Consider the following 230,686-nt stretch of genomic DNA (forward strand, 5'->3'; position numbering starts at 1 on the left):
GACGACGTTAAGGTTGGATTTGTAGGAAGAAATGGAGCCGGTAAGTCGACGCTGCTGCGGATACTGCTGGGCGAAGAGGAGCTAGATAAGGGTGAAGTAGTTCGCAGTTCGCAGTTGCGAGTTGGTTATCTGAGACAACACGATCCGTTTGAACCCGGCGAATCCGCACTCGACTTCTTGATGCGTGACAGCGGGCAACCAGACTGGAAATGCGGCGAAGTTGCCGGTGAGTTTGAGCTCAAAGGTGTCTACTTAAACGGTCCGATCAAGGAGCTTTCCGGAGGCTGGCAAACGCGAGTAAAACTTGCCTCGCTGCTCTTGCATGAACCCAATCTGCTGGTGTTGGACGAGCCTACCAACTTCCTTGACCTGCGTACGCAGATTTTGTTGGAACATTTCCTGCGTTCTTTTAACAAAGCGGCTTTAATTGTTTCGCACGATCGAGCTTTCTTAAAAGCGACCTGCGATACGACTTTGGATTTGAGTCGCGGCAAGCTGACAATGTTCCCGGGGCCCATCGACGACTTTCTGGTCTTTCAACAAGAGCGTCGTGAGCATGATGAGAAAGTGAATGCCACCGTTCAATCGAAACAGAAGCAGCTACAGAAGTTTATCGACAAGAATCGTGCACGAGCTAGCACTGCGAAACAAGCTCGCTCCAAAGGCCGACAACTCGAGCGACTGCAAACGCTGGAGATACCTGATGACTTGCCCACCGCATCCATCCGCGCTCCTCAGGTCGTGCGGAGACAAGGTCCTGCGGTGCGATGCGTCGATCTAGCGATCGGCTATCCAGACCGTACGGTGGCAAAGGGCATTACTTTGGATATTGAACATGGTGCCAGAGCAGCCATTGTGGGCGATAATGGTCAAGGCAAGACGACTTTCCTGAGAACACTAGTTGGTTCTCTTGATCCCATTGAGGGTAGTTTGCGTTGGGGCCACCATTGCGAGATCGGCGTGTATGCTCAACACGTGTATGGCAGCCTAGATCCCAAGCAAACGGTCTTGGAATATCTTGAATACAAAGCTGTTCCAGGGACCACCAACCAAGGCATCTTGGCCGTCGCGGGTTCATTGTTGTTTCGCGATGAACATGTCCATAAGAAGATTTCGGTGCTCTCCGGTGGCGAGCGGGCGAGACTGTGTATGGCTGGCCTAATGTTGGGGCCTTACAACATTCTGGTGTTGGATGAGCCTGGCAACCATTTGGATGTAGAAACGGTTGAATCACTTGCCGAAGCGCTTCTTGCCTACCAGGGCACACTCATTTTCACTAGTCATGATCGCCACTTTATGAAACGTGTGGCGACTTCCATCATCGAAGTGCGTGATGGGACGGCTCGAACTTATGGCGGTGACTACGAAGCTTATCTGTACTACGTCAACAAAGAGATCGAAGATGGCGAGCGAACTCGCAATCCTGGACGAGCGAAAGTCCCTCCACTCGATACTGGCAAAGCGACCTCAGGCAATAAAGCTGGCGGAAAGAACCAAGCCAGCAATGCGACTGGACTTGATGAACGTGCGATCCAAAAAGAGCTCAAGTTACTTGAAAAGAAAATCGCTCAACTGGACGCCCAGCGACGAGAACTCAATGACAAATTGATGCAGTCAACCGACCAATATGAAGCAATGCAGTTGCACGAGGAAGTCACAAAGCTCACGGAGCAATTGGGCCAAGCCGAAGAACGTTGGTTGGAACTTAACTAGCTCGGCTATTGCCACCACTGCAGATAGAGCTGATAAATCCAAGGGTGTTGCCATGGATTGGCAGCCGGAAACCAAGCGGAAAAGAAACTGACGAAGCATGCGGCTTCGATCAACCGTCGAATCCAGAAGTGGTTCCACCAGCAATGGGTCGTCCCTTCCACATAAGCTTGGCTGGCCAACCACAGCCAAGCCGGTATGAGCCAAAATTGCCAGCGAAAACCGCTGCACACGCCACCATAGTTTCGATCCAACTGGTTTCGCGTAAGGTAAAAGGTAACACATACCGCGCTGACGATGCAGATGCCGATCGCCAGTCGTTTCGTTTCCGCAACCGAACTTCTTGCCGCAACAACAGCACCGATAATCGAAAGCAAAAACATTGGCGTCAACGAAAATATTCCATGATGACCGAATAAACAATTCCACGCATAAACCCATGGCGATTCTTCGCCTAAGTCAACGCCTCGTTTGTTGCCCGGCAGCCAATACGAACGCGGGTAGTCATACCAATCGTTCCAGCGGTGAACTTGCCAACGCCCTTGGTCAATCACGACAGCGAATCGGCGCTGCAGTGATGAGTCATTCGCATCGTTGGCAATCAATCGCAGTGTTTGGGACCGACGAGCGATCTCTAATCGGATTGGTGATTGCAGCCCCAGTTGCTCCTTTACCGTCGCTTGATCGAACCTCGAACTGAATTCGCCTAGCTGCACTCCGGATAAAGTGTGCAGATCTTGGTTGCTGGGTATAGCTATCTGTTCTGGGGTAATCGTTAACAAACGTTCGCCTAGGTTTTCACGATGATAGTAAGGCGGACGCCAGTCGCCGTGCGCATACCAGTTTACTCCTGCAATAGCCAACAGGATTGGCAACAAACCCAATGCATATACCAGCCAGTCACGGAACCAATAAGCGCGCGTGAATAGGACCCAGGGAATGAGCCCTGCCCACGCTAATGCAGGCAAGTCGCACATCACGCCACAACCAGCGACCAAACCTAAGAGAAATAGCGTCCCATCTAGCTTTCGGCGTTCCGTTGATTTGAGACGTACCTTGAGGACTTGAAGCAGCAGCACGATGGATAACACCATACACACGGCGGCATGCAAATGATTATTAAGGGTGACCGTGAAAGTAAACAAGAATGTTCCAAAAAGTCCCGTTGCCAATAACAACCATTTAGCCCATTGGCTCTTTACCTGATCGTCGACCGTTCGCCGCCACCACAAAGCGAAGACAAGCATCGGCAGAAGATTGATAATCACCAGCGACGTACGTCCGATTAGCAATGGATACTCACTAAGCCGCTTTTGAAAGCCAACCATGGCAGGCCAAGCGGCGGCAGCATAGACCACCGTCAATAGCGGTGGTTTGCTGGAGTAGTAACGCTGTACCCCTTTGTCGTCTGCATGACGCACCATGTCGATCGAATACCAGGTGCGTGTTTTGCCCTTGGAGTCTCGTTTGTCCAGGAATCGGTCGATTGCAAAGGACTGATCTTCCAGCAAAGCGGCCATTGCAGCCCAGCGACTGCGATCATTAGCACTTAGAAAGGGAGTCTCACCATGGTCCGCAGCCACACTGCAGATTCGAGCTAAATTGATCGCCAGGAACAGCAGGACCAAGATACTCGATCCGACCAAGTACGGTCTTTCTCGCGTCGGTGGCGATGGTTGCTCCGTGGATGTTGATGCGGCGGACATGTCGATGCGAAAGGGGGCAATCAGCGGCGGCAACCAAACGCTGCCGGTCATTAGTATACTTGCTTCGCAGGTGCGACCCAACCCGGAGCTGATGACAAGTCGTCCTTGCGAAAGTAGAGAACTCCAGAGAGCATATCCTGCTAGGCTGCGATCTTGTCGAGATGTTCTGTCTTCGATTCGCCCAGTTTGCGATACAGGTACTTTGCTTCGGATGGATCGTATTGCGATTCTAACTCAATCAGTTTGTTCTCAATACGTTCGCGGAATTGTTCGGACGATTCGCCCTCTTGGGCATACATCGGATCGCCAAAATAACCGTCGATTCGGGAGAAGGGTTTGGGGATTTGCAGCCGATCCCAAGCTTTGATCAGCGTCCACTTGCGGGATGTTACGGCCACCAAGGGAACGACGGCAGCTCCGGTCCGCATGCTTAAAGCAACCACGCCTTTGTGCACGCAACCGCGAGGACCAGCAGGGCCATCGACGGCGATACAAGCGGTTCGGCCGCCAGCAACATGATTAATCATGGCTTCCAAAGCTGCTAGGCCCCCTTTGGATGCTTTGCCTTTCCGCATGCCTGAGCCGCGGATAGGGACAATGCCGCGCAGTTTCATGGCAGGGATGACAAACTGGCCATCGTAATTCCTAGAGACCATCGCGGCGGCCCCGCGTTCCGAGTACATAATGCTAGGGACTTGGTGAGCATGTAGGATGGCGTACACATAAGTCCCGCCACTCTTCAAAATCTGCTTGCGTGGATCGTTGTGCACGCGCAAGCGACAGGTTGTTTTTAGAATATAAACGAACAGGGCAACTGCCCAAGAAATGACAAAGGTTTTGACTTTCCTTTTAATTTCGCGTTTCGATGCCACACTAAACTCCTGACAACGGCTCCCCACAAGAATGACCGCCGGAGTGTGCCATATATTTGGCTCCCAAGTAAAGATCAATGAGCTTAGTTCAAACGCCCTTCCGCTAGGAAAGCATTACTCTTTCGCTGTAATGGCAGCAATCGAATAAGGCTGTTGCTCCCTCCGTTGCATGGCCGTCAAAAGCTCGGCAATAAAGCCAATCGACAGGAGTTGAACGCCAAGGAGCATGCTCAGGATCGCGAAGAAGAAGATTGCACGTTCATGCAAGTGGATTGGTTCCCAAGCGTTGATGAATCGCGACAATCCCCAAAGGATTGCCAAAACGGTCAGGCTAACACTGCCCAGAGCCAACAAGGTTAGGCCGACTGACCCCAACAAATGTTGCGGGCGATTACGAAATCCTGTCAAAAAATATACCGTCAAAAGGTCAAGAAAGCCCTTCGCGAATCGCTCAAAGCCGTACTTGGAAACGCCGGTGGTGCGCGGTCGATGCTGAACAGGAATTTCGCACACCCGAAACCCTTTGGCGGATGCCAGGACTGGAATGAAGCGGTGCATTTCACCATAGATTTGTACTTCATCAAACACTTCGCTACGGTACGCCTTCAATCCACAATTATGGTCATGCAACTTTAGGCCAGTCAGTTTGGCAATTAACCAGTTGAATACCAGCGAAGGATAGACTTTGTGCCAAGGGTCGTGTCGCGTCTGCTTCCAGCCGCTGACGCAATCCCAGCCTGATTCAATTTGAGCGATCAGGCGAGGCACTTCTTGCGGATCGTCTTGTAGATCCGCGTCCATAGTGATGTAGATCTGGCCGCCAGCGTGTTCAAAACCAGCCGAGAGTGCGGCCGCTTTCCCAAAGTTGCGGCGGAAGCGAATTCCTGTCACGCGCGAAGAGTTGCTTGCCAGATTCTCAATGACGCCCCAAGATCCATCCGAGGACCCGTCGTCGATAAAGAGCACTTCGTAATCGATGCTGGTGGGCTGACAAGCTTGATCAATCTGAGCGAGCAGTTCCTTTAAAGAACCTTCTTCGTTGTAGACTGGGACAATGATGCTTAGGTTTGGCATGGGCATAGTGCCTGGGTTGGGGGATAGTGCACGACTTCCAGTGTAATTCGCGTTATGCCTGAAATGCTAGGGCGATCTGGAGACTGAAAGCCATTCCACCAGTACGCTGGCGGCGGCCACCAAGAGTTCTCCCGCAATGGTAACCAAGCGATGTACGATAGCGACCATGAGCGACGCAGCATAGCCTATCAGCGGTGCCAACAAAATGATCAGTACCATTTCACGCACGCCGGCTCCACCAGGCAATAAACTGACGAATCCAGCGACTACCGACAGCGAGCAGGCTGCCATGCAGACCACCCATAACCATCGACTGTCCGGGCGTCCTGGCCTGGATATTGTCTCGGTGGTGGTCGCATCCTCAACATCGCTTGCTCGAAACGCGTTGCCCAGTGTTTTGAGCCAAGCTGCATCGCTACTTGACGTAGGTGCGCCTTGAGCGGTTGCCATGGGCAGGCTCTGTACTACACAGAATAAACTTGTGCCCAGGAAGAGCCATGCCGTTGACGCCAAGCACCAGCCTTTCAGCATCAAGCGAAAGTTGTAATCGCGATCCAGCGAAGTCCGCAGTGGATCTTCGCGATCCAAACGCAATTTCATTAGCGGTCGAAATATCATTGGTAGGGTCGGCAGTACTGCTGCAATGGCGGACAGCACTCCCAGCAATCGTAACCATGAGGGTACATTCAAAGCCAAAACCAAAAGGGCTCCGATGGCTGCGCCAACGGCCATGGTTGTTAACGTTTCGACAAAGACGCTCACGGTCGTCAGCTTGACGGTTGCACCAAAAGGCTTCAGGGCCGCCGCTCGCAAGATAAGCACCATGGCTTTGCCAGGTACATACTTGCCAAGATTGCCGACGTAATAGGCCCGCGAAACGATTGGCCAGGGGACGCGTATGTTTAAAGAGTGCAGCACTTGGTACCAATACAGGCCAGGCGGGAAAACACCCAGGGCCACACAGGATACTGCTGCAGCGATCCATGGCCAAGACACGGTCCACATCGTCCGTTTCATGGCCAGCAGCGATTGGATTTGAGCGTTGAGTTCGGCCTTTTGCTCCGCATCACTCGCCGCGTTTTTCTCTATCGCTAGGATCTGCTCGTCCAAGCCCTGTTCGATGCGTTGCATATTGTCGTAGGCGGCGACGACTGCTCGCCACAACCCGAAAGCAACGATGATAAGACAGAAAATATTCAAGCAAAGGCGAATCGTTTTGAATCGGCCTTTGGCCTTCGCGACTTTGCTGTCGGCGAGGATTTCCTCCTTGAATTCCATGTGACGATGTTTCCGTAATAGGTTATAAAACAAGTCCAAAATGTTAGATCAATGCCTCAAAGTATAGCGAACGCATGAGCCGACTGATTTCACTGATCGTTCTTCTGGCGTGTATCGTCATCATCGGGATCCTTTTTTACAAGGTGATGATTGGGTTTCTGATCCCGCTGTTTTTGGCTGCCGTGCTGGTGGTGGTCTTCCGACCGATTCACCGTCATATCTTGAGGTTTTGCAATAACAAGAACCATATTGCTGCAGCCGTCACCACGACTTTGGTCGCGTGCCTAGTCTTGGTTCCTGCCGGTTTGGCTGGCACTTTTGCGGCCATTCAGGGAATTGGGCTGACCAGAAACATCAATGCCAGCAGCCTACGTGTAGCCACGACAAAGTTCCGTGACTACTTTGAGTTGCATGCGCCGGAAATTACTCGGATCCGCGCCATCGACACCTCGATCGACAATATTCAAGCCGAGATCAATAGCAAAGAAATTCGCGAGCTGGAAGATGAAAAAGGAAAGCTCGCCAACTACGAACGCAGTGTGATTGAAAACATCGAGGGTTTGAAACGCGACTACATTAGTCGCGTGAGAGCTCGCTCGGATGAATTATTCGAGGAATTCAGTCGCAAGAACCTAGATCCATTAGATCAAGAGAAAATGCGTCGCGGAATTGAAAAGGCGATCGACGCGAAGATCGCAGAGATTGAGAAGTACCTCAACCCACGCCCCACTAACGAAGCCAGCGCGATTGAAGCAACTGCTGCTCAAGACAGTGGGCCGGTGGAAGACTACATTCCGTTTGCTTTGCCACAGGATCTCCAGGGGGCCGAGCGGATCGGTGATCCGCAGATACTTGAAGGGCTGCAAATGCTGCTCATTGAACTTGATCGCGCCACGCCACGCAGCAATGATCCGGATGATCCCGGTACTGGCGTGGACTTAGTTGCGCTTCAAAGCCGCGCGGTCGAGCTTAATACCGAGTGGCAACGACAACGAACCGCTTTGTTGGGAGGAACGGTCTGGGGATTCTTGTGTGAAGTCGCGAATCCAACCAATGAACAAGTCCAACTCTTCTTCAATACGACATTCAAATCGATTCAGCCGACGCTGCTCGATCTGACTGGGCAAACCAGTGCTTTTCTGGTTCGACTGACGATTGGAACTGCGATCATGATGGTCGCTTTGTTCTTTTTCTTGTACGACGGGCCCGGTATGATCAAAGCGCTAATGAAGCTCAGTCCGCTGGACGATCGCTATGAGATGGAGTTGCTGACGGAGTTTGATCGCATTGTGCGTGCCATCGTCTTGGCCTTGATCTGCTCAGCGATTGTTCAGGGATTAACGGCCGGGATTGGTTACTATTTTGCCGGATTGCCTTGGTTAGTATTTCTCACTTTGATCACAACTCTCTGCGCTCTGATCCCCTTTGTTGGTCCGGCAATTGTATGGGTTCCGGTTTGTATTTATTTGGCTGTATATGTCGGTGATTATTGGTCTGCTGGTTTGCTGGGGCTGTGGGGGTTTTTGGTCGTAGGATCTGTGGACAATGTGGTTAAAACGGTGGTACTGCACGGGCAAAGCTCGCTGCATCCACTGTTCGCCCTGTTAAGCATTCTTGGGGGTGTCCAAGCGCTGGGGCCAATTGGAATCGTAGTTGGACCAATTGTCGTAACGCTATTGCAAACACTGTTGAAAATTCTCCAACGAGAACTCAATACGATCGATCAACCTAGCTTGGTCGCAACCGTTGCCGAAAGCACAACAATTGACGGACCGACAACGCCCCCCTCTGCAGAGAAGGGTGGCTTTCCATCAATGCTGGAACGCTTGCGAATGCGAGCAGCCGCTTATCGAGAAAAGGAAGAGGCCAAAAGCAGCCCCAACCACTCGGGAATAAACGACTCGGGAATAACCGAGAAAGAATGATATGCCGGAGTTGCCTGAAGTTGAAACCATGCGCCGCGGAATCCTCCCTACCGTTGGCAGCAAGCTGTTGCTGATCGAACAACCGATTAGCCGATATCGACCGATCGTGATTGAACCCGATTTGGAAACGATCAACTCGAGATTGAAGGGAAGGAGTGTAACTCAAGTAGAACGCTTAGGAAAACGAGTGGTCGTTGTTTTCGATGATGTCGAGTGCCTGGTACTGCAACCCAAAATGGCAGGCTTGATCGCTTTAGAGGATGTGCCTTCACCGGAGCACACTCGAGTAATTTTTCATCTGAGCGGCGGAACCGTTCCTCGCTTCATGTATTGGGACCGACGTGGACTGGGAACCGTTCACTTATGGACCAAACAGCAAATAGTCGAGAAGCTGGACCGCGATGTTTTAGGTCCCGACGCTTTACAAATAACAGTTGAAGAGATGTTTGAACGTTTCAAAGCTGTGCGCCGCGAAGTCAAACCGGCGTTGTTGGACCAGCGACTGGTCGCTGGAATTGGCAACCTGTATGCATCGGAAATCCTCCACGCTGCCAAGGTAAACCCAACCGAACGTTGCGATCAGTTAAGCAAACGAAAATGGCAACGGATCTTCCAGCACATGCGCGAAATCTTGGAACAGGCGATTCTTTATGAAGGCTCCACTTTGGGGGATGGGACTTATCGGAACGCACTAAACCAATCGGGTTCTTATCAGAATTCTCATTTAGTGTATGCCCGCGCTGGGTTGAACTGTAAAAGCTGTGCGAACACACTTATCCTTCGAATCGTACAGTCGCAACGAAGCACCTTTTACTGCCCCAAATGCCAGCGGAAACGTTAGGGATGGGACATGGGGCTAATTGACATTACAATACCTCATAAAGTTGCATTTTATTTCATTGTACGTTCTTATTGAACATCGCTTTAGGTAGCCTTGAATATGTATCATTCACTCCCACGTGTCATTCGATCTTTTTCTACCGTATCGCTGTCTTTGTTGGCCGTTATGGGCTTAACTGCAATCGGCTGCAACAACACGGATTCGACCGGTACCGGCAAAAAGGCCGAAACCCATGCCCATGATCACGATGACCACGACCATGGCGGGCACGGCCATGCGCACGCTCACCGGCACGGAGTTCACGGTGGCGAAATAGCAGTGATTGAACCAGGCGATTACGACTTGGAATGGACTCACGACCACGACAACGGAAATGTCACCATGTTTGTCGACGCAATGACAGATAAAGGGCTGAAAGTCGATAGCGTTGAGGTGCTGGTTGAAATGGAAGGTCAAGAGTCCAAGACCTACACGCTTGCGATGCAAGAAAACGGCGCGTACACAATTGCAGATGCCGAACTTGTGACAGCCATCGATGCTAGTGCAGAAGACAAAAGCGGGATTAAGGTCATCGCAGTTGTCACCGTTGATGGCAAAAAGAACGCTGCTCAGTTAATCAATTTCCACCACTGATCGACTTCATTCATCCTGTGCAGGATGTTCCTTCCCGCAGCCAGTTAAACACTTGGCCACACTGAATAGGCAATCTGAGCAGGTTAAACGGTCTGCCAAGATTGCCTACGCTTATGACGATAGCATTTCTGCGGAATCACGCACAGGAGTCCGCGGATTCTGTACAGAAGGCCACCTTCGCTAGCCGAAAATCTCACAGGGCTGATTTGATCAGCCTATCTCATCGAGTAAAAGTGGGACACTTCCTGCTGATCTCTAGCATGACTGAACCTAACGAGTTGTCTAATGGACGCTGGCAATGGTTAGCCCAACAAGCTCCGGATTGCTACCTGTAAGCGTGGCTTCGCTCAAGCCTGACGCGTTGGATGGCGTTTCCTTGTACTTGTTTGAAGAGGCGGACGATTCTTTTACCCTGTACCGCGATGGTAGTTTTCCTCTGACGCGTTCCGACCTTGACCGTTTAGCGCAACGCGGAGTTACAAAACTTTACATCGATCGAGATTCCAAGGCGAAGTATCAGGAGTATCTTCGTTCTATCGCTTTCGACCAGGATTCAAGCTACTCTCCGGCAAAGGTTTCGGCACTGTCGGAGGTGATTCGCGACGCGCTTTTTGTGTCATTAAGTTCACCAAATACGACCACCGTTGTAGAAGCCTCGCAGACGCTCGGAAAACTCTCCGCGAAATTGATTCAGTCGGAAGACTTTGTGGCGGGCGACTTGTTCTCTGTGCTTCACCATGACTACGAGACTTTTACTCACTCCGCCAACGTTGCCCTTTATGCTGGCGTGTTAGCTACTTCGCTGGGATTTCCATCGTCCGAGGTTGAGCAAATCGTGATGGGCGGCTTGTTGCATGACTTGGGTAAGCTCGAAATCGATGAGAAAATCTTGAACAAGCCCGACAAGCTAAACGACATGGAATTTCGTGTCATCAAAAGGCATCCCACGCGAGGCTTCATCCGGCTTTCCGATCGAAACGATTTGTCCTTTAGCCAATTGATGATGGTCTATCAGCATCACGAGCGTTTGGATGGCAGAGGATATCCTGTCGGTGTCAGTGAAATCGACATTCATCCGTGGGCGAAACTATGCTCCGTGGTCGACGTTTACGAAGCCTTGACCAGCAACCGGCCTTACCGCAAGCCGATGAAACCAAGTTTAGCGCTCAGTATTTTACAGCAAGATTCAAACAAAGCTTTTGATTCGGATTTCGTAGCATGTTGGACAGAGATTATTCAGAAAACCTCGAAGCAATAGCTAGCCAAATCGAGTGGAACATAAAACTCCCAGATTCCATGCGGGATTTTTTTGACGTCGTCGGCGAAGCGGCCCCCGCACCTGCGGACACACGCCGCCAAGTCCGGATTCGGGCCCGAAAGAAAGCGATCCTGTTTTTCGATAACTCGATCCCTTCAGTACCGCGCGCCAGCATGCCTCAACCTGTTTACACCACCGATTTTTCACGAGCTGGTTGTGGATTTGTAGCTAGCTTCCAAATCTACCCCTCAGAAAAGCTCCGAATGCTGTTGCCTACCTTCTGGTTGCAGTTGCAGGTCGTCCGCTGCCGCAGGCTGGGGCCCGATTGTTTTGAAATGGGGGCGATCCTGTTAGCTCGTCAAGAAGCCAGTAACGACGCATTCAACGCTGTAGTGTGATTCCAAAGTGAACTTACCCGCCTAAGCTGGCGTTTTCGTCGGTTTTAGCTCCAAGTGCCAGCATCTAATTAAGTCGATCCGGGGCTCAGGATTCGTCGATTTTGCACTACAGAAATATCCAATCTGTACGTAAACTGCTCACTTTCCTATCTAAACCGAAGCTTGCGTGGTGCTGTAGCGCTATCGCCGGGCCTTTCGATTTCACTCTTACCACATCTTCCTTATGCGCCGCGATGACATTCGCAACATCGTTATTATTGCCCACGTTGACCATGGCAAAACGACGATGGTGGACACCCTGCTCAAACACAGTGGGCAGTACCGAGAATCTGAACTCCAACAAGAATGCATTCTAGACAGCAATGATCTTGAACGAGAACGAGGTATCACCATTCTCTCAAAGAACATCGCCATCAAGTATCGCGATGTAAAGATCAACCTGATCGATACCCCAGGTCACGCCGACTTTGGTGGAGAAGTCGAACGCGTTGTGCGTATGGCGGACGGGGCGTTGGTACTCATGGACGCCGCAGAAGGTCCGATGCCGCAGACGCGTTTCGTACTTAGCAAAGCGCTGGAGTGTGGTGTGAAGCCGATTGTTGTGATCAACAAAATCGATCGCCCTGATGCTCGCTGCAATGAAGTGGTCGAAGAAGCCCTCATGTTGCTGGTCGAATTAGGCGGCGAACATTACATGGATCACTTTGACGTGATCTTTACTTCGGGCAAAGCAGGCTATGCAACCCATGATTGGAAGACTCCCGGCGAGAACATGTACCCGCTGTTGGACTGGATGGTCGATAAGATCCCAGGCCCAGACGTAGAGCCTGAAGAATCGCTGCAACTGTTGGTCACCAACCTAGACTGGTCGGAGTTCGTCGGCCGTATTGCAATCGGTCGCGTAAGTTCAGGCCGTATCAAACGTAATCAACAAATCGACATTATCAAAGAACACGGCGTAGAGCAGGCGCAAGTCAGCACGTTGCAAACATTTGATAAACTTGGGCGTGTTGACGCACAAGAAGCTGTCGCCGGTGATATTGTCGCTGTGATTGGACTCGAAAACGTTGAAATCGGCGACACTATCTGCGAACGCGGTAGCAACAAACCGCTCCCCCGTATTCGAGTCGATGAACCGACTCTGGAGATGGTCTTTTCTATCAACAGCTCGCCTTTGGCTGGACGTGATGGCAAGTATGTGACTACTCGACAGTTGCGCACGCGATTGGAAAAAGAGCTGGAACGAAACGTCGCTCTTCGAGTTCGCGCTGTTCCAGGATCGGATGCTTTCGCAGTCGCAGGTCGTGGCGTTTTGCACTTGTCGGTTCTCATCGAAACCATGCGTCGCGAAGGCTACGAACTGAGTGTTGGCAAACCCCAAGTGGTGCTTAAGGAAATCGAAGGACGAAAGTACGAGCCATACGAAATTCTCAACGTCGAAGTTCCTACGGATCGTGTTGGTCCGGTGATGGAGTTGGTCGGCAACCGCCGCGGTGTATTGGAAGAAATGTCGCCTCGTGGTGAGTACACTTTGTTGCGTTTCTCAATTCCTGCTCGTGGACTGATCGGTCTGCGTACGCGGTTGCTGAACTCAACGCAGGGCACCGCCATCATCCATCATCGTTTCGACGAGTACCGTCCTCAGGAAACCGATATCCCTGGCCGTGCCAATGGCGTCATGATATCGATGGTACCTGGTAAAGCAGTTCCTTATGCGCTGTTCCAACTCCAGGAACGAGCCGAATTGTTTGTTGGCCCCGGCGAAGAAGTATATGAAGGAATGATCGTCGCCGAGAATGCTCGCGAAAACGATTTAGTCGTGAATCCCACCAAGGAAAAGAAGCTGACCAACGTCCGCGCCGCGGGTAGCGACGAGAATATTATTCTCAAACCACCGCGACAATTGTTCCTGGAGGCTGCCTTGGAATACATCGAGGACGATGAGTTGGTGGAGATTACTCCGAAGGTCATCCGCCTACGGAAAATCTTCCTCCGTGAAAATGAACGCCGTCGACAACCGAAGTCCTCAACTGTGATGGCTTAGATTGCATTCGTTGAGCTGTTCGCTAATCACTGAGATCCCCCAAAGCCTTTGTTTTGCCCATCTTTCCCAAGATGGGCTTTTTTATGTTGTCAACGAATTGGTATTCCGCCAGCTCGCACTTACCTCCTATCCTGGACGAACTACGTAACCGAAAAAGTTTGCGCGACAAGAAAATCCTTCAAGTTCGCTAAGCTTGACCGTCGATGTAGCCGAAGACAACCCAAAGTCTCGCGCTGATTGGAAAACCATTCGGCCTCACAGACAAGGGATTTAAAGCTGAATTCAAGTCCGTAATCCATGGAAGGTAAACGGATGGTCGACAATCATCAAACTCGATCCCCTGATCGCCAACGTCAATCGAAACAAGTGTACGCGTTGCCCAACGGCCAACGAGTGCCCGTATTGTTTCGTATGAAGAATATCCAGCCAACCGCCGCAAACGCCAGCGCTCGACCATCCAGCAGCCTGCCTGTATCGACAACTTCTGCAACCGTTGCCCCATCCACGAGCCAAAGCGCGGCCGCTGATGCGGTCGTATCTGAATCTCCAGCACCGAGTATTGCGGTCGAAACGGTTGTCCAAGCTCAGGTTGGACCTAGCTGGTTGCGCCGCAATGCCTACCGAGGTACGGTCCTCGTTCTACTGCTGGTCACGATTGTACTGTTGAATAACAATCGCAGCCGCACATCTTCACCTGGTGTCTCTAAAGCGGACCCAGCGAACAAGATTGCGCTTGACGTAGAACTAGCTAGTAAGGTCGATGCGACTGCGTCGTTAAACTCCAATGCCGCAGTGACCGACGACGCCAACGCAGCAACCGAAACTCTGGCAGCCACTGAGGCTGTTCCAACAGCACCGACTGCAGTCGACGAATTGTTGTTTAGCCCCCCGCAGCAAACGCTGACAGCATCGCCGACGGTTGCTGCCGATAGCCTTGCCACAAAGCCTAAAGGCCAAGCCTCTGTGAAAGAAAGTACGTCGGATTCCAGCACGATGTTTGTCATCAGCAACGACTCTCAGTCATCCGCCGAAATACCTGCTGCGGTAGCTGTCGATTTGACGACTACACCAGCACCCGCAACTCTGCTGGCCCCTCAAACTCTTGCCGAACCTAGTTCATCGATCGCTGAAAGTTCATTGATGCCATTGGGCGTTGGTCCGGATTCGGCTCTCGTCCAATCCGAAACCGTATCGCTGTCACCTGCCAACGCGGGCGTTGCTTCGACGGCCTCGCTCGCAACCGAAACGAGTTCGGCTACGTCGGCGATCCCTGCCCAGACCATCAGCGTCGATCCCGCTAATCGATATGCTACGGCGCCGCAGAACAATACGTGGCAAACTGCTAGCGGCGGATTGCAAACTACCAGTGATCCCAACATGGATCCGGTCACACTCTTTTTGATGAAGCAAAACTTTGAGGTTCAATCTTCCGAACAGACCGTCAAGGCGATGCGTCAAACACAAGCTCAACCGGCCAGTACAAATCAATGGCAATCGATTCCTACTTCGCCAACTGCTGCCACCCAGCCATCAACACAGACCAGCACCAACTCGTATGGGCCCGGCAGCCCAGTCAGCAATCAACCGCTGGTACCGCAGACACCTTACCAACCTCTGTACTCAGACTTCAATGTCCCTAGCACCTCGCCGCTGTATTCAAGCTCCACAATACCCAACAGCACGAACAATTTAAGTGCGCCGCCCAGCCCGGCTCCTTATCAACCAATTTACGCCGCGCCCAGCAGCGTACCGGCCAATAGTTTCTGGGGCTCAGGCTCGCAGCTATACGATACGCCGGACCAATCCGTTTCTCATTAGCCAAAACACCGGGCGACCAATCGTTGAACCATTAGACTGAGGCATATGCATCTTTGTCGTTTCAGCTACCAGCGTCCCTGCAACACCATTTCCCTTACAAGTACATCCAACGTCAAAAGATATGAAAAAGTTAGCTCGAATCAACGTCGCAAACTTGATCCTGGAAGGGTGCTGCTATGAGTAATCTCGATGATGCATTTTTGAAGGCGTATGCTAAACGCCCAGCTCAACAACATTCCGTCCCGCCGGTGGCCGCCAAGCCTGCGGCGACTGAGCCGGTTGCTGTCACTCGTTCAGCTACAGCGGCCGTTCCGCCTGCCATGGCCAAACTCAGCACGCATAGCGAAGCCAACAATGCTACGTCCGTGGTCACTAAGCGTCCTCAAGCGAGATCTTCGACCGTTCGCAGCAAACCGACTGAGCAATCCCACGCCTCGACAACTATCAACGGTCCAGAGGATCGTTTCTTTCGAATTGATGATGTGGAATTCTCCGCAGAAGTAGAAGCGGCCATGTTGCCGCCTGCAGAAGTACACGCCAAGCAAATCAAACGTAAGCCGCTTTCGGAATACCTTGCCGAAATGCGCCAGCAAATCGCAGAAGTTGAAGAGCAAACGCGTCTCAGCCAGCAGACGCAAGACGATCACATCAGCCGTGAAATGGTAGATGACCTGGCCGACAGTATGCGTCATAAACCTACTGCGCCTGCTCAGTATCGCTATCCTGAACTAGCCACCGCGGTTCCATCGCAAGCCAAAGCTCCGGTACAGGCGCAGTCGACTGGTTTTATCGACAAGAAGGCTTTGCGCGGCATGGCGGCTATCTCCGCAGCGACTCCTTCAGTAAGCTCTGCAGACGCTGAAGCGCCTAGCGATACAAGCATCCATGCATCGCCAATGGCTGCGGTCACATCTCCAGCAACCGCCAAGTCGGCTTCGGCGGCGGTCGGTACCAAGCCAGCCGAGCTACCGTATCAACGCGAATCAATTTTTCGCAAAAGCGCTCTCAGCTCGGACCAACCCTCGATGCGAGAAAGCTGGAGGAAGGAAGGAAGTTGGCACCAACAAGATCGCAGCTATCGCTTCGACGACAGTGAGCCCACAGTTGCTGAAGCATTTCCAGTCGCCCCCGCTGTGCCCGTTGCCCCGGTCGCTCAAGAGCCTGCGACTCCAGCGAACGAATCTGCCAGCCAACTGCAATCGGAGCGACTGAGCGGTAGCCGACGACGCACGGATTTTGTTGAAGAATCCACCGTTGCACCAGCCGTACGACAACCTCATTGGGACGAGCAGTTGAATGCTGCGAGCGTAGCAGTGGTCGAATCGCTATCGAAGTACAACCCCAGCTCCGAAAGCAGTGCTCTGTACCGACAGGCGAAGCTTTCTATCTCTGCGAACAAAACACGCATTGAACAAAAGATCGCTCAAAGCGCGCAAGCCGTTGTCTTGCCGCTCAACCCGGAATGGGAAGTCGACAATCTCCAATGGCCTTTCACTGTGCTGGACCTATTGGAAGCGCAAGAGTCCGCATTTGACGAGATTGCTAACCATTTGCTGACTGCCAACCGCAAGGGTTTGAAGACCGTCGCGATCACTGCGGCCGAACGTGGCGTAGGTAAGTCAACTACCGCCCTGTGCTTGGCAGCCGTGATGGCCCACCGAGGATTGAATGTTGCTGTCGTCGATGGCGATACCGAACATCCATCACTGTACCATCAATTGAATCTAGAACTAGATAAAGGTTGGCAAGACTGCCTGCGATCAAGTGTGCCTCTAGAATCGATCGCGGTCAAATCCCTCGCAGAAAACGTCACGCTTTTTCCTTTGACTGAATCGCTCAGCAGCCAGGAATTAGAATCGTATCAGATTCGTATCAATCAGTTGCTGCGTCGCATTGCCCGCAGCTACGATTTAGTAATTGTTGATACCCACCGCATCAGCCACAAATCGTCGCAATTGATTGGGACTGGCGATGAGTCGGTATTGGATGCTGCACTGGTTGTCGTCGATTGTGAACTAAGTGTAAAAGACCGCGTCGATACCGCGTTGCAACTACTGCATGACCAAAACATTACCTCCGTTGGAGTTGTCGAAAACTTTAGCGATCTTGCTAGCGCAAAACAGCAAGCTGCATAAGGACTGACTACATGTACGAAGCATATTGGAAGTTAAAAGCTCGACCGTTCGATAACTCGTTCGACAAAGGCTTCTACTATCCGTCCGATCAACATCAAGCGGCCTTGCTCAAGATTCGGTACGCAATGGAACATCGTCGCAGCGCCGCTGTTCTTTCTGGGCTGAGCGGCGTTGGGAAATCAATGTTGCTTCAGCGTCTTGCAGACCAGTTACCCGAATTTGTCACACCGTGCATTCAACTCAATTACACTTGTCTGAACGCCAGCGAGATGCTGCGTTATATCGCAGCGAGTGTTGCTCCAGACCAAGGACAGCAACTCCATGCCAATGACGATTCTCGGGCGCTGTTGGTCATTGAAAGGTTTCTGGCCCAAAACTGCGAGCAAGGCAAACACGCGGTGGTTTTAATCGATGAAGCCCACGCGCTGAATGCTGTCGAGCATCTGGAATGTCTTCGCCAACTAATGAATCTTTCGGCGCCACAGTCGTCTGGTGAATCTGCTTGGACATTCGTGTTCTGCGGTATGCCTAGCTTGATTGCCAACGCCCATCGCAATGGGGCATTTTGGGATCGCGTCGCCGTGCAGTGTGTGCTGCCTCAGTTCAATTCGCATGACACTAGCGCTTACATCGCCCATCGACTTCGATCTGCCGGTTGCGAACAGCCCAACATTTTTCATGCGGAAGCGTTGGACTTGATTCATCACATTACGCAAGGGCTACCTCGCAAAATTAACTCACTGTGCGATCTTGCCATGATGGTAGGATATGCTCAAGAAGTTGGTACGATCGATGCTCACTTAGTCGAAAGCATCTACACGGAAATGAACCCTTCGGCGTTTATTGGTGAACTTTCGTCGCATTGATCCAATGGGACATGCCTTAGGAATGTTGCTTGCTTCATGAACGAGCCGATTGAGTTCTTTTACTTTGACCTTGGTAATGTGATTTACCATTTCGACTATTCCATTTCTGATACCAAAGCTGCTTCGCTGCTAAACGTTTCTCCGGACGTGATCCATCGGGTGATTTATAACTCGGGGTTGGAAGAGTTGTATGAGACCGGCGTGTTAAGCTCTCGTCGTTTTGTACAAGAGTGCGAACGCTGCTTGGGTATTGAGATCGATGAAGTTGCGTTTCTAGATGCAACCAGCGCGATGTTCACGTTCAATCGGGAGATCCTGCAGGTCTTGAATCTGCTGATTGCGCATTCGATTCCGTTCGGCTTGCTTTCCAATACATGCCTGTCCCACTGGAACTGGATCCAACAGCAATCAGACATGAACTTTCACCAGTTCTCCTCGATTGTGGTCAGTTATGAAGTCGGCTGCATGAAGCCGTCCCCCGCAATCTACGCGAAATCGGAAGCATTAGCAAAAACCCGTCCACAAAGAATTGCATTCATCGACGATCGCGAAGCGAACGTCCTAGCAGCAGCACAACGTGGCTGGCAAACACATCTTTACCGCGATGTGCCCAGCACCCTGCTTTGGCTGCAGCAGCGGTTAAGTATATCTGGCGCTTAACAGTACCTGGTGGTCAGTCGATGAACCGACGCTTGCTGCAAGAGAGCGTTTATCTCCGCGGCTAGAGTCCTAGCACATCAAACATGTTGTAGAGGCCCGGCGTGGGTTGTTGAGTCAAGAACAACGCTGCCGTTAAAGCGCCTGATGCATATGGGTCCCGGTTGCTTGCCGCACAACGCAACTCGATCAGTTCGCCCATCATCCCAAAACAGATCGTATGCTGCCCCGCGTCATCTCCGATTCGAATGGCATGATATCCGATCTCGTTGGCGGGGCGTTTCCCTACCAAGCCTTCGCGTCCATGCACGGGCTTAGTTAGCCCAAGTTCTGGAGCAATCAACTGTCCAAACTTTAATGCCGTCCCGCTTGGGCTATCTTCCTTCATGCGATGGTGACGCTCAAGGATTTCGACGTCGACTTGTTGGCCCAGTTTGGCCAGAGCGCGAGCGGCTTGCTGAGCGAGCTTCATTGTCAAATTGACTGCCGGTGAAAAATTCGCCGAGTAGCAAATTGGTATCTCCGCGGCTGCTGCTGCAATCGCTGCTTCGTCGTCGGCACTGAGGCCCGTCGAAGCTACCACAATCGGAATCCGCGTTTTTCGGCAATGTTCAACGGCCGCTAATGCAGCTTTGGCGTTCGAGAAATCGATGCACACCTGAACGTCGCTGGGCCATTGGCTGGCAACTTGAACCCCGTTACCTTTCAATCCGCACATCGCTGCAGCATCTTCTCCCAGATGCTTGCTCGATGGACTGACCAAAGCGGCTGCTAACGCGAACCTTGCATCTTGCTCGATGAGACTAATCAGCCGCCGGCCATTACGGCCCGAGGCACCATGAATCGCAACACGAAGTGGTAATGTCATAGAGTAGGGTAGGGGGCAATGAGATTGGATTAGCGAGAATCGACTAGCTGTAAAGCTGGATGGCGCGCACGATGGCATCCAGGTCATTTGGAACGGCTACAGCTCGGTTCGCATAGGAAGCTCGTGAAACGCCACGACTGCCCAGCACTTCATTAAATTTATCCTGGTCTGTCGTATGGTAAGCGACCGTCGCCGTTGGGTCCTTCAATTGGTGACCAGTTAAAATGCAAACTACGCGTTCGTCAGCTCCAATGACACCTTGGCTTCGCAGCAGTTTGGCTCCCGCGACACTGGCAGCGCTGGCAGGTTCACATCCGATACCGCCTGCGCCAACTTGAGCTTTCGCATCCAAGATTTCTTGATCAGCGACCTTGCGAACCACGCCATCGCAGACCGCGAGCGCTCGCAGACACTTTTTCAAATTAACGGGGCGATTGATCTCGATCGCACTAGCGATAGTATCCGCCTTGGCGTGACTTGCATCCAGTTCATCGTAGTAGTAACAAGCCTTTTCCATCGCTGGCCTTCCGTCGGCCCAGTGCAAATCTCGTTCGTTAAACAAGACATCCAACGTGTCTGCACCAGCGGCATTGATCACGGCCAACCTGGGGACTCGATCGATCAAGCCCAGATGCTTTAGCTCCATGAAGGCCTTGCCAAACGCACTGCTGTTTCCAAGGTTACCACCTGGCACCACAATCCAGTCCGGTACGTTCCATTGCAGGGCTTCCAGCACGCGGAACATGACCGTCTTTTGACCTTCCAAGCGAAATGGGTTGACGCTGTTGACCAAATAAATCCCCAACTGCTTACTGATTTCTTGGACGCGAGCCATCGCATCGTCGAAATCGCCCGCAATCTGCATTGTCAGCGCGCCGTACTCCAGAGCCTGAGATAGCTTGCCATACGAGATCTTGCCCGAACCGATAAAAATGACCGCCTTCATCAACTGAGTGACCGCACAATACATCGCCAGCGATGCACTGGTGTTGCCCGTTGACGCACAAGCCGCCCGCTTGGCTCCCACCATGTGCGCATGCGAGAAGGCTGCGCACATGCCGTTGTCTTTGAAGGACCCGGAAGGATTCATGCCTTCGTACTGCAGGTACAATCCGCCAGGCTTCATACCTACATATCGCCCTACAGAATCTGCTTGTTGCAGCAAAGTTTGGCCTTCGCCAACGGTTACAACTTTGTCTTGCGGTGCGTAGGGCAGCAATTCGTGGAATCTCCAAACGCCGCTAAAACGCAGCGGTTCGTACCGACGACTCCACATCTGCTGGAAGTCACTCAAGCGTTTCGGAAGTTCTAGGCGATCCCAATCGTAGACTACGTCCAGCAAATCGCCGCATTTGGGGCAGCGTGTCAACGTTTCGCCCACACTGTAGGTGGCCGAACAATCAAGGTTCAAACACTGCTGGAACGCGGCGTCCGGATGCTTGTCCACAGCAGGATTTCCTTGTTTGAATGCCAATTTCGTTTCCATTGAATGCCAATTCCGAGTTCAGTTCACGCCAAAAACCGCTGGCGATATCGATTTTTTCTAACTAAGGTGCCGTTTTCGCTACAAAATTCGATCAAGCGACTGTTGCAATCCGCGAAAACGCAGCACTAGTTTAACAACAATTCAGAAATTCGCTCCTCGATTTCCCAGGATTGTAGCCTTTCGCGGCTGGTTGGCGGAAGTAGGCTGCTGCCCCAAATCTACGCCGGTTGTAGGGATGGCAGTCTGACCGACAACGCTCATTTCCCGAAACTTTTCGGGAAACCCACCCTACCTGAGCCTTGCTATTTGGCGCAAGCAAGTACGAATCAACCTTGCAACAAAATTGCGAAAAACATTAAAGAAGAGGTGTGCCCCAAGACCGCACAATGCATTTCCACACTCTATCTTCACTTCGAGGAGTCCACTATGGCGAGCGCCGAATCCAAGCAAAAGATTCGGCAATTAGCAATTGTGCTCTCGAGCATCGATCGAGCGCCCGCTCAGCGGATCCTGAGCTCCTTGCCTCGGGAGACCGCTACATCGATTCGCCAACTGATGAACCAGCTTGGCATGGTCTCGACTGCTGAACGAGATTTAGCGTTTGAAACTCTGCGGCCGATTTTACAATCAATCGCGCCGGGACTTCAAGCTTCGTCCTCAAAGCCTCCGGCCCGCGTTGACAATTCCGATGTCAGTCCGGCCGAACAACTGCTGGCGCAAGGTTTTCGCCAACATGACTATGCGGATATCACTTACGAAAAGCTTACTCCTGAGAGCGGCTTGGGTACAACGCACAGCGAATACCGCAACGAATTAGAACGCAACAGCCACATCGGCTCTGGAATTGCTTGGTACGATGCTTCGAGCAAGGTTTGGGCAGAACTGTTGCAAGTCGAACGTCCGATCCTAATCGCTACCGTTCTAGCACACGCCCCTGAAGGCCTGGCAAGCGAGATTCTACAGGCACTGCCAAGCAAGGTTGCGTTAAGCACGTTGGCGGCCATGCCGAAAATAGGAACCACCGAACTGGAGATCTTGTCAGAAATCGCTGGCCAACTGAATTCTCGCTTGCTGCAAGCTCGAGATCGTTCCCCTGGCGGCGGATGGGGAATGAACAAAGCAAAAGGCATTTTCGAATCCTTGCCCAAGGGGATTCGATCGCAATGGATCAAGCAACTGGAGGGTATCGATAGCAGCGTGGCTACTGAGTTCTCTGAGTCCATGGTAGACGAGGAAACCGAGGCGGCGATCGCTTCGCTGCCCACCGAAGCCATGGCTGCCACCGCTGCCACAATCTCCCCTTTAGCCAATCCGTCGATTCGCATTGCGGAGCACACTCGGTTACCGGATGTCAGCGATGCAGTTGTCGCGTCGCCGCCTGCCGCTGTAACCGCAGCGGATGATGTGGTTGCCTATGACGCCGAAGATTTCGAAGCGCTCCTGCAACTTTCAAAGCAAGACCTTGCCCGCGTGGTGCAATGCTGCAATCCGGAAACAGTTCTACTAGCTCTGTCAGGAGCTAGCCGTAAGTGGGTTTCGCATTTTGAAAAGATGATGCGTCCACGTGACATTCCACGTTTAAGAGCTCGCTTAAAACTCTTCGACAAGCGTTCGGTTGATGAGATCGATCAAGCTCAATCCACTATTGTACAGTCCGCTGCAGACCTAGGCTTATTCGCCAGCGGTACTAGCGATCTCATGGTTGCATAACGACAAGTGAAAAAGGGTACTTCGTATGGCAAGCATCTTAAAACCCCGCAATCTTCCCCCAGGAGTTTCCCTGCAAAAGCTGGAAGGATTCAACTGGGAGGATGTGCTATCGAAAGCACGCCAACATCTGGAGCAAGTCCGTATTCAATCTCAAGAGTTGATTAACCAAGCCAGAGGTGAAGCGGAAGCCATCAAACAAAACGCGCGTGAAGAAGGCAAGCGGGCAGCAAAAGCGGATCTCGAATCGTTGGCGCAAAAGCAAGCTGCTACCATCGCAACCGAACGGATCGATGCAAGTTTTCAGTCGCTCGAGCAGTTGTCCGAGCAGTTAGAACAATCGACTCAGCAATGGCTTCGTCAATGGCAACACGAAACCATACCACTGGCCATCGTGATCGCAGAAAGATTAGTGCGAAGACAAATCGATATCGACCCTTCGATTTTGCTGCAGTGGATCTCCGATGGCATTTCGCTGGCGCGAGGCGAGCATTCGCTGCAAATCCGTATCCATCCGGAAGATCGCAAAGTGCTAGGTCCACGACTGGATACTTTCGTTTCCAAGATTGGCCAGAAACAACAGATCACCATTGTTGAAGATGAGTCGCTGCAGTCGCCTGGGATAGTCATTCGTTCTGACGATTTAGAAATCGATGCACAACTGGTCTCACAACTCGACCGACTCGTAGAAGAAATGCGATAGCCTTCATGTTGCAATTACCTACGATTCCCAAGGCCCATCAGTGGGCCCCGATCCTTGCTCGCAGCGTCAATGTCAAACTGACGGGCCGCGTCAGTTCGATTCGCGGCACGACCATTGTCGCGGCGGGCATGCCCGCGCCGGTTGGAGCGGTGGTGAGCATCCAGCGACTCTCAGGCACACCTGTCCAAGCGGAAGTCATTGGCTTTGACGGAAACTTGTGTATCCTCGCCCCATTAGATCCTATGGCGGGCGTGAGCCCAGGGGATCGCGTCAGTTTGATTCGTGCCACTCGTACCATTCCGATTTCCACGGAGATGCTCGGTAAGGTTTTGGACTCAGAGGGAAAGCCGCTGGATAGCAGTGAGACGCTGGTCACCAACTATCGCGTCGAATGTGATTGTTTGCCGGTATCGGCGTTGGACCGACCGCCGATTCGCCAGGTCTTTGCCACCGGCGTCCGGGCGATCGACTCGCTGCTGACCATTGGTTACGGCCAGCGATTGGGTATCTTTGCCGGGTCGGGTGTCGGAAAAAGCACGCTCCTGGGAATGCTGGCTCGTGGAGCGGTTGCCGACGTCGTCGTGATCGGGTTGATCGGCGAACGAGGTCGCGAAGTTCGCGAGTTTCTGGAGAAAGACCTCGGAGAAGAAGGTCGCAAGAAATGTGTCACCGTGGTTGCGACAAGCGATACACCCGCGCCAAAGCGCATCCTGGCCGCGAAAACAGCAACCGCCATCGCAGAAGCTTACCGCGATCAAGGGAAATCTGTACTACTGTTAATGGATAGCGTCACTCGATTTGCCATGGCGCAGCGCGAGATTGGCTTGGCCGCTGGCGAAGTGCCAACCACTCGCGGATACCCCCCCAGTGTCTTTGCAATGCTGCCTCAACTTGTCGAGCGAACTGGAAATGCGAAATCAGGCTCTATTACAGCGATCTATACCGTTCTGGTGGAAGGCGATGATGCTAACGAACCGATCAGCGATGCTTTGCGTGGATTGCTGGATGGTCACTTGCACTTATCTCGTTCGATTGCCGCTAATGGTCGCTACCCTGCAATCGATGTACTGCCGTCACTGTCGCGATTGCAAAGCGAGATTGCTTCGGAAAAACACCGCGCTTTGGCCAGTAAAATCCGTCAGTGGATGGCTGTCTATCAAGAGAACGCCGACCTTATCAACATCGGTGCTTACACTGCTGGCAGTAATCCCAAGATTGACGAAGCCATCGCTAAACGCGACGCAATTGAGGCGTTTCTTGGTCAGGCGCAAAACAGCATTGTCAGTTGGGATGAAATGTTAAAACAGCTTAACCAGTTAGTCGCTTCCAGTACTATCCAGAAGGCCGCAGCATGAACCGCAAGTTTCGCTTAGCCTCCGTGATGACTGTCCGATTACGCCAACGCGATGTCGCGGCAGGGCAAGTCGAAGAGATCAATCGTGCTATTGGCATGTACCAAGAGCAGATGAACGAAGTCGCCGGCGAATTGGAATCGCTGACCACTCAACGCAAACAACAATCGACAGGTGGATTAGAAGTTACCGAGTTGCTCGATATGCAACGCTATGAAATGCAGTTAGGGATACAAATTCAATCCATGCAAGAGCGAATGCAATTATTACAAGCAGAAAAAGCACGACGCGATTCCGCTTTGCTTGTTGCGATGAAAAATCTGAAAGCGATCGAGCACTTGGAACTGCACCACATCGAACAATTGAAAGTCCACGACGCAAAACTATTGCAATCGCGTTTGGATGAGTGGACAAGCACCAATTTGATTCGCCAACAGTCCTAGAGGAGCCCGCTGCGAACGTGTTGAATAGCATTGCGATGCGACACCAAGTACATGTGGGAGAACAATCATGATCAAAAAGTTAGCAAACTTGTTCCTTTGGTTCTGTGCTGCAACGGTGTTGGCTCAGGTCATCATCTTGCTGCTATCTTTCTTCCGTGGAAACATTCAACAGGACACCTTTGTCAAACTGGTGGCCACGCTAAACGGTATCGATATTGAAGGCGAACGATTACGAATGGCGATGTCCAAAGATAAAGATGCTCCCAAGCCGACCCGGGAAGAGATCGTGGCTGCCAAAGCTCAACAAAGCTTGGAGTTCGACCAGCGGGAAAGGGCATTGAATCGCTACCGCGAACAACTGGAGAGCATGCAAAACAAGCTCCAAGTTGACATCAAGGACTTTGATGCCCGGCGTCTGGCATTTGACGAAGCGATCGCGGCGAGGTCCAAGAATCTTAATGACCAAACTTTAGGAGAAGTTCAAAAAATCATCGAGCTACTAGCTCCGGAGCAAGCGAGTGCTCAACTGATAAAAATGTTAGAAGATGGATCACCGGAGGATGTTGTATCAATTATTAAAGCTTTACCGGACGATAAACGAACTAAGATACTGCGAGAGTTGGCGGATGCACAACCAGAACAGCTTAAAGATGTGCTGGCAAAGATTCGCGATGGTGTAGGGCTAGACCAAACAGCCTCTACGCAATCGCCTTAGCCGCCTACTAGTTCGCAAGTAGTATTGGCATTGCTTTGTCTAGCTCAATGGCGAGTTGGGCAGAAAGGATGTCCGAACACATCTACGATCCTTCGGGGGGAGGTTCTACGATGACGAACGCTTTCGTCCAAGCGACAAGCCGCAATGAATCATCGTCGGAGTATGCCGATAAGTGGCGCCGCTCCGCAAATGCCAATTTATTGGGCGTAGGGAATTCTTCGCAAGGCTTGCTGTTCGACAAACTCTTCACGGCAGATTTCTTCCAATCGGCCATGGTCGCCGCTCCTGCGATTCCGCCGTCGACGGCACGCAGCGCAAGTGAACCTTCCTCGACAACACCAACGCAGCCAACGAGCAATCCCGAAGCAACTTCACAATCACGCGAGCAAGAGGAAGACCGCGAAGAAGGTTCCGCCTCGACGAAGGAAACGGACGCAAGTTTAGTGGCTGCGGCCTGCTACTATCACGGCTTCCAGCCAAACTGTGCGCTGGAACAAAATTCCGTCGAAGAAAAAGTTGACACAAATGAGGCTGTACCAGGCTTGGCCGAGCAAGCCACGGTTGCTTCTGAAGTTGTCCAGCGTCCTGCCGAAACGGACGAATCGATCCCAGCCGAAGCAGCGGTCTCGGCCGAAGCAGCACAAGACGATGTGGTCAATCCACTGCAAGCAATAGGGATGGGCAATGAAGAGGATTCTAAAGTACCGGAAGCCGAGTCGATTCCAGCCACGTTAGTGAACTCAAAAGATGAGCTTCCCCAAGAAGACCGCCGTCGCCGACGCGAAAGCAAGCCTGTAGAGAATGCAGACCGCGAAACCTCGTTTGTCGATTCAAGCCTTCCGAGTTCGCTGAACGTTCCAGAACTTCCCAATGCTCAAAAGCAGATCGAACCCGTAGCGGAGGAGACTGGGCAGGCAGCCCAACAAGAATTCGCGTCTGCGTTGGAATCAACTCAGGTTTTCCGAGAGGCTGGACAAGCAGAAAGCGCTGTTCGCAATCGACGGGCAGAGCATCTTGAGTCGCGTCGAACGCAGGAGCCTTCTGCAGCGACCGAGCCAAGCCGTAACCCCGACAGCATCCAGTCCGTTACGTCGGGCGGCTTGGAGATAGCGGCCGCTGAGCAAGCGTCGATCAACGCAGTTCCCGCTGGAACACAATCCACGACGGTTGCAGGGGCTGACGTATTGGCAGCTTCGAGTGCCGCATTGGCCCCAGCCATCGATCTAGCGAGCCCGCCTCCATCAGAGTCGATCTCACCGGACAGCGTTGTGTCGACAACTAATCCGAGCACGACCTTCGACAATTCCAAAGTACAACCGGCGACTTCTGCCGTTGGATCGACGTCCGCTATTTCGTCTACATCGGCAGGCGCCGCAGGCGGTGGGGCAGGCAGTACGGTGCAGCAGGGGGGGCAAAAAAGCGGTCAGGCCTCTACGTTAGGTACGACTGGTACGCCGTTGGTTCCTGGTGAACAGTCGCTTACGGAGTACCAAGCATCGCGGCTACTGCAACGGGTGCTCAAAGGGCTCGAAAAATTTAGCGATGGCTCTACTTCGGTGAAATTGCGACTTCATCCACCGGAGCTTGGCGCACTTGAAATGAGCTTGCACATGAACCAGCAACGATTATCGGCAACGATCGTTGTGGATTCTGAAATGACGAGACAAGTTCTGCAGGAGAATCTGCCTCAATTGCATAGCAAGCTAGCGGAGCAAGGCATTACGATCGAGAAGTTTGAATTGCAAATGCAGTCGACTCCCGAGCCCAATCGCAGCGGCGGCTCTTTCTTCCAGCAGTCGGGATTCCATGGCGGGAATGCGAATGGGCAATCAGGGCAGGGAAGGCTGTTTGGAGAAGCGAGGTTCAATCGCATCACGCCACAGTCGGCTGTTGATACCAACGTGCCCTTGGACAGTGCATCACTTTCGTCACAAGGAAGCCCGACTTTGAACCTGCGAGCATGATGCATGGCAACCGGATAAGTTCGAGCCATAGATTCCTCTAGCATTGAAATCTTAGGATCGATAAAAATGCCAGTGGTAGAAGGCTGGTGAGTCATTCCAACTGGTTTAGCGGTTGTTTTTTGATTCCATGGTCCCGCGACGGCTCTATTGCAATAGTTGCAAATTTAATCGCTCTGAAGAACGCAAAGGATTGCATAACTCATGTCACAGATCAATGGAACCTCAAACAACGCGGCTTCAACTTTCACCCAACCTAAGGGCAATAGCATTGACACGCTCAGCCAAGATCAATTCTTAAGTTTGATCATCACCGAGTTACAAAACCAAGACCCGCTGCAACCCACCGATAACGCGGCGCTGCTAGAGCAAATTAGTCAACTGCGATCATTGGCAGCGAATGACTCGCTGATGAATACGCTTGGTAGTTTCTCGGTCACACAAGAGCTTACTACAGCTAGCAATCTGATAGGTAAAACCGTGGACGCGTTGGACATCCAGGGTACGGCTGTCAAAGGTGAGGTGTCGAGCGTATCGATCAAAGTTGACGAAAATGATCGTAACAATCGTCAGATCCGAGTGCACGTCGGCTCTCAAATAGTCGATATAAAGAACATTCGTGAAATTGTACCGACTGAGTAAAACAGTCCTCGAAGTTCTAGTCGAAAGCTATTGGGAGCAACGCAATGGGGTTGACTTCGTCATTGAGTACTGCGCTGACGGGCATGAACGCAGCGGAGACCCAGATTGATGTGCTGGGTAACAACCTCGCTAACTCGCAGACAGTTGGCTTTAAATCTTCTGAAGTCGTCTTTGCTACACAGTTCTTACAGACGCTTTCATTGGGAGCCGCGCCGACGGTGGGCAATGGCGGTACCAATCCGCGTCAAACAGGTTTGGGTGTGCAGGTTGCGGGCATCAATCAAAGCTTCCGCCAAGGCACCATCGAAATCAGTAGTAATCCGTCAGACCTGGCGATTCAGGGGGATGGTTTCTTTCAAGTGCAGGGCGGCCAAGGAGAAACGTTATATACCCGCAATGGGATATTCCGACTCAACGCAGCCAATGAATTGGTCACATCGACCGGCAATCGACTGCTCGGTTATGGCATTGATGACAAGTTCAATATTCAGACATCTCAGGTGGTGCCATTGACAGTGCCGCTGGGTACCGAGGCGGTTGCAAAGGCCACAACATCGGTCACCATGCAAGGTACCTTGTCGGCTCAAGGTGACATCGCGACCGTTTCTGAAATCATCCAAAGTGCGATTCTAGGTGACGGTTCGATTCCGCGACCAACTGGATCTGGCATCAACGTGACATCCGCCAATCGACCTTCGTCGGCCGCGGTGACAGTTGGACAATCTGAAGGTGGCAGTGGGACGCATCCCGAAGGTGCAACGTATAGCTACCGGCTTGTGTTTGTTGATTCCGCAGGAGAAGAAAGTCTAGCTAGCGATCCGATCAGCGTTACGGTTCCGGCCGGTAACGGATTGGCGGATAATCAAATTGTGCTTAACAATCTTCCAAACGGTGGGACTCAATTCTCTCAGATTCGAGTTTACCGTACCACCGATGGCGGCAACGAACATTTCTTGTTAGGCACAGCCGCTACGGGTGGATCGTTTATCGACGACAATTCCGTTCCGTTATCCTCAACGGCACTTGATACCAATCCGCTCAATGGAAACTACACGTACATGATCACCTACTTCAAGGCAGGTGAACCTGAGTCACGGCCTAGTCAATTGGTGGGTCCATTGAACGTTGTTAATGGTCGAATTCACTTAAGCAATTTTCCTACTCCACCCACACCACCCTCTGGCGGTGGGTTCCCGGCTTACGATGAAATTCGAATTTATCGAAATCTTGCGAATGATCCAAACTCGTTCTACTTGGTAGATACCGTTCCTCCAGGTGTCAGCTATACCGATAGCCGAACTGACGCTGAGATTAGCAATCTGGCGGTGACGGGTAATAAACGGGTCGATCTGGATGGACCGACGATCGACAGCAATACTCTGCTGGTAAACGTAACACGTCGTGATGGATTTGATTACCTCAGTCCTTTCCAAGAAGGGGAGTTGACTTTCAGGTCGCGCAAAGGTGGAAGAGTTACTCCCGAAGCGACCTTCACAGTTACGAGCACGACCACGGTTCAGGACTTGATGAGCTTCATTTCGGATACAACTGGTATCCAGACTGATAGCAACGATGCTGCGAACCCCATTCTTGCATCGCAGAATAACGTCCTGGGTGAAGGTGGTACGATCTTCCCGGGTGTGTATATCAGCAACGGTCGTTTGCGAGTTGTCGGCAACACTGGGACTGATAACGCGGTGGAAATTGACCTGACAAGTTTCAGACTTCGCGATTCTTCTGGCGCGGTAACGACACCAAACCTCGCTTTTGGTTCCGTGCAAACAGCAGTGGGACGCAGTGCCACCGCAGACTTCGTGGCGTACGACTCGTTGGGCTTGCCGCTCAACGTTCGACTTACCGCCGTCCTGGAGAGTCGCGACGATAACAGCACCACTTATCGCTGGTATGCAGACTCGGGGGATTCTCAGTCCAGGACGAATCAATCCATTACGGTCGGAACAGGCCTCGTGCGTTTTGACGGTAACGGTAACTTTATCTCTGCAACGAATTCGACGGTCGCTATTCAACGCGATGGTTTACCAAGCGAAAAGCCGTTAGAGTTTAAGATCGATTTCAGCAGCGTGAGCGGTTTGGCGTCCGAGTTTTCGACTCTTGCGGCGTCTCGTCAAGATGGATCTCCTCCGGGTGTTTTGACCAGTTACATTATTGGTGAAGACGGCTCCATTAGAGGTGTCTTCAGCAACGGTGTATCGCGAGACTTGGGACAAATCCGCTTGGCGCGTTTCACCAATAATAATGGTCTTGAACAGCGTGGACAGAACTTGTTCGCTCAGGGGATCAATACGGGATTGCCGATCCAAGGAAGACCCGGCGAAAATGGGATTGGCACGGTCTCGTCCGGTGCGTTGGAACTTTCCAACACCGACGTCGGTGGCGACTTGGTAAACCTTGTACTTGCAAGCACGCAGTACCGAAGTAATGCCCGAGTCATCACGGCCACGCAGCAACTGTTCGATGAATTGCTGAACTTAAGGCGATAACTCGAGGGCTTACTTAGTTGCGTTTTTAAGGTCGGCGCGCTAGAAAAGTGCGCCGTCCGATGGCTCATCCACATCGTCTTTGGGTGGCGGGATGATTTTCAGGTGCCGATACGCTTTTGCCGTCACGCATCGCCCTCGTGATGTACGCACGATAAACTCGCTGCGCAATAAGAACGGTTCGACTTCATCTTCCAGAGTATCGGACGAAACGCTCATCGTGTGCGAGATGGCGTCAAGGCCTGCGGGGCCGCCGCTGAAAACGCGGATGATGGTCTCCATGTAACGTCGGTCTTGACGGTCTAGCCCGATATCATCAACTCCCCGCATCTTCAAAGCACGCAGAGCCACATCTATCGTGATACTTCCATTCGCTTTGCTTTGCGCGTAATCCCGGACCCACAGCAAGCAGTTGTTTGCAACGCGGGGCGTCCCGCGAGAGCGCCTTGCGATCTCGAAGGCAGATTCTTGGTCTAAGGGAACATTGAGTTTCTTGGAATTGCGCATCAAGATTTCGACCAAATCTTCGACTTCGTAGTAGCTCAAATGTTCGCGAATCTGAAAGCGATCTCGCAGTGGACCGCTTAGCATCCCCGCTCGAGTGGTCGCCCCGACTAACGTGAAAGGCTTAATGGCTAGATTCAATGTCCGAGCGTTGACGCCTTCGCCCAGCACAATATCTACCTTGAAGTCTTCCATCGCAGTATACAGGTATTCTTCGACGGCTTTGGGGAGACGATGGATTTCATCTATAAATAAGACGGAACCATATTCGAGATTGGTCAGATACGGCAGCAGTTCTTTAGGAGCCTTCAGCGCCGGTCCGCTTGCGGTCTGCACGCTAACGCCCATTTCTTGAGGGAGACAAGTTGCAAAGGTGGTCTTTCCAAGTCCCGGCGGGCCATCCAGCAAGATATGTCCCAGCGGTTCATTGCGCTTCGTGGCGGCATCGATCGCAATTTGAAGTACCTCCATGACCTCGCGTTGGCCAACCATGTCGGACATGCGTTTAGGACGTAGGACACCATCGGATTCTGGTTGCTCTGGCACATCGTCGCCAACAATCTTCTCTCGCACCATTGGCGAACTTCGCTCCAAAAAATGTCCAACTAGGCCGCTGGCAGTGAGGGCCGCGCAAAAAACCGATCGTCCAACTCAACCCAGCCAAAAGTGGGCAAAACGGAAACCAACTAGCCGAGTATCATAACGCTGATTGGAAAAATCGCCAATGTTGACGCGCCGAACTGGATGCGGGTCGCTGGCCGCGCGCTCGTCAAAACCTCGAAAATTCAACTGGAAGGCCGAGCGAGGTGGACGAACTGGATCGCATTTATGATAGAGCCGGTACGGTGTGTACCATCAGCAAATTATGAGTGTCGCTGAGCACTCCGGTGCCGGTGACATAAACAACGATATCTCCCGGCGTCAGCATGCCTGTCTCACAACCCCATCGATTGACGTCATCCACGAGCGCTTGAGGACTATCTAGTTTCTCAACCTTGTGGGGCATGATTCCCCAGAACAAACACATCCGTCGCAGTGTGGAATCGATATCGCTGACGCCTAGAGTTGGAATATAGTTTCGCTGTTTGGCTTTGACCCACGCCGTGCCGCCAGAGTGCGATGCGACAACAACAAGTTTCGCGTTGATAGTCTCAGCGATATTAGCTGCATTGTGCGTGACTGCGGACGTGATGATGTGGACCTGTTCGGTTGTCTTCGCTTGGCCTGCGTTCGGCATTCCCTTTAGCAACTCTTCAGTACTATAAAGAATGCGATTCATCATCTCGACCGTTTCCACAGGGTATTCGCCAATCGCGGTCTCACCGCTGAGCATACAGGCGTCAGCACCGTCGAGAATAGCGTTAGCCACATCGCTAGCTTCTGCTCGTGTCGGTCGAGTGCTGGTGTGCATGCTTTCCAGCATCTGAGTTGCGACAATGACGGGCTTCATTTTATCGCGGCAAACTTGAATGATCCGTTTTTGGGCCACCGGAGTTTCCGCTACATCAATCTCGACACCCAAATCACCGCGAGCCACCATCACCGCATCGGCCGCTTCGACGATGGACTCCAGTTGTTGCATCGCTTCGCGTTTCTCGATCTTGGCAATGATCATGGCGTTGGATTCCATGGAGGCAACCAAGTTCTTTAAGGAGTAAACATCTTGGGCTGAGCGGACAAACGATAGCGAAATAAAATCGATGTCGTTCTTGGCTGCCCACAGAGCGTTCTGGACATCTTCTGGTCGCATCGCGGACACGCTGAGTGCGACGCCTGGCAGATTGATCCCTTGTCGCGATCGAATCTCGCCGCCCATCTCAACGCGACAGGTTATGCAATCTCGCGTCTTTTCGATTACCCGCAAAGCGATCCGGCCATCGGCCAACATCACTTGGTTATCTACATTCAATTCATCGATCAGCTTGGGGTAGTTGCACGTAAAAGACTTTGGGTCGTCGGTCACGTCACCGCGGATGAAATTGACCAGCGAGCCCGTCTCCATCAGCATAGGGTCTTGTACAAGCTGCCCTAGACGAATTTTCGGACCACTCAAATCTAAAAGCACGCCGACGGGGAATCCCGATTTGGCCTGCGCTTTGCGGATTTTCCCTAGCATGCGTTCGTAGTCTTCTTGTTTACCATGCGCAGTATTGATGCGAAACACATCGACGCCATGGTTAATCAGTTCGACCAGCATGTCTTCAGATTCACAGGCTGGACCGACGGTGGCTACAATTTTGGTTCGAGCTTCTGCGATTTTGGGACGCGTGGCAATTTGCATATCAGGTCTGTCGTTCGTTGGTTCCAAAAAGTCCATCGTAGCGTAGAATGCGAGTCCTACTGGTTGTATCTTACCAGGGCATGAGTGCAACGGGGCTGTGATGACGTTTGACGGACGATGGAAAAATCAATGGGTCGTAATCGGTGGAGGTTCTCGTGGGCTAGGGTTAGCGATTGCACGCAGGCTTGCTAGTTGCGGTGCGAAGCTGGCCATCATCGGTCGCGACATTGAAACTCTTTCCCGACTACACCAAGAATTAACAGAACTGGGATCACCTGATGTCGAAATTTTTGCATTCGATCTAGCGGAGATTTCGGCGACGTCGAACGATCAAAGGGATGTGTTCATCCAGTTTTGCAGCCAGCACGCGGTCGCAATGTGCATCGCAGCGGTTGGTAAGTCGGATCGCGGGTACGTTCAAACGATCCGTGCAGAAGACTTGCTTGATGCGATGCACGTCAACGTCCTCTCCAGTTTGCATTTAACACAATTGGTGCTTGAAAGTCTGCGCGGCACGCGAGGGCAGATGGTGTTGATCGCCTCGCTGGCTGGGATTGTGGCCGCACCAGGAATGGGAGTCTATTCCATCAGCAAGTCGGCTCAAGTTGCCTTTGCAAGACAATTGCGACGGGAGAACAGGGTCATCGGAGTTACTTTGGTTTGTACAGGGCCCATCGCGCGTCAGGATGCGGGCGTTCGCTATGGTGAAATGACTAGCCAGCGAGAATTGCCAGAACACTTGAATGCACCAGGTGGAGGCGTACAACTAAAGCTGCTCGATCCCGTCCAGTTGGCCAATCAGATATTGGATGCGGCAGCAAAGGGAAAGACCGAATTGATCGTACCATGGAAAATCCGCTGTTTGCTCGCCATCGCAGCCTTCTTCCCCGGACTAGCCGATCGGTTGGTGGTCAATTCGTTTGCGAAGGCAGCCGGTAGGAAGAATCAGCCATAAGTCCATCGCATTTAAGGAATGCCAGGGAAAACTTACAATGGAAGTTATCGACGAACAATTACTGCAACTGGTGGAGCACTCGGAATACCAGGTCCGATCGGCGGCTTTGGAAAGCCTGTCGGCAAGTTTCTGTGAATCGCCTGCATTGTTGCCAGCGGTATTTGCCGCATGGGATAGTTACGGCCCTGCTCAAGCGTTTCCGGACTTTCCAATGCTGTCCCATTTGCCCGCATCGCAAACGCATGCGGACGAAACGTTGTTACGGGCCAGCGCAATGTGCCGCGATCGCAAGATTATCGATCCTGTCTGTCGTTGTGCCGGGAAATTGATCGAGGCCTATTCCATCGCAACTCCTGATGCTTACGACGGACACATCCATCGCTTTGTGAATTTGCAGCGGGAATCGAAGATCTTTTTTCGCGTAGATATTGAGCTCATGCAGCGACGACTTCAAATGCATCAGCAGTCGACAGAGGACTTGCAAGCAAGCGTTCAGAACAATGTTGAATTATCGAAACTGGAAGTCGATCCCGACAAGCTAAGATTCGCGATTGATGAACTTAACGCCCGCGATTCGGCGCTGCATGTCTTTGAATTGGCTTTGCAAGCCATCCAATCAAACGACGCTCCGCAGAATACAGCCATCATCGATGCTTGCCTGCAGGTCATCACCCGTCGCCGCGTGGTTGGAATTGAGGAACAGCTAACCACCATGATTGACCATGCGGAAACGAAGATTGCGGATGCGGCCGCCATTGGGCTTGCGAGGTCGCGCAGCCAAGCAGCACTCGACGCGATTTCGAAAGGGTTTGCCGAGATGTCTTCGAGCGGTCAGCTTCGCGCGGCTATGGTTTTGCAGCGGATGCGGATTCCGGGCGTTTCCTCTCGCATTCGCTTGCTTCGAGATTTGGTCCGCGGCGATGCCGCCGTGACAGAGGCTTTAAAGATTGCGGAGCTATTGCAGTTTGACTTTGAAGCAGTGGAGGATTGGCTCGAAGCCCTCCTAACTATCGAAGATCGCAGCCTGCATCACATTCAACAACGATTGCATCTCGCGGTTCCTTTGTCCAACCAAGTGCCAGAGGAAGACCAAGCTCGCTTTCTAAAACTATTTCGCTCGCGATTAACGGCGTAGTTCCCAATGTTGCAGCTTACAATTCAACTTGAGAGCATACGTACTAGCCACCCATGCGGCAATTCAGCCAACGGGCCTGACAATTGAATATGATGCGCAGCCGCGACTTGCTTGGCGGCGAGAAAACCACTGCGGATTGCACCCTCCATGGTGGCTGGCCAATCTGTCGCAGTCCAGTCCCCGGCCAGCCAGACATTTGCGGACGCAAAACGGTCGACCAACCATCGACTCGAAACACTTTGCGGAGTGACACTGAATACGCTGCGTGGATCTGTCACGACGCGAGTTCGCAAGAGCCTGGCGTTTTGGATCTCTGGAAACACGGTCTTCAGATCGTTGCGGAGAACCGTTTCGATATCCGGTCGGTTCCGCAATTGAAAGTCCCGTGAGGCGCTGATCACAATTTGATAGTACTGCTGGTCTGGCGAAGCAGCTTCTTCTTGCGTTTTTGGAAAGACCCACTGGCATAACCGGTTGACCAAGATTGCATGCGGCGTAGGCATCCAAGCTTTATCCCACCAAGTATGGAGCCCTGTAATCGGTGAGGGTTCCAGTGCAATCGGCGGTTGAGCACGTCCCATTGAACCGTAGTCTAATACATCGGACAGTCGAAACCATGGAATGCAAGAAATGACATCTTGAAAATATTGGGTTGTTGCACAGCGATCCTTTGTAAATTGGATGCCGATTCTGCCTGGTAGAGCTGTTGCATTGGGGGCTTCATTAGGGCAAAAAATACGTTCCACCTTTGTACTGGTATGTAACTGGATTTTGGAATGCGACGCAAACCACGTGCGGACATCTTCATCGAACAGTTTGCTCAAAGGTTGCTTGGGGATCAATAATTGATAAGCATGGCGATGATTGGCAAATCCATCGAGTAAAACTTTTCGAGCTGGCTTCAACGCAACTCGATCTATCGTTTCGCCTAGAGCGGAAACCAGGATCGTGCTCCAGAAAGTTTGGATGACATTTTCCGATTGCCGAGGTCGCAACCAAGCTAACGCGAAGTCTTCGAGAGCCGGATCATCATCCCGCATACGCATCAGAGCGATCATGGCCCGACCGATTCCTAGACGTTCAAAAAGATTCAAGCCTGGCCAACGCATTAACAGCCCGCTCAAGTGCAACGGAGCAGGGCAGGGCCAAGCCTGCAGTGGCAAGTGCTTTCCGTCGGCATCATAGAAATGCAGCGTGCGCTCAAATGACCAGGCCTGCTCTTGATTCAGCAATCGAATCAAATGCGTAAGATTGGTGCAGCAGCGCATACCAGCGTGCTGGCAATAGTCGATCACTTCACCACTGTGTGGATCTTCAAAGGATCCGGCTCGACCACCCAGACGTTCCTTTGATTCGAATAGGCTTACGTAGAAGCCTGCATTGGCGAGTGCGATGGTCGCGGCGATCCCGGCAAGTCCTCCGCCGACAACCGCGATTCTTCGTGGGTTCTTTGTCTCGTCATTCATAGGTGCGTACTATCGAGAGCATGTCCTAAGAAAAACAGGTGTGATCGCATGCTGAAGATACAGGATCGTTTTGCGATGCAAGGGGATTCGAATGCGTTGTTGCCATACGATATCGAGCTGTCGATCGACTTCGACAAGCAGCGTGCGATACGATTTCCACATCAGCGAGAACATGCGACTGCCATCCAGCGGCAAATTATGTATCAGCGGTTGGGCGACTGCATAGTGCTGCAGAGCCTGTTGAATGTAGTCCTTCATTAAGCCGCGCCAATCGCCGTCGGGCTTTTGATTCAACCATTTGGCTGGAGAGCAACCGTATTGCGTCAGCGACTCGGCGGGCAGATAGATGCGTCCCCTCGCTGCGTCTTCGGCAACATCTCGCAGAATATTGGTCAATTGAAAAGCAAGCCCGCACTGGATAGCGGCTGGCTGGCACACCTCCAAATCCCCTCTCCAAATCTGGATACATGCAAGACCAACTGAGGAGGCGACCCAACGGCAATACTGATGCAGGCCATCGCGAGTTTGAATCATTGCTTGCGGATTCAAATCGAACTCAGCTCCGCGAACCAAGTCAGCGAGGTAGTTGAAATCCAAATGGAATTGCGTTTTGAGTTCCAGCAGCGCGGGTACCATCCGCAGGAAGCGACTCAAGACCGGCGAAGCTTGGATGGCCAACTCGGCAGGCTGAACGTTTTCTTCAGCGGATTCAACGGTGCCTAGCCACCAGAGCAAGTGCTCGCAGGCCGCAGTCGCGGTTGTGCGATCCAAAGCCGAATCGTCTGCAAGATCGTCGGTCAATCTGGCGAACGCATACAACGTGTGCATTGCTTGCTGAGCATCGGCTCTCAGGAATGCGAACGATTTGCGAAAGCTGCTTCCGCTCTGCCGCACAATGTCCCGACAATACTGTTGAGATTCCGCTAGTTGGTAATGGTTTAGCACTGTTGGGTTTTCAAGTGGTTATGCAAGTTGACTATCTCCGGCTGGTTGTAATTGCCGGAGAGGCTGAGGCGGATGATGTTGTACTTTAGTCTTGTCACGCTCGTGAGATCAAGTTTTGAAGTAGCGAGTGTATGGCATGCGATGAGTGACGCAGGCCCGCGTCAACAATATCAGCTTTCGGCTTTTACTCACCGTAGGACGCTGAGTCCAAACGTCGAACTTTTGAGCGGCAATCGCATCGCAGATAGCAAGCCCTCCGCCGGCAAACAAGTGTATATCGCGAGCGAGCCAGCGTGGGACGGAACGCCACAATTCCCAGCCTTGTACGAAATAGTTTCGGGCCTCAGTAACCCAGGCTTGTAGGGCCAATTGCAATTCTTTGGTGGGCTTGCCAGCCAGCACCATGGGTTCGGTTGCTCCAAATTTTCGGTACAGTTCGGCAGGCATGTAGATGCGGTTTAGCTGGGCATCCCGCTGCATATCTTGGCAGAAATTCACTAATTGCAAACCGGTGCAAATTGTATCGCTAAGCGATAATTCACGACTGGAAGTCACATTTGCCAGATTCAGCACCAGGCGTCCGACCGGGTTGGCACTGCCGTGGCAATAGGTCAATAAATCCTGAGTGCACTGATAACGAGTCTGAATCTGATCCCGCTCAAAGGCATCCAGCAAATCAAATAATGGCTTGGTTGCCAGCTTTCTTCGCTTTACGGTATCAGACAAAGCAGTCAGAATGGGGTTGGTGGAAGGCTGGCCAGCAAGGACTTGGTACAGTTCGTTACGCCATGATTTAAGGGCACGGAGAGCAATCTCAGGTGATGGCTGCTCGTCCGCCAAGTCGTCGGACCAGCGGCAGAATGCGTAAAGATTGAAAAAGTCTTGCCGCAATTCCTTGGGAATGAGTAAACTGGCCACCGAAAAATTTTCGTAATGCGTCGTGGCTAGCCGACGACAGTATTCGTTTGCACTCGCGATGTTTTTTGCAGTTCGTTGTTCCGTCGAATCCGTCACAGTCAATCCGCCTGTTTGTCAGTCAATCAGCCAGTTAGCTATCTTGTGGAAGCCGATTGGTCGCCTCAAGAGTTTCACTGGCTATAAAAAATATCATGGAAATCATAGTTGCATCACCCCGAGGATTTTGTGCTGGCGTCAATATGGCGGTCCAAAGCTTGGAGCTAACGCTGCAACGCTTCGGCGCTCCGGTGTACGTTTATCATGAAATCGTTCACAACCAGTATGTCGTCGAAACATTTAAGCAGCGAGGGGCAATATTCATTGAAGATTTGCATGAAGTTCCCGTCGGCGCGACGCTCATGTTCTCCGCGCATGGTGTTTCTCCCGAGATTCGTCGTTTAGCCGATTCCAGGAATCTGAACGCGATCGACGCTACTTGCCCACTGGTAACGAAGGTCCACCTTGAAGCGATCAAGTTCGCAAAACAGGGTTACACGATCATTTTGATTGGTCACGAAGGTCATGACGAGGTGATTGGTACCATGGGCGAGGCACCTGAAGCGATCTTGCTGGTGGAAGACACTGAAGATGTGGACCGGTTGGTTTTTCAGTCGACAACCAAACTTGCTTACCTTACACAAACCACGCTTAGTGTCGACGACGCGAATCGGATCATCAATCGCTTAAAGGAGCGATTCCCATGGATCGTTGGGCCGCCGAAAGAAGATATCTGCTACGCGACTCAAAATCGTCAGGAAGCGGTTCGAATACTCAGTCAAGCGGTCGACAAGGTTATCGTGTTGGGAAGCCAAAATAGCAGCAACAGCCAACGCCTGCGAGAACTGGCCGCTGAGATAGGAAAGCCAGCCTATTTGGTCGATGGCCCTCAGGACCTGCGCAACGAATGGTTTAGCGTGGGCGATAAGGTGTTGGTCACCGCCGGAGCCAGTGCGCCCGAAACAGTTGTCGAATCGACAATCGATTATCTGAGAATCAACTTCCAGGCCACCGTCAGCCAGCAATCGATACGTGAGGAAGTGGTCGTGTTCCCTTTACCAAAGAAACTGCGGCATCCGCCCAGCAGTCCTGCATTGGCTGGCTCTTGAGGTGATGCAAGGCTTTGGCGAAAACAACCCAACATCCGCGTCGTTGGCCAAAGGCTGGCTGGCGGCCTTGATGCTCGGGACCGCGGCGATCTGGGGGGGGCTGGTCACGTTACGCGAACCGTTGTGGATCGATGAACTGCATACGTACTGGACTTGCAGCGATGGTCTCGAAGCGGTGGCCCAACGCGCAAAATTTGGCAATCAATCGCCGACTTGGTTTTACTTGCCCTCCCTTTTCTTGCTGGTCACCGATTCGTCGACAAACCCTTTTATCAAGCAATGTCTACTGCGACTGCCAACGCTGGTCTGTTGGTTTAGCGCCTTCGCGTTGATCGGCCACCAAATGTATCGCGTGCGGTCTTCGTGGCTACTTTTGATGGGCTTAGGCGGGCTGTTGGTTTGTGACCAGATCAGTTGGTTCTATGCGGTGGAAGCGAGGCCCTACGCGGCTGTCGCATTATTAATGACGATTGCTGCAGTAACGCAGCTTTCTAACCTGCCCGGTCGCACAAGAATTCGGGAAGCCTGCTATGTCACGGCGGCTGCCGGAGCAGTGTATGTCCATTACACAGCCTGGATCATGGTGGTAGCCTTATGGCTAGCAGAATTTGTGATGCTACTGACAGTGTCGAACAAGACCGATGTTCGAGATCGCAGTCATCGCTTGCTGAGGCGAGTTGTGCTGGTTTTCCTCATTGTTTTGCCAGCGTTGTTTGAACTCTGGCAGATCGGGCAAAGCCGGGCATTATGGCAAGTGTTTGCGAGTCAAACCAGCTTCACGGCGATCCGCACTTTACTGCCAATCGATGCTTGGTTTTTGCCAGCGCTGTTAGTCGCGTTTGTCTTCCAACGCCGCAAAGGTTTGCCGGCGGATGTGGTGGATCGACAAAGATTGGCAGTGACACTCGCTCTGGCTTGTTTGATCGCAGTGCTCACCATCTGGGCTATGGCCGCTTTGCAATTAGCACCCTTAGTGCATACGCGTTATCTGATTGGCGGTTATCCGATCTTGTTGTTGGCGGTCGGACTGCTGCTGGCCGATGTCGTGGTAAGGTGGCGTGTCATAGGGGCCATTTGCGTGATGGCATCAAGCTGGATGATAACGCAAGGCGGGCCCTATTGGATTCGATACGGCCAGCCGGTGATCTGGCAGCGTCATGAAAACTGGCCAGAGGTAGCGACGATTGTTGCTGACGAGATTCGATCTCAGCGCAGCGATCAACTCGCTTTTGCACCGATGCTGGTTGAAACCTCAAGCCCAGAGTCTATCGAACAATACGGAGCCGAGCAATTGTTGTATGGGCTGCAAGCGGCCTGCAAGTTGTACTCGGCGAGCCCGTATTTGATTCCGTGGAAAGACACTTTGCTGGTCGCCAACCGAATTCAGGATCGGTCGTTGGAGTTGGCTGGGGGGGCCGCGGCGGCAGGGCATGAACAGCCTCCAGACAGCAGCCGGGCTCCTGACTACCGGAGGGGGCTGCTGCTTGTGGTTCGTGCGCCGGATGGACGTTTGGAGCCTTGGCTAGCGGCGTTGGAGAAAAGCTGGCGGCTGCCTGCGAAATCCTATAAAAAATTATATGGAAATGCGGCTCAGCGTCTGTCCGTCTATCGCTGGGAGCCAGTTTTTAGTGAACAAGAACCTTGATTCAGCGGTATCATGGAACGGTTTGGTGATGACTCCCAGTTCGCTCAAGGAATTCGTATGTTTCGAACTCTTGCCTGCTTTTGCCTGTCTGCAGTCAGTTGCACTTCGGCTGCGCTAGCATTGGACGGTGCGGGGGACCAGCAAGAGGCGATAGATCAGCGGGTCCGCGCTTCGCTTCAGCAGCACGTCGAGCAAATGATGGCTGGATTGTCGGTCGAAGCTCGAGCGGGCTATCTTGCCCTGGTCGACAACGTTTATCTGCCGCACGACTTTGACGAGACCGTGGTGCGACAACTGGAACAACTGTCTTTGGATGCGCCTTTTTTTCAGGTGCAGAAGGATGCTTCCAGGGCAAGCGATCAGTCTGGCTGGTCTGCCGAACGGGAGCAGGCGCTAAAAAACTTCGGTATTTCGCCGCGTCCGGATGCGCCGCACAAGCCGCTGCAATATGTCGTGACCAAGGAAGGGAAGTGGGTAATGAATTGCTTTGCTTGCCACGGCGGCAGCACTTATGGCGTATCATTCCCAGGAGCACCCAACACAACCTACGCGCTGGAGTCGTTGACCGAGCAAGTTCGACGCATCAAGCTGAAGAATAAGCTGCCGCTGGCTCATATGGACGTCGGTTCGATAGCGATGCCGCTTGGGACAACGATTGGCACCAGCAATGCGGTGATGTTCGGTGTTGCATTGATGAACTATCGCGACCGTGACTTGAATGTTTTCCCGCTGAAGGCGCCTCCGCCAATGATTCACCACGACATGGACGCGCCGGCTTGGTGGCATTTTCAGCGAAAGACACACATGTACGCTGACGGCTTTGCAGAGAAGGGGCATAAAGGCTTGATGCAGTTCATGCTTGTGCGTCAGAATGGCCCTGAGAAGTTTCACGCGTGGCAGGAAGACTTCAAGAATGTGTACGCTTTTCTTTCCCAGGTTCAGCCACCAAAGTATCCGCTTGAAATCAACCAAGCCCAAGCAGCGCGTGGCAAGGCGGTTTTCCTACAAAACTGTGCCACTTGTCATGGCACCTACGAGCAGGGGCAGCGGGACTACCCGGAAGTCAATATTGCTCTATCGGAAATTGCTACCGATCCAGTGCGCCATGTCGCCCTGACGCCACAAAATCGCAAGCACTATGGCGAGAGTTGGTTTGCCGATTATGGTCAACAAGCAACGCTTGCGGAACCAGAAGGCTACACTGCACCACCGCTGGATGGCGTGTGGGCAACAGCCCCTTACTTTCATAACGGCAGCGTGCCAAGCTTGCGGGGCGTATTGTTCCCAGAAGAGCGACCGACGGTTTGGCGACGAATCAGCGAATCATTCAATGTTGATGAGGTCGGCTTTGTTTACGAGGCCATGGAGGATCTTCCAAACGATTTTTCGCGAATGCCAAGCTACCAGAAACGATTCTTTTTCAATACCAAAGCTTTCGGGAAATCAAACTCTGGACACGATTATCCGTCGCATTTAAGTCGTGCTCAGCGGGAAGATTTACTTGAATATCTTAAGACGCTTTGAGTTATTCCGATGCAAAAGCCCTAGTTGTAATTGACGTAGCGGCATAAAATCTTTCTGCCATTCGGTGGCTCTCAAGGCGAATACAAGTCATGGAGCTGACTGATTGAATGGTTGCCAACTAGCGGCCCATCGTGGCGGAGAAATGCTGCTCGTTGTATGATCGCTCAAGAACTTATTGAATTTTTGCTACCCAGGAGTCGAATTGAAGTGACCACCCAAATTTTAGCAGCCCGTGCTGGAGAGATTACGCCAGAAATGAAGTTTGTCGCCGAGCGTGAGCAGTTGGCGCCTGAACTAGTCCGCGATGAGGTTGCCATAGGTCGCATGGTGATCCCCGCCAACAAAGTGCACTTGCAAGGTCGACTGGAGCCGATGGCCATCGGAATTGCTGCTAAGTGCAAGATCAACGCTAACATTGGCAATTCAGCCGTGACATCCAACGTCGACGATGAATTAGAGAAACTTCACACTGCGGTCCACTTTGGTTCGGACACGGTGATGGATTTGTCGACAGGCAAAGACATCGATGGCATTCGTGCCAAGATTATTGCTGCTTCACCGGTACCAATCGGAACCGTACCGATTTATCAGATGCTGGAAGAATTGGGCGGTAACATCGAAGACATGCGCGCTCAGCACTTCTTGGACATGGTCGAGCATCAAGCTAAGCAGGGTGTCGATTACATGACAATCCATTGCGGCGTCTTGCTGGAGCACTTGCACCTGACGGTCAATCGCGTCACCGGCATTGTATCTCGCGGCGGTTCGCTGATCGCCAAATGGATGATGACGCATCAAAAGCAGAATCCGCTTTACGAAGCATTCGACGATTTGTGCGACATCATGCGACAGTATGATGTTACTTGGAGTTTAGGCGATGGTCTGCGTCCAGGTTCAATCGCTGATGCCAGCGATAAAGCGCAGTTTGCAGAATTGGATGTCTTGGGCGATCTGTGCCGACGCGGTTGGAAGAATGGTACTCAGGTAATGGTTGAAGGTCCTGGGCATATTCCAATGGACCAAATCGAGATGAACATTAAGCGTCAGATTGAAGTTTGCGACGGAGCTCCATTCTATGTCTTGGGGCCATTGGTTACCGATATCGCTCCCGGCTATGACCACATCACCAGTGCGATCGGTGCTGCGATGGCGGGGATGGCGGGTGCCGCGATGCTGTGCTATGTCACTCCCAAAGAACATCTCGGATTGCCCAATCGCGAAGATGTCAAGCAAGGCGTCATCGCTTATAAGATTGCAGCTCACTCGGCGGACGTCGCTCGCCACCGCAAAGGGGCTCAAGATCGTGACGACGCACTTTCACGAGCACGTTTCTCCTTTGATTGGAACGAGCAGTTCCGACTATCGCTGGATCCTGAGACGGCCAAGGCGTATCATGACGAAACGCTGCCGCAGGACACTTTCAAATCAGCTCACTTCTGCAGCATGTGCGGACCGAAGTATTGCTCGATGCGAATCACGGAAGATATTCGCAAAATGGCGGCCAATAAAGAGTTGGTGAACCTGCAACCTTCGAGCTAATATGAATCCCAGCTTTGATGATTCGGTGGCTCTAGAACGACTAAAGCAACTAGCCAGTGGAGTGCGAGAGCAACTGGCCAATGTGGTCGTCGGTCAGAAGGACGCCATCGAATTAATCATGATTGGTCTGTTGGCCAACGGGCATTGCTTACTGATTGGCGTGCCTGGTTTAGCCAAGACGCTGATTGTCCGCACGTTTGCTAGTGTGTTGGATGTCGAGTTCGCTCGTATCCAATTCACGCCGGACCTGATGCCGTCGGATGTGACTGGCACCGATGTGCTGGTTCAAGATCAGGCGACTGGAGAGCGACGTTTTCATTTTATCAAGGGCCCGATTTTTACCAACGTTCTGCTGGCCGACGAAATCAATCGAGCGCCGCCCAAAACACAATCTGCTTTATTGGAAGCGATGCAAGAGCGGCAAGTTACGATTGGTTCGCAGCGGCATGGGCTGCCGGATCCCTTTTTTGTCCTAGCGACACAAAATCCGATCGAGCAAGAAGGTACCTATCCCTTGCCCGAAGCTCAACTGGATCGCTTCATGTTTGTCGTTAACTTGGACTATCCCGCGGAAGATGAAGAACTGCGGATGTTGTTGCAGACCACTGGTGACGACCGTCCTGAAGTCGCTTCGCAAATGCACGCCGACGACATCATTTCATTTAGGCATTTGATTCGGCGAATCGCCATTTCGGAGTCGTTAGCAGCGATCGCTCTGCGAATTGTACGATTGACGCGACCGTCCGCAGACAATCCGTTGCAAGACATACGGGAGTGTGTGGCTTATGGGGCAGGTCCTCGAGCAGGGCAGTTTTTGATTTTGGCTGCCAAATGTTCAGCCGCTTTGCGAGGTTCGCCTCTAGTTTTGGAGGAAGATATCTTCCGCGTGGTCGACCCAATCCTTCGGCATCGGTTGAAGACAAACTTTACTGCTCAGGCGAAAGGATTGCGTGAGCCTGCTATCATTGAACAAGTGGTACAGTTTGTTCGCAATGAATTGACAAGCAAGGCGCAGCGTGGCGGAACTGGCAAGTTACTTCGATCCTAAGCTCATTGCGCAGCTTGGTGGGCTCAAATTACGAGCCGCCTATGTGGCCGATGGCTTGGTTGCTGGCGGGCATTTCTCCAAACGCTATGGCAGTTCGATAGAGTTCGCTGATCACAAGTTGTATACCCCCGGCGATGAATCTAGGCATATCGACTGGAAGCTTCACGCACGAACCGATCGATACTTCGTGCGACGATTCGAGGACGAATCCAACCGACATTTTCATTTTCTGCTAGACGCAAGTGGTTCGATGCAGTTCACGGGCGCAACTAGTCCGTGGTCCAAGTGGGATTGCGCGGCCACGATCCTGATGGCCGTCAGCAATTTGTGCATTGTCAATGGCGACGCGGTCGGTTGGATGTTGTGTAGTGCGCAAGGTCCGCAATGGAGCGATGCGACCAGACTGCAAAGCGCATTGGTGAGACTCAACGACATGCTGGCAGGCATTCAACCACAAGGTGTTGTCTCGGCGGCTCAGTCCTTGCAATTGGCGGCCAATCGCCTTTCGAAACGCTCCTGCGTGGTTGTGTTGAGCGATTTAATGGAGTCGCCAAATGACTTTGAATCGGCGTTGTTACGCTTGTTGTACGATGGTCATCAGGTTGTTCTGCTGCAAATCGTCGATCAAGATGAGATTACATTCGCCATTAAAGCGGGGGGCAAGTTTGTCGACTTGGAAGACAATTCTTCTGTGCAAATTGATCCGATCTTGATACGCGAGCGTTACTTGCATTTGTGGGAGCAACATCAAAGGCAGTGGCGAGAGATGGTGGCGAAGCTCAACGACGTTCGCGGGCGGTGTGCCTTGCATACGATCAACACATCCAAAGCAATCGCCGCTGCTTTAATTGGCGCGTTAGATGGAGCCCAACCTGCGCGATGATTGAATTCGCTTCTCTGTCGATGCTAATTAGCCTAGCCGCGGCGGCAATTCCCTATCTACTGCTGCGCCAGCGACGAAAGTTTAGTCAGGTTGTGCAATGGCCGACGCTGCGTTTTTTGCGTGAAGCGTCGGCCAGTCAAGCTCGACGCCTAGACTGGCTGCAATGGTTGCTGCTAGCCTTGCGAACTCTTGCGTTAGTGCTGATTGCACTGGCTGTTGCCAATCCGTTTTTTAGCTCGTCAGCGGCCTCAAGCTCCCGCGACAATGCAACTGTCCTGCACTGTTTTCTGCTGGATTGTTCTCCCTCTATGGCTCGTTCGCTCAGTGAGTCAAACAGCGCAGCTACATTGCATGAATTGGCAAAAGAAGACATCGCTCGTAAGATTGACGCTGCAGGTCGCTACGATCTGGTGGCCCTGGTCGCAATGAATCATGGACCAACGATTGTTCACTTCGGCGACTTGATCAATCGCGAGCCAGCAAAGCAGGCCTTGTTCGGAATGAGTACGCAAGGCGCATCGGTGGTGACCGACGGCATCGAAGTTATCGCACAAGCTTGTCTCCAGGAAGCGCTCAGGCGAACGGAGTCGATCCACACTATGAAGCTGCACATCGTCAGCGACTTTTCAGTTCATGAATGGTCAACTGCGAGACTGGAGCAATTGGAGCCTAGTTTACGTAGCTTGGAATTGCCGTCCTTAGATCTCCAAGTGATCTACGATCCCATCAACGAATTGGCTGCTGATCCTGCGATCGCTTCTGGCTTAGCCACTTTCAGAAATCTCACCATCGATGATTTGGTCTTAGATGATTTTAAGGCAGGCCCTGGCCCGGTTGTTCTATCGGCTAGAATCGTCAACAGTGGCAAGACACAAACGCTGGCGACCAAGGTGCAATTATGGATCGATGACAGTCTGAGTCTCGAGCGAATGCTGCCAAGTTTAGACGCGGGGCAGTCTGCCGTAGTCGATTTTCCTGTTCGCTCGGATGCGACCAGCGATCAGCGCCTGGAAGTTCGCTTGCCCGGCGACCATTTGCTTTATGATAATGCTCGATATGCTGTCCTGCCACGTCGACTCTCTCAGCAAGCCGTCGTTCTTGCCAGCAGCCAATTGCAAGCGGTGGGCTTAAGTTCCGCTTATGCAGCATGGGGGGGGCAGGCAAGCGTAGTGAACTCCATCAGTGAAGTGCCTGACCGAACCAGTGATCGCGATTTGCATATCATAGACCCAGCTCAGATTGATGCGGCATTCCAAGAACTGATTAATCAAGAAACCGCCAGCGGAAACGCTGTGTTTATCTGGCTAGGGCCATCGTTTCAAGCGGATTCAGCTTGGGCGGTGGATTGGGGCGGAATTCCAGCACAAGATGCCTTCGTTACAGAATGGGCTGGCAACCAATTGGCGACCGTTGCGCAGCGCCAAGCGACTGCGGACAGTCAAACTGGAAATGCCGTGAGAGTCTTTGAACTCCCGATCATGAAGTATTGGAAGTTGAACCAACGCAAGCCAGAATGGCGCGAGGTGCTGACTTTGGGGAATGGAGATGCGTTTGCTGTTCAGTCGGATTTGGGCCAAGGTACATTGACTTGGATTGCAAGTCCACCTGTCTTAGGTGAAGGCGAATCGGCTGTCGAGGACTGGAACGCGATGATCCGATGGCCAACGTTTGTGCCTGTAGTCGAGCTTCTTCGTCAGTCGAGCCGTGATAGTAACTTACGATCTTACTTGGCAGGCCAGACCGTGAGATTGATGCTGCATCGTCCCGATGGGATTGAGCTAAAACTGCCTGATAGACAGATGGAGTCAATCGTGGTCGATCCATCTTCTGTTGGGACCAACGTGATAATTACCGACACCGCGCAGCTCGGAGTTTATACTGTGGTCGATCCGCAATCGGCTGCCAGAGAAAGCTTCGACTTTGTCGTAAATCTTGATCCAGAAGAAATACAATTCGCTGCAATCGAATTGCCAAACGCGGAGGGTCTGGGCCAAGATGCAAGTGCCACTACGGTCGAGCAGAATCGAACTCGCCAGTCTCTATTTCAATGGTTGTTGGGGGTCGCGATTACGCTATTGCTCACAGAAACCATCATCTCCGCAATAATCGTCGCGAAGCGATTGTAGCAGGGCTTTGATTTCGTCTTGGCGAAGATCGGCTGAGATCGAGGAATAGTATTCTCCGTGAAGGCCAAGCATTTCTCCTAATTAACGTGTATCCTCTGGGAAGGTTACTGCGGGAGGAGGAAAAGAGTTTTCAATTCGCGTTTCCTACCGTGGATAGTTTGCCTTGGCCAAATAGCCTGTAGCAGACCAGGCGTACGATCCGTTACACTAACCCCTTTCGTTCGCAGTGATTGGCAAAGTTATTACGCATGATTTCTTGGGAAACCCAATGGCCCTTTAGTTTTTGGCAGGCATGCGGCTTGGTGCTTGTCATTGTCGCTATTGTGGTCGTTGGATATTGGCTGCAGCATTTGCGTGTGGTGCAGTATGCCCCAAACAGGTCGGTGGCCCAGTGGCGGACTTTTTGGTTGACGACGTTGCGATTAACTGCAGTTGGCTTGATGCTTTGGATGCTAGCCGGCTTGGTGTTGAACCGCTTGGCTCCCACGCCTGCATCGGTTTGGATTGCCGTCGACCGGACCGCCTCCATGTTGCAGGAAGACGAACGCTCCGAAACTGGAAGCAAGCAGTCGCGGATTGATCGTGCTGTGGATGTCGCTACAAAAATGACTGACGCCATCAGGCAACAGCGTAGGTCGCAAACCATCGAATACTTTACCATTGGCGAGCAGTTGGGGACGGTGGATTTGCAGCAAGTCCAACAGTTATCGACCGCTACGGGCAAAGAGGAATTGGATTCTGCCAGTCGATTAGGAAACTCTTTAAATAGCCTCATGGAGAAAGCGAAGCTTGAGCAGCCGTTAGCATTGTATGTGATTACGGATGGTCAAGTGACCGAAGGGATTGGCTTGTCTTCGATACGCTCCAATAGCAATCAGGATCGCAGCGGAACGCCGGTCTTTTCGTTGGTTGCTGGAACTGCAGTCTCGCAACCGGACCTAGAACTGATCTTGATGAACCGTCCGAATCTGGTTTTTGTGGGTGACGAAGTTAAGATCGAAGCGCAACTACAAGCCAGTGGACTTGCCGGACAAGTCGTGGAAGTGGCATTGGTCTCGCAAGCGGATGGGCAACGGTTGGTCGAAAAACAACTTACGTTTGCTGGCGACCAGGAAACGTTGTTGATTGAATTGCCGTTTCCGGCCGAAGTGGCAGGAAGCCAGGAGCTTCTGATCCAGGCTTACGTTCAAGACCTAGACCGTGAGCAGGCCCAAGCATTCGATGCGGAGCAGTCTCTAAGTGTGATGGTGCGAGACCAACCGCTGCCCGTCCTGTTGATCGCGGATAGTTACAGTTATGAAGTGCGGTTCTTAAAGCATTACTTCGAAAGAACGCGGCAGGGAAATGCTTCGGGTGGAGCTGTGTTTGCTCCCACGTTCTGGATTGCATCGGCCGAACGTAGCTTGGTGCGAGCCGAAGCAAACATGGTAGAATTCTTACCAGCCCAACTCGATTGGTGGAAGCAGTTCGATACATGTGTGCTTGTTGACCCCCCGGCAGGTATTTTTGATTCCGTTCTGGCCGCGACTGTGCAGCAAGCGGTCCAGCAGGAGGGGGTGGGGTTGGTGTTTGTGGCCGGACCCAGTCAAACGTTGCAAACATTTAAGCAGCCTCTTTGGAGGAATCTCTTGCCCGTTCGGTCACTGGAAGTTGTTCCTAAGGCAAGCTCGCACGTGCAGTTTACCAAAGAGTCTGACATGTTTGGATTCAACTTTGCGGGCCGAACCAATTCGCGGTCGGAGATGCTGCCTCGCGTGTCGAACTTAGGCTTGCAATTTGAGCCCAAATTGCCAGCCGTTGTTTTGGCGCAAAACATGACAGCTCCATTTCTTGTAAGCCAATTCAATGGGGCAGGGCAGGTCGCCTTCCAAGCATCCGATGAGTCCTACCGCTGGCGAGTTTTTCGCGGAAATGAAACGCTGTTCAATCGATATTGGACCGAATTGTTGGGAGCGACCGCAAGAAGCGTGACGGAAGCGAACTCGTCGCCTCCTTTGATGATGCAGTCTTCCAAACAGCGTTGGGAGGTTGGAGAGATGATTGATATCCGTTTTGACACCAGTCGATCGGGTGTCGACTTTGCGTTTAATCGCGACGAACCTCCCAGTTTCGAAGTGATCTTGGAATCGATTTCAGGGGACACCGCAGAAAAAGTTACGGTGCGAGCAACGGCAGAGAGTGCCGTCTTTCGCGGTACTATCCAGCTTTCTAAAGCGGGCCGGTATCGTGTGCGTGCCGATGATTCCAGTTCAGCCCTGCCGCGATTAAATCTTCGTGGTAGTATTGAGGTGGTGCCTGAACGCTCAGAGACATCCAAGCTTGGACCGGATGTTGACAGCCTGTTACAATATTCGAATCGGTATGGCGGGACGGCGCTACCGTTGAATCAGTGGCGTCAGTTAATTGACAAGTTGCCACCGGAGAAGCTCTTGCATTTTGAGCCTCTGCCGCCAAAATCGGTCTGGAATTATCCGCTGTTGGTCGTCTTGGTCATCGCCACGTTGGGATCAGAATGGTATCTGCGAAATCGCTGGGGTTTGCTGTAACATGAGCATGAACAATAGCCCCCCAAATATTGTCGGGTTGCTCACCGACTTCGGTTGGACGCACTACGTTGCCCAAATGAAAGCGGTGATGCTGCATCTCTGCCCTTCATTGAACGTAATCGATATCAGCCACAGCATCCCTAAACAGGATGTCACTTATGCAGCGGTCGAATTGCTGCACTGTCTGGAAGCGTTCCCGAAGGACTCTTGGATTATTGCGGTGGTTGACCCGGGAGTGGGAACCGCGCGGCCCATGCTACTAGCCGAGATTAATGGTGTACGCGTGTTAGCACCCGACAACGGTTTGATCACTTTGATCGCACGCAAGCATCGTGTTACTCGGCTGATGGTTTTGAATAACCGCGAGTTCTGGCGGCAGTCACTTTCCAGCACCTTCGAGGGACGCGACATATTGGCGAGCGTCGTGGGGCAAGCCTGTCGACGCCCTGAGATCCTACCGCTGCTGGGGACAGAAATTGATTCGTATCGAAAATTAGAAGTCCCGGAACCGGAATTGGGCCAAGACCGCATCGTGGGGCACATTCTCTACCTTGATTCCTTCGGAAATGCGATCACCAACGTTTCTCGATCCCATCTGTTGGAAGTTTTCGGGAGTCTGGAAGTGCCCGAAAATGAAGATCTGATCACACGGGCTGATTATGCAGGGCCATTTCGATTCAAGATCGATGGTATCACCGCCACGCCGGCCTTAGTAAGAACCTATGCCGCTCGGCAGCCAGGCAGTTTCGTCGCGCTGATTGGGTCGAGCCAGTATCTAGAATTTGCGCTCACCAACGGCAACGCGGCACGGCAAGTGGGGCTGCAACGCAATCAAAGATTCGAAATCCTGCGACAAACTGTGAGAACCGTTACTTCCATTTTGGGTTGATTGGAAGTATTCCTGCTATGGTCCCATGACCCGCCGAATGTTGTTACACTGTTTGCGAGCGAGCCAATCGTTCGGTGTCACATCGTGTCGCATGTGCAATGGTAGGTTGGAACGTCTGCAGGCAGTCCTGCGTCAATTCAGGATCAATGTTGTCGTCGTGTGTCGGAAGTATTTTGTCGGTTGCATCCCGTGGAGTCATCAATGAAAACCGAAGGAACCGTTCAAGAGGTTTCTCCTTGCGGCGATCTCGTTACAAGCATTACCGCCGAGCAGCTTGCCGGACATGCACGAGACTCACAAGTTCGTATCGTCGTCGATGAAGAGCATGAAACATTTGGTATCTTCGACAGCTCTGATGGCCAACCAGCGATGACGCTGCTGGCAATTCAGCATGGCGAAGGAGTCATGAAGCTGCATTTGGTGGGTGACTCGGCCGCGGATATGCTAGGCATCCGGGCGGGAGCCAAGGTTGTTGTTCAATCTTAGTCGCTGTGAACCCCAACCATCTATCTTCGTCGCCTTCGCCGTCGCTGCGGGAACTGGATCGAACCGTTCTCTGGCACGCGTTCTCGCAAATGCGAGATTATGATGGCCTGATTATTGAAGCAGGACAAGGCAATTACCTGATCGACATTGAAGGCCGTCGCTACCTGGACGGTGTCAGTTCGATGTGGTGCATTGTGCATGGTCATAACCATCCTTACATCAATGCTGCCATCGTTGAACAGCTCAATAAGATTGCCCATGTCACATTGCTTGGCCAAGCCAGCTCCAATGTAGTGAGCTTGGCCAAGCGGTTGTGTGACCTAGCGCCGCCCGGGCTTTCTCACGCGTTTTTTGCTTCAGACGGTTCCTCGGCAATTGAAGCTGCGATGAAGATCGCCTTTCAATTTTGGCATCAGCAACCCCCAGCCAGCGGCACCTCGGCGTCGCAAGATGGTCAGCAGAGTCCAGCTCGTGATTTGTTTCTAGCCGTTAGCAACGCTTATCACGGCGATACCATCGGCGCATTGTCCGTTGGAGGAGTGCCCCGATTTCAATCCGTTTTCCAGCCCTTGTTGTTTCCCGTTTTGCATGGTCCATCGCCAGCTTGTCGTGATTCGGAACGCCATGATACGCAACTCTTGCAAGCCACGCTTGCCAGCTACGATCGATTGCTTGCAGAACATGCTGGCAGGATTGCGGCGATTATCGTCGAACCGTTGGTCCAGTTCGCGGCGGGCATGGTCTTTCACCCCAATGGCTTCTTAAAAGGCCTACGAGAACTGGCCGACCAACATCGTACGCTACTTATTGCGGACGAGATTGCAGTTGGCTTTGGAAAGACAGGTCAAATGTTTGCGTGCGACCACGAAGCGGTGACGCCCGACTTGTTATGTTTAGGCAAAGGTTTGTCGGGGGGCTATCTGCCGCTCTCGTGCGTGCTCACCACCGATACGATTTGGGATGCGTTCCTAGGGGCGCCGACGGAATCCAAAGCGTTCTATCACGGACATACTTTTGGTGGGAATCCGTTGGCTGCTGCGGCTGCTCATGCAACACTAGACCTATTTGAGCAGCAACGTACGCTGGAACAGGTGCGAGAGAAATCCGTTTATCTCGCTGGGTTGCTGACGGAATTGCAAGACCATCCCCATGTGCAAAACGTTCGTGTCCTAGGACTGATTGGAGCGTTTGAGCTTGTGCAAGAAAAAGCTGCTGGTCGCGCATTTCCAGATAGTATGCGAGCCGGTGCAAAGCTTTGTCGCGAACTGTTGCAGCATGGCGTATGGATGCGTCCACTGCGAGATACCATCGCCTTTGTGCCGCCGCTGAGCATCACTCGTGAAGAATTACGCACCATCGTCAACGCAGTAAAAGCCAGCTTACATTGCTTGGTAGACTCGTAAACGCGTCAGTCGTAATCGGACGTCTTCGACTTACGAGAGTGCGATGGCCTGGAGCAGGAAAGGACTACCATTTCCTATTTTTGAATTTGGAAGTCCAGCGACGTTTGGCCAAACTTCTTGCCTTTCATGTCCTCAATAGTGACACGCATTTCATAGTTGCCCGGCGCAATCTGCATCGGCATGAAGATCCGGTAGACGACAAAGTAATCGCGGCGATGATTGGCGCACACTTCTTTTTCCATCGGCAGCAATTGGTCTGCGATTCGATTCCCACGTGAGTCAACGATTTCATAGTTGCCTTGCAGTTGCGTTTCGAAGCCATTGCGCAGTTCGTCTGCGGTAACGTTCTCCAGTTCGCAATACAACAGCACGTCTTGATCTGGCTGAAACAGCTTGGATTGGAAAGGGGTCACTGAGCCGTAGCCTTGTACCTCGGTGCAGAACGCTGCGTTGCGGACTTCCAGATTGCTGATCTTCGAAAGGTGCTGGTTTGCCTTGCGTTGGTTCTCCATGACCAGAGCCCAGCGTCGCGAGGAGACCGGCATGCCGTTTGGGTTGATGGAGTCATACAGCGCCTGCAACTGGTAGCGATAGTACTCTTGTTCGGCTGGCTGCAAGCCTTCGATCGGCTTGAGAGCTTGTTCCAAATTGTTGTTGGCAAGATGAATCATACGCAGCGCTAGCTCGTAGTTGATCTTTGTTTTCACATCGAGTGATGGCTGGGCGGTCAACTTGCTTTCCAACGAACTAACGGCGCGGTTGAGTGCTTGGTCCCACTCAAGATTCGGTTCCGCGATTTTTGAAGCGCTAGCTAGTTGAACGGCTGCGCTCGGCTCAGTTGGCTGTCCGGCGACCTGTTGAACGGCGGCAGAGACCACGGCTGATTCTGAAGTATGGGAAGCGGGAATGGTGAAGGCAGCGGCGGCAACTTGCGACGCCGGCTCAGTGGCAACTGGTGCAGTGGTAACTGGTGCAGTGGCAACTGGTGCTGCCGCGGAAGCTACGGACGGCGTGGAGGCTCGATCGGAAAGCGAAATTCGAACGGGATCGCTACTGGCTGTCGTGGTGGCAACAATCGGCGTTGTCGCTGGTTCTGGCGATGGCTGGCTGTTGGTTCGATGGGCTTGGGTCGCGACCAATTGATTGCGGAGCACATCTTGGAGGTGGGGAGGCAGGACCGCGATCGCGGAATCCAAGTCGAGATCCTGATCTGCAGTTTCAACGGGCGAAGCCGCCGCGGTTGTGGCGGTTGTGGCGGGCTTGGTCTCTGCTGGTGGGTTTGCGGCGGGCGGCGTTATCGCAGGCTTGGCGGCGGCAACTTCTTGGTCTTTTGGAGAAGTGGAAGTGGTTTTGCTTTGCGAACTGGTGTTGGGAGCAGGTTTGGCATCTTGGGTTGCCTCTGCCGACGCAGGCTTGGTCCGATCTCGAGGCGACTGGAACTGCCGAGGCATGGCGTAACTGTTGCGCGCAGGAGCTTCCCAGTCGTCCTGTGGACCAGCATTACTATTTCTCAGTCCAAAGGGTTGGCAGCCAGCGCTGCTTAGCATGACAGCCGCCAGACCTGCAATCGCGAAAGCAGTTGCCCCGCGACATCGTTCTTGTAAGTGCGAATACGCCCACCTAAGTGCAATGAAAAACTTGCAAAACAACAAGTGTCCGATCGCAAATACTGAATTTCGAGGTGAGGGATTTTTGGGCATCCTGCCAGGTCTCCGTCCGTGCAATAGTTCTGCGCAGCCTACGCAACAAATCAATATAGTGGCGAAGATTAAAGATTTTCGTCCACTGGCTGCAATAGGAAGAGCAGCGAAAACAGATTCAATCAGCCGCTAAAACCAGATTCGCCAAGTCGCGTTAAACCTCAAATCCTACGTAAACCGCTTGCATTCCCCATCTTCACGGCTATCTTAAACTTTAGCAACTGTACGACCGAATCGTAACGATTCGGCAACTTGATTCTACTAATACACAATGGTCGTGCGAGGCACTGGAATGAAAAAGATTTTCGCATTGTTTGCGGGTTTGATGGCGTCAGCGTTGGCAGTTGAGCCAGTTGCTGCAGGCGGGTTCGGCAGCTATGGTTCTTCTTACGCAGCTTATTGCGGAAGTTCTGGCGGTTACTCGTCCTACGCTGGCTATGGAAGTAGCGGATATTCGGCCGGCTACGGCAGCAGTGGTTATGCTTCCGCTTATGGCAGCAGCGGCTCGGCAGCGGGCTATGGCAGCAGTGGCTATTCTGCCAGCTACGGCAGCAGCGGCTATTCTGCTGGTTACGGTAGCAGCGGTTATACGGCAGCAGCGGCTCGTCCAGCCCGACGTTTGTTTCGTCATCACCACGCTCGATCTGCTAGCTACGGCAGCAGCGGCACCACGGCAGGTTACGGCAGCAGCGGCTATTCCACCGGCTACGGCAGCAGCGGCTATTCGACTGGCTACGGCAGCAGCGGCTATTCGACAGGCTATGGCAGCAGCGGCTACTCGACTGGCTATGGTAGCAGTGGCTCCACGACTGGTTACGGCAGCAGCGGCTATTCCTCCAGCTACGGTAGCACTGGCTATTCGGCTAGTTCGGTTACCAGCAGTGGCTTCTACAATGGCTATGCCATTCAAGCTCCATCCTCTGCACCAACCGTGCAAGGGCCAATGGAAGCTCCTCCAGGCTACCGCTGGGTTCAGCGATCCTCTGGCTACACGCCTTCCACTTCCGTTGGCACCATGTCAGCAGGAAATTGGAATGGTTATGAGATCCAAGCACCATCGTCCTTGCCAACCGTCGATGGCCCAATGGCAGCGCCTCCGGGATATCGCTGGGTACGTCGACCTCGTGCTACCACGGCACCTGCGGGCAGCATTCTGAACAACTCCAGTTCCCTTGAGTACAGCGATCGAGAGCTGCAATTGGTCAGCTCAGTGAATGCTTACCAAAGCGACGAAATTCAGTTGACGGTTAAGGTATCCGAAACCGCCAAGATTTTTGTAAATGGAAACGCAACCACTAGCACCGGAGCCATCCGTCAGTTTGTTAGCCGTGGTTTGGATGCGGATCAAGACTATCGATTTGAGATTCGCGTAGAAGATGTTGTCGAAGGCAAAGAAGTTGTCGACACCAAGACGGTTGTGTTGAGCCCAGGCCAAGGCGAAGTCGTAAGCTTCGACCTGCGTGCACCAAGTTCGCCGATCGAAACCGTGTTGACACTGAACGTCCCAGCCGACGCTTCCGTGAGTCTTGCTGGCAACACCACCAAGACCACAGGCAACGCTCGAACCTACCGCACGAAAGAGCTGAAGATTGGTCAAGTTTGGGATGACTACACTGTTACGGTTACCAGCAATGGCATGACCAAAGAGAAAGTAGTCCGCTTGATCGCTGGTGATGATATCGAATTGACCTTCAATTTCGACGACACCGACAATCGCATCGCTCAGCGTTAATCTCGATATTTGTCGTGATCAACAATTTTGTATAGGCCAGCTTGTCTTTCGAAGGCAAGCTGGCCTTTTTTTGTCGCGGACGCTCTGTTTATCGGACGCGGCATTGGAAACGTACAATCCCGCCTTCGCCGGTTTTCAGCGGTTGCTTAATCGTCCACTGTAATACATCCGAACCCGCTTCATTTGGAACGGTATCAAAGGTTGCAGGCAACGAGCATTGTGCGCTATCCGGTACATACTCTAAACGTGGTGGCAACGAGTCATGAATGATTAGCTCAGACAACGTTTGCTCAGCGATGTTATCGAAGCGGATGGTGAAGTCGACGATGTCGCCCACGTTGGCGGACTGTTGTGACGCGACTTTACACAATCGGATTCTCGCGCCGCCGCGTTCGTAGGTGAAAAGTCCTTGGGCATGATCGTCTGACTGCACCACTTCGGTAGTTTTGTTGTCTACAATCACCATCAGTTCATCGACGGTAGACCACGCAATCGCGTTGGCTGCGTACTTGATCAATTCAATACGATCGGTGTTTGCCGCAACTCCTGTCCGAATGAGTTGCAAATCTTCGTACGGCTTGAAAGAATTGCTCCAGCCACGTGGACCTTGATTTTGCAACACAGGCACACCACGGTTGCGTTCACGAAACGCTTCGACCACTTTCACGTCGCTTTCGCGACTTGGCTTCAGTTTTTCGGCTAACTGCGTTGGAGGAACTGGTGCATGGACGTGGGCGGCAGGCTCATCTCGCAGAGCGGCTCTCGCGGCCAAGACCCCATCGCTTTCGCGGAAGCTTGTAATGCGACGCACGGAGGCAAAGCGGGGGGCGTAGATCGCAGTTCGGCAGCCTGTCTCGGCGAACTCACGACCATCTTCGGTGGTGAATTGGACGACGGTATCTTCAGGGCCTAAGCCGACGATAGAATAGTCATTTCGTATTCGCACCAAAGGTACTTGGTCGCCACCGTCATAGATGTACTCTTGTGGATCGAAGCCTGCATGCGGTCTGAACGGCGAGTAGGCTGACTCGGCTGAACAACCGCTACCGACGAAGTCACCATTAGCATAGACGGGTTGGTAGGCACCGTAGCTTGAATTGCAGCAACTGCATCCTTGGCCATGGCCACCCGTGATAGGCCCATTGGCAGCAACTGGCATTTGGCCAGGATAGGTATGCATGGCAACTCGCGCATATCCAGGGTCACCACCAGGATAGTTGCCGGCCGGTGTGTTTGCGAATTCTTGGTAGCTGGCGGCAGCGACATAGCCGGCCGCGTTCGCTGGCAGCATGCCTGATGCTTGTTGGGCCACGGGGTAGTTAGCCGAAGATGTTTCTGGCGTTTGACCGATCGCAGGCGGGGCAGGGCGGCTAGCATGTTGCGTGGCGCCAGCTCGCGAGAATCCGCTTGCAGACGCTTGGTGCCAAGGAGTGGTCTGACAACCTAGAGGAGTAACCAGTAGCGAACCGGTACCCAGCAAGAAGCAAGCTTTGCTCAGCAAGACTCGCAGCGTGATCGATTTAAAGTTGGCTGGTTTCATCCGAATCAGGACTTCTTGTGTCTAATGGGAATCGCCAATACGTCCAGACGCATTGGATTGGCGAATGAAGTGATCGCGGTGCATTGGTGCGACTGAGTTGCCGTTATTTGGAAAGTTGGCCGCCGATGGGACAGATCCCTGAGCGGGTGGCATCGCTTCGTAACGCTGGAATATGCCTTGATCGTATAACATCTCAGCATCAGGCACTGGCTTGAGCGGAGCTACTGGCGGGCAGCCAAACAGAAACCCAAAGTCTAGAAAGCCGTCCGCTGTCTCTGGAACGCGAGAGCCCAGTCGCAAGATAACTAGCGGTCGTCCGTAGATGTCCGCTGTCGTCAACATGTCCTCGCCGCCCGTCGCTTCGAATATGCGCTGTGGCCCCTCGTAGCTTACGGGTTCAGCATTGGTAGAGTCCTCGAGATAGACAACTCGGGAAACCAAATCGCCTCGCATCGCTGCCTCGAACTCGATCGCATCAAATTCAATCGGTATCGGAAAGCGATGAGCTTTTTCGGCAGGAGGATAGGTGCGATCGATCAGTTCGACGGTGGGATATAATTCGACACCGGGCTCAAACGGAATCCCTGTAATTTTGATTCGATAAGGCACTCCGACCAGCAATGCAACGCGAGCAGGTTGTTCCACCGGATCACCGAAGAAGCCATCTGTCGCAAACGAGAATTGAACTCCTTTGGGACCGCGAAATTCGACCGGCTGCATATAGCCTTGCAGATTAGGGTTTCGGTGAAGTTGTGTGGCACCGATTACGCCCGGCGGTTGATCGTCTCGCAGCAGCGGACTGGACTTGGGGAGTTGCGATCGAGGTGACTGAGCACTCACACGCTCCAAGCTGCATATGGCCAGCAAGCTTAAGCAGCAGATCGCCGCTCGGATCTTTAGCGATCGGCTCCAACGTGCGGTTAGAGAGTTTCGAAAGTATGGCCGCTGAATGCTCATTCTATTCACATTTACGAAAGGAATGTACTTGAAGCCAAGTCGACGACAGCGGCTTTAGGGTCAATCAATTTTGATGCTTGATGGAATCGAAAAAGCATCATGATCATCCGAGACAAGCGGAGCTCACTTGCTACCCCGCTTATCTTGAATCACACGCAATGGTGATCGCAGTTAGCGAATCACGTTGGGTGGACAGTATTCCCCATTCGCGTTGTACGAACCTTGTTGGCTGGCACCGTAGATGTCTGCCGGAACGCTGCGACTTGGATGTTCCATTGGTGGTCGTCCCGAAGGATAGCCAGCATGAATGCTCTGTTCACGATAGTGCATGCGGCTTGGTGGCTGCGGATACGATTGCCCTGGCTGCGAGCGAACGTGAATCTTCATGTCCTCGACAGGACCTGGAATATTCATGTGCGTATGGTTCTTCATGGTATGCGACTTCAAACCTGCCGGTGCACCAAACGGAATGTGAGGAGGTCCTGGCAGACCAATCGGAGTCCCACTATAGGTCATGCCGTATTGAGGTGCCGAGACACCAGCGACCATGTTAGGCGGAGCCATCATTGGGTCCATACCAGGGCCACCTGGCCCGCAGTAACCGCCGCCCATACTTGGGTCGTAATAACCTGCCATATATCCGCCGCCGATGATCGAATCGCCGGCCATTTCAACATCTTTGTTACCCAAGCGAATGATTGCAAGGATAGCGCCGCGGCGGTCCGCTTCGATAATTGGGTCCAAACCGGGCTCCAAGCGTGTGCTGACCAGTGTGTCGATTCCCGCTAACGCATCGCCCTGGAATTCAGGGTCTGGTAAGTAGATGACCTTGGTAACAAAGTTACTGGAGAGTGCTTGGTCAAAATCCTCTTCAGTAAACTGAATCGGCAGAGCGCTGTGAGCGAGGTATGCTGCCGAACGAGGTGTCGACGGAGCAATCTCTAGCGTTGGATACAGTTCCACTCCTTCGCGGCCACGAATGTTCGTGAGCTTCAAGCGGTAAATGCCACCTTGAGCAAAGGATTGACGACCTGGCACCACTACTGGTTCGCTGGTGAAAGTATTATCGCCGACGACGTCATACAGGATCTGCATTGCTTGCGGTTGATTAAACAACACCTGAACGACCGGAGCCGACATGCCAGCACGTGGTACTGGGATGGTTTCAGGCATCAAAACGCCTGGACCAGGACCTCCAACCATTGGGCCGGGCTCGGCCAAACGGATTGCAGGTGGAATATTGTGGCGGGCACCAAATTCGCCGCCAATGACTGAGCCATTCGACACGAGAACGAACCCGGATGCGGCCATCAGTCCTAAAAAGTAACGCATCTTCATAAAGCTTTTCCCCTTAAGCAGTTATCAGTCGCGGGCTCGCTAGCTGTCGGTATACCGGTCAGCGTGGATGCACACGCGTCACGGTCAAACTCAGGGCCCTTGGTCTCCGCTAGCAAGATTACTCTCGCTCGCGTCGCTTAAAGCCCTGCCGCCGCAGCATCTCGAATTGTTTGCTTTGTCTACGTATCTACCTGGACGTATTGTCGGCTTGCTTTCTACAATCGCTGCAAAACACAAATCCGACTTAGGTAGTCACCAATTCTTGTTTCGGCATGATACATCGCGAATCTTTGGTAAAACCCTCACAAGTTGCCCATGACTTACGACCTGAAAGCATTTTTTCCCCTCACCGCACCTTTCCGTAGGTTTGCTGGCATTTGCCGTAAGCCGGGTTTGCCATGGCAATTCCGCTTGTTGGCTCTGCTCTTGCTCGTCTGTTCCGGCACCTGGGCTATCTCGCAAAACATCGGCGAAGGGCAAGGCAACGCGCCGCAGGTCGATCCAAACTACCTCGTGCTGCAGGCGATTCAGAAAGCGGTGTGGGGACCGCGACTCTCCTGCCGAATTCATCAGCAAACCGATATGTTCGATCAACAGCAGATTGGAATCGGACACTACAGCCACTCCGGAGGCGGGGAAGGGCAGTTGGAGTTGGGCATGCGATATTCAACCGGACGCAGCCAACTGTACTTCGAGCAACTCAGCGACGGACGCTTCGTCTGGTCGTGGTCCAACGACGGCAACCCTCGTCGGCGTGTTTTCCTGGATCCAATCCGCAATGCACTTGGCCCGCTGGCAGACAAGCAGAATTCGGTAACATCCTGCCTTCATTTGGCGGTGGGAGGACAGGCGGGTTTGTTGCGTTCGTTGTATCAACGGTATCGCTGGTACCGTATCTTTGCTGGCGAAGTCGACGGCCAGCCGATTTGGGAAATGATCGGTACCCTGCGGCAGACGCCTCCCAGCCCTACCGCTCAGGCGCCAATTGATATGAAGATGTTTGCCGGAACTTCGAATGAATTGTTACCGACCGATGCTCGAATTAGACTAGTCCGCGGTGGTGATGCTGATTTGGTGCCATTGAGAGTGGAGTACTTTCGCCGCGAACTGGATGAGAACGGAGAATTGAAAGGGCACATCAAAGTTACCAAGATTGAGTACACCGATATTGAAATTGATGGACACTTTGACGATTCGAAATTTACGTTTCCTGACCACGCATCCAATCCGATCGATGAAACTGCAGAGTACCTGCCGGTCGCGCCTCTGGCTGGAACAGAGCTGCCTTTAATGCGTTAGATGACACAGTTACCATTGGAATCAAATCCCTCCCCCCCTCCGATTTTAACACCTCCCCAGCGAACGTTCTCTGCGATAGTTGCTTATGACGGGACACGCTATGGAGGGTGGCAGCGACAGATTAATTCAAACTCGGTCCAACAATGCCTTGAGGAGGCGCTCACGCTGGCGCTAAAGTCCGATATGCGTACTTTGGCTAGTGGCAGGACGGATGCTGGTGTCCATGCGCTTGGTCAAGTCGTTCGCTTTCGCACGACCGCTTGGCAACATGAAAGTTTCAAACTGGTTCCAGCCATCAATCGTCACTTGCCCAGGGACATCGCCGTTCAAGAAGTTCGTGAAACGGTGACCACGTTTAATCCGATGCGAGATTCGATTAGTAAAACGTACCGTTACACGATTCGAGTTGCGCGTTGCCCCGATCCATTTGACGAGCGAGTGGCTTGGTTTCTCCCTCGCCGAATCGATTTTGAACTGCTGCGTGAAGCAGTTTCCTATTTGGTTGGCACTCATGATTTCGTGGCGTTCGAAACCTTGGGCTCACCTCGGTCAACGACCGTGCGGACCATGTTTCGACTTGATCTTCAAAAAGTCCCTGCCCGATTTGGAGACTATATCTATCTGGATTTTGAAGCCGACGGTTTTCTCTACAACATGGTCCGGAATATCACTGGGACTCTAGTGTCCATCGCCTCACGAGATTTGCCAGCCGAAACAATTTTGGACATTATGCTCTCCAAAGATCGCAAACGTTGCGGACAAAATGCACCGGCCTGTGGTTTATGTTTGATGCATGTAAACTATCCTAGTGCGATCTATCTCGAATCATAAGACGAGCCCATGCAGCGTTGAGCGGACTTGGTTGCAACGGCTCGCAACACAACGAAGCCACCTTTGAAATCGGAAAGTAACCTCTACGTTCATGCGAGTTGTCCACATAATCACACGAATGATCGTTGGTGGCGCGCAAGAGAACACTTTGCTTAACTGCCTGGACCTTCAACAAGATTGGCATGATGACGTCGTTTTGGTCACCGGTCCAACCACTGGCCCCGAAGGACGATTACTGGAACAGAGCAGGGCAGGGGGACTGCCCATTCGAACCGTAGACTCTTTGCAGCGAGCGATCCAACCCGTCAAAGATTTTCAAGCGTTGAAGCAATTGAAGCAACTGCTGACGGAATTGAAACCCGATGTCGTCCATACGCACAGTGCCAAGGCTGGGATTCTTGGCCGACAAGCAGCATGGTCATTGCAAGTGCCTGCGATCATCCACTCGGTGCATGGAGCTCCTTTCTATGATTATCAACCCAAGTTAGCGAAGCTGTTTTATCGGGCCTGCGAACGTTGGGCTGCAAAACGCTGTCATCGTTTCATTTGCGTTGCTGATGCTATGACCGACTTGATGGTCAGTGCAGGGGTGGCGCCGCGTGATCGATTCACGACAATCTACAGCGGGATGGAAGTTCGGCCCTTTATCGAAGCGGACTTGCATCGCGGTCGCATGCGCAGTTTGCTGGGGATCGACGATAGCGACATCATCGTGGGCAAAATCGCGAGACTGTTTGAACTCAAGGGACATGAGTTTATTCTTGAAGCGGCCCCTTCGATTGTCCAACGCTGTCCACAGGTCCGATTTCTATTTGTCGGGGACGGACTACTGCGGAGCAGGTTCGAAGCGCAGATCGAGAGCATGGGACTCAAGCACCATTTCATCTTTGCTGGACTAGTCCCTCCCGACACCGTTCCGCATTACCTAGGCGCGATGGACATGTTGGTTCACACATCGCTGAGAGAAGGTTTGGCGAGAGCGTTACCCCAAGCATTGTTGGCTGGAAAGCCGGCTATCAGCTATGACATCGATGGGGCCCGCGAAGTCGTCCGCAATGACGAAACTGGCGTTTTGCTGCCCCCGCGGGCTATCCAGCCGCTGGCCGACGCAATCGTGCAACTGGCTCGGTCGGCCGAGGATCGTATCCGCCTGGGCAGGGCAGGGCGTGACTTGTGTGAACCGCGTTTTGACCACCACGAAATGACACGTCAGATTCGAGAGCTGTACAAGCAAACGCTAGCCGAAAACAGATCAGCAGCCCAGATGGGCAAGCATTAAACAGCATTCATCCAGAAAAACGCAGAAAAGACAAGGAAGTCAGTGGGGCAGGGCAGCGGTAACCTTTTGCCAAACCGTCGCTTCAATTAAGATATCCGCTGCCGTTTGCCTAGGCTGTTTTGCGCCGACAATCGGTATTTGTTCGTTAATCCTCTTCTTCTGCTACCGTAACATAGAAGGCCAGCTTGCATGTCGAAAGTTCGCGACTTCCTGGGACCTTATCGATTAGCCCGACTTATTCGATTGGGAAGTGTTTGCCAAGTCTGGGAGGCAATCGAAGAGTCAAAAAACGAACGCGTCGCGTTGAAAGTGCTGCGCCCCGAACAACGTGGAAACAAGGAAGAAATCGGCTACTTGAAGTGGGAGTACGAAGTTGGCGCGCAGCTCAAGCACAAGAATATCATCAATATCAAGGACTTTGTTACGGACTCGGACACCCCTTTTTTGGTGCTAGAACTGTTCAGTGAACTGAACGTGAAAATGGCCCTTCGCCGCGGGCCTGAGATGATCGCTCACTTGGTTGACAAGATTTTTCTGCAAACCGCCGAGGCGCTCTACTACTTCCATTCCAAAGGCTTTATCCATTGCGACGTCAAACCGGACAACGTGCTGCTAGATCGCAATGGCGAGATCCGCTTGATTGACTTCACGATCGCCAATAAGAAACGCACAGGGCTCGGCAAGCTCTTCAGCATGAAACCCAAACTCCGTGGGACGCGATCGTACATGTCACCGGAGCAAATTCGCCGCGAGCACTTGGACGAGCGGTCCGACATCTATTCGCTGGGCTGCATGTATTATGAGATCTTGACGGGCAAGCTGCCTTTTACTGCTACGTCACCAAACGAACTGCTCAGCAAGCACCTCTCGGCTTCCATCCCATCGGCCCTTGTTCATAACGACAATATTTCGGCCGACTTCAATGCCGTACTGCGTTCCATGATGGCCAAGGATCCTAAGGATCGCCCGTCATCCATGTGGGAAGTGGTGAAAGCGGTTAAGGGCGTCAAGATCTTTAATCGTCCGCCGCGTTTGCCCGAGAAATCAATCTTCGATGATCTACCCATGGGCGGACGTGTTGAGAATCGCGAGCAGGCTGAACCAAAAAGCGACAAGCCGGCCGGTTCTTCCGACGACAAGAAAGAACAAACCGATGCGCCCAAGGCTGACCAAAAGCCGAGCGACCCAACGAAGAAGACTCCTTCCAAAAAAGACTCAGACGAAAAGAAAGACAAGAACAAAGGTAGTTAACCGATGAGCACAAACAACGAAAGTGGATTCTCCGGACCAGACTTTGAACTCCCGATTCTCGAAATCGAAGCCGAGATTCGAGCGGTCGAGCAAAGTGGCGAGGTAAGCAGCGCTGTCGAAGGTCGTCTTAAGTACCTGCGTCGCCAATGGACGGAAACGACTCGTTCAATTTACAGTTCGCTCAATCCCTGGCAGATCGTCCAGATTGCACGCCACAAAGATCGCCCCTACACTCGCGATTACCTCAATCTCGCATTCGATGAATTTATTGAATTGCATGGTGATCGTTTCTTCGGTGATGATCGCGCGATGCTCTCGGGATTTGCAAAGCTTGATCAGCACAAGGTCATGGTGATCGGTCATCAGAAAGGCCGGACTTACAAAGAACGAGCCGCCTGTCATTTCGGATGTGCCCATCCTGAAGGCTATCGCAAAGCAATGGTGAAAATGCGATTGGCAGAAAAGTACGGTCTGCCTGTCATCTGCTTTATCGATACGCCAGGCGCTTATCCTGGCGTGGGTGCTGAAGAGCGCGGCCAAGCTCAGGTCATTGCCGAAAGCATGTTCTTGATGAGTCGCCTCAAGACGCCAATCATTTGCGTTGTAATCGGTGAAGGCGGTTCAGGCGGTGCGTTGGGTATCGGCGTCGGCGATCGAGTCGCCATGTTGCAGTTTTCTTACTACAGCGTAATTAGTCCTGAAGGTTGTGCCGGCATCCTCTGGAAGAGCCATCAGTTTGCATCGAAGGCGGCTGAGGCTTTGCGGTTTACCAGCAAGCACCTGGAGCACCTGGGCGTAGTCGACGATGTGATTGAGGAACCGTTGGGCGGGGCGCACCGTGATCATAAGCAGATGGCCTTCCGGTTGAAGACGTATCTTGTCAAAACGCTGAATCAACTGGTCGCGATTGATCGTGAGCAGCTTGTGCAAGAACGCTACGACAAGTTTCGCAAGATGGGCGTTTACTTGGAGCGATTGGAAGATGGCCAGCTTCAGGCGGTGGGTACGTCGATCAGCGATGAACTTGCGATTTAATCTTGCGGCTTGAGGATGCGAGTTCAGTGCGTCGTGCAGCACGGCAGCGGCGTCAGGAGCAGAGCAGGCAAGCCCAGAAAACCCTCAGAGCAACGTCCGATAATGTTTCTTATGTTCGGTTCGGGCTGCAGATTTCCATAGGGATTCGCAAGTTCGCGAAAGCGGGCTGGACTGCCCTGCGACTGCTTTTCCAGGCCGCTCGGCCAAATCTCGCCGTCGTCGGTCGAGGCTTGTTGGCATCATGTTCTAGCAATGGTTTGGTTGAGCAGAACTCTGCCGCCTCACGGATAGGGCAAGACATTGTTGTTGTACTGTGGAGGCTGCGAGTACAACGTTCCACCTCGAACGTTGGGCGTTAGGTTTTGTGGCGTGTTAGCAGGCGTCGAGCCGCCAAAGAATTCCGAAGTGTTCGGAAGGGGGGCGTTAGGCGCCGGATTCCACCCCCCCTGCCCGTTGGGCTGATTCGGCTGGGGTTGAGGCCAACTGTTCAGCAGGTCACGCGCAGCACCCACGGCGTTGTTGAGTGTTTCTGGCGTAAAGCTTGGCTGGGAAGTTGGCGTGCCAAAAGGAGCTTGAGATCCGCTAGCTCCGCCCTGCCCGCCCAGCCAATTGCCAGCGATCTCGCTCGCTTGATTAGCAAGCTCGCTGTTCCAAGGAGAACTGGGCTGCGAACCGGAGTTCCATGGCGTCTGTCCCACCTCCAAAGAGCGTGGGTCGCTGGCGATCGAAGCGCCTTCCAGTTTCTGTCGCACTCGATCCAAGTGCGGACGAATAACCGTTTCGATTTCGGTTGGCAACACAATGCCTTCTGCCGCCGTTAGGAAAGTGCTGATATAGCGACCGCTCCGCGATTCGACGATCGCTTGCTGCTGTTGCTGGCCTAGTAGGGTCATCGCAAACATGGTGATCAGCAAGCAGAACATGACGCCTTTGCCCAAGCCAAACAAGGCGCCCATTTGACGGTCGAAATCTCGCAATCGAATTCGGTCAATTGAACCGCTGACCAATCGGAAAACGACCCAAATTGCAAACGAAGTTCCAGCATACAGAATGAGCATGGCAATAAAGGTATTCATCGGCGGATTGACTTGAATCCTGGGCGCGAGTTGGTCGCGGAAGTTGTAAGCAACAAAGTAGCTGACAATGATTGACGCCAGCGATGCAACTTGCCATGCAAAACCTTTGATCATGCCAAATAGCGTTGCGGCAGCTACCACCACCAGCATGATAATATCGTACGCTTGCATTCCGCTGTCTCTTAACTGCTTTGCGAATGGAATTGAAAATGAAACTGGTTGGGATCGCTGTCTGCCAGTCGCTGCCGACTATATGCGGAATACGGATGGAAAGAGAAGAGCAATCTACCGTATATCAAGGGCTAGCAATCGGTCGCGGAGCAAGGCAGGGCGATGTAAGTGACGATTCGCCGAAATCCGCCTTGTCTTGGATTCTGGAGGATTGTTAGGATCGTCTATTATGGCAAACTTCCAAACTCACATTAGCGTCAGTACGGCAGCCGGCGTAGTGTATGCGCTCGCGGGATATCGCTGGGGCATACCATGGGAAACGTGTGTGATTTCTGGCGGCTTATGCAGCGTGTCCGGTATGCTTCCCGATCTTGATAGCGACTCGGGGATTCCACTGCGTGAGGCGGTCGGGTTCTCATCCGCTTTTGTGCCAATGTTGATGGTAGACCGATTGCAGCGAATCGGCTGCAGTCACGAGATGATGGTCTTGATTGCAGGAGCTGTCTATCTTCTGATACGTTTTGGTTTGGCTGAACTCTTCCGGCGCTATACGGTGCACCGGGGTATGTGGCATAGTGTTCCAGCAGCTCTGTCGTGCGGCATGTTTGCTTTTCTTGTGGTTTCCTGCGAAGACATGTCGATTCGACTCTTTAAGACGATGGCGGTCGTGTTGGGTTTTGCATCGCATTTGATCTTGGACGAGATATGGTCTGTCGACTTCAAGCGCGGCAACTACGTTTTCAAAAGCAGCTTTGGATCGGCCCTCAAGTTTTGGGGATCCAATACGCGAGCCAATCTCGTAAGTTATGGTCTAGTGATCGCCCTGGGAGTCTTGGTTTACCAAGACCAAGGCTTCATGGAAAAGTTTGGTCATCAGCGATCCGATGTTCCTCATACCGCATGGCAGGTCATTCAATCCTTTTGGGAGAAAGATCCGCCAGCCGAAACGATCAATCGTTAGCTCCCTGGAGGTTGCGGCTATCGAGCCAGAATGTCACGGGGCCGTCGTTGAGCAAAGTGATCTGCATGTCTGCTGCGAAGATCCCCTGCTCTGTCGGTACATTCGCGGCGGCGAATTTTTCGCAGGCTTCTAAATATAATTGCTTAGCCAAGCTTGGCTCAGCCGCTTGCGTAAAGCCGGGTCGACGACTACGACAATCGGCGAATAAGGTGAACTGGCTAACCACCAGCAACGAGCCGCTTACATCCAACACCGATCGATTCATTTTGCCTTGTTCATCAGCAAACGCTCGCAGTTTGAGGATGCGGTCAACCATGAAATCAACATCCGCGCTAGAGTCCCCCTGCCCTACCCCGAGAAACACCAGCCAGCCCAATTGGATTTGGCCCACGATCTGAGCGTCAACTTCGACACGGGCGTGTCGCACTCGTTGTAACAAAGCTCTCATAAACTGCTTTCAAAAATGGTAGGTCGTTTCAGTCCGCTGTTGAATCGGGTTACAATAGCATGATTATGCTTCAGGTCGTAGATCGGCTTTAAAGTCGCTTTGCTAGAAAGACTTCCGACAACATGCCTATCGATTATGTTTGTCCATTCTGCCATGCCAAGTTCCTGGTCGACGATATTTATCGTGGCCAAACAGGTCCATGCGCTGAATGCGGCAAGAAGATTAAGATTCCCGGTCGTTCGCAAGGCGACGCGTCAGAACTGGAAGCAAACCAGCGTTTTGAAGCCCTGCAAAAGCGGCAGGTACGCGCTTCGTGGATTCGCATCGGTGTTTCCGCATTCGCAGTGACAGTTGCGGTTTCAATTCTGTATTTAATGGCGATCGTGATCTTGCCACAAATTGGCAAGTTATCGACGCGTCGAGATGCAGCCAAGAGCTTAGGCAATCTCCAGAAGATCGCAAACGCGCTGAATCAATACGCAGCCGAGCATGGCTCGTATCCGCCGCCAGTTGTTTATGACGCGGCGGGACTGCCGCTTTACAGTTGGCGAGTGCTGATCCTGCCTCAGCTAGGCTACGATGCACTTTATCGAGAATTCGACTTGAGTCAGAGCTGGGATGGGTTCAAGAACATTAACCTGCTGATGCGGATGCCATCGGTCTACAAGTTGGATGGAACGCAGCAAGTCTTGTTCGCCAGTGAAACGGCCGTGAGTTTGGTTGTCGGTCCAGGCACGTTATTTCCAACCGCTGGGCCGCTAGGTCCGGATGATGTCAGCGATATGCCTGAGACAACCATCTTGGTGACCGAAGCGATTCGTACCAACAATACCTGGATGGCACCCGAAGATTGCACCCTGTCGGCGACCACACAAGTCGGCACTATGCCTGGCTCGGATATCGGTACATCACGGGATGGAATTGCACTTGCAGTCAGCGTCGATGGTGCACCGCTAGTGATTCCGTCCGATATCAACGCCACCAAACTGCGAGGCTTGATCACGCCGCGTGGCGGAGAATTCTTGGAGCCGCAGACGTATGCACCAGAGCGGATCGGCGACTACATCCAGCGTTAAATGAAGCTACGCCTAAAGCAACTTGACGTAGCCGTATGATCCAGCCAATTGACCGATCGATCGATTGGCGTTGGATTTCCATTCTGGTCACTTTCGCAATTACATACGACCACGAGTTTTCGCTTGTACGCGTATGGGTAATGAATTGATTCGCAAGAACCCTTGTGCATCGGTTTGATTGTAGTCTTCTTCGCCGCCTTCCATGGTTGCAATCGACTCCGAGTACAAAGAGTTGGGACTGCTACGCTCCACGACCGACATGTTGCCTTTGTACAGCCGCAGCGTAATTGAACCACTTACAAACTTGTGGCTTTCCTGAATGAATGCCAGCAAGGCATCCATTTTGGCACAGTACCAGTAACCGTAGTAAATCATCTCGGCCACTTCGGGGCTTAAACGATCTCGCAGGTGAATCAAGTCGCGATCCAGAGTCAGTTGTTCCATTTGCAACGCGGCGAAATAAAGCAGTGTCATGCCGGGAGCTTCATAGACACCCCTGCTCTTCATCCCCACAAATCGGTTCTCAACGATATCGATACGGCCAACCCCATTTCGACCCGCGATATCATTGAGGCTGGTGACAACCTCCAATGGGCTCATCGCAGTTCCGTTGACTTTGGTGGGAATCCCATTTTCAAATTCAACACTCACGTCTTCGGATTGTTCGGGAGCTTGCTGGGGCGAGACCGTCATGCCGAAATCGATATTCTCGACCCCACAGACATCTAATTGTTCGAGAACGCCGGACTCATAGCTAATGTGCAAAACATTCTCATCGGAGCTGTAGGGTTTCTTGGTCGTCGCTTTAACGGGGATATTGTTCGCTTCACAATAAGCGATCATCTCGGTACGGCCGGGAAATGCTGCTCGGAAAACAGGGTCACGCCAAGGTGCATAAACTCGAATGTTCGGATCCAGTGCCGCCGCAGCCAATTCGAAACGGCACTGATCATTGCCCTTGCCCGTCGCCCCATGGACGTAAACTTCCGCGCCCACCTTGCGCGCGACTTCCACGCAGACTTTGGAAATCAGAGGACGAGCGATCGAAGTTCCCAGCAGATAGATGCCTTCATATTTTGCTTGCCACATCAACGCTGGGAAAGCGAAGTCGCGGACCAGTTCCTCTCGTGCATCAATAAGTTCAGCGGATTTGGCTCCCAGACGACGCGCCTTTTCCATGATCGCTTGACGATCCTCGCAAGGCTGGCCAAGATCAACGTAAACGGCGTGAACTTCATAGCTTTGGTCAATCAACCATCGCATCAAAACACTGGTATCCAAGCCACCTGAATAAGCCAAAACACATGCCGTCATTTGCTCTACCTCAACAGCTCTACTCACGCCAAGAGTAGCCGAATGTAAACTACCGAATTAATAAACGCTGCCAAACCCTGACAACTCCCACTAAACTAGCCTGATTTGAAGAAACATCAATGACCACCCCTGCCCTGCCCCGGAATTCTATAGACCAAGCGATCGAAGCCTTTCAGAAAAATCAAATTGGCCCCGTCGAGCTGGCCGAATCGATTTTGGTCGCCGTGGGATTGGAAAGCAGCCTGCCGGTCAAGATCGATAGCGACCGGGCTCGCCGGTGCGGTTTTCCAGAGGTGATTTTTGCAGAGGGAAAATCTGTCGACAATTTAACTCTCGCGATCGAGAACCAACTGCGAGGCCTGAGTGCTTCATCGCAAGAGCAGTCAGCGGTGCAATCGGTGTTCGTAACTCGGGTGAATGTTGAACAGGCCCGCCATATCGCCGACAGGTTCGCCCATGTGGCTTGGAGTTCGCAATCCAGAACTTTGCGAGTCGGGCATGATGAACCGTCGGTGACCAGCCGCCATTCGGCCGACGCGCCACAGGCGACCAGAAAGGTGAACGTCATCTGTGCTGGCACGGCAGACATGCCCGTCGCTCTAGAAGCTCAAGAGACCCTCCATTGGATGGGCGTCCCGAATCGATTGATTGCCGATGTGGGAGTTGCTGGCTTGCATCGTTTGCTCAGTCAACTGCCCAACTTGCGCGATGCAGTGGCTTGTGTTGTGATCGCAGGGATGGAAGGAGCATTGCCTAGTGTGCTGGGCGGTTTGGTCAGCACACCTGTCATCGCGGTTCCCACGAGTGTGGGTTACGGAGCGAACTTCCAAGGACTCGCTGCACTCTTAAGCATGATTAATAGCTGTGCTGCCAACGTCTGCGTTGTCAACATTGACGCGGGCTTCAAAGGCGCCTACATCGCAGGCTTGATGAGCCACGAACCGTAATGCCGAACGCGAACCTCCATGAGAGTTTGGCCAGCAAGGTTTCCCCGCAGCCGTTGTCGCCTCTGGCTCTGTTGGTAATCCTAAGATTGACCAACTGCAAAGTCGACTTTATCGTAAACTTCACTGACGGTCAGTTCACTATCGATTGCATCCAAAATGATCTTGCCGTCAATCCCTTGGCAACTTTTCAAGTTCCAACTGCCGTGGGTGGATCGGGTAAAGCAATCGATCGAGTGCCGATCTTGGGCAATCAGGACGAAATGCATCAAGCTAGGAATGGTTCGGTAATGTTCGAACTTCTTTCCACGATCGTACGCTTCCGTGGAATCGGAAAGGACTTCCACTAGCACCACGGGATTCAGCAGCACATCGCCCGCATCAGACTCAAGCTGAGGCTCGCCGCAGACGACCGAAAGGTCCGGGTAGGTGTATAAGCCGGTTGCTTCGATTCGCAGCCTCAAATCGCTTGGATAGACTCGGCACGGCTTTTTTTTGAGCTGCTCACGAAGGCTAGAGCCTGCGTTAAGGACGATCAAGTTATGGTTGGCAGAAGCGCCGGCCATCGCGAACATCTCACCGCGAAAGTACTCCGACCGAAAATCGGCTTTTCGCTCACGTTGCAAGTATTCTTCAGGAGTTATGTAAGGCTTGGGTACAGTTGACATCAGGCGTCATCCAAATAATTTTAGTTCCGATCTGCGCTTTTGAATTATAGCCAAACATTGCAATTCTGGCTAACAATCTCCCCCGCTGTGATTTGGAGCAGAAACGCCCATCGAACTATAACCTCGATATCACCGCTAGCGAAAGTCAGTACAACGCCCAAGGTACCGTCAAGCCGAAGGCTTTGTCACAATTGCTGCCGTGGCCGATTCGGCCACAGTCTGCGTTTGCAGTTATTCCCTTAGTTCCGGAGTGCCGAGATTAATGATTTGTGCCAGCCCTTCGGGCTTATCGGTCTCAGTGAACCCCAAAGTCCGGTGGCCTGCGGCACACCGGCAGTAATTGCCCTGGCCCTTCAGGCCGCCACCTCAATATTCTGCCAAATATCCCGCCCATCTCGCACCGCCGCTCAACTGTCATTCTCTATAATGGCAGACATGCCCTCTCAAGCCACGCTACTTCCGGTTAATCCCACATCGCATCGAGCAACCTCGACTATCGATTAGGCTTTGGCGTGCGCTCAGGATGTCACTTATTTGAACGCCACTGTTTCATTCAATGATTCTTTTTCTTTCCAGGCAAAGTCATCTGACGCATCAGTCTCAAATAGCAAGTCATCACAACACGAGTCCGCAGCCGCCAACTTCACTTGCACATCCTCATCGCTCATCAGCGACAGTGATTGGCCTTCACAAGTTGCACTAGCGCAGCATCGCAACCAGCAGTACTCGATCTACGCTATGACCAATTCCAGCGGCAGCGTCATAGAGCGCTACGCCTATACCGCTTACGGTCAGCCAACAGTGCTGAATGCATCTGGTGCAGTCATAGCTACCAGCGCTTATGACAACAGGTTCACTTATACCGCTCGTGAATGGGATCATACCGTCGGCTTGCATTACTTCCGAGCAAGGTGGATGAGTGGGAATAGTGGAAGGTTTTGCACAAGAGACAAGCTCGCATATCACGACAGCTTTTTGCTTTACATTGCCAAATTCGGCCTTAATTCGGTTGACCCCTCTGGGAACTGTGTGGAGTGCTGCTGTTGCCCAAACAAGCTGCAATATCACTATGATTCGGCGATTCGCCCAGGATCAGTAATCAACACCTGTTCGCCTCCACCTGAGGGGAAGAAATTCAATGTAGCGGGCGATAGTAGTTATGGCGATCAGTTCTTCATTGAACTTGACTACTCATTCTTAGGAGAGTCGAACGGGGGCGCCTGCACTTTGAGTTGGATAGAAACCAGTTCAATAGCCATTGGCGGTGTATTGGACATGGAAGCAAAGAAGCCATACGAACAAAAGGGAAGAGTGGACTCCGTGATGTTCGATCGTTATGATAAATCAATGCAAGACACATCTTGTCCGAGCATAAGCAACTCCACCTTCATTCGTGACTGCCCGTTGACACCTTTACGGCAGCAGAGCGATGACCGAGTATTGTGCATCGAGATTACAGTTAAAGGAACATGTGAATCATGCAAAGATAAACCGCTAAAGTTGTTTATAAAACAAGTTTGCCAATTCAATGGAGGAAGTCCAAAGTGTACGTTGGAGGAATCGAAAGGAGACTGTAGACATGAGACTGGGTTTACGCCAAATTCAGAAGATATACCGCAAGCGGTGGAATAGTCTTTCAGCTCGATCCCAGCTGTGCTTGCTAGCGAACTCGCTTCGACGAACAAGCTTCCAAATGTTTGCGAGCGTCTGCGTTTGCAGTATGCTTCTTCAGGCAAGTAAGTGCAAAGCTGACAGTGAGATACAAATAGTCAATCGAATCTGTGATTCAGGTGAAATTGAAAAAGTGTCTTCATCTGTTGCTGGTCTCATGATCTATTCCTACGATGACATTGATGATATTGTTACCGGTTTGGCTGGCTCGCGAGATCTACGAAACATTTTGGAACTGTTGTGTCGTGAACTGTCCTCAAAATCGCCTTCGTCTCGCAGGCGCGCATGCTATGCAATACAACGTATAGTCAAATTATATAGTCAATCAGACCCCATCGTTCTTGCCTATATTTTAGGGCGATTAGTCGAGCGCGGTAATTCCGAAGCTGATTCCGAGGTGCAGATTGTTTTCAGGGAAGCGATCAATGTTGTTTCTCGAGTTATTTGGAAAGAAGACTATAGGAATCATTTACGGGAAATTGACACCAAGATTTCAAGCAGGTACAGGATTTCATGGTAAGATTTCTGCAATAGTTCACCAAGTAAGAGATAGTAACGAGTGAATAAAACGGCTGCGAACTGTGGATGGTCCTTCTCCCCAGCTTTGCAGTTCTTCAATGTTTTCTCTACAGAATTACCAGGTACTAATCTAATTCTGAGTAGCTGTTTACAGGGCTCAAGAACGAGCTAGAACGCAGCTCAATGGCCACAGTTTGTGTTGATGATTGTTCATTCAATGCGGATTTCCCAAGCTGATATGGATTTTTGAATTGCTCAGCCACTAAAGGCAAGTTGCTCGCGTAACTCAGTTCGAATTGCTGATAGTCTTTCATCATGCTAGACCTCTGGCAGCGGTAATTGGACATCCAACTGTCCATTGCATAACAGGTAGCTGCAAGCGGTAAGGACGCGAGCGTCATCCGACAGCAACTCAACATCGAAGGCCACGAAGGCATTGGCTTTTGATCGAAGCAACTGAGCATCTGCGAAACTCAGTTGCTTGAACCTTATGTTCTTGCGTGCCTTGGTACAGACCTCTCGCACGCGATCGTCCAGCGATGTCCATTCTTGTAGGCCGGAACGAACAAACAATTCAGTGCCGGAACTTCGAACGACTTTCTACCCAGACGGACTCTAATTGCCAATTTCATCAGAAACCTGTTTGTGCTGTTCCGGCAGATCGCGTTCTTGTTCCGGCCTACGCAGCTCTTGGAAGCCCATGCCCTCCGCTCCGCATTGTTGGCATTGCCGTGCGTGAGCAACTTGCCATCAATCCCACTGGCTTGTCCAGTGGATCGTTGGGTTTCTCGCTACACCAAAGAGTCCGCCATAACGGGAATCCCACCGGCTCGTCCGGTGGATCGTTCGGCTTCTTGCTTTGCAGTAACGACTTTAGCAAGAAACGGAACGATCTCCTGGGCAAGCCAGGAGCATTAGTGGTAGAGGGGTTGTTTGTTCGTAGGGATGTAGCGAGAAACGTAACAATCTCCCGGACAAGCCGGGAGCATTTGAAAGACAGAAGACCAAGGCACATCGTTCGGAGATCGCGGGCTCTGAGCGACCGTTGGGCTTGCCCCAACGCATCGCAACAGGATTGGTGTGCTAAGCCTCGTGCCAACCCCCACCCCTTTTCCGGTTGGCCGCACAGCGGCCAACCAAAAATGATCGGTAAGTGTGAGGCGTTTGCTCTTAGCGCACCAATCCTATTGCGAAGACTGGGCACAAGGCCCAGCTTCACTTTCCAAACGCCGCTGCTTCGCAGCTCTGACGGGTGCCTAATGCATTTGCATTCGCCCTCCTCCGAATAGCTCGGTCAGTTCGTGCGGCGCAGTGAAGACGACGTGATAGTACTTGGTGTCCAGCTCCCAGGACTGGATCGTATCGAGCCATTTCTTACGCTTAAGCCAACCGCAGTTGGGGCAATGACGGTTGGAGCATGGCGGATACAGAATGCGTATGTCTTTGCCAGCAGTGGTTGGCGGTGCGAAAAAAGTCGAATGAACGGGAACTCAGATGCTAGGAATACACCGCAAGAGTTGGGAGTTTCGCCAGAGTTGCCTTCAAAATAGTTGTTCATTCATCCTCTCGCGGTTCTCTTTTCTCTCGCGGTGAAAAAAAGGCGAATGATCTGGCAGTACTTGAAGGATATTTTGCATCGCGTACTAGCAGGCGAGACTCAATACGAAAAGCTTTTGCCGGACGTATGGAAGCAGGAGCATCCCGAAGCGATTCGCCAGTACCGGGCAGAGGAAAGCCGCTATAAATCGCACCGCAAGCAGATAACACGAGCCCGCAGGATCATCTCCGCCAAACTCAAACGCCAGCAAACCCAGGGCCAATCCAACTAACCCCAACAACTGGTTGTGGTGGACGCTTACTCTTGCCATTTAATCCAGCGGTAAGCTTGGAGCTTCCCAAAGCGGAAGTTCGCTTGCCCATGAATTACTTAACGGAGTCCGAGGTCGAACTGTTGATCAATCAGCCTGATGTGAAAGATGAGCTTGGCATCCGTGACCGAGCTTTGCTAGAGATCTTTTACTCCAGTGCGATTCGTCGCCAGGAGCTATTGTCGCTTGGGGTTTATGACATTGATCGCAGTCGTCGGTTGTTGATGATCCGCTTGGGCAAGGGACGTAAGGATCGCGTGGTACCGATTGGTGTGCGAGCCTTGCAGTGGCTTGAAAAGTATTTGGCCGATGTGCGTCCTTGGTTGCTGGCCGGTCATGGTCGCAAGCGATTGGGGCCAGCGGCATTGCCAACAGATCGAATCTTCTTGAGCAACACGGGCAAACCGCTGCTGCCCGGTCAAGCTTCGAAGATGGTGCGAGACTATTTGGATCAGGCGGGGATTCACAAGAGCGGCGCGTGCCATGTGATTCGTCACACGACGGCAACGTTGATGCTTGAGAACGGCGCTGACTTAAGAAGTTTACAGACGTTGCTGGGCCATGCGAATTTGAATACGACTCAGATCTACACGCACGTGACCATCGATCGCTTGCGTAAAGTGCACGACGCCACGCATCCGGCTAAACCAGATGTCGAAGGCACCTCAGCAACTCCACCCGCTGAGTAGCTCAGCGACTCCGTTCGCTGAGTAACCCGTAGCTCAGAGACTCCGTTCGCTGAGTAGCAGTAGCTCAGCGACTCCGTTCGCTGAGTAGTATGTAGCTCAGCGACTCCGCCTTCTTCGTTTAACCGTCAGCCGCTAGGCGTACGCGTTCTTCTTCACCCTCTCGCTTGCGGGGAGGGTCGGCCGCGAGTTCCGCGAGCGACCGGGGAGGGCGAGCCGCCTACGCGTCCACTTGCCAATTGACCTCGAGGCACCTGCCTCATCAAGCCAACGGCTTGTCACAATTGCTGCCGTGGCCGATCCGGTCACGGTTTGCATGCGCAGTTGATCCCTCAGGCCCGGAGGGCCAAGACAATTGATTTGCGCCAGCCCTTCGGGCTTATCGGTCTCAAGGAACCTCAAAGTCCGGTGGCCTGCGGCACACCGGCAATAATTGCTACGGCCCTTCAGGCTGCCACCTCAATATTCTGCCAATTATGCCGCCCATCTCGCACCACCGCTCAACTGTCATTCTCTATAATGGCAGACATGCAGTCTCAATCCTCATCACTTCCGGTTAAACACTTATCGCATCGAGAAATCTCGCTTAGCGATTGGGATACGTTGTGCGATCAGAATGCCCCTTATTTGAACGCCACTGTTTCATTCAATGGTTCTTTTTCTTTCCAGGCAAAGTCATCTGACGCGTCAGTCTCAAATAGCAAGTCATCACAACACGAGTCCGCAGCAGCCTGCTTTACTTGCACAGCCTCATCGCTGATCAGCGTCAGTGATTGGCCTTCAGAAGTTGCACTAGCGCAGCATCGCAACCAACAGTACTCGATCTACGCTATGACCAATTCCAGCGGCAGTGTTGTAGAGCGCTACGCTTACACCGCTTACGGCCAGCCAACAGTGCTCAACGCATCTGCCTCAGTCGTAGCTACCAGCGTTTATGACAACAGGTACACCTATACCGCCCGCGAATGGGATCATACCGTCGGCTTGCATTACTTCCGAACTAGGTGGATGAGCGGACATAGTGGAAGGTTTACGGGGAGAGATCCGATTGGGTATGCGGACGGCGTAAATAGCTACATGTATGTGGCAGCTCGCCCCTTATGCAGTACTGACCCATATGGTTTGTTTGTGTGCCCTTCCACAACAATTTGTACTCAAGTAGGTCTCACGTATGATCACGGTACTCCGTACAGGGGCGAGAAAATTCCTGGGCCAACTTGGTGGGGTCCGTGGGGAAACCCGAAAGTGGTGCCCGGGGTCATAGCTACTGCCACCCCCGCTTGCGAATGGAGTCGCTACGAGTATACCGACTATCAGCGCTACAAGGTTCGAACGGTATACATGGATATGCTTTGTAAGAAGTTTTCAACGTATATGGGTGGACCATGCTCATGCACAAATCCTATAGGCTGTTTATGCGAGCCATCGGGCACCTTAGTAGACTGGTGGGAAGAGCGGATACTTCAATGGACTGAGGTTGTAAAAGATGGTACAGAGATGGTTCCAGGAAAGATGCAAACAATACGTACGCAGGGCATCTGCACACCTGGGGGCTCATGCATATGCGCGCATCCAGACGGAATCGCTGGCAACCCACAAAAAAATCCACGTCCGACTCCGCCAAGCTTTCCTTCCTCAGGCAATCCACCTCGGCCGGGGGGCCCATATCCCACGAGTCGTTAAAGTACGTAGTTTGCCCTACGAGATTTTCTCCATAACAAATATAAGTATGTCATTTTATTTAAAAATAAGCCAGATTTGTAAGACGAAGATTTGTTGCCTCGTCGTATTTGTTTTTTCGTTTTCAAATATGCTTGGATGCTCTAATCGATCGGTCGAGCCGTCGCTGGTTTTCAAAAGCTTTAAAGGCGTTGGTGAAACCGCATCCCCAGAAGTATGGATTGTTTTTTACACACCAGCAAAGTCCGTCGTTGGTCCACAGCATGAACTTGCCCCCGATGAAAATCGATATTTGTTTATCGCAAAATTTCCGGAGGATGAGTTCGATAATGCTTCAAGAGCGGACCTTTCTGGACAAGCCTTTGATTTGATATGGCAGAATCGAAATGGTCAAAGAAAAGTAAGGACGTCGAACATTGCAACATTCGTTTATAATTCGATTTCGGGGCAATTCGTTGAAGTTGCAACAACACCAGAACTGTCTGAGTTACTGCCTGAGCTAGACTCTGGCGTCCCAACGTTTGAAAAAGTTCGCTTAGCGATGGAGTCCACCAAGTAAGAGATAGCAACGAGTGAGTGAAACGGCTGCGAGCTGTGAATGGATCTTCTCCCCAGCTTTGCGGTTTCTCAATGTTTTTCTCTACAGAATTACCAGCTACTAATCTAATTTTGAGTAGCTGTTTGCAGGGCTCAAGAACGAGCTAGAACGCAACTCAATGGCCACAGTTTGTGCTGATGATTGTTCATTAAATGCGGATTTCTCTGGCTGATACGGATCTTGGAATTGCTCAGCCACTAAAGGCAAGTTGCAGTAGTAATTCGAAACATGAATCTTGTTAGCGAAGCGGGCTATGATTTGAACGCCCCCTCTCGGATCGCAAGACTCGCCACTCTCCCGGAAGGGAGAGTTAAGCAACTCTTTCAACTTAAATCTCTGGCAACGGTAGATGGGTATCTGATTGATTGATGCAGCTCATGCGACTGCAAGCGGTAAGGACTCGAGCATCATCTGTCAGCAGTTCTACATCGAACGCTGAAAAGATGTTGGCTTCTGATCGAAGCAACCTCGCATCTTCGAAGCTCAGTTGCTTGAACCTCATGTTCTTGCGGGCCTTGGTGCAGACCTCGCGCACGCGATCATCCAACGATGTTCATACCATGGCGAAGTCTTGTATGCCGGAACGAACAAACAATTCAGTGCCGGAACTTCGAACGACTTTCTACCCAGACGGACTCTAATAGCCAATTTCATCAGAAACCTGTTTGTGCTGTTCCGGCAGATCGCGTTCTTGTTCCGGCCTACGCAACTCTTGGAAGCCCATGCCCTCCGCTCCGCATTGTTGGCATTGCCGTGCGTGAGCAACTTGCCATCAATCCCACTGGCTTGTCCAGTGGTTGGTTGGGTTTCTCGCTACAGCAAAGAGCCCGCCATAACGGGAATCCCACCGGCTCGTCCGGTGGCTCGTTCGGTTCCTCGCTAGTTAACCTCGCTCTCTAGCAAGAAACGGAGGGATCTCCTGGGCAAGCCAGGAGCATTAGCTTTTTAGCGATCCGAGGGGGCCGACCCGTGTAGCAAGAAGCGGAACTATCTCCCGGACAAGCCGGGAGCATTAACCTTCGCGCACCAATCCTATTGCGAACTCTGGGCACAAAGCTCGGCCTCGCGTCGATGCGTGCGTCGCACCGCGATCCCAATCCCACCCGGCTCCGTTGGGCTAGTCGCTGATCTTAAGCGTCGGCTGCAGCGTCGACTGCTAGGCGTACGCGGATAGTAGCAAGAAAGGTTTAGACACCGCAGGCACCAAAATAGTGGCATGCGTAGGGAACTCCGTCGCATCGAGGCTTCTTTGGGGCTTTCGCGATTGGGCTAGTACCCTAGAATCTCCGCTTTACATTGCTTTTTCGGTTCTAGGGCGGCAAGTCGCATGAGAGTTTTGATTGTTGGTCAGGGTGGGCGTGAACACGCGCTGGCGTGGAAGATTTCGCAGAGCCCTCGGATTCAAAGATTGTGGGTTGCCCCGGGGAACGCTGGGACGGCCATGGAATGCGAAAACGTGGATATCTCGGCAACCGATATCGCTGGCATCGTGGCCTTTGCGAAGAAGGAAAAAGTTGACTTAGTGGTCGTCGGCCCCGAAGCTCCTCTGTCGCTGGGGCTGGTCGATGCTCTCCAGTCCGAGAAAATCCGAGCTTTCGGGCCCAATCGCGCCGCCGCCCAACTGGAGTCGAGCAAAGTTTTCTGCAAACAACTGCTCCGTCAAGCCGACGTGCCGACCGCAGACTATCAATCATTCCGCGATGCCGACGACGCGATGCGGTACATCAAATCGCGTTACCCTAACGAATATGATAAGGCGCCGATCGTCGTCAAAGCAGACGGCTTGGCTAGCGGCAAAGGCGTTATCGTCTGCTCGCGCCGCAGCGATGCACTTGATGCAATCGACCGGATTTCCCGCAAGCAAGAGTTCGGTGCCGCGGGCTCGCAAATGGTCATCGAAGAACGTCTCGAAGGTCCGGAAGTCAGCGTGCTGGCCATCACCGATGGTAAGACCATTGTTGTCCTGCCACCGGCTCAAGATCACAAGCCTGCTTATGATAACGACAAAGGCCCCAACACCGGTGGCATGGGGGCGTACTGCCCTACCCCGATCATCGATGATGATACTTTGGCGATGATCGAAGAAGATGTTTTGGTACAAACCATCCACACGATGAAGCGCAATCGCAAACCGTTTCAAGGAGTTCTGTACGCTGGGCTGATGATGACCAAATCTGGCCCAAAGGTTCTCGAATTCAACGTGCGGTTTGGCGACCCCGAATGCCAGCCGCTGCTCATGCGCCTCAAGAGCGATCTGCTGGATTTGTTGGAAGCGACTGTCGACGGTTGCTTGGATTCCATCGAACCGCCGCAATGGGATCCGCGGCCTGCGATCTGCGTAGTGGTAGCTTCGGAAGGTTATCCCGGCGAGTATCAAACGGGGCGTGAGATCACTGGGATCGCTGCCGCAGATCAGTTGTCCGATGTCAAAGTCTTTCATGCGGGAACCAAATTGCAGGATGGCAAAGTGCTGACCGATGGCGGGCGTGTCCTTGGCGTAACAGCCATCGGCAACAGTATTTCCGAGGCCAAATTGCAAGCGTACACTGCGGTGCAAATGGTGCGCTGGCCAGGAGCTTGGTGTCGAAAAGATATCAGCGACAAAGCGCTGCGATAATCGTACCGCTGAGGTTCGTTGCTAAGTCGACGGAGTAATTTCGCTGGCGGATGATTCTTCCAGCAGGACTTCTCGCGTGCCTACTCGCTCGCGAGTGCGCTCCGACTGAACGTCATCAGACATCAAGATGCGTTGAAAGAATAGCATGAGCAACGTGCACAGGTAGCGCCGTCCCATCTCTTGCATTCGCAAGTTGGACGAACCCCAGGTGCGGCCTTCCCATCCGATCGGAATCTGCGCAATCTTATAACCGCTGATCAGGGCACTGAGCGAGATCTCCAATGTGATATTGAAATGGCAGGACCGATAGGGACCGCAGCGTTCGATAACATCGCGGCGGTAAGCTTTGAATGCGTTGGTCAAGTCATTGAATTTGGTCCAAAACATCCAGCGGATCGCTTGGTTAACAATGCGATTGACGATAAGTTTCAGTTGTGGATAGTTCTTTACGACAGAGCCTTCTACGAATCGTGACCCAAAGACACAATCGTAGCCTTCTTCTATTTTTCGATAGTACTTCAAGGCATCGGACGGGTGGTCTGATAAATCAGCCATGTAGATGATGACAACTTCGCCTCGCACGAACTCTAGTCCCGTGCGAATCGCGCGGCCAAAACCGCCTGGCGGAGTTCGGCGAACCAGTCGAATGGTGGGCCAGCGAGATACCAGCTCCAACACGCGTGCTTCAGTCTCATCTTTGCTATTATCGTTGACAACAATGACTTCGGTTGGAATCTGATGTTGGTCGACCAGGTAGGACATCAGTTGCGTTAGGCAGGGGCCGATATTCTGCTGCTCATTATGAGCGGGAATGACAATGGAGAGTAAAGGCGGCGGGCTCATCGAGGTTCATTGGTCCTGGGTCTTCTTCGTATAAACGTCCACGAAACTCTTTTGAAGTATGGTTGGATCGCCATACTTCGCAATGAGTTGACCGTGATAGTCGGCCGCCCAAGAATTGTCGCGGCCTTCCCATGATAACAACATGTAATCATATGCAAGATCGCTGGTGCTCCAATATTTTTCTTGCTCTTGTGCCAGCAGGGTTTGGCGGCCGCTCAAATAGACGTCGAAGACGAAGGAAAGGTCTGCGAGAAATACGCCTTCCTGAGGTAGGTCTTTTAGCACTTTGGCAATGAATCGGCTGCCATGATAGTCCTCCTCCAACCAATGCTGCAGGTATAGGTACGATGACCTCAGCCCCGCTCCCGGTACCATGCACAGGCCTAAGGCAACGACGATCGCTGTCTTGGCGACCTTGGGCCAAGGCTGCTGTAGTGACCGCACGAACCAATCGCAAACCGCTCCCAGAAGCACAAAACAAAAAACCGTGGAGTACATCCAGTAGCCTTTGGTGGGATGAATGCCGGCGATTGTCGCGGTCAAATACCAACTGCTCCATACCCACGACAGTATCAGGATCGCTCGCGAGCGTTCGGCTGTCTGCCATAACCAAAGGCTGCCCAGCAGCAACCCGATGACGCTCAAGACTACTTGAAATCCACCCGCAAACTCCATCAGCAGTATCGCATGATGTTGCAGGTAGGGAAAAGGCCACGCCAACCGCGATACCAGTCCAGGCCCAGCTCGATCGACGACATTGGAGAAGAACTGGCTGCGAAACTCTTCTGGGAAAGCGATAATCAGTGGCACCCAAGCGGCAGCAACAACTGCGGTGGAACTGCCCAGCAGAATGACTTGCAAGAAACGACGCTTGAGTTCACCCGATAGCAGTGCGAACGCAGCGCCGGATTGAATTACAAACACCAACGCGAAGGGATGGAACAAGATGCCTAAACCGTTCAACGCCCCCACGATGATCACTTGGCGATACGAAAGGTTCGCTCCGTAGGTAAAAAAGATCAACGCGATGACTAGTCCACATAGCACACACAACAAATCGGGTCTGGCGATTATGGCGGTGAACAACAGAGGACGCGAGACTGCTACAAGCGACGCCGCAAGCACACTGCCAAACGTGCTGACATTAAATCTGCGAGCGATCGCATAGGTCAAAAGGATGGCCGCCATGCCGCCAAAGAATAGCGGCAGTCGTGACGTTGGGTATCCGGCGGGAAGGACTGCGTAGAAGATCGCTTGGCAATAGAACAGACCGGGTGGCAACGCCATCATGCAGCGATCGGAGCCAGCAAAAAACGTTTCTCGATTCTTCGTTGGCAGGTAAGGAATGCGAGGGATTCCCTCTTGCCAAACGGTCAAGCCAGGTACGGAGAAGAACTGTTCGTCCTGCCCACCGGCCTGATGGATCAAAGGGGGCAGACGCAGCAAGATATACAAGGCGATTGGCAGCAAGACCCAAACCCAAGTCCATGGTTTTTTAGAAGCTGCGGTTTGGTCCTCCATCTACATTGTCGCCTTTAGCCAATCGGGATTCTGCAAAGCATGGTCGGCGATCTCACTTAAGATGTGATCGGCGGGAATGCTTGGCTGCCAATCCCACGCGGCTTGTGCCAACCTAGCGTCTAGCACGATCCAAGGCAAATCGAACTTACGCGGCGCGGCGTCCGCTGCTATCTCTTTTGCCCCAAACCGGCGGTCACACCACTGCGATAGCTGCTTGAGTGAATAAGCCGACTGCAGGCCGCCGCTGACGTTCGTAATGATAGGCTTGCTGGCATCGTCGCCGGCGACGATTTGCTTCTCGACAAGTTTAGCAAGATCTGTCGGGTGCAACATATCGCGGACTTGTTTGCCTGAGCCACCAAAGCCGATGTAGCGTAGCGGCCGCTGGCTAGCGTAACAGTTGATCCAGTAGCTAAAGATCCCTTGGTCTGGCCGTGCAAACTGCCCTGCCCCAGCCAAAACTCCGCAGCGATTGATGCGCAATGGAAAATCAAATGTCGCCGCGTACTCTAAGGCCATCACTTCGGAGGCGAGTTTGGTCGAGCCATATATAGAAAGCGGCGGTGTGGTGGAGAATTCTTCGTTGATACCATGCTCTGTCACCCCTGTAACATTGAAGGCGGCAGGGCTGAGTTGATACGCCAAGTCGGTATCAAGTAAAGGTAACCTAGTCAGTGCGTCAATCGAGTACACGCGACTGGTGCTCAGTAAGATCAATCCAGCTTGATGCTGCCGACAGTACTCCAGCATGTTGAGGGTGCCGATCAAGTTATGCTCGATGACTTGTCGCGGACCAGATGTACCGCTGACCCCAGAAAGCACGCTTGGCAACGCAGCACAATCGATAACCCAATCGACGGGCCCAATCGCATCCAAATCACTGCGACAGCGAATATCGCCGTGCATAAACTGAACCGATTGGTCGGCGAGCTGCAAGCGATTTCGTTCGCTGCCAGCGCGTGACAGGTTATCGATACCGATCAAGCCGGCCGATAGATTCGATCGGCCTGCAAGATACAAAGCGAGTTGGCTGCCAACAAATCCGCAAGCCCCAGTTAGAAGGATTCTCATAGTGGAGCTCAATTGTAATCACGATCAGACCTTTTCATCAAGGTTGCCCGTAGAATCGCCGAATTCTGAAACATCGACGCCGAATCTGCGGAGCATCGTGACAAACAAATTGGACATGGGCGCTTCTTCCAATTGCAGATAGCGGCCTGTTGACAGCATGCCGCCGCCACTACCAGCCAAAATCAACGGCAGGTTATCGTGCGTATGGCGATTGCCGTCCGCGATGGCGCCACCATAAACGATCATCGAATTGTCCAACAAACTGCGACCATCAACGTCTGGAGTCTCGGACATCTTCTTCAAAAAGCCCGCGAAGTATTGCATGTAGAAGCGGTCGATCTCGGCAACTTTCTTGGCCAAGTTCTCTTTCTGCTGATTGTGCGTCAGGTAGTGGTGGCCTTCGGTAATGCCGATCTCTGGGAATATTCGGTTACTGCCATCGTACGAAAGCAGCAGCGAACCAATTCGAGTGGAATCGGTTTGGAAGGCGAGCAGCATTAAATCGTACATCATTTCCATATGCGTACCAAAGCTGCTTGGGATGCCGCTGGGGGTGCTCATCTGTGGATCAGGCACATCAGCGAAATTTTCGGATGACTTGATGCGTTGCTCAATCGCTCGGACACCTTCCAGGTACTCGTCCAATTTCCGACGATCTTGTTGCCCTAGCTTCTGCTTTACGGCGACCGCATCTTCCAGAACAAAATCGAGCACCGATTTTTGGGTGTTCTGGCGAAGCTCCATGTTGCGAGTTCGCTCGCCATGCTCACCTTCGCCAAAGAGTCGTTCGAACACCAGGCGCGGATTTGGTTCGGGCGTGACTGGCGTGGTCGGCGAACTCCATGAGAGGTTGTATTGATAAGCACAAGCATAGCCTGAATCGCAACTGCCCGAATTGCGAATGGCATCACAGGACAGTTCCAGTGAAGGATAACGGGTTTGATGGCCGAGAGCTTGCGCGGCAACTTGATCAACGGACACGCCAACATAGATGTCCTTCCCCGGCGTCTTGCGAGCCCGTGCTCCTGTCAGGAATGTCGCATTAGCGCGAGCGTGGTCTCCAGCCCCGTCGTTGCCTGCGGTCGCATGATCATGCTTAAGGCCTGTAATGATCTGTAGATGCTGCTTCAAGCCTTCCAGCGGTTGCATCGTCGAATTGAGCGTGAACTCCTTCTCGGTTCCTGTTGGAAACCAATGAGCTTGCTGGACCCCGTTCGGGATCGACATGAAGGCCATTCGCAATGGCGCTCCGGTGGGAGTGGTTGCCAGCGAAGTTACACTGGCAGGAGCTTGGGCTTTGGCCAGTGAAGCGAACGCGGGAATGGCCACACAGGTACCTAGGCCACGCAAAAATCGACGGCGTTGGAGTGAAGTTTTCATGGTATGACGCGATCCAAATCAGGGGATGAAATGTGAGGGGAAAGGTGTCTTAGGGATGGCTCGCAACCGCTTCGATCGCTTCGATACGGCGTTGCCTTTGGAAGGCAGCGGAATGAATTGTCTCAGTTAGCAGTACACTGAACTTTCCGTCCTGCTGGTCAATTTTCTCGACGATCTGGTCAATCAGGATTTCATCTTGATAGTCCAGCCCTCGACCCAGCGCGTAGGTTAATAGTTTTTGCGTCATGCAGCGATAGAAGGCTTCGCTGTGCTCACTGCGTAGGATCTTCTTGAGTTCACGCACATCATTGAACGATTCGCCGGTGGCCAAAGTGCCGGAGGCATCGACAGGCTCCCCGCGTTCTTCCGATCGCCACATGCCGATAGCGTTGAAGTTTTCCAACGCCAGCCCCAGAGGGTCCATGCGTGAATGGCATGATGAGCAAAGGGCCGACTCGCGATGCACAGCGAGCAATTCACGCAGCGACGGTTCGCGTCCAGCAAAAAGTTCTGCGGTCGCCTCCAACTCAGGCACATTGGGCGGTGGAGGCGGTGAAGGCAATCCCAAAACGTTTTCTAAAATAAACAACCCCCGCTTCACTGGTGAAGTTCGCGTTGGGTTCGAGGTCACGACCAGCATTGTTCCTTGCGTAATAATCCCGCCGCGCGGGCTATCCGCCGGCAAATCAACCTTACGCATGTCCTCGCCTTTTACACCTTCGATATTGTAGAGCTTGGCAAGTTTCTCATTGACAAAAGTGTAGTTGCAATCCAGTAAGTCCAGGACGCTTAAGTCGTTCTTGGCAATATGTTTGAACAACATCAATGTCTCTGCTTGCATCGCTTGTCGCGTATCGCTGTCGAAGACATCGCCCAGCGCCCGCAATTCGCGGAATCGATTGCGTACTCTTGCGTTTTCTTCTTCCGATAAAGGCTCCGCGTTAGGTACTCGACTAAAGCGTCGACGAAACTTTTCTCGCAGTTCGTCGTATTCTTCCTTTAAGCCTAAGACGGTTATCGGATCGAGCGATACGTGTTCAATGTCGCGTGAACGCAGCCATTGGCCAACAAAGTTATCCATGAACGATTCCGAGCGTTTGTCCTTTAGCATACGCTCAACTTGTTGATTCATATTGGCGCGAAGGCCGCCTTTCTCAGCAAGCGTCATCAGTTCATCGTCAGGCATCGTAGACCACAAAAAGTAAGACAAGCGTGAAGCCAGCGAATACTCGTCAACGAGCGGGAATGGATCCGATGAATCATGCATCGAATCTTCCATGCGGAAGATAAACCGAGGGGAAGCCAGTACGGCAATCATCGCTTGAGCAACGCCGGATTCGAACGTCGCACCTGGGAGCTGTTGAGCGGTTTTCGCAATCTCTGTGAGTCGGTCAATCACGTTGGATTCGACAGGGCGACGGAAAGCTTTCCTAGTGAAGCTTTCGAGTACTTCTCGCGTGTAAGCGTCTCGCTGTGCCAGTTCGGCTGGTGGTTGCTCACGAGGGAAAAACCTTTGGTAGTTTCTTGGGTGCACCCATTTGTTTGCATTGAGAGGCCCTTCGATCTCCACTGCGTCGATACTCCAGCGGACGTACGTGTCGTCTTCTGGGTCATCCATGTCGGCGCCGTCCCCTTTGGCCTTGGCCACTACCGGCGTGATCTGGAATTCGAAGTGCCGTTGTCCTGCTTCAAAATGAATCGGGAATTCATATGTCAAGACTTTATTTTCATCCCAGCCGTATTCATCTTCGTATAACGCTTGACCTTCGGCAAAGAATTTGACGTTGCATCGCGCGGGGTTAAAAAAGAAAGATCCTCCTAATCGCACTTGGACTTTCACTTTGTAGTCACCTGCGTCGTCGATTTGGTAAGCCGATGTAAGAGTAGCAGGTTGCTTGGCATCCAATCGCTGGCCGCGAATCGATTTATCTTCGGTAGTAAAATCACGACCAGAGATTCTGACCACGGGGGTGATTTGCGTAACGGTTGGCACCGCTTCTTGAACGATCGCCCGAGCCGATGCGAGATACTTTTCTAGCATGATGGGCGATAGGCTCAGTACATCACTGTTGTTGTCAAAGCCAAACCCCGAGTCGTCTGGCGGGAAGACCACGTCGGCATTAAAGTCGATTCCCATCAAATCCAAAATAGTGTTGCGATACTCCAGCCGGTTTAAACGACGAATGGTAATTCGACCTGGATCGGGTTGTAGCGGGTCGACCTGAAAGACGTTCGCTTTGATCCAGCTCAGGACCGTATCGCGGTCTTCTTGCGAGAGTTTAGTTTCTCCGGCGGGTGGCATCAGGCCGGCTCGCACATTCTTTAAGACATTCCACCACAGAGTTTTGTCGTTGATTAATTCCGCATGCAAGGCTTGATCATCGGCAGCGTCGAATGACAAATTACCTTCGGCTGAACCCTCGGCATGACATGCATAGCAGTTCGCTTCCAGGATCGGCTTGATTTTGGCTTCGAAAACTTCATCGGCGTCTACTTGCGTGGTTAGCACGAGCAGGACGGCCAAAAGTTTGAAACAACCAGCCAGGAGCTTTGAATTTTGGTCGAAGGACAGCATGTTGAATTCTTGCGAGATTTACCAAGTGGAGGGGGTGGGATGTCGAAGCAACGCGGATCGGTGCGTTGGTGTTAAAGCATTTGACGTCTGATCAGGTGGGGCAACGATTGGGCTGTGGGCGTAGCAGTCGCCCGCGTGAAGTGCAACTTGACATTATACCAACCCTTAGCTCAACGTGGTGCATCGCCGACCATGAAATTTTATGCCATTTTGGCCGAGCCCGCGTTTTCGCCTTACCTGCACTGACCGCAATGGTCGTAACGGCACAGGTGTGCAGGCCACATCAAGCACTGGACCTACCTGGATCAGGAACTCTGGCGGCATACCGACCGATGGATAGTCTCCTGCAAGTCGGATGTTCTGGAAGAATTCCCAAGAGGTACATTGCAAAGCTAACCCTTTGGGGAGGGCGATTATTGCAGGGTGGTTTTCAGCCAGTTTAGATAAACGATCCAATTTTCTTTACTGCCACGGGTTGTCTCTTCGAAAGCAGTCGGATTGCTCGTGTCGATCCGATTGATCAAATCCGAAGCTTGGCTGATTGCCCGAGCGGCTTCAGCAGTTCGGCCAAGCTGTTGAAGGCATTGAGCCGACCGGGTCAGAGCTTCTAACGCGACGGGTTGCGAAAGAAAGCGATTGGCCGTGCTGCGATAAACTCCGATGGCCTTTTCATAGTCTTGCATTTCATACAATAAGTCAGCTTCACCCAGGTAGCTGTTTCGTAAAAAGCGACGCATCATTTCATCACCAGCGACCGCTTCACTGTTCTCCGTGAGCATTTCCCTCAGTTTGGTATAGGCGGCACGCGAGGCTTCAAGAAGCTTATCACGTTCCTGACGATAGCTTTCACGTAAATCGAGCGGCGAATCCACGACCGAATTCAGCTTCAGTTTGGACCACTCGGCCGCAGTTCGATACCCTTCGGCGACTCGATAAAGACAGCGATAAACGCGTTCGTCATCGGGATAGCGACGAATGGCTTCTTCTAACCGTTGGATACCTTGCAGCAGTTTGCCGTGTGACGTATCCATCTGCAGATAGCGAGTCTTTTTGTCATCCGGCATTGCGCTAGCGTACCCTGACTGAGCAGTCGCAAATTCTTCGCTGCCGGTTCGACAAAGCAGCAAGCCCAGTTCGAATAGCGAGGTCTTCCAGATAGAGTTTTCAGGAGTCAGGCTGCCATCGTACAAGTTCACCAGCAATTGGTCGGCGGCTTCGGCGTTTCGCCCCTCTGCTTTCAATATCTGCGCTGCATAGAGTCGGGCTTCATCGCTGATAGGATGTGTGGGCGCGAGGGTGATACATCGATTAAGCGTGTCTAAAGCGGAGGCCGGATTCCCTGCGTGGAAGTAGTTCTCGGCCTTTTGCAACAAGGCTTTGGGTTGCTGGTCGCGTGGCATGACGTCCAAGAAGCGATCGATCAGGAAATTGCTCCGTACAAAATCCTCGCTAATCGCATAAGAACGGATGGCAGACCAGAGCAGGTCCGGATAATCTTCAGCAATCATCTGCAAGTTAGCTAAACGTTCGTAGCTCTGCGCAGCTTGCCGATAAAGCGTCATAATTTTGTTGGTATCTTCAAAACGCTGTGTTGATACCAAGCGTGATGGATTATCGCCTTGGCTCGCTTGTTTCGACGCTTGATTTTCAGCAAGTCGCGAAAGAGCAGGAGCCTTAATGCGTAAACGATCTTCGTCGCTAATAAAGCGAGGCAAGCGATCGCAATACTCAATCGTGGCTACACCCGCGCCTCCTGTCAAAAACTTTTGACCCGATTCCACCAAGGATTCATACAACTTGGGCAGCGGTATCCAATCGTTCTCATACCACCTGGTCTCACCCAACCCGCTGTTCAGCATACGTATGGCTTGGATAGCGTCACCCCATCGACCCAAATCGGCGTTCACCGCGATTGTTAGGACGGAGGCTGCTAACGATTCCACCGATTGTGGTGCATTGGCACGAACGGAACTCAAATGCGACAACGCTTCATCGGAGCGTCCAAGGTCATGCAAGGCGACCGACATGGCATATGCTGCACGACCTTTTACCTGTCGCGAAGCGGTAACGTTGGCGATGATGGATTCCAATCTTGATACTAGTTCAGCCAGCTTTGCTCGACTTTCGGAGCTGAACGCAATAATTCCATCGGGATGCTTGCTGCTTAATCGCAACTGCTGCGAAAGGATCGATACAGCCAGTAAGTCAGATTCAGGCCAAACCACGCTCTCGGGCGAGATACGCTTGAGGATCTCCAGCGCGGTATCGGGGGCGTTGATTCGCTCGTGAAGTGTTGCAAGCAACAACTGAGCGCGATCGACGTCAACTTGACGTACGGCTGGGAAATTCATCCAGCGATCGATCTGCTTCTCGACTTTCGGTCGATTAATCTTCTTATCGCGAAGGCCTATGTGGACCACCTTTTCGATTGCATCAAAACGCTCTTTGGGATAACGGTTGATGGAACGATCTAGAAATGGATATGCCTCGTCGAACTTGCGCAAACCGAAAAGTGCAGAGCCGTAATAGTAATTTCCTAATCCTTCGTAGCCTGCTGGAAAACCTAGTTTTGATGCTTGCGTCAATTCTTCGTTGGCGCGATCCAGATACGAGTACTGCGTCTGCTTTAAAGTTGCCGTTTTCGATAGTTCGAATAATTCAGCTCCTTTCAGCAGGCGGTACTTAGCGCGATCCTCATCGTTTTTCAACTGTTCCAGCCCAAAGCTCTGCACCGCTTTGCTGGCTGCGAACACCTCGCCTCGTTGAGCGAGTTGCAACGCTAGATTCAAGCGAGCCGATGGGGTGACGGCATTGCGGCCACTGATCCACGAGAACGCCAGAGCGGCCAGCAGGACCGCAGATACCCCCAACCCGGCGATCATCGCTGGCTTGATCCAACCACCACGATTGGGTTTCGACTTTCGATCTATGCCTGGTAAACTGCTCATAGTCCAATTATCGGATAGGTTTGCCAGCGGTTTCGATGTCCATTCCAAAAGAACACCTACAGCCAGTTTACGAGCGGACCACTTTACGGATTAGCATGGTTAATCCGATCGTGCTGGCCTGCGAACGTCTCCCGATTTGAGGTCAGAACTCAAAGGTCGGCTTGTTTAATTCGCATGTTTTGTTAAACAGTCAATCTGTAGCAGTTAACGAAACTACTACACTCCGCGTACGAATGCAGCTTGTTCCTTTTATTCATAGAAGACCATGGATACACTCCAACTGATTCGAGAACTTCAACAACCCAGCGACAGCAAAATCGTCATGCTTGTTGCCGACGGACTGGGCGGTTTACCGATGACGCCGGACGGGAAAACGGAACTGGAAACCGCGCACACGCCCAACTTGGACGCGTTGGCTGCCGAAGGTGTGCAAGGAGCAAGCATTCCTGTGAAACCTGGGATCGCTCCAGGTAGCGGACCAGGACACCTGGGTTTATTCGGTTATGATCCATTGAAATATCAGATCGGGCGAGGGGCCTTGGAAGCAACCGGCATCGGGTTTGAACTGCAACCCAACGATGTTGCAATTCGATGCAATTTTTGTACGCTGGATGCCAGTGGGAATATTGCCGATCGTCGCGCTGGACGGATCAGCAGTGAGGAAAGCGCTCCACTGGCTATATCGCTTCGCCAAATCAAAATCCCAGGCGTCGAAGTTTTCGTCGAGCCAGTAAAGGAACATCGCTTCGTCGCTGTCTTTCGCGGACCAGGTTTATCAGGGAACGTCGCCGATACCGACCCGCAACGCACCGGCGTACCTCCATTGCCCGCAGTCGCCAACGATGATGCCAGCCAGAAAACTGCAGAAATCGCTAATGAGTTTTTGAAACAAGCCAAGCTGATTCTTGCCAGTCATCCAAAAGCCAACTTCCACACCATGCGTGGATTTGCAACCAAGCCTAATTTACCTAGCTATCAACAAGTCTACGGACTCAAAGCAGCAGCCATCGCTGTGTATCCAATGTATAAAGGGTTAGCTCGTCTGGCCGGCATGGAGATCATCGGACAAGCGTCGACTCTCCAAGAACAAATCGATACACTCAAGCAAGCTTGGGACAAATACGACTTCTTCTTCTTGCACTTCAAATACACCGACAGCACGGGCGAAGATGGTAACTTCACGGAAAAAGTGAAGCGTATCGAAGAACTGGATGCCATCATCCCTCAGATTCGAGCGCTTAATCCAACTGTCACCATCGTGACCGGAGATCACAGTACGCCCAGCTATCTGAAGAGCCATTCTTGGCATCCCGTGCCAACGTTGCTGCACTCTGATTGCTGCCGGCCTGATCCTCACCGGCAATTTAACGAGACTACTTGTATCACCGGTGGTCTAGGACACTTTGAAGCTCAATACCTCATGGCCTTGGCAATGTCTAACGCGGGGCGCCTTGGTAAGTATGGGGCGTAATCGCGGTCGATTTCATCGCGAACAACTTCCTGGCGACCTCGGGTGTTACAAACACTAGGTTCGCCACAATCATCATGGTGCCAAAGGTTACCATTCCCAAAAACAAGATGATGGATAAATGAACGATCACGGCCATGGCAAGCGTTAATGGCCGTGACCATTTTGGCCAAACGGTGACACAGTAAAACGTCTCCCACAGAATGGTCGCGTGGGCCATCATGCTGCCCAGCAGAGGCCAATGACCAATCCACGTAAAATCGATGCTCTGGTATTCATAGGACGCGGCTGAAAACCATATCGCGCTGCCATCCCACCACATCGAGCCACGCATTTTTCCCAGCCCGCCAAACAAATACATCGCGCACAACTGCAATTGCATCAATCGGGTTGCAAACGTGTAGAATGGTGAGCTGATCTGTGACCGCTTGCTCCATGGCCAGTCAATCGTGGGACGCAACCAACTCGCAATTCCAGTTTCTCCAGCAGACGCTGGCGAGGGCTCAAAAACATAGGCGACCGATAGCCCAAAAGCCAACATCATTACGACTTGGTCGAGACCGAAAAGGTGCCCCGTCGCACGATGACAAACCATCAGTGTTAGAAACCAAGCTAAGGGCGCCGTCACTCGCAAGTACACTCCAGCAGCCAGCGCTAGGCTTACCATAATGGCAAAAACCTGGTGCGCCGTAAGGCTCGCTATCGAATCAAAGTATCTCAGATACGTCCAGGTGAAATCATCAGCATGGAGCAATGCGTTGGTCTGCCGATCGATCATCGCAGTCGGACCAAAAAACTCACCCACTCCAAACAACCACACTGCATGCATATAAGCCAACACGCAACCGGTGGCCAAACGGATCAACGACAGCGTTTCCCCGCTACTTGGTTGGAACCAAAACTTTGGCCAGCCAGCCTTTAATGATTTCCACAACTGCTGAAAGTATTCGCGGATCATTGTGAAAGTCCCTCAATTGGCAAACCAAGCTGCACGTCTGCGTTCTTTCTTGGCGGTGCAGTGGGCGGGCTCGTCATCGAGGGACGCGGTAACGGTACTTGCGGAATTGGGGGCGCAAATGCGGGCTCCATTAGTTGGAATGTCTCAGGAAGCTCCATGTATAATCGCGGATCGTTTAACTTCATCTTCTCGTCAAAGTAATCCTCAATCGTCGGGAGTGCGTGCTCGACGCGGAATAATTGAAAACGCCGATTGGGATATCGTGCTTCAAAATATTTATACAGCGACTTGTTTAATGCTGCATACAACTCTTTCCCACGACGCACCTCAGGCGGCAGTGGACTGCCGTCTTCCGAAACCTCAGGCAAATCCTGCGGAGTAAAAACTGTATTGTAAAACTCGGTGTACATGAAGTAGCGATGGTAAAGCAGTCGAGGGCGCTGAATTTGCTTGTCAGGATAAATAACTCGCTCCACTTGTTCCTTGTTCGCCGTGGGTAGGTTCGTACCACTGGACTGCTTGGAAGAAGCAAAGTCTACGTCATTGAAGACGCAGGCTACTAAATGGGACGGACCAGGATTTGGGGCAAAAAAGTAATAGCCGTGATTCAGGTACATCAAGTCGATGTAAGGCTTGAGCATATTGCGAATCAGGATCGCATTTGGAGCTGGCATTGGGGATTGTGCCTGCGTCGAAAACCGAAATGGTTCCGCATAGACGGCAATCACATGGAAGACTGCGAAGACGCTCAACGCCACTCTTGCCCAAGGAGCAAGCACGAGCGAATTGGCTACAGGCGACTTCTGAGGTGAAGCCACATCTACTTCACCGGCGAGCTTGGACTCGCGATGAAGTCCGCTGTGTCTGGGTTTCTCTCTTGCCATGAACTATTGCCCAGCCCTGCCCTGCTCCAGTTGCTTCACTGCTGCATCTAGCTCGGCAACGCTCAGAAATCCATCTCGATCGGTATCCGCCAACATAAAATACTTCTGATGCTGCGCTGGCAATTCATCCTTGGAAAGCTTTTGATCATTGTTCGCATCCCAACGCAAGAATAACTGCTGGTTCTTTAGTTCAATCATCGGCTTTGTTGATTTGGCTACTGATTTTGGTACGGCAATATCAAAGTAACCGATCATCATCTCATCGTCAGTTTGGTCGCCCCAGCGAACGCGTTGGTTCGGATCAGGATTGTACAAGTTGTCGGTTGAGTTGTCATAAACAGCTTTGCAGTACACGCGATTGCCAGCGGCAATAACCGTGGGAGTCATCAGCTCGTAAGCGGTTTGCCAATTGAAATCATAATTCGGGACATTAAGCAATGGCGTTCTAGCACCGTCTCGCGTTACCAATTCATAGAAAAAGGATTTGCCGCGTAAGTGCATATGCGGACTCATACTGATCAGTTCGCAATCAGGTAGCAGTTCCGGAAGGTAAGCGTCTATTGTATAGTTTGCGTCGTTGGGTGGGATTGAGATTCGCGGTTGGACCACACTGGTCGTTTGTATTTCGCGATTGATCTCCGCTTCGTCAGCAAAGATGAATCCGATGCGACTCTGGTCTTGTTGCTCTACACCAATCGGCGTGTAATGTACCTGGAACACGAGGACAGATCCGGCGTCAATCTTTTTGGCCGTACCCTTTGGATAAGGCTTGAAACGAGTGCCCGGAACGTATCCCGTCAAATAGCTGCGCTCGGCGGCCAAGTCGCGTTTTTGATCCGGCTGGCGCGCGAATACCAAAATATGGTGAACGACACTGCGATTGCCGGGTTGAATCTCCGCCGCTTGTATCCATTTGTCTTCCGTAAACTTGGGGTCGACAACAAAGTACTGATACTTCACTTCACCAGTCGCTGGAATGGCGAATGGCTTTGGCGTAACGTCCAAGACCAAATCAGGTTCTCGTGGTAACTGCCAGCCAGCGGTGTATGTTTTGAGCGTTGGCATGTCAGCCAAGTCTCCCTGCTGGCAACCGCCGTCAACCCACTGCTGCAACAAAGCGATTTCCTCGTTAGGCATCGACCTATCGTTTGCAAAATGCCCAACAGCGGGATCTGCATGCCAGGGCGGCATCCGCTTTTGCGTAGTCACTTCCAAAATCATTTCTGCCCAAGCGGCTACATCGTCGTAATTGTCTAGCTGCATCGGACCAATGTCGCCAGAGTGATGACAATCCACACAGCGGGACTGCATCAACGGAGCAATATGTTGCGTGTAAGTGATCTCATTGTGTACCGTCGAGGCGGGCTTCTGACCGATCAGGCAGCCCATCGCGTTGGTCTTGGCGACCAATACCTGCTGGCCATTAAGAACCGCGTCAATGGCATCACACAACTCATTGTGTTGAGGCTCTTGCCGAATGTTTCCGATAACGTATTGGTCATCGATTCTGCCTGAATAGCGTACTGAACCATCGGCGTCGATCAGAAAAACTTCTGGTGTGCGCGTTGCTCCATATTGAGTTGCTACCGCAGCGTCCGGATCCTTCAAAATGGGGTACGTCAGAGCTTGGCGTCTAGCGAAGGCTGCAATCTCCGCTAGCGAATCGCGTTCATTGGAGTCAATGGCGATGACGCTGACATTGGCTTGAGAATACTTCTGTTGTATTGCCTCCAAGCGATTCGAGTAAAGTTTCGCCAGGGGGCATTGCGTCCCTAGAAACGCGACCACATGAACCTTGCCTTGCAATTCCTGCGAAGAGTAACTCTTGCTGCGGTAGTCCATCAACTGCCAGCGAATCTCGCGTGCACTGGACTTGTCTATAGTCGCACTTTCCGTCTCCGTGGCAATCAACAAAGATGCTTGAAGGATCAAGCAGATGATCATGGAACCAACAATCACGGTCTGTTTCTTAATTCGAGCTTGCATGGTCAACCTGTGGTTTGGGAGTTTCATTCAGTCGATAGAATATTGCAATTGGAAGTAACAGCAGTGCCATCATGCCAAATACGGTATTGATCGGTAAATTCATTTGATTTGCGAAGGCTTGGAACAACTGATACAACGGACCGCTTAACAGAATGCCGATAAAGTTCGCTTGATTCATGGTCGCGATCATACGCCCCTTCAGTTGATCAGGTGGTCGATCTTGCAGAAACACCTGCAATGGGATCGCGTAGGTTGCAACAAAAATACCCAGGATCAGCAAAGCAGCGAAGATCAACCAATAGCTTAACAGCGGTATGGCTCCGTTCCAAATCGATAACACTCCTAGCATCGAAGTCATTCCCCATAGACCTAGAAAAACCTGCCTGCGTGGATGAGTAATACCGAGCGATTGAAATGAAATCGCGATGATCGAACCCAACATGATGCCAAAGGCAATGGCGCCCGCAAGCAACGTAGTTCGGAAGTCGCTGACTTCCAGCAATCGACCCACGCGGTTGATCACCGGAACACAAATACCACTGATCAGCCAAAACACGCTGGATACGAGTAACGCTGATAGTAAAGGCTTATCATTCCAGATCGTTTGGCCCACTTGCTTTTCAATAAACAAGGCGTCGGGAGTCAGCGCGATTTGGGGTTGGGCCGGTCGCGTACGCTGTACTAGGAAAGACGTGATGGTTCCGATTACTGCAATTCCAATGCAGATGACGCTCCCTTCCCACAGAGGGCTTCCAGCTTGATGATAGCGATCAGAAAAGAAGCCTGCTGCCAAAGTGCCCAGAATAATTGCCAGGAACGTCGTCATTAAAATCACGCCATTCGCGTTGGCCAATTGTTTCTTAGGAAAAATCTCTGGGAGAATGCCATACTTGCCGGGGCCAAAAAATGCACTTTGAGTCGCCATGAGGAACAGCACCGTCCAAGTGCCTGTCATACCCCAAGAGCTATAAAACAAAAACGCAAGTGCGCTTAGAGCCATGATTGCAATCTCTGCAACCTTCGACAGCACGATCACGGTGCGCTTGCTAAACTTGTCAGACAAAAAACCTGCATAGCCACTGAACAAAACAAAAGGCAATGCAAACACTAGCGTTGCCCAACCTTGGACGTCTGACTGGCCTGCTTCTGCTTGGCCGGCTTGCTGTCCGGCAGCAGCCACTGGAATTGCCAGCAGTAGAACAAGCTGCTTGTAGAGGTTGTCGTTAAAAGCCCCTAAGAACTGGGTGGTGGTCATCCCCCAAAACGAACGATTTAGTGCTAGCGGTACAACCGTCGAATCGCCGTCTTGGTCTCGCCGTGGCGCCTGCACAGTGCTAGCGATCGCAGGATGGGAAGGGTTTGATTCAGGTGTTTGCATGCCCAGGGCTTTGTAATAACGGCAACGAAGTTCGCCTTATATTAGCCGAATCCTGGCTCAAACGCACTGTCGATTTCGCCCTGGAAACAAAGTGTTCTAGCTGTTTTCACCAAGGCATTGGAAAACCAGCCGATAAAAGTCCGGATGCGACTCCCAAGTCTGGCCGGTCACAATCCGTCCATCTCGAACCGCTTCTTTTTCTTTGACGAACGTACCTCCGTTGGATTCGACTTCAAAACGAATATGCTCATAGCAAGTCATCGTGCAGCCTTTGACGATACCCGCAGCAATGAGAATTTGGATTCCATGGCAAATCGAAAACAACCATTTACCACCTTGATGGAATTGCTGCACCATTTCAATGACCTTGGGCGAATTGCGGAGGTACTCGGGCGCTCGACCGCCCAGTAGCAAGCAACCTGCGTAATCAGCGACATTCACATCGTCAAAGGCAATGTCCGCCACAATTTCGTAGCCCGGGCTTTCCTTGTACGTATCCCAGCCTTCTGCAAAATTGTGGATCACTAAATTCAAGCGACGCTTGCTCGGGGCTGCCACATGCGCTGCATAGCCTGCTTCTTCAAATCGATGTTTGGCGTACAGCGTCTCGTAGCTTTCGCCAGCATCACCGGTAATCAACAAAATCTTCTTAGTCATTCCAAAGTCCGCCTTGATCTAAATCTGTAAATAATAAGTTTGGGCCTTTGTGTTAGGCCCTGCCCAACAGTCGATTCATGTTCTTCTTATAGCCTTCCACCCCTGGTTGCCCATAAGGGTTGATGCCCATCAATCGACCTTCAACGACCGTTGCGATCATCAACATTTGCATGATTTGACCCATATGCAATTCGTCGACTTTCGGCATGATCAAATCAGTGGAAGGGCGTTGATCGTCGGCTAGTGCTTGGTTGGTGCCTTGAATCGCCGCTTGCATGACTTGAGGCAAAGTCTTGTCCGCTAATTCGTTCAAACTGTCGGCATCAGTATCCCGTTTGCCAATGGCTACCGGATCGCAGCGATACTCGTCTACGACAATGTTATTAAAGACTTTGTCACGCGAGCCCTCTTGATGCTGTTGGTGGCGCGAGTGCAGGTCTCGCGTATTTAACGTTGTTAGCGGTGTGAAGCCTTTCTCATGCTTACCTAGACTTTCGGCTGACAACTGGTCGTACCAAAGTCCAAGAGATTCGAGCGCTTTGCTCCAAACACTCATGACTCGCAAGTTCGTACCGCATTTGGTTTCCAGAAGATGGTTGACCGCAACGTGCTGCAAAACAATATTGTCGGCGTCGGCAGAAGCGAAATGGTCATTCATTGCCGAGGCACCTTGCAGCAATTCGATGACATTGATCCCCAGCAACGCCGCTGGAACCAAGCCGACTGCGGATAGTACCGAGAATCGGCCACCTACACCGTCAGGCACCGGGAAGAAATCGCTGCAACCCAAGCCCTGCACCATTTTGTGCAACTTGCCGCCCTCGCCAGTAACGGGGATGAGGTATTCACTGACGGGAGCTTTACCGCCCAAGTTCTTTTCTAACGCGTTTAAGAAGATACGGAAGGCGGCGGCCGTTTCCAGTGTGCCGCCACTTTTACTGATCACGACCAGACCCCAGCGATTCGCACCCGGATCAACACTTTGGCTGTCACGAGATAGCAAATGCAGCAAGCCTTGCGTAGCGTCGTTGTCGACGTTGTTGCCTTCAAAATACATCCGCGGTTTGCTTCCCCGCTCGCCACGTGTCAACTCGTTCCAATACGGCTGCACACAACTTTCCATCAGCGCGCGTGCTCCCATGTAGGAACCGCCGATGCCCAGCACCACGACTCGATCCACTTTGGATTGCAGAGCATTGGCCGTTTTGAATAAGCGACCAAGCTCACTGCCTTGCCGATCGCTTTCATATTCGGCCAGCAATCGGCTGGGCATGCTGTAAAAGCCCGCATCGAGTGGCTGCATATCGGTTGGTATCGTCTTGCGACCGCTCATCATGTCCAGCTCATCGCCCACCATCCGATCGCGAATCTCCAATAATTTTGGCATCAGAGCGTCAATGTCAGACTGGCTAATTCCACGCTGCCCCAGCAAAGCGCCTTGGTAGTCGAATTTGAGTGGTTTCATTTGGTTTTGTCGCAGTTTCATGTTTTCGCAGGGGTAAGTTAAGCTTCGGATCTTGATGAATAATGGTGATAACGGCAAGCACCCGCAGCGTCAATCATAAGACGCTATTTTTCATGTGCTCTGTTGAGGTGTTCTCAATTTTGGCCCGAGCGATAAGCTTAATGTTAATCAGCCAAGTGATTCACACTTCTTTTACAAAATGATCCTTCCATGCGTCCATGGCTTAACTGGGCAAAACTTGTCCGCCTGCCCAATACCCCGACCGTGATCGCGGACGTTTTAGCGGGATATGTGATCGCAGCGGGACCATGGTCCCCTGCCCTGCCCTTGGGGTTGGCGATCCTTGCCATCGTGCTGCTGTATTGGGCAGGCATGGTCTGGAACGATGTGGCTGATATCGAGCAAGATCGCGTTGAGCGTCCTAGCCGCCCGTTACCCAGCGGCAGTGTGTCGGTTCGCACGGCCTTCAATGCGGGATTGATTCTGCTGGCTTTCGGAGTCACGCTTGCTTTCGCCGTCGACTGGCTACTGCTGCGTCATCATCAATCGACAAATGTGCATTCTGGAACGGGAGTCACGGCGATCCTACTGGTCGCCTGCATTCTGCTGTACGATTTGGTTGCCAAGAAGACGCTGGCGGCTCCCTGGTTAATGGGCAGTTGTCGCGCGTGCAGTTTGCTGGTCGGCTGCATGGCGGGCGGATTGGCGGTGGATCAAGTAGCGCCGCATATACCAACTGCGGCGATTCTGATAGCGGCCCTTGGGCACGGTGTTTACGTGGCTGGATTTACTTTGGCTGGACGCAAGGAAGCAGCGACGACGTCACATTCCGAGCTGACTACTGGCTGGACGATAGCCTTGCTGGGTATACTGCTGCTGGCCACGGTCGATTATGTTGCTGTGCAATCAGGCGTGGCGACTGAAAACCGCCGAGTGAGCCCAGTTTGGATCTATCCCGTGCTGATCCTGGCGTTAGCACTTCCTCTACTGCGCCGAGCTTCTAAGACGCTGCAGACGGGAGCTGGAAGAGATATTCAATCCGCAATTAAACAAGCGATCGTGACCATCATTTTTTTTGATGCGGCATTAGCATTGCAATTTGGATCGACCTTTCAGGCGCTCACGATCTGTGCTCTGGTGATACCGATGCTACTGCTAGGTAAATGGTTCTACTCGACTTAAGAGGGCATTTTAAAAAGGGGGCTGACCGATGGCAACATTCTCTTAGGATTCTGCTATAGAATCGATCTTACCTCGATTTTGCAAGACTCTAGCCTCTAAGGTACGTAAACGGTAGACAAGGCGACAAGTAACGCACAAAATCCGGCCGTGGATCTTGCGTTAGGTGATCGTTGGTGGTTGTTGCCGCTGGCAGTGGTCGCGGTACCGCTTGGCTTTCGAATTTAGGCTGAGTCGTTAGGGCATCGCTTGGGACGAAACCCAGTTGTCACATCGGCTGACGCGATCACACTGGCTACGTTTTCCGGTATTAGCGGAATCTCGTATGCAGCCGCTGTCCTCACGTTACCTGGAACCAGTATTCGACAAAAAGCAGTCGCCATACTTATGTTTATTGTTGGTTATGTTTTAAGCGCGCCGAGAATTGATAATTTAATTTATGGCTTTGCTTTTATGGCTCTGACAGTGCTCCTGTATTCGCTTATCCGATTCTTTCGGTGGCCTCGTTGGCAGCTAGGTAGCAATACGACACAAGCTTCGATTGCTCATTTACTTTATTTTACAACAGGTGTCGCTCTCTTTATTTCCAGTGCTTCTTTAGCACTAGGGACAAACCAAATGCTCGGGCTGCTGAATATTATCGTCGTTACCTTTGTGCTTTGGCTAATTGCCCAGTTCCTAGGTTCTCTGCGATATCGCTCCCTTTCCTTGATCGCGGGACTTATGTTTTTGTTCCTATTTGCAGTGCCTTTTCTTTTCGAGCTGTTTACTTTCAAGACCCGGTTTCGCATGTCATCGGTATTCGTGATGATCCATGCACTCGTACTCTTGCCGCCATGGGCAATATGCTTTTTTCATCGAAGGGATGGAAGTGTCGAACGAACCCAGCAACCACCAGTCTCGGCCCCCGAACCAGCGATCAGTCATGAGCAGGACTAACTTGCGTCGGTCAGTAAGCATGTTAACGCTCCCATAGCGGCACCCGCCAAATGCGCTATGGGAACAGGCACAAAGGTAGCATCAGAGACAAACAGATTGCCACCCAACCAAGTTTCGCTCGCGATCTTCAACGCCAAGCCAATCAAGCATAACGAGAATACGATTACTCCTTTGTGATCTTTCCGGCGTCTGCTCTCCAAGATGCGATCGATGGCCAACATGGCGAACAATCCAGAGTCAATTCCACTTAGCCCTCGATACGACGAGAGTTCGGGATGACAGGAAATTACCACCAGTGGGATCACCAAGGCAGACGCACCCAGAAAGGCAAGAAATCGTATTCGACTGGTCGCTTCACAGATTGCTCCAAGGACGGTGAACATGACCAAGTCCCATGCAAGATGATTCCACGACCAATGTAAAGCATGGCAAGTGATGAACTGATAACTCACCAGCGGATAGGGCCTGTCCCAATTCAATTCGACGGCGGGTGCCATTGCAGGTGCAAACTGAAGTATCAAGGCACAGCAGGCAATCACAAGCGTGCAAGTCGATTGGCGAAGAGTCTTCATGGCAGGTATCTTAGATTCGAACTTGCTTGTGGCTGTAGGGTAGTCCCAATATGGACCAATCAAAACGCCGAGCGACTATCTCAGCGTTTCAGGGTATGGCTTCTCAAGGCGAGTCTCGACATGAAGAACCTACAAAGAGTTTTTCTTCCTTCTCGCACCCCAAGCAGCGGCGCCCGCTAGACTGGCGGCGATCAATCCCGTGATTGGATCAATTGCGCCTCCACCTCCAGTGAATCGATCCACCGATCGGCCGTTGCTTTGGTCTACCCAGTGAAGATCGTATCCACTGGCTGGTGTACGCGGCGGGTTACTGCTCTCGGAGTTCGACGTTGATACCAGATCGATGCTCTGCTCGGAGCCACTGGAACTCGGATCCTTCGGGCCTAATCCAGCGATTGATTCATTTCGGAGAGCTTCGAGTTGCTTCCTCACAGCTTCGCGGGCAACATGATCACGTTTAACCCGAGTTGCATTGCGACGATCAATGGCCCAGCGCTTGTACTCAGCGTCATTCTCAAGCACGATGAATGAAGCGTATTGGCTAACGATAGAGTACCCTTCACATAGGTTAACGATCTGCTCAATGATCGACTGCTGATTGCCGCTCAGTCGCATTTCGTCGCTAAGCTCTTGAACGCGATTGAAGGCCCACATGCGTTCAATTTCTGGATTCTCGTTGTTCTTTGCTGGCAAGACTACTTCAAAGTTTTGTTGAACCGGCTGCCCCATGATGTCGGCTTTAATGGCTACCGTTGCAAGTCCAGATCCTTTATATCGACCGTAGATCCGCAGGGGCGCACCATAGAATAAATCAGGCAACTGCTTTGGAGTTATATCGTAAGTTTCCAGGCCTTCGATCGTAATCGAGACATCGCTTGCTACGGGACGCATTAGCTTTCTGCGAAAGGCTTGGGAGTTTCTTGCAAAATCATCTTGCTGAGAAACAAACGCAGCCAGGCCACTCGCCCCTTCCGCTAGTTGTTTCAGCATCGGACGATTGACCTCATTGCCGATACCTATACAGAAAACTCGCGTGCTGCTGGGCGCTTCTTGGATCAGCGACAATAGCTCTGCTTGTTCCTTGGTTTCGGTCATGCCATCGGATAGCACAACCACATTAAGCGGTCTGTCCTCGGCTTTGTATTTGTATGCGGTCGCGATAGCTGGTCGAAGAACCGTCCCTCCTTTTGCTCGTTGCGATGCAAGGAACTCCGATGTGAGCTTAAGAGTCTCTGGACTGACCTCGCTCAACTTCTGAAACTGCATTTGAGGCATAGTGTTGAACGTCATTACTTCAAAGCGATCGTCGGCTCCCAATGCACCTACAAAGGACTCAACAATCCCGCGAGACAGCCGAAGTTTGCCATCATTGGCCATGCTACCGGAAATATCAACCACAAAGACGTAGTCCATGCCTGCCCCGTATTCCTCTAAGGCCTTGCTAAACAATTACTGTCCGTAATTATTTATTTTGCCGGGTGTATTTCGTAATTCCATTCTCCATGGAATTTATTCCGATGAATTATAACTTCTGCGAGCTCCTCGTCGGTAACCTTTCGAGCTTTCTCGTAGGTCTTTCCATCTATCCATGCATGCACCTCTAGGCCGGTGGTCGTACGTGTGTTGCCAATGAGGCTTACAACAACCTCTAGAGTTTCAAGAGGAACTCCCTGCCAATTGCGGGTTATGTGGCAAAACAGTTTGTGTTCAATTTTGTTCCACTTGCTTGTGCCGGGAGGATAGTGGCAAACTTCGATGATCAGCCCAGTAGCATTGGCCAATTTTTGTAACTCGGTTCGCCAAAGTCGTGTGCGCGGGCTATTACTCCCGCCACTATCGGCTGTGATTAGTACCCGCATGGCTTTCGGGTAGCTTTTGGAACCCAGCCGTTTCCACCATCTACTGATTGCCGATACGGCAAACTCGGCTGTATCGCTGCTAATACCAATCGTCACGCCTGCTTCATTTCGCCCAATATCATACACGCCATACGGGACTGCCTTGCCCAATTCCTTATCGGGAAAGTCGTGCGTCTCGACTTTGATCGGATCTTTTCGGCGTCGGTACGTTTTCCCTGCGTTTTTCAGGTTTCCCAAGACTTCTTTCTTTTTCGTGTCAACCGAAATGGTTGGCTGATGCTTCTTCTGAAGTAGGACTATTCGCTTTGAGATGAATTCAAACTGCGCATTTCGATCTGGGTGTTGATTGCCTTCGATGGTCTTACGATTCGCCTGAAGGCTGTAGCCAGCCGCCTTGAGCAGTTGGCCTACCTTCACACTGCTGACCTGAAATCCTTGCCGCTGCAATTCAACGGCAAGGGACTTGGTGCTTTTGCATGTCCACCGAAGAGGGGACATCGGATCGCCGCGAGTGCCGGATGAAACGAGTCGATCCAAAGCCTTTTTAAGTTTCGGCTGTTCAACCTCCCGAGATTTACGACCGGCCCCCGGTTGTCTTTGTCTGTTGGAGGATGCTGCGTTGGGATCATCGAGTTCGAGAATGCCGCGACGAATAGTGCGTTCCGAAACCCCCGTTGCCGCAGCAACAGCAGAGATTCCTCCCCAACCCAAGGATCGCGCTTCTGCGGCTGCCCATCGACGACGGGCGCGTTCATCCAAATCCGCTTCAATTGCGGTATACTTCTGTGCGATCCATGTTATGACTTGTGCATCCGGCATACCCGAAATCATCGCAAATTTTAATCATCGGAATCAACCCTAATCCGGACACTTATTGTTTAGCGAAGCCTAACTCCTTTCCCGCAGTCATGGTCAGCATAAAGTATCCGTCCTCTCCCGGTTGTTTTGAGGTAATCAAATCTATGCCCGTTCTCGGTCGCTCTGTGTCTAGGTGCACGACCACATCTCTGCTCAAATCACCTTCGCTCACTTCCAGGCTCGCTCGAGAATATTTGTCGGTGTGACTGCTGATGACGAAATCCTCGCCATGAGAAGGGCTGGCAACTTGCAACAGCGGGATTTCGCTCTTCACGTCAAGCGTGAAAGAGAAGCGACCTTTCGTAGTTTGATCGATATTGGTTCGCGTCGTGGTGGCTAACGGATACACATAGGTGGCGGTGTCATGATCGAAATCAAGCTGTTGGCAGTAGGTCACCTTGATATCTTGCTGAGCACCTGCGGCGATTGGAAAAACTCGCAGTTCAAAGCTTTTGAAGTCAACTTGTTCGAGCAAACCTGGATCTGTTTTCGTGACCTTGTAACTTTCATAGATTTCGCGAGCGCGTTTCTTTTCGACGACTTCACCGGTCATTTCCTGTCCATTGATGATCATGCTGAAGTTACTAACGCTCGCACCATTGGGAACTGGGAAGACATACAAGGCCTCGACGATACGCTGCTCGGTGTTCCGAAAAACTTGATGCACCTCCGTGACAGCGATGCCGTTATTGATCGTGACAGAGACGTCATGCTCTTCGATTTCCAGCACGCCACCAAAGCCGCCTTCAGCGATGAGCAACCCGGCTGCATTAACTGGCGAAGCGATCGAGAACACGGTCGCGCCAGCGATGGCGACGATGCCCAAAGTGTTTTTCCAAATCGACGTAACCTTTTTCATTTTTGATGCCTTTAGCAAAGAGAAAGTGGATTAACTAAGGCAGTCTAAAGGCAAACACCGTGCCGAAGAAAAAACGTGACGTCGCAAACCCTTTGCGCATATGGAGTTAAGTCTGTGTGCGTTCCACCCAAGTCAATTAGTTGTGGGGTTGGTAGAGCAAATTAAGTATGCCTCATGTACATTAAATGCTATACGGCTATGAGGAACTGGAGACTGGGAAATGGCTTTGATTCACCGAAATGATTTATTGTTTGTCCGGTCTGTCGGGGAACTGAGCTACACAAACCCATTCAGTGCCAGTCGTTTCGAGCTAGAGCGAAAAGCACTTGGCAGTGAATACGTGGTCGAGAAGTCGGTTTACTGGAGTCTTGACCCAGATCCGATTTTCCACCGACGAGAGAACTTAGTTCGATTGTCGAATCGAGCCAAAAACATTGCGACTAAGCTTCGGGAAAAAATCATTGCCGGGGAGCCTGCCAGCGAGCAAGAGTTGAGTCTATACGATGACTTGATCGTATACCTGATGTTCTACGAACTCTTTGACTTTTGGGGGCAACAGCGGATGCAGTCTGCTTTTGAGCCTAACGCTAATCGTCAGGCGTGGAAGCGATATCGCGAAGCATTCTCCTTCTGGTTGGAGCTCCCCAACGTGTCTCTGCCATCGGCGCAGGACAGAACCCACTTGTTTGCTCTTTATCACCAAGTCTATCGCGCCTTTTTCAGTATCTTCGAATGTGTGGTGGGACAGTCCGAACCGATTGCCGAGCTTCGGGGCAAGATTTGGCAGTCGATATTCACACACAATGTCCGCCGTTACAGAAAAGGCCTCTACCAGACATTGGGACAAATTACGACCCTCATTCAAGGTCCCAGTGGTAGCGGTAAAGAACTGGTCTCACAGGCAATAGGCATGTCACGGTATATCCCTTTCGATGAGAACAAGCAGGCGTTTGTTCTTAACCTATCCGAGCATTATCATGCCATCAATCTCTCAGCTTTCTCGAAATCTCTTATTGAATCGGAGCTATTTGGCCATTCGAAAGGCGCTTTCACCGATGCGCGAGAGGCACGTACGGGATGGCTTGAAGCGGCCGGGGACTTGGGAGCCGTTCTGCTTGATGAGATTGGAGAACTGGATTTGATCACGCAGGTCAAATTGCTTCGGCTTTTGCAAAGCCGGCAGTACCAACGAGTCGGAGAAACGAAGGTTAGGGAATTCCGAGGGAAGATCATCGTGGCGACCAATCGCGACTTGCGAACGGAGATTAGCAAAGGACGGTTCCGCGAAGACCTATACTATCGACTTTGCTCAGATGTAATTGAAACCCCATCTCTCTCGCACCAGCTCCGTCATACCCCCAATGCCCTTGACGATCTGGTAATGCATATCTGCCAACGATTAACTCCACACGATTATCAGTTGTTTGCAGGTGAGGTGCTTTGCTGGATTCAAAAGCATCTTCCACTCAGCTACGCATGGCCTGGCAATATTCGTGAGCTAGAGCAATGCGCCAGAAATATTCTAATCCATGGATCTTATAGCCCTGACCAAGCCGGTCGATCTGACGCGACTCAAGGTAATGATCTTGCAAAAGCAATGGATGCATTACATTTGACGGCCGATGAACTGCTGGCGAAATACTGCCATATCGCTTATGCGAGAACTGGCAGCTTTGAGAAAGCCGCCAAACTTCTGCAGCTAGATCGACGAACAGTACGAGCCAAGGTCGACTCGGTTGCTCAGTCGAAATCGCAATCTGACAAGTTGAAGTCCGCCGACCTGGAAGAATAACTCAAGACTTGCAAAAGTCTGCCTGGCAAGTTGACGAGATTCCCTTTGACTTCCAACGAATCAAACGAGACGACGAATTGCAACAAGCAACGCACAGCGAAACTCTTGTTCGAGGTCTCCCTATATTCGTTGGCATGTTCTATTCAAAGCTGCCAGTGCAAACTAATACGACCGGGCGAATATTGCTTTTTGCGTTGCGGGCTTGCCGGTTAAGAAGCAAGTACCAGTTCCCTCGGGTTGATCGATGGGAATGCAGCGAATAGTCACTTTCAGTTCATCCAATAGCGGTTGCACGTCTGACTCAGATGAAAAATAGCATGACGCAAATCCACCGACGATGTTCGCTTCGTCACTGGTTTGGAAAAAGTCACGGAAGTCCTTCTCATTAGCAATCTCGACCGAATAAGCGTCGCGATAAGCTTTTGCTCGCTCAAACAAACCTTGTTGCATCTGTGTAAGAATGTCGGGAAGTTGCGATACAAAGTCCGCTTGAGGCATACCCACGGACTTGTCTTGATCGCGGCGACCTACGAACACCGACTTGTTGGCCAAGTCTTTGGGGCCGATCTCCACGCGGATCGGCACGCCACGCTTCACGTGATACCACTTCTTCTCTCCGCCACGTAAATCACGATCATCGATAATCACACGAATGGGTTCATCAGCGTATCGTGTCGCCACAATCTCGCGTCGCAATGCGTCACAGGCCGCTAAGACTTCGCTGCGTGACTGGTCATCCCGGTAGATTGGCATGATGACGACGTGCGCTGGCGCTAGTCGTGGCGGCAAGACGAGCCCATCATCATCCGAATGCGTCATGATCAAAGCCCCAATCAAGCGGGTAGAAACACCCCAACTGGTCGTCCAAGCATAAACGACTTCACCGTTCTGGTCCTGAAACTTGATCTCTTGTGCTTTCGAAAAATTTTGGCCGAGGAAATGGCTTGTACCCGCTTGTAACGCTTTGCGGTCTTGCATCATCGCTTCAATTGAGAGTGTCATATCTGCTCCGGGAAACCGTTCGCCCGGCGTTTTTTCGCCTTTGATGACAGGTACCGCCATGACGTTTTCTGCGAAGTCGGCATACACCTCCAACATCTTGCGAGTTTCTACCATTGCTTCTTCGGCGGTCGCATGAACGGTGTGCCCCTCTTGCCAAAGAAACTCGGCCGTGCGCAAAAACAATCGCGTCCGCATTTCCCAGCGCACAACGTTAGCCCACTGGTTGATTAGAATCGGCAAGTCGCGGTAGGACTGAACCCATTTGGCATACATCGCACCGATGATCGTTTCGCTGGTGGGTCTGACGACCAGCGGTTCTTCCAACTGGCCTGCCGGACGCAATCCGCCTTTGCCATCGTCCTCCAAACGATGGTGCGTGACCACAGCACATTCTTTCGCAAATCCTTCCACGTGCTTGGCTTCCTTCTCCAGGAAACTCATCGGAATAAAGAGTGGAAAATATGCATTCAAGTGGCCAGTCGCTTTGAATTCGGCATCCAGAATCTTTTGCATGTTTTCCCAGATAGCATAGCCCCATGGCTTGATTACCATGCAACCACGCACGGGCGAGTTTTCGGCCAAATCCGCGCCACGGATCACCTGTTGGAACCATTCGGGATAGTTTTCTTCGCGAGTAGGGCTGATCGCGTTTTTTGGAGCTTTGTTCATGCGAAATCAAAGTAAATAATCGATAGTTGGTACAATTCATGCCAGTGCGAGATTGTAGATCAGAACCGCTTTTTCCCCTACCCCATCCGCCGCAGCTTTATCGGATCGCCAAATCAGCTCTAATGCAAGACAGGCCTGCTTACCATCGCATTTCTCAAACCTTCCTCGCGTGGACGGTCTGTTTATACTTCACGTTTTCGTGTGTCTCGCTGGTGCAGGCCCAGTTTGCGTCGGACTCAAGGTTCCCTAGTTCGCAACTACCCACAGCGGCGATGGCTACAGATCTGGATCTCGCAAATTACGATCCCGAGAAATTCACCTTTGTCCGCATCGAGTACGACAGTGTAGGAGGCATGGGCGAAGCCTACTACTTTGTCGATGGCGGTTATTGTCCTAGGTGGGCTACGGACCACCCCCTGGGCGGACAGAATTTGACGTTTCGGTTGAATCAACTAACCACACTCCAATCCAATCGCGGGACTTTGGTTCTGCGGCTAACAGATCCTCGGCTACACGATTATCCATTTATCTTCATGAGTGATCCTGGCTGGCAACTGTTATCACGCCGCGAACGCATCGCGCTGCGGGAATATTTACGAACTGGCGGGTTTCTGTGGATTGATGATTTTTGGGGTAAAGCCGAATGGGACAACATGGTCGAAAACACCACTTCTGAATGCCCAGATTGGAAGTGGAAAGACATTCCAGTCGACCATCCTATCATGTCGCAAGTCTATCCCCTGAAGGAGTGTCCTCAGGTCCCAGCTCGCCAGTTTTACCGCAGTGGTGGACCAACTTATGAGTCGCCGAACATGCACCGCTGGCCCCACGGTGGCTATGAAGAGGTCACTCAAGTTCACTTCCGCGGCTTATTCGACGAGAGCGACCAACTGCTGGCCGTGGCAACTCACAATACGGACATCGCTGACGGTTGGGAGCGAGAGGGAGAAGATGAAGAGTTCTTTCTGCGTTTCTCTGTCAAAGCATACGCTCTGGCGATCAACATCATCGTCTATGCGACCACGCATTAGTCGCGATCATTTTTGCATTGCGGGCACCGAACTGCAGGCATGCTGATGCACGCACGCAAAGATCACTTGGCGGTTTCTTCGTAGATCGGTAGATGCCGGTAGTAAACTTCCAATGACAACAGGTTCAGGGTGGTCACGTACAAGCGACCAGCAAAGCTTCCCCAGCGATCAGGTATCGTTCCTCCAGCATCCCAAGAGCCAGCGTAAGGGCCACGTTGCAATTGTGTTTGAATCAACATTGGATGCAGTGCCATATTCCATCGCTTCCAGTGTTCGCCGCCCATGTGAAACATGACTTGGGTCGCATAATACCAGTAGTAGGTGTCCCGTTTGGGATCTTTGACTGTTCCCATTTCAGGAATAGAGTTCAACAGATAGTCCGCGCCGCGAACCATATTGACGTTGTCCCGCTTCCAACCCAGGTATAAACGCAGCAGCAGCCCAACACTGGTCATCGTGGGTGTGGGGACTAGGCCATGTCGTGTTTGAGGTAGATCGGCGGCTGCAAAGTTGTAGCGGTATAAGTGCGCCACTTGCGGGCTGGCCTGGGAGTTATCAAGAAATTTCTGAATGGCGTTATACCCGCCAGCATCTACTTTGAGGCCCGACAGCTCAGCGCTCTTCATTGCCATCATGCACCAACCGGTAACACTAATGTCGGATTCAGCTCTAGGCGTATATCGCCAGCCACCCCGCAAGGGATCTTGAGTGGCGAGCAGAAAGTCGATCGACTTTTGTGCTGGGATGCGCAACGATTCGTCTTGCGTCATCCCGTACGCTTCACATAACGCAAGCGCGGCGATCCCATGCGAATAAAATCTTGAGTTTCGATCGGACAGCTCATTCATCGGAATGTAAAGGTCGCCGTCGGGCGCTTGATTGGCAATCAGGAACTCTAAAGCTCGCTTGCAATTGTCTTGATATTGATACTGCAAGTGCGAGTATCCGGCACCTTGGAACGACAGCAATGATAACGCAGTAGCCGCCGTGTCACTTTCGAACATGGGGCGATCGCCAAAGTCGCCGAGGGACCATCGACCATCAACGCGTTGGTGTGAAGCCAAAAACTTTAAGCCTGCTTCGATAGCCGCTTCGGTTTGTGGTCCCCACTGCCCAAGATCAGCCTCTTGGCTCTGCGTGTTATTGCGGTCTGCGCGTCGAGCGAAAGCGGCCGTCGGCACTGCGGTCGCCGTTGGGTTGACGCTGTTGGTTGCAGATCGGCTTAGTGGCAAACCGCGGTTTTGACCTATCTGACTTGGCAGGCGATCGGTGCTGGGGCCAAGTGCTGTTGCATCGCGATTGCCTTGGAATTCACGCGGCCTGATATCCGTACTACGCGGTCCCAATAACGCTTGCCCATCCAAGCTTGTCGCAGCGCTAGCGATCGAATTTGGATTGGATGCATTGCCCTGCTGGGTGGATGCTTCTCCACGTCCGTTGAGTTGTGCATTGCGTGGCCCGCCAGACCACGGGATCGAGCGGTCAACGCCCAAAGTGGCGACATCGGTTGTGGGTAAACCGCTATCAGTGCCCTCATCGGGCGCGACAGGTAAGTCGGCTGCCGGATTGCCCATAACCATATCACTGGGAGACAGAGAGGTGCCAATCGAATCACTGCGTGGCATCAGACGAAGGGCCCTGGCACGTTGCCGCAGTTGCAGTTCCAAGCTGCCTTGTAGTTCTTCTTGCGTCGCTCGGTCGCTGCGTTCCATCGCTCGCGTCATTGGCATCGAAGTGTCTCGAGGGCGGATATTAGGTTCGAAGCCGCTGGGGCCGCGAGGGGGGGCGGTTGAAGTGGCTGCGCTAGCGTTTTGTTGTGGCGCGATTGTATCGCTCAAATCCCGCGGCGCAGGAGAGCTCTGCTGGATTGGATTAGGCTCCGGTGCAAACGATTGTTCTGGAACATCGATTAAAGTTGGATCTCGGTCCAAGCTCAATTCGCCGGTACTGGCCGCTTGCCGGGCAAGTTCAGCCGCCCGCGAAGTGATCTCGGCTTGTTCGACGGGCGATAGCTGCCGCTGGACCGACGCTTCCGTGAGCCTCTGCTGCTCTAGTTCCAGTTCCCTTTGCAGCAATTCGACTTCCGTCTTGGGCATTTGCGACGGCTGTGTCGCGTCCTGCAGTGCCGTGCCATAAGCTTGGCTGTCGGACATCGCCGAGCGTGTGATCGCACTGGCGATACTTTGGTTGCTGTTGTTATCGAACTGAGGCTGATAAGAAACGCTGCTGTAGCTCTGCTCAGTTTTGGTTTCCTGCTTGGCAGTCTGCTCCCCGCTAGCCTGCCGACTGGTGGCTCGCCCCAAGACAATCAAGTGATAAGCTTCGGAAAGCAGCAGCAAGTGAGCCGCAAGGCTGATGAGAAACGCCGCTTGCAACGTCCGCTCGACCCAGCGACTGGCGAATGCTTGAGACAAGATCGTAATCAGCAGCAAGCCGATGGGGACTCCCGCGATATAGGTCCATGCGTTGTGAGTCCAGCGGGCATCCTCCAATGAGAGATTACGCAACGCCATGGCAATGACCGCGCCGCCGACGCTCAGCAGCGACGTCGCATAGACCCAGCCACCAGACTCTTTCGCAGTTGCTTCAGTTTGCCTTGTCATTTTCCATTGTCGTTAGTTTGTAGCTAGGGACTTTGGCTTCGTGGCACACATCCAGGACACTGACGATCGCTTGGTAAGGCACTTGGCGATCGCCACGAATAATCACCGTTTGATTCACTGGATTATTGCTGACGGCTTGATCGATTTTTTGTTTCAGTTGGTTGACGTTCAAGTATTGTCCTTCGACGAAGAAGCGACCATCATCGGCAACGTTGACGATCATTAGCTCTGGGTCCATCGTCATTGGCAATGCGCTGGTGGCCGATGGAAGTTTCACTGGCAACTGCAAATCTTCGCGCGCGAACTGCGAAGCGACCAAGAAGAACACTAACAACAAAAAAACGACATCGATCAGAGGCGTCAGCGACAAAGCGCTGGCTGCGAGGTTCTTTTTAATCTGAATACTCATGGCAGCGGCTTCCTGGGATTGGAGCGGTCGCTGCGGATTGTGCCAGTCGAACGCCGTGAAGCGGTCGAACCAAAAGTCGGTGACGAACTAGCCGTCAGATCCACGCTCGCAGCGGCTTCGCGAGTTTCGCTGTCGGGGGTCACGACGGTTCCGCGAATTGTACGTGAGTCATTTTTCTCGACCCGGGGAGGGATGTTTTGGACATCACGAGCTACCAGTTCATGTCCGATAGGATCGAAGCGAACTCGATTTTCATAGCCTTCCAAACGGGGCAATAGTAACGCTATCAAGTCTTCAACGCGACGGAACTGCCGCAAGATACGGTTCTCGAAGTACTGTGCAATGGCCGCCGCGGGAATGGCAATGATCAAGCCCACTAAGGTGGTAACCAAGGCTTCGTAGATTCCTGTCGCGAGCGCTTCGGCACGGTTCTGCGTTGGATCTAATTGCGTCGTATCGTGGAATGCGCGGATCAACCCCCAAACAGTCCCCAAGAGCCCAATCAGCGGCGCGATTCCGGCCAGGAAGGTCAACCATCGGATTGGGCCTGTGGCCGTGTCGACTTCGCGTTGGATCGCTTCGCTGGCAGATTTTTCTATCTCGTTGAGTGGCCGACCCGTACGAATTAAAGTCGTTGCGACGACGTTGGCCGCCACCGATGGATGGCTGCCGCACAGTCGATAGGCTTCTTGAACCGGCAAGATGTCCGATTGTCGGATCAACTGAGTTAAAGGACGTACAAACGCACGTGGCATGATGCGACCGCTGCGTAAGGAGAACAACCGCTCGATACTCCACATCAACACACACAACGACACAATCGCCAGCGGGACCATGACCCAGCCGCCCTGCAGCAGCAAGTTTAGCGCGTCGATGCCTTTGGGTTGCTCTGGTTGCTCAGGAGGAGGGTTTTGAGCCGCGTTTTGCAGAGCTGCAAACTCATTGGGGTCCACAATCAACTGTGAAGATGAAGGGTCCATGCTAAAGGACAGCTCGGCAGCGGGCGTGGCTGTTGGATTGTTGCTGGCTGGACTGGGAAACGGTTGGGCTTGCTGAGCGAAAGCGGAGGGTATCCAGCAGAACGCGGTCAACAGCATGAAGACCATCGCGACCGCAACTCGGTTTGGCATTTGGTTGGCCAAGCGATTGGTCCGGGGAAACGTAAATTGCATCAGAGATGAGAATAAGTTCATTTGCATGTTTGCCGCAGTGGAAGCATTTGAACGACACAACCAACAGTTGGGGGCATCGAACAAACGATAGGAAGTTCACTCCAAAGCTGTGTCTATATGCTAACGCTTAAACTCAAACTCCGCGATGCAGAAAAAGTTGAGAACAGGCCAACAAATTGGCTAAATCCTTGCAAAGCTGGGGGCCGTTTCCTAGCCAGCGGCTACTTGAGCCGATCCAGCTCGCTAATTCGCTCTTTCGCCATGGCAGCCATTTCATGGTTAGCATGGTTTTTGACCACAAACTGGTAAAATCCGCTGGCGACGTTGATCGCTCGCAATTTCGCTTCCCCACGCAGATCGCCGATCAAAAGATCGCTGCAGCGGCCTGCTTCAATCGCCGCACGAGCTTGCCAGTTCTTAATTTCTTCGGGCGCCTGCGTTGCGCCGTAGCCATACATTACTTTTTGGTATTCTTGAATTGCAGAACTGAATTCACGTTGAGCGAAATAGATTTCGCCCAGCATGAATCGCGCTCGCGCTCCCAATTCATTGCGGTTACTTTCGGCAATGCGACTGAAGGCTTCGCTGGCCAGAGCAAATTCTTTCTGATTTTGCAATGCAATCGCCTTTTCGAACAAAGCTAAAGAGGCATACGCCGAATCGGGAGATTGCGATTGGAACTGGTCCACAAAAGCGACCACCGTTTTCCAGTCCTTCTGTTCGCGAGCGGCTTGGGCACCGTGCAAGTAAATCAAATCTTGAACTTGGGAATCGATTGAGAGCCCCTGCTCTGCAGCTTTGGCCAGCAACTGGCGAGCTTGTTTATAATGCGAAACCGCGTCTTTGTACTTCGATTGTTTCATCGCGCATTCGCCCTGCATGAACACAGCGTCAACGATCAAATCGCCGTCTGAGAACTCGCGGGCAAGATCGCCAAAGAAACGTGAAGCGTCTGACCATTGCTGAGTCTGATAGTAAGTCCACCCTAGCTTGTACAGCGACTTCTCACGCACAAAGTCATCGTTGGTTTTCGTGGCTGCGATGGTGTAAGCTCGCACAGCGGAGTCGAATTGCTGTTGGTCGTAGCTTTGTTGCCCGACGTGATAGAACGCTTCTGCAGCATAAACGCTCGACGGAAACTTATTGCCCAACTCTTGGAAGGCGGCGGTTGCGAGATCATCACGGCCATTACGCTTCAAGGCCCAAGCGTGCTCATACATCGCTTTGTCGACATTGGGGTAATTGGGGTAGGCATCGGCAAGTGATTGAAATGTTGAGGAGGCTTCGGCATATCGCCCCGCTTGGGAGTATCCAATCCCTAGTTCCATCGACAGTTTGGCCAGCATGTCAGCGCTTGCGCCTCGCGCTGCACCGTCGTTCTTTACCGCTTCCATGACCCGGACCGCTTCGACGGCACGGCCAGTTTCGCGAAGGCAAACCGAAGAAGCCAGCGATGCTTCTAACCGCAGGTCTGGGTCCGCTGATCGTTGGGCAACCTTGAGTACCAGATCGAGCGCGTCGTCAAACTTTGATTGCTGAATTAGAATCCAGGCTTTTCCATACTGAGCATACTCCATCAACTCCGGAGCATCGTTTGAAGTGAGGACAGCTTCGTATGCGACCAAGGCTTTGGCATACTCGTTGGCCGAAGCAGACAATTGCCCCAAACGAAATTGAGCTTGTGTTTTAAAAGGAGAGTTTGGGAATTTCGACAGCAGTGTTTCCAAGGTGGATTTTGCTTTGTCGTTCTCACCATTTTTGCTGTAGGCTTCGGCGAGAATCAAATAAGCTTCGTCTACGCCGGACCAAGCGGGCTGGACAGCGATCGATTGGTTAAGATTCTCGATCGCTTGCGAGAACTTGTTCTGTTTGAAAGCCGAGGCACCAAGTAAAAAGAGTGCTTCGCCTTGAATCGCTGGCGATTTTTGGGACTTTGCCAACTCGCTTAGGATGGGCGTCGCCTTGTCGAAATTCTCGGCAAAAAAGTAAGCGGTCCCGTTCCTTAGTTTCCACTGCTCTTTGTTGGGTGAGTCGGGATAAGCTGCGATCAATTGTTCGTAGGCTGCTGCTGCGTCAGCTCGCTTGCCAGCTTGCAACAAACTTTCGGCACGAATGAAAGCCACTTCGCCAGCTAAGGGGTCATTGGGGAAACGCTTTGCAAAAAAGTCGGACCATTTCGATGCTTCGTCCGCTTTGCCTTGCTTCAGCGCCGAAAAGGCGACATTGTAAACAGCTCGTGGTGCGGAAGGGTGATCCTCGTGCTCCAGTGCGACGCTTTCATAAATCGAAGTTGCTTCTTCAGCCCCATCCTGTGTATTGACCAAGGCATCTGCCAAATCGATTTGTAAAGCCACCCGCCACTGGGAGTCTCCCGCCCAGCCTAAAGCATCCCGAGCGATCGTGATGACATCGCTGCTGCGGTTTTGTAGCACCGCAATTTGCGCCAGCCAGTGGGCGGCTTGTGCGGCCGTTTCGTCTTTGCCTGCAAGCAGCTTTTCGAAGAACGTTTTCGCTTCGTCGTACTTCTTTTCACGCATCAAAGCTTGGCCAGCCGACAGGTTCGAATCGGTTGAGAACTGAGAGTTTGGATACTCTTTAGCTAACTGCTGATAGATTTGCGATGACTCTTGGAAGCGCCCTGCCTTGGCCAGTGCGAATCCATAACGATACAAAACATAGTCTCGCATCGGGACTTCTTTATCGCCTGCGATTTCACTTAGCAGCTCTATCGCTTGCTCTGCGTTCTCCGTGCTGATCAAGTACTCGGCTTTGCGTAGACGGACTTCGCGTGACAAGCGGTGGTCGCGGAAGTCTTTTAAGAAGCGGTCATATGTTTCCGCTGCTAGTTTCGGTTGCTTTAACTCTTCGTAAGCGACCCCCAGCGCGTACAAGGTGTCTGGCATGACCGATGATTTTTCAAACTTCGGATTCGCGGCTAAGACCCGATAGCGAGTCGATGCTTCGCGGACGTTGCCTAGCAAGTATTCGGTCTCAGCGGCATAGAACGTCGCTTTATCAGCGTAGGTACCATCGGAATACTTTTCCAAGAATTCATTCAGCACCCGCAGCGCTTCTTTCAGACGATTGCTATCCGGCTTTTCGTTATCAAGCCGAGCGGTATAAAACAAAGTCCAACCCAGGTTGATCAAGGCCTCTTCGCGCACGTCTAATTTTGGATCTCGCAAGGCTTCGCGGAAGGAAGCGATCGCGGCGTCGTAATTTGGTTTCTCGGTCTGCAAATAGCAGACGCCCAAGTAATGCCGAGCCTTGGACGACAAAACGTCATTTGGATAGCGCTGCAGAAATTTTTGCCATGCCTCAGCGGCCAGTGGGTAGGCACCCGCATTCTGAAAGTTCGCCGCGTCGGTGTACAGATTCACGATATCGCGTTTGGCTGCGGCGGCCGGATCTACTTTCACCGGCGGGCGGTTTGCGTTGGGATTCGACGATTGCGTCGGAGCCGATCGCTGCAAGTTCCTTTGCTGAGCGTGAGCGTCGCTGGGCAACGCCGTCCCGGCAGACCAAGCCACACAGCCGACGAGAAAGCTACGCAGCATGTGCAGGTGTCGCTGGCGTTTCTGGGCAAGCTCGCGCCGATGCCGCTGGCCTGAGGTAGCACGGAGATCGCTGGTTTCAGTTCGCTTCATTTCTGGTTTCATTTGGGAGGTTGGATCCTGCATCAGCATGTGCGATAACTTCATTAGCGAGTGACTTTCAGAAAAGAGTTGCGCTTTATCTTAGGGTCGACCATTTGGACCGTCCGAGAAAACCCGTTGCCGGGTACTTCTGGGATACCGGCAAAAGTCCAATACGAACAATTGGTATTTCAAGCACGACCGTCACGATTCGCATCAGTTTACTATTTTGACTACTTTCCGGCATCCGAACAATCGAAACTCTGCCATGTATTCTATGGGGAATTCGGTGAACCGATTAAAGTGTAAGCACACTTGCATTCCTTGGATTTTCAATCGTCAGCTCCTTCCATGCATATTTTGATCACCGGCGGCTCGGGTTTTATCGGTTCGCATCTCACAGAGCGTCTGCTAGCGGACAACCATTCGGTTAGCATCGTGGACGACCTCAGCACAGGCCGACTGGGTAACTTGGCCGCCGTCAAAGGTCACCCGCGTTTGGAAATCATCCAAGCAGACCTAGGCGATGCAAAATTGGTCCGGAACCAATGCCGCAAGGCTGATCAGGTCTACCATTTGGCCGCCGCAGTGGGCGTCGCATTAATCGCAGCTCGCCCCACCGAAACCATTCACCGCAACATCTATCCTACGCAGTTGCTTTTGGAAGCATTACAAGAAGAAAAGAGCTTTGGGCACGAGGTTCCTTTGTTCCTGGCTAGCACCAGCGAAGTGTACGGCAAGAACCCAAAATCGGTTTGGAGTGAAGTGGACGATTTAGTCTTCGGCGCAACGACCAAACCTCGCTGGAGCTATGGCGCTAGCAAAGCGATCGACGAGTTTTTGGCATTGGCTTGTGTCCGCGAAAACCAACTGCCAATCGTAATTGGTCGCTTCTTTAACGTGGTCGGACCGCGCCAAACCGGAGCTTACGGCATGGTGCTGCCTCGTTTTGTATCGGCTGCTTTGGAGAATCGTCCCTTGGTGGTGCATGACGATGGCCAGCAGCAACGCTGCTTTGCACACGTCCTGGACGTGGTCGACGCCATCGTGACGTTAATGGCCACACCGACTGCTTACGGCCGCGTCTATAACATTGGTTCGGACCAACCCATCAGTATTTTGGAGTTGGCCAAAAAGGTCCGTGACGTCATCAATCCCCAGTCGCAGATTGTGCATCAAACTTACACCGACGCTTATGATGCCGATTTTGAAGATATTCGCCGGCGTGTCCCTGATTTGACCCGTTTGCGAGCCACCATCGATTATCAACCCAAACGCGACCTGGCAACCACGATCCGTGACGTCTGGGAATCATCGCGGTAGTCCCAAGCTTTCGCTGCCCCTGTGTTGCTCAATTTGAGGATTTGTTGCAAGTTGATACCGGAGCGAGACGACTTCTGGGCTTGGCTAGCGGCGGAATCGGCGGCCAAGTCGTCGGAAATGCTATTTTATCCCCATAAAGTGAGCTTTTGAGTTAAGCTTTATGGGAACAAGTAGCCATAGGCTCACGCTTTGCTTAAAATAACTGGGTGATACCCGCATTCCTTCACTTCTCTCATCCGGCTGTGACTCGTTTTATGCTCCGAAAACTCAATCTTCGTGCTCCTCGTGCCCAACGTGGTTTTACGCTGGTAGAAGCTCTGGTCGCCGTCGCCGTCACGTTGATCATGATGCTGGCGTTATCCAAAGGCTTCGTGATGCTTAGTCAAAGCATTTCGGAAGGGCGTGCCAAATTGAACTTAAGCGATCAGTTGCGCGGTATCTCAAGTGTGCTGCGAGAGGACTTGGAAGGCATGACCGCCGGCGGCGATCCCATGGCCGAATCGAGTCGCTCGGGTTATTTCGAGTACTACGAAGGGCCATTGTCGGACTATACCGCAACGCTCGTCAATTTCGATTCATCCCAACAAAACATCGAACAAAAGATTCCCGCCAGCCGCTACGGCGACTTTGACGACATCTTGGCGTTCACTGCCAAAGCGAAAAAAGGTCGCTGGTTTTACGGGGAAGTCCCGTACCCCATCGTCATGGGCCCGATTCATATGGCCGCTGGATTATCGACCGCTTTCACCGCTGACCAATGGGCACAAACGGTGACAGTCGCTTCGGATACGGCCGAGATTGTCTATTTCATGATGCCCTACCCCGCTGATCCGGCTCAGTTCCCTTTGCAGACGGGCGGTGGACAGCCGACGGTTAACTTCCTGCCCAACGGCAACCTCAACTATTCTCTCAACGATAACTTAACGCCTAATATTATTGACATGGATGGCAATGGCGTCCCTGACCGCATGATGCTGTGTCGTCGCGTCTTGCTGGTGCTTCCGGATCTAAACTTACCCGCCGGAACTTTGTTGCCAGGTGCCAGCGTGCCGACGACCGAGCCGACTTTGTTTCATGTTGAGGGTTTTAGTCCCATTGCACAACTTCAAGCGTTACCGGTCGGTGCGCCAGGGGCTCCTACTCTTGCAGGTTATCGAACGGGGATGCAACTGGCTTACCAACGTTGCGACCTGTCGGTCCGCCGAAGCGCAACGCCCAACCAAACTGCTGCGATGCCGATCGCTGCCAACACGTTGGCAGACCTTCAAGATCCAAGGAATCGATTTGGCCATACGGTTCTGCCAATTGGCGGATCGTCCAATACCACGATGCCGATCTGGTCGTTGACTGGTCCGATCGGTTTGCAAGATACTGCCTTAACAGGTGGGTTGGGTACATGGTTCGGTTCGTCAGTTTCAAGTCCCAATGGGGAACTACCCGAGGTTGGATTTTTGCTGCCGCAGTTCTTGCGTCAACGTCGAGTTGACCCAGTGCTATCCGGGGGGACCAACACGGCAGAGGCTTCGATTCAGTTCGAGGTTGCTTTCTCAGAGGTCATCGCGACGAACTGCATTGGCTTTGATGTACGAGGCTATGACCCCACGGTACCGATGCTGTATCATCCCGGTGTAGATGGTTTTGCCGGAAATACCGGCGGCTATGATCCTGCGAATTTTGGAGCACCCGGCAGCGACGATTCGATCGTATTGCCCTCCGACCCAGCGTATGCATCAGCTCTTCAATATGCGATCAATCAACAATTGCCAGGCGGGAGCGGGACAGCTCCTACCGACTTGTTCATCGCGCGACGCGGAGGGTTCGTGGATGCAGGTTGGCCGCTGAAGACCCGCGCAATGGCCTACTATGTCAATCAGTGGAATGCCGCGAATCCAACACAACTCAAAGGCGATACGAATCCATGGGCGAATCTCTCGGCCAGTAACATTAACCCTTTATTGACCTCGACGTTATCGATGACGATGCCTGGGAATGTGTATAGTGCCGGGTTCCCAACCTTTAGCACCCAAGCTCTCAAGTCGGGACGAATCTTGGTCAACGCCGCGCCAGCGATACAGCTTTATCAACCAGGCTTTGACACCTTCACTAGCAGGTACGAAACCGATGGTTACCGGCAAACATTCGGAGTACCCAACGGCGGCACCGTCTGGGTTAACGGCCAGCACCGTTTCCGCTTCCCAGCCAAACAAATTCCTATCGATGGCTCGCTTACACCGCCTCTGCCTGATCCACAAGCGGACTTAGGTGCCAACGGTGTCGACGACAATTTAATTGGCGGTATCGATGATCTGTTCGAACGAGAAACCAGCCCCCCAATCGCTTCACCTCTAAAAGCGATCCAAGTGTTGATTCGGGTTCAGGACGAAGGCGCTACCGCGATTCAACAAGTTGCGGTAAGCCATGAACTGCGGCTGGAAAACTAATCAGTCCAATGGGCTGGCTGCTTGCAATTTGCTTATCAACGCGGTTACTTGAATGCATCGAATTAATCTGCGAGGCCCGTGGCGATTGCAGGCGGAAGTTGCTGGTCAACCTGCGATAACAATCGCCCTTGAGCGGACGTTCAATACCCCCACGAACTTGGATGAGGACGTTCAGGACGTTCTGCTTTGCTTGTCATACGTTCAGACGCCTACACGTGTTGTGCTGAACGAAGTTCAACTGACCGCGATCATACCGCCCGGTGAGGGTGAGTTGGTGGTTGCTGAGAATCCACAAGCCGCTTCACAAAATAGACGCATTGGAAGATACCGCATCAGGACTATACTATTGCGACATAATCGCCTTACGATCCAGTGGCCAAAGAATCCTGATGCAGTTTTCTCGTCACCAATGGTTCGCTTGACGCCAGAAGTCCCTAACCCTTGGTTGATCGACGCTTGGCTCGAGATCTTGGAATCCTAATCGCCGGAACAGATCGTCTTGAAAAAGCTTATCACCGATTTGAAGTTTGCCGTCGGCTGCTCGGTCTTGCTGCTCTCGAGCGCGACCGTAATGACAGGCTTGGGATGTCGGCCAGCGCCCACGGCTAGTGACGCGGAAAAACCAGCGAGCACTTCGACGGGTGCTGCAACGGCAACGACCTCAAATGACAATAACATTGCAGACAAGCCGGGGAATGCCCAGTCGAAAGCTCCCGTTATCGATACGTCGATCGACGTGGAAGCGTTGATGCAAGCCCGATTGCCTGAGAGTGAATTGGCCTTTGGTTGGATTCGGTTGTTCGATGGCCAATCGTTAATCGGATGGGAGCCGACCAGCAAGGCGAACTGGCGCGTCGAAGATCAAGCGATCGTGGTAGACGATGGTGAGCAAGGTTTCCTGGCCACGAAATCGCGGTTTGCAGACTTTGAATTTCAGTTGGAATACAAGGCAACAGCCCAGACCAATAGTGGCGTTTTCTTTCGGTGTGGGCCCGAGATCAAATCGCCCGCGACCGATTGTTACGAATTAAACATTGCACCGATTGATAATCCGTTTCCGACGGGGTCTTTGGTAGAACGCCAACGCGCCGAACCTGAAAAGATCGGGCCGTTGGATCCTGACCAATGGCATACTATGCATGCTTTGGTAGATCGCGAACACATTCAAACATGGATTAACGGAATTGAAGCGACGGACTACATAGACCAGCAAAGCTTGCGCAATGGCAAGATCCTGCTGCAATTCCGCGAAGGTCCGGTCGCGTTTCGAAATATTCGCATTCGACCTATTGGCTACACATTGCTGCCGGCTGAAAACTTGGACGCTTGGCTGCCTTCGGACGAATCAGCGTTCAAATACCAACGAACAGAAGAAGGCTTTTTGCAGTTGGAGGGTGGCCGAGCAGATCTCGAGTTACTGGAACAACTGAAAGACTTCTGCATTCAAGTGCGTGTCAAAACACTTTCCGAAGGCACAAACTCAGGCATCTTTTTTCGCTGTGTACCCGGCAGTGCAATGGATGGCTACGAATGCCAGATTCAGAACTTGTTTGATGGCGACCGGCGATTGCCGAACGATTATGGTACAGGCGCGATCTTTCGCCGCGTAAAAGCGCGAGCTGTCTTGAGCAACGACAACGAAGATACCTTTATTACGATCTGCGCGGATGGTCGTCAGATTTCAACTTGGGTCCAAGGTGTTCAAGTGGTCGATTGGAAAGACGAGCGCCCAGAGGCCGAGAATCCTCGCGAAGGCTACCGAGCTGAAGCTGGCACCCTTCAGTTGCAAGCACACGATCCAACTTGCAAAGTGCTCTTTCAAAGCTTGCTTGTGAGTCCCATCGAAGACCTCGCGCCGCCAGAGAACAGCGGCAACTAGGACAGCTTCTGCGGCGAGTGACCTGGGCTGGTTGCCGTAGGATCCGCATCTAGCAAAGCCTGTGGCTCATTATGCACCAGCGAACGCCAAACTAAGATCGCGGTGCCACACACTAGCAGGCTATCGGCGATGTTAAAGTTGGGCCACGTATAGTCTCGATAGCACAACAAGATCCAGTCACGAACGCCGCTGCTCCACTGCTCTGGCATCCACGCTTGGTACCATAAGCCTAAGCGGTCATACATATTGCCGAAGATTCCTGCCAGCATGCCTGCCGCCGCGACGGTAATCCACCACGACTTGGCAGCACGAAACGCGAACAGCCACACCGAAATAGCAACGGCGGCGACAATCGACAGGGCGGCAAATGCTTTGCCCCACCCTGCTCCGAACCCAAACAAAGCACCTGGATTGACTGCCGTCTGGATACCCGCATAACCTTCTACGACCCACCACACCGGAGACTCACCGGGGACACCTCGCCAATCGAAGATCCATTGCTTGCTCAGCAGATCAGCGGCTAAACCGGCGCTGGTAAGCAAAATGAAACAGATCAAGCGTGACAGCCACCATCGCTTTGGCCAGGACGTTGCCAAGTCTGCCTGTTCACGATCATGCATAGGAATCGTCGCTTGCGGATCCATAAGTGGTGTTTTAAAGGCAAAGTAAAAAAGAGTGGTGATCGATGAAGCTATCGTTAGGCCGGTCCTAGCCTAGCTCATTTCAGCGATAGCCGAAAGGTGGAATGCTCTACCATCGGCGGACTCGCTTGCTCTGACAAACGCTGTGGCCTAAACTGGAGTACCGTAAATTGCACTGAGCACCGGTAATCAAGAATACTCGCCAGGAGGATCTCACGATGTCGACCGTCGGCAAAGGGCTTACACTTGCGCAATACCTGGAGTCCGAACTTCGAACCGGAATCAAACATGAATATTTCCAGGGCGAAGTCTTTGCGATGGTCGGTGGAACTCCTCGCCATGCACTCATCGCGACAAATTTCCTGCGTGAGTCATCGCAAGCCCTTAAGGATCGTCCGTGCGTATCGTACAACAGTGACTTGCGGATCAAGATCGAAGACACTGGGCTGTACACGTACCCCGATGCTTCCATCATGTGTGGCCCGTTACACATGGATTCTGATATTGCCAACACGGTCCTTAATCCGACAGTGCTAGTGGAAGTTCTCTCGGAATCGACAGAGAAATATGACCGTGGGCAAAAATCGGCGCACTACCGTCGTATTCCATCGCTTAGGGAATTGGTATTGATTTCCCAAGACCAACCGTTGGTCGAATGTTTCGCGCGCCAGGAATCAGGCGGCTGGTTGCTCAGAGAAGTGGGTGATATGGCAGAATTGCTGTCACTTGAGTCGGTTGGCATTTTTATTCCGCTGTCCGAAATATATCGCAACGTCCAGTTCGACCTCTACACACCACTCCCTCCTCCCCTATTGCAAAAAGACCGCTAGTCAGCAAGCAAGCTGGCTGCTGACCCAGGGCAAGTCATTTTTTGAATCCAGGTCAATCAGCCGTTGAGCGTTAGCTCACGGTTTCCAAGAGAACCGATGCTAACGCATTCCGGCTAATCGCGCAGACTGAAAAACTGACTTACCCTGGCTGCTGGCCATAGACAGGTGCAGTAGCTAAGGCATGGCCACTTCGTTTGCTCAGATAGATTACACCGAATCACCGATCCAAGATCGCAGCAGCGAAGCTGCTGCGTCAGGATTATCACGGACAAGCGTGGTCAGTTCTTCTTTGATTTCGCCGCCAGTCAGATTGAACTTGCGACCATTTTTGTCTGTACCTTCGGAGCCTCCGGAGCCCCCGGAATCTAGTCTTGCAGCATCCGATAATGCGTCAGGGCCTAACGCAGATAAGTCCCAAGTTGACGGGTCTTCCAGTTGGATGTTAAAGCCTCGCTCAAATTCAACGTCTGTGTTGCCCGTAGGACCCGATCGAGAAACGGACCTTAAGAACAGCAACGCGATTGCAGCCAAGCCAAACATGCCGATCATTTGCCAGCTTCCCAGCAGATAAGCCATGACCAACTCTACGATGCTTGGTCCTGGGATCGGGACTGCAGGTTCGTCCAAGTAGTCCGTAACCGTGATCAATGGGAATCGATCACCACCGGGCTGCTCGGGTGGAATGATGTTGGCAAGTGTACGTTGAATATTCTTATCGACCTCGTCTTTGATCACGGTGATGCCCTGCACAAAAACCGTCTTGTCGATCGACGCTAAATCCGCCTGTGTCTTATCTGGGTTTTGATCTAACCATTGACGGTAGAAGGCTCGCTTATAGTAAGATCTGGGGATCGCGACGGAGATAGCAGCTCGTTTGGGAATTAAGCCAGCTTTATCGGTAACGGTAGTCTCGGTGCCAGTGACCTTGCGTTCGGAAACCGTTGACTCTTTTTGTTTGGTAGAAGCCTGTGCATATTGTTCCAAGGACTGCGAGCGATTTGCGATGGCGTTAGGGTTCGCTCCTGGCCGGCCACCTTCCACTGGCTTGGCAGACTCCGATTCCTTTTTCATCTCGCTGGTTTCAAGCGTCGTCGGCTTTTCGCCGTATTTCACCAATTGAGACGCTTCGCGGAGTGTTGTGTCCAAGTCGACATAGACTTCGATGCGAACATCACCGTAATCGCCTAAAAGATTGGCAACCTTAGTCTTGAGTTCGTTTTCTTGTTGGGTCTTGGTGTAATAGTATTTCTGCTCTTCGGCGCTCATTGGATCGTGAGCTCCGGACATCGCTGCACCATTAGACAAATCGCCCACCGAGATGTTTTCGTAAGCAAGGCCAGCGAAAGAATTTGCAACCAGTTGCATGATGCTTCGCTTCTGTTGTTCGGTAAGCGGCTTGCCCATTCTCGGACGGACAAAGATGCTCGCGGTCTGAAGCTTCTTCGACGAGAAGCCCTGCTGCTGCTCGTCATAGGTCAAGTAAGCATCTTCGACAAACGGGAAGTTCTTAATTGCGTTGGCAATATCTTGTTCACGGACTGCGCGATAGCGTCGTTTGCCCACCTCCAGCGATTCGAGAAAGCTGGAAGATGCGAGGGCGGCTTCAATGTTGCTGCCCAATTGGCGAGGGAAAGCGTTGTTCTCGGCCAATGCTTTGAGATATGCGCTGCGCTCGTTTAAAGGCACTCGGATACGCCGCCCAATTCGTTCATAAGCATGCAGACCAGATAGCCCAAAAGCATTTTCGGCTGCATCCAATTCACTGTCGTTTAAATCCCGACCACCAAAGAGATACTCTGTTGCTTTCGACGAACTCCCACGAACCAAGAAAGCAGAACTAACCAAGATACAAAGCAGCAACAAGCCGGCAATCATCTTTGACGCCGGTGTCATGGTTTGTAGCAGTTCGCGTGCTTGCTGGATGAATTGATTGACAAATTGCATTACAGGTTCGAATTCGTCATAAGATGGTTACGAGATAAACATCAAATCTGGATCGCTTGAATCTCTTCGTAAGCTTTCATTAACTTGTTTCTTACTTGAACTAGCAATTGGAACGCCATATCAGCTTTCTGGATGCTAGTGATAACTTCGGCAGAATCAACGTCTTCACCTGACAGCATGCTTTCGACCTGCATCTGCGAGGTCGCTTGTGCGTCATTCACCTTCTTGATTCCGCTGGCCAAAAAGCTTCCGAAATCTTGTGGACCGGTAACTTGCGAATTCTCACCAGGCCCGCGCGCATTGCGTCTGGCGAGCTCTTGCGTGAACTCTGTTAATACCGAGTTGTGCGGGCGGATTTGCATGGGGGCAGTTTACTGGGCGGACTTCGCTGACGCGACGTACTAGGCGAGGATACTCAGTGTTTGTCGATGAAGGCCTTTCGAGACTTCCATCACTCCCAAGTTTGCTTCATAAGCTCTTGAAGCTTCCAGTGCATCCACAAATTGTTCGTTCATGTTGATATTCGGATAGGCGACATAGCCCTTCCATTTTCCTTCTGTGATCGCCAGAGGATGGCTTGGGTCGAATCGATACAGCGGCTCTTGTTCACTGATTTCGACGCGATCGACTTGCACTCCAGTTAACCCTTTCGCTTCATTCATAGGGTCCGACTTGAAGACTACAAAGCGTTCTTGGTATGGCTTGGCTTCCCCGTTCTCGTTGGTCAACGTCGATAGATTTGCAATGTTGCCGGAGATGGTATTTAATCGAGCTCGCTGAGCAACCAATGCGCTGGTGCTGACATCAATCGCACTAATCATGTTCTCACTCGTTTCGAAGTAGGTTGTAGCTGGGGTTTGACTGCAAATTTCGTTGATTAAACATTGACAGATTCGCTGATCGCCATTTTTAACTGTTGCAACTGATGGCGCAGAATAGTGATCGCAGTCGAATGCATCGCTTGGTTCTTGCTGATTTGCGTGACTTGCTGTTCCAAGCTTACATTGCTGCCATCGTGAAACAGAATATTGGTATAGGCGTCGTGTACCTGCTGCTGGGCCTGCTCGCGACTCAAACCATTTACGCTTTGGCCTGTTGTATTTTGGCTTAAAGTGGAAGAGGCTTGCGACTTTTGCGATGCGATCTTGTCCTTCAATGCCGATTGAAAGTTGTCGACGGATAAGTCTTGTGTTTGATAACCTGGCGTATCAAGGTTTGCAACGTTACTGGCCAGCAATTGGTGGCGGCGTTCCGCAAACTTGACGGTCTCTGTCAGTGTATCAATCGAGGTGTTTTGAAATATTCCGTTCCACATATCAATATCAAGCTCGCATGGTTCCCGAGGGCTGCAGTTCGCTATCCTTCTATTGAAAGAAACGATGATTGCTCCGATTCTTGATCGCTATTGTTCGCGTACGCTCGGTTCATCGTTGCCGTACTTTGCATGACTCGCAATTGGCTGGCGACAAGTTCGCGTTCTTCGCTCAAGCGACTGACGGCCGTGTTTTCCATCATGATGAGTTCCGCAATCAATCGCTCGCATTTTTCGAACGACTCTCGGCAGTTGGCTCGGTCTTGCTGGCTTGGCCAGTCTCGCGAGTCCGCGTCTTGTGATTGATACGGAACAAGTTGTTGTTGGACCATCTGCAGGGCCTGCATCGCCTCATCTTTACGACTGAGCAGGGTAAGCAAATTGTCCACTTCATCGCGGTCGATCAGCTCGATCTGTTGCAACGTCATGTCTTTCAAGACTGTCAACAGATGCAGCTTGCGGTGCACTAATTCGCTGAGTCGAATTGTTGAAAGTTCTTCCATAACCACGGACCATAGCAAGCTGTTTTTGCCAAGCCAATTGTGACTTGAGCAAAAATCCGAAAAATCCAAAAGAAGTTTCCTCCTCGTAGCCTCACCTTGACGTTCGCATCGGAATTCTAGTACTAACAACGCTGGATTGAGCTCCGGTCATAACTGGCCCATCAAGCGAAACTGGATTGAGCATGACGTCAAAGAAATCAGCGGCACAGAATTTCTCGAACCCCCTATGGAGTTCGGTCAGCCTCGGCGTATTGATTGCCGGTGCGTTTTATGCATTGATTGGGATAGGGCTACTCGATTATGCCTTCATGCGGCGATACGCGATGGGGCACCCAGTTTCGATCGCAACGGTATTTCTCTTCAGCATTTCGATTGCAGTGCTTTCCAAAAAGCTGATTCGCTCTTGGGTCGAAGGCCGGCTAACAGGTCGCTCTAACGATAGCTTGCTGGACTTGTTGCAATCGATACCCGACACCGCGCCTTTGGATAAAGTACGTTGGTTGGATTCGATGTGGCGAGCGCAAGATGCTGTGGTTAATCGGTCCTACTTTGGCGCTCGATTTACCAAGCTCCTGCGACGACTTATTCAAAGAGGTGAAAGTGACCAGTTCGATAAGGATCTTCAAGAGCTAGCGGAAGAAGATGCAATCGCTCAACACGAAGCGTACGCGATCGTTAGAATCATCTGCTGGGCAATGCCTATGCTAGGTTTCTTAGGTACCGTCATTGGTATCTCGCAGACGCTTGGAAATATGGATATGAAGTTGCTGGCAACAGGAGATGAATCCGCGATGGATGCGCTCACCGCTGGCTTGTACGTAGCGTTCGATACCACTGCCGTCGGTTTGGTATTAACGATTGTGGCGATGTTCTTTCAGTTTTTGGTGAGCGGGCTTGAACTGCGCGTATTGCGAGATATCGATTCATTGGTGGCCGATCGCTGCTACTCGTTTTTGAAGCAGCAAATTGACCAAGTTCATGATTCGAAGGATCTCGTACACCAATTAGCGAAATCGATAATCGACAGCACATCTGCCGCGTTTGAGCAACTTTTGCAGAAACAGACGTCGCTGTGGAGCAATGCGATGGAGAAGGTCGATCGTCGCTGGAACGAGGTCTCGCAGAAGGCCGGAGAGCAGTTGACGTCGTCATTGCAGGCTTCTTTGGATAACTCACTTGAATCGCTCACGCAAGGCATTCAAGCGGCTCAACTGACATCGATTAATGCACTCGATACACGTTATCAACAATGGCAAACGACGCTTTCCGATCAGACTCGGCAGCTAACGAAATTCCAAGGTGAGCTGGTCCGACAAGGCGAGCTGTTGATGCAATTGGTTGAAAACTGCGAAGGCTTCGCCGCCTTGGACCAAACCGTCCAGCAGACTTTGGGGCGGATGACAAATATTGATCGTTTCCACGAAGCGGCTGTCTGTATGACAGAAGCGATTGCGGTATTAGGGATTCAATTGGACCGCTCCGGCGTCATTGGCAAGCTGGTCCGCGAGTCGCCGGCCCGCCGCGATTCGGTAAATCTATTCGAAGATGGCGATGACTCGATAAGGGATGCAGCATGAAGTCGGGACGCTCTCGACTGAGGCAAGATAACTTGGCACCGGCGCTATTTCCGTTTCTAGCGGTGATGGTTTGTACTATTGGTGCGTTGGTGTTTCTATTGACCATCGCCGTTTCGCAAGCGTCACAGTCCGCCAAGCTGGAGTTGCAAGAAGCCCGCGATCGAATTCAAACACAGGAAGATATCATTGAAGTGGCAACGCAAGAGTTGCGGCTTCAACGCGAGGAAATTCAGCTCAAGCTTGATCGCGCTCGCAACAGCCTAACACATCTAGAGGATCACACGCGGCGACTCCAACAGGAACTCGATTCAGTCATGGCTACGCTGGCCACCTTAGAAGATCGCCAAGCAGGATCTTCGATGGATTCTGAAGATCGCAAAAAGGAGCTTGAACGCCTACGAATGAAAATGGTGGAGCTAAAAACTGAGCTCGAGACGAAACTTGAGTCTCGTAAGACAACGCGCCCTGCCTTTTCAATCATTCCATACGCCGGGCCCAACGGAACTGCCAGACGTCCAATCTATCTTGAATGCACTGCGGAGGGAGTCATCTTACAACCCGAAGGCAAGCGATTAACGATTAACGATTTGAAGCCGCCTTACGGGCCAGGGAATCCGTTGGACGCTGCCTTGAGAACCGTTCGCGCCAAACTGCAAGAACACGAAGGCAGTAGTTATGTCGCTTCGCCATATCCACTTTTGCTGGTACGCCCTGACGGGATTGCGACCTATGCGCTTGCCAGATCGGCAATGTCTTCTTGGGATGATCAGCATGGCTACGAACTCATTGATGCAGATATGCCGCTAGCCTTTCCGGAATCTCTTCCCGGGTTGTCCGCGGAACTGGATCAAGTGCTGAGCAAGGCTCGCGAACGACAAAAGAGTATGCTGGCTTCTTTGCCCAAGCGTGTGGTTTCCGCCATGGACTTCTCGATTCAAGCGAATGACTTGGCGATGGAGCACGGCGATGAACCTCAACTGCTGAGTGGTCGGTCGACGAATCCCGGCGATATCTTTATTCCCCAAAATGGAATGTTGGCCAGGCAGCATCCAAATTCTTCAAATCCTGTCGGGAACGCGACTTCTCAAGATTCTGCAACTTGGCCAACTCTGTCGGGTAACGTGGCAGCACCACCCTCAATCCAAGCGGCCCAACGAGCTGCGCAGCAATTGGTCGGTTCGCAATTTTCAGCAGGTGGCTCAAACGGATCAAGCTTTGGAGGTGGGGGCGGGATGCAAGCCGGAGCATCAGACGCTGGCGGCAGTGATGAAGACACCTCCAGCACTAACGCTTACGATTCCAGCGATTCTAGTTCGAGCAGTGGGCAGGTCGCAGGTGTTGGTGGCGGCAACGAAATGCAAACGGCAACGCAAAGCGTTCAAGCACAGGGAGCCAATCAGGATATATCGCAGAACAACGCACACGCGGCCAATGCAACGGGTAACAGCATGCTGGCCTCCAGCGTGCAAGGGGCTTCCACGCCGATGGCTGAGCAATCTGGCTCGGAGCAAACCGCCAACCAACATGACTTAATGAGCGATCCTGATCAGCCGACAGCGATTGTTCGACCTTCTTCGAACTCTAGACAAAAGAATAATCGCAGTACCACCTCCATCGCAAACGAACTAGGCGAAGATTGGGCCGTCCAACGCCGACGGTTGTCCAGCACACCTATTCACCGATCGATCAGCGTGCGCGTGCTTCCAGATCGCTGGGTGATCGTCGATGGAGATTCAACGGGGCGGATCAAAAGCGAAATACTCTTAGCGGAAGGACCGCGAGCGGCTCGGCAGAAGTTGCGAGAATCGATTGAAGCTGAGATGCAAGATTGGGGTGTTGCGGTATCTGGTGGATATTGGGTACCGATCATCAAAATCTACCAGTCCGCCGATTCGGTATGGGCTGCACAGCAGCTTGCTGCCATGCTTGAGGGCAGTGGTGCCAAGGTCGAGGTGCTTCGCTAGGACCCATTGAACAGTGCGCAAAACATGAAACAGAAGTACTACGATAACACCGAAATCAACGCCGATGCCTTTTTGGATACGGTAGCCAATCTGGTTGGAATCTTGACGATCTTGGTTGTCGTTGTGGCATCGCAAACAAAAATTGCAGCGAAAGCGGCCATGGAGAAGGAATTGACGCTCCAAACCGAAAGTATCCTCGAAGATCAAGTGCACGATGCAACCGATGTTGAAAGGGATCTGATTCGACAAGCCAGGCTGCTACAGCAGCATGAGCTCGAAATAGTAAGAACAAGCCTCGAACGAGAGAAACTGCTAATTCAACTGATACAAGCGAAAGAAGCTCAAGCAGCCGTGCTGGCTGGACTGTCCAAAGAGGAGCAAGATGACGCGATATCTCAAACCGAATTGACTCAGTTGCAGGAGAAAATCGCTGCCCTGATCGCTCAAAATGGAGAACTTGACGCCGCACCGAAACAGGAGCAGACGATCACGTTGCAACACTTACCGACACCGATGGCCAAAACGGTTTTTGGAGACGAAGTGCATGTGATGTTGGAAGCCAACAAGGTTTCGGTCATTCCTTGGGATCGGTTAGTGGCGGATCTGAAGCGTCAGGCAGAAATGCAGGTGTCTCGAGTTGTTCGAACGGACCGGGTTGTGGACACACTCGGGCCAATTGATGGTTTTGTGATGAAATATGCGTTGAAGACTGAAAAGGGGATTGTGTCGCGCGGTTCTAGTGTGGCCATGGCGCAGCGGGTAGAGTTAGAGTATTTTGTCTTGGAGCCTATGGCAGAAGTTTTGCGTGAGGAGATAGATGACGCGCTGGGGGTAGCAGGTCGTTTGCGAGCCGAACTCTCACTGCGAAACCCTCGCTCGACCACTGTAACGGTATGGGTTTACGATGATTCCTTCGGCCGCTTTCGTGAACTCAAGGAACGACTGTTTGTAGAAGGCTATCTTACTGCGGCGCGTCCGCTGCCAAAAGGGATCCGTGTTGGTGCATCACCTAGTGGTTCGAACAGTACGGCTCAATAGTTGACATGAACTCCACAGAACAGCTTCAGCCCCATATCATGAATCGCGATAGGGCGCTTGAAGCAAAAAGAAATGATAGCAGTAAGCACAAATAAGCTACATCGATGGAATCTGGAAAGAGGGATCCAGCTTCTTCGCTTTCGCATACTCTGCTTTGGCGACGGTAGGGTTGCCGCTCTTCATAGCCAATTCGCCGCGAAGAAAATAAAGCATGGCTGGGTCCTCACCGCCACGGTCCAATTCTTCCAGCGTGATCCTGGCTGCGTCTAGTTTCCCAGAGCCCATTTCCGCTTTCGCCTTAAGTGCCAAGTACTCGGAAATTTGTGAGGCATCAACCGTGCCTTTGGCTTCAATTTTATCTACCGTCTTGATTGCGTCCTCGAAATCGGAGCTTGTCACTTGGGCTCGCAGTTCCTCGATCCAATTGACGGATCGAGAAACGACGCTTTCTGAAACGGTTGTAGACCTGCTACAACCAACGTAAACGACTAGAACTGCTAAGATAAGAAACTTTGAATAACATCGCATCAGCCGTATTCCAATCGGGTTATTTGGAAAGGTCGTCGCGATTGAGAATGCTCTCAGCACCGCTGCGTGTACCAATCGCTCGCCACGTTTCAAGATCGATCGATTCACTGATAAATCGAGTCGAGCTATCGCCGAAGGTAGCGTTCACACCGCCGAGGTGGTAGCTACGCGCCGAAACGATAGCATGTTCGCCCGGACGATCGGGAATAGCACTGCGTTGACCGCAGTCAATGCTAGCCCAGTTTGGTGGAGCGGTGTGGTTGTACATCGTGCTGGAATAGAATGCGAATGGCCAGCCATTGGAATGCAATTGGCCACCCAACCAGCGTCCGGCCGAGTTGAAATTAAAACTATCGATCACGCGTGGGCGGCTTTGGCACTGTTGATAAAACTCATCAGGCGTCAGCATGTTAAACGAACGATTCACCAGCGTGGTTATATCGCCTTTCTGAGCAACCGTGCGGCGCATGTCTGCTCCGCTGCCCATGATACGCTCGGAGAAAACCACCGTGTTGGAAAGGCCGTCCATAAAGGCCGAAATGGGCAGGCTTTCGCCAATGGTGAAAGCACCGTTGCCACGACAGCTCAAACCATCGCGGAACGCGAAAAAATTGGAGTTGTCGTTGGTGTTCTCGGCACCAGCGTAAGGTGTCGAGCCACCGAAATTGTAGCGGTAGTTGTTCTCGGTGATTCTGCGAAGTGCGTTGATTTCCGATGGGCACATGAACATTGCGTCCGCATGGAAGTACGCATCATAGTTCGCATTGACGGGACGTCCTGCGGAATCAACCATCTGTACTGAAGTTGGCTTCTTGAAATCGATTCGAACGAAAATGGTGTATTGATCGATGAACGGAAGTAAGAACGTATGAACGGATCGGAAACCAGTCCAAGCTCCCGAAGGCAGCGTCACAGGGTAGGTGGTCGGCGGGTTGTTTTGATGCTGGCCATTGACCGTGTAATCTGGCTCCATCCGCCCAGCAGGAAAGTACTTGAAAGCGGCTTCGTACTCGCTTAAAGCCAAGCCTAACTGCCGCAAACGGTTGACACAGGAAATCTTGCGAGCTGCCTCGCGGGCGTTGTGAACGGCTGGCAACAGCAAGCCGACCAAGATTCCGATAATTGCAATAACCACCAACAATTCGACAAGCGTAAACGCATTTCTTTGTCGCATAAACTACGCATCTCCATTTAAATGCCTGGAACAACCAGAAATGATCTATCCAGCGTCTTAGCTACCCATGCCGAGTCGATCTTTAAAAACTTCTTCATTGCATCGTACCACCATACATCAGCGCGGCAAGAGAAAAAAAAGCCTCCTCAGCCGCTGTCATCACTGCACACATTAACTGATCGTACAACCTTAACGGCGGGTTTTATCTAATGGCTTTGGACAGGACTTTAGCCAATTGATTAAGGAAACCGCTGATCACTTGAAAAGTCAAACATTTATTGGCAGGCAACGAAAAAATTCATGGAAATTTTAAAAAACAAGGCCGAATAGTTTTGCACTAGCTCCTAAACCGGTAGACCCGGTGGGCGTTGAATGCCCTTTCGGGTGATTCGATAGCCTCGCACTTCGCCAGCTACAATATTGTGCCTTCCGCCAAGTCAAATGGTATTGCGCTATACAGAAAGTGCCGAGCCAAGCGTTTGACCGGGAGCAGGTAAGGTGCTTTCTCCCATCAAGTATTCGTCGATCGCTCGGGCCGCTCCGCGACCTTCATTGATTGCCCAAACGACCAGCGATTGGCCTCGGCGGCAATCGCCAGCGGCAAAAACGGCGGGGACATTGGTGGTGTACTTGCCATGTTCTGCCTTGTAGTTGCTTCGTGCATCTTGCTCGATCCCCAGCACGTCGGTGACGTAGTGCTCAGGTCCCAAAAAGCCCATGGCTAGCAGCACTAGATCGGCTTCAATCAATTCTTCGCTACCGGGAACTTCTTTCATTGCCATCCGACCGCCTTCAATGGACCACTCAACACGGACCGTCTTGATCGCTTTGACGTTGCCCTGGCCATCGTCGACGAACTCCTTGCTGAGTATGCAGTACTCGCGAGGATCTTTGCCGAATTTCTCGGCTGCTTCTTCGTGGCCATAATCGACTCGGAAAATGCGAGGCCATTGAGGCCACGGATTATCGGAAGCGCGGTCGGCTGGTGGCTCGGTCAGCAATTCAAAATTGACCAGTTGCGTGCAGCCATGACGAAGTGATGTGCCGATACAATCGCAGCCAGTATCACCACCGCCGATTACCACCACTTTCTTGCCTTTGGCGGAAATGAATTTACCATCGGCCAGTTCAGAATCCAGCAACGAGGACGTATTTGCGGTCAGGAACTCCATTGCGAAATGAATGCCCTTCAAACTGCGGCCTGGAATGGGCAAATCGCGAGGCTTGGTGGCGCCTGTGGCAAGCAAAACGGCATGATTCTCCGCCATCAGTTGCTTGGGATCGACATCAGACCCCACATTCGCATTGGTGATAAACTTAACACCTTCGGCCCGCATCAAATCCAAGCGACGCTCGACGACGCCTTTCTCTAATTTCATATTCGGAATGCCATAAGTTAGCAGGCCTCCAATGCGATCGGCACGCTCATAAACCGTTACGCTGTGGCCAGCTTTGTTAAGTTGATCGGCTGCAGCCAATCCAGCGGGGCCCGAGCCAATAATGGCGATGCTCTTGCCCGACCGAGATTGTGGCGGATTCGGCTTAACCCACCCTTCCGCGAATCCGCGGTCAATGATCGCACATTCGATGTTCTTGATCGTAACCGGCGGATTGGTAATACCTAGAACGCAAGCGCCTTCGCACGGCGCTGGACAAACTCGCCCCGTGAACTCCGGGAAATTGTTGGTCTTATGCAATCGATCAAGGGCCTCTTTCCATCGGCCGTTGTAAACCAAATCGTTCCATTCGGGAATCAAGTTATCGATGGGACAACCGGTATTGCTCATGCAGAACGGCACACCGCAGTCCATGCAGCGAGCTCCCTGCTGACGCAACTGCGTTTCGTCCGGGTCGGTATAGATTTCCTTGTAATCGTCTAAGCGAACGATAGGCAGTCGCCAAGCGACCTTCTTGCGATCAAATTCTTTAAATCCGGTTGGCTTTCCCATAATCTTTTCTCTAACAGTACTTAATGTCGAACATCTTGTTTGTGTGATTGCAACCTGCCAAAGGCTAAGTTGCATAAGTTCGGTTTGCCCTTGGTTGCCTTTGGCTAAAGTAATGTCCGGCAACCTTCATGAGCTGTGCGGCAGAACTCGGCTATACCATGACCGACTCTTTTTCGCGTTGCTTCATTTGCTGAAGCACACGTTTGTAATCGGTCGGCATCACTTTTACGAACTTGGGTAGCAAGGAGTCCCAGTTATTCAAAATTCGCTTTGCAACGTCGGAATCTGTAAGCTCTGCATGGCGTTCAATCATGCCACGCAGTTCCTCGACGTCCTCTTCCGCAACGACATCTTCCAGTTCTACCAATTCCAAATTGCAGCGTAGGTTGAACGTTCCATCTTCGTCAAAGATGTAAGCGATCCCGCCGCTCATGCCCGCCGCGAAATTTCGCCCGGTGGTTCCCAAGATGACTATGCGTCCACCGGTCATGTATTCGCAGCCATGGTCGCCCACGCCCTCGATGACGGCTTGAGCGCCACTGTTGCGAACTGCAAATCGTTCTGCGGCTCGTCCACGCAAGTAGACTTCGCCCATCGTTGCACCGTACAGACATACGTTGCCAACCAAAATGTTCTCTTCTGCTTTAAAGCTTGAGTTGCGAGGCGGATAAATGATGATCCTGCCACCAGATAAGCCTTTGCCAACGTAATCGTTGGCGTCGCCTTCCAATTCCAACGTTATGCCATGAGCTAGAAACGCGCCAATACTCTGGCCCGCCGAACCATGCAACTTGATGTGAATCGTATCAGTAGGCAAGCCTTCTTGGCCATGCACCTTGGCAATCTCGTGGCTGAGAATAGTACCCACCGTACGGTCCGTGTTAATGATCGGCAGTTCAAAGCGAATGGCTTTCTTCGATAGGATCGCATCACGGCTTCGGGGAACCAACTCTCGCACGTCCAGCGATTTCTCCAGGCCGTGGTCTTGAGCTTGGCTGCAAATCACACCCACCCCTGCGTGAGGCTTATTGGCTGGCTTAAGAATCGGTGTTAGATCCAATCCATCGCTCTTCCAATGTTTGATTGCCGCATCCACTCCCAGTACTTCTGTGTGACCGACCATTTCATCAATCGTTCGGAAACCAAGTTCGGCCATGATTTGCCGCGCATCCTCGGCCACCATGAACAGATAGTTCACGACATGCTCAGGCTTGCCAGCAAATTTGGCTCGCAGTTCTGGGTCTTGCGTGGCAATCCCAACCGGACAAGTATTCAAGTGACACTTCCGCATCATAATGCACCCCATCGTGATCAACGGAGCGGTGGCGAAACCAAACTCTTCTGCACCCAGAAGAGCGGCAATCACCACGTCGCGCCCGGTCTTCAAACCACCATCGGTCTGCAGAGTGACTCGCGATCGCAGGTCGTTGAGCACTAACGTTTGATGCGTTTCAGCAATCCCCAATTCCCACGGCAAGCCCGCATGCTTGATACTGGTCAACGGCGAAGCTCCCGTCCCGCCGGTATCACCGCTGATGAGGATGTGGTCGGCGTGAGCCTTGGCAACGCCGGAGGCAATCACACCCACGCCCACTTCGCTCACCAGTTTCACGCTGACACGAGCCGATGGATTGGAGTTCTTCAGGTCGTGGATTAACTGAGCCAAATCTTCAATGGAGTAGATGTCGTGATGCGGAGGAGGCGAGATCAAGCCTACGCCAGGAGTCGAATAGCGAATCCGAGCAATATAGTTATCGACCTTTCCTCCAGGCAGTTCGCCACCCTCTCCAGGCTTGGCACCTTGAGAAATCTTGATCTGCAGTTCTTCAGCGTTCGCTAAGTACTCAATCGTTACGCCGAAGCGGCCCGACGCGACTTGCTTGATCGCCGACTTCTTTGAGTCTCCATTGGGCAGGGGCTTGAAGCGGACGGGGTCTTCGCCACCTTCACCAGTATTGCTCTTGCCACCCAATCGGTTCATCGCAATAGCCAATGTCTCGTGCGCTTCGGCACTAATGGAGCCCAAGCTCATTGCGCCAGTACAAAATCGCTTGACTATGTCTTTTGCGGATTGAACTTCTTCGATCGGCACTGCAGGACCATAAACGCCAGGCTTCAAATCAAACAAACCACGCAGTGCACAGCGGACCTTGGCGTCTTTGTTGATATGGTCAGCAAAGCGTCGATAAGCGTTTTTGTCGCCAGCGCGGGCCGCAACCTGAATGTCCGCAATCGCGGCAGGATCCCAGCCATGACGTTCACCTTCGGCACGCCAATGGAACTCGCCCAGATTTGGCAAGCTCACGGTGGCTTCCGTCGGGTTGTCGGGATAACCCAAGCGATGGCGTCGCATGGTCTCTTCCGCCAATACCTTGAAGTCACAACCTTGAATGCGGCTGTTGGTGCCAACAAAGCAGCGATTGATCACTTCATCTTTAAGTCCCAGGGCCTCAAAAATTTGAGCTCCTTTGTAACTTTGCAAAGTGCTGATGCCCATCTTGGCCATTACCTTCAGCATGCCTTTGGCAACTGCCTTGCGGTACGCGTAAACGATCTTATCATCGTCAAACTCTTTCTTGCCGCCATCCAACAAGCCATCTCGCAAAGCTTGCCAAAGTGCTTCGAAAGCCAGATAAGGATTGATCGCGTCAGCTCCGTAGCCGATCAACAAGCAGTGGTGATGCACCTCGCGAGCTTCACCAGTTTCGACCACAATGCCGATCTGGGTTCGCTTGGCCACTTTCACCAAATGGTGATGCACCGCTCCCGTTGCCATCAATGCACTGACGGCGACGCGCTCGTGCGATATCGAACGATCACTCAAGATAACCAACGTATAGCCATCGCCAATCGCGGCCTCAGCTTCTTGACAAATGCGGTCCAACGTGTTGGTGATGCCGGCATCACCTTCGCTTCGATCGAATGTGATATCAATCGTCTTGGTTTTCCAACCACGCTTGGTCATGTGCGACAGGGCCGCCAGTTCCTCATTGGTAAGAATAGGATGCGGGATTAACAAACGATGAGCATGGGCAGGTGTTGCATCGAGCAAGTTCTGTTCAGGACCAATGTAGCACTCCAGCGACATGATCACTTCTTCGCGTATCGAGTCGATCGGAGGATTGGTGACCTGTGCAAATAATTGCTTGAAGTAGTCGTAGATCATGCGCGGTTTGTCCGACAGGCACGCAATCGCGGAATCATTGCCCATCGATCCGATCGGATCGCGAGCTTCGCGGACCAATGGCAAGAGCATGAAATTCATGGTTTCTACGGTATAACCAAACGCTTGCATCCGCGGGATCAAGGTGTCCGCGTTGAAGCCATGCGGTTCGTCGTTAGGCGAAAGTTCATCTAGCGTAATGCGTTGCTCTTTGAGCCACTGGCCGTAAGGCATCTTGGCGGCAAACCCATGCTTGAGCTCATGATCTGGAATCAAACGGCCTTCTTGGAAGTCGATCAAGAACATACGCCCTGGTTGCAGCCGCCCCTTTTCTTTGACAATTGCGGGGTCTACAGGCAACACACCGACTTCGCTAGCCATGATGACGCGATCGTCAGTTGTCAGATAATAACGGCTTGGACGCAAACCGTTTCGGTCCAACGTGGCTCCGATGTAACTGCCATCGGTGAACACAATGGATGCAGGGCCATCCCATGGCTCCATCATGCAGCTAAAGAACTCGTACAACGCGCGTTTGTCTTCCGACATGCTTTCATGCTTCTGCCAAGCTTCTGGAACCATCATCATGACAGCTTCTTGCAGCGTGCGACCGTTCATCAACAAGAACTCGAGCACATTGTCGAAGGTACCCGAATCGCTGCAGTGCGGTTCAACCACCGGAAACAGATCCTTCAGTTGTTCTTGATAGAGTGCACTTTTTGCGTTGCCTTCGCGGGCCTTCATCCAGTTGCTGTTGCCACGCAACGTGTTGATCTCACCGTTATGACTCATAAAGCGGAGTGGTTGAGCGCGATCCCAGCTTGGGAACGTGTTGGTCGAAAAGCGGCTATGCACCATCGCCAGATGCGTTTCGAAATCCGGCGCACTTAGATCCTTGTAATAAGGCGTCACTTGGCTGGGCGTCAACATGCCTTTGTAGATCAACACTTTGGTGCTCAGCGAGCAAACGTAGAATAACAACGCTTGCTTCAGATTTGCATCGCCACGCAGTAGATGACTGGCTCGCTTACGAATCAAATACAACTGACGCTCGAAGGTCTCGCCCTCATATCCCTCGCCCGCAGCGACAAACAATTGCTCCACCACCGGCTCGGCGGCTCGCGCTGTTGGTCCGATATCTGCGCCATCGGGATCGACAGGCACTTTACGCCACCCCAGCAGCTTCTGGCCGTATTGGACAATCAAATCCTCGATCGTCTTCTTGCAATGCGCTCGAGAAGCGTCGTCCTTAGGTAAGAAAATATTGCCCGCGGCGAACTGGCTAGGCGGTGGTAGCTCAACACCTAAGTCTTCTTTTGCGACGCGTTTGAAGAATGCCGTCGGAGAGCCCACAAGGATCCCCGCGCCATCACCAGTATTAGATTCGCAACCGCAAGCGCCACGATGATCCATCGCGCGCAGAATAGTGTCTGCATCACGCACGATCTGATGGCTCGGTTTTCCCTTGATGTGTGCGACAAAGCCAACACCGCAAGAATCCTTTTCTAAACTTGGGTCATACAAACCTTGCTTTTCAGGGAAACCAGTCTGAACTGCCATTGGTAACTATTCTTCCTACTCAACTAGCAAACAACAAAAAATAAATTTCAATTACTGACACACGCCTTTACTTGGCCGACACCACCGATGTCGTTTTCTTACCTGGCAAACCACTTGCATGGCTTGCTCTGGATTCCATCTGCTTCGGATCATCCGCCCCCTCCTGCCCTTCCCCGCGAGACTCAAGTTCCCGACTTTTGGCGGTAGGTCTTTTCGATTTGCCGCCTCGCTTGGTGGCCGGTTTTGCAACCTGACGTTTACTTTCGAGGTTCGCTTGTTCCGACGGAACATCGGCCGACTGAGCCAGCATTTCTACCAAAGACCGAGCTACTCGCGATAACGTCTTGTCACGTCGTTGTAAGTACCCGATAGGCCGCGTCAACTTAAACTCCGGACAATTCAATCTTCGCAAAGATCCCGCGGAAAGCTCATGCTGCACAGTCAATTCTGGCAATACAGCAATCCCGCTGTTGACAATGGCCGCGTGCTTTACCGAATCAATGTTGTCCAACTCGACAACAATTCGTGTCGATACGTCCAGCCCTCGCAATGCTTTATCGATCGCATGTCGAATTGGCAACTCTTGAGCGAACGCAACCAGGCCTACTCCCGATAAATCACTCGGCTTGATGGTCGACAAAGCAGACAAGCGATGCCTTGGTGAAGCGACCAAGATCATTTGCTCCTCTCGCCACGGCGTTGCAAGTATCGTACGTGTGCTTTCTGGGTAAGAAACAAAGCCAATATCGACAGTGCCCTGTTCGACCGATCGATAGACTTCATCCGGATGCGCCATCTGCGTTTGCAAAGTCGCGTTTGGGAATCGTTGGCGGAATTGTTCCTCCAGTACAGGCAGGTAGCTTAACCCAATCGAGTAGATCGATGCGACCGAGATATAACCTGAAACATCACCTGCCTTGCCGCGGACCTCATCCAGCAGCGAATCAAAGCCGCGCAATAACTCGCTGACGCCTTCGTAAAATTTTTGACCTTCCGCGGTCAGTACAAAGGGACGCGTGGTCCGATCCAGCAACTGGACGTCCACCAAATCTTCAAGATGTTGCACCGCTTGTGACGCCGCCCCCTGCGTCAATCCATGCTCGGTCGCCGCTGCAGAAAAGTTCTTCTTCCGCACGACTTCGCAGAACAGTCGCAGCGAGCGAAGCTGAATCGAATGATGGGGACGACGGGGATCGAGCATACAACTGCTTTATTAGTTTTCTTAATAGTTCGCATCCCTGCATTAGAAAGTTCGATAATCATAACCCCCGAGCATCGGGTGTCAACAGAGAAATGATGCGAAAGTTGCGAGACAGATGGTCGCTTCGGATTAGGCAGATTATGACGCGCCAAGTGGGGGCCAGAACAACCCGAAAGGCATTTGGTGCGCCTTCGAAAGGGCCCGCGGAAGTGATTCTCGTTGGACGTCAGCAACCTACCGGACGGCGGCTACACATGTCGATCTTAGAAGTATTAAGTTCTGTTTTGTTGCGACACGAGTCAAACAGTCAGTGGAAAGAAAATGGCAGCGTTTTCTCGCGATTACCAAATAGGGCTCGCTCGCAACTTGTAATCACAGTCACGGCTTTATGATTTTAGCGTGGTGGGCAAACTGGGATGGAAACCATCATTTAGGATTGCTTTTGGTAGTCGATTACCAACGAGGTTTTCTTTGTTTTGCTTTTGGAGGTTGCTCAGGAGATGGCTCCCTCGTCAGCACCTCTTCGGGAGGGCCTCCGAGGACGCTGACCGTTGTAAACAAATCCCAGGCATGTTTTTTGGAGTCTATGGCTACCGTATAGTTCTTCTCGTCCAGTCGACGCATGACGGTTCCCGTACCGTTGCCAGGATCAAACTGTACCTCGATAGGGAAATTGGACGAGAGATTCAGGGACTGCCCAGGCTCTATGGTTCTCGGGATGTTGTCGGCCACAAGGTTGAACGCAAGCTTGCCACTTGAATTGTCAATCGACAAATTGAATTTGCCTTGGAAAAATTTCCACCCGCTGTTGCCTTGAAGCCGGAAATTGTAAGTTCCAGATTCGACGGTGAACTGTTGAGTAGAGTTGTCTCCTACGCCTGTATCGAACTTCAGTATCCGTTTCCCAGAGATCGTTAGGCTTTGCTCGCCGCCGATCGGAATATCGTAGTTTGTTCCATTAAGTTGAAAGCTTACGGACCGGCCATTGTCCTGAGGGTTCCTGACCAGTAATTTGGAGTTGCTTAAATTCGGTGACAAAGAGTCAATCTCGGCTGCAGGCTGTCCAACGCCCAGCGGCACTCTTAACGCCTCGAAGAACGACCCTTGTTCAAAACCGTAATCGTCATTTTCGCTATGGACCACCACCACATGATCGCCTGCGTGGAAGTATCCCGTGGGCTGAAGTGTAGGGTCATAACAGATCCATAATGGTTGATCGTCCCAAATTGACCAAGAGGGGGGGGCGGATGGCGGCCCAAAACTAAGTTGGTCTTCTATGGAAAGTAACAATCCTATCCTATCCAGAGACCTAATTATCTCGTTCTTCAAATTGCCGAACTTCGCTACGCCTGGCGCTCCCAGGTGGTCGTTTAATATGTCAAGTTTTGGGACTAGGTCCACGAAACTATCGCCTGCTTGCAGGCCATTCGACAAGTCGTCAGCCAACTGGTCGAGATTCGCCAATTGGTTAACGAAGTCGAGCAAGACCTGACGGGTCTTCTCAGAGTCAGGAGCCTGAGATAGGTCTGCGTTGGTCAGGAGATCTTTGGCCGCATCGAAGTCCCCTTCTTTAAGAGCCCTTCCTAACGCGTCTTTCATTTCTGGCGGTACCAGCAACTGATTGTAAGGGTTGTCCAGGAAATCATTGACAAGCTTGTCCATGAGCTCATTGTGGGCGGAATCAAAGTCCTCGTGTTCGTGTTGAAGCAGATTACTTATTTCTGGATTTATTCGTTCAATAATCGCTGGAGTAATCGCCGCAATTCTATTGACTGGGAAATGGTTCGACTGAGGTGCTACTGCAATCGTTGGAATGGGAATTGAATTCTTGGGGACAGAAACACCAACGGAGTTCGAAGTGATTGGCGGTTGGACAAATTGGGGTTGTTCGGAACGCGGGAAAAACTGGGGCTGCGCCGGGGTTGTGTAGAACGACTGAGGTTGCTGCACGTGTGGCTGAGGTTGCTGCACGCGTGGTTGAGGTTGCTGCACGCGTGGTTGCGGTTGCTGCACGCGTGGTTGCGGTTGCTGCACGCGTGGCTGGGGTTGCTGCACGCGTGGCTGAGGTTGAGGGCGGCTATTGAATACATCTTGGAATCCTTTCATCGAATCTTGAAGTGCTTTATTAGTTGCCTGTTGATTGATGCGATTCATCTCTTGCTGCATTCGCATCAAATCCGCTTGTCGATTCCCAGGCTGTTGTTGGGGAGGTCGCGGGGCGTTGGGTTGTGGCAAGCCGCCATCTCCAAAATAATCTGCAGCGGTGCGAGGTTTAGGGTAGAGTGCTTGGGCATGCGTAATTTGCGGCCAAATGAGTACTACAATCAAAGCGAGCACCATGGCAAAAAACGAAGCCCGGTGGCCACGAAGCGCAATTCTTCGAGCAAGGGTGGAAACTAACTGCATTGAAATCTTCCTAACACTTTAAATCGGCGTGTATCTGCCAAGCATTCAGCCAGGACTTAGGCAAGCCACCAAGCTCTGCTGTCATGGTGGTATGAAGGTAAGAAAAGCCGCTAGCTGTAAAAATCTGTAGAAGCAATCCCCTGAAATACATTCGTAAAACCGTTCAAAGAGTCCGGTAATTCCGGCGGAAATTCTCAGGAAACTTGGCGAATACGGGATTTTCGACCAAGCGAGCCCTAATATCGGGCACTAGTTTCGAGTTGCGGCAAACCTCAGGTCTCAATCACAAAGCACGGCACTGCTTCTTTTCAAAATCAGGCTTTGAGAGACCGGATACAGCATGCAGCGCAGACGTGAGCTTGTAATCGCCTGCGATTTCTATCGATTTAATAATCTCCGAGGGTCGAAGATGGAGTGTCTTCAATGCCTCGCGCAGATACTCATGTCGGGATAAGACCTTCGAGCAATCAAAATGAACTGCCCATCAATCCGCTATCCAGCTTTACGCGAGGCGGCGTAAAGCACCGTTACGGCACCTGAGGCCAACAGCCCCCAAGGGATCCACTCCGAAGGCCGGAAGATCTTGGTCGATTCAGCAGACATCGATCCGCTACTACCGCCGAATAAAGATGCGGTTTGGATTCTCGCTTGTTGAGCCACCGGGTCTGACCGATTCGCCAAAACCGCTTGATCAATCACCAAACACTCAAGTCCCAGGATCAACAACACGATTCCCACGGCTGAGAAAAATGCACGCCACATATGAAGCACTCATCAGGTTGCTCGCAATTGCATTCAACGCAACTGCGAATGGGTAAAGTGAACCCATTCCATGGCCACTCGACATAGCTGTCGCAGCGAATTCCATCCGCCTGCATCAATGGCTATTCGTCCACAGTCAGCGTCGGGCATTAAGGAAAAGCTCAAGCCGAATTGAAAGTTTCATGGCTCGTTTGTTCAATCGTTACGACAGGAAGACTCAAACCAATGACTGCCTGGTCGCGGCAAGTTAATCCGGTTGAACCATGACCGTGTCGTCATGCTCATAGCCTGGCGCACAGCAGCATAATAGCGTAAGGTCTTGGTGCGCATCCGCTTCAATCCAGTGAACCACGCCAGGAGGGATCGCAATTGCATCGCCCGGTTGAACTTGGCTGGCTTCATCGCCCAGATGCATGATGCCTGTGCCAGAGGTAATGTAGTAAATTTCTTCTGTGATTGGATGGAAGTGAGCGTCGGTCCGCGAACCCGCAGGAATGCGCGCTTCGGCCAAGCTTTGTTTTCGAATGGCTGAATTTCGATGCGACAATAGTTCTCGAATCACCGAACCGTCTTTGGTGATGAAAGCGGTCTGAGACTCAAGCGGTCTAATGTCCATCGTTGCGGCGGTATCTTGATGCGAAAGGAATCTGTTAGTAAACGATCTTCACGTTAGGCATGGCTGCCTTTAGTTTCTCGACGGCCGCCGGGGTGGCTTTGCTTTGCGTCAAATGCAATTCGGTTAGGTTAGGCAGATTCGTCAGCAGCATTAAGCTTTCATCGGTTACGCCTGTTTTTCCAAGATGCAAAAACTCAAGCGATTGTATTTTGGCCGCTGAGACAACCGAGGCATCGGTCAGCTCAGGTATATTGTCCAAGTTCAAACGCTTCAGCGGTTTGGCTTCCAACTGTGCAACTCCAGCATCGGTAATCTTCGTTAGCCAGAAGTTAACGTCGACCAGGTTTGGTAATGCCACGATGCTTGTAATCGATTGGTCTGTGATCGAACTGTTTTCGCTCAGTTCCAGGGACTCCAGAGAGGTGAACCGCGGCAACAAATCTACTAAACCTTCGTTCGTGATTGCCGAAGCACGCAGATTGAGTTTGGTAATGAGTTCAGGATTTGCAAGTTTACTGATACCGACACTGCTGAGGTTGGTGCCGAAGCAGCCAAACTCTCGTAGCTCAGAAAGTTGGTTCAGGAAATCACAGCCCGCGTCCGTTACGCTGCACTGGATTAAATTCAAAACTCGCAGTTGAGGCATGCCGGCAAGTTGCCTGACGCCAGCATCGGTGATTCCCGAACGATAAAGATAAACGTTTCTCACTGATTTGAATTGCGGCAATTTCGCGACGGCCGCATCATCTTGAACACGAATCGATTTTAGTGATCCAAGCTGGCTAGCGAGTGCCTCAGCATGCTCGGTCCATTGGGTGGGGCTATCTTTAAAGTCCAGTTCGACAATCTGTCCTGCCCCATTGCGTTTGATCACAATCGCTTCGATGGAAGCCAATCGGGCTTCGACATCTTCTGCCGCATCGGCGCTGGCGGACGCTGGAATGGTCGGCGATGTTGCATCGGTGGTTGGTGGTAGCGGAGGGTTATCTCGGCAGCCCGGGAGAGTCAAAGCAAGTCCCACTAGGACGGTCGTGAATGTGGTTCGCATATCCGCTTGGACCCATGAATTATTGTGTTTGAAGTTGGGGTTGGTTGATCACTTCCAGCATTTCTTTGACCAAGCTTTCGACGCCTGCCATCGCTTGGCCTTCGTTGTTGGCAGCATCCTTCAGCCAGCGCACAATCGCCGATCCAACGATGACGCCGTCAGCGACCGGTGCGAGCATACGAACATGCTCAGGCTTGCTGATCCCAAATCCAATACAGATTGGCAGTGCTGTGCGCTGGCGTAACCACTGCACTCGCTCAAGCAAGTTTTCGGGCAACGTTGCTCTTTCGCCGGTGATACCTGTGATCGAAACGAAGTAGATGAAACCAGAAGATAGTTCCGCGATGCGGATCGCTCGTTCATTGGTGGTCGTCGGCGTGACTAACTGAATCAGGCTGAAGTCCGCGGCTCGACAAGCGTCCGAGAGGCGTTTGCTTTCTTCAACCAATAGATCGGGAACAATCGCGCCTGCAAATCCAGCGGCCTTGGCATCGGCGATGTACTTTTCAGGACCTCGGCGATGGATAATCGAGTAGGAAACCATACTAACCAGCGGCATGGTCAAGCTGGCGTGCACTTGCGAAACAGCTTGAAAGATACCATCCAACTTAATTTTTTGATCCAGTGCCCTTTGGTACGACGCTTGGATGACAGGCCCATCGGCGATGGGATCGCTGTAGGGGATTCCCACTTCCCCGATCGTGCAACCCAGCGCGTCGAGTTTTTGCAGTAACCGTTTGGTGACTTCTAGATTAGGATCACCGCCGGTGACGAAAGGGATAAAGGCTTTGCGGCCTTGTTGACGCAGTTGCTCAAAACGAAGATCGATCGAGGACATTAGGCAAAGTCTAAAGTGGGAAGTTTGAAGTGAGAAAAAAGGGCGGCACCGAGCTAGTTTACCACTGCTCGCCACGCAGACGCGCGATTTCCATAGCGTCTTTATCGCCGCGTCCGCTCAGGCAAATCACCAAGTGCTCGTCAGGGGACATGGATTTGGCAATCTCAGCAGCTTTCGCAACAGCATGGCAAGTCTCGAGGGCACACAAGATACCTTCGTTGCGAGCCAAATGGTCAAACGCACCGAGTGCTTCGTCATCGCGGCAAGCCGTGTAGTCTACTCGGCCTGCGTCTTTCCAGAAGCTGTGCTCCGGTCCCACACCAGGGTAGTCTAAGCCTGCCGACATGCTGTGTACATCGGACGTTTGGCCATCTTCGTCTTGCATGACATAGCTGTAGCTGCCATGTAGCACGCCGGGAGCGCCATAGGAAAGTGGCGAAGCGTGATCACCCATCGCATTGCCACGACCACCAGCCTCCACACCTACCAGTCGTACGCTTTTGTCGTCGATAAATGGATAGAACATGCCTGCTGCATTGCTGCCCCCGCCGACGCAGGCGACCACACAGTCTGGCAGTTTGCCGATCGATTCCTGGCATTGCTGCCGACACTCCTTGCCGATCACTGATTGGAAATCACGTACGATCATCGGGAATGGATGAGGGCCGATGACCGAACCGATGATGTAATGTGTGTCTTCCACCGATGACATCCAATCCCGCATGGCCTCGTTGACTGCATCCCGCAGCGTCCGCGAGCCCGATTCAACCGGTTGAACCGTTGCACCCATCAGACGCATACTAAAGACGTTTGGCTTTTGACGACGGACGTCTTCGGCACCCATGTAGACCACGCAAGGTAGGCCGAAGTGAGCGCATGCCGTGGCAGTCGCCACGCCGTGCTGCCCTGCCCCGGTTTCGGCAATGACACGTGTCTTTCCCATTCGCAAAGTGAGCAGGCCTTGTCCCAACGTGTTGTTAATCTTATGTGCGCCGGTATGGTTCAGGTCTTCCCGCTTTAGCCAAATTTGAGCTCCACCGACCGCCTTGCTCATTCGTTTGGCGTGGTAAAGAGGGCTGGGGCGACCCACGAACCGCTTCAGCAGTTCATTGAGTTCGGCTTGGAAATCTGGATCTTTGATCGCTTTGGAATATTCGGCTGTAAGTTGGTCGAGTGCTCGGGTGAGGGTTTCAGGCACGTAACGCCCCCCAAAATCGCCAAATCGTCCAGCGGTGTCTGGAACAGCGGTCAAATTCTCATTTTCGGCAGGTGCGACTGACATGACAAAACTCTATCGACTAAGGAATCAAGCGAACGGGCCGAGCGAATCTTGCATTGGTTTGCCTGATCTCGCTTTGCCAGAAGAATCTAGCACTGACCGCTCAATTCGCAGAAAGTTCACTCTTCTGGAATTTAAGGATACTCGCTCGCCTGAATTTTGACTAATCCCAATTCGAAACAGCTCCTACGTTTCGGACTGCAATTTCGGGCTTCCACTCCAGCCCAGCTTGTCTCGCAGCGACGCATAATCATCTCGGCCAGCGAAACTGACCATTTGAAAGCAGGCTTTCGCTCGACGAACCACCACATGATGTTCCGGCGTCAAATGATGCAGCACGCGGCCGTCGACCACCACCGAGCAAGTCGGATGCTGCTCGATCAATCGCAATTGAAATACCCGATCCGCCGTGTCAACCACAGGTCGCATGGTCAGTGCGTGCGGGCTAATCGGGCTGATGACAAACGCTTGCAGCAAATTTTGCAGGATGGGCCCGCCAGCGGACAAGTTATGAGCCGTCGAGCCGATTGGGGTGCTGATGATCAGGCCGTCGCAACTGTAAGTGGTTGCCAAGTGGCCATCAACATGTAAATCAATTCGCAGCATCGAATAAGGCGGGCCGCCCAAAACCGAAGTTTCATTGAGACCTAATCGGCATTCGATAAGTTGGCCTTGATGCCAGACTTCACACTCAAACATCAGATGCTGCGAGAGTTGGAATTTGCCTTGGCAGATATCAGGCCACTGCTCTAAGAACTTCTTGGGTTGCAGCGCTGCTAGAAACCCCAAACGCCCCAGGTTGATACCCAGCACCGGCCGCTGCAAATATCCCATCTGTCGCGCAGCTTGCAGGATGGACCCATCCCCCCCCATGACAATCACAAGATCGATTACTTCTTCTTTAAATTCGTAATTGAAATCGCGGTCGATCGCTACGATATTCGCTTCACTGCGAAAGGCACTCTCGAGTCGTTTGAACTCCTCGGCGACATGGGGCTTGTTGGGTGCAAGCAAGACTGCAATATTCGGTTTATCGCGTCCCTGCGATCGCCAAGTGGCTTGCGACATGTTGAGTGCTTAACGAGGAATGGCAAAGTTTAGAGTGCTTCATTATAGCTGCATTACAAAGGTTTGTGAGAATGTGACACTCCTTTTCATAATTTCATCAATCTCCCTACTCATTATGTGGCCAGTCGATGTCACCAACCGCAATACATCGGTGACAATTTCGAATCCTGCGTCGCATGGGTGATGAAGAAAAGACACCGCGTGAGCGTTTGGTCTTGTGATCTGCTATAATTGGGCCAAGCAAACGCACTCCCCGCCGTTCCATTCGTGCATCGGATTGCATCGGTATTTTTGCCACATATGACCTGTGCCGCCCAGGTCGCACAGAAGCCCGACAATTAGGTCCTTTATGCAATCAGATCCAGACGCCAAAGTAAGCTCCATTTCGGATAGTGTTCTAGATGGCTTTCAACCCATCGACCCTGCTTTTGTTAAGCTAGAACGCATCATGGGCTGGGTCGTCTGGTTTGTCCTGACCAGCGTTGGCCTTGTGGCCTTGTTGATTGCGTGGCTCAGTTCGTTATCGCAGCTTGGAATGTTGGCGCTCGCGTTAGGCGTAGTCGCAGCCTCTGGTACCCTTGCTTGGCTCGCGCAGGTCTATCCGATGTGGCAGTACAAGGCTGTCGGCTGGCGTCTGGATCAGACAGGCTTACTTATACGCAGAGGAGTCTTTTGGCGGAAAGCGATCGCAGTTCCACGAGCTCGTGTACAGCACGCGGATGTCCATCAAGGGCCTCTGATGCGTCACTATGGGTTGGCCAATCTGATCGTCCATACTGCGGGGACCGAGAATGCCGCAGTCGATGTGCCAGGACTCGAACGTTCCGTGGCGGAGCGTTTGCGAGACGCACTGATTGAAGATCGGGAGCTGAACGATGCCGTCTAACGAACCCTTAAGCGATGCTCCTGCAAACGATGCTCCTGCAAACGATGCTCCTGCAAGCGAATCACCCTGGCAAACGCCCACGAAGGTTGCTGCTGCGCCGCATTGGCTGCATCCGGTTTCGCCGTTGTTCGACATACTGGCAAACGTTCGATCTGTCCTCGTACCGTTGCTTTTCGGAGGCTATGCCGCAATACAGGGTATGACATTTGGTCTGGTCATCGCGAGCATCGTCATCTCAGTCGGTATCGCTGTATCATTGCTTCGTTATGTCTCGCTGCGTTATCAACTGCGCGATGAGGATCTCGTGGTTGATGAAGGGCTCATCTTCCGCAAGCATCGCACGATTCCCGTCCAACGTATCCAAAATATTGACTTGAAACAAAACCTCTTGCATCGCTGGTTGCAGGTGGCTGAAGTGCGCATTGAGACGGCATCAGGCAACGAGCCCGAAGCCGTATTTCGAGTGCTTTCACTGGGCGAGGTGCAACTTTTGCGCGGCGCCGTATCGCTGCTGCGGCAAGGCCAATCTTCCGGCCGCACAGAGCAGACGCTGGATTCTACGCGGATCAGTTCACAGGGTATGGAACGCGGATTGGATCGACCAATCGTCGAGCCTGAGGTGACGTTGGTGGCTAAGATCGGTCTCTCCAGGTTGCTTTTAGCTGGGCTTTTAAGTAACCGTGGCGTGGTTCTGCTGGGGGTGCTGTTCGGGCTTTTCTTTCAGGGGGACTGGTGGACCAGGGGAGCACCGATGCGAGACTCCGTCGAGAGGTTTTCCAAGTCAACTTGGTTGCAAGACTTGGCTAACCATCAGCTATCGATCGTCGTTGTGGTCTTGATGGGATTAGCCTTGGGATTACTGCTTATCAAACTATTTTCCATGGCATGGTACGTGTTAAGGTTTTATGGTTACCAGCTTGAATTAATCAAGGATGATCTTCAAATTCGCTGCGGATTGTTGACGCAACTATCCGCCACGATCCCTCGCAAACGCATTCAATTGATAAGTATCCATCGCTCGTTTCTTCAGCGAAAGCTTGGCATGGCCACCATTCGCATTGAGACCGCGGGGGGGGCTGGGAAGTCAGATGACGCTGCTTCTTCCATCGGTCGACGTTGGTTTATGCCAATTGTCTCAGAGGCCGAGCTACCTGTTGTCATGGAACATTTAAGGCCTGGCTTGAATTGGCAGCAGGACGATTTGGACTGGCGACCGCTGGCTCCCCGCGCTGGTAAACGCATGGGACGCTTGAGTGCGCTGGTTGCTTTGCTTGTTTCGTTAGCTGTTGGCATCACGCTGCGTCCATGGGGCTTACTGCTGGTCTTCATCGCGGTGCCATCGGCCGCTTGGTATGCGGGCCGCCGGGCAAAGACGATGAAGTATGCACGTCGCGGGACTGGCGTATTCTACCGATCAGGAGTGCTGTTAAAGAAGTACTCAGTGACGTTCGTCGACAAAACGCAAACAATCGCTCTTCATCAATCACCTTTCGACCGCCGCTGGGAAATGGCTACGCTTGCTGTCGACACGGCAGCCGCCGGTCCAGCAGACCACCGAATTTCCATTGGTATGCTGGACGTCGGATTTGCCGAGCAAGAGTTTCGTCAGCTTGCACAGTTATCTTCTGAAAAACAGGTTCAGTGGAGCTAGTTCGCGACGGCTTGATGGTCTGTGTCCCCGTAAGCTGCCCAACGTAGGCCTTCGACCAATGTTTTGAGAAAGACAGGGTCGCTGAAGGTTTCATTGGAATGCCCGTAGGTCGTTCCGAAAACTCTTGCTTTGCCGAATTGGTTGATCCAATAAACCGGATGTTCTTTGCCATCTCGCTCGCTTTTGGAGAACGCCAGCGGTGTGGTGTTGGGCCAGACTTTGTCAATGATATACAGTTCGTCCATCGCACTTTTGTAGTCATCCGGAATGTGCTGCACGATTGGATGTGGACTCGTTGCTTTGCGGACTGGGTAATGGCTTTGATGATCATGTCTTTTGCTCGTGACGCCCAAGAATTCTCGCCAATCATCAATGGTCGCTGACCGATAGGTGTGCATCGCGCAGTGTATGACAACAGCATTCACGCCTGCCTTATGGACGTCGGTGATCTTACGAATGTATTCTGGGTCAGTCGTATCGGCGAAACATTCGTTATGAATGACGACATCGTACCCCTCGGCCCAATGCGGGTTGTCGTACAGTTCAATTTGCGCTTGCGTTCCCCTGCCCCCTTCGTTAACGACCGTCCATTGTGCAGAGAGCCCTTGCTCCTTGACCGCTAGCTGCATCGCTTTGGCTTGATACTCGTAGTCATGGCAACAGCCGCCTGTGACTAGCAGGATACGGATTTGCTGTTGCGCCGCAGCGGGTTCCGATTGAGCGGAGGCCACTTTGGCAAATAAACAGGCCGTCATTAGGACAGCGATCGACAATCGCAACATAGGAGGGCTTTCCATGAAACTGAAAGGTGGGAAAATCTGGACACTGGACTACCGCAGTATAATCTACCACTTGAAATAATGGAGTAAGGGCGAAGTTCAGCGGAAGAAATGCACGGAAAGGCCCAAGGGGATGAGGAAACGCAAAGAAGCTGAAATGTTTGAATGTCCGCATTGCGGAGGTAACGTTCGCGTCGGCGCGAAAGCTTGTCCTCATTGCGGCTCGGATAAAGAAACGGGCTGGTCCGAAGATTTCAATTCCGAATACGAGGAAGATGACTTCGATTACGACGATTATGTCCAACGGAAATTCCCAAGTCACGCTGACCCTGCCGCTGCCTCTCAACGTAAGAAAGCTTGGGTGACCTTCATCGTTTTTCTGCTAGTGGCCATCTTTTTGCTATCCGCTTTTACATTTTGAGTCTGCGAGACACGCTTGTGTAGCGGTTCACTGTTTGTTGAGATATTTGCCGGAACTCAGCTCAATTCAGAATCCAAAATAGTGCAGCAACAGCTTGCTGTCGCCGTTAGTTTTCCACGATGGTCAACGATATCGCAGTCAACAAAACCTATACGTAGGCCGCGTTGTCGGACTTTGGCTTTGGCTGTCAATGAAGAACCCCGAACGGCACGAATGAAATGAACGTGCAAATCCAACGTAGCAAAGTTTTGGCTATCTTCCAGCGTTCGACCAAACGCGATACCCATCGCCGCATCGGCCAGTACTGCGTAGACACCGCCGTGCACTCGCCCCATCGGATTGTGCAACCGATCTGAAATCGGTAAGTGCACGGTCGCTTCTCCTGCGAGCCCAGGTTCGACTTGTAACCCGATCAACTGCGAGATCGGAGCATTGTCAAATCGATCACTGCCAGGACCGGGATTTGTTAGGGGTGGTTCGTTCAAGCTGCTGCATTCTGTGGTAGATGTATCCCGAATCAATATTGATATTGTAAGCCGAGATCAAGCATATGCACGCTCAAATGCGATTCCGTAAAGTTAAACGCCGGGCGAAGTACGGTCGGTGGGACTTGGACATCGACGGTCAAATCTGCATCCAAAGCATCGCCAACTCGGGAAACTTTCGGTAAACGCAAGAAACTGTAGCCGATTGTGAAGTGCAGATTGTTGGTCAACAAGTAGGCTGCGTTGATTCCGAATTCGGGCACTAACACAAACGTATCGTCTTCAAATCGTCCGACATTGGTCGCTTGATTGGCTAGCAAGCCGCTGGTGTTAAAATCGTCGATGTAGACCGATCGATTCATCTTGCCGAAGCTTAACTTGGCAAAGCCATCAAAGTACCAGCAACCATCATGAGCCGTGCGGAGCAAGCCGATCTGGCCGCCATTGAATTGATTGGCCGCTTCAAAGTACTCGCGCTGGGCTTGTGGTAAGCCTCGGATGTCCGTGCCAATGCTCAAGCTTTCCGTGAAACGCACTTGTTGATAGCCCCAAAGAAAATCGGTCCGAACCAAATCGTCTTCGGCTAGTCGTTTACGAACAAGCAGATCGCCGCCTTCTAATGTTGATCGCAACGCAATGTCGAGTGTGCCGACTACGGATGGTGCTGGGTTGCCAACGACAACGGAGTTTCGTTGATTCGGTACGGCCTGAATGAAAGGTCGGGAAATCACTGGTGTCGTGGTGGAATCAAAGCGGGCGCTGGCGGTATGATCCCCGGAATCATACAGGCGAAGCCACAAGGCTCGTTCATGTATGGGGTCAATCCAATAAGTAAGTTCCCCTCGGACACCAGCCTTTGAACCATCCAGCAATGCCCCGCCGCCAAACAACGTGTTTTGCGCTGTGACGGGAGTGCTTTGATTTATGATCGCGCTGGATGCCAACACCGGTAGATTGGCCTCCGACTTCCAGAAATGAACCGACGATACGCGAAACTGCATTCGGTTGACGATGCTGCAAGCGAATCCCACGGGGTTACACAGCGGATTAATGAAAGTGAAACAAGGCGGAGCTCCACACGCAGGCGAGTTGCAGATCGAGAACCCGCAACCACCATCACACCCACTGTGGCCGCAACCGGAGTATCCGTCGCAGCCATCGAAAGACCATTGTGAGTCAAATTCCGCATGGTCGGCCATCATCGGATCGTAGGTCTCATGACTGAGCGAACCGGGCTGCATTCGCATGGGTTCTTTGCTTGCGGAATCAGCGATTGCATCAGGAATTGGAATCGGTGAAGGTTCGTCCGTGGTGCGCAGAGTACTAGCCATTCGAATGGCTGCCGGCTCGCTGGGCTCGACGGAGATTTGCAACTGTTGACGGCTGGTCAGCCCGCGGTTTCGATTGGCCGGCGTGACTGCTCGGCGTACGCTCGATTGCACTTCGGCAGCCTGCGGATCTTCAAATACCAGCGCTTGGGACTCTTGCCCGACTGCCGCATTGAACAGGCAATGACCGATCGCGAAAGAGGTCGTCAGTGCGAAAAATTTCAGCTTATGTAGGGGCGTATTTCCAGTCACGCTCATCGGTCGCATTCCTAAGCAAGGAGGATCAGGAAGCTTTGGCCTAGCCTTGGACGCAGCGAACGCATTCAAGACAAACCAAGCCTTGTCATGCGTATCGGCTTTTCCGGCAGGGCAGGATGAGAAAAACTGGAAGACCTTGCCGGTTGTGTGGTTTTTACCGATTGCGTTGCTTATAGCTTTGTTGGTTCCGGCGAGCGGAGGGTCCCACTGCGGTCCGCTTGCCAGATGGTGTCGTTCGTTACGTCAATTGCTGTCAATACGCCACCACCGTAGCAGTAGGTATCGATGCAGACCAAATGAGGCATCGAGACAATCTCGCCTTGGCGGTTGTGCGTATGCCCGACAATTGCACGCCGACCGCTAAAGTGCGGGTCTGGCAAGTATTCGGTGAGTTTGATCCAACGTAAAAGGTCTTCGGGCTGCTCGGATGGCTCGATTTCGGCGTCGTAATTGGCGTGAAAAAACAAATGCGTATCGGTCTCGTGATAGTCCCGCAATTCCTTGAGAAACTCGCGATGAGATTCCGGTACGACGGCTAAATCGCCTACGAAACCATACGAATCCAGCGTATCTACTCCGCCATGCCGGAGCCAATCATAGGGTTCATGGTCATCCAGAACCACAATTTTCATCATCTCCTCGTGGTTCCCAAGCAGAGTCACCAGATTGCAATGCGGTCGTAAAGCGATAAGGCGGTCAATGACTTGTTTGGAGTGAGGACCACGATCCACATAGTCCCCCAAGGTAATAAGCGTATCGTCAGCGGACGGCGAAATAGCATCTAATAGGGCTGCTAGTGCGTAATCGCATCCGTGAATGTCGCCAATTGCGATAGTTCTTCCGGGCATAGGTCTGTAACGAGGAGTGGAAGGCGGTGAGGTTTATGTAGAAAAATAGTATAGACTACTACTTTGCTAAATATCAAAACCCCAGAAAAGCGAAATGAGCACCTAATGTACGCGAAAACTGAGCAAAAGTTCCCTTCACCTTGGGCTTGATTTTGAATGGAAGACACACGTCACGGGTTCTACGATGCTCAAACGCTAAGCTATGGTTGGTTGCTGTCCCTTTTTTCTTGCGATAACTATTCTCACAGATTTTGTGGAACGATCCTTCCAGAACCGATAACCGGCACCCAGCGAGCCTTTCAAAGTTGATTCTATGAGCGTACCGCAAGACTCGATCGCGAAGTTCTACAATGTGGTGATTAGCAGTGGCCTGATCAACCAGAATCAATGGAACTACATCTTGCGGCTAGCAAGGCATCGGTTGTCCACAGGCGATGTGGGGGCGGTTGATTTAAACGGAGAAGATAGCGTCACTCCCTTTCCCCAACAGTCCTTGGACCCCGCGTATGTCGCGACCTTGATGGCTGAGCAGGGGTGGGTGACGCCTTACCAAGTTGAGCAGTTGCTCGCCGGCCGTTCGCGATTCTTCTTGGGCTCGTATCTGATCACCGAGTTCATTGGTCAAGGTGGGATGGGGCATGTCTTCAAAGCAACGCATCGATTCATGAGTCGAGAGTGCGCGGTCAAGGTCCTGCCGACGGCGAAATCGACGACGGAATCCGTCGAGGGCTTTATGCGTGAGATCCAGATGCAAGCCAAACTGGATCATCGACATCTCGTCCGGGCCTACGATGCTGGCCAAGATGGCAACGTACACTTTTTAGTGACCGAGTACGTGCCTGGGATGGACCTTCGCAAGTTGGTCAAGCAGCAAGGTCCGCTGAGCGTCACGCAATCAGCATCGATCATTATGCAAGCGGCGCTCGGTCTGCAGTACGCTCACGAACAAGGGCTGATTCATCGCGATGTGAAACCAGGCAATATTCTGGTCACCCCAGATGGCGTTGCGAAAGTGAGCGACGTAGGCCTAGCTGGATTCGCGGCGGATTTGTTTTCCGATCCGCGAGCGGGCAAGATTGTTGGTACCGCCGATTACTTGTCGCCAGAGCAGATCAAGTCCCCCTTGACCGTTAGCCCAGCTAGCGATGTCTACTCGCTGGGCTGTACGCTTTATTATGCGGTGTGCGGCAAAGTCCCCTTTCCCGGAGGCGATACGCGTACCAAACTCAGTCGTCATCTTTCCGAAGCACCGCGGCACCCCCGTCGCTTTGCACCACAATTGAGCGACGAGTTTGTCGACATCATTGCCGATATGATGGAAAAAGACGTCGATCGCAGAACACAGACTTGCGCCGAAGTGGCCGCCAGACTTGAACCATGGGCTGCCGAGTCATCAGTTGATCATGAAGACCAGTGGGCACGCAGTCCGTGGTTAGCGCCACCGCCGCCTAGCGCGGATCTGGAAGTGGATCTTTCGGAATTTGGAAGTGAAACATCACTTGATTCTGGCCGGCAAGAGCCATCCGTGGGCAATCTGCTGTCCAAAGGCAACCTGCGGAATGCGCAAGAGTTGAGGGAAACGGGGGAGGTCTCACCGCCACTAGATGGGCTCAGCGGCGCGCTGATGGGAGCTGCAAAATCCTCTACGAAAATGTCACCCGCAATGATCATCGGGTTGACTGTCGCAATTGTGCTGCCGCCGGCCCTACTGGTCGGATTTATTCTGGGCTACCTGTTTCGCCGATGACTTCTAGCAAGCGTTCCACAAGTTCTGCGTACGGAATCCGGGTTTTGTAAAGCAAGACTGAACGCAGTAGAGCTGGTGGAAGCTTTTGCAATTCTTGCTCATGGTCATGATGAGCAATAATCAGTAAGTTTTCATCTTGAAATTGGTAGAAGGTCTGCAATTTCGCTTCGACGTATTGCGGAGTCCAAAACCCCATGATCTCTACGTGCAGCTTTTTGCCTGAGGCATGCTGCAGCAAAAAGTCGGGCATATAAATTTTTTGATGGTGTACCAACAAGTCGGCTTCGCGCTCCAGCGTCCAACCAGGCACTGGCGCTGCTTGCCACTTGGTCATCAGGTCCGCCTCGATTTCGGAGTCGAAGTCTTCGGGAGATGCGATCGGAGAGCTCAAACCGTCTTCACTGGACAGGCACAATTGCATGGTTCGACCAAAACGAGTTTCAATGGAAGCGATTAAACGCCAGTCCTTGCAGCTTAACAAGGCAGGAATCATTTTCGCCATCGCCACTCCGTAGCGTCTGGTCGTTCGCAACGCGCTGGCAGGTCCGCTGAGCGAGAAGATGAATTCACCATCGTTGCCTGAGCGGATCAAATGCATCAATCGCGAAAGTTTGATGGTCCGTGTGACCGTCTTCAAATCGCTTTTGGCCCACAGTTTCAGTCCAGTTGCGCGATAGAGGCAGGCTTGGATTTGAGCGACATTGTAACGTGACAAGAGTGCCGCTGCGTTTACATAACCGTCGAATGCAACCAGAGTATGAAACTCCATGACATCGGCAAACAAGTTGCGCTGGATCTCAGACCATGGTATTTCCAGTTGCTGGGCAATCGCGTGTTTGACCTCCCATTGCTCGCTGCAAAAGACGCCTTGTTTTTGATTGACCAGCGGGTGCTTGGATGCAGATAGCTGAAAAACTTGTTGTCGCAGTTTCGAAGCTTTGCGACTGGCATCCTGGTTGTACTGGCTGACATCATCCAGCAACTTTATCAGTGCTGCCATGCGGCGACTGGAACAATCGGTCAATTGGTCCAGCACAGCTTCACAACGTTGATGAATGTCTTGTCGAGTGGCCCCAACGCTATCTCGGTACACTTGCAGCAACTGTTCCGCCGCAGGAAGGTAATGGGCGTGGTCGATTCGATTGAGCCGGTCTGGCAAGACAAGCCCTTTCTGGAAATCGTATTTCGCCAAAGCCTGTTCTGACGTTAGCATTTCGGGTTCCTAGCTCCGATCGGGCTTAGCATCTGAAGAAAGCTTGGCAGGCCGCATTCGAGGTCGATACGCGTCATTTCGCCGACGTGCCCGAGATCGTTTGTTCTCACTGGTTTCCGCCAGAACCACTTCGTACAAAGTCGCTTCGCCGTAAACCGATTTGCGTAAGATTCTACCTAACCGCTGTTTGGCTTGGCGAGCTGAACTGCTGCCACCGACAACGACGGCTACTTTTGCATCGGGGAGATCGATGCCTTCATCGAGAATTTGATTTGCTACGATCACTGGATAAGTTCCGTTCTCAAAGCCCTGCAGAATGTCCAATCGCTCCTTCTTGCCGCAATGGCTGAGCAAGCATGGGACCAAGAAACGCAACGATACTTCGCGGGCCATGGCGTTGGAGCCTACAAAAACAATCATTGGCTCGCCGACGTGCAGACGAAATAAATCCTCTAAGACTCTTAGCTTTTCTTCAGCTCGATTCTCGATCGCCATCTTTTGACGAAACGATTTGACTACCGAGCGTGCTGTCGGATCAAGGTCCGATTGCTGGCACAGTTTCTCCCATGTAAACGAGCGGTCTTCCTGGCGGCGTTCATACACGTAGGTTTGTATTTGTTCTGAAAGTTGATCGTAGCGAGTTTGTTCCGTGGTCGAGAGGGCAACAGGAACGCGAACTATTCGATAGCTGGCGAGAATATCACCCGCAGCTTCGCTAACGGACAACTCGTAGGCAGTTTCTCCAATTAAGTAGGCGAGGTCCGTATGCTTTCCGTCGCTGCGATGCGGTGTTGCGGTCAAACCAATTCGATAAGGCGCCGCAGACATCAATGCCGCGTCGCGATAAAAATTCCCTGGCAGGTGATGGCACTCGTCGAAGACAACCAGCGAGAAACGATGGCCCAGCGAGTTCATATGAATCGAAGCGCTGTCGTATGTGGTAACCGAAATCGGTTTCACGTTGAAGTTGTTATCGCCAATGATTCCTGCATCATAGCCCAGCAGTTCGTAGACGCGACGATGCCACTGGTACATCAAGTCCCGAATGGGAGCGACAAAGAGCGTTGATACTGCGAGCCGTCGGGCTGCCTCAATTGCGACCACGGTCTTGCCTGTTCCGGTCGGCATGACCACTAGGCCTCGGTGGTTTTTGGCAGCGAGCGCCTCTAAGGCAAGTTCTTGTTGTGGTCGCAATTTGGGAAGGTTGTTTTGTGACCAAGCAACTTTCTGCCAGCGGGCCACTTGGTCATCCACTTTGCCAGCGACCAACGCCAGGGACCGCCGAATTTCGCTGTACCACAAAGGGTCGATGCGATACTTACCAACTCGAGCATCAAATACCCACGGCATGGCTGGGAATATGCGCTGGATACCCTCGGAGCTAAATCCGCTTAGCAGCAAAGTGCCTTGATCGAAATCGATGGACGGGTAGTGCGTGTTCATTAGCAAGCGTTAGCAGAGGTTAATGAGCAGCCACCAAAATTTGCTTTGAGCTTCAAAGGTCTCCGAAGATCGGATATCGCATTAGCCAAAGTTTACCTCTTAGCTGTCAGATCAACAAAGGAGAAGTGTCGATTTTGACCAGACTTGAAACTCGATAACGGCATACGGGCCAACTCAGTCAGACCGTAGCCTTGCTGTTTGGGTCGAGCGTGTCAATGAGTCACTTTTAGAAAAAGATTTGGCAGCGGTCCAACTAGTGACGCAGCGTGGCAGGCCCCTTGGGGGTAAAGGTTGGAGGGAGTTACGCCTCAACCTCGAATCAACAATGCGTCCCGCAGGCAGAAAACGGGTTCGCTCCGCCCAAAGACGACAACAACGAGGCCTGACCCTTTTTGATCCTAACCACCGGACGAGCCGGTGGGATTCTGGCTATGGCGGACTCTTTGGTGTAGCGAGATACCCAACGATCCACTGGACAAGCCAGTGGGATTTGGATCGCGCTGTGGTGCAAGCATCGACGCGAAGCTTGGCCTTGTGCCCAAACTTCGCAATGGGATTGGTGCGCTAAGAGCGACCGGATTTCTTATGGCAGGAGAATCAGGGCAGTAGAATAGATTCCTTGACCATTCTCCTGCCCCCATTCTCTTGCCCTGACCTCGCCATGGGATTGCTGGGCTAAAGTATGACGTGCGTGCATGTCCGATTGGGGCTTGCCCCCATCGGACACCGCTTTGGAGTTCTAGCAGGAGAAGGCGGGGACGCGGACGAATTTAGCACACCAATCCTATTGCGACGCGTTGGGGCAAGCCCAACGGTCGCTCAGGGATCACCCTCACGCAACAAATGACGCTGCGTTTGGAAAGTGAAGCTGGGCCTTGTGCCCAGTCTTCGCAATGGGATTGGTGCACTAAAGTGATTGGTGTAGCGAAAAGCCGGACGAGCCAGCGGAATCTCTAATGCTCCCGGCTTGTCCGGGAGATCGTTACGTTTCTAGCTACATGCTTACGACCAAACAAACTCTTTAACGCTAATGCTCCTGGCTTGCCCAGGAGATCGTTCCGTTTCTTGCTAGAGGGCGCTGCGGCAAAGCAAGAAGCCGAACGATCCACCGGACTAGCCGGTGGGATTCCCGTTATGGCGGGCTCTTTGGTGTAGCGAGGAGCCCAACGATCCACTGGACAAGCCAGTGGGATTTGGATCGCGCTGCGGTGCATGCATCGACGCGAAGCGGGGCGATGCGCTCAGTCTTCGCCATGAGATTGTTGCGCTAAGAGCGACCGAATTTCTTAGGGCAGCAGAATCAGGGCAGTAGAATAGATTCCTTGACCATTCTCTTGCCCCCATTCTCTTGCCCTGACCTCGCCATGGGATTGGTGCGCTAAAGCATGACGTGCGCGCATGTCCGATTGGGGCTTGCCCCCATCGGACACCGCTTTGGAGCTCTAGCAGGAGAAGGCGGGGACGTGGACGAACTTAGCACACCAATCCTATTGCGACGCGTTGGGGCAAGCCCAACGGTCGCTCAGAGCTCGCGATCTCCGAACGTTGTGCCTTGGTCTCTTGTCTTTCTAATGCTCCCGGCTTGTCCGGGAGATCGTTACGTTTCTCGCTACATCCCTACGAACAAACGACCCCTCTACCACTAATGCTCCTGGCTTGCCCAGGAGATCGTTCCGTTTCTTGCTAAAGTCGTTACTGCAAAGCAAGAAGCCGAACGATCCACCGGACGAGCCGGTGGGATTCCCGCTATGGCGGACTCTTTGGTGTAGCGAGATACCCAACCATCCACTGGACAAGCCAGTGGGATTGATGGCAAGTTGCTCACGCACGGCAATGCCAACAATGCGGAGCGGAGGGCATGAGCTTCCAAGAGTTGCGTAGGCCGGAACAGGAACGCGATCTGCCGGAACAGCACAAACAGGTTTCTGATGAAATTGGCTATTAGAGTCCGTCTGGGTAGAAAGTCGTTCGAAGTTCCGGCACTGAATTGTTTGTTCGTTCCGGCCTACAAGAATGGACATCGCTGGACGATCGCGTGCGAGAGGTCTGTACCAAGGCGCGCAAGAACATAAGGTTCAAGCAACTAAGTTTCGAAGATGCTCGGCTGCTTCGATCCGAAGCCAATATTTATTCAGCGTTCGATGTGAAGTTATTAACAGATGATGCGAGAGTCATCAACGCTTACAGTCGCATGAACTGCGTGGAACAGTTAGATCCTAATTTACCACTACCGGAGATCTAGTTGAAAGAGTTGCTTAACTCTCCCGGCCGGGAGAGTGGCGAGTCTTGCGAGCCGAGAGGGGGCGTTCGAATCATAGCCCGCTTCGCTAACAAGAATTCCATTATGAATTACGCGAGCAACTTGCCTTTAGTGGCTGAGCAATTCGAAGATCTGTATTGTCCTGAGAAATCCGCATTTAATGGACAATCATCAACACAAACTGTTGCCATTGAGCTGCGTTCTAGCTCGTTCTTGAGCCCTCCAAACAGCTACTCGAAATTAGATTAGTAGCTGGTAATTCTGTAGAGAAAAACATTGAATAACTGGGTTCTTCGTGGAATTTAGTGGGTAGGTGCGTAGATTTGGCCGTTAGCGTATTCTTTGTCTATGAAAGAAGCAACTACTACTCACTATCATGCGTTACTTGGTTTGGACGACAACTGGAGCGTGCAATCGGTTGATTTTCGCCCTGCTGAGAAGGCCGTAGACATTCACATCAGTCATACCGGAACAACTCTGCGTTGTCCTCGCTGTGATGCCGCCTGCTCACAAGCCGATCTTGCCCCTGAGCGAACTTGGAGGCATTTGGATACGATGCAATTTGTGACTCGCATCCACGCCTTGGTTCCCAGAAGCAAATGCTCTCAGTGCGGCGTGTTGACCATAGCGATTCCATGGGCCCAAAGGCACGGACGTTTTACGCTTATGTTTGAACAAGTTGCCATTGAAGTCATTCAAGCTTGCTCATCGCTTTCAGCGGCCGCTAAGCTACTGGGAATAGATTGGGCGGCAACTAATGGCATCATGCAGCGTGCGGTGGAGCGTGGGCTCCAACGCCGAAACATGGACGAAATTGAGCATGTTGGTATCGATGAAAAGAACTTTGGTAAAGGGCAGGATTACGTTTCGGTCTTGACCGACTTGGATCAGCACCGCGTGCTAGAAGTTGTTCCTCAGCGGACGCAGCAGTCTGCAGAAAAGCTATTAAAAACCTTGCCCGAAACACAAAGAGCGAAGATCAAAGCGGTTGCCGCTGATATGTGGAAGGCATTCCTAGCTGCCATCAGGGAAGTGTATCCAAACGCTGCTATTGTGCACGACAAATTCCACGTCAGTAAGTACCTTGGAGAAGCAGTTGATCTTGTCCGCCGCCAGGAGAGTCGATTGCTTGCCGAGAGAGGTGATGAGCGACTCAAGGGCACTAGGCAACTACTGCTATTTGCACGTGAGAAATTGTCGGAGGCGGATCGAAACTATCTCTACCAGTTGCAGCATTCGGACATCAAAACAGGTCGAGCATGGTCGCTTAAGGAGAATTTCAGGCACTTCTGGGAATGTACCGATCGAGACACTGCTGAGATGACGTTCGCTGGCTGGTACGGATGGGCCACACGCTGCCAAATCAAACCGATGGTGAAAGTCGCCAAGATGCTCAAGAGGCACTATGAGGGTCTTATGGCCTACATAGACCATCGAATAACCAACGCGATCAGCGAAGGCTTCAACAGTCGTATCCAATCTATCAAAAGTTCAGCTCGCGGATTTCGCAACTTCGACAACTACCGTACTCGGATCCTGTTCTTTTGCGGTAAACTCAACCTCGACTTGGAAATCCCTTAATCACTAAATTCCACGAAGAACCAATAACTGCAAAGCTGAGGAGAAGGACCATCCACAGCTCGCAGCCGTTTTACTCACTCGTTACTATCTCTTACTTGGTGAACACTTGCTGAAGCGAAAATGCCATTTTTCCGTTTTGCACATGACGTAACAGCAAAAAGTTCTGTTCGCTTAATCGAAGTGCTTCGTTCACTTGGCCTGGGTTTTCACGTCGGCTCAGCGCCCGACTTCCTGTATCAATATTTAAAAGGCTATAGCTATTTGAGTCAAACCAGACAATTGATTGCGCTGTAGAGAATTCAATAGCGATCATCGACGGGCATTTCATATCCGTATGGTGATATAGTCGCTCACCATTGATGGCATTCCAGACAGTTAAATCAAATAAATAATTGCCATCATCAAAAATCGATCGAACAACGGCGACTTTCGAATAATCTGGTGATACAGCTATTTGCAGATTCGCTACTTGCCCCACACCTCCATAGTTTGGGTTTTCCTCAAACGCAAAGCTCGGACTTATGTCAACAAGACTGTTTTCTTTCAATTGCCATAAACTTGGAAAGCCATCTTTCGTGACGATAGCGACAATATTCTTATCCGATAGCCAATTAAATGCCACTCCTGTCGAACGGTCGCCCTGCGGGAGATCGATCATTATCTCATGCTCAATTGTCCCTTCGGTTTCAGGACTAAACTCTACAACAACGAATTGCTCCCAAGCAAATCGGTCTACGGTTGGTCTCAGGAGGATTGCAACGTTCGCATCTGGTTCCAACCTTACAACTCGATCGTGGTCAAGAAGTTTATGTGTGATTTGAGTCTCTACTTCTTCATGATCCATCAAGATTTTGCCGTTTCTTGATGTGCTATCGACAACATGTAACATACAGGCTGGCGATCTCACGCCGATGACGATTTGCCTACACTCCCCTGCGAAATGCCGAACACTAATTTTTCTTAGCTTCTCGCCGTCTACAGAGAAGTTATGCAACTGGCTATACTTTCCATTCGAGGTTACAAAGCTGAAGCTGTCTAGTCCGTTTAAATATGGACGCGATTCAATTGTTTGAGTCGAATCGCATCCAAAGCAAAAGAAAAGAGCGGCAATCAAAATAGAGAATTGTTTGCGTTGCATCAGATACCCTTATTTAAATAATTATCTGGACAACTTTTTTGGTGGGGAATACTTTCGCATTGGAAATGGCCGGCCTACACAACCAATTCCACGGTCCACTCCCCACGACTTGCTGTCATCTGTGCAGTAGTAGCCGTCCTTCTTATCGCTCGGGTCAACTGATCGTGCCTCGCCGGTAGTTCCAAATATGTCACACCCTGTTATTTCGGCCATTCTGTCCCTCGCTGCCTTTTGTTTCTCCTGGTCACCGCCACCGCAGGTATAAAAGAAGAGCGAACAACCGCTGCAACCGTTATCTCGGAGTTTGGTTGCAATTTCTTGCTCTAGTTGTTCGTCCCTCGATGGGAGGATAGGTGTCTTTTGTTGACCATCGCGCGGTACGTTTGTTACACCACCAACGTAGTCTGGTGCGCCTTGATGGCCGCAAAATAGTATTTCGCAACAACCTTTCTCTTCGATTGTTCTTAGGATGTCATGTTTTGCGGGGTTTTGGATCGTCGGTCCGCCATTTGTATCAATAGTCGGTGGTACTCGATCAAATGGGGGGTAGACAAAAACACAGCGTTTATTTGGTTCCTTATGCTTGTAAACATTTTCGTCACTTGGATCGCTAAAGACACAATTCCTTATTCCATGCCGATCACGATAGCAATACTTGGGCTCAGGTTTGGGCGGCACATATACTGATTGAAGCCCAAGTGGATCGACACAAATGAGTACTAATGAATCAAGGTACTCATACATATCAATGCCCCCGCGCAGCCCAATCGGATCTCTGCTCACAAATCTTCCACAATCCTGACTCACCCATCTGGCTCTAAAGTAATGCAATCCAACGGTATGGTCCCACTCTCGCGAAGTATAGGTGTAGCGATTGTCATAAGCGCTGGTGGCTATGACTGAGGCTGATGCGTTGAGCACCGTTGGCTGGCCATAAGCGGTATACGCGTAGCGCTCTATAACGCTGCCGCTGGAGTTAGTCATAGCGTAGATCGAGTACTGTTGGTTGCGATGCTGCGCTAGTGCAACTTCTGAAGGCCAATCACTGTTGCTGATCAGCGATGAGGCTGTGCAAGTAAAGCAGGCTGCTGCGGACTCGTGTTGTGATGACTCGCTATTTGAGACTGACGCGTCAGATGACTTTGCCTGGAAAGAAAAAGAACCATTGAATGAAACAGTGGCGTTCAAATAAGGGGCATTCTGATCGCACAACGTATCCCAATCGCTAAGCGAGATTTCTCGATGCGATAAGTGTTTAACCGGAAGTGATGAGGATTGAGACTGCATGTCTGCCATTATAGAGAATGACAGTTGAGCGGTGGTGCGAGATGGGCGGGATAATTGGCAGAATATTGAGGTGGCAGCCTGAAGGGCCGTAGCAATTATTGCCGGTGTGCCGCAGGCCACCGGACTTTGAGGTTCCTTGAGACCGATAAGCCCGAAGGGCTGGCGCAAATCAATTGTCTTGGCCCTCCGGGCCTGAGGGATCAACTGCGCATGCAAACCGTGACCGGATCGGCCACGGCAGCAATTGTGACAAGCCGTTGGCTTGATGAGGCAGGTGCCTCGAGGTCAATTGGCAAGTGGACGCGTAGGCGGCTCGCCCTCCCCGGTCGCTCGTGGAACTCGCGGCCGACCCTCCCGCAAGCGAGAGGGTGAAGAAGAACGCGTACGCCTGGCGGCTGACGGTTAAACGAAGAAGGCGGAGTCGCTGGGCTACATACTACTCAGCGAACGGAGTCGCTGAGCTACTGGCTACTCAGCGAACGGAGTCGCTGAGCTACTCAGCGGGTGGAGTTGCTGAGGTGCCTTCGACATCTGGTTTAGCCGGATGCGTGGCGTCGTGCACTTTACGCAAGCGATCGATGGTCACGTGCGTGTAGATCTGAGTCGTATTCAAATTCGCATGACCCAGCAACGTCTGTAAACTTCTTAAGTCCGCGCCGTTCTCAAGCATCAACGTTGCCGTCGTGTGACGAATCACATGGCACGCGCCGCTCTTGTGAATCCCCGCCTGATCCAGATAGTCTCGCACCATCTTCGAAGCTTGACCGGGCAATAACGGCTTGCCCGTGTTGCTCAAGAAGATTCGATCTGTTGGCATTGCCGCTGGCCCCAATCGCTTGCGACCATGACCGGCCAGCAACCAAGGACGCACATCGGCCAAATACTTTTCAAGCCACTGCAAGGCTCGCACACCAATCGGTACCACGCGATCCTTACGCCCCTTGCCCAAGCGGATCATCAACAACCGACGACTGCGATCAATGTCATAAACCCCAAGCGACAGTAGCTCCTGGCGACGAATCGCACTAGAGTAAAAGATCTCCAGTAATGCTCGGTCACGGATGCCAAGCTCGTCTTTCACATCGGGCTGATTGATCAACAGTTCGACCTCGGGCTCCGTTAAGTAATTCATGGGCAAGCGAACTTCCGCTTTGGGCAGTTCCAAACTTACCGCTGGATTGAATGGCAAGTGACCCTTCAAACATAACCACTGCAGCCAGTGCGACAGGGTCGATAGATAGGACGCTTGCGTCGAACTGGCCAAGGGAGCCCCGCTGCGCAGATGGCCTACATGATAAAGGCTGCGTTGATAAGCGGCCACGTGCTCGGCAGTAACCTGTCCGATGTGATCGATGGCACGCGCCTGCAGCCAGTTAATGAAACGCCTTAAGCTTGACTTGCGGCGATCAATGGTCGACTCTGACCAGTTCAATACGCGAAGATCAAGATAGTACGCTTGCAGCAAAGATGGATACAACATGGTTGGAACCTAGAAATAAAAAGTCTGAAATGGGAAACCAGTAACCAATGCCTTAAGCCTGGCCATGGCAGATGCACCTATGGCGACAGGCAGGGGCTCTCGCAATCTGGCTTGAAAGCCAGGAGAGAGGCACTAAGATCAGATCCTAGAAGGCTTTAGATGATGGCTGCTGACCCCTGGAAGTTACCTGGAACTTCCCTGGAAGTCGGGTGTCTACGGGCAACTAGAGAAGTTCGTAGACGTACGTGGCCCCTTGTCGGCCGCGATGAGCTCGCACGTATTCTAACGATACCAAGCGGTCTAAATGCGTCGATACTTGGTAATCACTCCACTGGATCGATTCACGCAGCATGCGTCTTGTGAAACGCACTTCACAGTTGCGGACGCCGTCCCTTTTTGCGATCGATTCCACCAGTTGCTGCAACAACGTCAGACAGTTCTGTGTCTGCGGCGTCAGCTCGTCCATGCTCAGCTTCAAAATGCGTTCGACCAAACGATTGGCTAAATCAATATCGGTCTGAACCACTTCGATGCGTTCGACGCCAGCTTCGTCACAAATCACGGGACGCTGGTGTTGGTGCAATAAAGCTATCGTGCGAATCAATGTGAGGAACTTCTCATGATCGCGGCGATTGCGAGTTCGGCTGCAAGGGAACTGCATCGTCTCGGCCAGTGGGTTATCGACTTCCATCGGACGAATCACCCGCTGGGCATTGCGGTGCAGGCTGCGAATCTGCTGGGTCTGTTCCAATGAGGCTTTACCTGCTCGCGTTTCGAGTTGTCGTTGGCGCTGTTGGATCGCCAGCGTGTGTTGGCTCGATTCGTCCACGGTGAGGACAAAGCATCGATTCACCAGCTCTTCATCCAACTGCATGCGTGTGGAAGTCAGAAACAATTGCACCGGTCCTTCGACTTCATGCGTTTGCATTTGGAAGTTCCCTTGAGCGTTCTTGCCTACGGTCGCATGCGTCAGCTTACCTTCGCTCTGTAGCAGCTTCAAAGCGTACGCTGCTTCGGAGATGCCTTGATCTTCGCTAATAGCCAGTATCTTGTGAGCAATCGAGCCGGCTGGTAGGTAGTACAGCGATTGACTGGTAAGGTTACTTAATCGCAACTGATGTTCGGGTGGCATCAGATGAAGGATCGAGTCCATTAAGGTGGTCTTACCGGCTGCGCTGTTGGACCTCACGAGGATCGCCAGTGGCTTGTCTAGCAAACGACTGGTTGCCGCCAGGTACGCAGCGAGTTTATTGAAGGGCTCGCCCACCATGCCACACTGATCCAGATCGCTAATGATGCGGCTGATCAACTGGGGATCGCTCAGCAAGCCCAGTGCCTGCTGCTGCTCTTGCGGCGATAGCTCGACGGGTTTAGTAATCCCCTTGGCCGCTTCGATCTGGCGATTGCGCAGCTCTTCAATATGGAGTAAGACTTGGCCGAGATCACGCTTGATGGTGTCCTCCTCGCAGTACAACTCCACAGCGGTTGCGCGTTGGAAGCTATTGCGCGATTGAGCTTTCATCAGATCGACCGTGTCGACGTGAATCAAGTCCGCTCGCGCTGCGGTGACGTTGACCTTCAAAGATAAGCTGGATATGTTGCGATCCAGCCCTCGGATGCGATAGCTGCGGTCACCGCGTGTGATCAACACCGATTCAGATTCCACGGTGAAGCTGACGCCGCTGCCCGGCGGAACTTCATTCGTGCTCTTGCTCGTGCTCGTGCTCGTGCTCGTACTCGTGCTCGTACTCGTACTCGTACTCGTACTCGTACTCGACCCATCGCCCGTCACTTCTTGTACAGCCACTGCATCTTGCAACACTTCCTCTTCCTGAAGTCTGACTCCTGAAGCCTGATCCCTGTTCAGATCCCTTCTCTCAAGCTTGCTGCATCCCGTACCAATCACAAGCCGCTGGGGGTTCTTGCTTTTGGCATCCAGCCGCCAGCCTTCGATGCCCGAGATCACGCCAGCTTCATCCCACAGCGGGATCGTCACGTAACCACGCATCGTCTCTCGGCCATTGTCCTTGTAGATCCCCAACTGCGTTAGTCGATTGCGAATCTCTTGGCCCAGCTTCACGCGATTGCTTGGAACTTCACTGCCCAGCGAGCGATCGGAGAAGCCGACTTGGTACTGAGCCGCTTGAGCGATCGAAAGCCCAAACTGTTCCTGCAAGAAAGTTATCAGCGCCGGTCGATCCAGCATCCCTTGCAGACTATCGGCATAGGCTTCGACGGTCGCTTGCCATGGGGCTGTCAGAAAGACCTCTAAGCGTGGAAAGCTATCTTGATAAGTTCGTGATCGTTGAAGCATGAGAGCGGGTCCATCAAGAGTGTTTGTGTGGGCGATAGATGGAATCAAACAGAAGTTCTTCAAAGCAGGCCCCTTCAGCAGAACGGGCCAGCAAGGCCTTGTGCAAGGGCTGATGATGAAGAATCAAAAGAATTCTTTGGAGGCCATCGATCAGCGTCGGCATCATAGTGCAGGTCATGCTCTACAATGCAGCTACATGCGTCGCAGTTATGACGGTACTTTTACTGAATCAGTCAACAAACGTGAGCACCAAGACGATCTCCTGCTCGCTGAATCATCGTTTACCAGGGGAACCAAGCGAGAATGTACTTGCAGCTCTGCGTCACTATGGCAAAGCGTACTTGTACGATGATTCTATTCCACGATATGCGAGACATGCGCTGGACAAGATCCTCGAATGCCGCTCCGGTGCGTATGGCTCCAGTTGGTTCCGCTGCGGCCAGTGTGATTCCAAACGCATTCTGTATTCGCCATGCTCCAATCGTCATTGCCCCAACTGCGGCTGGCTCAAGCGTAAGAAATGGCTCGATACGATCCAGTCCTGGGAGCTAGATACGAAGTACTATCACGTCGTCTTTACCGCGCCGCATGAACTGACCGAGCTATTCGGAGACAATGCGGCTGAGAGCTATAAGCTGTTCTTCCAGTGTGCGCAAAAGACGCTGCTAGAAACCTGCCAAGAAGCTTTCGGTTGCCGTCCTGGGATCTTGATGACCCTGCACACGTGGGGGCAACGGATGCTGCCGCATGTTCACATCCACGTCATGATGACTGCCGGTGGCATTGACCAGGAAAGTCGACAGTGGACAGAGATCCCTTCCGATGCGCCGGCGATCCAGCCCAAGCGTCTGGCGCAGGTCTTTCGAAAGAAGTTCATCCGAGGGCTCAAGAGTCTCTTTCGACGTGGCAAGTTATTACTAAAATCCACTGCTGAGCAATTAGAAGTTCCAGACGCTCAGTCGTTGGCAGAATGGTTAACACCGATCGCGGCCAGGAGCTGGGTCGCAGATGCTCAGCTCACTCCAGATGTACTTGCCACCAAGCGACAATGCGCGGTCTACTTGTCGGAGTACGTGCAAGGCACGGCGATCAGTGACCAGCGGATCGTCAGCGATGACGGACAAAGTGTTACGATCAGCTTGTGGAATTATCGTAAGGAGCAGTACGAGAAAGAATCGATGCCCGGCGGCGAGTTCGTGCGACGCTATCTATGGCATATCGTTCCCAGAAGCGTTTATCGCATCCGTTATGCAGGCTTATTCCAAGCTCAAAACCGCAAAGCAAACATTCAGCAGACACGTGCCGCGCTGAACGCATTTAACCATCCGCGTTCAGATGATGATACGGACGATGATGACGATGTGAATATAGTTCGACATAAGTCATTACTGCAATCGAGCATTAAGGATGCAAGCAAGCTGATCGAAGAGAACCAATCGCCAAGTACCAAAGCAGAAGTCGATGACCATGCGCCGCGATGCCAACAATGCGGAGCGGAGGGCATGAGCTTCCAAGAGTATCGCAGTCCCTGGCATACGCGTGGTGATATGGGAACAGTGTATTACTTGATCAGCTACTTCGCTGTTATCTGGACATCGCTGGACGATCGCGTGCGAGAGGTCTGCACCAAGGCACGCAAGAACATAAAGTTCAAGCAACTGAGTTTCGAAGATGCTCGGCTGCTTCGATCCGAAGCCAATATTTATTCAGCGTTCGATGTGAAGTTATTAACAGATGATGTTCGCGTCATTACTGCTTGCAGCCGCATGAGCTGCATCAATCAATCAGATACTCAACTACCATTACCGGAGATTTAAGTTGAAAGAGTTGCTTAACTCTCCCGGCCAGGAGAGTGGCGAGTCTTGCGAGCCGAGAGGGGGCGTTCGAATCATAGCCCGCTTCGCTAACAAGAATTGCATTATGAGTAACGAGAGCAACTTGCCTTTAATGGCTGAGCAATTCGAAGATCCGTATCAGTCAGAGAAATCCGCATTTAATGGACAATCATCAACACAAATTCTGGCCATTAAGCTGCGTTCTGGCTCGTTCTTGAGCCCTGCAAACAGCTACTGCAAATTAGATTAGTAGCTGGTAATTCTGTAGAGAAAAACATTGAACAACCGCAAAGCTGGGGAGAAGGACCGTCCACAGCTTGCAGCCGTTTTAATCACTCGTTGCTATCTCTTACTTGGTAAATTTCCGAAATGAACTTATGCTCAATTGCATCGATCCTTGAATGCAGTGCCATGAGACCTGCCGTTAACGCCATCACAAAGAACCACCACTCTGGCAGTTCGAAAAGCGGTGCCGGTACTGCTAGCCCCTGAGTTGTAAGCCCCACCAGCAGAATCATGAAGCTCATCCTAAAGAATGACATCATTGATTTTCGGTTATAAATGAACTTTTCCAAAATTCCCCCAATTCGAATTAGTGAGCCTAGACATTAAAAACCTTGGCAGCTTTGGACGCATCTCGCCTCCGCCTTAGCCGCTTTTGATGCGCAGTATGCAAGGATAACCGCCGAAACCGGAGGCTTGGCACCAACAGCAATGGTGCCACCCGCCGCAGCAAGGCATGCGGCCATATCATCTGCATACTCGCGACCGCAATTGTCCTCACATGGGGTAGATCGACGCTTGCATTTCGCGTGGCAATGATTGACTTTTGTACGACACTCCGTCCCACAGCATGAACGACCTCCTTTCCATTCAGCTTTACATCTATGAAGACACAGAATGTCTACGACTTCAAATCCACCAGGAGGTTTAGGTGATGATGGAAGCCTTGGCCGCGGCATGGAACCCGGATGCCCCTGCAACCCCATTGGATCGCATAAGTAAAGCGGTGTGGCGCGTACATATTCGTAGGAGTTGATTCCTCCCTCATACCCAATTGGATCCCTACCTGTAAACCTTCCACTATGTCCGCTCATCCATCGGGCTCTGAAGTAATGCAAGCCGACGGTATGATCCCACTCGCGGGCGGTATAAGTATACCGGTTGTCATAAGCGCTCGTAGCTATGACTGAGGCAGATGCGTTGAGCACGGTTGGCTGACCGTAAGCGGTGTAAGCGTAGCGCTCTACAACGCTGCCGCTGGAGTTGGTCATAGCGTAGATCGAGTACTGTTGGTTGCGATGCTGCGCTAGTGCAACTTCTGAAGGCCAATCACTGTTGCCGATGAGCGATAAGGATGTGCAAGTGAAGCAGGCTGCTGCGGGCTCGTGTTGTGATGACTTGCTATTTGAGACTGACGCGTCAGATGACTTTGCCTGGAAAGAAAAAGAACCATTGAATGAAACAGTGGCGTTCAAATAGGTTGCATCCTGAGCGCACAGCGAGGCCCAGTCGCTAATCGAGGTTGCTCGATGCGATATGGGTTTAACCGGAAGTGATGTGGCTTGAGACTGCATGCTTGCCATTATAGAGAATGACAGTTGAGCGGTGTTGCGAGATGGGCGAGATGGGCGGGATATTTGGCGGAATTTTGAGGTGGCGGATAGCGGCGATCAGAACCGCGAACGCGGTGGCATTGACTAGCCTGGGGTGAAGCTGAGGAACGAAGCGGAACCCCAGGTAGCGTGGCCGATAGGATTTGGAGCTGCGAAGCAGCGGCATTTGGAAAGCGAAGCTGGGCCTTGTGCCCAGTCTTCGCAATAGGATTGGTGCGCTAACTGCAAACGCCTCACACTTACCGATCATTCTTGGTTGGCCGCTGAGCGGCCAACCGGAAAAGGGGTGGGGGTTGGCACGAGGCTTAGCACACCAATCCTATTGCGACGCGTTGGGGCAAGCCCAACGGTCGCTCAAAACGCGCGATCTCCGAACGATGTGCCTTGGTCTTCTGTCTTTCAAATGCTCCCGGCTTGCCCGGGAGATTGTTACGTTTCTCGCTACATGCTTACGACCATACAACCTCTTTAACGCTAATGCTCCTGGCTTGCCCAGGAGATCCTTCCGTTTCTTACTAGAGGGCGCTGCGGCAAAGCGAGAAACCGAACGATCCACCGGACGAGCCGGTGGGATTCCCGCGATGGCGGGCTCTTTGCTGTAGCGAGAAACCCAACCATCCAATGGACAAGCCAGTGGGATTTGGATCGCGCTGCAATGCATGCATCGACGCGAAGCTTGGCCTTGTGCCCAAACGTCGGCATGAGATTGGTGCGCTAAGAGCGACCGAATTTCTTATGGCAGGAGAATCAGGGCAGTAGAATAGATTCCATGACCATTCTCCTGCCCCCATTCTGTTGCCCAGTCTTCGCAATGGGAATGGTGCGCTAAGTTTCGAAATCCAAAATCGTCGCAAGCCCAACCCTTTGGCAGTCCAGGCTTGCTCCGAACCCGGCGGACTGGGAATCGCTCTGAGATGGCGTCCGCTGTTCACCACACCTTGGAATAAACCCTTACTCAGGCTACGATTCCACTCTTACACCAATCACTCACTGGGAGATAATGCCATGATCGTTGTCATGGAAAAGACCGCCACCGAAGAAAATATCCAGTCGCTCGCCGCGAAAATCCAGGAATTGGGGCTGAAATCCCATATTATCCGTGGAACCGAACGCACCGTCATCGCGGCCGTGGGCGATGAGCGGAAAATTAAAGTCGAATCCTTTGAGAATCGACAAGGCGTCTCGGAAGTACTGCCCATCCTTGCGCCGTACAAAATGGCGTCTCGTGAACTAAAGTCTACCTCGACCCAAATCAAGATTCGCGATTTTGTTTGTGGAAATGGGGCCGTGGGCGTGATGGCTGGCCCTTGTTCGGTGGAAAGCGAAGAGCAAATCGTGGCCTGTGCCCGTGCGGTCAAGGCCGCTGGCGGAACTGCCCTGCGCGGGGGGGCCTTCAAACCGCGTACAAGCCCTTACAGCTTCCAAGGCATGAAGGAAGACGGGCTGAAACTGCTGGATATCGCTCGCAGCGAAACCAACCTCGCGATCATCACGGAGGTGATGACGTCCGAAGATGTCGATCTGGTTGGCAAGTACGCCGATATTCTTCAAATCGGTGCGCGGAACATGCAGAACTATCGATTGTTAGAAGCTGTGGGCCGAAGTCCGCGCGCCGTTCTTTTGAAGCGTGGGCCAAGCGCGACCATGGACGAATGGTTACTGGCTGCTGAATATATTTTGAACGAAGGCAACCATAACGTCATGCTGTGCGAACGCGGTATTCGAACTTTCGAGACGCATACACGGTTTACATTACCGCTGGCCAGCGTACCTTACCTGCATCGCAAAACACATTTGCCTGTAATTGTGGATCCCAGCCATGGGACAGGTCACTCGTACTTGGTGGCCGACATGGCGGCGGCATCGGTCGCCGCCGGTGCTGATGGCTTGATTATCGAAATGCATCCCGATCCGGCAAATGCCAGTAGCGACGGTTACCAATCTTTAGATTTCCAACAGTTCAATGCGATGATGGAACAGTGTCGTGTCATCGCTCATGCGATGGGGCGCACGTTCGGTTAAAGTTCGAACCCCCATTTACCAGGTGCCACAGTTGAAAACACTTACACGAACTTTTGTCGCGGACATTCAGCCTCAAGCACAGATTCGGCAAGTGTTCCGAGTGTTGGACAAACAGCACCGAGCGAACCGACAAGGCAGTATGTACTTGCTGGTGCAATTAGGCGATAAGACGGGGGTTGTGTCTGGCATTCGCTGGAATTCGGACCAGCGGATTTACGACTCGTTCCAAAAAGGGGATTACGTACAGGTCACCGGCGGCTCGCAGTTGCATAATGGAGTCTTGCAGATCATCATTCACGATCTGGAATGGGTTGATGCTACACAGATTGACGAAGCCGACTTTCAAGCGAACGATCCCGCGATTATCGAAACCAATTGGGTTGAATTGCATCGTTTGCTGGACGATATGACCGATGTCGACATGCGAGCGCTCGTTGCAGCGGTCTTTGAAACACCAGATATTGCAGATCGATTGAAGCTGGCTCCTGCAGGCATCAAGACCCATCATGCTTATCCGGGCGGCTTGGTTCAGCACTTAACGGATCTGACTCGTGTCGCGACCTTCATCGCCTCGCAGTACCCTGCCCTGGACCGCGATTTATTGTTGGTTGGCGTGCTAATGCACGATATTGGTAAAATCGATGAATTGCTTTTCGACGGCGAACTCACGTACAGCGACTCCGGCCAACTCCTGGGCCACTTGGTGCAAGGCGTCGAGATCGTGAATCGCTTGGCTACCATTGCTTGTGAAATGACAGGGAAAGCGGTCGATGCCCAGAAACTGTTGCGACTCAAACATATGGTGGTTAGTCATCATGGGCTGCTGGAACACGGTTCACCCAAGGTGCCGATGACCCTGGAAGCGATCGCTTTGTCGCATATTGATGATCTAGATGCCAAGATGAACGCGGCGATTGAGACCATGCGAGCCGATCGCAATAACGATTCGCCGTGGACTGCTTTTCATCCTGTGTTGGGCAAGAAACTCTACAAGCCTTCACTGGGTGAATAAGCGTTCGCAGCGCGACCTTTGGACAAGCGAACGCTTAGGGTTTTTCATCAATGCTGCAGTCGCAAGCCAACAGACCGCAGCCAGGGCACCCTGATCCATACTTTTTCCTAAGCGCAGCACTCAGATCAATTTCAGCAACGTTGGCGATGGTCGTTAGCCAAGCAATCACGTCGGCGAATTCTTCGGCTAGGTTCTCCCGATCATGATTGGAACGTAGAGCAGAGGCTAGTTCGCCAATTTCTTCCATCAGCCACATGAATGTGCCGTCGATGCCACGTTGCACATCTTTTTCAAAGTACATCTTGTGGATCAATGCTTGAAAGTCGCGTACGGAAATATCGGCTGGATGCTCTTGCGAAGATTTCATTTGGTGAGTCTTAAGTGTTCAAATACGACAGCAGAGTTAATAGTAAGCGGACGTTTGCTTTCTACCAGCAGGTACACTTCCGAGTGTTGTGCAACATCGATAGCGAAAGCGACTGGGGTTTGCGAGAAGTCTGAACTAGTAAGCGATAGTAGTTCCAAGATTTGCCCGTCCTTGATCGCAATAAAGCGAACTTGAGGATGGTCGATAGGCGATTCTCGGTCCTGCGGTCGGAATGAACTGCCTAGCGCATCGGCGGTAACCGTTGCTGGCGAAGGCTGTTCGCCAGAGGCTACTGCGCCTACCAATTTTTTCCAGCCTTGTGTATTTGCAATCTTTGCGCGGAAGGACGGTACACCGACGATGCGTTCCGCGGTAAGCGCCAGTTCGGTGGCGACCGCGTAGGGAAACATTTGCAGTTGCTCTGCAAATACGAACTCAGTTCGCGTCCACTCGCTTTGCCCCCGAATATCGATTAATTGCGCATCCCCAATGCTTTGCCAGCGGCTCGGATCGGGAATTGCCGATCGAAACGCAATGCAACGAGCCCACAACGTGTCAGGTTGCCGATTGGTGATGGTAAGTCCAGCGGCCAAGGAGATATCGACTGGAAATCTTCCGGCGTAAGTCATATTGGTGATATGCAAGTAAGTCCAGTCTTCAAACAGTATCTTTAGGTGTGCAGATCGAGGGATGCGAATGGGAGTTAAAGCGGGCGAAAAACGAATCGCAGCGATACGTGAAATGGAGTATCTCTGATTTCCTTGCGGAGCATCCAGTTGCAGTGTCTGTGTTGGCTCCAAGAGCAACGTCGAACTTCTTCCAAGGTCACTGAGGGTGCCCTTTGCGATCTGGCCATCGGGCAGATAGACGATATCTTCCGGTTGGGCCGAAGGCTGAGTCCATTGCTTATACAGTTCCTCAATAGATGCGTTCTTGGCTTTAAGAACAATCCCCGCCACGGTGTTGGTTGGTGCTTTGACCAAGCCAAATAAGGTGCCTTGGATTTGTACTTGTTCAGCGTTCAATCCGACCACCATCCCACGCAGGACAGAGCCATCGGTAAGGACGATAGCATCGGTAGTCATGGCCGGTTTCTGTCGCTCAACCTTCCATGCGATGACTTCTCGAAGAGAAAAATTCTTCGGTATGCCTGCCAGTTCAAAATGCGCCACATCGTTCGGTTGGTTGATGCTAATCAATTTGGCATGCGGATGTGAGTTGGCGATGAGATGTAGTGTTCCGCTGGGTTGGTCGGAATGCAAAATCGAAGTGCCAACCAGCAACTGGGCTGCGATGCAGATCATGAGCGTGTATCGATGGCAGCAGTTTGTCATATCTTTAGCGTTGATAAATGGGTAGCACGCTGCGTGGGGTGTTTAAAATTAAGCATGCCATGGCGGTCGCATACTCGCTGCCTTGGTTCTGATCGGACCAGGCTCCTTCACCTGATTGGAGCGGTAGGATGTAGTTGCATAAACGTTGATACCAACCGCCCCACCCTGCCCCACCCCGATGCCAGAATGCTTGGGCGCTGTAATAGTGGGCGTAGTAGAAGTAATTCGTTTGCAGTATGCGATCGATACCTTCCGCATTTTGTAAGTATTCAAATGCTTTGTCCAAGACGGCACCTTCGTTTACCCCTGAGTTGTACATGGCCACAACCGCGCCAGCGGTAAGCGGATAGCGGCTTGGGCTGCCGTCCAATTGATAGGCGAATCCACCGTCTGGATTTTGTGCGCGTCGGAGGTAGTCGATAGCGCGAAATACCGTCTCCTCTGGGACAAAAAAGCCCGCATTTTTTGCCGCTCGCAGCGCCATCACCTGACCGACGGTGACCGAAACGTCGGCCTCTGTCGGCCGAGGATCATACCGCCAGCCGCCCTGTCGATTTTGGCTGTAGACGATTAAGTCAATCGCCGCTTTAATCGTCGGGCCATAATCAGCCAGCGGTGAGGTGCCATGGACTTCTGTCAAGAAGAGAGTCGCAAACGCATGCTCATACATTGGCCCATGGGACTTGGATAATTCGTCGAAGAGAAAGCCGCTAGGTTGACTCATTGATTGGATTCGATTCGCGATTCTCGCGATCACTTGACCATGCGGCGATTCACCCAGCCGAACTCCTCTGGAGAGGAAAGCGAGACCGGCCAACGCGCAGATACCAAGATTCTTTCCCCAGCGCGCGGTAGGAAAGATCCCATCGCGCTCGCGAGCCACAAGATACTCGAGCCCTTTGCCAATGGCCGCGTCGATGTTCGCAGTGAACAATTCATCGATGTCCGAGCGTTCGTTTTCATCAATACTCTGGCTCAGTAGGCGATTGCCAGGAAACACACTAGCGGCCAAAACCGATTGAACAAACATGCTCAAATAGCGACGCCTGTGGTAGCGATTTAAGTGAGCTGGAGCATCTACGTCGGTCGCTTGGGTCATGGTCGAAGAATCGCCTCGTTCAGTCGTTTATAGTATTCGCGAACTTGCGTCTCATAGCCTTCTGGAAACTGGAGTGCGCCTCGATTAGACATTTGCTCGCGAAGCCGTGGTGGCAATTGGCCCCAATTCGCTCGTCCGCTGGCATCGATCGAATCCAGCAAATCAACGATGGTTTCCGCGGTTGGCAGTCCGCTGACTTCCTCGTTGGCATTGTCGCCAGGCGATTGATCGGTGGGCTTCGGCGCAGAAGGAGCAGGCATCGAACCGGCGTTGTCCTGGTCTGATGGAGTTGGGTTCTGAGTGTCCGATGAACCGTCGGCTGGCTGGTTGGCTGGATTGGAAGCTTGGTCACCAGGGGATGATTGCGTGTCATCAGGATTGCGAACATTAGCGGCTGTGGTCTGGTCGTACTCAAGTCGCTCTTGGTTCGATGGTTTGACTTGCTCCAGCGAACTCTGGTTCGACGTTTGCGATTTTGCCGCAGTCAGAAGTCGTTCTAGCTCATCGATCGCCAAGGTTTGAGCTTCCAACGCCTTGGTAGCATTGGGCGAGAAGTTTTCCGAAGCTTGCGAAAGCGAACTGGCCGCCGCTTGCATGTAACTGGCAATTCTAGAAAGGTCAGGAAGCTGGTCTTGGTTGCTGGGCGATGTGGGAGCTATCGGGACATTTGCATCCGCAGAGCGAGGTCGGCTTGGCAGCGGTTGGTTAGTCCGGCTTGGGGCAAGCAGATCGTCCAGCAGAGAATTTGCCGTGCCGCCACCCTCTGGTCTCAACCCAGACGGAAGGCCACTAGTAGGTGGGCTATTCGGTTGTGAATTGTTCGGTGCAATGTTTTGTTCTTGCGCAAACATTGTGGAGGCAACCATTGTCAAGCTGAGCGCTGCTGTTGTTGTAATTCGTCTCATGGCGTAATCCCTAATTGCTGTGATAACGCGTCGACGCGCTGGGCCAAAATGCGTTGATGTTCTGTCAACGATTGAATGAGTGCCACTTGAGCAGGCGTGAGATCTGTCTTACGAAATTCAGTAAAAGTTTTCAGTCGGTCTCGTAAGAGGACTTGTAACTGATGAATGACTCGGAGTTCATCGATCACTGCCGAAGACGACGAATCGTCGGTTGGCTTGTCTTGATTACTCAATTCATCGCGAGGCTGATCTACTTGTTCATCGGCGGTAGCTGTTTCCGAATTCGCGAGAGAATCCAAGATATCTAAGGCAATTTGTGCGTCGATCTCAGTCGCGTAATCGATGCGATTGCGTTGCAGTTTTGCGACGACGCGGCCGATCGCGTTGTTAGTTTGTTCAAGTGGCCAAAGCAGTGCAGATCCTGGTTCCAAAGCCACCAGCGATTGAGAAATGTCACGTTGAAGCTGTGATTCTTGCAGCGTCAATTCTTTTATTGCCGCAGGCGTCGAATCGGTCACGATGATTTGTTGCAGAGAGGTCAAAGCTGCCAGTTGACGTTCTCGCCAGGCCTGGATTTCAGTGCTCAGGTCCATCTTTTGGTTGGCGATCGATTCGATGGAGTTCGTGTTGTTTTCGGCGATCGCATTACGAGCAAACTCTTCCAGCTTCTGCAAGATGGCCGCTTGTATGTTCGTCGATTCTGTCAGTTGACCTCGGTTCAAACTTTCCTGGCTGGCTTGCATAAGCTGACTGACCGATGAGGCGAGTCGCTGGATTGCTTTGGAATCTAACGTTGGATTATCGCTGGACTTTCGCCATTGGTCCAAAATTGCACGCTGTTCGCTGGCTAGCGTATCTCGGACTTTCTGAGGGATCGTCATCAACTGTGAAGCTTCTTGGGTTCTAGTTTGCAGTTGAGTTTGTTGTTTGAGGATGTCGCTGGTGGATTGCGCGATACGAAGTTGTTCAGAATCTTCCCGGTACAGCATAATACGCTGGGCTGGAGACCGCGCGGCTTGGCCTGCCGTATCGACGGCCGTAAAGTAAATATCGATGGCATGACAAGTGGGCCATCGTGCGGCCGCTTGCTGAAGATCCAGCGTTTGGTTGACTGGCAACTGACGGATAGGCTCAAGAGGGCTTCGCGCCGCAGTCACTGTGACTGGCGGTGATGGTTCATGAGCCGCATCTAGACTCTCGCGATCGTTGCTCGAATTGTCCGAGGGAGTTAGCAAGGGAGTTATTGATTGTTGGCGCTCGTTGGAAATATTGGATTGCGTCGACACGGCTTGGACAATCATCGAAGCTTCCACCAGTCCGAAATCGTCATGAATATTTGCCGCGACTGTTTGAGTGGGGCGCACGTCCGCAGTTTGCGTTTTGGAATTGCTTGGCTTAATAGCAATGTCTTTGAAGGTTGGGGGAGTGTCGCGTTGCACCGTGATCGATAACGGATAATTCAAGGGATATAACTGGTTGGCCTCATCAATGGCAAAAGCGTTTAAGGCAAAGGTACGTGCTGAATCGCGTAAGGCAGTGGGCGAACCAGTAGCCTGCATGGCTAACGAATCTAGTTCGAAAGCATATTGTCCTGTAATGCTAGACACAGGTTGCAGACGAGCTTGGTTCGCATTGTCGGTTGCTGCTAATTCGAGCGAGTGGCTTTTGCTGGGGAAGCTCAGCAGCAATTGTAGCTTGCTACCTTGCATGACTGACAAGTTTGGTTTGTCCGATTGGAAGCTGGGTTGATTCACGTAGGCTGGTGGTTCAACTGCGAAAAGATGCGATTCAATTTGGGCCTGCTTTTGAAGAGGAATAGCCAGCGTCATTGACTTTATATTGCGATCCGCGTAGGCCGTGATCTGCAGAGAAGATCGAACATTCCGAAGCTGAAAACTCACTTCATTAGCATTCGTTTGCTCTGGGCGATCGATTCTCGCTAGCTGTTCATAGTCGCCGTCGATGTTCAGCGTGACTTCCGTTAACGAAACTGGAATTGCCGATTTTACGTTGAGCACCAAATTTTGTCCGGCGTAGACGTGCTGGGGAGGATTGATAAAGCTCAACAGGTAATCTGCGGATTGTTGAGGTTGGAAGACGTTGAGCCAGCGGGCCTTAAACCAATCGGCGCGGGGGCCGAAGTTGGCAACAGAAAACAGGATCGCTAAAGTCGCGGCGGTAAGCAGCCACTGAATGGGGTGGGAGCGGTCAACACTTTGCGACCAGTTCCAGTTCCTCAATACGCGATCGGCATATTGAAAGGCTTGCAACGCTCCAGGGGAAGACTGAGCTGTCGCTTCAGTTTGTTCCAGCAGCATGCTGGCTGCGATCAAATTAGATTTTCGGTCGGTATGTTGCGTCTGGATACTGCGAGCCAGTGTGGTGTAAGAAGGCGGGCGAACCCAGGTGATAACGACTCTCGCAATTGCAATAAGAGTCAGGATTGCTACTGCCGTTAGTAGCAAGCCCCGCAACAGCCACGGCCATGGCAACAGCCTATCGGTTGCTACTGCCAAAAGCAGAAGTGACATTGCGAGAGAAAACATGACACTCAATGTGTCGATCGACTTCCAAAAGACATAACGCGAGCGCAAACCACGAAACTGCTGCAGCAGTTTTTCCGCTGCTGGAGTCAGGCTTCCGGGGGTAGCGTTTTCAATAGTCATTCTTCGTATTGGATTCTAGCTGATCGGGACTTGGCGATAGTCACAGTCGGTTGGTTCGTGAGTTGCTGGATTGGCCAGCGACTTGGCCGACCATCGGGAAAGACACGTAGGGGGCTAGTCGATGGCGTCGAAGCTCTATAATCTTCAAGTCATCCATTTGAATTCTGTAACGAGCTTCTGTCATGGCGAATTCGCAAGAACTATCCGGATTATTTGTACCTAATATTACTCCGACCGATGCTAGCGGTCGCGTCGATGAGGACGCTTTGCGGCAATACGTCGAGTGGCTAATTGGGAAGGGCGTCCACGGACTGTATCCCAATGGCAGTACCGGTGAGTTCTTGCGATTTACGGCACAAGAACGACGCCGAATTATAGAGATTGTCGTCGATCAAGTCCAAGGTCGCGTGCCAATCTTGGCTGGAGCGGCCGAAGCGAACGTGGCGGAGACGATCGATGCTTGCAACTACTACGCTGATCTAGGCGTGCGAGCTGTCGCGATTGTGTCGCCTTACTATTATCGATTGTCCAGCGACGGTGTTTACCAGTTTTTTCACCAGATCGCCAGTGCGGCGCGAATTGACGTGACGCTCTACAATATTCCAATGTTTGCTTCACCCATTGATTTGAGCACAATCACACGATTGGCTTTGGATTGCCCTCGTGTGGTCGGTATCAAAGATAGTTCAGGGGATCTGCCAAACATGATGCGCATGATTGCGAGTATCCGACCGCAGCGCAGCGATTTCCGATTCTTGACGGGTTGGGATGCGGCGCTGGCGCCCATGTTGATTGCGGGGTGTGACGGCGGAACCAATGCAACTTCGGGAGTGATCCCCGAACTAACGCTTGCACTGTTTAATGCGGTGAAGGCGGGAGAAATCGCAAAAGCGATGGCGTTGCAATACAAGCTGTTGCCGATTTTTGACGCCATGATCGGCGTGGCTGAGTTCCCCGAAGGCTTTCGACGTGGAGTAGCAGTTCGAGGTTGGAATTTAGGTGTCTCAAGGCAACCCGTTGGTGAACAATCCGTGTTAGAAGCCGATCGGATGCAAAAGACGCTCGCCAGTCTGATAGAGTCGACGTTGCAGTCCTTGCACAGCTAAAGCATGGTGAAAGCTTTCGGCAAATCTTCGAGCATATCCGTTGCCAAGACACTTGGGCAACCGAGTCGCTCAGCGGCAAGATCGCCTGCCAGTCCGTGCAAGTGACAACCCAGTCGAGTTGCGTCCAGCGGGCTGAGTTTTTGGCATAGCAGCGCCAAGATTATCCCAGTCAGCAAATCCCCGCTGCCGCCTACCGCCATCTTGGAGTTGCCCGTCGCGTTTGTCATCAATTGTCCTTGGTGGCAGATGGCCGTTTGGTGGCCTTTCAATACGATCGTAAGCTTTGGTTGTTGGGAGAGTTGTTGAGCTGCAGCGATTTGCGAGTTGCGGTCTTTTGCAGAGACGCCCGTCAAGCGTTCGAATTCGCCTGGATGGGGAGTCAGTATGCGAGGGGCGGCAAGGCGAATCGAATGCCAATTCGGATGTTTGGCTAGCAGATTTAAAGCGTCGGCGTCTAGCACAACCGGTTGTTCAATGGTCTGATAGACTTGCAGTGCAAGTTTCTGCAAACCGATCGACACGCCCATGCCAGGTCCGATCGCAATCGCGTCATATTGAGCTGCTCGCTTCTTGATTCTGGGCCAAGCTTGCGAGCTGATACGACCACGGTGATCGGCCTGAAGTGGCCACGTCATCATGGCTGGATGAGCCGCCGCGACAGCTTGCCAGCACGATTGTGCCGTGGCCACAGTCGTCAGCCCGGCTCCGCTGCGCAGGGTCCCCAACGCGGCGATGGAGATTGCTCCAGACATCCCTACCGAACCGCCGATAAGTAAGGCACGACCAAAGCTTCCTTTATGGGACGCTGGATCGCGGAATGGAAGAGAAGGTAGATTATTGCTCATCTTTTTGAACTTGAGTCTACTTTGAAAAAAAGTTCGTCTAGTAATAATGTCGTACCATGTCGTTGTTTCGCGCCAATCATGATTCTATCCCATCTGCAGTGAAGCATTGCGCGTTGACCATCGGGAACTTCGATGGGGTTCACTTGGGGCATCAAGCGATCGTGCAGGATTTATGCGATCGGGCCAAAAGGCTGGGCGTGGCGAGCGTCGCGGTCACGTTCGACCCTCCGCCTGCTATGCTGATACGGCCCGACTATCGACCAATTCTGCTGTCGACTTTGGAACAGCGTGCGGAATTGCTGCATGCCTATGGTGTCGATCATGTGGTCATTTTGCAGACCAATCGCGAGTTGTTGAACTTAGAGGCAGAAGAGTTCTTTCAAAAGATTTTGGTCGAACAGTTCCAAACCAGAGCGATCGTCGAAGGAAGCAACTTCCAATTTGGCAAGAATCGTCGAGGGACTCAAGAGCTGCTGCGCAAGTGGTGCGAACTTTCCCGTATCGAAATATCCATCATACCGGATCAATTTTTGGCCGATGCTCCAATCAGCAGTTCCGTCATCCGTCAGTCGATTGCGACAGGAGCGGTTGATGTGGCCACGAAAATGTTGGGACGGCCTTATTCCATTTGTGGCGTCGTACAACCTGGCTTGGCAAGAGGCCGGACCATTGGTTTTCCAACGGCCAATTTGGGAGGTATTGAGGTATTAGTGCCCGGTCCTGGCGTATATGCAGGCCAAGCTGCCGTCGAAGGGCGTATGCTGCCTGCGGCGATTCACATTGGCCCCAACGTCTCATTCGGTGAGAACGAGAGCAAGATCGAATGCTACCTGCTAGGATTTTCTGGGGACTTGTATGGCAAGCCGCTGGTGGTCGAGTTTGTGTCTAAGCTGCGAGACATCGCGAAATTTGATGCAGTCGAGCAGTTAGTCTCACAAATGCAAACCGACGTCGCGAGAACCAAAGAAATCATCGCCAGCAACAGGCTACTTCTGCAAAACTTTTGAAAGTGCCATCCTAGAGCCGCACGATGTTGACGATTTGCGGTTATATTTGGTGCCATTAGCAATTTAGCAAAACATGCCCGCAATTCTGCGGATGGCCCCAGCTAACTTTCACGAAAACTTCGACCCTAGAAAGCTTCGTTTAGACGTGACACGAACACTCGATTGGGAGCGTTTGATAAGCATTATCAACGCACATCAGCGATTCATCTTGACCAGCCATATTCGTCCTGATTGTGATGCCTTGGGCAGCGAATTGGGCATGGCTGGTCTGCTTGAGCAGCTTGGAAAACAAGTAACCATTGTCAACGGACATCCGACGCCGCCAAGTTTGACCTTCCTGGATCCGGTAGACAAGATTCTGGTCGTAGGAGACACCATCAGTCCTGATCAAGTTACCGGCGATTGCGTCATTGTATTGGATACCAGTGCGTGGGCTCAGTTGGGGCCGATGGCAGAAGTTATCCGGAAGTTCAATGGCTCGAAACTTTGTATCGATCATCATGTGGGTGAAGACGAGTTAGGTACCGAGTTCTTCAAAGACACTAGTGCTGAAGCTACAGGCCAATTGGTCTATCAACTTGCCCAAAAGATGAAGATTCCATTCACGAAAGTGATGGCAACCGCGTTGTATTGTGCGATCGCTACGGACACAGGATGGTTTCGATTTGCTTCGACGACCAGCGCAACTTATCGTGCCATTGCTGATTTGGTCGATGCGGGTGCCGTTCCCTCAGCAATTTATGGCGACCTTTACGAACAAGATACGCTGGGCCGAGTGCGATTGCGCGGCCGCATTTTGTCGCGAACGATTGCGGAACTCGACGGTACGCTAGTTCACACGTATGTTCGGAAGGATGACTTTGCGGAAACCGGGGCTTTGCCGAGCGATACCGAAGATGCCATCAACTTAACGCTGGCAATTGCGCGAACGAAAGTCGCCTTCATCATGATTGAACAGTTAAAAGGTGGATACAAAATCAGTTTCCGTTCGCGATGCCATGTCGATTGCAACGAAGTGGCCCGCAGTTTTGGTGGCGGTGGTCATCGGGCTGCCGCTGGAGCGTTTCTGGAAGGCGAATTTGAAGAAGTGCAAACTCGCGTACTGGAAGCTGTCCGCGAAGCGTTGGTTGGCAAGCCGGTCTAGGGCTCTTAGGCATCGACCTGGCCATCCGTCGCGGCTTGCTCTTGCGGCGAGTCGGTGGAACTAGCCGCAGGATTATCTAGCGTGCTTTGAGGGTCTGTGGTGCCCGAGGATGCAGGTGGCGTTTGGGGTGCAGGTTGGTCCCAGCCCAAGCGCTCGATCGCTTTGTGAAGAATGTCTCCATAGACAAGCTCTCCGCCTTGGTGCCCTACAATCGCGATCAACAGCGCGCTGCCCAGGACTCCGATACGCCACACGTGTCCCTGTCCGCCTTTGCGTAGCGACGCCAATGCAACCAGTGCAAACACGCTGGTCAAGATCGCTGCTCCGACGCCAAACCAGCGATGGCGATACATCAACGCCGCAGATTCGCTCATGTTTTCGGCCGGATAGATCGATGTGTTGAGATAGCCTTTTTCCGCGGCAAAACCCCACCCAGCGATGGCGGAAACGATCGTTGAAACCGCTCCAAAGGCAAAGCATACCACCGCTAGTCGCCTTGCCCCCTCGCCGCCACCGACGTAGGAAATACAGACCGCGAAAGCAGCGAACAGGATCAAGGCAATTGGAAAGTGAACCACCGCTGGGTGAAAGAAACCTGCCGCGCCTAAATATTTCGCAAGTCGCGACTCGTCCGGTTTCGCTGGCGGTGGAGTGGGTTTGTCATCTAGTTGCAAATCGTCCGGCCAGGCGGCTCCTTCATCCAACCAAAGTTTCAGGGTCGCAAGTTCCGTCGTCGAAAGTGGACCTTTGGGCGGCATGACCAGTGATTCAGGGTCTTCGGATTTGGGGGTCGCCGTCAGATAGTCAGTCCACAAACTGCTGTCGACCGCGCCCGCTGAATCGATGTACCCGAACATGGAGTCTTTGTCTAAGACGAGAAAATCATTCTTGGCTTCGGCACCTTGGTGACACTCAGCACAATGAGCTCGCAAGATGGGCACAATATCGCGTTGGAAATCCACTATCTTTCGGTCGTCTTGGGCTAGCAACGTTAGGCCCGAGCTGACGCTCAGTAGGGTGGTCAACAGTAAGCAGAACCAGCGCTTTGCAGACTGAATCGCTTGATCGTAGAGCGAGTCGAACATAGAAACGATTGGGAGGTAAGTGAGGCGGGGGATGTGCGGTTGCTACAGTGTAGTTAACCTAACACCATCTATGCACGTCTGAATCGACGAGCCTAAAGTTATTTGAGAGAATGAATTGTAGTTCAAACTCAAAGTGCTGGTAGGCTAGCTAGTGCTGCAGCAATCGCATCGGCTTTTTCCGATTGACCATTGGCTCGCAGCAAAAGATCGAGTACCAGGGATGCGTCCTGATTGGGACTGAGCGTTGGTTTCAGGACCGTGTAAATTTTGCTTTGTTCACTGGTCAATATCGAGCGAGGTTGATCCTGCTGTCCAGCAAGCATGGCTTTGGAGGCTCGCTGCACGTGCTCTTCAACCGTTTTGAAATCGTCTAAGCCCATCGATCCGATAAAGCGGTCAGAAAGGTTGTCGACCGCCGTTTGGGCGGGTTGCTGGGCAATCGCAAACCGGAATGCCTCTGCGGCTTGCTCCATCGATTTACCATTCTTTAGGGCCAGCAGCCCTGCACGCAAGTGAATCGAAGCCGGAACAACATCCCGGACGGCGATCAGTTGTTGGCAAGCAGCTTCAGCTTCCTCAAAACCGCCACTGGCGACCATCTCGTCAATCAATTCGACCGCGACGCCAATCCAACTGGCATCGTGAGCAATTAAGTAAGCACTCTGCGGTTGGTTGCGGATTTGAAGTTGTGAGTCGATTTCAAGACTAGGGGTATGTTGGATTTCAGCAGGCACCTGAGGCGTATCGTCGAAGCAGAAAGGGAACGCCGGCGGATAAACAATCGGGGATTGGTAAATCACCGGGGCCGAATAGATAATTGGGCTGACATAATAGCTGTGGCGGATGGGACGATAATACGCCACGTGAGGACGAATCACCGCATGGTGGCGGTAGTAATAGCTACCCCATCCGGGGCCATAATAGCCGAACGAATAACTAGGTGCGTAATAGCGGGGTGCTGCGTAGGCATAGGCCGCAGGCGAATAGAACCCAACGCCATAGGCACCCAAGAAATGGTGCCAAGCTTTTGCGCTGTTGGTGTAGAAAAACGACACAACGCAAACCAAGCAGATCACTGAAATGCGAACCAGCATAATACTTCCCCCTGGGTGGCTAACAATACTCTAGTTGTATTGTAGCCTCTTAACGCGGCGAGAGTAGCGTTTTCTGGTCTAGTTAGTGGCAAGCAAAAGAAGACTTTTCTGCCATCGCGGGATCAGACGCGGCGTTCTTTCAAGCGTACTGCCTTGCCACTGCGATCACGCAGGAAGTAAAGTTTGGCCCGTCGGACCACACTGCGTCGTTTGACTTCGATTTTTTCGATTCGAGGCGAGTGCACTGGGAACTTACGTTCGACACCTTCCCCTGCGACAATGCGGCGAACCGTAAACATCTCGCGAGATCCGCTGCCGCTGCGAGCGATTACGACACCCGTAAAAACCTGGATGCGTTCTTTGGTGCCTTCCAAAATCTTGGTGTGTACATCGACGGTATCGCCGATCTCAAACTTCGTAACCTCTGGCTTTAGGCAGGATTGTTCAACGATCTTCAGAATGTCCTGGCTCATGATTCGCTCTTGCGCCACAAACGGCGGCATCGTAAAAGTTGTCGGAAATAGTGGGGTCGTATATTCCACGAAATGTGACGAAATGAAAAGAGCAAAATCGGTCCAGGAGCGTGAAATCTTGAATACTCACTGGTTATTTACTCTAAAAGCTCGCTGCGCTTGGCACGGGTAGCCGCTAAACTCTGTTGGTGTCGCCAATTCGCAATCGCTTCATGGTTGCCACTCAGCAGGACTTCGGGCACTTCCAAGCCGCGAAATTCTCTTGGCCGAGTGTACTGTGGGAACTCAAGCAGTCGGTTGGCTCGCGAAAAAGAGTCCTGTTGGCTGCTGTTCTCGTCGCCCAAAACACCTGGGACCAAGCGAATCATGGTGTCGACAAAAGCCATGGCTGCAACTTCGCCGCCATTGAGCACATAGTCGCCGATGCTCAGTTCCATAGGTTGCAGGATATCGATAACGCGTTGGTCGAAGCCCTCATAACGCCCGCACAGCAAAACGAATCGTTGAGGGCCGGATTCTGCTAGGTTTTCAACCAGACGCTGATCCAAGCGTTTGCCTTGGGGAGTGAGCAAGATCACGCGGGCTGGTTGCGTGTCGTTGCGGAGAAGCTCTTCAACGCACAAGACCGTTGGTTCAACGCTGATTAGCATGCCTGGGCCACCACCGAAGGGGCGATCGTCAACCTTCTGATGTTTGGTGTCGGTAGACCAGTCGCGGAGGTTGTGGGTGTTGATCGAGACCAACCCCGATTCAATGGCTTTTGCCAACAAGCTTTGGGTCAGGTAGCCGCTGAAGATCTGCGGGAAAAGAGTGACGATGTCAAATCGCATGGGAGGCCCAGCATGGTCCGGTTCTGCTTGTTCGCAGCAGAAATCGTATAAAAATCACTGCGTCGCGACACAAGCAGAAGTGGGCTGAGTCCGCCGACTGTCAGTTTAAGAGGGCGTGTCAGCGATCTTTGGCGTCTGGCGTTGGGGATTACCCTTTTCGTCGCGGCCGAGACGGGAGAACGCTTCGGACTGTTGGCTTAAGTGAGTGCCGTTGGTGCCGTATTTCTTGATAAGCACGTGGCAGGCTTCGCTGGGTTGAGCGCCGACGCTGACCCAATGCTCAATGCGAGGGCCGTTAAGGATGGCACGGGCATCTTTTTCCTTGCACATCGGGTCGTAATGACCCAGTTCTTCCAGGACACGACCGTCGCGAGGATTTCTGCCATCCACAGCACAAACGCGGTAAAAAGGACGCCCTTTACGTCCAAATCGCTTCATTCGAATACGAACTGCCACAGAAAAACGCTCCAATAAACGCTGAAATCATCAAAAATGGGTCGCTGAATATAACGTTGTCTGTGCTTTGTGGGGAGACGTTTTTGCGTAATTTTTCGATTTCTTCTGCGATGGGCTCTCGGTGACGAGGGCCCGTCGGGAGCGTGAAGTGCTTGGCGGTTCGCGAGGATTACTTCTGCTTACGCATTTTTTTGAGCATCTTGTCGCGTTCTTTTTGCATCTTTTCGCGTTCCTTTGGAGTCAATCGCTTGCCGGTGCTTTGCTTGATCTTGCCACCACCCATCAGCGGGTTACCAAACGGGTTGCCGGACATCATGCCCTGCATATTGGCCATCGCTCCCATTTTGTCCTTCAGTGAGCCGTTGGCTGCCATCGCCATCATGGGCTTCATCGAGTCGAACATTTTGACCAAATCGTTCACCTGTTGCGGCAGGACTCCCGAGCCTTTTGCGATGCGCATGCGGCGGGTCTGGTCGATCAGTTTAGGGTTGTTTCTTTCGGGGACGGTCATCGAATCGATCATGCCCACTAGTTGGCGAAATTGTTTTTCGCTTTCCGGCGAGTTCAGCATTTTGGACATTTCGCCCATGCCAGGTAAAAGGCCTAGCATTTTCGTCATCAAACCGGGGCGACGCAGTTTTTCCATAAGTTCCCGGAAGTCGACCAAGCTGAATTGGCCTTTGCGCATCCGTTCTTCCATGCGGTCGCGTTCGACGTCGTCAACGAGCCGATGTGCTTCGCGGGCGACTTCCAAGATATCGCCCATTTGCAGAATGCGGCTGGCCATGCCTTCTGGGCGAAAGGGTTCTAACGCGTCCAGGTGCTCGCCAGTTCCGATAAACTTGATCGGGACGCCCGTCACGGACTTGACGCTCAGCAGAGCTCCCCCGCGGGCGTCGCCGTCGAGTTTGGTCATAATGACGCCGTCCAGTTCCAAACGGTCGTGGAACGCTTTGGCGCTATTGACGGCGTCTTGACCGGTCATGCCGTCAACGACCAAAAAGATTTGGTCAGGCTGAACCTCTTTGTCGATTCTTTCCAACTGCTGCATGAGTTCCTGGTCGATTGCCAATCGGCCAGCAGTGTCTAAGATCACGAACTGAGCACCCGCAGCCTTGGCGGCCGCGAGGCCTTCCTTGCAGACTTTGACGGGATCTTGGGCGCCAGTTTGACTGTAGACCTGGACGCCGATTTGGTCGCCGATGACGTGCAATTGTTCGATTGCGGCTGGCCTTTGAAGGTCAGCCGCGATCATGAAGGGCTTGAATTTTTGCTCTTTGACCAATTGGGCAAGCTTCCCGCAAGTCGTCGTTTTCCCGGCACCCTGAAGGCCGCACATCATGATGACCGTGACAGCGTCTTTTTTGAGCGGGAGGGAGTTGTCGACGGGCCCGAGGACAGCGACCAATTCTTCGTAAACGATCTTGATCAGTTCTTCTTGCGGGCGCAGCGACAGCAAAACCTTTCGTCCAGCGGCCGCTTGAGTGACCTGCCCCATGAACTGTTCAACGACGGGAAAAGCCACGTCGGCATCGAGCATGGCTGCTTCCACCATTTTCAGCCCGTCTTGCATGTTGGCTTCGGTCAATTTGCCTTGCCCGCGAAGCTGTTTAAATGCGGATTGAAGGCCTTCTTGAAGAGATTCAAACATGGGCGGGTCGATGCAATAAGGATGTGAGGAAGTAGATGTTTCGTTTCAAATTTCGCTGGGTTTATCCTATCGAAATGCGTTGGAAACCACCAGGGCTCGGCTTCTATAATGGCCTATATTGGCGCTCCCTGTTGATGGGCATTGGTATCTACACATCCTTACGTTTAAATGGCAGGCGAAAGGTGGTGGCATTGCTTCACCGCAAGTCCCAACTGGTCGCCGCGTTTCTGCCGCAGAACACTACCAACACGGGGCGATGCCCAGGCCCGTTAATCGAACCGCGGCAGGTTCACTTAGTAAAAGAGGCTCGACGGGCATGGCTAGTGGTCTATTTTTGTCGATTTTTTGGGCCATACCGGGCAGCTTGACCGTTTAAGTCTTCGTACAACCGAAAAGATTGTGAGAACTTTTCGACCTGGACTATCATCAAACCCCGTACAGCTTCACGTCTCTTCCGTATTCTTATTGCCTCTCCAATGTGGTTTACCAAGCGAAAAAAGGTCGTTCAGCGTCGCCTGCGATTTGAATCGTTGGAGACTCGTCGCGTTTTCGCCGCTCTACCATTGGGCGCGACAGCGTGGGACACGGCGGAGTTCATGTTGGGTACAGTGGCTGTTACTCCAGTGTTTTTGGAGAGCAATGGCCAGCTCGATCCTGATACCGAGAACTGGACTCCCGCCTACAAGGCCGAGGTTTTGGCCAAGATAGAAGAAGGGCTCAACTTCTGGGTCGATCTGCTGGCGACCAAAAGTTCGGTGCATCATCTGGAGTGGGTGATCGATACGACCTGGGTGAATAATCCTGCGGAAACGAAGTATGAGCCGATTAGTCGTCGGTCGAACGATTACGAGTTGTGGGTGCCAGAGTTTCTCAGCAGCCAAGGCTATGCTGCGAGCAACGGTATTGAAAGAAACATTTTTGCGTTCAATCATGCGCAGCGACAGAAGCTGGGGACCGATTGGTCGTTTACCATCTTTGTCGTGAATGCACAAAACGATCTCAATGGCGCGTTCGCTCCTGGCGGGAGCTTTTCCTGGGCATTCGCCTTTGGTGGCGGTATGTTCGAAGTCGTGCCATCAACTCGGCCTGCGTCGACCATAGCTCATGAGACCGGCCATATCTTCTACGCCAATGATGAGTACCCCGGCGGGGATAGCTTTTATCGACGTAGTGGTTATTACAACACGCAAACAACGAATGCGTTTTCGCAGAATCCCAATCCGAATTTTGTCCAAGAAGACAGCATCATGACTTCGGGCGGCGGGCTAACTCGAGCATACAACAATCTGGTCTCGCCAGCGTCAACTCTGGCGCATATCGGATGGCGGGATAGCGACAATAACGGCATTTTTGATGTACTGGATGTGCCGCTTGGTTTAACAGGCTATGGCTTGTACGATCCAGCCTCTGCAACTTATCGTTTCGAGGGTCAAGCATTCGCGCAGGCGTTACCTAACCAGAATTCCATTGGATTGGGCAACAGCATCACGCTCAATAAAGTAACCGCAGTGCAGTTCCGTTTTGTCGGCGACCAAGGCTGGACTACGATCAGCGAGCCCAACACGGCGATCGCTGATCTGTCACTTTCGATTCCAATCCAAGCCGTCGACGTTGGGCGATCGTTTGAGTTGCGAGCGATTGATCAGCGGATTGGCGTCGTCAGCGAAAGCTTTATTGGCTTCGTCGACGCGGTCCCTGGCGTGCTGAAGCCCGGATCGATTTCCGGTATCGTATGGAATGATCGCAATGCCGATGGTGTCTTTGACGGCGACGAGTTGGGTCGAGCGAACTGGAATGTATCGCTTTTGCATGCGGATGGGACGCCGGTCAATTTGCAATCCTCTGCCAATTTGACCAATGTGCCCAATGGGATCTTGCAGTCGGATTACTTTGCCGGAGTTTTGTTGCAGAACGTTGGCTCAGACGCAACTTTCAATTTGGCCGTTGGTTCCGCGATGCAAATGCCCGGTAAGACGTTGAAGCCGCAATCGGCCGCTTCCGGCAGGATTTTGGACGGTTGGAATGCCTCGCACGTACTGGAAGTCAGGCTAGAGGAAGGTGTCAGTCGTTTTTCAATCGACTCGCACGCAATTAGTGCTAATGCAAGAGTGCGGGTACGAGCGTACGATGCGGCAGGCCGGTTAATCAGCTCTGAAGCAGCGATTTTTAGCTCCGCTCAGGGGACGCAAAAGCTAACCGTGTATGATGCTGATTCGCGAATTCGAACGGTGCGTTTGGAGCCCGTTCCGGGTTCGGTGGTTGAGTTTGGTTCGTTTGAGTACGGTATTGCAACGATTGCCACAACCGATGCGATGGGGCTTTATCACTTTGATAAATTGCCGGCTGGAGATTACCTGTTAAAGTTGTCTCCGAAACGCGATATCTATGATTTGACGATGGCCAGCGGTGGATTGATCAGCGTGACCTATGATGGGCTTCAGCATGTGACGGGACTTCATTTTGGTGCTTCGTTACCAGCCGGCGCTTGGCAGAATCCTAGTAATCCGTTGGATGTGAATGGCGACACGATTTATTCTTCGCTGGATGCGTTGCAAGTCATCAATGCGCTCAATCGGCATGGCAGTGTTAGTTTGGAAATGTCGTCAGTGCCAATCACGACCATTGTCGATGCAAATCAAGATGGGTTTTTGTCTTCGCTGGATGTGCTGGTGATTATTAATTGGTTGAACCTCATGCGACGCAGTCAGTTTTCTGCTGGTGGCGGCAGTGGTGAATCGCCGATTTCTATGTTGATAGTTGGAACCGAGGGCGATGACGTATCGCAGCAAACGGAGAGCGTTGAAAACGGTTCGGAAGCTCTCGGTCAGCAGGCGCTTGCACTGTCCTTGTCGAACTTGTCGATCAGCGAATCGCTGGACGCGACTTGGGGAAGCCGGACTGCATCGGGTGAAGCTTGGCATTTCTACGATTGCTTTACCCCGAATCTGTCCGCTGCTCCTGGGACGCCCCTGCCCTCGCAAGTTGGTGCAAAAGACTTGACCGCTGCGGCATTGCCGGTGCCGTTTTCGGCCCGCAAGCTCGCGTCTTTACAGGTCGTCGACACGGACGAATTCTTCGCAGTAGACCAAGATTTTTCTGAGTTTGCTTCCGATGTCGGGCTGTTGGAAATCTAGCCCGCACGCCAGGTGGCGAGTGGTCCTCGGGGCTGGAGTTTGGTAAGCTGGCTCGCATGAGTACCATTGCTTCTGAAATAAGCCTAAATCGTCCCCGCTTGATCGATCGTTTCCTGCGTTATGTCGCCATCGATACCTCGGCCGATGGTGACAGCAACACCTATCCCAGCAGCGAAAATCAACGCGTGCTTGCCGAGTTGATTGCGGAGGATTTGCGTGCCTGCGGCGTCAGCCAAGTTGCCGTTGATCAGAATGCGCTGGTGTGGGCCAAGCTAGAGCCAAGCGAGCCGGCCTATGCCAACGCGGTAACTTTGCTGCTTAATTCCCATCTGGATACTTCGCCCGAAGCGCCTGCGGCTGCCGTTGTTCCGCGCGTGATCGAAAACTACGACGGCCATGCGATCAAATTAGGGAGCGGGGTGGTCATTGACCAAGCCAACACGCCCGAGTTGCCCAGTTTAGAGGGTAAGTCGTTGATTGTGACCGATGGCAGAACGCTGCTGGGCGGGGATGACAAAGCAGGCGTGGCGGTAATTGTCGAGCTAGCGGCCACGTTGATCGAACAAAAGATTCCGCATGGTCCCATTCAGATTTTGTTCACCTGCGATGAGGAGATTGGCCGTGGGACCGATCGCGTTGATTTGGCGAAGTGTGCGGCGACCGTCGCCTATACATTGGACGGCGGTGGGCAAGGCGAAATCGAGGACGAGAATTTTTCTGCAGATGCTGCTACGGTTTCCTTTCGCGGGAACAACATTCATCCAGCCATCGCCAAGGGGAAAATGGTTAATGCGTTGCGGGCGGCAGCGAGCTTTGTCAGCCAAATGCCTACGAAGGAATTGTCGCCGGAGGTGACCGACGGTCGCGAGGGGTTTTTGCATCCCTATCGATTGGACGGTCATGTAGGACAAGCCGTGTTAAAGATACTTTTGAGAGATTTTGCGACAGAAAAACTCAGCCAGTACCGTCGGTTGCTGGAGGAACTGGCCGAAGTCGTGCGAGCGCAGCATTCAGGAATCGAAATCGAGCTGGAGTTCACGCGTCAGTACCGAAACATGGCCGACGGGTTGAGGAAGTTCCCACAGGCCGTGGATTTCGCTTTGGAAGCCTATCGGCAGATTGGAATCGAGCCCAAACGGGGCAGCATCCGCGGCGGCACCGACGGCGCAATGTTTACGGAAAAAGGGCTGCCGACACCGAATCTGGCGGTTGGTCAGCATAACATCCACAGCGTTCGAGAATTCGTCTGCATCGATGAGATGGAAATGGCTTTGAGGCATCTGGTCGCGTTGGCTCAATTGTGGATGACGCAAAGCGAATAAGTACGGCTGCCCGAAGGCTTTAGCGAAATTCGGAAAGTTCTCTAAAATTTTGGAACCGGTCAGGTTGCCGGAACGTCCAAGCGTTTGTCCAATTCTGCCGGATTCACGCAATTTGACGAATTTTCAGCCATAAAAAGGGGCGAATGGGCAATTCCTGACGGCTGAAAGTGCGCTTTGGATTGAAATATGGTTGCGACTAATTAACCTCGAAAGCGGTAATTTGGTTTGCCTTAAATGCTATTTCCGTGTCGTTACCCGGCAAAAATCACCCTCTTCACTACCGAAGAATCACTGATGCGAAGACTAATGTGGCGGTCGAAAACAAGTAGTTCTAATCGTTCGGATACTGCACTTCGTGTTCGTGATGCGAAGCAAAAGCTAGCTCGAAAGAAGTTCCGAGAGTGCGTGTTGCGTGTGGAATCGTTGGAGCGACGTGAGTTGCTGGCGGCGGATCTATTGCCTGCGCACAACAGACTGATCCCGCACGACGTTAATGGGGATTTTATCGTCTCTTCGCTGGACGCGCTCAGTGTAATTAACCATCTGAACACACAGCGGCGACTGGCTTTGGCCAGTCAGATTGCAGGGCAAGGCGAATCCATTGCGACGTTCAGTTCGGTCAGTGATGCATCTGCGACATCGTCGACCACAGCGATGCTAGACGTCAATAATGACGGCATTGTGTCATCGTTGGACGTGTTGGGCGTCATCAACCAATTGAACAGAAGTCAGGGTGAGGCGGTAGTTCTTGCGGATGTAGCGTTGGTCGTGATAGATGCCGCCGGGAATCCTATTCCGTCGACCGTGGTCGATGGTGTTACAGAGTATACGATCGGGGTGGATCAGCGATTCTCTGTTCGCACGCAAGTTAAGGACAATCGCGGAAGTATACCAGGTGGCGAACCGCTCGGAGTTTTAAGCGCATACTTCGACATCGAGTACGCTAACCTTGATGGAGCGACCTCGGAAAGGGTGGAACTGCAATACACCGAATTTCAACGGGTCGCCATGAGAAATGTAACGGGAGGTTTCTTTCGTTTGAGGTTTGGTGCAGAGGAGACGCGTGACATTCAGGTCGCCACCACCGCCACTGGGACGGTGCTTCGTACGCAAACGGCAAACAACATTCGCGATGCCATTGCCGAGCTCAGTTTTGTTGGTGGCCTATCTAATATTCAAATGCTGTCTCCGGTGGTAGATGAGGGAACGATTTTATTTGACTACCGGTTTACGAACGCTTTAGCGCGAGTGAACGTTCCTGATCCCGTAGTTGTGTCCACGAGTACGCTCTCTGGCACAGATGTCTCGCTGACCACGTTGGCAAGTTTTGATCCCTCGCTAAGTCTCGTCTTTGTGGGAGCGATGTCGTTTCCAGTAACGGATCAAGCGCAGGAAGCCGATCTGCAATTTGCACAGAGCCCGTTTGGACGACTAGGCAAGCTGGCACCCAATACTTTTGTATTGGATGAAATTGGGAGCTTTACTTCCGATACATCCGGCACGGTATATGAGAATCCTGAAGCATTCACGAGCATCTTCGATGTCGCTTTTCAAGCCAAAACGGCCGGGAAGGTGGAGTTCTCTTCCAATATTGGCGAGAGTCAGGCCGATGGGATCGTGTTGCTAGGCGATAGCCGTATTCTGCCGGAGGCCAGTGTTCGCTTCCCTGCCCCATTCCGAATTAATGTTGTTGATCGAATCCAAGCGGTAAATGACGTCTATCCAGTGACAGGTGTTTTCCTTGAGGACCAGGGACCGTTTACTTTAGTTGGCGTAACCGATAACGATATTGTTCGAGTTGGAACGTTAGCCGGTATTCAGTCCGTGCAAGGCCTAAGTCCTGCGGTTGGAACGGCCACGTTCACTCCTGGTGGCCGAAACATCATTTTTACTCCTGCCCTGGATTTCTTTGGTCCAGCAATCTTCACCTACACGGTAGCGAACTCGTTGGGGGATACGAGTACCGGGACCATTACCGTAAATATTACGGGCGTGAATGATCCACCTATTCCAGTGACTCCCCAACCTGCAGCGCCATCGATTATAGAAGACAGCACGACGCCGTTGGTTTTAGTCGCCAGCAACTTCTTCCTGCCAGGTCCTGGTGGTGAGACGGGTGAAGTACGGTTCCAGTCGGCTGTGCTGACCAATCCTAGTTCTGGAACGGTTGCGATTAACGCCGCTGGCGAGATCGTGTTCACTCCAGCGTCAAATTACTTCGGCCCTGCCCCGCTGGTGGTCACCGCGCGAGATCCGGAATTGGCAATCTCGCAGCCTTTGACCATCAATATCAATGTTACTCCGGTCAATGATGCTCCCGAACCGCTCGGGCCGAGCTTCACAACTGCTGAAGATACTACACGTATACTCACACCACGGGAACTATTCTCGCCGGGGCCATTTGAAGATGCTCAGACGATTACCTTGCTCAATCCCGCATTACTGCCGGGGCAGACTGGAGCCACGTTCAGCATTAATGCTGCTGGTGATTTGGTGATAAGACCTGACGATAACGTCTTCGGGACCGTTTTGTTTGCTGTGGATGGCCGCGACAATGGCACTAATCCAGGGCCGCTAACAACACGCGGAACCTTTACTCTCACCATCACGCCAGTCAATGATCCGCCGACCGCAAACCCAGATAACTTTGTTGTCATCGGTTTAACTGGAGTGGAAACCGAGCTTGATGTTTTAGCGAACGATAGCGCGGGACCAAACGAGCCGCTCTCGGATCTGAGAATTACTCGGGTGCTGAGCCAAACGGGCAATGGAACGATCCGTATCGCGAGCAATCAACGCAGCATTTTTTATCTGCCGCCAGCCGGTGTAGTGCTTGGTAACGATAGCTTTATTTACGAAGTCGTCGATTCAACGAACCCTGCGGACGCCTTTACAGTTCAAGCATTGGTCAGCATCGAAATTATACCACCAGTCCTACCGTTTGCCGTTCGAGATGTACGGTCGATGGTGGAAGGTACGGCTTCGATAACCATCGATGTGATGGCAAACGACTTGTTCAATACTGGGGCCGCACGTGAGCTAGTCAGCTTCACTCAACCTGCTGCCAATGTTGGAACTGTGACACGCGATACCAACGGAACGCCAGGGAACTTGAGCGATGATCGATTGATCTTTACTCCTGCAGATCCAAATTTCTTTGGCCAAGTGGTTTTTCAATACACCATTGATGACGATGGTACCAATAGTGATGGTCTAGCCTCCAGTCCATCGATTGGTACTGTTACGATCACGGTTACCGAGGTAAATGATCCTCCAACGGTGGTAACTAATCAAACCGCGACAACGGCCGAAGATGCTGTCGATTTCGAGATACTGGGTTCAGTGATCTTGGCCGGTTCAAGCCCTGGACCATTGGAAGTTGGGCAGACGGTGATTTTAGAGTCAGCGCGAGTTCTCTCAGGCGGTGGCTCAGCGACGGTTCGCAACGGCAATTTGTACTTTACGGCACAGCCAAACCGCGTGGGTAACGTGGTTGTCGAGTTTACTGCCGCCGATAATGGTACTACCAATGGAGTGTTGGATGTCCAGCGTGCTACCGGCGTCATCACAATTACGGTCACTCCAGTGAACGATCCCCCAGAAACCGCTAATGACACAGCGATCACGCAGGAGAATGTGGCGGTAGATATTTTGGCTAGCGTTATTCTGGCGAATGATCGTCCAGGGCCAGCAAATGCGGCGGATGAATTAGCCAACCAGCAACTCAGCATCACTGGTGCCACCGTGGTCAGCGGTGGCGGTACGGTCAGTCTGGTTGGAGGCAACATTCGTTACCAACCCGCGTCGCAGGCTAATGGTCAGGCCGTGATTCGATACACGGTTACCGATTCGGAAATCGTGCCGACGCCGAACTTCCAACCGTTGACGGCTGATGGATTTATTACGGTGACGATCACTGAAGTCAACGATGCGCCAGCGAATTTTAGTGCTGCACGCTCGGTGTTTGCAGGATTGGCAACGGCCTTGAACTTCAAGCCGGAGTTGGACGCAACTTCCCGAGGTGCGGCTAATGAAGCCAGTCAAACATTGACAATTCGTCGAATCATTCCAGGTAGCGTTCAGGGTGGTACCGCGACATTGAATGCCGATGGAACCATAACGTTCCTGGCACCGCTTGGTAGTTCGGGCGTGGGTTCGTTTGAAGTGGAAACCATTGATAATGGTACCACCGCTGGTCAACCAGATCCAAAGACCGCGCGTGGTTTTGTCACGGTGAATATCGCTCCGTTCCAGCCATCGCAAGTCACTGGAAAGGTTTGGATTGACGATAACCGAAACAATTCCGTCGATGTCAATGAACGTATGGCGGCAGGAGTGGAGGTTCGTTTGAATGGAGTGTCGGTTGCCGACGGTGGTGGAGCCATCAATCGCACGTTCGTGACAGGAACTGATGGTTCTTACAGCTTTACTGTGCTGCCTCCAGGCACTTACACAGTTAGCTACGTTCATCCTGTTGGTGCAATCGATGGGGATCTACCGAATTCGGTTTCGTATACAATCGCGATTCCCGGTGGGCAAAATCTGGTTCAAAACTTCAATCTCTCAGGCATCAGCGTTCAGTACGCAAGCATGCTAGAGAATTTGGCTGAAGGCTATTACAACCAGAACCCAGCGGCGCGTGGTAAAGGCATCGATGCGGTCATAAATGCCGATGGCTCCATGGCGTTTGCAAGCCTGCACGGTGGTTATACCAATGCTAGATTCGTTGAAGTGATTCTTACCAACAATGGCCGAGATGCAATCTTGTCGATTGTCGGTAACGACATGAGTGTTCGCACAGCAGTGATCCCACGTGGCAAGTACTATGTGACTCGAGATCCGCAGGGTGTTACTTACGTCAAGATTGTAGCGCTTGAATCGGAGCTAACGTTCTTTGGAACCGGCAGTGCTCCAGCATCAACTACGCAGTCGCCGAACTATTTGAATGCAGTGGATGATTTCTTCTCGAATTTTGCTTAGTTAGGCCTAGCGGGCTTACGTAGGTCGGACAAGTTCGCTTCCGACTTTGCTGGCCCGCAATATTTAGGGATGGACTGTCCAAAACAACCGGGCAAGATCCACCACCAAAACTGAAAAGTTTGTTTGCTCTACCGATGACTAAGTAGTGTCGGTAGAGCATTTTTGTTTACTGAGGACTATTTTTCTTCTTGAAGCTTTGCATGAGCAGTAGGCTGCTCAAGTTTATTGCGTCGGCGCAGTAATCGCAAAGCAACAAGGATCACTGCCGTACAGGCGATCCAAAGCGGTGCGTGGAGTGGTTCGGAAAGGTAGTGGAACAGTGAATCGCCACTGCCAACCGTACCATGTCCGTGCCCCTCGTGTGCTAGGAAAACCGGTGCAATCGTCTGCGTTATTGAATTCATCGTTTAGCAATATAGTTGGTTGTTTTGAATGTAGGCTGCGACGGCCGCAGGGACACGATAGCGGATTGACTTTCCTTTGGCAATTCGATCTCGAAGCTCTGAACTGCTAAGGTTGATCAATGGCATAGGGATGATGTTGCTCTCAAACGCCGCAATCTGCTCACTGGTAGCAATACCATCCAGGACGGCCAATGCGGGAGGCGGCTCGTTTCCGCGATAGGCAACCGCGAGTTGCGAAAGTTGGCAGATTTCCTGTGGCTTATGCCAGCGCGGAAAGTCTCGCAGCGAATCGGCACCAATCAACAAGAAAAAGTTGGCACCCACAAACTCGTTGTGTAATTCCCTTAAGGTATCCACGGTGTAGCTGGGGCCTGGTCGCGAAAGCTCGCGGTCGTCCAGGACGAACTTGTCATTGCCGCAAATTGCCAGTTGCACCATTTCTCGACGTGCATTGGCAGAGGCATTGGCCGAGTTTTTCAAGGGTGATTGAGCTGCTGGCAGGAAGCGGACTTGGTCCAGTTGCAGTTGTTCAGCGGCCGTCTCTGCTAGAAGCAAATGCGCAAGGTGGATAGGATCAAAAGAACCACCGTATATTCCGATTCTCATGACGCGAATCTCAATTCCTGACTATGCGAACTGCGAAGTGTTTGGTTCCGACAACTTTTGCATCGAATGCTGTATACGAAACAGCTAGATGACTGGACAATAGACGGACCCCTGAGTTGATGATACCCGCGGCAGATTCCATGGAAAAACGACAAAGCGAATTATTTGATCTTCAAGCGCCGCCGTGGGAAGTGGACGCGATGCAAGAGATTGTGATCGCTACGGTTGCATTTGCCGAGCCCCCGTTTGGGCCATTTCATTATGCAGTTCCCAAGCAATTGGTAGGGAAGTTAGCTGCAGGGATGCGTGTGCGTGTTCCGCTGGGAAAATCCAATCGCTTGATCAGCGGCTATTGCATTGGCGTCGAGGGCAGTCGTCAGTCGCCGGACGCACTGAAGGAAGTCGCAGAGACGCTGGACGAGCAATCGCTGTGTCCCGGCAAATTGATAGAGTTGATCCGCTGGATGTCTGCCTACTACCTTGTGCCCGTGGGGCAGGTTTTTCAAGCGGTGATACCTGCGGGGGTGCGTACTTCGGCTGGAACGAAGGTCGTGAAGTATGTGCGCATCGTGAAAGAAGGTGCTGATGAAAGTGATTTCGCAAAGCTGCCAGCCAAGCAACGAGCGATCATGCGGCAGATGGTATTGGCTGCGGGTCGGCTGGCCTTGGAAGACTTACTGCATTTGGCGGAGTGCTCTTTGTCTCCTGTCCACAATCTTGTAAAGGCTGGGCACTTGGCGATAGACCAGGAACGCGTCCTGCGCGACGTGCAATCAAACAGCTTGCGGCTTGATCGTACTGTAGCTCGAGCGCTCAGCGTTGATCAGCGTTTGGCACTTACCGAGATTCTGAAGGCCCTGGAGAGCCTGCAGCACAAAACGATCTTGTTGCATGGGATCACTGGCAGTGGAAAAACGGAAGTCTACATGCAGGCCATCGAACGAACGTTGTCGTTTGGTCGGCAAGCGATCGTGTTAGTGCCCGAAATCTCGCTGACTCCTCAAACCAAGCAGCAATTTACAGCCCGTTTTGGGGAAGTGGCCTTACTGCATTCGCATATGACCGATTCGGAAAGGCACTATCAATGGCGACGCATCTTTGACGGAGAAGTCTCTGTGATCGTTGGTCCGCGAAGCGCTATTTTTGCACCTGCTCCTAACCTGGGTTTGATCATTTTGGATGAGGAGCATGAATCATCTTTCAAGCAGGAAACGATTCCAAGATATCACGCTCGGGATGTGGCCTTGCACCGCGCTACATTGGAGAAGATTCCATTGATTCTGGGGTCAGCCACGCCATCGCTAGAGTCTTGGTATCGTGGCGTTAAGCAGATCTACCACCGCGTGAGTATGCCTCGTCGCATTCACAATCGTCCGTTGCCGCATGTCGAAATCGTCGACTTGCGATCGAATCGTTCTAGGCCGATAACTGGTTCGATCTCAGAAACGTTACGTCAGGAAGTGGTGAATGCCATTGAGCAAAAAGGGCAAGCCATCCTGCTGCTGAACCGGCGTGGCTTTTCGACCAATATTCAATGTCCAGCCTGCGGCAGCGTCGTGCATTGCCCTGACTGTGATTTGGCTCTAACGCACCATCGCGATGGGGGGAAAGCGATGTGTCATTACTGTGATTACACTATCCCCACGCCGCCGGTTTGTCCCAAATGCAGCTTCGATGGGATACGTTACAGCGGCACGGGAACACAGCGACTGGAAGAAGAAGTTCAGCGTATGTTTCCTGAAGTCGAAATCGCGCGTATGGACTCCGATACGATGCGTCGTCCCGGTTCTCACGAGCGGACGTTGACCGCCTTTCGCGAAGGAAAAATTCAATTGCTACTTGGGACGCAGATGATCGCCAAGGGCTTGGACTTTCCCAACGTGCTTTTGGTAGGTGTCATCAACGCGGATACCTCTTTGCATTTTCCTGATTTTCGCGCGACCGAGCGAACGTTTCAGTTGATTACTCAAGTCGCGGGCAGGACTGGGCGTGGCGAGAAGCCTGGTAAAGTGATCGTGCAAACCTTTACGCCTGAGCATCCTGCGATCCAGTTAGCAAGTAAGCACGATTTTCTGGGCTTCGCTGCCGCAGAACTCGCTCATCGAGAAAAATTTGGCTATCCACCCTACGGCAATTTAGCTCGGATCATCGTCCGAGGACCCGTCGAGAAGCAGGTCGAGGATTTTGCCAAATCGATCGGAGTGATGTTGTCCAGGCAACGCGATTTGGTCGACAAAACGATTCGGATTTTGGGACCGACGGTTCCCCCGATTGCCAGATTGCGAGGTTTGCATCGATTTCACCTCATGCTGGCCTGTACTGACTCGGCCGCATTGAACAAGGTTTTGGCTCGCTGCGCGGCCGAAATTCAGCCGCCGAAGGAGATTCAATACATCATCGACGTCGATCCTTTAGATATGATGTAAGCCGCATGGCTAATGGGGCTGTTGGTCAGGAAGCGTCAAAGGTCAGGGGCTATGAGGTAAAAAAACTCATAAAACTGGAAAAGTTGGTTTGAAACGATTACGGGGTTTTCGCAAGCATCAAAATTTCGCTAAGATTTGCAGTTTCGGACTAACCCGGGAATTATTCGCCTCCAAGCCCTGAATCGCTCGATACCGATTTAAGGATTGAGAGGACGATGCGTTTTGAGGCCGGGGACATTAAGGCGAGACGCTTGGCCTGTCAGAAATTGTTTTGTTTGCTGCGTTTGGGCTTCGCGTTGGATCAGGAGATTACTTGGTGAAATTGATTCTTAATACGGCCGTTATCGTTGCAGTCATAACCGCGTCGTTTTTGAAGTCTGCTGCAGCTCAGTCCCCAGATGCGCCAGCGGCCGCAACGATCCCGATTGTCAAGCTGCTACCTGCCGAAACCCAAGGTTGCATTCATGTCTCCAGTTTGCCGAAGTTTGTCGAGCGCTGGAATAACACTCAGCTAGGTGTGCTCGGGAACGATGAGCGATTAAAGCCGTTTTGGAATGAGCAACGAGCAGAAATTCAAAAACGATTCGCTGACGCGGGCTGGCAACTCAATCTCAAAGCAGAAGAGCTATTTGATATATCGACAGGGCAAGCTGGTGTAGCTTGGGTCGCTCAACCGCAGAATGCTCGTTTACCTTACGCGGTATGTCTGGTAATGGATGTCGCAGGCAAGCGAGCCGAGGCGGAAGCCTTATTGCAACGCGTGGATGCCGAACTCAAGAAACGCGGGGCTACCAGCAAAGACTCGCAAGTGGCAGGGACGGCAGTCCGTGAGTATGCCTTGCCACAAAAGCCCGGGGAAACCATTATTCGCAGTTCGTTCTACTCACTGACTGAAACGCAGCTCTACGCCACTGACGATTTGTCATTATTAAGCAATTTGATTCATGCGTACAAAAAAGGCGAGCATGAGAACAGTTTAGCGACGGAAAAGACTTACACCGATGTGTTTGGTAAGTTGAGCTCGGAAGTTGACGAGCACGACATGCAGTACTTTGTTCGACCTATCGGTTTTGCCAAGGCTCTTCGCTCGATATCGGGCCGTGGCGCTTCAGGCCAGACGGATATATTGAAGGTGTTAGACAATCAGGGGTTCGGCAAGATCGCCGCGGTCGGTGGCCGTGTTCGACTGAACTCAGAGAAATTTGACGTGCTGCATGAAGCCTTTGTTGCGGCACCAGCTCCGCTTCCTGAGGCCGTCCAGATCCTCGATTTTCCCAATACCGCTTCTCACCAACTGCCAGGTTGGATTTCCCAATCGGCTTCATCGGTAACTTCCTTTGCTTGGAACGCTAATACGGCATTTTGGAAGGTTCGATCTATTGTCGATGAAGTCGCCGGTCAAGAAGGAACTTTCGACGAAGTAATCATGTCGATCCAAGAAGATCCACTTGGACCTCGCATCGATATTCGCAAGGAGGTCTTGCCGTTTCTAACTAATCAGTTCTTTATCGTTACCGACACGGTCACGCCTATTGTTATCGATTCTCGACGTGCCTTGATCGCCATTGAGGTCGTCGATCCCAACGAGACATTGCAGAAAGTACTGGATCGCGCAATGGAGAATGAACCCGATGCCGAGAAGAAGGATCACAAAGGGAAACGCATTTGGAAGGTCACTCGCAGTCGCGATAATCTAGAGGTAGATTTGGAAAGTGACTTCGGAGACTTTGGTGCCGCCAGTGCTGCTGCGCAAAAAGGTGGCGACAACGAAAGCGGCGAAGAGCCTCTGCTGAACAACTGGGCGATCGCAAAGTATCAGAACTATCTTTTGTTCGCATCGCATTCTGAAATGATCGAGTCGGTGATCGATGCATCGTTGGCAGGGACTGAAGACTCTGGCTTCTTCTTGCAGGAAGATGTCGTGCCTGTGATCGAAGCTCTGGACATCAATGATGACAAGGCTGCGTGGCGAGTGATGAGGACAGACAAGTCTTTTGAAATGCAGTATGAATTATTTCGACGGGATGAATTGCCGCAAAGCCAGACGATCATCGCTTCCCTGTTAGATCGGTTGCTTCGTCCGCAAACAACCACCAAGTCGATTGAGCAGAAGGTAAAAGGCGATCGGTTGCCAGAGTTTGAGCAGATTCGCGAATTCTTACTGCCAATTGGTTATGCTGCATCCACCAGCGATGCTGGCTGGAGTATCAAGTCGTTCATTCCCGCTCCCACAAAGGCTCCTTAGCCTCAAGCGTAGATTGGTCGCAAATTAGAATTCCGCGTGGATCCAGAACGGGTGTTCGCGGTCACCACGCTGGCGTAGGTCCTCCAGAATCACACGAATGTCCAAGTTCGGTTCAATGATCTTCGTTGGACCGCGAGACTCGACCATGATCCTTTGGTTAATGTCCTGGACGTGTTCTGGGCCTAACCACAGCGAGAACCCCTTGGCCGGAAACGATCCCACACGCACGGCGTTGGCGGCAGGTTTTCGAAGTGTCGCCTGCAATTTGGGAAGCGATCTAGGCTTGAAGAGAAATGGGTGGATCTGCTGCTCGGCGTTAAGCTCTCGGATTTCAAGAAACCAAAAAAAGTTATCTCCACCTCGTGCTGAAACGACCTCGACATTCGTCGGAGCAAAGTTTCGGCGATGAGCGGTTAGGTTGGTCCATTGCATGATCCTCCCTAGTTCTTCTTGAAAGTGATCTCTGCCTCGTCCTCGATAGACTACCACCATACAGTTGAACTGAGGGCTGGCCACGAATTTATCGAGATACTTTCCGTTGCGAGACAGCGGATTGGGCGCACCGTCTAGTTCGCCCATCACAAAATACATTGGTAACGATTTAGCGTTCTCATAATATAGATGCGGGTATTTTTCGCAGTTGCCCCCAATCACAATCATGCCTGCCCACAGGTCAGGATGGGCAAGTCCGATATCCCACGCCGCATCCCCCCCTTGATTATGGCCACTTAAAAAAACGCGATCAGTGTCAATGCTGCTACGTCGAAACGCATCGCGTAACGCTCCCAGAATGTACGCATGTTCGTTTTCCGTATACTCGTAAAAAGGTTGCTTTTCCCGTCGCCATTGGGGTGCAACCACAATGTAGCCATGTCGCGAAGCCTCACCCAAAGAGCGATTGAACTCCTGGCTATAGGGGCCGCACCACCAATCGATTTGCTGGTCAGGAGTAGAGAACTCTCCGTGCAATGTTAGGACACATGGATACTTTCGATTCGGATCATACTCAGGTGGCAATTGAATGGCATAGCTTACTGTAGGCGAACCTGGTAAGGCTGCGACCGGTACATCGACGACAAACCTGCTGGGTTGATCTGCTTCCGGGTTGATGCCCAAAGGTGGCTTCATTTGCTTGGCAAGCTTGGCGATGAAAGGAGTGGTTCCCCCTTCCATCGTTTTGAGCTTATCAAGGATTTCGTCTCGGCGCGCTGAATCAGCGGTCGACAGGTATTCGGCAATCAAACTGCGGGCCTCGACTAAGGATGCGGCCACGGGCAAACTGTTTACCGTCGATCCGCTGCCAAGCAGCCAGCCGGAGATCGCGACTGCCAGAGCGCGAACGTCGTCGGTTCCTTCGATCTGCTGGAGGTCGGCAAAGCGTGGCAGCGTTGCATAGCTTACTTCTGCTTTGATCTCTTCGATGATCGAACTGCACACGGCACTTAGGGCTGGGTCGTTAACACTCGACAGTAGCTTTGAGCACCGCTCTTTTAATGCGGCCAACGCTTGGTCATCGGTTCGAAAACTGGCGAGCCGCCGGTCAATCTTCACGTTGGTTGCCGTCGCCACATTGCTGCGATTGAAGCCGTTTAAAAGTGCCCGCGCAAGCTCAAATTGTCCAGCGTTATAGCGATATTCGACCTCTCGAAACATGAGCTCAGCATTAGCTTCGTCCAACTCTCGCAGTTTGGGGCGCAAGTGTTCCAGTTCAGGATGTCGCTGAATGGCTTGCTGCAAGATCTCTCTTGCCTCTCGATACCGCTCGGCTTGTCGAAACATGGTGACGATATCTAACCAGTTTTGGGCGTTATTCAAATCAATTTGGTTGTACAGAATTGTTCTGAGTCGATCTGGGGCTATCGCGTTGAGCGCTAGTCGCATATCCCAAATCACCGTCCGCTCGCCGCCAAGTCCTTCGACGCGAATGTAATTGGCTGAAACCTCCGTGATTCCTTGGAGGATATTCGTCGGGCCTTCTGTAGTGGTCAGAGAATAGATCCGTCGTCCGAAATCATCGAATGGTGTTACCCCGGCAGTGTTCTGCACTGCTGCCACGCGCGGGTGACTGCCTGAGGCACGAAGGTCTGTGTTCTTGGTTTGCAAAACCGTCAGTGGCTCGACCCGTGTATTACTACTTTGGATGTGGGTGCTACGGAAGAAAGTGAGACGGAGATTGTCATCGACAACAGTGACAGGTTTGGCGTTCACTTCGCTGTTAAGAGCGATACTGCTGGTGGAAGACTGATCGATTCCGGGAACAGTGCCAGTCGCACCTGGTCCGACCAGCATGCCGTTTTTCAGCAAGACAATTGACTCGGCCGCAACTGCCAAATCTGCGGAAGCCAGAAGAGCGCCGCTCATCGCTAGATTCCTACAGAGTGCAAAGGCACGCGAAGGTAACCGGAATGGGCGGCGACGGGTCATGCGATAATTGAGCTGTTGAGGAGGAGGTTAGTTCCTGTCAATTGTAGTGTGTAGACTACGCTCCAGCGTCGCGAACATGTTAGGAAGGCTGCAAGAAACCTTCCACTGTTGGGTTAATCGGTGCAATCCGACTATCTGCCACCAAAAAATTTCTTCAGCGTTTCTTCTGCGGCTGCCCGAGAATTCTGGGTGTTAGGGCCAGATTTCATTTTCGGGAGTTTCATGGGGCCTTTACTATCTACTCGCGTATGTTTGCTGTCAGAGCCTTCTTCTTGCTTGTTCTCTGCCACCGAGTCAGGGTTGGTACCCTCGGGCAACTGGATGCTGGCGGTATCGTCCATCGCCAGCATTTTTGTTTCGGGTTCAACATACGTTTGCCGGCGTGACGAACGATCCATGGTATCGGCTTCAATCAACCAATCGGCAACGTCAAACGAGTCCGTCTTGGGCTCTCGGCTAGCTTGTTCCGTCGCGAGTCTTGCAGCGGCTTCTTTTACTGAAGCAACTTCTGGTTTCTTCGCTCCGCCAATCCCATGTTCGATCAGGACTTCAAATTCCAATTGACCGACGCGCAACACATCCCCAGCGGTCATTACCTTGGCGCGTTCAGGTTCCAGTTGCTTCTCGTTCAGGAACGTTCCATTGCGGCTCTTGAGATCGGCCACAATTACTTTCCCGTCACGCTGCAAAATCGCGCAATGCTTTCGGCTAATCGAGTCGCTCTTTGGCCTAAGCTGGCAAGAATCGCTCCGTCCGATGAAAAATTTCTCATCTTTTACCACGATTTCTTTGCCCGAATGGGCTCCGCCGAGCACTTTAAGCTTTACTTGCATAAGACTCTTCCCCTCTTGGCACTTTTGATCCGAATCATGCACTGTTAGAAGACACAACTCAATAATTCATCCCGAGCTGATTGAGGCCCCGAAATGCCGATAGTCTTGCCATGTGGACGACATCACGCGTAAGCTCAATCTAATAACTTGTATTGTAGCTATCTATCGACTTCATGCCTAGCCTCAGTTCCCTTAAAACCGCCGGATGCGAGATAATTCACCTTTGCGGACTTCCGTTCCGGTGCAAATTTGGAACCAGAAAAAGCGTTTTTTTATTGCAGCTCGAAAATCGCACTCCAAAGACAAGCGGTGCTTTTCATATCCACAAGGTGCTGTTATCCCCCCGCATCGCGGGAAGTTGCAACGTCGTTCTCTTTTACCGTTTGTCTTTCCAGAGTGGGTCTGAATACTTATTAGATTGAAGCGCCGCGGCCCGTTGCAGAATTGGCAGGAGGACTTCATCACATGATCCCAGCGACTGCCAGGACGACGTAGCAGTGGAGTACTTGCTGCCAACGGCATCTTGGATTGAGTCGGTGAGCGATTTCCTGATCTCTTCCGCCGAAACACGGTTTGGAAGAGCACGCAAATCCAGAATTCCGCTGAGTTGTGGAGTGAAGTCGGATGTCTCCATAAGGATACTGCCATGCTGCAGCAGGGCTTTGCCAAGTCGACGTTGAGCCGAACCAACGATTTTTGCTCCGTTGGCAATCAGATCGGCCGAAGACCTTCGCTGGAAGCATAGAAATGGCTCCGTCGAACCCTGTGTTGCCACTTTGGCTGGTTCGAAGACGGCACATGCTGAGGCGGATTGAAGTTCGTAGCCAAAGGTTCCAAACGCTTTCCGAATCGCGGAGTGGATATCACAATAGATTTCACTGGCGGCCGACTTGCTGTTGGAATCCTCTGGTATGGCAAGGCTGTAAGTAAGTTCACGGTCATGCACGATGGCACCACCACCGGACAATCTCCGAGTGTAGGGGAGCGTTGCAAGCCTGTGATCCTGCAGTCGCTCGCGCGTGCTTTGAAAGTATCCTAGCGATAAGTACGGCTGCGACCATTCATAGAAACGCAAAAACAGTTCATTTCGCTCGCTAGCGCGTTCCGACATGGCTTCATCGATAGCCATGTTGGCATCGCCATCACGTGGCTGGTCGAGCCAAAGATAGAGATCCATCTTAGTGGGATTCGCCGCATTGGGTTTGATAGGTCGCATAGTCCATGAGCTTGGACAATTCGCTAGGGTCGCTAACCTTCAGTTTGACGATCCAGCCTTGGTCGTAGGGGTCGTCTGCCAGCGATTCAAGTCGATCGACGAGCTCGTTGTTGGTTTCGGTGACTGTGCCACCGATTGGCGCGTATAGTGGGCTGACGGCTTTGACGGATTCCACTTCGCCAAACTCTTCACCCGCGCTCACGGTCTTTCCAATTTGGGGCAAAGCCATGAAAACCAGGTCGGTTAGCTCAGCAACCGCGAAAGCCGAGATGCCGACGGTCGCGATGTCGCCTTGCAGGTCAACCCATTCATGCGAACTTGCGTATCGAAGTGTTTCAGGATTTCTGGTCATAGGTCAGACTTACTTTCTTTTGTAGAAGGGCAAAGGGACAATTTTACCGGGCACGCGACTGCCGCGGACATCGACTTCTATGCTAGCGTCAGGATGTGCGGCCAAGGTGTCGACGTAAGCCATCGCAATAGGAGTCGCTAGTGTAGGGGAATAGGAGCCACTGCAAACATAACCTATTTCGCGGTTGTCGCAGTCCAGCACAATCGAGCCTTCGCGGGCGGCCCGCCTGCCCTCCAACCGCAATCCGACGCGTTTACTAGCCAACGGATTTTCTTTTGCGATTTGAAGTTCAGTCGATCCGATGAAGGAGCGGTCTTGCAAATTAACCGACCTTCCAAGGCCTGCTTGGAAGGGGTTAATGGATTCTGAGAGCTCGTGCCCGTACAGTGGCATCCCAGCTTCCAGGCGCAGTGTGTCTCTAGCGCCAAGCCCAGCAGCCATGGCGGTGCAATCGCGGCCTGCCAGCAACAAGTTTTCCCAAACTCGAATTGCATCCTCATTGCGCACAATTAGTTCAAAGCCGTCTTCGCCGGTATAGCCTGTCCGCGATACGATTGTTGGCTTGCCAAGCTGTTCAGCAATTCTAGCGCGATAATAACCTAGTTTGTCGATCGGAGCCTTGTAAAGCTTAGTGGCTATCTCGACCGCCCGGGGACCCTGAATCGCAATCATTGCTGTCTGATTCGATACATCGCGGAATGTGACATCCGGGAAATCTGCCAGATGCGGTTGCAACCAAGCTGAAATCTTGGCCCGGTTTCCGGCATTGACGACTAGCAGGAAATAGACGTTCCCCTCTTGCGACTCCAGGCAGTAAATCAAAACGTCATCTAAAATACCGCCGCTTTCATTACAAATCAGCGAATAACGAACTTCGCCCACCTGCATGTCGGTGACACGGCGTGTCGATAAATGGTCCAGTAATTGGTCTGCCCGTGGACCATCAAATCGAAAGCGACCCATGTGCGACACGTCGAACAACGTTGCACGCGTTCGAGTCGCTTCGTGTTCAGTCACAATTGAGCTATATTGAATGGGCATCGCGTAGTTCGCGAAATCTGCAATTTTCGCATTTGCGGAAATATGCCACTCGTAAAGCGGTGTTTTAAGTAAACTGGTTTCCATCGTGAAGCATCATCCAAGATGGGGCCACCATCTGAATTTGGAACGAATAACCACCCGCACCGTATTTTGGCTAACATCAAGAACGCTCGGCTACTCAAATGTTACGCCCGTTACCAATTCGGATGGGACGAACCCCGGGTTGTTTTTCAATAGTAATGTGTGTTTTTCAAAAGTATATCGTGCAGTAGTGTTTCGCCCAGAGCAACGCTCAATTCAGTTTTGACTATGCTTACAACCAACAACAGTCTGCTGCTGCGTTTAGCTTCGTCGGAGGATCAGGCGGCCTGGCAGACATTCGTTGAGCTATACGAACCGGTCATCATTCGCTCATTGTGCTTCAAGGGGCTAACGCCGGTCGATGCAGAGGATGTCGCTCAGCAGATATTCCTATCTGTCGCGAAAGCGTTTCAAGTTCGTCCTCACGATCCAACACGCGCAAAATTTCGAACTTGGCTGGAGACAGTGACTCGAAACGCAGCTCTTAATGCCATGCGAACCAAGCGAGTCGACAAAGCAGTAGGTGGTACCGAACCGCTGCTGTCCATTCAAAATATTCAAGCCAAAGATGATGATTCTCAAGTGCTAGAGCGCGAGTACCAGAAGGAGTTGTTCAGGCAAGCGGCTGCAAACATTCGGCCTGAATTCGAGAGCGACTCGTGGACGGCCTTCTGGCGCACAACAGTCAATGGCGAAGCGATCGAAGCGGTGGCGACCGACCTGAACAAGCAAGTAGGGAGTGTTTATGCCGCTCGCAGCCGCATCATGCGTCGCCTTAAGTCGGAAGTTACACGGCTTTCAGATTTATAAATTTTTGATGGAAAGGTGCTGTCAGGATTTCAGAACCGACGTGTATAAGCTACCAGATTGACTCTGTCCCGAGCTTGCAAAAGTATGCCCCAGTCCCCACTGTACTCGTTAACCTGCAACGCCGAAGCGATTGATCGCTTCCTGAACGGTGAAACAAGCCACTTGGAGCATCATGCGCTAGAGTTACATTTGAGCAATTGCGAGGATTGCCGAAAGCTGATCGAACAACGGGCGGCCAGCCAGGATTTTTGGGATCACGCCAAAGCCTGCTTGGACACACGAAAAGACATGCACATCGGCTTGGTCAGATCGAGCACCATGCACGGAGGGACGCTGCAATCCAGCAGCCATGCAACTTGGCTGTTGAGTGGCAGTGAATCTGATTTTTCATTTGACCAATTCTTACTCAACTCCCTAGACCCCACCGAGTTTCCACAATCGCTGGGGCAGATGGGCCAGTACGAAGTGCTGGAGGTGGTCGGCCGCGGCGGAATGGGGCTGGTGGTTAAAGCCTTTGATACCGAACTGAAGAGGACTGTAGCCATCAAGACCTTGTTGCAACCGTCCACAGCGGTTGCTGATGTCGCAAGGCAGCGATTGGCGCGAGAAGCTCAGGCCGCTGCATTTTTGACGCACGACCACATTGTTCCCGTCCACAGCATCGACACATGGCGAGGGCTGCCCTTAATTGTCATGCCGTACATTAAAGACGGGACGTTGCAGGCCTATGCAGAATCGCATCCGCTGAGCGTCGAAGATATTCTCAACATCGCAATTCAAATATGTTCCGGATTGAATATCGCTCATCAACATGGCGTTGTGCATCGCGACATTAAACCATCCAACATACTGCTTCAGAACGGGGTGCAGCACCTGCTGATTTCCGACTTTGGTCTAGCTCGCGCCGACGGCGATCAAACATTGACTATGTCGGGAACATTGGCGGGGACACCGCAATTTATGTCACCTGAGCAAGCGCAAGGAAAAGATCTGGATTACCGAACCGATCTGTTCAGTTTTGGCAGTCTATTGTACTGGCTGTGTACGAAAACCTATCCCTTTCAAGCAAGCACGAGTTATGGCACCATCATTCGGATCGTAAACCAAACGCAGGTCTCTGCCAGTGAACTGAATCCATTGATTCCAGTTTGGCTGAGCAGGTTGATCGATCGCTTGCTCGAAAAGGATGCCGATCAACGGATCGGGGACACACAGCAAGTTCAACAGGTCTTGACGCAATGTTTAGATCACTTGAGACAACCTCACTTGACCGCGCTGCCTTCGGAATTGTCGCTTTGCAATACAAGAACGACTCGACCCCAATCGAAGGCTTGGTTCAGCCTTATCGCAGCTAGCGTCTTATTGGCCAGCGCGTTTGCCGCAGTTTTGATCGTGCTTAAACAACAGGAGCCAGCGGAGGGGAAATCCGTTAAGCCAGCTTCAACGGCAATTCCCGCAAACAATGCTTCCCACGAGCAGGTTTATCTCAAGTACGGCGCGCTGGCAGCAGAAGATCTCTATCATTTGGAGAACGATTTGCCGGCAGGTGATCACGTGGAATATTGGTTACACCGCATGGCCTATCTTCCGATTGCCGAAGTGCCAAGCTCGGTTATCCCGATGGTCATCGAGTATTCCAATCACGAAGAGGAGAATATTCGCAGGTACGCTCAAGCGATTCTCAGTAAGAATCCATTTCAAGTCGTCGAAACGTCCGCCGATGAAAGCTTGGATCGCGTCAACACATTAACCTCAAACGCACATAGTCAAACAGGAGACTTCGATGTCAAGACGACACCGGAATCCGAACTTACCAATCCTTTTGAATTGATTGATCCTGAGGAAGCGAAGGTAGAGGAATGAAAAAACTAAATAGTACATGGGTTTGTATTGCACTGCTTGTTGCGATGGTTCCGGCCAGTGTGCTCGGCCAAAACGCGAATCAACGTACTTGGACCGACTCTACGGGCCAATTCACTATTGTTGGCAGCCTCGTTGAACTCAAGGGTGGCGACGTTTACTTGAAGACTTCCGATGGTAAGACCATGAAGATTCCTGTCGCTAGATTAAGTAAAGCAGATCAGGATTACCTTAGTCCCAGCGATAGCCCTTTTGAAGTGATCAGCGAGGTACCGAGTGCTGCTACATCTGGCGACAGCGGGCCGACAAGTAGTTTGCCACTCTCGCCCGCCGCACCTTCTCAGCAAAATTCTACTGGGTACCAATGGAGCGCTCCACTGAAGCTTGATTGGGAGGCAGTCGACGAAATGGATGCTGGCTTTGGCGCCGCCTGGAGCCCTAGTTTACCGGCATCCAACGAACTAGCAGAACCACTCAAACGCGCAACCTTCATGAAGAAGATGCACTTCTTCGAGAACATGCACGAAGTGAACATCAATCCTCTGTGTAACAAGGCGGCTGTTGGCGCGACGGTCAGCTTCTCCGTGCCCAAGCCGTTGACCCGCGTTTCCATCGTGGATTTTGCTACTGGCAAATCGACGAATTCAACTCAGATTGAAGCGCAAATGCGTCCGCTTACGATATTGAACGACGGCAATACCTTGTTAATGGTTGGCAACGGAAGTAAACGTGACGAGGGATATGAAAAATCAAGCGAATTGCAGTTGTGGATCATCGCTGGCAAAAAAATCCTTCGTTCGAAATCATGGCAACCGTTCGATGGCGAGTCCGACGGTGAGGCCAGCAGTGTCATTCGCGCCATCACATTGCCCAACGACCTCGTCGCGCTGCTCAGCGGCAACGGTCATCTGGCTGTAATCAATATCAAGAATCGACAACCCGTTTGGCATGCACGGCTTGGCGGAAATTTTGCAGTGGATGCTTCCACCGATCGAAGGCTTCTTGCTATTCTATCCGGCGACAACATCACCATCGTTGACGCGATGACTGGGGCAGGTAGTGGCAGTGTCTCTCTCGACAAAGAACATCTCGCTTGGCCGCGAATTCGCTGGAGCCCGAGCGGTAAGAAGCTGCTGGTGGCATACACCAACACCGTACGCTTGCTAAATGTGGAGACTGGACAATGGGACCTGAAAATAGTGCTTCCTGGAAACCCGCGGACTGCTCGAGGTCTCGATTACCCTCACGAAGATTATGCATTGTTAGACAATCACTTGCTCATGCATCTGCCTTCACAGATCTTTGTTTGTGAGTATCGCGATGCTGGCCAATTATCCATTCTGGGCGGTAAGACCTTTGTGGCCATGATGAACGAAACTAGCGGTATTGTAGTACCATCGGAATTGCCTCATCCAACCGCAGAGGCAACGCTGAAAAAAGCAGAACAAGATCCTAGCACCTTCTTGGTTTACCCCAACGTGGAAGTTTCGATCAATGTGTCCGGTGCCGGGCAATACCAAGCAGAAGCTCGCAATTCTCTTGAATTGTCTGCGGAAAAGGCGGGCTATAAAGTGGTTTCTAACGCGCCGGTACAAATTGTCGCTGGTGTTTCCGGTCCAACGCGCGAAGCAGTCAGCTATATCGGCCGCGGTAGCTACACCATGGACAAATACACCTCGACCATTCGCATCGTCTGGCAAGGAAAAGATGTGTGGAGCACATCGGGAACCAACGTCCAAGGCTTCTTGGTGACCGAGCCAAACCAGACAATCGAGGAAGCCGTCAACGAATCTGGAAAGAGGCCTAATCTTGAGATTTTCAAGTCGGTTAACTTCCCTAAGCTGCTGCAAAAACCCGCTGATCAAAAAGGCCAAGATAAACCGAGCGTGGCATTGCTCATCTCCAAGTTTACAATGCAGGGACTGGTCGATAGTCAGTAAGTAACCCCTTTGGATTCGATCGTTTATGAAAAAAATGTTTGTTAAGCCAGTGTGCCTTCTTGGTTTCATCTTGCTGTTGGGGTCGCTCGGGTGCGAATCGACACCTACAGGTCCCACATTGACGCGTCAACAAGCTCAGAAGGTCCAATCGGGTACCGCACTCGCTGATATCGAAAATGAACTGGGCCCCTCACGTCCAGCGACAGCGACTGAAATCGCGTCGATGAAGCCAATCTTAGATCGTATGCCTCCGCAAGTACGAGAAAACGCACTGGCCGATCGGGCCATAGCGTGGGGCAATAAAGATGGGTTCTTGGTCGGACGCGTCAATCAAGAAGGAATCATTTGGGTCGTGTCCTACCAAACGAAATAGACCAATGTAGGCCAGGTAGGGCCTCGCTGAGACGATTGTCGCAAGGTACGCAAGGCTAGGAAGCAAGGTCTGCCACTTCTTGAATTTATCCTTAGCAACGGCACAATATCTCGCTATGTTGTATCGAGACATTCCAGCAACTGCCTACCGAGGTTGCTGCGTTCGATTGATGTTTAGTGAATATACTTCGATGTGAGTTTTTTGATGAGTGAATCACCAGGTATGAACGATTTGCCTCCTCCGCCTAAAGCCGAGTTCGGCAGGATCGTGGAAATGTTCGCTTCGCAAGCGATTGCCGCGATGGGTAAAATGCCAGAGGCAAAAACGGAGGTTCGAATGGATTACGCGAAGTACTTTATCGATCTCTTGGAAGTGCTTCAAGAAAAATCAAAATCGAGCATCAGCGCCGACGAAGCCTCCGCGCTCGATGGTACACTGTACTATCTGCGAATGATGTTTGTCGAAGCAAACAAGTAAGATCCAATTGGAACTACCGGAGACGCGATGAGTTGCTCCACAACGTTTTGGCAGAGTCTTTCAACGGCCATCCGCACGGTTTTTCTGTGGATGCTGTGGCTGCCGAGTTTTTTGCAAGGGCAAACCTCATCGCAAAGTGAACTGCCACAAGCGTCGCCTGCCGCATTGCTACTGGATCAGACGCTGCAACTATCGCTGCGCAACGCACTGACCAAATCGATTGGTTTCCTACAGACGGAAGTACCCATCTGGATGGCAGAGCACCAATGTGCTTCTTGTCATAATCAGGGCGATGCCGCGAGAACACTCCTGGTCGCGTCGCAGTATGGCTTCGATGACGATCAGTCGCTTTCCTCGACAAGAGAATGGTTGCTAACACCAGAACGCTGGGTGGAAAACCGAGGACTCCCGGAAGCGAGTGATCATGAACTGGCCAACCTGCAATTCGCTTCGGCGCTGGTCAGCATGTTGCCCTCCCAGCAGCCTCAAGTGCACCATGCGATCGACCAAGCAGCTCTGATCTTGATCAAGCAACAATCTGCTGATGGAGCATGGCGAATTCAGTCAGGCGGAACGCTCGCTTCACCCATCACGCATGGGAATTTGTTGCTGACGACCAACGCTGTGCAAGTTTTGAAACATAGTCACACACCAACTCGAACTGCACCCATTCGGAAGGCGCAAGAGTGGCTAGGCATACAGAAGCCGCAGAATACCTTGGATAAAGCCGCCATGCTGTTGGCATTCATGAATGCTTTCGATCAAGTCGATGAGTCGGCAGTTCGACCACTGATTGCAGACATCGTTGCCGCACAGCATGTAAGCGGTGGTTGGGGACCGCATCGCAACGCGGCCCCAGAAATATTCGACACAGCCTTGGTGTTGATGGCGTTGTCACGCAACTCCGCAACCGCACCGCAGACCCAAACTGCCATGATCGAGGGGCTTAAATACTTGTTAGACCAACAAGTCGATGGTGGTTATTGGGACGAGACCACGCGGCCAAGTGGATCGGTCAGTTATGCGCATCGAGTCTCAACGACAGCTTGGGCCGCACGGGCTCTGCTGGAGATGGCAGTCGCGGCGGAAGTCGTGAGGATGTCGGTCGACTAACTCTTAGGGAGTCGATATCTTGAATTGCAGTTCCACATGGCGGGGGGCGGGTGATTCAATCTCATCAAAGCGATCCACTTCAAATGGTTTAGCAATACTATTGCCCGCCAAATCTTCGATTCGATCGTTGACTTTCAAGAAATACTCCCCTGCCCTCCAGGGTTGCTCAGGCGTAAAGCTCCACGTGGACTCTGAGTCGGCCAACGACACGCGGCCCGCAACGACTGTTTGTCGATCATCGATTACAGTGATGCCGCGACTGACAATTGCATGATCAAGCGGTTCGACCAAGTTAACTACGAGTGGTCGTACGCTGTCCGCGACGGGCGAAGAGATCGTCCATTGCGTCGGGTCTGGCTGCGTATAATCGGCATCGATCGTTACGAAGCGTTTGACAAAGTCTGCTACCATCGGTGTACCGTTGGCATCTTTCCACGACGTTTTAATTCGCAATTGATAATTGCGGTTGGCATAAAGGATTGCCCCATCTTCTTCGTGAGGGACCAGACCACGTTTCACCCGAGCCGGGTCCAATAGCAACGTCAAGCGAGTACCGGAAGGGTCCCACAGCTCTTCTGCAATCTCCAAAAAAGGATGCTCCAGATGAAGCCCGTTTTCATCGGTCAGTTCGATGTGGTTGTAAACATTTCCAAACGACATTGGGGCCGAAAAATGGACGTAAAACTTCAGCAAGTTCTCCGGTAGTTTATCGGCGGTAGGGCTGATCTTTTGGACGTGAGTCGACGGCGTACGAACTTGCTCTGGGATTTTAACAACGTGCTTAGCGAAAGTTTCTCCTAGTTTCAGTTGCACTTCGTAATCGACGCCTGCTTCCAAGGGGAATCTCGCAATGAAGTCGATGGCTTGTGATTTCGCGTCAAGCTTGCACTTACCGAACACTTTCGGGCGTTCTTCTATTGAAGCTTGATCGCTGTCGTTACGGAGGACATGCAGCGAGACAAGCTGGTCCCATTCAGAATCATCAAGTGCAGCGGCTGCCTGCCATTGTGAGGCACCCAGGCCAGCGATTCGAATGCCAACGGGCTTCTGATGGTCGTCGCCAATCAGTTCTACGCGAATTTCCGCCAGCGAAACGGTTGAAAGTAGAAAGCTGAATAAGCAAGTCAACAGGCCAAACCAGCGAACACACATGCGATTTGTATCATTCCGTTAGAAGCCTTCCGTCTGACAAGGTCGACGATCGAAACCGCCGACCACGATGTTGCCGAGCTTGCTGCAATTATGGTAGCGGGATACTGACCAGCTTTGCGGAGCCTTCTGCATTACGCTGAAGAACAACAGCATGATCCTCGTCCAAGCGATCGAGTTGTTCAACGCCGTTGAGGGCATCGATTGTTTCGTAGGAAAGCCCAGCAGTATCGCTGACTCGATCTGCAATCGGCTCAATGGAATCAATTCCTTCGGTCGTGATCTTCATGACACCGCGCGCACTGTTGGCCAGTAGAATGTAGTTCTTACCGTCTCGCTTGTAGACGACCATATCTAGAGGTCGGTTGCGATTGCCCAGTTCTGCCACTGTGGTTCCACGAATCTTCGAGCCTGCTTGCAGATCACGAATAGGGATCTTGACCAAGGGAGTGCAAGTGTAAGCTGCGATCAGGTGTTCTTGGCCACCAATCTCACAAGCGGCAAAAGTACGGACAGGTGAGTTGGTTTCGAGCTTGCCGTGCGCACCGTGAAAAATCTCTACGCTGGTTCCCTTCGATACATCAGCAAACGGGAAATTGATGGCGCGAAGATTGGAGGAGAATTCTTCATTCGAAAGTCCAGCAATGACAATCTGGCCATCGATAAAGGCCAAGTCTGTAATCGATTCATTACGCGGATTTCCACGCTGTGCTGCTGGGTTCGATTGGGCTGCATTGGGGATTTCCGCCATACTGCTGGGAGAAGCCGCTAAATCGACTTCGCTGATAGTACCATTGGGAGTAACCTTCAGCAAAACAGGAGTGGCTTCGGGCCCGCGACCTCGAGCTACGGATACAAACACATTTCCACTAGCAGGATTGGCGGCCAAATCCACAATTTGGATTTCAGACGCCTTCGTACCCAGAGCGGCCGCGATCTTTTCATCGATGGCATCAATATTGTAGCTGACAGATCCGTCGCTCTCGACGTCATTGGTAGCAATCGCAATGATCTTTGCATTCTTGGGATCGGCAGCCAGAAGAATCCCTTCGGGAGCGAATGCAACCGGTCCGGCGCTTCCCAAGCTTGCAGCTCCAGGTTTCATGCCGCTTTTTAAGTCGGCTGCGTAAGACTGTGTTAGCAGTAAACTACTTAAAGCTAACGCAAAAAAACTTTTCTTCATCACAACACCTCTTCAGAAAGATCCAGAAACCAAAAGCCGCTTTACAGCAGCACCAAATAAACCATCAACGTAACCCCACTCAGTGACTCGCCAAACTCGTTTTAGTTTTTCTTGCTTTTGCGATCCTGAAGTGGCTCTTCTTTATCACTCTTCTTGCTCGATTGCGCCTCACGTTTTTTCAACTCGCTTTGGCGTGCTGCGAAATCCTTTTTCAGCTCAATCTGCTTACGTTCCAGATTTTCGCGGTCCACTTCCAATTCTTTACGGGCTTGTTCTAGTTTGCGAAACTGCGATTCCAGTTCACGTTGCTTACCTTCCAAAGCCTCATGGTGCTGGCGAAGCTGCTGCTCTTTTTGCTCTAGCTTTTCCCGAGCGTGATCGAGTTTCAATTCCTGGATTTCTCGTTGCGCTTTAAACTCGATCGCTTGTATTTTCAACAGGGACTTCAACTCCATTATTTCTTGCATCAAATCAAGTGTTCGTTCCACTTGTTGCGGTGCATCGCTTTGTACTGGCGGCTGCGTTGCATTGCTTTGTACTAATCTGACTTTGGGCATCGTGTCAGTCAGTAAAGGCATCTGTTTCACTACGGGTTGCAATGTCCGTAGCTCTGCTACCGGAGCATCGATCGATTCGACTCCAGAACTCAATAGAATCGGTCTGCAATTGGGATCGGGTAATGACACTCCAGACGGGTCGTCGGCATAGGACGTAGTGACCGCGAGTAAAAGGCAGAGCATCGAAAGGCTGCTGCAAATTAACACGTGGGATAGTTGAGTGGGGATGTGTAGCTTCATGATAGAAGTTGAGTCATCAAGAGGGACTATGCGGGCAGGCAGCAGCGCGGGCGATTGAGGCGAATTCGCATGTGAGCGGAATTTGGCTCAGGCTAGTCGGAAATTATAGCAGAAATGGCAAAGGGAAAGGGAACAGCCCGGAAATCAGATGGGGCTGGAGTTCGCTTGACCGAAAAAGGCAGTTCCTTTCTCGGTTAGCCGCAGGGGGGCGGGTTTTGGGCAGATGGCTCTGCCCGAAAAGTGGGGGCAGCTAACTTAACGTGCCCTTGCTGCTAGGGATATCGTCGGTTCTCGGGTCAGCCTCCCAAGCCATACGCAATGCACGAGCCGTGCCTTTAAAAATCGCTTCCGCGATATGGTGGCTGTTGCGGCCATGCTCAAGGATCAAATGCAAATTGCACAGTGCGTTATTGGCAAACGCTTGCCAAAAATCTTCAATCAGTTCAGAGTCAAAGTCGCCGATTTTCGGTTGCGGAATCGGAGCTTTGTAGACCAAATATGCACGACCACTGAGATCGACAGCGGAAGTGATCAGGGTTTCTTCCATGGGCAAAATACACTGACCGTATCGCTTTATACCTCGTTTATCGCCAAGCGCTTCTTTGATGACGATCCCCAAGCAGATACCAATATCTTCTGTGGTGTGGTGCGCGTCGACATGCGTATCACCTTTGGCTTGAATGGATAAATCGGCCAGCGAATGCTTTGCGAATAAATGCAACATGTGGTCAAGGAAGCCGACGCCGGTTGCGACATCACACTTGCCTGAACCGTCCAAGTCGATGCTTAGTTTGATTTGAGTCTCTGCAGTATTCCGCTCAATACTTGCGGTGCGGTGTTTCGTCATAGTTTTTTCGGAGAAGCTTAATTGATTAACGGCGTCGGCAGTGGAGAGTTGGTCATCATTGGGGGCGATTACCAAACGAAGTCTCGCTTACAACTTGAGCATGCTTGAGTACTTGCAGGGTGCGATCAATCGCTTCATCGGTCCCAACGCTGATTCGCAGGCCGTCCGTCCAGTCCGGGTAGTTCATATAACGAACCAAAATCTTCTCGGACTTCAGGACTTCATATAACCGTCTTGACTCATCGTGCTTGGGCTGGCTCCATACAAAGTTTGCCTGCGAATCAATGACGTCAAAGCCCAACTCTTTCAGGCTCCGCGTCATTCGATCACGCGTCGCGTTACAGCGTTTGACGTTCTCTTCTA

186 protein-coding genes (2 of these 186 cut by a window edge) are annotated in these 230,686 nt (G+C 52.0%); 86 read left to right on the forward strand and 100 right to left on the reverse strand.

Annotated features, from left to right (window positions below; all coding sequences use genetic code 11):
• Positions 1 to 1,713, forward strand: partial view of an ABC-F family ATP-binding cassette domain-containing protein gene (locus SH302x_RS02600; RefSeq protein ID WP_479367130.1) — the 3' portion only. Its footprint begins 84 nt before the window's first position; only the last 1,713 of its 1,797 coding nucleotides appear in the window; its start codon lies beyond the left edge, outside the window; it ends in the stop codon at positions 1,711 to 1,713.
• A gap of 5 nt (positions 1,714 to 1,718) precedes the next feature.
• Here SH302x_RS02600 and SH302x_RS02605 read toward each other — a convergent pair whose 3' ends face one another.
• The 4 genes from SH302x_RS02605 to SH302x_RS02620 form a co-directional block, all read right to left on the reverse strand.
• The gene (locus tag SH302x_RS02605) at positions 1,719 to 3,467 is read right to left on the reverse strand and encodes a hypothetical protein (RefSeq protein WP_479367131.1); all 1,749 of its coding nucleotides are present in this window, start codon (positions 3,465 to 3,467) and stop codon (positions 1,719 to 1,721) included.
• Positions 3,468 to 3,556: 89 nt separating this feature from the next.
• Positions 3,557 to 4,186 carry a DUF374 domain-containing protein gene (locus SH302x_RS02610; RefSeq protein WP_479367132.1) on the reverse strand — a complete coding sequence of 210 codons (630 nt, stop codon included), beginning with the start codon at positions 4,184 to 4,186 and terminating at the stop codon, positions 3,557 to 3,559.
• Positions 4,187 to 4,402: 216 nt separating this feature from the next.
• Positions 4,403 to 5,362, reverse strand: coding sequence for a glycosyltransferase family 2 protein (locus SH302x_RS02615; RefSeq protein WP_479367134.1), 960 nt, complete (start codon positions 5,360 to 5,362; stop codon positions 4,403 to 4,405).
• A gap of 66 nt (positions 5,363 to 5,428) precedes the next feature.
• Complete coding sequence (locus SH302x_RS02620; protein ID WP_479367136.1) at positions 5,429 to 6,640, reverse strand: lysylphosphatidylglycerol synthase transmembrane domain-containing protein; 1,212 nt, start codon at positions 6,638 to 6,640, stop codon at positions 5,429 to 5,431.
• A 74-nt stretch (positions 6,641 to 6,714) separates the two neighbouring features.
• Between SH302x_RS02620 and SH302x_RS02625 the strand changes: the two genes are divergently transcribed.
• The 10 genes from SH302x_RS02625 to SH302x_RS02670 all read left to right on the forward strand — a co-directional run bounded on the left by SH302x_RS02625 (position 6,715) and on the right by SH302x_RS02670 (position 19,218).
• Positions 6,715 to 8,565 carry an AI-2E family transporter gene (locus SH302x_RS02625; RefSeq protein ID WP_479367137.1) on the forward strand — a complete coding sequence of 617 codons (1,851 nt, stop codon included), beginning with the start codon at positions 6,715 to 6,717 and terminating at the stop codon, positions 8,563 to 8,565.
• 1 nt (position 8,566) lies between these two features.
• Complete coding sequence (mutM, locus tag SH302x_RS02630) at positions 8,567 to 9,406, forward strand: DNA-formamidopyrimidine glycosylase (RefSeq protein ID WP_479367138.1); 840 nt, start codon at positions 8,567 to 8,569, stop codon at positions 9,404 to 9,406.
• Between the two features lie 99 nt (positions 9,407 to 9,505).
• The gene (locus SH302x_RS02635; RefSeq protein ID WP_479367140.1) at positions 9,506 to 10,039 is read left to right on the forward strand and encodes a hypothetical protein; all 534 of its coding nucleotides are present in this window, start codon (positions 9,506 to 9,508) and stop codon (positions 10,037 to 10,039) included.
• A 298-nt stretch (positions 10,040 to 10,337) separates the two neighbouring features.
• A complete protein-coding gene (locus tag SH302x_RS02640; protein ID WP_479367141.1) occupies positions 10,338 to 11,297 on the forward strand; it encodes an HD-GYP domain-containing protein in 960 nt (319 codons plus the stop codon).
• A gap of 38 nt (positions 11,298 to 11,335) precedes the next feature.
• Complete coding sequence (locus tag SH302x_RS02645) at positions 11,336 to 11,695, forward strand: hypothetical protein (RefSeq protein ID WP_479367143.1); 360 nt, start codon at positions 11,336 to 11,338, stop codon at positions 11,693 to 11,695.
• A gap of 223 nt (positions 11,696 to 11,918) precedes the next feature.
• Positions 11,919 to 13,739, forward strand: coding sequence for a translational GTPase TypA (gene typA / locus SH302x_RS02650; RefSeq protein ID WP_479367144.1), 1,821 nt, complete (start codon positions 11,919 to 11,921; stop codon positions 13,737 to 13,739).
• Positions 13,740 to 14,036: 297 nt separating this feature from the next.
• Positions 14,037 to 15,557 carry a hypothetical protein gene (locus SH302x_RS02655; protein ID WP_479367146.1) on the forward strand — a complete coding sequence of 507 codons (1,521 nt, stop codon included), beginning with the start codon at positions 14,037 to 14,039 and terminating at the stop codon, positions 15,555 to 15,557.
• 176 nt (positions 15,558 to 15,733) lie between these two features.
• The gene (locus SH302x_RS02660; RefSeq protein WP_479367147.1) at positions 15,734 to 17,692 is read left to right on the forward strand and encodes a tyrosine-protein kinase family protein; all 1,959 of its coding nucleotides are present in this window, start codon (positions 15,734 to 15,736) and stop codon (positions 17,690 to 17,692) included.
• Positions 17,693 to 17,703: 11 nt separating this feature from the next.
• On the forward strand, positions 17,704 to 18,558 hold the full coding sequence (locus tag SH302x_RS02665) for an ExeA family protein (protein ID WP_479367149.1): 855 nt from the start codon (positions 17,704 to 17,706) through the stop codon (positions 18,556 to 18,558).
• A 36-nt stretch (positions 18,559 to 18,594) separates the two neighbouring features.
• Entirely contained in the window at positions 18,595 to 19,218 is a 624-nt protein-coding gene (locus SH302x_RS02670) for an HAD family hydrolase (RefSeq protein WP_479367151.1), read from the forward strand.
• Positions 19,219 to 19,279: 61 nt separating this feature from the next.
• Here SH302x_RS02670 and dapB read toward each other — a convergent pair whose 3' ends face one another.
• Positions 19,280 to 20,083 (reverse strand): 4-hydroxy-tetrahydrodipicolinate reductase, encoded by an 804-nt coding sequence (dapB, locus tag SH302x_RS02675; protein WP_479367152.1) that lies wholly within the window; start codon positions 20,081 to 20,083, stop codon positions 19,280 to 19,282.
• A 43-nt stretch (positions 20,084 to 20,126) separates the two neighbouring features.
• The gene (thrC, locus tag SH302x_RS02680; protein WP_479367153.1) at positions 20,127 to 21,569 is read right to left on the reverse strand and encodes a threonine synthase; all 1,443 of its coding nucleotides are present in this window, start codon (positions 21,567 to 21,569) and stop codon (positions 20,127 to 20,129) included.
• Positions 21,570 to 21,995: 426 nt separating this feature from the next.
• Here thrC and SH302x_RS02685 point away from each other — a divergent pair, with 426 nt between their 5' ends.
• From SH302x_RS02685 to SH302x_RS02720, 8 genes are all read left to right on the forward strand, one after another.
• Positions 21,996 to 23,279, forward strand: a complete 1,284-nt coding sequence (locus SH302x_RS02685; protein WP_479367155.1) for a FliG C-terminal domain-containing protein — start codon at positions 21,996 to 21,998, stop codon at positions 23,277 to 23,279.
• 25 nt (positions 23,280 to 23,304) lie between these two features.
• Entirely contained in the window at positions 23,305 to 23,979 is a 675-nt protein-coding gene (locus SH302x_RS02690) for a FliH/SctL family protein (protein ID WP_479367156.1), read from the forward strand.
• 5 nt (positions 23,980 to 23,984) lie between these two features.
• Positions 23,985 to 25,334 (forward strand): FliI/YscN family ATPase, encoded by a 1,350-nt coding sequence (locus tag SH302x_RS02695; protein WP_479367157.1) that lies wholly within the window; start codon positions 23,985 to 23,987, stop codon positions 25,332 to 25,334.
• Positions 25,331 to 25,774, forward strand: coding sequence for a flagellar export protein FliJ (locus tag SH302x_RS02700; RefSeq protein WP_479367158.1), 444 nt, complete (start codon positions 25,331 to 25,333; stop codon positions 25,772 to 25,774). The genes SH302x_RS02695 and SH302x_RS02700 overlap by 4 nt, the downstream gene beginning before the upstream one ends.
• A gap of 67 nt (positions 25,775 to 25,841) precedes the next feature.
• Positions 25,842 to 26,489, forward strand: coding sequence for a hypothetical protein (locus tag SH302x_RS02705; protein WP_479367159.1), 648 nt, complete (start codon positions 25,842 to 25,844; stop codon positions 26,487 to 26,489).
• Positions 26,490 to 26,599: 110 nt separating this feature from the next.
• A complete protein-coding gene (locus SH302x_RS02710; protein ID WP_479367160.1) occupies positions 26,600 to 28,453 on the forward strand; it encodes a flagellar hook-length control protein FliK in 1,854 nt (617 codons plus the stop codon).
• A 201-nt stretch (positions 28,454 to 28,654) separates the two neighbouring features.
• Positions 28,655 to 29,092, forward strand: coding sequence for a flagellar hook assembly protein FlgD (locus SH302x_RS02715; RefSeq protein ID WP_479367161.1), 438 nt, complete (start codon positions 28,655 to 28,657; stop codon positions 29,090 to 29,092).
• Between the two features lie 44 nt (positions 29,093 to 29,136).
• Positions 29,137 to 31,593, forward strand: coding sequence for a flagellar hook-basal body complex protein (locus SH302x_RS02720; protein WP_479367162.1), 2,457 nt, complete (start codon positions 29,137 to 29,139; stop codon positions 31,591 to 31,593).
• 39 nt (positions 31,594 to 31,632) lie between these two features.
• On the opposite strand, the gene ruvB is transcribed toward SH302x_RS02720, so the two are convergent.
• Both ruvB and pyk read right to left on the reverse strand, forming a co-directional pair.
• On the reverse strand, positions 31,633 to 32,670 hold the full coding sequence (gene ruvB, locus SH302x_RS02725) for a Holliday junction branch migration DNA helicase RuvB (RefSeq protein WP_479367163.1): 1,038 nt from the start codon (positions 32,668 to 32,670) through the stop codon (positions 31,633 to 31,635).
• A gap of 250 nt (positions 32,671 to 32,920) precedes the next feature.
• Positions 32,921 to 34,411, reverse strand: a complete 1,491-nt coding sequence (gene pyk / locus SH302x_RS02730; RefSeq protein ID WP_479367164.1) for a pyruvate kinase — start codon at positions 34,409 to 34,411, stop codon at positions 32,921 to 32,923.
• Between the two features lie 64 nt (positions 34,412 to 34,475).
• Here pyk and SH302x_RS02735 point away from each other — a divergent pair, with 64 nt between their 5' ends.
• Both SH302x_RS02735 and SH302x_RS02740 read left to right on the forward strand, forming a co-directional pair.
• Positions 34,476 to 35,330 carry an SDR family NAD(P)-dependent oxidoreductase gene (locus tag SH302x_RS02735; protein ID WP_479367166.1) on the forward strand — a complete coding sequence of 285 codons (855 nt, stop codon included), beginning with the start codon at positions 34,476 to 34,478 and terminating at the stop codon, positions 35,328 to 35,330.
• 37 nt (positions 35,331 to 35,367) lie between these two features.
• The gene (locus SH302x_RS02740; RefSeq protein WP_479367168.1) at positions 35,368 to 36,465 is read left to right on the forward strand and encodes a hypothetical protein; all 1,098 of its coding nucleotides are present in this window, start codon (positions 35,368 to 35,370) and stop codon (positions 36,463 to 36,465) included.
• Between the two features lie 23 nt (positions 36,466 to 36,488).
• Here the strand turns inward: SH302x_RS02740 and hpnE are convergent, their stop codons facing one another.
• The 3 genes from hpnE to hpnC form a co-directional block, all read right to left on the reverse strand.
• On the reverse strand, positions 36,489 to 37,931 hold the full coding sequence (gene hpnE, locus SH302x_RS02745) for a hydroxysqualene dehydroxylase HpnE (RefSeq protein WP_479367169.1): 1,443 nt from the start codon (positions 37,929 to 37,931) through the stop codon (positions 36,489 to 36,491).
• A 9-nt stretch (positions 37,932 to 37,940) separates the two neighbouring features.
• Positions 37,941 to 38,876, reverse strand: a complete 936-nt coding sequence (locus SH302x_RS02750) for a phytoene/squalene synthase family protein (protein ID WP_479367171.1) — start codon at positions 38,874 to 38,876, stop codon at positions 37,941 to 37,943.
• A gap of 108 nt (positions 38,877 to 38,984) precedes the next feature.
• A complete protein-coding gene (hpnC, locus tag SH302x_RS02755) occupies positions 38,985 to 39,890 on the reverse strand; it encodes a squalene synthase HpnC (RefSeq protein ID WP_479367172.1) in 906 nt (301 codons plus the stop codon).
• Positions 39,891 to 39,985: 95 nt separating this feature from the next.
• Between hpnC and ispH the strand changes: the two genes are divergently transcribed.
• The 9 genes from ispH to SH302x_RS02800 all read left to right on the forward strand — a co-directional run bounded on the left by ispH (position 39,986) and on the right by SH302x_RS02800 (position 53,139).
• A complete protein-coding gene (ispH, locus tag SH302x_RS02760; protein WP_479367173.1) occupies positions 39,986 to 40,939 on the forward strand; it encodes a 4-hydroxy-3-methylbut-2-enyl diphosphate reductase in 954 nt (317 codons plus the stop codon).
• A gap of 4 nt (positions 40,940 to 40,943) precedes the next feature.
• Positions 40,944 to 42,584 carry a hypothetical protein gene (locus SH302x_RS02765; protein ID WP_479367174.1) on the forward strand — a complete coding sequence of 547 codons (1,641 nt, stop codon included), beginning with the start codon at positions 40,944 to 40,946 and terminating at the stop codon, positions 42,582 to 42,584.
• Positions 42,585 to 42,641: 57 nt separating this feature from the next.
• Positions 42,642 to 44,108, forward strand: coding sequence for a c-type cytochrome (locus SH302x_RS02770; RefSeq protein ID WP_479367175.1), 1,467 nt, complete (start codon positions 42,642 to 42,644; stop codon positions 44,106 to 44,108).
• A 207-nt stretch (positions 44,109 to 44,315) separates the two neighbouring features.
• Positions 44,316 to 45,647: a phosphomethylpyrimidine synthase ThiC gene (gene thiC, locus SH302x_RS02775; protein WP_479367176.1), complete on the forward strand. Its 1,332-nt coding sequence runs from the start codon at positions 44,316 to 44,318 to the stop codon at positions 45,645 to 45,647.
• Between the two features lies 1 nt (position 45,648).
• Positions 45,649 to 46,695: an AAA family ATPase gene (locus SH302x_RS02780; RefSeq protein ID WP_479367178.1), complete on the forward strand. Its 1,047-nt coding sequence runs from the start codon at positions 45,649 to 45,651 to the stop codon at positions 46,693 to 46,695.
• Entirely contained in the window at positions 46,664 to 47,578 is a 915-nt protein-coding gene (locus SH302x_RS02785; RefSeq protein ID WP_479367180.1) for a DUF58 domain-containing protein, read from the forward strand. The genes SH302x_RS02780 and SH302x_RS02785 overlap by 32 nt, the downstream gene beginning before the upstream one ends.
• Positions 47,575 to 49,704 carry a BatA domain-containing protein gene (locus SH302x_RS02790; RefSeq protein WP_479367181.1) on the forward strand — a complete coding sequence of 710 codons (2,130 nt, stop codon included), beginning with the start codon at positions 47,575 to 47,577 and terminating at the stop codon, positions 49,702 to 49,704. The genes SH302x_RS02785 and SH302x_RS02790 overlap by 4 nt, the downstream gene beginning before the upstream one ends.
• Positions 49,705 to 49,952: 248 nt before the next feature.
• Positions 49,953 to 52,250: a hypothetical protein gene (locus SH302x_RS02795; protein WP_479367183.1), complete on the forward strand. Its 2,298-nt coding sequence runs from the start codon at positions 49,953 to 49,955 to the stop codon at positions 52,248 to 52,250.
• Between the two features lies 1 nt (position 52,251).
• Positions 52,252 to 53,139: an SAM hydrolase/SAM-dependent halogenase family protein gene (locus SH302x_RS02800; protein WP_479367185.1), complete on the forward strand. Its 888-nt coding sequence runs from the start codon at positions 52,252 to 52,254 to the stop codon at positions 53,137 to 53,139.
• Between the two features lie 43 nt (positions 53,140 to 53,182).
• Here SH302x_RS02800 and SH302x_RS02805 read toward each other — a convergent pair whose 3' ends face one another.
• The gene (locus tag SH302x_RS02805) at positions 53,183 to 53,338 is read right to left on the reverse strand and encodes a hypothetical protein (protein ID WP_479367187.1); all 156 of its coding nucleotides are present in this window, start codon (positions 53,336 to 53,338) and stop codon (positions 53,183 to 53,185) included.
• Between the two features lie 2 nt (positions 53,339 to 53,340).
• Here SH302x_RS02805 and SH302x_RS02810 point away from each other — a divergent pair, with 2 nt between their 5' ends.
• Positions 53,341 to 53,625 carry an SAM hydroxide adenosyltransferase gene (locus tag SH302x_RS02810; protein ID WP_479367188.1) on the forward strand — a complete coding sequence of 95 codons (285 nt, stop codon included), beginning with the start codon at positions 53,341 to 53,343 and terminating at the stop codon, positions 53,623 to 53,625.
• A gap of 5 nt (positions 53,626 to 53,630) precedes the next feature.
• Positions 53,631 to 55,028, forward strand: coding sequence for an adenosylmethionine--8-amino-7-oxononanoate transaminase (bioA, locus tag SH302x_RS02815; protein ID WP_479367190.1), 1,398 nt, complete (start codon positions 53,631 to 53,633; stop codon positions 55,026 to 55,028).
• 74 nt (positions 55,029 to 55,102) lie between these two features.
• On the opposite strand, the gene SH302x_RS02820 is transcribed toward bioA, so the two are convergent.
• Positions 55,103 to 56,728: a hypothetical protein gene (locus SH302x_RS02820; protein WP_479367191.1), complete on the reverse strand. Its 1,626-nt coding sequence runs from the start codon at positions 56,726 to 56,728 to the stop codon at positions 55,103 to 55,105.
• Positions 56,729 to 57,020: 292 nt separating this feature from the next.
• On the opposite strand from SH302x_RS02820, the gene SH302x_RS02825 reads away from it, so the two are divergent.
• Positions 57,021 to 58,460, forward strand: a complete 1,440-nt coding sequence (locus SH302x_RS02825; RefSeq protein WP_479367192.1) for a TIGR03000 domain-containing protein — start codon at positions 57,021 to 57,023, stop codon at positions 58,458 to 58,460.
• An 88-nt stretch (positions 58,461 to 58,548) separates the two neighbouring features.
• Here SH302x_RS02825 and SH302x_RS02830 read toward each other — a convergent pair whose 3' ends face one another.
• The 3 genes from SH302x_RS02830 to SH302x_RS02840 form a co-directional block, all read right to left on the reverse strand.
• The gene (locus SH302x_RS02830) at positions 58,549 to 60,000 is read right to left on the reverse strand and encodes a hypothetical protein (RefSeq protein ID WP_479367194.1); all 1,452 of its coding nucleotides are present in this window, start codon (positions 59,998 to 60,000) and stop codon (positions 58,549 to 58,551) included.
• A 21-nt stretch (positions 60,001 to 60,021) separates the two neighbouring features.
• Positions 60,022 to 60,957 carry a hypothetical protein gene (locus SH302x_RS02835; protein WP_479367195.1) on the reverse strand — a complete coding sequence of 312 codons (936 nt, stop codon included), beginning with the start codon at positions 60,955 to 60,957 and terminating at the stop codon, positions 60,022 to 60,024.
• Positions 60,958 to 61,128: 171 nt separating this feature from the next.
• On the reverse strand, positions 61,129 to 62,289 hold the full coding sequence (locus SH302x_RS02840; RefSeq protein WP_479369232.1) for a hypothetical protein: 1,161 nt from the start codon (positions 62,287 to 62,289) through the stop codon (positions 61,129 to 61,131).
• A 321-nt stretch (positions 62,290 to 62,610) separates the two neighbouring features.
• Here SH302x_RS02840 and SH302x_RS02845 point away from each other — a divergent pair, with 321 nt between their 5' ends.
• The 5 genes from SH302x_RS02845 to SH302x_RS02865 all read left to right on the forward strand — a co-directional run bounded on the left by SH302x_RS02845 (position 62,611) and on the right by SH302x_RS02865 (position 67,990).
• Positions 62,611 to 63,594, forward strand: a complete 984-nt coding sequence (locus SH302x_RS02845) for a hypothetical protein (RefSeq protein ID WP_479367197.1) — start codon at positions 62,611 to 62,613, stop codon at positions 63,592 to 63,594.
• Positions 63,595 to 64,425, forward strand: coding sequence for a tRNA pseudouridine(38-40) synthase TruA (gene truA / locus SH302x_RS02850; RefSeq protein WP_479367198.1), 831 nt, complete (start codon positions 63,595 to 63,597; stop codon positions 64,423 to 64,425).
• Positions 64,426 to 64,543: 118 nt separating this feature from the next.
• Positions 64,544 to 65,704: a glycosyltransferase family 4 protein gene (locus SH302x_RS02855; RefSeq protein ID WP_479367200.1), complete on the forward strand. Its 1,161-nt coding sequence runs from the start codon at positions 64,544 to 64,546 to the stop codon at positions 65,702 to 65,704.
• A 189-nt stretch (positions 65,705 to 65,893) separates the two neighbouring features.
• Positions 65,894 to 66,955 (forward strand): serine/threonine-protein kinase, encoded by a 1,062-nt coding sequence (locus SH302x_RS02860; protein ID WP_479367201.1) that lies wholly within the window; start codon positions 65,894 to 65,896, stop codon positions 66,953 to 66,955.
• 3 nt (positions 66,956 to 66,958) lie between these two features.
• The gene (locus tag SH302x_RS02865; protein ID WP_479367203.1) at positions 66,959 to 67,990 is read left to right on the forward strand and encodes an acetyl-CoA carboxylase carboxyltransferase subunit alpha; all 1,032 of its coding nucleotides are present in this window, start codon (positions 66,959 to 66,961) and stop codon (positions 67,988 to 67,990) included.
• Between the two features lie 281 nt (positions 67,991 to 68,271).
• On the opposite strand, the gene SH302x_RS02870 is transcribed toward SH302x_RS02865, so the two are convergent.
• Positions 68,272 to 69,237, reverse strand: coding sequence for a CvpA family protein (locus tag SH302x_RS02870; protein WP_479367205.1), 966 nt, complete (start codon positions 69,235 to 69,237; stop codon positions 68,272 to 68,274).
• Positions 69,238 to 69,466: 229 nt separating this feature from the next.
• On the opposite strand from SH302x_RS02870, the gene SH302x_RS02875 reads away from it, so the two are divergent.
• A complete protein-coding gene (locus tag SH302x_RS02875) occupies positions 69,467 to 70,198 on the forward strand; it encodes a metal-dependent hydrolase (protein ID WP_479367206.1) in 732 nt (243 codons plus the stop codon).
• Here the strand turns inward: SH302x_RS02875 and dtd are convergent.
• Positions 70,188 to 70,646, reverse strand: coding sequence for a D-aminoacyl-tRNA deacylase (gene dtd, locus SH302x_RS02880; RefSeq protein WP_479367207.1), 459 nt, complete (start codon positions 70,644 to 70,646; stop codon positions 70,188 to 70,190). The genes SH302x_RS02875 and dtd overlap by 11 nt on opposite strands.
• A gap of 122 nt (positions 70,647 to 70,768) precedes the next feature.
• Between dtd and SH302x_RS02885 the strand changes: the two genes are divergently transcribed.
• A complete protein-coding gene (locus SH302x_RS02885; protein ID WP_479367208.1) occupies positions 70,769 to 71,722 on the forward strand; it encodes a DUF1559 family PulG-like putative transporter in 954 nt (317 codons plus the stop codon).
• Between the two features lie 99 nt (positions 71,723 to 71,821).
• On the opposite strand, the gene SH302x_RS02890 is transcribed toward SH302x_RS02885, so the two are convergent.
• Positions 71,822 to 73,036 (reverse strand): argininosuccinate synthase, encoded by a 1,215-nt coding sequence (locus SH302x_RS02890; protein WP_479367209.1) that lies wholly within the window; start codon positions 73,034 to 73,036, stop codon positions 71,822 to 71,824.
• A gap of 119 nt (positions 73,037 to 73,155) precedes the next feature.
• On the opposite strand from SH302x_RS02890, the gene larB reads away from it, so the two are divergent.
• The gene (gene larB / locus SH302x_RS02895; RefSeq protein ID WP_479367210.1) at positions 73,156 to 73,983 is read left to right on the forward strand and encodes a nickel pincer cofactor biosynthesis protein LarB; all 828 of its coding nucleotides are present in this window, start codon (positions 73,156 to 73,158) and stop codon (positions 73,981 to 73,983) included.
• An 80-nt stretch (positions 73,984 to 74,063) separates the two neighbouring features.
• On the opposite strand, the gene SH302x_RS02900 is transcribed toward larB, so the two are convergent.
• The gene (locus SH302x_RS02900) at positions 74,064 to 74,648 is read right to left on the reverse strand and encodes a Uma2 family endonuclease (protein WP_479367211.1); all 585 of its coding nucleotides are present in this window, start codon (positions 74,646 to 74,648) and stop codon (positions 74,064 to 74,066) included.
• Positions 74,649 to 75,182: 534 nt separating this feature from the next.
• Between SH302x_RS02900 and SH302x_RS02905 the strand changes: the two genes are divergently transcribed.
• A complete protein-coding gene (locus tag SH302x_RS02905; protein WP_479367212.1) occupies positions 75,183 to 76,280 on the forward strand; it encodes an RHS repeat domain-containing protein in 1,098 nt (365 codons plus the stop codon).
• A 683-nt stretch (positions 76,281 to 76,963) separates the two neighbouring features.
• Here the strand turns inward: SH302x_RS02905 and SH302x_RS02910 are convergent.
• From SH302x_RS02910 to SH302x_RS02920, 3 genes are all read right to left on the reverse strand, one after another.
• Complete coding sequence (locus SH302x_RS02910) at positions 76,964 to 77,155, reverse strand: hypothetical protein (RefSeq protein WP_479367214.1); 192 nt, start codon at positions 77,153 to 77,155, stop codon at positions 76,964 to 76,966.
• Position 77,156: 1 nt separating this feature from the next.
• Entirely contained in the window at positions 77,157 to 77,411 is a 255-nt protein-coding gene (locus SH302x_RS02915) for a hypothetical protein (RefSeq protein ID WP_479367215.1), read from the reverse strand.
• A 683-nt stretch (positions 77,412 to 78,094) separates the two neighbouring features.
• On the reverse strand, positions 78,095 to 78,277 hold the full coding sequence (locus SH302x_RS02920; RefSeq protein ID WP_479369233.1) for a transposase zinc-binding domain-containing protein: 183 nt from the start codon (positions 78,275 to 78,277) through the stop codon (positions 78,095 to 78,097).
• Positions 78,278 to 78,442: 165 nt separating this feature from the next.
• On the opposite strand from SH302x_RS02920, the gene SH302x_RS02925 reads away from it, so the two are divergent.
• The 4 genes from SH302x_RS02925 to SH302x_RS02940 all read left to right on the forward strand — a co-directional run bounded on the left by SH302x_RS02925 (position 78,443) and on the right by SH302x_RS02940 (position 81,631).
• Positions 78,443 to 78,667: a hypothetical protein gene (locus SH302x_RS02925; RefSeq protein ID WP_479363429.1), complete on the forward strand. Its 225-nt coding sequence runs from the start codon at positions 78,443 to 78,445 to the stop codon at positions 78,665 to 78,667.
• A gap of 32 nt (positions 78,668 to 78,699) precedes the next feature.
• Positions 78,700 to 79,395 (forward strand): tyrosine-type recombinase/integrase, encoded by a 696-nt coding sequence (locus SH302x_RS02930; protein ID WP_479367216.1) that lies wholly within the window; start codon positions 78,700 to 78,702, stop codon positions 79,393 to 79,395.
• 525 nt (positions 79,396 to 79,920) lie between these two features.
• Entirely contained in the window at positions 79,921 to 81,075 is a 1,155-nt protein-coding gene (locus SH302x_RS02935; protein WP_479367217.1) for an RHS repeat domain-containing protein, read from the forward strand.
• A 10-nt stretch (positions 81,076 to 81,085) separates the two neighbouring features.
• Positions 81,086 to 81,631: a hypothetical protein gene (locus SH302x_RS02940; RefSeq protein ID WP_479367218.1), complete on the forward strand. Its 546-nt coding sequence runs from the start codon at positions 81,086 to 81,088 to the stop codon at positions 81,629 to 81,631.
• 367 nt (positions 81,632 to 81,998) lie between these two features.
• On the opposite strand, the gene SH302x_RS02945 is transcribed toward SH302x_RS02940, so the two are convergent.
• Positions 81,999 to 82,172 (reverse strand): hypothetical protein, encoded by a 174-nt coding sequence (locus SH302x_RS02945; protein WP_479367219.1) that lies wholly within the window; start codon positions 82,170 to 82,172, stop codon positions 81,999 to 82,001.
• 825 nt (positions 82,173 to 82,997) lie between these two features.
• Between SH302x_RS02945 and purD the strand changes: the two genes are divergently transcribed.
• Positions 82,998 to 84,287 (forward strand): phosphoribosylamine--glycine ligase, encoded by a 1,290-nt coding sequence (purD, locus tag SH302x_RS02950; RefSeq protein WP_479367220.1) that lies wholly within the window; start codon positions 82,998 to 83,000, stop codon positions 84,285 to 84,287.
• Positions 84,288 to 84,308: 21 nt separating this feature from the next.
• Here the strand turns inward: purD and SH302x_RS02955 are convergent, their stop codons facing one another.
• The 6 genes from SH302x_RS02955 to SH302x_RS02980 all read right to left on the reverse strand — a co-directional run bounded on the left by SH302x_RS02955 (position 84,309) and on the right by SH302x_RS02980 (position 94,625).
• A complete protein-coding gene (locus tag SH302x_RS02955; protein WP_479367221.1) occupies positions 84,309 to 85,130 on the reverse strand; it encodes a glycosyltransferase family 2 protein in 822 nt (273 codons plus the stop codon).
• Between the two features lie 6 nt (positions 85,131 to 85,136).
• On the reverse strand, positions 85,137 to 86,651 hold the full coding sequence (locus tag SH302x_RS02960; RefSeq protein WP_479367223.1) for an ArnT family glycosyltransferase: 1,515 nt from the start codon (positions 86,649 to 86,651) through the stop codon (positions 85,137 to 85,139).
• Positions 86,652 to 87,722: an NAD-dependent epimerase/dehydratase family protein gene (locus SH302x_RS02965; protein ID WP_479367224.1), complete on the reverse strand. Its 1,071-nt coding sequence runs from the start codon at positions 87,720 to 87,722 to the stop codon at positions 86,652 to 86,654.
• A 24-nt stretch (positions 87,723 to 87,746) separates the two neighbouring features.
• On the reverse strand, positions 87,747 to 89,102 hold the full coding sequence (locus SH302x_RS02970) for a DUF1552 domain-containing protein (protein ID WP_479367226.1): 1,356 nt from the start codon (positions 89,100 to 89,102) through the stop codon (positions 87,747 to 87,749).
• A 49-nt stretch (positions 89,103 to 89,151) separates the two neighbouring features.
• On the reverse strand, positions 89,152 to 91,677 hold the full coding sequence (locus SH302x_RS02975) for a DUF1592 domain-containing protein (RefSeq protein ID WP_479367228.1): 2,526 nt from the start codon (positions 91,675 to 91,677) through the stop codon (positions 89,152 to 89,154).
• A gap of 413 nt (positions 91,678 to 92,090) precedes the next feature.
• Positions 92,091 to 94,625 carry a tetratricopeptide repeat protein gene (locus SH302x_RS02980; RefSeq protein ID WP_479367230.1) on the reverse strand — a complete coding sequence of 845 codons (2,535 nt, stop codon included), beginning with the start codon at positions 94,623 to 94,625 and terminating at the stop codon, positions 92,091 to 92,093.
• 265 nt (positions 94,626 to 94,890) lie between these two features.
• Here SH302x_RS02980 and SH302x_RS02985 point away from each other — a divergent pair, with 265 nt between their 5' ends.
• Positions 94,891 to 96,096 carry a 2,3-bisphosphoglycerate-independent phosphoglycerate mutase gene (locus SH302x_RS02985; protein WP_479367232.1) on the forward strand — a complete coding sequence of 402 codons (1,206 nt, stop codon included), beginning with the start codon at positions 94,891 to 94,893 and terminating at the stop codon, positions 96,094 to 96,096.
• Here the strand turns inward: SH302x_RS02985 and SH302x_RS02990 are convergent.
• The 6 genes from SH302x_RS02990 to SH302x_RS03015 all read right to left on the reverse strand — a co-directional run bounded on the left by SH302x_RS02990 (position 96,062) and on the right by SH302x_RS03015 (position 103,421).
• Positions 96,062 to 97,051, reverse strand: a complete 990-nt coding sequence (locus SH302x_RS02990) for an HTTM domain-containing protein (RefSeq protein WP_479367234.1) — start codon at positions 97,049 to 97,051, stop codon at positions 96,062 to 96,064. The genes SH302x_RS02985 and SH302x_RS02990 overlap by 35 nt on opposite strands.
• Positions 97,048 to 97,935, reverse strand: coding sequence for a hypothetical protein (locus SH302x_RS02995; protein ID WP_479367236.1), 888 nt, complete (start codon positions 97,933 to 97,935; stop codon positions 97,048 to 97,050). The genes SH302x_RS02990 and SH302x_RS02995 overlap by 4 nt, the downstream gene beginning before the upstream one ends.
• 3 nt (positions 97,936 to 97,938) lie before the next feature.
• Complete coding sequence (locus SH302x_RS03000; protein ID WP_479367237.1) at positions 97,939 to 99,921, reverse strand: redoxin domain-containing protein; 1,983 nt, start codon at positions 99,919 to 99,921, stop codon at positions 97,939 to 97,941.
• Positions 99,905 to 101,299 carry an MFS transporter gene (locus SH302x_RS03005; RefSeq protein ID WP_479367239.1) on the reverse strand — a complete coding sequence of 465 codons (1,395 nt, stop codon included), beginning with the start codon at positions 101,297 to 101,299 and terminating at the stop codon, positions 99,905 to 99,907. Before SH302x_RS03005 ends, SH302x_RS03000 begins: the two co-directional genes overlap by 17 nt.
• A gap of 96 nt (positions 101,300 to 101,395) precedes the next feature.
• On the reverse strand, positions 101,396 to 101,956 hold the full coding sequence (locus SH302x_RS03010; protein ID WP_479367241.1) for a DJ-1/PfpI family protein: 561 nt from the start codon (positions 101,954 to 101,956) through the stop codon (positions 101,396 to 101,398).
• A gap of 52 nt (positions 101,957 to 102,008) precedes the next feature.
• A complete protein-coding gene (locus tag SH302x_RS03015) occupies positions 102,009 to 103,421 on the reverse strand; it encodes a phosphoglucose isomerase-related protein (RefSeq protein ID WP_479367242.1) in 1,413 nt (470 codons plus the stop codon).
• A gap of 210 nt (positions 103,422 to 103,631) precedes the next feature.
• Between SH302x_RS03015 and SH302x_RS03020 the strand changes: the two genes are divergently transcribed.
• A complete protein-coding gene (locus tag SH302x_RS03020) occupies positions 103,632 to 104,603 on the forward strand; it encodes a UbiA family prenyltransferase (protein WP_479367243.1) in 972 nt (323 codons plus the stop codon).
• A 384-nt stretch (positions 104,604 to 104,987) separates the two neighbouring features.
• A complete protein-coding gene (locus SH302x_RS03025; protein WP_479367245.1) occupies positions 104,988 to 105,539 on the forward strand; it encodes a hypothetical protein in 552 nt (183 codons plus the stop codon).
• On the opposite strand, the gene rrtA is transcribed toward SH302x_RS03025, so the two are convergent.
• From rrtA to SH302x_RS03045, 4 genes are all read right to left on the reverse strand, one after another.
• The gene (rrtA, locus tag SH302x_RS03030; protein ID WP_479367247.1) at positions 105,536 to 106,111 is read right to left on the reverse strand and encodes a rhombosortase; all 576 of its coding nucleotides are present in this window, start codon (positions 106,109 to 106,111) and stop codon (positions 105,536 to 105,538) included. The two genes, SH302x_RS03025 and rrtA, sit on opposite strands and share 4 nt — an antisense overlap.
• 129 nt (positions 106,112 to 106,240) lie before the next feature.
• Positions 106,241 to 107,524 (reverse strand): VWA domain-containing protein, encoded by a 1,284-nt coding sequence (locus SH302x_RS03035; RefSeq protein WP_479367248.1) that lies wholly within the window; start codon positions 107,522 to 107,524, stop codon positions 106,241 to 106,243.
• Positions 107,525 to 107,577: 53 nt separating this feature from the next.
• Positions 107,578 to 108,789, reverse strand: coding sequence for an ISAzo13 family transposase (locus tag SH302x_RS03040; protein ID WP_479369234.1), 1,212 nt, complete (start codon positions 108,787 to 108,789; stop codon positions 107,578 to 107,580).
• A gap of 52 nt (positions 108,790 to 108,841) precedes the next feature.
• Positions 108,842 to 109,687: a VIT domain-containing protein gene (locus SH302x_RS03045; protein ID WP_479367250.1), complete on the reverse strand. Its 846-nt coding sequence runs from the start codon at positions 109,685 to 109,687 to the stop codon at positions 108,842 to 108,844.
• Between the two features lie 220 nt (positions 109,688 to 109,907).
• On the opposite strand from SH302x_RS03045, the gene SH302x_RS03050 reads away from it, so the two are divergent.
• Entirely contained in the window at positions 109,908 to 111,479 is a 1,572-nt protein-coding gene (locus SH302x_RS03050; RefSeq protein WP_479367252.1) for a sigma 54-interacting transcriptional regulator, read from the forward strand.
• A gap of 162 nt (positions 111,480 to 111,641) precedes the next feature.
• Here SH302x_RS03050 and proS read toward each other — a convergent pair whose 3' ends face one another.
• Positions 111,642 to 113,150: a proline--tRNA ligase gene (gene proS, locus SH302x_RS03055; RefSeq protein ID WP_479367254.1), complete on the reverse strand. Its 1,509-nt coding sequence runs from the start codon at positions 113,148 to 113,150 to the stop codon at positions 111,642 to 111,644.
• A gap of 122 nt (positions 113,151 to 113,272) precedes the next feature.
• Between proS and SH302x_RS03060 the strand changes: the two genes are divergently transcribed.
• Positions 113,273 to 114,181, forward strand: a complete 909-nt coding sequence (locus SH302x_RS03060) for a DUF4159 domain-containing protein (RefSeq protein ID WP_479367256.1) — start codon at positions 113,273 to 113,275, stop codon at positions 114,179 to 114,181.
• Between the two features lie 62 nt (positions 114,182 to 114,243).
• Here SH302x_RS03060 and SH302x_RS03065 read toward each other — a convergent pair whose 3' ends face one another.
• The 4 genes from SH302x_RS03065 to SH302x_RS03080 form a co-directional block, all read right to left on the reverse strand.
• The gene (locus tag SH302x_RS03065) at positions 114,244 to 116,784 is read right to left on the reverse strand and encodes a prenyltransferase/squalene oxidase repeat-containing protein (protein WP_479367258.1); all 2,541 of its coding nucleotides are present in this window, start codon (positions 116,782 to 116,784) and stop codon (positions 114,244 to 114,246) included.
• Positions 116,768 to 117,193, reverse strand: a complete 426-nt coding sequence (locus SH302x_RS03070) for an ExbD/TolR family protein (protein ID WP_479367260.1) — start codon at positions 117,191 to 117,193, stop codon at positions 116,768 to 116,770. The genes SH302x_RS03065 and SH302x_RS03070 overlap by 17 nt, the downstream gene beginning before the upstream one ends.
• A complete protein-coding gene (locus SH302x_RS03075) occupies positions 117,190 to 118,365 on the reverse strand; it encodes a MotA/TolQ/ExbB proton channel family protein (protein WP_479367262.1) in 1,176 nt (391 codons plus the stop codon). The genes SH302x_RS03070 and SH302x_RS03075 overlap by 4 nt, the downstream gene beginning before the upstream one ends.
• Positions 118,366 to 118,586: 221 nt before the next feature.
• On the reverse strand, positions 118,587 to 122,012 hold the full coding sequence (locus tag SH302x_RS03080; protein WP_479367264.1) for a tetratricopeptide repeat protein: 3,426 nt from the start codon (positions 122,010 to 122,012) through the stop codon (positions 118,587 to 118,589).
• 339 nt (positions 122,013 to 122,351) lie between these two features.
• Between SH302x_RS03080 and SH302x_RS03085 the strand changes: the two genes are divergently transcribed.
• The 4 genes from SH302x_RS03085 to SH302x_RS03100 all read left to right on the forward strand — a co-directional run bounded on the left by SH302x_RS03085 (position 122,352) and on the right by SH302x_RS03100 (position 127,643).
• Positions 122,352 to 123,323, forward strand: a complete 972-nt coding sequence (locus SH302x_RS03085; RefSeq protein ID WP_479367265.1) for an NAD-dependent epimerase/dehydratase family protein — start codon at positions 122,352 to 122,354, stop codon at positions 123,321 to 123,323.
• A 254-nt stretch (positions 123,324 to 123,577) separates the two neighbouring features.
• Positions 123,578 to 125,764: a PulJ/GspJ family protein gene (locus SH302x_RS03090; protein WP_479367266.1), complete on the forward strand. Its 2,187-nt coding sequence runs from the start codon at positions 123,578 to 123,580 to the stop codon at positions 125,762 to 125,764.
• Positions 125,765 to 125,816: 52 nt separating this feature from the next.
• Positions 125,817 to 126,245: a hypothetical protein gene (locus SH302x_RS03095; protein WP_479367268.1), complete on the forward strand. Its 429-nt coding sequence runs from the start codon at positions 125,817 to 125,819 to the stop codon at positions 126,243 to 126,245.
• 18 nt (positions 126,246 to 126,263) lie between these two features.
• Positions 126,264 to 127,643, forward strand: coding sequence for a 3-keto-disaccharide hydrolase (locus SH302x_RS03100; protein WP_479367269.1), 1,380 nt, complete (start codon positions 126,264 to 126,266; stop codon positions 127,641 to 127,643).
• On the opposite strand, the gene SH302x_RS03105 is transcribed toward SH302x_RS03100, so the two are convergent.
• On the reverse strand, positions 127,640 to 128,263 hold the full coding sequence (locus SH302x_RS03105; RefSeq protein WP_479367271.1) for a signal peptidase II: 624 nt from the start codon (positions 128,261 to 128,263) through the stop codon (positions 127,640 to 127,642). The genes SH302x_RS03100 and SH302x_RS03105 overlap by 4 nt on opposite strands.
• Positions 128,264 to 128,502: 239 nt before the next feature.
• Here SH302x_RS03105 and SH302x_RS03110 point away from each other — a divergent pair, with 239 nt between their 5' ends.
• Positions 128,503 to 129,114, forward strand: coding sequence for a Uma2 family endonuclease (locus SH302x_RS03110; protein WP_479367273.1), 612 nt, complete (start codon positions 128,503 to 128,505; stop codon positions 129,112 to 129,114).
• 207 nt (positions 129,115 to 129,321) lie between these two features.
• Here SH302x_RS03110 and SH302x_RS03115 read toward each other — a convergent pair whose 3' ends face one another.
• The 5 genes from SH302x_RS03115 to SH302x_RS03135 are packed head-to-tail and all read right to left on the reverse strand — an operon-like array spanning position 129,322 to position 132,873.
• Entirely contained in the window at positions 129,322 to 131,058 is a 1,737-nt protein-coding gene (locus tag SH302x_RS03115) for a hypothetical protein (RefSeq protein WP_479367275.1), read from the reverse strand.
• 41 nt (positions 131,059 to 131,099) lie between these two features.
• Positions 131,100 to 131,420 carry a flagellar hook-basal body complex protein FliE gene (gene fliE / locus SH302x_RS03120; protein ID WP_479367276.1) on the reverse strand — a complete coding sequence of 107 codons (321 nt, stop codon included), beginning with the start codon at positions 131,418 to 131,420 and terminating at the stop codon, positions 131,100 to 131,102.
• Between the two features lie 39 nt (positions 131,421 to 131,459).
• Positions 131,460 to 131,879 carry a flagellar basal body rod protein FlgC gene (gene flgC / locus SH302x_RS03125; protein WP_479367277.1) on the reverse strand — a complete coding sequence of 140 codons (420 nt, stop codon included), beginning with the start codon at positions 131,877 to 131,879 and terminating at the stop codon, positions 131,460 to 131,462.
• A gap of 56 nt (positions 131,880 to 131,935) precedes the next feature.
• Positions 131,936 to 132,373, reverse strand: a complete 438-nt coding sequence (flgB, locus tag SH302x_RS03130; protein WP_479367278.1) for a flagellar basal body rod protein FlgB — start codon at positions 132,371 to 132,373, stop codon at positions 131,936 to 131,938.
• 41 nt (positions 132,374 to 132,414) lie between these two features.
• Positions 132,415 to 132,873: a hypothetical protein gene (locus SH302x_RS03135; protein WP_479367280.1), complete on the reverse strand. Its 459-nt coding sequence runs from the start codon at positions 132,871 to 132,873 to the stop codon at positions 132,415 to 132,417.
• Between the two features lie 182 nt (positions 132,874 to 133,055).
• Here SH302x_RS03135 and SH302x_RS03140 point away from each other — a divergent pair, with 182 nt between their 5' ends.
• The 3 genes from SH302x_RS03140 to SH302x_RS03150 are packed head-to-tail and all read left to right on the forward strand — an operon-like array spanning position 133,056 to position 137,452.
• The gene (locus SH302x_RS03140; protein WP_479367281.1) at positions 133,056 to 134,450 is read left to right on the forward strand and encodes a MotA/TolQ/ExbB proton channel family protein; all 1,395 of its coding nucleotides are present in this window, start codon (positions 133,056 to 133,058) and stop codon (positions 134,448 to 134,450) included.
• The gene (locus SH302x_RS03145) at positions 134,447 to 136,414 is read left to right on the forward strand and encodes a hypothetical protein (protein ID WP_479367282.1); all 1,968 of its coding nucleotides are present in this window, start codon (positions 134,447 to 134,449) and stop codon (positions 136,412 to 136,414) included. The genes SH302x_RS03140 and SH302x_RS03145 overlap by 4 nt, the downstream gene beginning before the upstream one ends.
• A 24-nt stretch (positions 136,415 to 136,438) precedes the next feature.
• Entirely contained in the window at positions 136,439 to 137,452 is a 1,014-nt protein-coding gene (locus SH302x_RS03150) for a hypothetical protein (RefSeq protein ID WP_479367283.1), read from the forward strand.
• Between the two features lie 96 nt (positions 137,453 to 137,548).
• Here the strand turns inward: SH302x_RS03150 and SH302x_RS03155 are convergent, their stop codons facing one another.
• The 12 genes from SH302x_RS03155 to SH302x_RS03210 all read right to left on the reverse strand — a co-directional run bounded on the left by SH302x_RS03155 (position 137,549) and on the right by SH302x_RS03210 (position 155,044).
• Positions 137,549 to 137,980 carry a tetratricopeptide repeat protein gene (locus tag SH302x_RS03155; RefSeq protein WP_479367285.1) on the reverse strand — a complete coding sequence of 144 codons (432 nt, stop codon included), beginning with the start codon at positions 137,978 to 137,980 and terminating at the stop codon, positions 137,549 to 137,551.
• Between the two features lie 19 nt (positions 137,981 to 137,999).
• A complete protein-coding gene (locus SH302x_RS03160; protein ID WP_479367286.1) occupies positions 138,000 to 139,154 on the reverse strand; it encodes a DUF1559 family PulG-like putative transporter in 1,155 nt (384 codons plus the stop codon).
• Positions 139,155 to 139,606: 452 nt separating this feature from the next.
• Positions 139,607 to 141,103, reverse strand: coding sequence for a glutamate synthase subunit beta (locus tag SH302x_RS03165; RefSeq protein WP_479367287.1), 1,497 nt, complete (start codon positions 141,101 to 141,103; stop codon positions 139,607 to 139,609).
• Positions 141,104 to 141,254: 151 nt separating this feature from the next.
• Positions 141,255 to 145,826 carry a glutamate synthase large subunit gene (gene gltB, locus SH302x_RS03170; RefSeq protein WP_479367288.1) on the reverse strand — a complete coding sequence of 1,524 codons (4,572 nt, stop codon included), beginning with the start codon at positions 145,824 to 145,826 and terminating at the stop codon, positions 141,255 to 141,257.
• Between the two features lie 67 nt (positions 145,827 to 145,893).
• Positions 145,894 to 147,027, reverse strand: a complete 1,134-nt coding sequence (locus SH302x_RS03175; protein ID WP_479367289.1) for a LysR family transcriptional regulator — start codon at positions 147,025 to 147,027, stop codon at positions 145,894 to 145,896.
• 453 nt (positions 147,028 to 147,480) lie between these two features.
• On the reverse strand, positions 147,481 to 149,433 hold the full coding sequence (locus SH302x_RS03180) for a hypothetical protein (RefSeq protein ID WP_479367290.1): 1,953 nt from the start codon (positions 149,431 to 149,433) through the stop codon (positions 147,481 to 147,483).
• Positions 149,434 to 149,925: 492 nt separating this feature from the next.
• Positions 149,926 to 150,195 carry a hypothetical protein gene (locus tag SH302x_RS03185; protein ID WP_479367291.1) on the reverse strand — a complete coding sequence of 90 codons (270 nt, stop codon included), beginning with the start codon at positions 150,193 to 150,195 and terminating at the stop codon, positions 149,926 to 149,928.
• Positions 150,196 to 150,442: 247 nt separating this feature from the next.
• Entirely contained in the window at positions 150,443 to 150,811 is a 369-nt protein-coding gene (locus tag SH302x_RS03190; protein ID WP_479367292.1) for a cupin domain-containing protein, read from the reverse strand.
• 34 nt (positions 150,812 to 150,845) lie between these two features.
• Positions 150,846 to 151,859 (reverse strand): leucine-rich repeat domain-containing protein, encoded by a 1,014-nt coding sequence (locus tag SH302x_RS03195; RefSeq protein ID WP_479367293.1) that lies wholly within the window; start codon positions 151,857 to 151,859, stop codon positions 150,846 to 150,848.
• Positions 151,860 to 151,878: 19 nt separating this feature from the next.
• Positions 151,879 to 152,697 (reverse strand): tryptophan synthase subunit alpha, encoded by an 819-nt coding sequence (gene trpA / locus SH302x_RS03200; RefSeq protein ID WP_479367295.1) that lies wholly within the window; start codon positions 152,695 to 152,697, stop codon positions 151,879 to 151,881.
• Between the two features lie 58 nt (positions 152,698 to 152,755).
• Positions 152,756 to 153,979: a tryptophan synthase subunit beta gene (gene trpB, locus SH302x_RS03205; protein WP_479367296.1), complete on the reverse strand. Its 1,224-nt coding sequence runs from the start codon at positions 153,977 to 153,979 to the stop codon at positions 152,756 to 152,758.
• 183 nt (positions 153,980 to 154,162) lie between these two features.
• A complete protein-coding gene (locus tag SH302x_RS03210; protein ID WP_479367297.1) occupies positions 154,163 to 155,044 on the reverse strand; it encodes an NAD(+)/NADH kinase in 882 nt (293 codons plus the stop codon).
• 349 nt (positions 155,045 to 155,393) lie between these two features.
• On the opposite strand from SH302x_RS03210, the gene SH302x_RS03215 reads away from it, so the two are divergent.
• Complete coding sequence (locus tag SH302x_RS03215; protein WP_479367298.1) at positions 155,394 to 155,930, forward strand: PH domain-containing protein; 537 nt, start codon at positions 155,394 to 155,396, stop codon at positions 155,928 to 155,930.
• Entirely contained in the window at positions 155,920 to 157,581 is a 1,662-nt protein-coding gene (locus SH302x_RS03220) for a PH domain-containing protein (protein WP_479367299.1), read from the forward strand. The genes SH302x_RS03215 and SH302x_RS03220 overlap by 11 nt, the downstream gene beginning before the upstream one ends.
• Here the strand turns inward: SH302x_RS03220 and SH302x_RS03225 are convergent.
• Entirely contained in the window at positions 157,578 to 158,378 is an 801-nt protein-coding gene (locus tag SH302x_RS03225; protein ID WP_479367300.1) for a ThuA domain-containing protein, read from the reverse strand. The two genes, SH302x_RS03220 and SH302x_RS03225, sit on opposite strands and share 4 nt — an antisense overlap.
• 139 nt (positions 158,379 to 158,517) lie before the next feature.
• Between SH302x_RS03225 and SH302x_RS03230 the strand changes: the two genes are divergently transcribed.
• Positions 158,518 to 158,781, forward strand: coding sequence for a zinc ribbon domain-containing protein (locus tag SH302x_RS03230; RefSeq protein ID WP_479367302.1), 264 nt, complete (start codon positions 158,518 to 158,520; stop codon positions 158,779 to 158,781).
• Positions 158,782 to 158,837: 56 nt separating this feature from the next.
• On the opposite strand, the gene SH302x_RS03235 is transcribed toward SH302x_RS03230, so the two are convergent.
• From SH302x_RS03235 to SH302x_RS03245, 3 genes are all read right to left on the reverse strand, one after another.
• On the reverse strand, positions 158,838 to 159,266 hold the full coding sequence (locus SH302x_RS03235) for a PaaI family thioesterase (RefSeq protein ID WP_479367303.1): 429 nt from the start codon (positions 159,264 to 159,266) through the stop codon (positions 158,838 to 158,840).
• A gap of 32 nt (positions 159,267 to 159,298) precedes the next feature.
• On the reverse strand, positions 159,299 to 160,852 hold the full coding sequence (locus tag SH302x_RS03240) for a BBP7 family outer membrane beta-barrel protein (protein WP_479367305.1): 1,554 nt from the start codon (positions 160,850 to 160,852) through the stop codon (positions 159,299 to 159,301).
• A gap of 170 nt (positions 160,853 to 161,022) precedes the next feature.
• On the reverse strand, positions 161,023 to 161,700 hold the full coding sequence (locus SH302x_RS03245; protein ID WP_479367306.1) for a metallophosphoesterase: 678 nt from the start codon (positions 161,698 to 161,700) through the stop codon (positions 161,023 to 161,025).
• Positions 161,701 to 162,013: 313 nt separating this feature from the next.
• Between SH302x_RS03245 and SH302x_RS03250 the strand changes: the two genes are divergently transcribed.
• Positions 162,014 to 163,447, forward strand: coding sequence for a serine/threonine protein kinase (locus tag SH302x_RS03250; RefSeq protein WP_479367307.1), 1,434 nt, complete (start codon positions 162,014 to 162,016; stop codon positions 163,445 to 163,447).
• On the opposite strand, the gene SH302x_RS03255 is transcribed toward SH302x_RS03250, so the two are convergent.
• A complete protein-coding gene (locus tag SH302x_RS03255; RefSeq protein ID WP_479367309.1) occupies positions 163,419 to 164,660 on the reverse strand; it encodes a DUF790 family protein in 1,242 nt (413 codons plus the stop codon). The two genes, SH302x_RS03250 and SH302x_RS03255, sit on opposite strands and share 29 nt — an antisense overlap.
• A 9-nt stretch (positions 164,661 to 164,669) precedes the next feature.
• Positions 164,670 to 166,103 (reverse strand): DEAD/DEAH box helicase family protein, encoded by a 1,434-nt coding sequence (locus SH302x_RS03260; RefSeq protein ID WP_479367310.1) that lies wholly within the window; start codon positions 166,101 to 166,103, stop codon positions 164,670 to 164,672.
• 1,987 nt (positions 166,104 to 168,090) lie between these two features.
• Between SH302x_RS03260 and SH302x_RS03265 the strand changes: the two genes are divergently transcribed.
• From SH302x_RS03265 to SH302x_RS03275, 3 genes are all read left to right on the forward strand, one after another.
• Positions 168,091 to 168,345, forward strand: a complete 255-nt coding sequence (locus SH302x_RS03265; RefSeq protein WP_479367312.1) for a hypothetical protein — start codon at positions 168,091 to 168,093, stop codon at positions 168,343 to 168,345.
• Between the two features lie 102 nt (positions 168,346 to 168,447).
• Positions 168,448 to 168,612, forward strand: a complete 165-nt coding sequence (locus tag SH302x_RS03270) for a hypothetical protein (protein ID WP_479367313.1) — start codon at positions 168,448 to 168,450, stop codon at positions 168,610 to 168,612.
• 99 nt (positions 168,613 to 168,711) lie between these two features.
• The gene (locus SH302x_RS03275) at positions 168,712 to 169,944 is read left to right on the forward strand and encodes an ISL3 family transposase (RefSeq protein ID WP_479367315.1); all 1,233 of its coding nucleotides are present in this window, start codon (positions 168,712 to 168,714) and stop codon (positions 169,942 to 169,944) included.
• Between the two features lie 91 nt (positions 169,945 to 170,035).
• Here SH302x_RS03275 and SH302x_RS03280 read toward each other — a convergent pair whose 3' ends face one another.
• The 4 genes from SH302x_RS03280 to SH302x_RS03295 all read right to left on the reverse strand — a co-directional run bounded on the left by SH302x_RS03280 (position 170,036) and on the right by SH302x_RS03295 (position 176,163).
• Positions 170,036 to 171,082: a hypothetical protein gene (locus tag SH302x_RS03280; RefSeq protein WP_479367316.1), complete on the reverse strand. Its 1,047-nt coding sequence runs from the start codon at positions 171,080 to 171,082 to the stop codon at positions 170,036 to 170,038.
• Between the two features lie 21 nt (positions 171,083 to 171,103).
• Positions 171,104 to 172,369: an RHS repeat domain-containing protein gene (locus tag SH302x_RS03285; RefSeq protein WP_479367317.1), complete on the reverse strand. Its 1,266-nt coding sequence runs from the start codon at positions 172,367 to 172,369 to the stop codon at positions 171,104 to 171,106.
• A gap of 493 nt (positions 172,370 to 172,862) precedes the next feature.
• Positions 172,863 to 173,849, reverse strand: a complete 987-nt coding sequence (locus SH302x_RS03290) for a tyrosine-type recombinase/integrase (protein ID WP_479364653.1) — start codon at positions 173,847 to 173,849, stop codon at positions 172,863 to 172,865.
• 223 nt (positions 173,850 to 174,072) lie between these two features.
• Positions 174,073 to 176,163, reverse strand: a complete 2,091-nt coding sequence (locus SH302x_RS03295; protein ID WP_479364652.1) for an MTBMA_p00010-related P-loop-containing protein — start codon at positions 176,161 to 176,163, stop codon at positions 174,073 to 174,075.
• A 209-nt stretch (positions 176,164 to 176,372) separates the two neighbouring features.
• Between SH302x_RS03295 and SH302x_RS03300 the strand changes: the two genes are divergently transcribed.
• Positions 176,373 to 177,980, forward strand: coding sequence for an IS91 family transposase (locus tag SH302x_RS03300; protein ID WP_479364651.1), 1,608 nt, complete (start codon positions 176,373 to 176,375; stop codon positions 177,978 to 177,980).
• Positions 177,981 to 178,083: 103 nt separating this feature from the next.
• Positions 178,084 to 178,248, forward strand: coding sequence for a hypothetical protein (locus SH302x_RS03305; RefSeq protein WP_479364650.1), 165 nt, complete (start codon positions 178,084 to 178,086; stop codon positions 178,246 to 178,248).
• Between the two features lie 82 nt (positions 178,249 to 178,330).
• On the opposite strand, the gene SH302x_RS03310 is transcribed toward SH302x_RS03305, so the two are convergent.
• Entirely contained in the window at positions 178,331 to 178,543 is a 213-nt protein-coding gene (locus SH302x_RS03310; protein ID WP_479367319.1) for a hypothetical protein, read from the reverse strand.
• 63 nt (positions 178,544 to 178,606) lie between these two features.
• Entirely contained in the window at positions 178,607 to 179,575 is a 969-nt protein-coding gene (locus tag SH302x_RS03315) for an RHS repeat domain-containing protein (RefSeq protein WP_479367320.1), read from the reverse strand.
• A 1,044-nt stretch (positions 179,576 to 180,619) separates the two neighbouring features.
• Here SH302x_RS03315 and aroF point away from each other — a divergent pair.
• On the forward strand, positions 180,620 to 181,636 hold the full coding sequence (gene aroF / locus SH302x_RS03320) for a 3-deoxy-7-phosphoheptulonate synthase (RefSeq protein ID WP_479367322.1): 1,017 nt from the start codon (positions 180,620 to 180,622) through the stop codon (positions 181,634 to 181,636).
• Positions 181,637 to 181,667: 31 nt separating this feature from the next.
• Positions 181,668 to 182,648 (forward strand): 3'-5' exoribonuclease YhaM family protein, encoded by a 981-nt coding sequence (locus SH302x_RS03325; RefSeq protein WP_479367323.1) that lies wholly within the window; start codon positions 181,668 to 181,670, stop codon positions 182,646 to 182,648.
• Between the two features lie 34 nt (positions 182,649 to 182,682).
• On the opposite strand, the gene SH302x_RS03330 is transcribed toward SH302x_RS03325, so the two are convergent.
• From SH302x_RS03330 to SH302x_RS03355, 6 genes are read right to left on the reverse strand one after another with little or no spacing between them, the layout of a single operon-like run.
• Positions 182,683 to 183,015 carry a MazG nucleotide pyrophosphohydrolase domain-containing protein gene (locus SH302x_RS03330; protein WP_479367325.1) on the reverse strand — a complete coding sequence of 111 codons (333 nt, stop codon included), beginning with the start codon at positions 183,013 to 183,015 and terminating at the stop codon, positions 182,683 to 182,685.
• Positions 183,012 to 184,319, reverse strand: coding sequence for a hypothetical protein (locus tag SH302x_RS03335; RefSeq protein ID WP_479367326.1), 1,308 nt, complete (start codon positions 184,317 to 184,319; stop codon positions 183,012 to 183,014). Before SH302x_RS03335 ends, SH302x_RS03330 begins: the two co-directional genes overlap by 4 nt.
• A gap of 34 nt (positions 184,320 to 184,353) precedes the next feature.
• Positions 184,354 to 185,448 carry a prenyltransferase/squalene oxidase repeat-containing protein gene (locus SH302x_RS03340; protein WP_479367328.1) on the reverse strand — a complete coding sequence of 365 codons (1,095 nt, stop codon included), beginning with the start codon at positions 185,446 to 185,448 and terminating at the stop codon, positions 184,354 to 184,356.
• Positions 185,445 to 186,353: a hypothetical protein gene (locus tag SH302x_RS03345; RefSeq protein WP_479367329.1), complete on the reverse strand. Its 909-nt coding sequence runs from the start codon at positions 186,351 to 186,353 to the stop codon at positions 185,445 to 185,447. The genes SH302x_RS03340 and SH302x_RS03345 overlap by 4 nt, the downstream gene beginning before the upstream one ends.
• On the reverse strand, positions 186,350 to 189,019 hold the full coding sequence (locus SH302x_RS03350; RefSeq protein ID WP_479367330.1) for a hypothetical protein: 2,670 nt from the start codon (positions 189,017 to 189,019) through the stop codon (positions 186,350 to 186,352). The genes SH302x_RS03345 and SH302x_RS03350 overlap by 4 nt, the downstream gene beginning before the upstream one ends.
• Positions 189,020 to 189,059: 40 nt before the next feature.
• Positions 189,060 to 189,203 carry a hypothetical protein gene (locus SH302x_RS03355; RefSeq protein ID WP_479367331.1) on the reverse strand — a complete coding sequence of 48 codons (144 nt, stop codon included), beginning with the start codon at positions 189,201 to 189,203 and terminating at the stop codon, positions 189,060 to 189,062.
• On the opposite strand from SH302x_RS03355, the gene SH302x_RS03360 reads away from it, so the two are divergent.
• A complete protein-coding gene (locus tag SH302x_RS03360; protein ID WP_479367332.1) occupies positions 189,202 to 190,125 on the forward strand; it encodes a dihydrodipicolinate synthase family protein in 924 nt (307 codons plus the stop codon). The genes SH302x_RS03355 and SH302x_RS03360 overlap by 2 nt on opposite strands.
• On the opposite strand, the gene SH302x_RS03365 is transcribed toward SH302x_RS03360, so the two are convergent.
• Positions 190,122 to 190,970 carry an NAD(P)H-hydrate dehydratase gene (locus SH302x_RS03365; RefSeq protein ID WP_479367333.1) on the reverse strand — a complete coding sequence of 283 codons (849 nt, stop codon included), beginning with the start codon at positions 190,968 to 190,970 and terminating at the stop codon, positions 190,122 to 190,124. The genes SH302x_RS03360 and SH302x_RS03365 overlap by 4 nt on opposite strands.
• 56 nt (positions 190,971 to 191,026) lie before the next feature.
• Between SH302x_RS03365 and SH302x_RS03370 the strand changes: the two genes are divergently transcribed.
• The gene (locus SH302x_RS03370; RefSeq protein WP_479367334.1) at positions 191,027 to 191,977 is read left to right on the forward strand and encodes a bifunctional riboflavin kinase/FAD synthetase; all 951 of its coding nucleotides are present in this window, start codon (positions 191,027 to 191,029) and stop codon (positions 191,975 to 191,977) included.
• Between the two features lie 73 nt (positions 191,978 to 192,050).
• Positions 192,051 to 193,121, forward strand: coding sequence for a DHH family phosphoesterase (locus tag SH302x_RS03375; RefSeq protein ID WP_479367335.1), 1,071 nt, complete (start codon positions 192,051 to 192,053; stop codon positions 193,119 to 193,121).
• A 5-nt stretch (positions 193,122 to 193,126) separates the two neighbouring features.
• Here the strand turns inward: SH302x_RS03375 and SH302x_RS03380 are convergent, their stop codons facing one another.
• From SH302x_RS03380 to ffh, 6 genes are all read right to left on the reverse strand, one after another.
• Positions 193,127 to 194,206 (reverse strand): DUF2231 domain-containing protein, encoded by a 1,080-nt coding sequence (locus SH302x_RS03380; protein WP_479367336.1) that lies wholly within the window; start codon positions 194,204 to 194,206, stop codon positions 193,127 to 193,129.
• Between the two features lie 128 nt (positions 194,207 to 194,334).
• Positions 194,335 to 195,300 (reverse strand): hypothetical protein, encoded by a 966-nt coding sequence (locus SH302x_RS03385; RefSeq protein ID WP_479367337.1) that lies wholly within the window; start codon positions 195,298 to 195,300, stop codon positions 194,335 to 194,337.
• A 122-nt stretch (positions 195,301 to 195,422) separates the two neighbouring features.
• A complete protein-coding gene (gene rplS / locus SH302x_RS03390) occupies positions 195,423 to 195,773 on the reverse strand; it encodes a 50S ribosomal protein L19 (RefSeq protein ID WP_479367338.1) in 351 nt (116 codons plus the stop codon).
• Between the two features lie 137 nt (positions 195,774 to 195,910).
• Entirely contained in the window at positions 195,911 to 196,603 is a 693-nt protein-coding gene (trmD, locus tag SH302x_RS03395) for a tRNA (guanosine(37)-N1)-methyltransferase TrmD (RefSeq protein WP_479367339.1), read from the reverse strand.
• Between the two features lie 105 nt (positions 196,604 to 196,708).
• Positions 196,709 to 197,059: a 30S ribosomal protein S16 gene (rpsP, locus tag SH302x_RS03400; RefSeq protein WP_479367340.1), complete on the reverse strand. Its 351-nt coding sequence runs from the start codon at positions 197,057 to 197,059 to the stop codon at positions 196,709 to 196,711.
• Between the two features lie 169 nt (positions 197,060 to 197,228).
• Positions 197,229 to 198,710: a signal recognition particle protein gene (gene ffh / locus SH302x_RS03405; protein WP_479367341.1), complete on the reverse strand. Its 1,482-nt coding sequence runs from the start codon at positions 198,708 to 198,710 to the stop codon at positions 197,229 to 197,231.
• 35 nt (positions 198,711 to 198,745) lie between these two features.
• On the opposite strand from ffh, the gene SH302x_RS03410 reads away from it, so the two are divergent.
• From SH302x_RS03410 to SH302x_RS03425, 4 genes are all read left to right on the forward strand, one after another.
• The gene (locus tag SH302x_RS03410; RefSeq protein ID WP_479367342.1) at positions 198,746 to 199,078 is read left to right on the forward strand and encodes a hypothetical protein; all 333 of its coding nucleotides are present in this window, start codon (positions 198,746 to 198,748) and stop codon (positions 199,076 to 199,078) included.
• A gap of 108 nt (positions 199,079 to 199,186) precedes the next feature.
• A complete protein-coding gene (locus SH302x_RS03415) occupies positions 199,187 to 201,844 on the forward strand; it encodes a dockerin type I domain-containing protein (RefSeq protein WP_479367343.1) in 2,658 nt (885 codons plus the stop codon).
• A 56-nt stretch (positions 201,845 to 201,900) separates the two neighbouring features.
• Positions 201,901 to 203,166 carry a peptidase T gene (gene pepT, locus SH302x_RS03420; RefSeq protein ID WP_479367344.1) on the forward strand — a complete coding sequence of 422 codons (1,266 nt, stop codon included), beginning with the start codon at positions 201,901 to 201,903 and terminating at the stop codon, positions 203,164 to 203,166.
• Positions 203,167 to 203,472: 306 nt separating this feature from the next.
• Positions 203,473 to 208,146, forward strand: coding sequence for a tandem-95 repeat protein (locus SH302x_RS03425; RefSeq protein WP_479367345.1), 4,674 nt, complete (start codon positions 203,473 to 203,475; stop codon positions 208,144 to 208,146).
• A 176-nt stretch (positions 208,147 to 208,322) separates the two neighbouring features.
• Here the strand turns inward: SH302x_RS03425 and SH302x_RS03430 are convergent, their stop codons facing one another.
• Entirely contained in the window at positions 208,323 to 208,550 is a 228-nt protein-coding gene (locus tag SH302x_RS03430; RefSeq protein ID WP_479367346.1) for a hypothetical protein, read from the reverse strand.
• A 3-nt stretch (positions 208,551 to 208,553) separates the two neighbouring features.
• Positions 208,554 to 209,156, reverse strand: coding sequence for a nicotinate (nicotinamide) nucleotide adenylyltransferase (gene nadD, locus SH302x_RS03435; protein ID WP_479367347.1), 603 nt, complete (start codon positions 209,154 to 209,156; stop codon positions 208,554 to 208,556).
• Between the two features lie 140 nt (positions 209,157 to 209,296).
• Here nadD and priA point away from each other — a divergent pair, with 140 nt between their 5' ends.
• Together priA and SH302x_RS03445 are read left to right on the forward strand one after the other, a co-directional pair.
• The gene (gene priA, locus SH302x_RS03440) at positions 209,297 to 211,582 is read left to right on the forward strand and encodes a replication restart helicase PriA (RefSeq protein WP_479367348.1); all 2,286 of its coding nucleotides are present in this window, start codon (positions 209,297 to 209,299) and stop codon (positions 211,580 to 211,582) included.
• Positions 211,583 to 211,898: 316 nt separating this feature from the next.
• The gene (locus tag SH302x_RS03445; protein ID WP_479367349.1) at positions 211,899 to 213,827 is read left to right on the forward strand and encodes a hypothetical protein; all 1,929 of its coding nucleotides are present in this window, start codon (positions 211,899 to 211,901) and stop codon (positions 213,825 to 213,827) included.
• A 24-nt stretch (positions 213,828 to 213,851) separates the two neighbouring features.
• On the opposite strand, the gene SH302x_RS03450 is transcribed toward SH302x_RS03445, so the two are convergent.
• From SH302x_RS03450 to gcvT, 5 genes are all read right to left on the reverse strand, one after another.
• Positions 213,852 to 216,188 carry a hypothetical protein gene (locus tag SH302x_RS03450; protein WP_479367350.1) on the reverse strand — a complete coding sequence of 779 codons (2,337 nt, stop codon included), beginning with the start codon at positions 216,186 to 216,188 and terminating at the stop codon, positions 213,852 to 213,854.
• Positions 216,189 to 216,382: 194 nt separating this feature from the next.
• Positions 216,383 to 217,084: an FHA domain-containing protein gene (locus SH302x_RS03455; protein WP_479367351.1), complete on the reverse strand. Its 702-nt coding sequence runs from the start codon at positions 217,082 to 217,084 to the stop codon at positions 216,383 to 216,385.
• Between the two features lie 376 nt (positions 217,085 to 217,460).
• Positions 217,461 to 218,261 (reverse strand): lipoate--protein ligase family protein, encoded by an 801-nt coding sequence (locus tag SH302x_RS03460; RefSeq protein WP_479367352.1) that lies wholly within the window; start codon positions 218,259 to 218,261, stop codon positions 217,461 to 217,463.
• Position 218,262: 1 nt separating this feature from the next.
• Positions 218,263 to 218,652: a glycine cleavage system protein GcvH gene (gcvH, locus tag SH302x_RS03465; protein ID WP_479367353.1), complete on the reverse strand. Its 390-nt coding sequence runs from the start codon at positions 218,650 to 218,652 to the stop codon at positions 218,263 to 218,265.
• A 9-nt stretch (positions 218,653 to 218,661) separates the two neighbouring features.
• On the reverse strand, positions 218,662 to 219,777 hold the full coding sequence (gene gcvT / locus SH302x_RS03470) for a glycine cleavage system aminomethyltransferase GcvT (protein WP_479367354.1): 1,116 nt from the start codon (positions 219,775 to 219,777) through the stop codon (positions 218,662 to 218,664).
• A gap of 225 nt (positions 219,778 to 220,002) precedes the next feature.
• On the opposite strand from gcvT, the gene SH302x_RS03475 reads away from it, so the two are divergent.
• The 6 genes from SH302x_RS03475 (at position 220,003) to SH302x_RS03500 (ending at position 226,347) form a co-directional block, all read left to right on the forward strand.
• The gene (locus SH302x_RS03475; RefSeq protein WP_479367355.1) at positions 220,003 to 220,584 is read left to right on the forward strand and encodes an RNA polymerase sigma factor; all 582 of its coding nucleotides are present in this window, start codon (positions 220,003 to 220,005) and stop codon (positions 220,582 to 220,584) included.
• Between the two features lie 84 nt (positions 220,585 to 220,668).
• Positions 220,669 to 222,447: a serine/threonine-protein kinase gene (locus SH302x_RS03480; protein WP_479367356.1), complete on the forward strand. Its 1,779-nt coding sequence runs from the start codon at positions 220,669 to 220,671 to the stop codon at positions 222,445 to 222,447.
• Positions 222,444 to 224,384: an SHD1 domain-containing protein gene (locus SH302x_RS03485; protein WP_479367357.1), complete on the forward strand. Its 1,941-nt coding sequence runs from the start codon at positions 222,444 to 222,446 to the stop codon at positions 224,382 to 224,384. The genes SH302x_RS03480 and SH302x_RS03485 overlap by 4 nt, the downstream gene beginning before the upstream one ends.
• A gap of 25 nt (positions 224,385 to 224,409) precedes the next feature.
• Complete coding sequence (locus SH302x_RS03490; protein ID WP_479367358.1) at positions 224,410 to 224,757, forward strand: hypothetical protein; 348 nt, start codon at positions 224,410 to 224,412, stop codon at positions 224,755 to 224,757.
• A gap of 204 nt (positions 224,758 to 224,961) precedes the next feature.
• Positions 224,962 to 225,234, forward strand: a complete 273-nt coding sequence (locus SH302x_RS03495) for a DUF1844 domain-containing protein (RefSeq protein ID WP_479367359.1) — start codon at positions 224,962 to 224,964, stop codon at positions 225,232 to 225,234.
• 27 nt (positions 225,235 to 225,261) lie between these two features.
• Positions 225,262 to 226,347, forward strand: coding sequence for a prenyltransferase/squalene oxidase repeat-containing protein (locus SH302x_RS03500; RefSeq protein WP_479367360.1), 1,086 nt, complete (start codon positions 225,262 to 225,264; stop codon positions 226,345 to 226,347).
• 3 nt (positions 226,348 to 226,350) lie between these two features.
• On the opposite strand, the gene SH302x_RS03505 is transcribed toward SH302x_RS03500, so the two are convergent.
• The 5 genes from SH302x_RS03505 to hisC form a co-directional block, all read right to left on the reverse strand.
• A complete protein-coding gene (locus SH302x_RS03505; protein WP_479367361.1) occupies positions 226,351 to 227,499 on the reverse strand; it encodes an Ig-like domain-containing domain in 1,149 nt (382 codons plus the stop codon).
• Between the two features lie 88 nt (positions 227,500 to 227,587).
• Positions 227,588 to 228,679, reverse strand: a complete 1,092-nt coding sequence (locus SH302x_RS03510) for a hypothetical protein (protein ID WP_479367362.1) — start codon at positions 228,677 to 228,679, stop codon at positions 227,588 to 227,590.
• 101 nt (positions 228,680 to 228,780) lie between these two features.
• Complete coding sequence (locus SH302x_RS03515; protein ID WP_479367363.1) at positions 228,781 to 229,419, reverse strand: hypothetical protein; 639 nt, start codon at positions 229,417 to 229,419, stop codon at positions 228,781 to 228,783.
• Positions 229,420 to 229,726: 307 nt separating this feature from the next.
• On the reverse strand, positions 229,727 to 230,323 hold the full coding sequence (gene hisB, locus SH302x_RS03520; RefSeq protein WP_479367364.1) for an imidazoleglycerol-phosphate dehydratase HisB: 597 nt from the start codon (positions 230,321 to 230,323) through the stop codon (positions 229,727 to 229,729).
• Positions 230,324 to 230,378: 55 nt separating this feature from the next.
• Positions 230,379 to 230,686: the end of a histidinol-phosphate transaminase gene (hisC, locus tag SH302x_RS03525; protein WP_479367365.1), read on the reverse strand. It continues 787 nt past the right edge of the window; the window shows 308 of its 1,095 coding nt (coding positions 788-1,095); its start codon lies beyond the right edge, outside the window; it ends in the stop codon at positions 230,379 to 230,381.

This window comes from Njordella calcicola (genome assembly GCF_056494125.1).

Bases quoted from the DNA above. Each gene is read 5' to 3' on its own strand.
- SH302x_RS02900 (WP_479367211.1), bottom strand. From the start codon at position 74,648: ATGTCAACTGTACCCAAGCCTTACATAACTCCTGAAGAATACTTGCAA.
- purD (WP_479367220.1), top strand. From the start codon at position 82,998: ATGAGAGTTTTGATTGTTGGTCAGGGTGGGCGTGAACACGCGCTGGCG.
- SH302x_RS03040 (WP_479369234.1), bottom strand. From the start codon at position 108,789: ATGCCGGATGCACAAGTCATAACATGGATCGCACAGAAGTATACCGCA.
- SH302x_RS03080 (WP_479367264.1), bottom strand. From the start codon at position 122,012: ATGAAGCGAACTGAAACCAGCGATCTCCGTGCTACCTCAGGCCAGCGG.
- SH302x_RS03375 (WP_479367335.1), top strand. From the start codon at position 192,051: ATGCCCGCAATTCTGCGGATGGCCCCAGCTAACTTTCACGAAAACTTC.
- SH302x_RS03150 (WP_479367283.1), top strand. From the start codon at position 136,439: ATGAAACAGAAGTACTACGATAACACCGAAATCAACGCCGATGCCTTT.
- thrC (WP_479367153.1), bottom strand. From the start codon at position 21,569: ATGGAAACGAAATTGGCATTCAAACAAGGAAATCCTGCTGTGGACAAG.
- SH302x_RS03340 (WP_479367328.1), bottom strand. From the start codon at position 185,448: ATGACCCAAGCGACCGACGTAGATGCTCCAGCTCACTTAAATCGCTAC.
- SH302x_RS02765 (WP_479367174.1), top strand. From the start codon at position 40,944: ATGCAAGGCTTTGGCGAAAACAACCCAACATCCGCGTCGTTGGCCAAA.
- SH302x_RS02695 (WP_479367157.1), top strand. From the start codon at position 23,985: ATGTTGCAATTACCTACGATTCCCAAGGCCCATCAGTGGGCCCCGATC.
- SH302x_RS03360 (WP_479367332.1), top strand. From the start codon at position 189,202: ATGGCGAATTCGCAAGAACTATCCGGATTATTTGTACCTAATATTACT.
- SH302x_RS02820 (WP_479367191.1), bottom strand. From the start codon at position 56,728: ATGCCCAAAAATCCCTCACCTCGAAATTCAGTATTTGCGATCGGACAC.
- SH302x_RS03115 (WP_479367275.1), bottom strand. From the start codon at position 131,058: ATGCAATTTGTCAATCAATTCATCCAGCAAGCACGCGAACTGCTACAA.
- SH302x_RS03010 (WP_479367241.1), bottom strand. From the start codon at position 101,956: ATGACTAAGAAGATTTTGTTGATTACCGGTGATGCTGGCGAAAGCTAC.
- SH302x_RS02865 (WP_479367203.1), top strand. From the start codon at position 66,959: ATGAGCACAAACAACGAAAGTGGATTCTCCGGACCAGACTTTGAACTC.
- SH302x_RS03305 (WP_479364650.1), top strand. From the start codon at position 178,084: ATGAGTAACGAGAGCAACTTGCCTTTAATGGCTGAGCAATTCGAAGAT.
- SH302x_RS03245 (WP_479367306.1), bottom strand. From the start codon at position 161,700: ATGCCCGGAAGAACTATCGCAATTGGCGACATTCACGGATGCGATTAC.
- SH302x_RS02705 (WP_479367159.1), top strand. From the start codon at position 25,842: ATGATCAAAAAGTTAGCAAACTTGTTCCTTTGGTTCTGTGCTGCAACG.
- SH302x_RS03365 (WP_479367333.1), bottom strand. From the start codon at position 190,970: ATGAGCAATAATCTACCTTCTCTTCCATTCCGCGATCCAGCGTCCCAT.
- SH302x_RS03045 (WP_479367250.1), bottom strand. From the start codon at position 109,687: ATGAAAAAGGTTACGTCGATTTGGAAAAACACTTTGGGCATCGTCGCC.
- SH302x_RS03510 (WP_479367362.1), bottom strand. From the start codon at position 228,679: ATGAAGAAAAGTTTTTTTGCGTTAGCTTTAAGTAGTTTACTGCTAACA.
- SH302x_RS03110 (WP_479367273.1), top strand. From the start codon at position 128,503: ATGTCGACCGTCGGCAAAGGGCTTACACTTGCGCAATACCTGGAGTCC.
- SH302x_RS03000 (WP_479367237.1), bottom strand. From the start codon at position 99,921: ATGCAAGCTCGAATTAAGAAACAGACCGTGATTGTTGGTTCCATGATC.
- SH302x_RS02795 (WP_479367183.1), top strand. From the start codon at position 49,953: ATGATTTCTTGGGAAACCCAATGGCCCTTTAGTTTTTGGCAGGCATGC.
- pyk (WP_479367164.1), bottom strand. From the start codon at position 34,411: ATGGACTTTTTGGAACCAACGAACGACAGACCTGATATGCAAATTGCC.
- SH302x_RS03415 (WP_479367343.1), top strand. From the start codon at position 199,187: ATGTGGTTTACCAAGCGAAAAAAGGTCGTTCAGCGTCGCCTGCGATTT.
- rplS (WP_479367338.1), bottom strand. From the start codon at position 195,773: ATGAGCCAGGACATTCTGAAGATCGTTGAACAATCCTGCCTAAAGCCA.
- nadD (WP_479367347.1), bottom strand. From the start codon at position 209,156: ATGAGAATCGGAATATACGGTGGTTCTTTTGATCCTATCCACCTTGCG.
- SH302x_RS03005 (WP_479367239.1), bottom strand. From the start codon at position 101,299: ATGCAAACACCTGAATCAAACCCTTCCCATCCTGCGATCGCTAGCACT.
- SH302x_RS03425 (WP_479367345.1), top strand. From the start codon at position 203,473: ATGTGGCGGTCGAAAACAAGTAGTTCTAATCGTTCGGATACTGCACTT.
- SH302x_RS03165 (WP_479367287.1), bottom strand. From the start codon at position 141,103: ATGGGAAAGCCAACCGGATTTAAAGAATTTGATCGCAAGAAGGTCGCT.
- SH302x_RS03215 (WP_479367298.1), top strand. From the start codon at position 155,394: ATGCAATCAGATCCAGACGCCAAAGTAAGCTCCATTTCGGATAGTGTT.
- hpnE (WP_479367169.1), bottom strand. From the start codon at position 37,931: ATGAATGACGAGACAAAGAACCCACGAAGAATCGCGGTTGTCGGCGGA.
- SH302x_RS03090 (WP_479367266.1), top strand. From the start codon at position 123,578: ATGCTCCGAAAACTCAATCTTCGTGCTCCTCGTGCCCAACGTGGTTTT.
- larB (WP_479367210.1), top strand. From the start codon at position 73,156: ATGACCACCCCTGCCCTGCCCCGGAATTCTATAGACCAAGCGATCGAA.
- SH302x_RS03190 (WP_479367292.1), bottom strand. From the start codon at position 150,811: ATGGACATTAGACCGCTTGAGTCTCAGACCGCTTTCATCACCAAAGAC.
- flgC (WP_479367277.1), bottom strand. From the start codon at position 131,879: ATGATTAGTGCGATTGATGTCAGCACCAGCGCATTGGTTGCTCAGCGA.
- flgB (WP_479367278.1), bottom strand. From the start codon at position 132,373: ATGTGGAACGGAATATTTCAAAACACCTCGATTGATACACTGACAGAG.
- pepT (WP_479367344.1), top strand. From the start codon at position 201,901: ATGAGTACCATTGCTTCTGAAATAAGCCTAAATCGTCCCCGCTTGATC.
- aroF (WP_479367322.1), top strand. From the start codon at position 180,620: ATGATCGTTGTCATGGAAAAGACCGCCACCGAAGAAAATATCCAGTCG.
- SH302x_RS03195 (WP_479367293.1), bottom strand. From the start codon at position 151,859: ATGCGAACCACATTCACGACCGTCCTAGTGGGACTTGCTTTGACTCTC.
- SH302x_RS03185 (WP_479367291.1), bottom strand. From the start codon at position 150,195: ATGTGGCGTGCATTTTTCTCAGCCGTGGGAATCGTGTTGTTGATCCTG.
- SH302x_RS02955 (WP_479367221.1), bottom strand. From the start codon at position 85,130: ATGAGCCCGCCGCCTTTACTCTCCATTGTCATTCCCGCTCATAATGAG.
- SH302x_RS03260 (WP_479367310.1), bottom strand. From the start codon at position 166,103: ATGAACACGCACTACCCGTCCATCGATTTCGATCAAGGCACTTTGCTG.
- SH302x_RS02670 (WP_479367151.1), top strand. From the start codon at position 18,595: ATGAACGAGCCGATTGAGTTCTTTTACTTTGACCTTGGTAATGTGATT.
- SH302x_RS03225 (WP_479367300.1), bottom strand. From the start codon at position 158,378: ATGGAAAGCCCTCCTATGTTGCGATTGTCGATCGCTGTCCTAATGACG.
- SH302x_RS03315 (WP_479367320.1), bottom strand. From the start codon at position 179,575: ATGCAGTCTCAAGCCACATCACTTCCGGTTAAACCCATATCGCATCGA.
- SH302x_RS02740 (WP_479367168.1), top strand. From the start codon at position 35,368: ATGGAAGTTATCGACGAACAATTACTGCAACTGGTGGAGCACTCGGAA.
- SH302x_RS03175 (WP_479367289.1), bottom strand. From the start codon at position 147,027: ATGCTCGATCCCCGTCGTCCCCATCATTCGATTCAGCTTCGCTCGCTG.
- SH302x_RS03210 (WP_479367297.1), bottom strand. From the start codon at position 155,044: ATGTCGCAAGCCACTTGGCGATCGCAGGGACGCGATAAACCGAATATT.
- SH302x_RS02780 (WP_479367178.1), top strand. From the start codon at position 45,649: ATGAATCCCAGCTTTGATGATTCGGTGGCTCTAGAACGACTAAAGCAA.
- SH302x_RS03460 (WP_479367352.1), bottom strand. From the start codon at position 218,261: ATGGATCTCTATCTTTGGCTCGACCAGCCACGTGATGGCGATGCCAAC.
- hisB (WP_479367364.1), bottom strand. From the start codon at position 230,323: ATGACGAAACACCGCACCGCAAGTATTGAGCGGAATACTGCAGAGACT.
- trpA (WP_479367295.1), bottom strand. From the start codon at position 152,697: ATGTCCTCGATCGATCTTCGTTTTGAGCAACTGCGTCAACAAGGCCGC.
- SH302x_RS02790 (WP_479367181.1), top strand. From the start codon at position 47,575: ATGATTGAATTCGCTTCTCTGTCGATGCTAATTAGCCTAGCCGCGGCG.
- ffh (WP_479367341.1), bottom strand. From the start codon at position 198,710: ATGTTTGAATCTCTTCAAGAAGGCCTTCAATCCGCATTTAAACAGCTT.
- SH302x_RS02625 (WP_479367137.1), top strand. From the start codon at position 6,715: ATGAGCCGACTGATTTCACTGATCGTTCTTCTGGCGTGTATCGTCATC.
- SH302x_RS02870 (WP_479367205.1), bottom strand. From the start codon at position 69,237: ATGCAAGCGTACGATATTATCATGCTGGTGGTGGTAGCTGCCGCAACG.
- proS (WP_479367254.1), bottom strand. From the start codon at position 113,150: ATGAACAAAGCTCCAAAAAACGCGATCAGCCCTACTCGCGAAGAAAAC.
- SH302x_RS03070 (WP_479367260.1), bottom strand. From the start codon at position 117,193: ATGAGTATTCAGATTAAAAAGAACCTCGCAGCCAGCGCTTTGTCGCTG.
- priA (WP_479367348.1), top strand. From the start codon at position 209,297: ATGGAAAAACGACAAAGCGAATTATTTGATCTTCAAGCGCCGCCGTGG.
- SH302x_RS02640 (WP_479367141.1), top strand. From the start codon at position 10,338: ATGGTTAGCCCAACAAGCTCCGGATTGCTACCTGTAAGCGTGGCTTCG.
- ispH (WP_479367173.1), top strand. From the start codon at position 39,986: ATGGAAATCATAGTTGCATCACCCCGAGGATTTTGTGCTGGCGTCAAT.
- SH302x_RS02700 (WP_479367158.1), top strand. From the start codon at position 25,331: ATGAACCGCAAGTTTCGCTTAGCCTCCGTGATGACTGTCCGATTACGC.
- SH302x_RS02665 (WP_479367149.1), top strand. From the start codon at position 17,704: ATGTACGAAGCATATTGGAAGTTAAAAGCTCGACCGTTCGATAACTCG.
- SH302x_RS02960 (WP_479367223.1), bottom strand. From the start codon at position 86,651: ATGGAGGACCAAACCGCAGCTTCTAAAAAACCATGGACTTGGGTTTGG.
- SH302x_RS02935 (WP_479367217.1), top strand. From the start codon at position 79,921: ATGCAGTCTCAATCCTCATCACTTCCGGTTAAACACTTATCGCATCGA.
- SH302x_RS03240 (WP_479367305.1), bottom strand. From the start codon at position 160,852: ATGAGCGTGACTGGAAATACGCCCCTACATAAGCTGAAATTTTTCGCA.
- SH302x_RS03095 (WP_479367268.1), top strand. From the start codon at position 125,817: ATGCATCGAATTAATCTGCGAGGCCCGTGGCGATTGCAGGCGGAAGTT.
- SH302x_RS03160 (WP_479367286.1), bottom strand. From the start codon at position 139,154: ATGCGACAAAGAAATGCGTTTACGCTTGTCGAATTGTTGGTGGTTATT.
- SH302x_RS03180 (WP_479367290.1), bottom strand. From the start codon at position 149,433: ATGCAGTTAGTTTCCACCCTTGCTCGAAGAATTGCGCTTCGTGGCCAC.
- SH302x_RS03380 (WP_479367336.1), bottom strand. From the start codon at position 194,206: ATGTTCGACTCGCTCTACGATCAAGCGATTCAGTCTGCAAAGCGCTGG.
- SH302x_RS03085 (WP_479367265.1), top strand. From the start codon at position 122,352: ATGCATATTTTGATCACCGGCGGCTCGGGTTTTATCGGTTCGCATCTC.
- SH302x_RS03280 (WP_479367316.1), bottom strand. From the start codon at position 171,082: ATGCAACGCAAACAATTCTCTATTTTGATTGCCGCTCTTTTCTTTTGC.
- dapB (WP_479367152.1), bottom strand. From the start codon at position 20,083: ATGACATTACCACTTCGTGTTGCGATTCATGGTGCCTCGGGCCGTAAT.
- SH302x_RS02945 (WP_479367219.1), bottom strand. From the start codon at position 82,172: ATGAGGTTCAAGCAACTGAGCTTCGAAGATGCGAGGTTGCTTCGATCA.
- trpB (WP_479367296.1), bottom strand. From the start codon at position 153,979: ATGTCAGTCGCACCTGCCGAAAATGAGAATTTGACCGCTGTTCCAGAC.
- SH302x_RS02845 (WP_479367197.1), top strand. From the start codon at position 62,611: ATGACTTACGACCTGAAAGCATTTTTTCCCCTCACCGCACCTTTCCGT.
- SH302x_RS03350 (WP_479367330.1), bottom strand. From the start codon at position 189,019: ATGACTATTGAAAACGCTACCCCCGGAAGCCTGACTCCAGCAGCGGAA.
- SH302x_RS03480 (WP_479367356.1), top strand. From the start codon at position 220,669: ATGCCCCAGTCCCCACTGTACTCGTTAACCTGCAACGCCGAAGCGATT.
- rrtA (WP_479367247.1), bottom strand. From the start codon at position 106,111: ATGAAGACTCTTCGCCAATCGACTTGCACGCTTGTGATTGCCTGCTGT.
- SH302x_RS03450 (WP_479367350.1), bottom strand. From the start codon at position 216,188: ATGAGCGGCGCTCTTCTGGCTTCCGCAGATTTGGCAGTTGCGGCCGAG.
- SH302x_RS02825 (WP_479367192.1), top strand. From the start codon at position 57,021: ATGAAAAAGATTTTCGCATTGTTTGCGGGTTTGATGGCGTCAGCGTTG.
- SH302x_RS03290 (WP_479364653.1), bottom strand. From the start codon at position 173,849: ATGTTGTATCCATCTTTGCTGCAAGCGTACTATCTTGATCTTCGCGTA.
- SH302x_RS02925 (WP_479363429.1), top strand. From the start codon at position 78,443: ATGATCTGGCAGTACTTGAAGGATATTTTGCATCGCGTACTAGCAGGC.
- SH302x_RS02715 (WP_479367161.1), top strand. From the start codon at position 28,655: ATGTCACAGATCAATGGAACCTCAAACAACGCGGCTTCAACTTTCACC.
- SH302x_RS03385 (WP_479367337.1), bottom strand. From the start codon at position 195,300: ATGCTGGTTCGCATTTCAGTGATCTGCTTGGTTTGCGTTGTGTCGTTT.
- gcvH (WP_479367353.1), bottom strand. From the start codon at position 218,652: ATGACCAGAAATCCTGAAACACTTCGATACGCAAGTTCGCATGAATGG.
- SH302x_RS03370 (WP_479367334.1), top strand. From the start codon at position 191,027: ATGTCGTTGTTTCGCGCCAATCATGATTCTATCCCATCTGCAGTGAAG.
- SH302x_RS02605 (WP_479367131.1), bottom strand. From the start codon at position 3,467: ATGACCGGCAGCGTTTGGTTGCCGCCGCTGATTGCCCCCTTTCGCATC.
- SH302x_RS02620 (WP_479367136.1), bottom strand. From the start codon at position 6,640: ATGGAATTCAAGGAGGAAATCCTCGCCGACAGCAAAGTCGCGAAGGCC.
- SH302x_RS03275 (WP_479367315.1), top strand. From the start codon at position 168,712: ATGAAAGAAGCAACTACTACTCACTATCATGCGTTACTTGGTTTGGAC.
- SH302x_RS02615 (WP_479367134.1), bottom strand. From the start codon at position 5,362: ATGCCAAACCTAAGCATCATTGTCCCAGTCTACAACGAAGAAGGTTCT.
- SH302x_RS03355 (WP_479367331.1), bottom strand. From the start codon at position 189,203: ATGACAGAAGCTCGTTACAGAATTCAAATGGATGACTTGAAGATTATA.
- SH302x_RS03145 (WP_479367282.1), top strand. From the start codon at position 134,447: ATGAAGTCGGGACGCTCTCGACTGAGGCAAGATAACTTGGCACCGGCG.
- SH302x_RS03505 (WP_479367361.1), bottom strand. From the start codon at position 227,499: ATGTGTGTTCGCTGGTTTGGCCTGTTGACTTGCTTATTCAGCTTTCTA.
- SH302x_RS02655 (WP_479367146.1), top strand. From the start codon at position 14,037: ATGGAAGGTAAACGGATGGTCGACAATCATCAAACTCGATCCCCTGAT.
- SH302x_RS03250 (WP_479367307.1), top strand. From the start codon at position 162,014: ATGAGCGTACCGCAAGACTCGATCGCGAAGTTCTACAATGTGGTGATT.
- SH302x_RS02995 (WP_479367236.1), bottom strand. From the start codon at position 97,935: ATGGCAAGAGAGAAACCCAGACACAGCGGACTTCATCGCGAGTCCAAG.
- SH302x_RS03075 (WP_479367262.1), bottom strand. From the start codon at position 118,365: ATGCAATTTACGTTTCCCCGGACCAATCGCTTGGCCAACCAAATGCCA.
- SH302x_RS03105 (WP_479367271.1), bottom strand. From the start codon at position 128,263: ATGCATGATCGTGAACAGGCAGACTTGGCAACGTCCTGGCCAAAGCGA.
- SH302x_RS02890 (WP_479367209.1), bottom strand. From the start codon at position 73,036: ATGACGGCATGTGTTTTGGCTTATTCAGGTGGCTTGGATACCAGTGTT.
- trmD (WP_479367339.1), bottom strand. From the start codon at position 196,603: ATGCGATTTGACATCGTCACTCTTTTCCCGCAGATCTTCAGCGGCTAC.
- SH302x_RS03345 (WP_479367329.1), bottom strand. From the start codon at position 186,353: ATGAGACGAATTACAACAACAGCAGCGCTCAGCTTGACAATGGTTGCC.
- SH302x_RS03500 (WP_479367360.1), top strand. From the start codon at position 225,262: ATGAGTTGCTCCACAACGTTTTGGCAGAGTCTTTCAACGGCCATCCGC.
- SH302x_RS03140 (WP_479367281.1), top strand. From the start codon at position 133,056: ATGACGTCAAAGAAATCAGCGGCACAGAATTTCTCGAACCCCCTATGG.
- ruvB (WP_479367163.1), bottom strand. From the start codon at position 32,670: ATGGTGCGAGAGAAGATTGTTGGCGACGATGTGCCAGAGCAACCAGAA.
- SH302x_RS02885 (WP_479367208.1), top strand. From the start codon at position 70,769: ATGCCTATCGATTATGTTTGTCCATTCTGCCATGCCAAGTTCCTGGTC.
- dtd (WP_479367207.1), bottom strand. From the start codon at position 70,646: ATGAGAGCTTTGTTACAACGAGTGCGACACGCCCGTGTCGAAGTTGAC.
- SH302x_RS03330 (WP_479367325.1), bottom strand. From the start codon at position 183,015: ATGAAATCTTCGCAAGAGCATCCAGCCGATATTTCCGTACGCGACTTT.
- typA (WP_479367144.1), top strand. From the start codon at position 11,919: ATGCGCCGCGATGACATTCGCAACATCGTTATTATTGCCCACGTTGAC.
- SH302x_RS02690 (WP_479367156.1), top strand. From the start codon at position 23,305: ATGGCAAGCATCTTAAAACCCCGCAATCTTCCCCCAGGAGTTTCCCTG.
- SH302x_RS03230 (WP_479367302.1), top strand. From the start codon at position 158,518: ATGTTTGAATGTCCGCATTGCGGAGGTAACGTTCGCGTCGGCGCGAAA.
- SH302x_RS03335 (WP_479367326.1), bottom strand. From the start codon at position 184,319: ATGATCTGCATCGCAGCCCAGTTGCTGGTTGGCACTTCGATTTTGCAT.
- gltB (WP_479367288.1), bottom strand. From the start codon at position 145,826: ATGGCAGTTCAGACTGGTTTCCCTGAAAAGCAAGGTTTGTATGACCCA.
- SH302x_RS02735 (WP_479367166.1), top strand. From the start codon at position 34,476: ATGACGTTTGACGGACGATGGAAAAATCAATGGGTCGTAATCGGTGGA.
- SH302x_RS02970 (WP_479367226.1), bottom strand. From the start codon at position 89,102: ATGAAAACTTCACTCCAACGCCGTCGATTTTTGCGTGGCCTAGGTACC.
- SH302x_RS02645 (WP_479367143.1), top strand. From the start codon at position 11,336: ATGCGGGATTTTTTTGACGTCGTCGGCGAAGCGGCCCCCGCACCTGCG.
- SH302x_RS03050 (WP_479367252.1), top strand. From the start codon at position 109,908: ATGGCTTTGATTCACCGAAATGATTTATTGTTTGTCCGGTCTGTCGGG.
- SH302x_RS03135 (WP_479367280.1), bottom strand. From the start codon at position 132,873: ATGGAAGAACTTTCAACAATTCGACTCAGCGAATTAGTGCACCGCAAG.
- SH302x_RS02875 (WP_479367206.1), top strand. From the start codon at position 69,467: ATGGCAAACTTCCAAACTCACATTAGCGTCAGTACGGCAGCCGGCGTA.
- SH302x_RS03310 (WP_479367319.1), bottom strand. From the start codon at position 178,543: ATGATGTCATTCTTTAGGATGAGCTTCATGATTCTGCTGGTGGGGCTT.
- SH302x_RS03035 (WP_479367248.1), bottom strand. From the start codon at position 107,524: ATGGACTACGTCTTTGTGGTTGATATTTCCGGTAGCATGGCCAATGAT.
- SH302x_RS03270 (WP_479367313.1), top strand. From the start codon at position 168,448: ATGAATTACGCGAGCAACTTGCCTTTAGTGGCTGAGCAATTCGAAGAT.
- SH302x_RS03515 (WP_479367363.1), bottom strand. From the start codon at position 229,419: ATGCTCTGCCTTTTACTCGCGGTCACTACGTCCTATGCCGACGACCCG.
- SH302x_RS02810 (WP_479367188.1), top strand. From the start codon at position 53,341: ATGAAAACCGAAGGAACCGTTCAAGAGGTTTCTCCTTGCGGCGATCTC.
- SH302x_RS02980 (WP_479367230.1), bottom strand. From the start codon at position 94,625: ATGAGCAGTTTACCAGGCATAGATCGAAAGTCGAAACCCAATCGTGGT.
- SH302x_RS03410 (WP_479367342.1), top strand. From the start codon at position 198,746: ATGTTTCGTTTCAAATTTCGCTGGGTTTATCCTATCGAAATGCGTTGG.
- SH302x_RS02830 (WP_479367194.1), bottom strand. From the start codon at position 60,000: ATGAAACCAGCCAACTTTAAATCGATCACGCTGCGAGTCTTGCTGAGC.
- truA (WP_479367198.1), top strand. From the start codon at position 63,595: ATGACACAGTTACCATTGGAATCAAATCCCTCCCCCCCTCCGATTTTA.
- SH302x_RS03285 (WP_479367317.1), bottom strand. From the start codon at position 172,369: ATGCAGTCTCAATCCTCATCACTTCCGGTTAAACACTTATCGCATCGA.
- SH302x_RS02990 (WP_479367234.1), bottom strand. From the start codon at position 97,051: ATGATCCGCGAATACTTTCAGCAGTTGTGGAAATCATTAAAGGCTGGC.
- SH302x_RS03485 (WP_479367357.1), top strand. From the start codon at position 222,444: ATGAAAAAACTAAATAGTACATGGGTTTGTATTGCACTGCTTGTTGCG.
- SH302x_RS02985 (WP_479367232.1), top strand. From the start codon at position 94,891: ATGGATACACTCCAACTGATTCGAGAACTTCAACAACCCAGCGACAGC.
- fliE (WP_479367276.1), bottom strand. From the start codon at position 131,420: ATGCAAATCCGCCCGCACAACTCGGTATTAACAGAGTTCACGCAAGAG.
- SH302x_RS03430 (WP_479367346.1), bottom strand. From the start codon at position 208,550: ATGAATTCAATAACGCAGACGATTGCACCGGTTTTCCTAGCACACGAG.
- SH302x_RS02635 (WP_479367140.1), top strand. From the start codon at position 9,506: ATGTATCATTCACTCCCACGTGTCATTCGATCTTTTTCTACCGTATCG.
- SH302x_RS02975 (WP_479367228.1), bottom strand. From the start codon at position 91,677: ATGCTGTCCTTCGACCAAAATTCAAAGCTCCTGGCTGGTTGTTTCAAA.
- SH302x_RS03475 (WP_479367355.1), top strand. From the start codon at position 220,003: ATGCTTACAACCAACAACAGTCTGCTGCTGCGTTTAGCTTCGTCGGAG.
- SH302x_RS02660 (WP_479367147.1), top strand. From the start codon at position 15,734: ATGAGTAATCTCGATGATGCATTTTTGAAGGCGTATGCTAAACGCCCA.
- SH302x_RS03295 (WP_479364652.1), bottom strand. From the start codon at position 176,163: ATGCTTCAACGATCACGAACTTATCAAGATAGCTTTCCACGCTTAGAG.
- SH302x_RS02720 (WP_479367162.1), top strand. From the start codon at position 29,137: ATGGGGTTGACTTCGTCATTGAGTACTGCGCTGACGGGCATGAACGCA.
- SH302x_RS03220 (WP_479367299.1), top strand. From the start codon at position 155,920: ATGCCGTCTAACGAACCCTTAAGCGATGCTCCTGCAAACGATGCTCCT.
- SH302x_RS03020 (WP_479367243.1), top strand. From the start codon at position 103,632: ATGCGTCCATGGCTTAACTGGGCAAAACTTGTCCGCCTGCCCAATACC.
- SH302x_RS02840 (WP_479369232.1), bottom strand. From the start codon at position 62,289: ATGCGTTACTTTTTAGGACTGATGGCCGCATCCGGGTTCGTTCTCGTG.
- SH302x_RS03255 (WP_479367309.1), bottom strand. From the start codon at position 164,660: ATGCTAACGTCAGAACAGGCTTTGGCGAAATACGATTTCCAGAAAGGG.
- mutM (WP_479367138.1), top strand. From the start codon at position 8,567: ATGCCGGAGTTGCCTGAAGTTGAAACCATGCGCCGCGGAATCCTCCCT.
- SH302x_RS03155 (WP_479367285.1), bottom strand. From the start codon at position 137,980: ATGCGATGTTATTCAAAGTTTCTTATCTTAGCAGTTCTAGTCGTTTAC.
- SH302x_RS03025 (WP_479367245.1), top strand. From the start codon at position 104,988: ATGTTTATTGTTGGTTATGTTTTAAGCGCGCCGAGAATTGATAATTTA.
- SH302x_RS02855 (WP_479367200.1), top strand. From the start codon at position 64,544: ATGATCGTTGGTGGCGCGCAAGAGAACACTTTGCTTAACTGCCTGGAC.
- SH302x_RS02800 (WP_479367185.1), top strand. From the start codon at position 52,252: ATGAGCATGAACAATAGCCCCCCAAATATTGTCGGGTTGCTCACCGAC.
- SH302x_RS02805 (WP_479367187.1), bottom strand. From the start codon at position 53,338: ATGACTCCACGGGATGCAACCGACAAAATACTTCCGACACACGACGAC.
- SH302x_RS02910 (WP_479367214.1), bottom strand. From the start codon at position 77,155: ATGATGAAAGACTATCAGCAATTCGAACTGAGTTACGCGAGCAACTTG.
- SH302x_RS03015 (WP_479367242.1), bottom strand. From the start codon at position 103,421: ATGAAACCACTCAAATTCGACTACCAAGGCGCTTTGCTGGGGCAGCGT.
- SH302x_RS03495 (WP_479367359.1), top strand. From the start codon at position 224,962: ATGAGTGAATCACCAGGTATGAACGATTTGCCTCCTCCGCCTAAAGCC.
- SH302x_RS03455 (WP_479367351.1), bottom strand. From the start codon at position 217,084: ATGCAAGTAAAGCTTAAAGTGCTCGGCGGAGCCCATTCGGGCAAAGAA.
- SH302x_RS03060 (WP_479367256.1), top strand. From the start codon at position 113,273: ATGCAAGACAGGCCTGCTTACCATCGCATTTCTCAAACCTTCCTCGCG.
- SH302x_RS02710 (WP_479367160.1), top strand. From the start codon at position 26,600: ATGACGAACGCTTTCGTCCAAGCGACAAGCCGCAATGAATCATCGTCG.
- SH302x_RS03490 (WP_479367358.1), top strand. From the start codon at position 224,410: ATGAAAAAAATGTTTGTTAAGCCAGTGTGCCTTCTTGGTTTCATCTTG.
- gcvT (WP_479367354.1), bottom strand. From the start codon at position 219,777: ATGGAAACCAGTTTACTTAAAACACCGCTTTACGAGTGGCATATTTCC.
- SH302x_RS02860 (WP_479367201.1), top strand. From the start codon at position 65,894: ATGTCGAAAGTTCGCGACTTCCTGGGACCTTATCGATTAGCCCGACTT.
- SH302x_RS02685 (WP_479367155.1), top strand. From the start codon at position 21,996: ATGGCGAGCGCCGAATCCAAGCAAAAGATTCGGCAATTAGCAATTGTG.
- SH302x_RS03300 (WP_479364651.1), top strand. From the start codon at position 176,373: ATGACGGTACTTTTACTGAATCAGTCAACAAACGTGAGCACCAAGACG.
- SH302x_RS02965 (WP_479367224.1), bottom strand. From the start codon at position 87,722: ATGAGAATCCTTCTAACTGGGGCTTGCGGATTTGTTGGCAGCCAACTC.
- SH302x_RS02835 (WP_479367195.1), bottom strand. From the start codon at position 60,957: ATGAGCATTCAGCGGCCATACTTTCGAAACTCTCTAACCGCACGTTGG.
- SH302x_RS03065 (WP_479367258.1), bottom strand. From the start codon at position 116,784: ATGACAAGGCAAACTGAAGCAACTGCGAAAGAGTCTGGTGGCTGGGTC.
- SH302x_RS02770 (WP_479367175.1), top strand. From the start codon at position 42,642: ATGTTTCGAACTCTTGCCTGCTTTTGCCTGTCTGCAGTCAGTTGCACT.